Origin of the sequence: Bradyrhizobium sp. (genome assembly GCF_047605465.1) — a bacterium.
Classification (GTDB): domain Bacteria; phylum Pseudomonadota; class Alphaproteobacteria; order Rhizobiales; family Xanthobacteraceae; genus Bradyrhizobium.
In genome coordinates this window covers 110,850-341,535 of the sequence record NZ_JASGFS010000001.1, presented here as the reverse complement: position 1 = coordinate 341,535, position 230,686 = coordinate 110,850, and the positions used below count along the sequence as shown (strand labels likewise).

222 protein-coding genes (2 of these 222 only partly in view) are annotated in these 230,686 nt (G+C 63.5%); 141 read left to right on the top strand and 81 right to left on the bottom strand.

The annotated features are described in order from the left end of the window. A protein-coding gene (locus tag QM712_RS01665; protein ID WP_415021278.1) for an amidase crosses the window boundary here: on the top strand, positions 1-770 show its 3' portion. It extends 664 nt beyond the left edge of the window; the window shows 770 of its 1,434 coding nt (coding positions 665-1,434); the start codon falls outside the window, past its left edge; it ends in the stop codon at positions 768-770. Between the two features lie 103 nt (positions 771-873). Here QM712_RS01665 and QM712_RS01660 read toward each other — a convergent pair whose 3' ends face one another. Genes QM712_RS01660 through QM712_RS01650 form a run of 3 tightly spaced genes read right to left on the bottom strand, consistent with a single transcriptional unit; the run spans position 874 to position 4,112 of the window. Then, positions 874-2,175, bottom strand: coding sequence for an MFS transporter (locus QM712_RS01660; protein WP_415021277.1), 1,302 nt, complete (start codon positions 2,173-2,175; stop codon positions 874-876). Positions 2,176-2,221: 46 nt separating this feature from the next. Beyond that, on the bottom strand, positions 2,222-3,211 hold the full coding sequence (locus QM712_RS01655; protein ID WP_415021276.1) for an alpha/beta hydrolase: 990 nt from the start codon (positions 3,209-3,211) through the stop codon (positions 2,222-2,224). A gap of 1 nt (position 3,212) precedes the next feature. Continuing rightward, positions 3,213-4,112, bottom strand: coding sequence for a quinone oxidoreductase family protein (locus QM712_RS01650; protein WP_415021275.1), 900 nt, complete (start codon positions 4,110-4,112; stop codon positions 3,213-3,215). A 203-nt stretch (positions 4,113-4,315) separates the two neighbouring features. Here QM712_RS01650 and QM712_RS01645 point away from each other — a divergent pair, with 203 nt between their 5' ends. From QM712_RS01645 to QM712_RS01630, 4 genes are all read left to right on the top strand, one after another. Continuing rightward, positions 4,316-5,323 (top strand): MBL fold metallo-hydrolase, encoded by a 1,008-nt coding sequence (locus tag QM712_RS01645; RefSeq protein ID WP_415021274.1) that lies wholly within the window; start codon positions 4,316-4,318, stop codon positions 5,321-5,323. A 34-nt stretch (positions 5,324-5,357) separates the two neighbouring features. After that, positions 5,358-5,897: a carboxymuconolactone decarboxylase family protein gene (locus tag QM712_RS01640; protein WP_415021273.1), complete on the top strand. Its 540-nt coding sequence runs from the start codon at positions 5,358-5,360 to the stop codon at positions 5,895-5,897. Beyond that, complete coding sequence (locus QM712_RS01635; RefSeq protein WP_415021272.1) at positions 5,894-6,946, top strand: CobW family GTP-binding protein; 1,053 nt, start codon at positions 5,894-5,896, stop codon at positions 6,944-6,946. Before QM712_RS01640 ends, QM712_RS01635 begins: the two co-directional genes overlap by 4 nt. Before the next feature lie 108 nt (positions 6,947-7,054). Beyond that, entirely contained in the window at positions 7,055-7,771 is a 717-nt protein-coding gene (locus QM712_RS01630; protein WP_415021271.1) for a TetR/AcrR family transcriptional regulator, read from the top strand. Between the two features lie 213 nt (positions 7,772-7,984). On the opposite strand, the gene QM712_RS01625 is transcribed toward QM712_RS01630, so the two are convergent. The 8 genes from QM712_RS01625 to QM712_RS01590 form a co-directional block, all read right to left on the bottom strand. Beyond that, entirely contained in the window at positions 7,985-8,686 is a 702-nt protein-coding gene (locus QM712_RS01625; protein WP_415021270.1) for a GntR family transcriptional regulator, read from the bottom strand. A gap of 245 nt (positions 8,687-8,931) precedes the next feature. Next, on the bottom strand, positions 8,932-9,249 hold the full coding sequence (locus tag QM712_RS01620) for a hypothetical protein (RefSeq protein ID WP_415021269.1): 318 nt from the start codon (positions 9,247-9,249) through the stop codon (positions 8,932-8,934). A gap of 34 nt (positions 9,250-9,283) precedes the next feature. Further along, positions 9,284-9,730: a PaaI family thioesterase gene (locus QM712_RS01615; RefSeq protein ID WP_415021268.1), complete on the bottom strand. Its 447-nt coding sequence runs from the start codon at positions 9,728-9,730 to the stop codon at positions 9,284-9,286. After that, positions 9,727-10,725 (bottom strand): zinc-binding dehydrogenase, encoded by a 999-nt coding sequence (locus QM712_RS01610; protein ID WP_415021267.1) that lies wholly within the window; start codon positions 10,723-10,725, stop codon positions 9,727-9,729. Before QM712_RS01610 ends, QM712_RS01615 begins: the two co-directional genes overlap by 4 nt. 43 nt (positions 10,726-10,768) lie before the next feature. Next, positions 10,769-12,460 carry a class I adenylate-forming enzyme family protein gene (locus QM712_RS01605; protein ID WP_415021266.1) on the bottom strand — a complete coding sequence of 564 codons (1,692 nt, stop codon included), beginning with the start codon at positions 12,458-12,460 and terminating at the stop codon, positions 10,769-10,771. Between the two features lie 12 nt (positions 12,461-12,472). After that, positions 12,473-13,750 carry an NADH:flavin oxidoreductase/NADH oxidase gene (locus tag QM712_RS01600; protein WP_415021265.1) on the bottom strand — a complete coding sequence of 426 codons (1,278 nt, stop codon included), beginning with the start codon at positions 13,748-13,750 and terminating at the stop codon, positions 12,473-12,475. 47 nt (positions 13,751-13,797) lie between these two features. Further along, entirely contained in the window at positions 13,798-15,231 is a 1,434-nt protein-coding gene (locus QM712_RS01595) for an NAD-dependent succinate-semialdehyde dehydrogenase (protein WP_415021264.1), read from the bottom strand. Positions 15,232-15,351: 120 nt separating this feature from the next. Continuing rightward, positions 15,352-16,191, bottom strand: a complete 840-nt coding sequence (locus tag QM712_RS01590; RefSeq protein WP_415021263.1) for a GntR family transcriptional regulator — start codon at positions 16,189-16,191, stop codon at positions 15,352-15,354. Between the two features lie 191 nt (positions 16,192-16,382). Between QM712_RS01590 and QM712_RS01585 the strand changes: the two genes are divergently transcribed. The 10 genes from QM712_RS01585 (at position 16,383) to QM712_RS01540 (ending at position 28,751) form a co-directional block, all read left to right on the top strand. Continuing rightward, positions 16,383-18,458, top strand: coding sequence for a hydantoinase/oxoprolinase family protein (locus tag QM712_RS01585; protein WP_415021262.1), 2,076 nt, complete (start codon positions 16,383-16,385; stop codon positions 18,456-18,458). Continuing rightward, positions 18,455-20,149 (top strand): hydantoinase B/oxoprolinase family protein, encoded by a 1,695-nt coding sequence (locus QM712_RS01580; protein WP_415021261.1) that lies wholly within the window; start codon positions 18,455-18,457, stop codon positions 20,147-20,149. Before QM712_RS01585 ends, QM712_RS01580 begins: the two co-directional genes overlap by 4 nt. 69 nt (positions 20,150-20,218) lie before the next feature. Further along, positions 20,219-21,376 (top strand): ABC transporter substrate-binding protein, encoded by a 1,158-nt coding sequence (locus tag QM712_RS01575; RefSeq protein WP_415021260.1) that lies wholly within the window; start codon positions 20,219-20,221, stop codon positions 21,374-21,376. Between the two features lie 40 nt (positions 21,377-21,416). Then, positions 21,417-22,292, top strand: a complete 876-nt coding sequence (locus QM712_RS01570) for a branched-chain amino acid ABC transporter permease (protein WP_415021259.1) — start codon at positions 21,417-21,419, stop codon at positions 22,290-22,292. After that, positions 22,289-23,269: a branched-chain amino acid ABC transporter permease gene (locus QM712_RS01565; protein WP_415021258.1), complete on the top strand. Its 981-nt coding sequence runs from the start codon at positions 22,289-22,291 to the stop codon at positions 23,267-23,269. Before QM712_RS01570 ends, QM712_RS01565 begins: the two co-directional genes overlap by 4 nt. Then, on the top strand, positions 23,269-24,042 hold the full coding sequence (locus QM712_RS01560) for an ABC transporter ATP-binding protein (protein WP_415021257.1): 774 nt from the start codon (positions 23,269-23,271) through the stop codon (positions 24,040-24,042). Before QM712_RS01565 ends, QM712_RS01560 begins: the two co-directional genes overlap by 1 nt. A 10-nt stretch (positions 24,043-24,052) precedes the next feature. After that, on the top strand, positions 24,053-24,739 hold the full coding sequence (locus QM712_RS01555) for an ABC transporter ATP-binding protein (protein WP_415021256.1): 687 nt from the start codon (positions 24,053-24,055) through the stop codon (positions 24,737-24,739). Between the two features lie 53 nt (positions 24,740-24,792). Then, positions 24,793-26,148, top strand: a complete 1,356-nt coding sequence (locus QM712_RS01550; RefSeq protein WP_415021255.1) for an aminotransferase — start codon at positions 24,793-24,795, stop codon at positions 26,146-26,148. Between the two features lie 398 nt (positions 26,149-26,546). Next, positions 26,547-27,170: a flavin reductase family protein gene (locus QM712_RS01545; protein ID WP_415021254.1), complete on the top strand. Its 624-nt coding sequence runs from the start codon at positions 26,547-26,549 to the stop codon at positions 27,168-27,170. Positions 27,171-27,575: 405 nt separating this feature from the next. After that, the gene (locus QM712_RS01540) at positions 27,576-28,751 is read left to right on the top strand and encodes a 4-hydroxybenzoate 3-monooxygenase (protein WP_415021253.1); all 1,176 of its coding nucleotides are present in this window, start codon (positions 27,576-27,578) and stop codon (positions 28,749-28,751) included. Positions 28,752-28,758: 7 nt separating this feature from the next. Here QM712_RS01540 and QM712_RS01535 read toward each other — a convergent pair whose 3' ends face one another. Further along, positions 28,759-29,991 (bottom strand): LysR family transcriptional regulator, encoded by a 1,233-nt coding sequence (locus tag QM712_RS01535; RefSeq protein WP_415021252.1) that lies wholly within the window; start codon positions 29,989-29,991, stop codon positions 28,759-28,761. 126 nt (positions 29,992-30,117) lie between these two features. On the opposite strand from QM712_RS01535, the gene QM712_RS01530 reads away from it, so the two are divergent. The 10 genes from QM712_RS01530 (at position 30,118) to QM712_RS01485 (ending at position 39,511) form a co-directional block, all read left to right on the top strand. Continuing rightward, positions 30,118-30,798 carry an isochorismatase family protein gene (locus QM712_RS01530; protein WP_415021251.1) on the top strand — a complete coding sequence of 227 codons (681 nt, stop codon included), beginning with the start codon at positions 30,118-30,120 and terminating at the stop codon, positions 30,796-30,798. 48 nt (positions 30,799-30,846) lie between these two features. After that, complete coding sequence (locus tag QM712_RS01525; protein ID WP_415021250.1) at positions 30,847-32,073, top strand: gallate dioxygenase; 1,227 nt, start codon at positions 30,847-30,849, stop codon at positions 32,071-32,073. A 39-nt stretch (positions 32,074-32,112) separates the two neighbouring features. Further along, positions 32,113-33,312, top strand: a complete 1,200-nt coding sequence (locus QM712_RS01520; RefSeq protein ID WP_415021249.1) for an ABC transporter substrate-binding protein — start codon at positions 32,113-32,115, stop codon at positions 33,310-33,312. 3 nt (positions 33,313-33,315) lie between these two features. Next, the gene (locus tag QM712_RS01515) at positions 33,316-34,179 is read left to right on the top strand and encodes a branched-chain amino acid ABC transporter permease (protein ID WP_415021248.1); all 864 of its coding nucleotides are present in this window, start codon (positions 33,316-33,318) and stop codon (positions 34,177-34,179) included. Continuing rightward, positions 34,176-35,126 (top strand): branched-chain amino acid ABC transporter permease, encoded by a 951-nt coding sequence (locus QM712_RS01510; RefSeq protein ID WP_415021247.1) that lies wholly within the window; start codon positions 34,176-34,178, stop codon positions 35,124-35,126. Before QM712_RS01515 ends, QM712_RS01510 begins: the two co-directional genes overlap by 4 nt. Next, a complete protein-coding gene (locus QM712_RS01505) occupies positions 35,123-35,881 on the top strand; it encodes an ABC transporter ATP-binding protein (RefSeq protein ID WP_415021246.1) in 759 nt (252 codons plus the stop codon). The genes QM712_RS01510 and QM712_RS01505 overlap by 4 nt, the downstream gene beginning before the upstream one ends. Continuing rightward, a complete protein-coding gene (locus QM712_RS01500; RefSeq protein ID WP_415021245.1) occupies positions 35,868-36,566 on the top strand; it encodes an ABC transporter ATP-binding protein in 699 nt (232 codons plus the stop codon). The genes QM712_RS01505 and QM712_RS01500 overlap by 14 nt, the downstream gene beginning before the upstream one ends. Positions 36,567-36,614: 48 nt before the next feature. After that, a complete protein-coding gene (locus QM712_RS01495) occupies positions 36,615-37,436 on the top strand; it encodes a creatininase family protein (protein WP_415021244.1) in 822 nt (273 codons plus the stop codon). 213 nt (positions 37,437-37,649) lie between these two features. After that, on the top strand, positions 37,650-38,573 hold the full coding sequence (locus QM712_RS01490) for a LysR substrate-binding domain-containing protein (RefSeq protein WP_415021243.1): 924 nt from the start codon (positions 37,650-37,652) through the stop codon (positions 38,571-38,573). Next, on the top strand, positions 38,570-39,511 hold the full coding sequence (locus tag QM712_RS01485; RefSeq protein ID WP_415021242.1) for a LysR substrate-binding domain-containing protein: 942 nt from the start codon (positions 38,570-38,572) through the stop codon (positions 39,509-39,511). The genes QM712_RS01490 and QM712_RS01485 overlap by 4 nt, the downstream gene beginning before the upstream one ends. Before the next feature lie 88 nt (positions 39,512-39,599). Here QM712_RS01485 and QM712_RS01480 read toward each other — a convergent pair whose 3' ends face one another. Continuing rightward, entirely contained in the window at positions 39,600-40,082 is a 483-nt protein-coding gene (locus tag QM712_RS01480) for an HXXEE domain-containing protein (RefSeq protein ID WP_415021241.1), read from the bottom strand. Positions 40,083-40,169: 87 nt separating this feature from the next. After that, positions 40,170-40,445, bottom strand: a complete 276-nt coding sequence (locus tag QM712_RS01475; protein WP_415021240.1) for a hypothetical protein — start codon at positions 40,443-40,445, stop codon at positions 40,170-40,172. A gap of 543 nt (positions 40,446-40,988) precedes the next feature. On the opposite strand from QM712_RS01475, the gene QM712_RS01470 reads away from it, so the two are divergent. From QM712_RS01470 to QM712_RS01425, 10 genes are all read left to right on the top strand, one after another. Then, a complete protein-coding gene (locus QM712_RS01470) occupies positions 40,989-43,070 on the top strand; it encodes a DUF4387 family protein (RefSeq protein ID WP_415021239.1) in 2,082 nt (693 codons plus the stop codon). 119 nt (positions 43,071-43,189) lie between these two features. Beyond that, positions 43,190-43,471, top strand: coding sequence for a hypothetical protein (locus QM712_RS01465; RefSeq protein WP_415021238.1), 282 nt, complete (start codon positions 43,190-43,192; stop codon positions 43,469-43,471). 93 nt (positions 43,472-43,564) lie between these two features. Next, the gene (locus QM712_RS01460) at positions 43,565-43,894 is read left to right on the top strand and encodes a hypothetical protein (protein WP_415021237.1); all 330 of its coding nucleotides are present in this window, start codon (positions 43,565-43,567) and stop codon (positions 43,892-43,894) included. Between the two features lie 99 nt (positions 43,895-43,993). Then, positions 43,994-44,275, top strand: a complete 282-nt coding sequence (locus QM712_RS01455; protein ID WP_415021236.1) for a hypothetical protein — start codon at positions 43,994-43,996, stop codon at positions 44,273-44,275. A 77-nt stretch (positions 44,276-44,352) separates the two neighbouring features. Beyond that, positions 44,353-45,597 carry an alpha/beta fold hydrolase gene (locus tag QM712_RS01450; RefSeq protein ID WP_415021235.1) on the top strand — a complete coding sequence of 415 codons (1,245 nt, stop codon included), beginning with the start codon at positions 44,353-44,355 and terminating at the stop codon, positions 45,595-45,597. 11 nt (positions 45,598-45,608) lie between these two features. Next, on the top strand, positions 45,609-47,402 hold the full coding sequence (locus QM712_RS01445; RefSeq protein ID WP_415021234.1) for an ABC transporter ATP-binding protein: 1,794 nt from the start codon (positions 45,609-45,611) through the stop codon (positions 47,400-47,402). 24 nt (positions 47,403-47,426) lie between these two features. After that, positions 47,427-48,437: a phospholipase D-like domain-containing protein gene (locus QM712_RS01440; protein ID WP_415021233.1), complete on the top strand. Its 1,011-nt coding sequence runs from the start codon at positions 47,427-47,429 to the stop codon at positions 48,435-48,437. A gap of 182 nt (positions 48,438-48,619) precedes the next feature. After that, on the top strand, positions 48,620-48,925 hold the full coding sequence (locus tag QM712_RS01435; protein WP_415021232.1) for a hypothetical protein: 306 nt from the start codon (positions 48,620-48,622) through the stop codon (positions 48,923-48,925). Between the two features lie 41 nt (positions 48,926-48,966). Then, complete coding sequence (locus tag QM712_RS01430; RefSeq protein ID WP_415021231.1) at positions 48,967-50,217, top strand: DUF3300 domain-containing protein; 1,251 nt, start codon at positions 48,967-48,969, stop codon at positions 50,215-50,217. Between the two features lie 53 nt (positions 50,218-50,270). Continuing rightward, the gene (locus QM712_RS01425; RefSeq protein WP_415021230.1) at positions 50,271-51,698 is read left to right on the top strand and encodes a DUF4403 family protein; all 1,428 of its coding nucleotides are present in this window, start codon (positions 50,271-50,273) and stop codon (positions 51,696-51,698) included. A 57-nt stretch (positions 51,699-51,755) separates the two neighbouring features. Here the strand turns inward: QM712_RS01425 and QM712_RS01420 are convergent, their stop codons facing one another. Continuing rightward, on the bottom strand, positions 51,756-52,682 hold the full coding sequence (locus tag QM712_RS01420; RefSeq protein ID WP_415021229.1) for a phosphotransferase: 927 nt from the start codon (positions 52,680-52,682) through the stop codon (positions 51,756-51,758). A 9-nt stretch (positions 52,683-52,691) separates the two neighbouring features. After that, on the bottom strand, positions 52,692-53,693 hold the full coding sequence (locus QM712_RS01415) for a phosphotransferase (protein WP_415021228.1): 1,002 nt from the start codon (positions 53,691-53,693) through the stop codon (positions 52,692-52,694). 123 nt (positions 53,694-53,816) lie between these two features. Between QM712_RS01415 and QM712_RS01410 the strand changes: the two genes are divergently transcribed. From QM712_RS01410 to QM712_RS01345, 14 genes are all read left to right on the top strand, one after another. After that, entirely contained in the window at positions 53,817-55,277 is a 1,461-nt protein-coding gene (locus QM712_RS01410; RefSeq protein ID WP_415021227.1) for an amidase, read from the top strand. A 349-nt stretch (positions 55,278-55,626) separates the two neighbouring features. After that, entirely contained in the window at positions 55,627-57,207 is a 1,581-nt protein-coding gene (locus QM712_RS01405; RefSeq protein ID WP_415021226.1) for an ABC transporter substrate-binding protein, read from the top strand. Between the two features lie 62 nt (positions 57,208-57,269). Continuing rightward, complete coding sequence (locus QM712_RS01400) at positions 57,270-58,250, top strand: ABC transporter permease (protein ID WP_415021225.1); 981 nt, start codon at positions 57,270-57,272, stop codon at positions 58,248-58,250. Positions 58,251-58,275: 25 nt separating this feature from the next. Then, positions 58,276-59,193, top strand: coding sequence for an ABC transporter permease (locus QM712_RS01395; protein ID WP_415021224.1), 918 nt, complete (start codon positions 58,276-58,278; stop codon positions 59,191-59,193). Continuing rightward, the gene (locus tag QM712_RS01390; RefSeq protein WP_415021223.1) at positions 59,193-61,028 is read left to right on the top strand and encodes an ABC transporter ATP-binding protein; all 1,836 of its coding nucleotides are present in this window, start codon (positions 59,193-59,195) and stop codon (positions 61,026-61,028) included. The genes QM712_RS01395 and QM712_RS01390 overlap by 1 nt, the downstream gene beginning before the upstream one ends. Then, positions 61,025-61,786, top strand: a complete 762-nt coding sequence (locus tag QM712_RS01385) for a DeoR/GlpR family DNA-binding transcription regulator (RefSeq protein ID WP_415021222.1) — start codon at positions 61,025-61,027, stop codon at positions 61,784-61,786. Before QM712_RS01390 ends, QM712_RS01385 begins: the two co-directional genes overlap by 4 nt. Beyond that, positions 61,779-63,068, top strand: coding sequence for a Zn-dependent hydrolase (locus QM712_RS01380; RefSeq protein WP_415021221.1), 1,290 nt, complete (start codon positions 61,779-61,781; stop codon positions 63,066-63,068). The genes QM712_RS01385 and QM712_RS01380 overlap by 8 nt, the downstream gene beginning before the upstream one ends. Then, positions 63,065-64,027, top strand: coding sequence for a phosphotransferase family protein (locus QM712_RS01375; RefSeq protein ID WP_415021220.1), 963 nt, complete (start codon positions 63,065-63,067; stop codon positions 64,025-64,027). Before QM712_RS01380 ends, QM712_RS01375 begins: the two co-directional genes overlap by 4 nt. Positions 64,028-64,039: 12 nt before the next feature. Beyond that, positions 64,040-64,975, top strand: a complete 936-nt coding sequence (locus tag QM712_RS01370) for a phosphotransferase (protein ID WP_415021219.1) — start codon at positions 64,040-64,042, stop codon at positions 64,973-64,975. 14 nt (positions 64,976-64,989) lie between these two features. Further along, positions 64,990-65,769 (top strand): inositol monophosphatase family protein, encoded by a 780-nt coding sequence (locus tag QM712_RS01365; RefSeq protein WP_415021218.1) that lies wholly within the window; start codon positions 64,990-64,992, stop codon positions 65,767-65,769. Between the two features lie 42 nt (positions 65,770-65,811). Continuing rightward, positions 65,812-67,179 (top strand): glutamine synthetase family protein, encoded by a 1,368-nt coding sequence (locus QM712_RS01360; RefSeq protein WP_415021217.1) that lies wholly within the window; start codon positions 65,812-65,814, stop codon positions 67,177-67,179. A gap of 28 nt (positions 67,180-67,207) precedes the next feature. Continuing rightward, positions 67,208-68,593 (top strand): aldehyde dehydrogenase family protein, encoded by a 1,386-nt coding sequence (locus QM712_RS01355; protein ID WP_415021216.1) that lies wholly within the window; start codon positions 67,208-67,210, stop codon positions 68,591-68,593. Positions 68,594-68,602: 9 nt separating this feature from the next. Next, on the top strand, positions 68,603-69,775 hold the full coding sequence (locus QM712_RS01350) for an iron-containing alcohol dehydrogenase (protein WP_415021215.1): 1,173 nt from the start codon (positions 68,603-68,605) through the stop codon (positions 69,773-69,775). A 3-nt stretch (positions 69,776-69,778) separates the two neighbouring features. Next, positions 69,779-70,609, top strand: a complete 831-nt coding sequence (locus QM712_RS01345; RefSeq protein ID WP_415021214.1) for a type 1 glutamine amidotransferase — start codon at positions 69,779-69,781, stop codon at positions 70,607-70,609. A 133-nt stretch (positions 70,610-70,742) separates the two neighbouring features. On the opposite strand, the gene QM712_RS01340 is transcribed toward QM712_RS01345, so the two are convergent. The 12 genes from QM712_RS01340 to QM712_RS01285 all read right to left on the bottom strand — a co-directional run bounded on the left by QM712_RS01340 (position 70,743) and on the right by QM712_RS01285 (position 82,780). Then, a complete protein-coding gene (locus QM712_RS01340; protein WP_415021213.1) occupies positions 70,743-71,717 on the bottom strand; it encodes a tripartite tricarboxylate transporter substrate-binding protein in 975 nt (324 codons plus the stop codon). Between the two features lie 22 nt (positions 71,718-71,739). Further along, positions 71,740-72,453 (bottom strand): GntR family transcriptional regulator, encoded by a 714-nt coding sequence (locus QM712_RS01335; protein WP_415021212.1) that lies wholly within the window; start codon positions 72,451-72,453, stop codon positions 71,740-71,742. Positions 72,454-72,476: 23 nt separating this feature from the next. After that, a complete protein-coding gene (locus tag QM712_RS01330; protein ID WP_415021211.1) occupies positions 72,477-73,217 on the bottom strand; it encodes an SDR family oxidoreductase in 741 nt (246 codons plus the stop codon). Between the two features lie 25 nt (positions 73,218-73,242). After that, the gene (locus tag QM712_RS01325) at positions 73,243-74,013 is read right to left on the bottom strand and encodes an SDR family oxidoreductase (protein ID WP_415021210.1); all 771 of its coding nucleotides are present in this window, start codon (positions 74,011-74,013) and stop codon (positions 73,243-73,245) included. A 16-nt stretch (positions 74,014-74,029) separates the two neighbouring features. Beyond that, positions 74,030-74,410: a carboxymuconolactone decarboxylase family protein gene (locus QM712_RS01320; RefSeq protein ID WP_415021209.1), complete on the bottom strand. Its 381-nt coding sequence runs from the start codon at positions 74,408-74,410 to the stop codon at positions 74,030-74,032. 25 nt (positions 74,411-74,435) lie between these two features. Then, positions 74,436-75,674: an ABC transporter substrate-binding protein gene (locus QM712_RS01315; protein ID WP_415021208.1), complete on the bottom strand. Its 1,239-nt coding sequence runs from the start codon at positions 75,672-75,674 to the stop codon at positions 74,436-74,438. A 32-nt stretch (positions 75,675-75,706) separates the two neighbouring features. Continuing rightward, positions 75,707-76,942, bottom strand: coding sequence for an ABC transporter substrate-binding protein (locus QM712_RS01310; RefSeq protein WP_415021207.1), 1,236 nt, complete (start codon positions 76,940-76,942; stop codon positions 75,707-75,709). A 34-nt stretch (positions 76,943-76,976) separates the two neighbouring features. Further along, positions 76,977-77,684, bottom strand: coding sequence for an ABC transporter ATP-binding protein (locus QM712_RS01305; protein ID WP_415021206.1), 708 nt, complete (start codon positions 77,682-77,684; stop codon positions 76,977-76,979). Beyond that, positions 77,671-79,443, bottom strand: a complete 1,773-nt coding sequence (locus tag QM712_RS01300) for an ABC transporter permease subunit (RefSeq protein WP_415021205.1) — start codon at positions 79,441-79,443, stop codon at positions 77,671-77,673. The genes QM712_RS01305 and QM712_RS01300 overlap by 14 nt, the downstream gene beginning before the upstream one ends. A gap of 2 nt (positions 79,444-79,445) precedes the next feature. Then, positions 79,446-80,381, bottom strand: coding sequence for a branched-chain amino acid ABC transporter permease (locus QM712_RS01295; RefSeq protein WP_415021204.1), 936 nt, complete (start codon positions 80,379-80,381; stop codon positions 79,446-79,448). Between the two features lie 79 nt (positions 80,382-80,460). After that, complete coding sequence (locus tag QM712_RS01290) at positions 80,461-81,852, bottom strand: MmgE/PrpD family protein (protein ID WP_415021203.1); 1,392 nt, start codon at positions 81,850-81,852, stop codon at positions 80,461-80,463. Between the two features lie 34 nt (positions 81,853-81,886). Beyond that, the gene (locus tag QM712_RS01285; RefSeq protein WP_415021202.1) at positions 81,887-82,780 is read right to left on the bottom strand and encodes an NAD(P)-dependent oxidoreductase; all 894 of its coding nucleotides are present in this window, start codon (positions 82,778-82,780) and stop codon (positions 81,887-81,889) included. Between the two features lie 240 nt (positions 82,781-83,020). Here QM712_RS01285 and QM712_RS01280 point away from each other — a divergent pair, with 240 nt between their 5' ends. The 3 genes from QM712_RS01280 to QM712_RS01270 are packed head-to-tail and all read left to right on the top strand — an operon-like array spanning position 83,021 to position 85,626. After that, complete coding sequence (locus tag QM712_RS01280) at positions 83,021-84,373, top strand: MmgE/PrpD family protein (protein ID WP_415021201.1); 1,353 nt, start codon at positions 83,021-83,023, stop codon at positions 84,371-84,373. Positions 84,374-84,401: 28 nt separating this feature from the next. Beyond that, entirely contained in the window at positions 84,402-84,788 is a 387-nt protein-coding gene (locus tag QM712_RS01275) for a carboxymuconolactone decarboxylase family protein (RefSeq protein ID WP_415021200.1), read from the top strand. Between the two features lie 22 nt (positions 84,789-84,810). Further along, positions 84,811-85,626 carry an N-acyl homoserine lactonase family protein gene (locus tag QM712_RS01270; protein WP_415021199.1) on the top strand — a complete coding sequence of 272 codons (816 nt, stop codon included), beginning with the start codon at positions 84,811-84,813 and terminating at the stop codon, positions 85,624-85,626. 202 nt (positions 85,627-85,828) lie between these two features. Here QM712_RS01270 and QM712_RS01265 read toward each other — a convergent pair whose 3' ends face one another. Further along, positions 85,829-86,416, bottom strand: a complete 588-nt coding sequence (locus tag QM712_RS01265) for an ANTAR domain-containing response regulator (RefSeq protein WP_415021198.1) — start codon at positions 86,414-86,416, stop codon at positions 85,829-85,831. After that, positions 86,413-87,588, bottom strand: a complete 1,176-nt coding sequence (locus tag QM712_RS01260) for a transporter substrate-binding domain-containing protein (RefSeq protein WP_415021197.1) — start codon at positions 87,586-87,588, stop codon at positions 86,413-86,415. Before QM712_RS01260 ends, QM712_RS01265 begins: the two co-directional genes overlap by 4 nt. Before the next feature lie 409 nt (positions 87,589-87,997). On the opposite strand from QM712_RS01260, the gene QM712_RS01255 reads away from it, so the two are divergent. The 9 genes from QM712_RS01255 (at position 87,998) to QM712_RS01215 (ending at position 97,503) form a co-directional block, all read left to right on the top strand. Beyond that, on the top strand, positions 87,998-89,398 hold the full coding sequence (locus QM712_RS01255) for an amidase (protein ID WP_415021196.1): 1,401 nt from the start codon (positions 87,998-88,000) through the stop codon (positions 89,396-89,398). A gap of 18 nt (positions 89,399-89,416) precedes the next feature. After that, positions 89,417-90,415: an acetamidase/formamidase family protein gene (locus tag QM712_RS01250; RefSeq protein ID WP_415021195.1), complete on the top strand. Its 999-nt coding sequence runs from the start codon at positions 89,417-89,419 to the stop codon at positions 90,413-90,415. A gap of 57 nt (positions 90,416-90,472) precedes the next feature. Further along, positions 90,473-91,708, top strand: a complete 1,236-nt coding sequence (locus QM712_RS01245) for an urea ABC transporter substrate-binding protein (protein ID WP_415021194.1) — start codon at positions 90,473-90,475, stop codon at positions 91,706-91,708. A gap of 98 nt (positions 91,709-91,806) precedes the next feature. After that, positions 91,807-92,673, top strand: a complete 867-nt coding sequence (locus QM712_RS01240) for an ABC transporter permease subunit (protein ID WP_415021193.1) — start codon at positions 91,807-91,809, stop codon at positions 92,671-92,673. Between the two features lie 9 nt (positions 92,674-92,682). Further along, positions 92,683-93,756: a branched-chain amino acid ABC transporter permease gene (locus tag QM712_RS01235; protein ID WP_415021192.1), complete on the top strand. Its 1,074-nt coding sequence runs from the start codon at positions 92,683-92,685 to the stop codon at positions 93,754-93,756. 2 nt (positions 93,757-93,758) lie between these two features. Continuing rightward, on the top strand, positions 93,759-94,478 hold the full coding sequence (locus QM712_RS01230) for an ABC transporter ATP-binding protein (protein ID WP_415021191.1): 720 nt from the start codon (positions 93,759-93,761) through the stop codon (positions 94,476-94,478). After that, positions 94,468-95,193: an ABC transporter ATP-binding protein gene (locus tag QM712_RS01225; protein WP_415021190.1), complete on the top strand. Its 726-nt coding sequence runs from the start codon at positions 94,468-94,470 to the stop codon at positions 95,191-95,193. Before QM712_RS01230 ends, QM712_RS01225 begins: the two co-directional genes overlap by 11 nt. Positions 95,194-95,249: 56 nt before the next feature. Next, positions 95,250-96,011, top strand: a complete 762-nt coding sequence (locus tag QM712_RS01220; protein WP_415021189.1) for an SDR family NAD(P)-dependent oxidoreductase — start codon at positions 95,250-95,252, stop codon at positions 96,009-96,011. An 88-nt stretch (positions 96,012-96,099) separates the two neighbouring features. Further along, positions 96,100-97,503, top strand: coding sequence for an amidase (locus QM712_RS01215; protein ID WP_415021188.1), 1,404 nt, complete (start codon positions 96,100-96,102; stop codon positions 97,501-97,503). Between the two features lie 71 nt (positions 97,504-97,574). Here QM712_RS01215 and QM712_RS01210 read toward each other — a convergent pair whose 3' ends face one another. Beyond that, the gene (locus tag QM712_RS01210) at positions 97,575-98,030 is read right to left on the bottom strand and encodes a MarR family winged helix-turn-helix transcriptional regulator (RefSeq protein WP_415021187.1); all 456 of its coding nucleotides are present in this window, start codon (positions 98,028-98,030) and stop codon (positions 97,575-97,577) included. 240 nt (positions 98,031-98,270) lie between these two features. Between QM712_RS01210 and QM712_RS01205 the strand changes: the two genes are divergently transcribed. The 14 genes from QM712_RS01205 (at position 98,271) to QM712_RS01140 (ending at position 111,012) form a co-directional block, all read left to right on the top strand. Then, positions 98,271-99,320: a substrate-binding domain-containing protein gene (locus QM712_RS01205; RefSeq protein WP_415021186.1), complete on the top strand. Its 1,050-nt coding sequence runs from the start codon at positions 98,271-98,273 to the stop codon at positions 99,318-99,320. A 65-nt stretch (positions 99,321-99,385) separates the two neighbouring features. After that, positions 99,386-100,624, top strand: a complete 1,239-nt coding sequence (locus QM712_RS01200) for an ABC transporter substrate-binding protein (RefSeq protein ID WP_415021185.1) — start codon at positions 99,386-99,388, stop codon at positions 100,622-100,624. A 62-nt stretch (positions 100,625-100,686) separates the two neighbouring features. Beyond that, positions 100,687-101,553 (top strand): branched-chain amino acid ABC transporter permease, encoded by an 867-nt coding sequence (locus tag QM712_RS01195; protein WP_415021184.1) that lies wholly within the window; start codon positions 100,687-100,689, stop codon positions 101,551-101,553. Continuing rightward, on the top strand, positions 101,553-102,617 hold the full coding sequence (locus QM712_RS01190) for a branched-chain amino acid ABC transporter permease (protein ID WP_415021183.1): 1,065 nt from the start codon (positions 101,553-101,555) through the stop codon (positions 102,615-102,617). Before QM712_RS01195 ends, QM712_RS01190 begins: the two co-directional genes overlap by 1 nt. A gap of 2 nt (positions 102,618-102,619) precedes the next feature. Beyond that, positions 102,620-103,348, top strand: a complete 729-nt coding sequence (locus QM712_RS01185; protein WP_415021182.1) for an ATP-binding cassette domain-containing protein — start codon at positions 102,620-102,622, stop codon at positions 103,346-103,348. After that, positions 103,345-104,046 (top strand): ABC transporter ATP-binding protein, encoded by a 702-nt coding sequence (locus tag QM712_RS01180; protein WP_415021181.1) that lies wholly within the window; start codon positions 103,345-103,347, stop codon positions 104,044-104,046. The genes QM712_RS01185 and QM712_RS01180 overlap by 4 nt, the downstream gene beginning before the upstream one ends. 84 nt (positions 104,047-104,130) lie before the next feature. Then, positions 104,131-105,645, top strand: coding sequence for an amidase (locus tag QM712_RS01175; protein WP_415021180.1), 1,515 nt, complete (start codon positions 104,131-104,133; stop codon positions 105,643-105,645). Continuing rightward, complete coding sequence (locus tag QM712_RS01170) at positions 105,645-105,947, top strand: putative quinol monooxygenase (RefSeq protein WP_415021179.1); 303 nt, start codon at positions 105,645-105,647, stop codon at positions 105,945-105,947. Before QM712_RS01175 ends, QM712_RS01170 begins: the two co-directional genes overlap by 1 nt. Positions 105,948-105,979: 32 nt before the next feature. Further along, positions 105,980-106,435 (top strand): urease accessory protein UreE, encoded by a 456-nt coding sequence (gene ureE / locus QM712_RS01165; RefSeq protein ID WP_415021178.1) that lies wholly within the window; start codon positions 105,980-105,982, stop codon positions 106,433-106,435. After that, positions 106,422-107,102, top strand: coding sequence for an urease accessory protein UreF (locus tag QM712_RS01160; protein ID WP_415021177.1), 681 nt, complete (start codon positions 106,422-106,424; stop codon positions 107,100-107,102). The genes ureE and QM712_RS01160 overlap by 14 nt, the downstream gene beginning before the upstream one ends. Next, positions 107,080-107,817: an urease subunit beta gene (ureB, locus tag QM712_RS01155; RefSeq protein WP_415021176.1), complete on the top strand. Its 738-nt coding sequence runs from the start codon at positions 107,080-107,082 to the stop codon at positions 107,815-107,817. Before QM712_RS01160 ends, ureB begins: the two co-directional genes overlap by 23 nt. Before the next feature lie 2 nt (positions 107,818-107,819). Next, positions 107,820-109,526 (top strand): urease subunit alpha, encoded by a 1,707-nt coding sequence (gene ureC / locus QM712_RS01150; protein WP_415021175.1) that lies wholly within the window; start codon positions 107,820-107,822, stop codon positions 109,524-109,526. Then, positions 109,523-110,173: an urease accessory protein UreG gene (gene ureG / locus QM712_RS01145; protein ID WP_415021174.1), complete on the top strand. Its 651-nt coding sequence runs from the start codon at positions 109,523-109,525 to the stop codon at positions 110,171-110,173. The genes ureC and ureG overlap by 4 nt, the downstream gene beginning before the upstream one ends. Further along, entirely contained in the window at positions 110,170-111,012 is an 843-nt protein-coding gene (locus tag QM712_RS01140) for an urease accessory protein UreD (protein WP_415021173.1), read from the top strand. The genes ureG and QM712_RS01140 overlap by 4 nt, the downstream gene beginning before the upstream one ends. Before the next feature lie 58 nt (positions 111,013-111,070). Here QM712_RS01140 and QM712_RS01135 read toward each other — a convergent pair whose 3' ends face one another. The 5 genes from QM712_RS01135 to QM712_RS01115 all read right to left on the bottom strand — a co-directional run bounded on the left by QM712_RS01135 (position 111,071) and on the right by QM712_RS01115 (position 116,173). Next, a complete protein-coding gene (locus QM712_RS01135; RefSeq protein WP_415021172.1) occupies positions 111,071-111,979 on the bottom strand; it encodes a flagellin in 909 nt (302 codons plus the stop codon). Next, positions 111,976-112,176 (bottom strand): hypothetical protein, encoded by a 201-nt coding sequence (locus QM712_RS01130; RefSeq protein WP_415021171.1) that lies wholly within the window; start codon positions 112,174-112,176, stop codon positions 111,976-111,978. The genes QM712_RS01135 and QM712_RS01130 overlap by 4 nt, the downstream gene beginning before the upstream one ends. Positions 112,177-112,179: 3 nt before the next feature. Next, on the bottom strand, positions 112,180-113,445 hold the full coding sequence (gene flgE, locus QM712_RS01125) for a flagellar hook protein FlgE (protein ID WP_415021170.1): 1,266 nt from the start codon (positions 113,443-113,445) through the stop codon (positions 112,180-112,182). 148 nt (positions 113,446-113,593) lie between these two features. After that, positions 113,594-115,285 carry a flagellar filament capping protein FliD gene (gene fliD / locus QM712_RS01120; protein ID WP_415021169.1) on the bottom strand — a complete coding sequence of 564 codons (1,692 nt, stop codon included), beginning with the start codon at positions 115,283-115,285 and terminating at the stop codon, positions 113,594-113,596. Positions 115,286-115,348: 63 nt separating this feature from the next. Then, entirely contained in the window at positions 115,349-116,173 is an 825-nt protein-coding gene (locus QM712_RS01115; protein ID WP_415021168.1) for a flagellin, read from the bottom strand. 278 nt (positions 116,174-116,451) lie between these two features. On the opposite strand from QM712_RS01115, the gene QM712_RS01110 reads away from it, so the two are divergent. After that, positions 116,452-116,742, top strand: coding sequence for a hypothetical protein (locus QM712_RS01110; protein WP_415021167.1), 291 nt, complete (start codon positions 116,452-116,454; stop codon positions 116,740-116,742). 5 nt (positions 116,743-116,747) lie between these two features. Here the strand turns inward: QM712_RS01110 and QM712_RS01105 are convergent, their stop codons facing one another. The 3 genes from QM712_RS01105 to QM712_RS01095 form a co-directional block, all read right to left on the bottom strand. Then, on the bottom strand, positions 116,748-118,073 hold the full coding sequence (locus tag QM712_RS01105) for a pilus assembly protein TadG-related protein (protein ID WP_415021166.1): 1,326 nt from the start codon (positions 118,071-118,073) through the stop codon (positions 116,748-116,750). Positions 118,074-118,408: 335 nt separating this feature from the next. Continuing rightward, entirely contained in the window at positions 118,409-118,633 is a 225-nt protein-coding gene (locus QM712_RS01100; protein WP_415021353.1) for a GCG_CRPN prefix-to-repeats domain-containing protein, read from the bottom strand. Between the two features lie 159 nt (positions 118,634-118,792). Further along, positions 118,793-119,119, bottom strand: a complete 327-nt coding sequence (locus QM712_RS01095; protein WP_415021165.1) for a hypothetical protein — start codon at positions 119,117-119,119, stop codon at positions 118,793-118,795. A gap of 275 nt (positions 119,120-119,394) precedes the next feature. Here QM712_RS01095 and QM712_RS01090 point away from each other — a divergent pair, with 275 nt between their 5' ends. Then, the gene (locus QM712_RS01090) at positions 119,395-120,375 is read left to right on the top strand and encodes an L-idonate 5-dehydrogenase (RefSeq protein WP_415021164.1); all 981 of its coding nucleotides are present in this window, start codon (positions 119,395-119,397) and stop codon (positions 120,373-120,375) included. 45 nt (positions 120,376-120,420) lie between these two features. On the opposite strand, the gene QM712_RS01085 is transcribed toward QM712_RS01090, so the two are convergent. Beyond that, positions 120,421-121,146 carry an SDR family oxidoreductase gene (locus QM712_RS01085; protein WP_415021163.1) on the bottom strand — a complete coding sequence of 242 codons (726 nt, stop codon included), beginning with the start codon at positions 121,144-121,146 and terminating at the stop codon, positions 120,421-120,423. Positions 121,147-121,264: 118 nt separating this feature from the next. Between QM712_RS01085 and QM712_RS01080 the strand changes: the two genes are divergently transcribed. From QM712_RS01080 to QM712_RS01035, 10 genes are all read left to right on the top strand, one after another. Further along, on the top strand, positions 121,265-122,062 hold the full coding sequence (locus QM712_RS01080; RefSeq protein ID WP_415021162.1) for a DeoR/GlpR family DNA-binding transcription regulator: 798 nt from the start codon (positions 121,265-121,267) through the stop codon (positions 122,060-122,062). Positions 122,063-122,202: 140 nt separating this feature from the next. Beyond that, entirely contained in the window at positions 122,203-123,492 is a 1,290-nt protein-coding gene (locus tag QM712_RS01075; RefSeq protein WP_415021161.1) for an ABC transporter substrate-binding protein, read from the top strand. 129 nt (positions 123,493-123,621) lie between these two features. After that, a complete protein-coding gene (locus QM712_RS01070; RefSeq protein WP_415021160.1) occupies positions 123,622-124,440 on the top strand; it encodes a carbohydrate ABC transporter permease in 819 nt (272 codons plus the stop codon). Continuing rightward, on the top strand, positions 124,440-125,252 hold the full coding sequence (locus tag QM712_RS01065) for a carbohydrate ABC transporter permease (RefSeq protein WP_415021159.1): 813 nt from the start codon (positions 124,440-124,442) through the stop codon (positions 125,250-125,252). The genes QM712_RS01070 and QM712_RS01065 overlap by 1 nt, the downstream gene beginning before the upstream one ends. A 35-nt stretch (positions 125,253-125,287) precedes the next feature. Continuing rightward, positions 125,288-126,337, top strand: a complete 1,050-nt coding sequence (locus tag QM712_RS01060; RefSeq protein ID WP_415021158.1) for an ABC transporter ATP-binding protein — start codon at positions 125,288-125,290, stop codon at positions 126,335-126,337. Positions 126,338-126,377: 40 nt separating this feature from the next. Beyond that, on the top strand, positions 126,378-127,391 hold the full coding sequence (locus QM712_RS01055; protein WP_415021157.1) for a zinc-dependent alcohol dehydrogenase family protein: 1,014 nt from the start codon (positions 126,378-126,380) through the stop codon (positions 127,389-127,391). 4 nt (positions 127,392-127,395) lie between these two features. After that, a complete protein-coding gene (locus QM712_RS01050) occupies positions 127,396-128,331 on the top strand; it encodes a carbohydrate kinase family protein (RefSeq protein WP_415021156.1) in 936 nt (311 codons plus the stop codon). A gap of 11 nt (positions 128,332-128,342) precedes the next feature. After that, positions 128,343-129,797, top strand: a complete 1,455-nt coding sequence (locus QM712_RS01045; protein WP_415021155.1) for an NAD-dependent succinate-semialdehyde dehydrogenase — start codon at positions 128,343-128,345, stop codon at positions 129,795-129,797. After that, complete coding sequence (locus tag QM712_RS01040; RefSeq protein ID WP_415021154.1) at positions 129,794-130,846, top strand: tartrate dehydrogenase; 1,053 nt, start codon at positions 129,794-129,796, stop codon at positions 130,844-130,846. Before QM712_RS01045 ends, QM712_RS01040 begins: the two co-directional genes overlap by 4 nt. A gap of 91 nt (positions 130,847-130,937) precedes the next feature. Further along, entirely contained in the window at positions 130,938-131,753 is an 816-nt protein-coding gene (locus QM712_RS01035; protein ID WP_415021153.1) for an aldolase, read from the top strand. Between the two features lie 102 nt (positions 131,754-131,855). On the opposite strand, the gene QM712_RS01030 is transcribed toward QM712_RS01035, so the two are convergent. Then, positions 131,856-132,536: a LexA family transcriptional regulator gene (locus QM712_RS01030; protein WP_415021152.1), complete on the bottom strand. Its 681-nt coding sequence runs from the start codon at positions 132,534-132,536 to the stop codon at positions 131,856-131,858. Positions 132,537-132,701: 165 nt separating this feature from the next. Here QM712_RS01030 and QM712_RS01025 point away from each other — a divergent pair, with 165 nt between their 5' ends. The 7 genes from QM712_RS01025 to QM712_RS00995 are packed head-to-tail and all read left to right on the top strand — an operon-like array spanning position 132,702 to position 139,276. Further along, a complete protein-coding gene (locus QM712_RS01025; protein ID WP_415021151.1) occupies positions 132,702-133,493 on the top strand; it encodes an ABC transporter permease in 792 nt (263 codons plus the stop codon). Beyond that, positions 133,490-134,311 carry an ABC transporter permease gene (locus QM712_RS01020; protein WP_415021150.1) on the top strand — a complete coding sequence of 274 codons (822 nt, stop codon included), beginning with the start codon at positions 133,490-133,492 and terminating at the stop codon, positions 134,309-134,311. Before QM712_RS01025 ends, QM712_RS01020 begins: the two co-directional genes overlap by 4 nt. Continuing rightward, positions 134,284-135,051 carry an ABC transporter ATP-binding protein gene (locus QM712_RS01015; RefSeq protein WP_415021149.1) on the top strand — a complete coding sequence of 256 codons (768 nt, stop codon included), beginning with the start codon at positions 134,284-134,286 and terminating at the stop codon, positions 135,049-135,051. Before QM712_RS01020 ends, QM712_RS01015 begins: the two co-directional genes overlap by 28 nt. Before the next feature lie 43 nt (positions 135,052-135,094). Beyond that, a complete protein-coding gene (locus tag QM712_RS01010; protein WP_415021148.1) occupies positions 135,095-136,198 on the top strand; it encodes an ABC transporter substrate-binding protein in 1,104 nt (367 codons plus the stop codon). 11 nt (positions 136,199-136,209) lie between these two features. Continuing rightward, positions 136,210-137,355: an LLM class flavin-dependent oxidoreductase gene (locus QM712_RS01005; protein WP_415021147.1), complete on the top strand. Its 1,146-nt coding sequence runs from the start codon at positions 136,210-136,212 to the stop codon at positions 137,353-137,355. Continuing rightward, on the top strand, positions 137,352-138,269 hold the full coding sequence (locus tag QM712_RS01000) for an ABC transporter substrate-binding protein (protein WP_415021146.1): 918 nt from the start codon (positions 137,352-137,354) through the stop codon (positions 138,267-138,269). Before QM712_RS01005 ends, QM712_RS01000 begins: the two co-directional genes overlap by 4 nt. Before the next feature lie 35 nt (positions 138,270-138,304). Beyond that, a complete protein-coding gene (locus tag QM712_RS00995; RefSeq protein ID WP_415021145.1) occupies positions 138,305-139,276 on the top strand; it encodes an ABC transporter substrate-binding protein in 972 nt (323 codons plus the stop codon). A gap of 82 nt (positions 139,277-139,358) precedes the next feature. Here the strand turns inward: QM712_RS00995 and QM712_RS00990 are convergent, their stop codons facing one another. Next, positions 139,359-140,408 carry a GlxA family transcriptional regulator gene (locus QM712_RS00990; protein WP_415021144.1) on the bottom strand — a complete coding sequence of 350 codons (1,050 nt, stop codon included), beginning with the start codon at positions 140,406-140,408 and terminating at the stop codon, positions 139,359-139,361. Between the two features lie 104 nt (positions 140,409-140,512). On the opposite strand from QM712_RS00990, the gene QM712_RS00985 reads away from it, so the two are divergent. The 16 genes from QM712_RS00985 to QM712_RS00910 all read left to right on the top strand — a co-directional run bounded on the left by QM712_RS00985 (position 140,513) and on the right by QM712_RS00910 (position 156,242). Further along, positions 140,513-141,058 carry a cysteine hydrolase family protein gene (locus QM712_RS00985; RefSeq protein WP_415021143.1) on the top strand — a complete coding sequence of 182 codons (546 nt, stop codon included), beginning with the start codon at positions 140,513-140,515 and terminating at the stop codon, positions 141,056-141,058. 260 nt (positions 141,059-141,318) lie between these two features. Continuing rightward, complete coding sequence (locus QM712_RS00980; protein WP_415021352.1) at positions 141,319-141,960, top strand: peroxiredoxin; 642 nt, start codon at positions 141,319-141,321, stop codon at positions 141,958-141,960. A gap of 212 nt (positions 141,961-142,172) precedes the next feature. Continuing rightward, the gene (locus QM712_RS00975) at positions 142,173-143,444 is read left to right on the top strand and encodes an NtaA/DmoA family FMN-dependent monooxygenase (RefSeq protein ID WP_415021142.1); all 1,272 of its coding nucleotides are present in this window, start codon (positions 142,173-142,175) and stop codon (positions 143,442-143,444) included. Between the two features lie 83 nt (positions 143,445-143,527). Beyond that, positions 143,528-144,694 (top strand): ABC transporter substrate-binding protein, encoded by a 1,167-nt coding sequence (locus tag QM712_RS00970; protein WP_415021141.1) that lies wholly within the window; start codon positions 143,528-143,530, stop codon positions 144,692-144,694. 98 nt (positions 144,695-144,792) lie between these two features. Continuing rightward, a complete protein-coding gene (locus QM712_RS00965; RefSeq protein WP_415021140.1) occupies positions 144,793-145,644 on the top strand; it encodes a branched-chain amino acid ABC transporter permease in 852 nt (283 codons plus the stop codon). Then, positions 145,641-146,588: a branched-chain amino acid ABC transporter permease gene (locus QM712_RS00960; RefSeq protein ID WP_415021139.1), complete on the top strand. Its 948-nt coding sequence runs from the start codon at positions 145,641-145,643 to the stop codon at positions 146,586-146,588. The genes QM712_RS00965 and QM712_RS00960 overlap by 4 nt, the downstream gene beginning before the upstream one ends. Next, a complete protein-coding gene (locus QM712_RS00955; protein WP_415021138.1) occupies positions 146,585-147,370 on the top strand; it encodes an ABC transporter ATP-binding protein in 786 nt (261 codons plus the stop codon). The genes QM712_RS00960 and QM712_RS00955 overlap by 4 nt, the downstream gene beginning before the upstream one ends. 16 nt (positions 147,371-147,386) lie before the next feature. Continuing rightward, on the top strand, positions 147,387-148,091 hold the full coding sequence (locus QM712_RS00950) for an ABC transporter ATP-binding protein (protein WP_415021137.1): 705 nt from the start codon (positions 147,387-147,389) through the stop codon (positions 148,089-148,091). Between the two features lie 625 nt (positions 148,092-148,716). Further along, entirely contained in the window at positions 148,717-149,928 is a 1,212-nt protein-coding gene (locus QM712_RS00945) for an ABC transporter substrate-binding protein (protein ID WP_415021136.1), read from the top strand. Next, positions 149,928-150,713: an ABC transporter ATP-binding protein gene (locus QM712_RS00940; protein WP_415021135.1), complete on the top strand. Its 786-nt coding sequence runs from the start codon at positions 149,928-149,930 to the stop codon at positions 150,711-150,713. Before QM712_RS00945 ends, QM712_RS00940 begins: the two co-directional genes overlap by 1 nt. Further along, positions 150,710-151,429, top strand: a complete 720-nt coding sequence (locus tag QM712_RS00935; RefSeq protein WP_415021134.1) for an ABC transporter ATP-binding protein — start codon at positions 150,710-150,712, stop codon at positions 151,427-151,429. Before QM712_RS00940 ends, QM712_RS00935 begins: the two co-directional genes overlap by 4 nt. Next, entirely contained in the window at positions 151,429-152,289 is an 861-nt protein-coding gene (locus QM712_RS00930; RefSeq protein WP_415021133.1) for a branched-chain amino acid ABC transporter permease, read from the top strand. The genes QM712_RS00935 and QM712_RS00930 overlap by 1 nt, the downstream gene beginning before the upstream one ends. Further along, the gene (locus tag QM712_RS00925) at positions 152,286-153,221 is read left to right on the top strand and encodes a branched-chain amino acid ABC transporter permease (RefSeq protein WP_415021132.1); all 936 of its coding nucleotides are present in this window, start codon (positions 152,286-152,288) and stop codon (positions 153,219-153,221) included. The genes QM712_RS00930 and QM712_RS00925 overlap by 4 nt, the downstream gene beginning before the upstream one ends. 5 nt (positions 153,222-153,226) lie before the next feature. Continuing rightward, the gene (locus tag QM712_RS00920; protein ID WP_415021131.1) at positions 153,227-153,775 is read left to right on the top strand and encodes a carboxymuconolactone decarboxylase family protein; all 549 of its coding nucleotides are present in this window, start codon (positions 153,227-153,229) and stop codon (positions 153,773-153,775) included. Positions 153,776-153,841: 66 nt separating this feature from the next. After that, on the top strand, positions 153,842-155,218 hold the full coding sequence (locus tag QM712_RS00915) for an LLM class flavin-dependent oxidoreductase (RefSeq protein WP_415021130.1): 1,377 nt from the start codon (positions 153,842-153,844) through the stop codon (positions 155,216-155,218). 169 nt (positions 155,219-155,387) lie between these two features. Further along, entirely contained in the window at positions 155,388-156,242 is an 855-nt protein-coding gene (locus QM712_RS00910; RefSeq protein ID WP_415021129.1) for a MetQ/NlpA family ABC transporter substrate-binding protein, read from the top strand. Between the two features lie 108 nt (positions 156,243-156,350). Here QM712_RS00910 and QM712_RS00905 read toward each other — a convergent pair whose 3' ends face one another. From QM712_RS00905 to QM712_RS00880, 6 genes are all read right to left on the bottom strand, one after another. After that, the gene (locus tag QM712_RS00905; RefSeq protein WP_415021128.1) at positions 156,351-157,106 is read right to left on the bottom strand and encodes an ABC transporter ATP-binding protein; all 756 of its coding nucleotides are present in this window, start codon (positions 157,104-157,106) and stop codon (positions 156,351-156,353) included. After that, positions 157,094-157,846 carry an ABC transporter permease gene (locus tag QM712_RS00900; RefSeq protein WP_415021127.1) on the bottom strand — a complete coding sequence of 251 codons (753 nt, stop codon included), beginning with the start codon at positions 157,844-157,846 and terminating at the stop codon, positions 157,094-157,096. The genes QM712_RS00905 and QM712_RS00900 overlap by 13 nt, the downstream gene beginning before the upstream one ends. Before the next feature lie 27 nt (positions 157,847-157,873). Continuing rightward, positions 157,874-158,860 (bottom strand): ABC transporter substrate-binding protein, encoded by a 987-nt coding sequence (locus QM712_RS00895; RefSeq protein ID WP_415021126.1) that lies wholly within the window; start codon positions 158,858-158,860, stop codon positions 157,874-157,876. Positions 158,861-159,195: 335 nt separating this feature from the next. Continuing rightward, the gene (locus QM712_RS00890) at positions 159,196-160,269 is read right to left on the bottom strand and encodes a Gfo/Idh/MocA family protein (protein WP_415021125.1); all 1,074 of its coding nucleotides are present in this window, start codon (positions 160,267-160,269) and stop codon (positions 159,196-159,198) included. A gap of 118 nt (positions 160,270-160,387) precedes the next feature. Beyond that, complete coding sequence (hpaD, locus tag QM712_RS00885) at positions 160,388-161,389, bottom strand: 3,4-dihydroxyphenylacetate 2,3-dioxygenase (RefSeq protein ID WP_415021124.1); 1,002 nt, start codon at positions 161,387-161,389, stop codon at positions 160,388-160,390. A 15-nt stretch (positions 161,390-161,404) separates the two neighbouring features. Continuing rightward, positions 161,405-162,967 (bottom strand): bifunctional 3-(3-hydroxy-phenyl)propionate/3-hydroxycinnamic acid hydroxylase, encoded by a 1,563-nt coding sequence (locus QM712_RS00880; protein WP_415021123.1) that lies wholly within the window; start codon positions 162,965-162,967, stop codon positions 161,405-161,407. 166 nt (positions 162,968-163,133) lie between these two features. Between QM712_RS00880 and QM712_RS00875 the strand changes: the two genes are divergently transcribed. The 15 genes from QM712_RS00875 (at position 163,134) to QM712_RS00805 (ending at position 179,274) form a co-directional block, all read left to right on the top strand. After that, on the top strand, positions 163,134-163,913 hold the full coding sequence (locus QM712_RS00875; RefSeq protein WP_415021351.1) for an ABC transporter ATP-binding protein: 780 nt from the start codon (positions 163,134-163,136) through the stop codon (positions 163,911-163,913). Then, on the top strand, positions 163,910-164,620 hold the full coding sequence (locus QM712_RS00870) for an ABC transporter ATP-binding protein (RefSeq protein ID WP_415021122.1): 711 nt from the start codon (positions 163,910-163,912) through the stop codon (positions 164,618-164,620). The genes QM712_RS00875 and QM712_RS00870 overlap by 4 nt, the downstream gene beginning before the upstream one ends. Before the next feature lie 5 nt (positions 164,621-164,625). Then, complete coding sequence (locus QM712_RS00865) at positions 164,626-165,501, top strand: branched-chain amino acid ABC transporter permease (protein WP_415021121.1); 876 nt, start codon at positions 164,626-164,628, stop codon at positions 165,499-165,501. A gap of 1 nt (position 165,502) precedes the next feature. Beyond that, the gene (locus QM712_RS00860) at positions 165,503-166,540 is read left to right on the top strand and encodes a branched-chain amino acid ABC transporter permease (RefSeq protein ID WP_415021120.1); all 1,038 of its coding nucleotides are present in this window, start codon (positions 165,503-165,505) and stop codon (positions 166,538-166,540) included. A 260-nt stretch (positions 166,541-166,800) separates the two neighbouring features. Beyond that, positions 166,801-167,589, top strand: coding sequence for a helix-turn-helix transcriptional regulator (locus tag QM712_RS00855; protein WP_415021119.1), 789 nt, complete (start codon positions 166,801-166,803; stop codon positions 167,587-167,589). Positions 167,590-167,839: 250 nt separating this feature from the next. Further along, on the top strand, positions 167,840-169,024 hold the full coding sequence (locus tag QM712_RS00850) for an ABC transporter substrate-binding protein (protein ID WP_415021118.1): 1,185 nt from the start codon (positions 167,840-167,842) through the stop codon (positions 169,022-169,024). A gap of 34 nt (positions 169,025-169,058) precedes the next feature. Continuing rightward, a complete protein-coding gene (locus QM712_RS00845) occupies positions 169,059-169,895 on the top strand; it encodes a sugar phosphate isomerase/epimerase family protein (RefSeq protein ID WP_415021117.1) in 837 nt (278 codons plus the stop codon). A 40-nt stretch (positions 169,896-169,935) separates the two neighbouring features. Further along, on the top strand, positions 169,936-171,222 hold the full coding sequence (gene fahA, locus QM712_RS00840) for a fumarylacetoacetase (RefSeq protein ID WP_415021116.1): 1,287 nt from the start codon (positions 169,936-169,938) through the stop codon (positions 171,220-171,222). A 4-nt stretch (positions 171,223-171,226) separates the two neighbouring features. Next, positions 171,227-172,855 carry a GMC family oxidoreductase gene (locus tag QM712_RS00835; RefSeq protein ID WP_415021115.1) on the top strand — a complete coding sequence of 543 codons (1,629 nt, stop codon included), beginning with the start codon at positions 171,227-171,229 and terminating at the stop codon, positions 172,853-172,855. Positions 172,856-172,864: 9 nt separating this feature from the next. After that, positions 172,865-173,695 (top strand): SDR family NAD(P)-dependent oxidoreductase, encoded by an 831-nt coding sequence (locus QM712_RS00830; RefSeq protein ID WP_415021114.1) that lies wholly within the window; start codon positions 172,865-172,867, stop codon positions 173,693-173,695. Then, entirely contained in the window at positions 173,676-174,530 is an 855-nt protein-coding gene (locus tag QM712_RS00825; protein ID WP_415021113.1) for a sugar phosphate isomerase/epimerase family protein, read from the top strand. Before QM712_RS00830 ends, QM712_RS00825 begins: the two co-directional genes overlap by 20 nt. A gap of 105 nt (positions 174,531-174,635) precedes the next feature. Then, positions 174,636-176,375 (top strand): FAD-dependent oxidoreductase, encoded by a 1,740-nt coding sequence (locus QM712_RS00820; protein WP_415021112.1) that lies wholly within the window; start codon positions 174,636-174,638, stop codon positions 176,373-176,375. Then, positions 176,372-177,145, top strand: a complete 774-nt coding sequence (locus tag QM712_RS00815) for an SDR family NAD(P)-dependent oxidoreductase (protein WP_415021111.1) — start codon at positions 176,372-176,374, stop codon at positions 177,143-177,145. Before QM712_RS00820 ends, QM712_RS00815 begins: the two co-directional genes overlap by 4 nt. 99 nt (positions 177,146-177,244) lie before the next feature. Continuing rightward, the gene (gene hmgA, locus QM712_RS00810; RefSeq protein ID WP_415021350.1) at positions 177,245-178,534 is read left to right on the top strand and encodes a homogentisate 1,2-dioxygenase; all 1,290 of its coding nucleotides are present in this window, start codon (positions 177,245-177,247) and stop codon (positions 178,532-178,534) included. 26 nt (positions 178,535-178,560) lie between these two features. Continuing rightward, positions 178,561-179,274 (top strand): GntR family transcriptional regulator, encoded by a 714-nt coding sequence (locus tag QM712_RS00805; protein ID WP_415021110.1) that lies wholly within the window; start codon positions 178,561-178,563, stop codon positions 179,272-179,274. A gap of 51 nt (positions 179,275-179,325) precedes the next feature. Here the strand turns inward: QM712_RS00805 and QM712_RS00800 are convergent, their stop codons facing one another. From QM712_RS00800 to QM712_RS00790, 3 genes are all read right to left on the bottom strand, one after another. Further along, entirely contained in the window at positions 179,326-180,084 is a 759-nt protein-coding gene (locus tag QM712_RS00800; protein WP_415021109.1) for an SDR family NAD(P)-dependent oxidoreductase, read from the bottom strand. Positions 180,085-180,275: 191 nt separating this feature from the next. Further along, a complete protein-coding gene (locus QM712_RS00795; protein ID WP_415021108.1) occupies positions 180,276-181,652 on the bottom strand; it encodes an LLM class flavin-dependent oxidoreductase in 1,377 nt (458 codons plus the stop codon). A gap of 54 nt (positions 181,653-181,706) precedes the next feature. Beyond that, a complete protein-coding gene (locus tag QM712_RS00790) occupies positions 181,707-183,557 on the bottom strand; it encodes an ABC transporter substrate-binding protein (RefSeq protein WP_415021107.1) in 1,851 nt (616 codons plus the stop codon). A 263-nt stretch (positions 183,558-183,820) separates the two neighbouring features. Here QM712_RS00790 and QM712_RS00785 point away from each other — a divergent pair, with 263 nt between their 5' ends. Continuing rightward, a complete protein-coding gene (locus QM712_RS00785) occupies positions 183,821-184,849 on the top strand; it encodes an amino acid ABC transporter substrate-binding protein (RefSeq protein WP_415021106.1) in 1,029 nt (342 codons plus the stop codon). A gap of 200 nt (positions 184,850-185,049) precedes the next feature. Here the strand turns inward: QM712_RS00785 and QM712_RS00780 are convergent, their stop codons facing one another. The 5 genes from QM712_RS00780 to QM712_RS00760 form a co-directional block, all read right to left on the bottom strand. Then, positions 185,050-186,000: an aliphatic sulfonate ABC transporter substrate-binding protein gene (locus tag QM712_RS00780; RefSeq protein WP_415021105.1), complete on the bottom strand. Its 951-nt coding sequence runs from the start codon at positions 185,998-186,000 to the stop codon at positions 185,050-185,052. 359 nt (positions 186,001-186,359) lie between these two features. Next, a complete protein-coding gene (locus QM712_RS00775; protein WP_415021104.1) occupies positions 186,360-187,184 on the bottom strand; it encodes an IclR family transcriptional regulator in 825 nt (274 codons plus the stop codon). A gap of 161 nt (positions 187,185-187,345) precedes the next feature. Next, positions 187,346-188,431 (bottom strand): ABC transporter substrate-binding protein, encoded by a 1,086-nt coding sequence (locus QM712_RS00770; RefSeq protein ID WP_415021103.1) that lies wholly within the window; start codon positions 188,429-188,431, stop codon positions 187,346-187,348. A 43-nt stretch (positions 188,432-188,474) separates the two neighbouring features. Further along, positions 188,475-189,239 (bottom strand): ABC transporter permease, encoded by a 765-nt coding sequence (locus QM712_RS00765; protein ID WP_415021102.1) that lies wholly within the window; start codon positions 189,237-189,239, stop codon positions 188,475-188,477. A 102-nt stretch (positions 189,240-189,341) separates the two neighbouring features. After that, on the bottom strand, positions 189,342-190,139 hold the full coding sequence (locus QM712_RS00760; RefSeq protein WP_415021101.1) for an ABC transporter ATP-binding protein: 798 nt from the start codon (positions 190,137-190,139) through the stop codon (positions 189,342-189,344). Between the two features lie 178 nt (positions 190,140-190,317). On the opposite strand from QM712_RS00760, the gene QM712_RS00755 reads away from it, so the two are divergent. Next, positions 190,318-191,988, top strand: a complete 1,671-nt coding sequence (locus QM712_RS00755; protein WP_415021100.1) for an amidohydrolase — start codon at positions 190,318-190,320, stop codon at positions 191,986-191,988. A 123-nt stretch (positions 191,989-192,111) separates the two neighbouring features. Here the strand turns inward: QM712_RS00755 and QM712_RS00750 are convergent, their stop codons facing one another. Next, positions 192,112-193,443: an aminotransferase class III-fold pyridoxal phosphate-dependent enzyme gene (locus QM712_RS00750; protein ID WP_415021099.1), complete on the bottom strand. Its 1,332-nt coding sequence runs from the start codon at positions 193,441-193,443 to the stop codon at positions 192,112-192,114. Beyond that, positions 193,416-194,519, bottom strand: coding sequence for a phosphotransferase (locus QM712_RS00745; RefSeq protein WP_415021098.1), 1,104 nt, complete (start codon positions 194,517-194,519; stop codon positions 193,416-193,418). Before QM712_RS00745 ends, QM712_RS00750 begins: the two co-directional genes overlap by 28 nt. A gap of 86 nt (positions 194,520-194,605) precedes the next feature. Here QM712_RS00745 and QM712_RS00740 point away from each other — a divergent pair, with 86 nt between their 5' ends. From QM712_RS00740 to QM712_RS00730, 3 genes are all read left to right on the top strand, one after another. Next, positions 194,606-194,863 (top strand): hypothetical protein, encoded by a 258-nt coding sequence (locus QM712_RS00740; protein WP_415021097.1) that lies wholly within the window; start codon positions 194,606-194,608, stop codon positions 194,861-194,863. A 363-nt stretch (positions 194,864-195,226) separates the two neighbouring features. Beyond that, positions 195,227-196,093 carry an amidohydrolase family protein gene (locus QM712_RS00735; protein ID WP_415021096.1) on the top strand — a complete coding sequence of 289 codons (867 nt, stop codon included), beginning with the start codon at positions 195,227-195,229 and terminating at the stop codon, positions 196,091-196,093. Between the two features lie 65 nt (positions 196,094-196,158). Next, positions 196,159-197,535: an aspartate aminotransferase family protein gene (locus QM712_RS00730; RefSeq protein WP_415021095.1), complete on the top strand. Its 1,377-nt coding sequence runs from the start codon at positions 196,159-196,161 to the stop codon at positions 197,533-197,535. A 74-nt stretch (positions 197,536-197,609) separates the two neighbouring features. On the opposite strand, the gene QM712_RS00725 is transcribed toward QM712_RS00730, so the two are convergent. The 8 genes from QM712_RS00725 to QM712_RS00690 all read right to left on the bottom strand — a co-directional run bounded on the left by QM712_RS00725 (position 197,610) and on the right by QM712_RS00690 (position 205,189). Beyond that, complete coding sequence (locus QM712_RS00725) at positions 197,610-198,389, bottom strand: alpha/beta fold hydrolase (RefSeq protein ID WP_415021094.1); 780 nt, start codon at positions 198,387-198,389, stop codon at positions 197,610-197,612. Positions 198,390-198,462: 73 nt separating this feature from the next. Beyond that, entirely contained in the window at positions 198,463-198,867 is a 405-nt protein-coding gene (locus QM712_RS00720; protein WP_415021093.1) for a DUF302 domain-containing protein, read from the bottom strand. A 330-nt stretch (positions 198,868-199,197) separates the two neighbouring features. Beyond that, positions 199,198-200,430, bottom strand: a complete 1,233-nt coding sequence (locus tag QM712_RS00715; protein ID WP_415021092.1) for a Zn-dependent hydrolase — start codon at positions 200,428-200,430, stop codon at positions 199,198-199,200. Next, positions 200,423-201,208, bottom strand: a complete 786-nt coding sequence (locus QM712_RS00710; protein WP_415021091.1) for an ABC transporter ATP-binding protein — start codon at positions 201,206-201,208, stop codon at positions 200,423-200,425. The genes QM712_RS00715 and QM712_RS00710 overlap by 8 nt, the downstream gene beginning before the upstream one ends. Then, positions 201,205-201,978 carry an ABC transporter permease gene (locus QM712_RS00705; RefSeq protein WP_415021349.1) on the bottom strand — a complete coding sequence of 258 codons (774 nt, stop codon included), beginning with the start codon at positions 201,976-201,978 and terminating at the stop codon, positions 201,205-201,207. Before QM712_RS00705 ends, QM712_RS00710 begins: the two co-directional genes overlap by 4 nt. A 72-nt stretch (positions 201,979-202,050) precedes the next feature. Continuing rightward, on the bottom strand, positions 202,051-202,995 hold the full coding sequence (locus QM712_RS00700) for an ABC transporter substrate-binding protein (RefSeq protein ID WP_415021090.1): 945 nt from the start codon (positions 202,993-202,995) through the stop codon (positions 202,051-202,053). 110 nt (positions 202,996-203,105) lie between these two features. Continuing rightward, entirely contained in the window at positions 203,106-203,834 is a 729-nt protein-coding gene (gene hutC / locus QM712_RS00695; RefSeq protein ID WP_415021089.1) for a histidine utilization repressor, read from the bottom strand. Continuing rightward, positions 203,831-205,189 (bottom strand): formimidoylglutamate deiminase, encoded by a 1,359-nt coding sequence (locus QM712_RS00690; protein ID WP_415021088.1) that lies wholly within the window; start codon positions 205,187-205,189, stop codon positions 203,831-203,833. The genes hutC and QM712_RS00690 overlap by 4 nt, the downstream gene beginning before the upstream one ends. 86 nt (positions 205,190-205,275) lie before the next feature. Between QM712_RS00690 and hutI the strand changes: the two genes are divergently transcribed. The 3 genes from hutI to hutU are packed head-to-tail and all read left to right on the top strand — an operon-like array spanning position 205,276 to position 209,729. After that, complete coding sequence (gene hutI, locus QM712_RS00685) at positions 205,276-206,490, top strand: imidazolonepropionase (protein WP_415021087.1); 1,215 nt, start codon at positions 205,276-205,278, stop codon at positions 206,488-206,490. Continuing rightward, complete coding sequence (gene hutH, locus QM712_RS00680; RefSeq protein WP_415021086.1) at positions 206,487-208,046, top strand: histidine ammonia-lyase; 1,560 nt, start codon at positions 206,487-206,489, stop codon at positions 208,044-208,046. The genes hutI and hutH overlap by 4 nt, the downstream gene beginning before the upstream one ends. Before the next feature lie 12 nt (positions 208,047-208,058). Further along, positions 208,059-209,729: a urocanate hydratase gene (gene hutU, locus QM712_RS00675; protein ID WP_415021085.1), complete on the top strand. Its 1,671-nt coding sequence runs from the start codon at positions 208,059-208,061 to the stop codon at positions 209,727-209,729. Positions 209,730-209,757: 28 nt separating this feature from the next. Here hutU and blaBJP read toward each other — a convergent pair whose 3' ends face one another. The 3 genes from blaBJP to QM712_RS00660 form a co-directional block, all read right to left on the bottom strand. Then, a complete protein-coding gene (gene blaBJP / locus QM712_RS00670; protein WP_415021084.1) occupies positions 209,758-210,642 on the bottom strand; it encodes a BJP family subclass B3 metallo-beta-lactamase in 885 nt (294 codons plus the stop codon). Positions 210,643-210,841: 199 nt separating this feature from the next. Beyond that, positions 210,842-211,126 (bottom strand): Plug domain-containing protein, encoded by a 285-nt coding sequence (locus QM712_RS00665; RefSeq protein WP_415021083.1) that lies wholly within the window; start codon positions 211,124-211,126, stop codon positions 210,842-210,844. Positions 211,127-211,188: 62 nt separating this feature from the next. Then, positions 211,189-212,730 carry a hypothetical protein gene (locus QM712_RS00660; RefSeq protein WP_415021082.1) on the bottom strand — a complete coding sequence of 514 codons (1,542 nt, stop codon included), beginning with the start codon at positions 212,728-212,730 and terminating at the stop codon, positions 211,189-211,191. A gap of 411 nt (positions 212,731-213,141) precedes the next feature. On the opposite strand from QM712_RS00660, the gene QM712_RS00655 reads away from it, so the two are divergent. The 3 genes from QM712_RS00655 to QM712_RS00645 all read left to right on the top strand — a co-directional run bounded on the left by QM712_RS00655 (position 213,142) and on the right by QM712_RS00645 (position 215,020). Next, positions 213,142-213,375 carry a hypothetical protein gene (locus tag QM712_RS00655; RefSeq protein ID WP_415021081.1) on the top strand — a complete coding sequence of 78 codons (234 nt, stop codon included), beginning with the start codon at positions 213,142-213,144 and terminating at the stop codon, positions 213,373-213,375. Between the two features lie 201 nt (positions 213,376-213,576). Then, positions 213,577-214,428, top strand: a complete 852-nt coding sequence (locus tag QM712_RS00650) for a 3-hydroxybutyryl-CoA dehydrogenase (RefSeq protein ID WP_415021080.1) — start codon at positions 213,577-213,579, stop codon at positions 214,426-214,428. 127 nt (positions 214,429-214,555) lie between these two features. After that, on the top strand, positions 214,556-215,020 hold the full coding sequence (locus tag QM712_RS00645; RefSeq protein WP_415021079.1) for a group III truncated hemoglobin: 465 nt from the start codon (positions 214,556-214,558) through the stop codon (positions 215,018-215,020). A 52-nt stretch (positions 215,021-215,072) separates the two neighbouring features. Here QM712_RS00645 and QM712_RS00640 read toward each other — a convergent pair whose 3' ends face one another. The 7 genes from QM712_RS00640 to xoxF5 all read right to left on the bottom strand — a co-directional run bounded on the left by QM712_RS00640 (position 215,073) and on the right by xoxF5 (position 222,994). Further along, positions 215,073-215,330: a hypothetical protein gene (locus tag QM712_RS00640; RefSeq protein ID WP_415021078.1), complete on the bottom strand. Its 258-nt coding sequence runs from the start codon at positions 215,328-215,330 to the stop codon at positions 215,073-215,075. Positions 215,331-215,385: 55 nt separating this feature from the next. Then, positions 215,386-217,698 (bottom strand): molybdopterin cofactor-binding domain-containing protein, encoded by a 2,313-nt coding sequence (locus tag QM712_RS00635; protein ID WP_415021077.1) that lies wholly within the window; start codon positions 217,696-217,698, stop codon positions 215,386-215,388. Between the two features lies 1 nt (position 217,699). Further along, the gene (locus tag QM712_RS00630; protein ID WP_415021348.1) at positions 217,700-218,152 is read right to left on the bottom strand and encodes a (2Fe-2S)-binding protein; all 453 of its coding nucleotides are present in this window, start codon (positions 218,150-218,152) and stop codon (positions 217,700-217,702) included. 669 nt (positions 218,153-218,821) lie between these two features. After that, positions 218,822-219,385 (bottom strand): S-(hydroxymethyl)glutathione synthase, encoded by a 564-nt coding sequence (gene gfa / locus QM712_RS00625; RefSeq protein ID WP_415021076.1) that lies wholly within the window; start codon positions 219,383-219,385, stop codon positions 218,822-218,824. 33 nt (positions 219,386-219,418) lie between these two features. Continuing rightward, positions 219,419-220,528, bottom strand: coding sequence for an S-(hydroxymethyl)glutathione dehydrogenase/class III alcohol dehydrogenase (locus tag QM712_RS00620; protein ID WP_415021075.1), 1,110 nt, complete (start codon positions 220,526-220,528; stop codon positions 219,419-219,421). Positions 220,529-220,590: 62 nt separating this feature from the next. Then, positions 220,591-221,079: a c-type cytochrome, methanol metabolism-related gene (locus QM712_RS00615; protein WP_415021347.1), complete on the bottom strand. Its 489-nt coding sequence runs from the start codon at positions 221,077-221,079 to the stop codon at positions 220,591-220,593. A gap of 112 nt (positions 221,080-221,191) precedes the next feature. Continuing rightward, positions 221,192-222,994 (bottom strand): lanthanide-dependent methanol dehydrogenase XoxF5, encoded by a 1,803-nt coding sequence (xoxF5, locus tag QM712_RS00610; protein ID WP_415021074.1) that lies wholly within the window; start codon positions 222,992-222,994, stop codon positions 221,192-221,194. Between the two features lie 508 nt (positions 222,995-223,502). Between xoxF5 and QM712_RS00605 the strand changes: the two genes are divergently transcribed. After that, positions 223,503-224,468 (top strand): helix-turn-helix domain-containing protein, encoded by a 966-nt coding sequence (locus QM712_RS00605; RefSeq protein ID WP_415021073.1) that lies wholly within the window; start codon positions 223,503-223,505, stop codon positions 224,466-224,468. A 26-nt stretch (positions 224,469-224,494) separates the two neighbouring features. On the opposite strand, the gene QM712_RS00600 is transcribed toward QM712_RS00605, so the two are convergent. From QM712_RS00600 to QM712_RS00580, 5 genes are all read right to left on the bottom strand, one after another. Continuing rightward, a complete protein-coding gene (locus QM712_RS00600) occupies positions 224,495-224,920 on the bottom strand; it encodes a hypothetical protein (protein WP_415021072.1) in 426 nt (141 codons plus the stop codon). 293 nt (positions 224,921-225,213) lie between these two features. Next, positions 225,214-226,140, bottom strand: a complete 927-nt coding sequence (locus QM712_RS00595; RefSeq protein ID WP_415021071.1) for a substrate-binding periplasmic protein — start codon at positions 226,138-226,140, stop codon at positions 225,214-225,216. After that, positions 226,137-226,493 (bottom strand): c-type cytochrome, encoded by a 357-nt coding sequence (locus tag QM712_RS00590; protein ID WP_415021070.1) that lies wholly within the window; start codon positions 226,491-226,493, stop codon positions 226,137-226,139. The genes QM712_RS00595 and QM712_RS00590 overlap by 4 nt, the downstream gene beginning before the upstream one ends. A 13-nt stretch (positions 226,494-226,506) precedes the next feature. Next, entirely contained in the window at positions 226,507-228,171 is a 1,665-nt protein-coding gene (locus QM712_RS00585) for a methanol/ethanol family PQQ-dependent dehydrogenase (RefSeq protein ID WP_415021069.1), read from the bottom strand. 218 nt (positions 228,172-228,389) lie between these two features. Further along, positions 228,390-228,641, bottom strand: a complete 252-nt coding sequence (locus tag QM712_RS00580; RefSeq protein ID WP_415021068.1) for a hypothetical protein — start codon at positions 228,639-228,641, stop codon at positions 228,390-228,392. Between the two features lie 191 nt (positions 228,642-228,832). Between QM712_RS00580 and QM712_RS00575 the strand changes: the two genes are divergently transcribed. From QM712_RS00575 to QM712_RS00560, 4 genes are all read left to right on the top strand, one after another. Continuing rightward, the gene (locus tag QM712_RS00575) at positions 228,833-229,225 is read left to right on the top strand and encodes an EF-hand domain-containing protein (protein ID WP_415021067.1); all 393 of its coding nucleotides are present in this window, start codon (positions 228,833-228,835) and stop codon (positions 229,223-229,225) included. A 182-nt stretch (positions 229,226-229,407) separates the two neighbouring features. Continuing rightward, a complete protein-coding gene (pqqA, locus tag QM712_RS00570) occupies positions 229,408-229,488 on the top strand; it encodes a pyrroloquinoline quinone precursor peptide PqqA (protein WP_008562446.1) in 81 nt (26 codons plus the stop codon). Positions 229,489-229,709: 221 nt separating this feature from the next. Beyond that, positions 229,710-230,579, top strand: coding sequence for a hypothetical protein (locus QM712_RS00565; RefSeq protein ID WP_415021066.1), 870 nt, complete (start codon positions 229,710-229,712; stop codon positions 230,577-230,579). A gap of 104 nt (positions 230,580-230,683) precedes the next feature. Further along, positions 230,684-230,686: the beginning of a hypothetical protein gene (locus QM712_RS00560; RefSeq protein ID WP_415021065.1), read on the top strand. It continues 207 nt past the right edge of the window; 3 of the gene's 210 nt are visible here — the first part of the coding sequence; it begins with the start codon at positions 230,684-230,686; its stop codon lies off the right edge, out of view.

The window sequence follows — 230,686 nt, the reverse complement described above, 5'->3', positions numbered from 1 at the left end:
GCGTGGCGGATGTCGCGCTGATGCTCGACGCTCAATCGGATTATTCGCCGTCCGACCCAATCTCGCTGCCCAAGCCGGACATCCCGTTCGTGCGCTGCCTTGGACGTCCGATCAACGGCAGAATCGCCTTCAGCGAGGACCTCGGCATCGTGCCGGTTGACGCAGAGGTGGCCGGCATCTGCCGGAGCGCGCTCGCAGGGTTATCCGACCTCGGAATGATCGTGGAGGAGGCCAGGCCCGACCTATCGGACGCGGAGCAGATATTCCAGGTCTTGCGGAGCGCGCTGTTCGTCGGGCGGGTCGGCCATCTGCTGGAGAAGCACAGCGCCGAAATCAATCCGGATGTCGTGGCAAACGCGCAGATGGGTCTGTCCTTGGAAATGGCCGATCTCAGCGCGGCGGAGGAGGCGCGTGACGCGCTGTACGCCCGCATGGTGCAGTTCTTCACCAGGTACGACTTTCTGGTCTGTCCGACGTCGCCGCTTCAGCCGTTCGACGTGGACCTCCGATATCCCGGCGAATTGATGGGAAGGCCGTTTCATTCGTACGTAGGCTGGATGGCTTTGACGTTCGCGATCACGGTCGCAAGTTGTCCGTCCATCTCGTTGCCGTGCGGCTTCACCAGGACCGGAGCGCCGGTAGGCATCCAGATCGTGGCCGCACCGCGATCGGAAGGCAGGCTTCTGACCATGGCGGATGCTCTGGAACAACGGCTGGATCTGAAACGCAGGGTGCCAATCGAGCCCATGGGTGATCCGAAGCGCGTGTGACGACATGCAGTCCCACATCTTTTTCAGACGGCCCTCGTAAGGCGACTTCGTTTTCGTTACCCAAATGGCACGCCACGGAAGCCCGCTTGCTCGTGCTGACGCGTCAAGCCGCGGGTGCGCGATGGAGCAGGGGTGCACTTTCATGCCTCTTCAGTCGAATGGGCGAAATCGGCCCCAAGATGAAGAGGCATACGCAAGCGGCAAGAAGCGAGGTCGCGCCGGCCAATGCCAGCGGCAACACGAATGATCCCTCGCTCCAGTGCAGCAAATATCCCACCAACAGGGGAAAGGACAGCCCGCCGGACAGCGTGCCGACGATCTGAATGCCACCAAGCGAGGATGCGCGTCCCGGGACCGGGGCAAGGTCAAGCGGCAGGGTATAGAGCGCGACCGAGCCGAACGAGAGGCCGAAGTTCGCTATCGCCAGCAGCGTCATCGCCATCGCAAGATCCGTTGCCAGCGGGGTCAGCGCGATGCAAGACGACAGGGCAAGTCCTGACACGATGCAACCCTTGCGAACGAAGGTGGTCGAGAAGCCCCGCTTGAGCAGCAGGTCCGCAAGGATGCCGCTCATAAATCCGGCCGCAATCCCGGCGATGCCGGGTATTGCGCCGAGAGAGCCCACCCGCAGCAATGTGAAGTGCCTGACTTCGACGAGGTAGGTCGGCACCCATGCGAGATTGAACCATGCCTGGCACGCCGCGAAGAATGTCAGGACCACCAGCGCCCAGGTGGTCGGAGAGCCCAGCAGTTCCCACCATCCAACCTGCGCTTCGTCGCTGGCCTCCCGCGACTGCCCACTCCTGATGAAGTCGACCTCTTCGCGGCTGGCTGCTGGATGTGAAGCCGGATCGTCGCGATAGGTTCGCAGCCAGAAGGGCAGCCACAGCAAGCCCAGAAGCGCGATACCGACGAACGCCAATCGCCATCCGACGACTCCGATCAGAGCCGCCATCACCGGCAACGCGAGCGTTGCACCGAAGCGGGCGCCACTGTCGAACATCGCGACACCACGGGCGCGTTCACTGCGAGGAAACCAGGTCATCGTTGCCTTGATCCAGCTTGGCGTTCCCCCCGATTCGAACAGGCCGAGCAACATGCGGAGCAAGATGATCGCGACGGCGCCTTGCACGGCTCCCATCAGAGCGATCGTCACGGACCACAAGCCAATGGCGAGAGCGCCGAGCCGCAACGCGCCGAAGCGGTCTGCCAATGCCCCCGACAGCAGAATGGCCGGCAGATACAGGAACACGAACGCTCCGAAGGCGTAGCCGGCTTGAACGGGGTCGAGGCCAAGCTCGGTCTTCATGTAGGGAAGGGCAACGCCAAGAGCAGAGCGATCGAGCCAGCTGAGCGTGTTGCCGCAAAGACAGAGGACTGCGATCCTCCAGCGAACGTGCGTCATCTCAAATCCCCCGTCTTTTTTGTGTCGTTGTCATATTGCGAGCAGGCTAGTTGATCGCGACCGATCCACCGACCACGAGATGCCGCGTGAACCAGTCCCGCGCCTCGTTGCCGGTCAGCGCGAACTCGTCGACATACGGCGTGAAATGATGCCCCGGAATCAGGACGAGCTTCTTGGGCTCGTTCGCCGTGTGAAAGGCTGCGATCGAGAGTTCGGAAGGGGCCAGTTCGTCGTTCAACGCGACGATCATGAGGAGCGGCGTCGGCGAGATGTGCGGGAGGAAGGCGCCGTTCTCGCAGCTTCGCGCCAGATCAACGGAGCGCAAGGTCACCTCGTTGCGCCAGCTCGGGGCCGCCTTGGTCTGTTCCATGAAGTAGCTGAACGCCACCGGCCCCGGCATCACGCATGCTTCGCCCGGGACGTCCGATACCGCTTTGATCATGGCCGGCGGCTCTCCGCGAAAGCGAGCCACGCGGTCCCGGTCCTGCAACGCCAGGAGCGCGAGCCGCTGTTCGGGTCGCCACCGGCCGACGAACGTCTTCATCGCGCTGGCGCCGGCGATCTGCGAGACGACGCATTTCACCCGCCGGTCGTGCGCGGCGACTTCCAATACGTGTCCTCCGGAATAGCTAGTGCCCCAAATGCCGATCCGATCGGCATCGACTTCCGGACGCAGCGACAGATAGGTGATGGCATCCCGATAACCGCGGCGCTGCAGCTGGGGATCCGCTTCCTGCCTGGGCTCTCCATCGGAAGCGCCGAAATTGATGTTGTCGTAGGCAAGGACGGCGAAACCACCACGCGCGAAATATTCGGCGTATTTCAGGATCGAGCCTTCCTTGACGCCGGACATCCCCGGCGCCATGGCGATCGCCGGTAGCCTTGCGGTCGCGCCTTGCGGCAGGAACAAGTTTCCGCGCAGCGTCGCGCCGCACGATGAGAAGGAGACGTCGTGTCGGTCGAATTTGCGGTCTTCGGTATTGTGGACGACGTTTCCGGACCGGGTCGCTGCAGGCATCACTTGCGGCACTTTCATTTTAGGGTTTGAGGAGAATCTTGCCGAGAGCCTTGCCACTCTCGATCAGTGCATGGGCGCGCGCGACCTCGGAAAGCGCGATGCGCCTGGCGACCGGGGTGCGGATCTTTCCCGCGGCCATCAATTCGAGTGGAGCGCGGATGATCCGGCGTCGGCCCGCCGCATCATCCTCGTAGACGTGCATCGAAAAGTAGCGGAGGCCGTGGCACTTCGCCGCCGTTGCGCGCCAGGATGCGAACAGCCCTTCGCCCGGTGGCCCGCCTGTTGCGTTATAGACAACGACCGTTCCCCAACGTGCCAGCATTCCGAAGCTTCGATCGAAATGCGGGCCGACGACGGGATCGAGGATCAGATCGACACCGCGCCCATTGGTGATGTCGAGCACGCGTCGGGCGACGTCTTCGCTGCGATAGTCGATGCAGTGGTCTGCCCCGAGCGATCGCGCAAATTGTGCTTTCTCGTCGGAGCTGACGGCGCCGATGACAGTCATGCCGGCTTGTTTGGCGATTTGGACGAGGCAACTGCCGGCGCCGCCGGCTGCGCCGATGATGAGCGCGCTCGTTTCGCCGCCCCGCGCGGCGTCGTGCAGCAGGGCCCAGGCGAGAGAGAAGTAGCCGAGACCAGCCGCTTGTTCGAGGTCAACCTCGTCGGGAAGCGGCAACACGGCGCGCGCAGGCGCGACCTTGAGGTCGGTATAGCATCCGGACTGAAAGCCGAGTTCGCGCGAACCCAGATAAACCCGCTGCCCGCGCGACAGGTTGCTCACTTCGGAACCAATGGCCTCGATCGTCCCGGTGAGTTCGTTGCCGAGCGTCACCGGAAGCGGCGGCATCCATTTGTATTGACCGGTCCTGATCAGGATGTCGGGCCAACCGACCGCCATCGTGTCGGTCCGGATCAAGACTTCGTTCGCCGCCGGAGCGGGATCTGGTTCGCAGACCATCTCCATCGCTTCGAGCCCGCCGGGTTTGCGGATGATGACTTTCCTCACGCGGCCCTCCCGAGGCCTGCCTTGATTTATGGTTCATACGTATGTATGAATATTTGGGAGCGGTTGTCAATTCGGCGGGCGCTTCGACTGACGAACAAGAGGAGACGCCATCAATGGCTGCGAAGATTCCGCCGTTCACCACGGGCCTTCACAGGGTGAGTGACAGTGTATGGGCCTATATGCAGCCCGATGGATCCTGGGGGCTCAACAACGCCGGCCTCGTCGTCAACAAGGGCAAAAGTCTCCTGATCGATACTTTATGCGATCCGACACATCAGCATCGCATGCACAAGGTCATCGAGGAGACCGTTCCGCAGGCTAGGACGATCGACAAGGTCGTCCTCACGCACTGGCACTGTGACCACGTATTCGGCGTCAGCGTCGACGAATTGAAAGACAGTACGGTCATCGCCAGTCAGATCTGCGCGGACTACATGGCGACGCAGCCGCCGACCGCCTGGGTCGCTGCGCAGGCGACGCTGACCGGCGACGCCGCGTTGCAGCACAAGAAATGGACGGCGACCCGCTTCGACTTCAGCGACGTCAAATACCGAGCGGTCGATCAGACCTTCGAAGGCAAGACCGAGTTCAAGACCGGCGATCTGCGGATCGTGGTGGTGGAGGCCAAGCCGTGCCACACCAAGAGCGACAGCATGGTCTGGATCCCGGACGAAGGTGTCTGCCACACCGGCGATCTCATGATGGGCAATCGTCACCTCAGCTTGCAATATCCCTTCCTGCGTCACATGGTCGAGGCGACGGAGACCATGATCTCCTGGGGATGCGAGGTTTACATCACCGGGCACGGGCCATGCGCCACGTTGGCGCAGATGAAGACCTTTCTGGAATATCTCCGCTTCCTGCAGGACAGGATCAAGACCTATTACGATGCCGGCATGGGGGTCGACGAGGCAACCGACGACCTGCTGCGCCACCTCGGGCCATACCGAACCTGGACGTCACCCGGCGGACTTTATTTCACGATCAAGATGGGCTTCTGCGAGCTGGCCGGCGACACCGAGATATTCTGGCGCCGCAACAACCCGCACTTCATCGCCACGGTCTGGCGCGTCGGGCAGGAGTTGCCGAAGCGCCATCCTGAACTGTTCGCGCAGTTTTGAGGGGGCTTCGGTGACGCCAACTCCCATCGTCAAGGTGACCTCGCTTGGCCGCTTCGAGGAGATTCCGGTCAAGAAGTTGTCGCCCGAACAGGCCGCGGTTTCTGAGGCGTTCGTCAACCGTCGCGGCACTGTGCCGGCGCCGTTCCGCATCTTCCTCAGCAGTGCGCCGCTCGCAGCGCGCCTGATGGCACTGTCCGACCACATCCTGCGTGGCGGGCAGTTGTCGGCGGCCGAAGTCGAGATTGCCGTGCTTGCGGCTGCCCGCAAACTCGAGTCCAAGTTTGTTCAGGCTGCTCATCGGAAGATCGCCGCCAATGCGGGCCTTCCGCCGGCTGTCATCGAAGCGATCCTGGTTGGTACTGATCCCGGCTTTTCCGACGCGCGACAGCGCGCAGTCTTCCGCTGCGCTACGGCAATGCTGAACGCAAGGCAGGACGACGCCACCTTCGGCGAAGTCGCATCCGTGCTCGGTCATAACGGGATTGTCGAGGTTGCGGCCATCCTCGGCTTCTACGGGACATGTGCCTACACGCTCGGGTTCTACGAAGTTCCGCCGCCTGTTTCGGCCTCATGAGCCGGCTCGATCGCCCCATTCCCGTAACCGTGCTGACCGGCTTTCTCGGAAGCGGCAAGACGACATTGCTCGGCAAACTGCTCGGGCAGCCTGAGATGGCCGGTACAGCTGTGATCATCAACGAGTTCGGCGAGGTCGGGCTCGACGATCTGCTTGTTTCTCGGGCGGACGAGCCGGTTCTTCTGAAGAACGGATGCCTCTGCTGTACGGTACGTGGCGATCTCGCGCTCGCGCTGCAGGACCTGTTGTTGAAGCGCATGCGGCAGGACTATGCGTTCGAACGTGTCATGATCGAAACCACGGGGCTCGCCGACCCGGCTCCGATCATCCAGACATTGGTTACCGATCCCGGCATCGCCGGTCGATTTCGTCTGGATGGCGTCGTCACGATTGTGGACTGCGCCGTTGGCCTCGACACCCTCGACCGCTTCCCCGAGTCCGTGAAGCAGGCGGCGATCGCCGATCGCCTGCTGCTATCGAAGCAGGATATCGCGAGTCCCGAAGACGTGGTGGGTCTGCGCACACGGCTTGGGGCATTGAACCCGGGCGCGATCCTGGTCAATGCCGCTCACGGCGATGTTGCCGCAGCTGAGCTTCTTGGACTGGGACTCTATGATCCGGAATCGCGGGATCTCGATGTTGAACGCTGGCTGCGTGCCGACGCCTACGATACGCCGCACGGTCACGATGATTGCGCGGGAGCCGGGTGCAATCACGCCTCGCACCACAAAGCGCTCTCGCATCGTCATATCGATCGAATTCGTTCCTGCTGTCTGATTCGCGATCGTCCGATTCGGTGGGCCGAATTTTCGGGCTGGATCGACGCCCTCATCAGGACGAGGAGTTCTGAGCTTCTCAGAGTGAAGGGGATCGTGGATATCCTCGAATGTCCCGGTGAGCCGCTGGTCATCCACGGGGTACAGCAGGTGTTTCATCCGCCGGTTCGCATGGAGAACTGGCCAAGCGACGATCATCGGACGAGAATCGTTTTGATCGTCCGCGATTGGGACGATCGAGACATTGCCGCCATGTTCGCGCGATTGCCTTGAAAATGCCGCCGGATTCCAAGCCGTTGACCATGGCAACCCGGCGCTGGCGAAGGCGGCCCAACCGCATTACCTTGTTCCTCAACTGCTCCGTTCAACAATAGGGATTTCATGCCCACGAAGACCGCCAAGAGTGCCAATCCGGATCGAAAGACGGCGGGCGTTCGCGAGCGACCAGTTCCGCCGGATCAGAAGGATTCGAGCCGCGAGCGCCTGCTCGATGCCGCAGAGACGCTCTTCGCGGAGGTCGGGTATTCCGGCATCTCCGTGCGCGAAATTTCCGCGCGCGCGGAGGTCAATCTCGGTTCGATTCCCTACTATTTCGGAACCAAGGAAAACCTCCTCAAGGAGGTGCTCATACGCCGCGTAGGTCCGATCAACGAGGAACGCAGGCGTCTCCTCGAGATCGCAATGGCTGTCCCCAAGCCGACGATCGAGAGCATCCTCCATGCGGTGTTGGGGCCAGCCTTCCGATCCAGCCGCGAACTCACCGCATACCGAAAGCTGGCCGGGCGTCTTGCAACCGATCCGACCCCGGAAGTCCGCAAGGTCATGGACGAGATCTATAACCCGCGCACGCTCATATTTCCGAAAGCGCTGCGCTCCGTATGTCCCCACGTCGATATTGACGAATTCAATTGGCGACTGATGTGCGTCTACGGATCAATGTTCTACGTGCAAGCCGATACCGGGCGAATGCAAACTGTCGCTGGAGCGGGGTTCGACACGTCGGATCCTGAACTCGCGCTCGAATATGTCGTGCCATTTCTGGCCGCAGGACTGAGCGCACCCAGCGGTCGGCGTCGGAAGAAGAAAGACCCGGCCTAGTCGATCAGTTCAGTCCGGGACTCGGCCATCGTGGGTTGGGTCATGAGATGGCCCGGCATCCGGTCTACTGCATTCCCGTCTCTGTCATGCTCGCAACCGGGGCAAGGGGCTCTCCGGCCGGTCGCAGGCTGACCAGGACAGAGAAGGATCACCGTGTCGTCGAGGTCTCTGGCTGCTGCCTCGCGAGCCGGACGATCGGCGGCAATTCCCGACCTAGCTCTTCTGCTCGCTCGCTTCCTGGGCTGCACGTGCCTCGAGGGCTATCACCACGGCCTCTCCAGCTGTTCGCAGATGGGCTTCGCACAATTCGCGCGCCCGCTTGCCGTTTTTCGCACGGAGCGCCGCGAGCAGGCGCGCTTCTTCCTTGACGGCGACAGCCGCCCGTTCCGGCCTCGCGAGGGTAAGGCCTCGCAGCCACGCCATGCGCGCGCTCAACACATCCAATTGGGAACGCAGCAGCGCGTTGCCCGACGCTTCGCGCAGGATGCCGTAGAAGACCTGAAGTTGCTGGCGATGGCGCATCCAGTCGCCGCGACTTTGGGCCTTCGCCATGGCATCGACCGCAGCGGCCAAGCGATCGAGCTGCTCGCGCGTCACTCGCTCGGCGGCGCGATAAGCCGCAACCCCCTCCAGCGCGGAGCGGACCTCGTAGAGTTCACGAACCTCTTCGGGCGTCATGCTGATGACGACGGGCCCGCGATTGGGAAGGATGCGAACCCAGCCTTCGGCCTCGAGCTGGCGAAGGGCCTCTCGAACCAGCGTCCGGCTGACCCCAAGCAGCTCACACATATGCCGTTCCACGAGGCGCGCGCCGGGCGCAAATTGCCCGTTGATGATCGCGTTGCGCAGATTGCCGACGACCTGATCGCGCAGGGCCGCAGGCCTCTCGATTTGCATATCTTGGATATTGCCCATTCTGGTGTGCCGTCAGACAATTGACCCCGCCTCTGCGGCATATCCGCTTTGTATCCGCTTGGGAAGGTCCTTGTCGGCGGCAGCGCCGTCGGGCGCCAAGCCCGAGAGGCGCGCCGGAGATGCCGGTGACCGAATCGGGCGCCCCTCGGGACGAGACGCACGAATGCAAGATGCAGGATTATCGAATTCGAGGAGCTTGGCGGCTCATTGCAGTCGCACCCGCGCAAGCAGGTGTTTTGCGAGCATCAGTGCTTCGAGAGGCCGGGCATCGGCATGAGCGATGTCATCAGCTTTTCGTTGAAGGACGCCAGGCCGGAAATGACACCGGGAACCTGAGCCAGCGGGATCGCCTGATTTTCGATGGCGAGCTGAAACACCTTCATCAGGCGCGCTACGCCATGGACCAGGAAGGCCTCACGAAGTTGGTCCGAACTTGGAACGATCAACGCCATCTCGGCGATTTCGATCTTCTCGCTCCCAATCCGGTCCACTTCGGAGAAGAAATGTTTGCACGCGATTGCAAATTCCACCTCTTGAGCGGTGAGCAATATCTTCGCGACCATCGGATGAGCCGGTTTCAACGAGCCCTGGGCCAGCTCAAGGCGGTCCGTAGGAGGTGCTCAGGGTCCCGCGCGCCACGGCGATGAGTCTGGCTTGGTCGTCGCGGACCTCCACATCGACCAGCGCCAATGTGCGGCCGCGCTTTCTCAGGATGCCCCTGGCATGGAGATCGGTCGCCGCGGCTCCGCGGAGATAGTCGATCCGCAGATCGATGTTGGGAGCCATCTTGCCGATCTTGACGGCGACGGTCGCGTGAGCAGTCAGATCCATGAGGCCGGCGATGACGCCGCCATGATATTCCGGCTTGTCGGGCACGCGCTGAAACTCCGGCCGAAACGGCAGGCGGATCTCGACCACTCCGTTGTCGGCATCGACGGAAACAGCCTGCGGGCGCAGGAACGCGTGGTAGGGCGGATGCGCCAACTCGAACTGCAGGCGTTCGATCGGGGGAAGATGTTCGGCATTCTCGCTCCGGGTGCTCATGCTTGTTCTCCGGACCAATCGGGAATCAGGACGATCTTGCCGAAGAAGTCACGGGCCTCCATCAGGTTCTCCGCCTCGCCCAGCTTCGACAACCCGAACGTCCGGATTTCCGGGAGCTGAAACTTGCCCTCGGCGACCGCGAGCATGCCTGCCGTTACGTCCTCCTTGAGGTAGCCATTCGATCCGATCACCCGCAATTCGCGCTGCCAGATGTAGCGGATGTCTTCCTTGGGATCGAAGCCTGCGGTCGCGCCGCAGGTCAGCAGCTTGCCGTAGCGCTTGAGCGCGCGGAGCGACGGAACCCAGGTATCGCCGCCGGTGAAGTTGACGCAGACGTCGACCCCCTTCTTGCCGCTGATGGCCCAAGCCTTCCGCGAAAAGTCTTCCGCGCTATAATTGACGACGTGGTCGGCGCCGAGATCCTTCAGCCGGGCGCATTTGTCGTCGCTGCCGGCGCAGGCGATGACCCGGGCGCCATGCGCCTTCGCCACCTGCACCGTGGCCGTTCCGACGCCGCCGCTTGCGCCGAGCACCAAAATCAAGTCGTCCTTCTGGATCTGTCCATTGGTGTGCAGCATCCGGATCGCCGTGCCGAAATTGGCGGGGATGCACGCGGCACGTTCATAGGAGAGGCGTTTGTCGAGAGGAATGACGAACTGATGCTGGACCCGGACGAGCTCCGCCATTCCACCCTGGACTTCCTCGCCGACCATGCCTTCGTCGGTCATCGGATCGACCAGAATGGGATCGCCGACCTTGAAGCCCCTGACCTCGGCTCCGACCGCGGCGACCGTTCCCGCGATATCCCCGCCGGAAATGAACGGCAGCTTCACCGGCAAACCGGGCATGCCGCGGCGGACGAAGATGTCGAAATAGTTCAGGCCGCAGGCTTTCACGTTGACGAGCACGTCGCCCGGGCGAACTTCGGGATCGGGAAAATCACGATATACCAGACCCTCGACGCCGCCTTGCTTCTCGATGACTGCAGCTTTCATGACATTCCTCTTCGGTACGCGTGCTGGTCGGTCTATCCGTGGATCACGTCAGTCTGCTCGCGGTCATCGATCCGGGATCGAAGCGGATCGGCTCCGGCTTGATCCGGCCCTGCGATGCGTCCTCGGCGAGCTTCCGCTTGAGCACCTTGCCGCTGGCCGTGAGCGGCAGGCTGTCCAGCTGGATGAAGTATTCAGGCATGTCGAATTTCGAGAGACCCATTCTGTCGAGGTGGATCAGCAGCTCGGTAGGATCTATCGCCGCGCGGTCTTTGCTCACCACGGCGAGGCAGACTTTTTCACCGAGCCGTGCGTCCGCAACGGGAAATGCCGCAGCCTTGAACACGGCGCCGTGGCGCATCGCGAGGTCTTCGATCTTCGCCGGATGGATGTTGTGGCCGCCGCGAATGATCAGATCCTTCTTGCGGCCGACGATCCGGACGTTTCCGTGCTCGTCCATCTGTCCGAGATCGCCGGTCATGAACCAGCCGTCGCGATTGAATGATCTTTCGGTATTGGCCTGATCGTCGAAATAGCCGAGCATGAGGCAGCAGCCGCGACCGCCCAACTCGCCGGTCTCGCCGACCGCGATCTCGCGATCGGCGTTCTCGGGGTCCCACAGCTTGAGCTCGAATCCATCGCAGGGCCGGCCGCACGTATCAATGATGATTTCGGAGGAATCGCCGGGCCGGGTGTACTGAAACGAGCAGTTCTCGGTCATGCCGAAACAGTTCTGCGGCGTGATCCCGAGCGCCAGCAGCGCCCGAACGGTCTCTCCGGGGATCGGCGAGCCAGCGAGCTGGAACGCGGAGGCCTTGCCGATCCGGGGCAGTCCGCGCCGATGCACCTCCGCCAGTAGATCGATCGCGTGCGTGGGGACGCCGATCAGATAGGTCGCGCCGGTTTCCAGGATGCGATCGAGCGTCCGCTTGCCGTCGTGCGGCGAATGCACGACGAGCTCGCCGCCGCAGGACAGCGTGGTGACGAGTGCAACGGTGCCCATATTGTGGCTCATCGGGCTGATCGTGTAGACGACGGTGTCGACGTCGAACGAGAAATCCCGCGCGATCGCCCTGCCGTTCGACAGAAGCGTGTTGTCCGAGTGCATGACGCCCTTCGGCAATCCCGTCGTGCCCGAGGTGAACGCCAGGTACATGACGCGGTCGGGGGACGAGGAGAACGGCAGGTCGTGTCGGGCTGCAGCTCGCGAAATTCCGCAGCGGCTGGTTGGAGCCCCGTCCAGCGGTGCGGCCGACAATGGCGGCAGCCTGTACACCTTTTTCAGCTGCGGCAGGTCGACGACGAGGTCGAAGATATCGCAGCGATCGGCGTCGGCGCCGTAGCCTGGCTGGGCGAAGAACGCGGACGTGGAGACGCGCTCCAGCAGCGCGCGGATCTCGCGGCCGGTATAGTCCCGGTGCAGCGACGGGTTGCAGACATAGCCCATGCGCGAGCAGGCGAGCAGGATGAGGACGGATTCGATCCGGCTCGGCAGCCAGATCGAGACGCGATCACCCGGCCGCAGGCCTGCCTCATGCAGGTCGGCGGCGATCGCATCGACCCATGCCAGTGCCTCGCGATAGGTGATGCGGGATTCGGTGTCACGGATCGCGTAGTGATCGGGCTGCCGTTCCGCCCACTGCCGCAGCAGCATGTACATCGTATCCTGACGCCACCACCCGCTGGCATAGAAGCGGCGGGTGTCATCGAGGTCGAGCAGCGACAGAAGTTGAGCCATCGGCGATACCGGTCAGTGAATTCCGATCGTGTTGAGCAAAGGCGAGCAGATGTCGTTGGGGTCTCGGCCGGGCTGCTCGAACCAGGCATATGGCTCGTTCTCGCCGTCCGCGAGCGGGATCGTCACCTCGGCGCCGCGCGGGTAGCCGGAGGTCGTACGATCGCGGCCGCGAAGCCGGTAGGCATAGTCTGGCGGAAGCAGGTTGCGGCTGTCCTCGCCGAGCAGTTCGGCCGCGTGCGCCGGCCAATTGGGATTGGCAATGGCTTCGCGCGCGATGGCGATGAGATCGGCATGGCCCTGCTGAAGAATGGCTTCGGCGTGACGCGGGTCCGTGATCAGGCCGACAGCGACGGTCTTGATGTCGACATCGCGGCGGACGCGCGAGGCGTAGGCAACATGATAGCCGGGGACCCGCGGAATCAATGGAAAGGCGCTGTCGCTCTGGATACCGCCGGACGAGCAATCGATGGCATCGATGCCGATGCTCTTGAGCGCCCGGGCCAGAGCGAGCGTGTCGTTCAGGTCCCAGATTCCGCCCTTTCCGTCGACCGCGGAGCAACGGAAGAAGACCGGACGATCGCTGGGCCAGGCGGCCCTTACGGCTTCGGCCACCTCCAGGGCGAAACGCATTCGTCCCCGGCGGTCGCCTCCATAGGCATCGGCTCGCTTGTTGGCCGCAGGAGAAAGAAATTGATGAATGAGATAACCATGCGCGCCGTGGATCTCGCAGACGTCGTATCCAGCCTGCACGGCACGTTTGGCGGCTTCGGACCAGGCGCCTACAACAGACGCGATGTCGTCACGGGTCATCTCCTGCGGCGTATGGGCACCGGGCGAGACTGGAATGGGACTTGGCGCGACGCCGGTCCACGGCTCCCGGCCCGGCAGCGCATTGCCGGCCGTCAGTGGCGCCCAGTTCATCATCGCGCCGTGCGATGATGCCTTCCGTCCGGAATGGCCGAGTTGAATCGCGGGACTGGAGCCCATCGCCCGGATGAAGTCGGTGATGCGGCGGTATTGGGCGATGTGGCTGTCGTGATAGATGCCGGCGCAATCATGGGTCTTGCGGCCGCGCTCCTCGACCGCCGTCTCGTCTCCGAACACGATGCCTGCGCCGGCCATGGCGAATTTTCCGAGATGCGCCAAATGCCAGTCGGTAGGCCCGCCGGCGATCGACCGATACTGGCACATCGGCGAAATGACGATCCGGTTGCGCACGTGAAGACCGCGCAACTGGATCGGGCGAAGCAAGAGTGATGTCGCTTCCGGCATCGTGCTGGTTTCGCTCACGCGGATTGACTCGCAATATCTTCCGGTCGTTGTCTTTCGATCGTGGCTTAGGCGGACATCTTGTGGCTCACCAGCTTCGTGCTCATGTAGCAATCGAGGCCTTCGATGCCGCCTTCGCGGCCATATCCGCTGTCCTTGACGCCGCCGAACGGCGTCTCGGCAAACGAAGCGGTGAGATGGTTGATGGCGAGATTGCCGCACTGGATCGTCTGCGAGATCTTCTCGACCGTGGCGGCGGACTCGGTGAACGCATAGGCGGCAAGGCCATAGGGAAGGGAGTTGGCCTTGATCAATGCTTCGTCGACGGACTGGACGCGCGAGAGCAGGGCGAGGGGGCCGAACGGCTCCTCCTGCATTGCGCGTGCCGTCTCGGGCACATCGCCCAGCACGGTCAAGGGATAGAAGAAGCCCTGGTTTCCGAGGCGGCTGCCACCTGCAAGCACATTGGCGCCGTGCGCGACGGCATCCTGCACCATCGAGTCGATCGTTCCCAGACGGCGTGCATTGACAAGCGCGCCCATCGCATTGGATTCATCAAGGCCGTCGCCGACCTTTACTCGCCGTGCTCCGGTGGCGAATTCGTCCGCGAAACGGTCGTATACGGAATCCTCGACGAAGAACCGGGTCGGACTGACGCAAACCTGTCCGGCATTACGCGACTTTCCGGTGACGGAGACCGCTGCGGCGCGCTTGATGTCGGCGTCGGCGCAGACGATGACGGGGGCGTGCCCGCCGAGCTCCATAATGACAGGCTTCATGTGGCGGCCGGCAATTTCCGCCAGGCGCTTGCCGACGGCAACCGAGCCGGTGAATGTCACCAATCGTACCGCCGGGTGCGGAATGAGATAGTCGGAAATCTCGGCGGGACGGCCGTAGACCAGGTTGATGAGACCGTCCGGAATGCCTGCATCCGCAAACGCCTGCACAAGCATCATCGCACCGGCCGGCGTCTCCTCCGAGGCCTTGAGAATGATCGAGCAACCCGCCGCAAGGGCACCTCCGATCTTGCGCGCCGGCGAACTGAACGGAAAATTCCAGGGCGAAAACGCGGCAACCACGCCGATCGGTTCTCGCGTGACCGTAAAGCGCATGCCGGGTTCGGTCGGAATCACGCGACCATAGGTCCGGCGGCCTTCGGTCGCATCCCATTCGAGAATGTCGCAGCCGCGGTCGATCTCCAGACGTGACTGCAGGATCGGTTTGCCCTGTTCGAGCGTCATCGCGTGAGCGATGTAATCGCGGTTCTCGCGTGCAATTCGGCTCGCGCTTTCGATGACCCGCTGTCGATGTGCAGGCGAACTCTGTCGCCAGGCGCGAAGCCCTTTCTCCGCCGCCGTCACCGCATCGTCGAGATCCTGGCGTGTCGCCTGCGGAAGCACGCCCAACGGCTGCTCGTTGCAGGGGTTGATGATTGGAATGTCGCCGTCCCGCTCGCGCCACTGACCGTTGATGAACAGTTTGATCTTGGGATAGCTGAACATGTCGACGCTGCTCCGACGCTCTCAACACGATTGTCTTATGGTATACCAAAATCCGCGATTGTCAAAGCGGGGCACCCGAACGGTTCTTCCTGCGTTGAAATCCGTTGAGTTTACGAGCCGTCATGCGCTGGCTTTGTAACGCGTGCGTCGCGTTGCCCTGGACCGGCTGCCGGTGGTGGTTGGTGTCGTCTCATCGGGGCGATAGGCGATCTGCGCCGCTTCCGCCGCCTTGCGAATGTGCAACTCGCTGGTCATCTGCGCCGCCTTCTCGTCGCGACGTTTGATCGCAGCCACCATGCGGCGCTTCTCGACGACGCTCACTGCCGCGCGCTTGGGCTGGAACAGCGACATCGAGCGCAAGCGGGTAAGCCGGTGATGCTGCGAGGACAGGAACTCGGCCAGGATCTCGTTGCCGGTGGCTTTCAGCATGACCTCGTAGAAGCGTTTGATCGTGTCGAGATGTCGATGCAGATCCCGCTTGGACTGGGCCAGCGACATTTCGTCCACGATCCTTTCCAGCTGATTGATCTGCTCGGCCGTCGCGCGCCTCGCGCATAAGCGTGCTGCCATGCCCTCCAGCGCCTCGCGCATTTCGTACATCTGCCTAGCTTGCTCGAGGCTCAGTGCGGCGACGGTTGGGCCCTTGTAGGGCGGATTCACGACCCACCCCTCCGCCTCGAGCTGCCGAAGGATTTCGCGAACGATGGTGCGGCTGACGCCGAGCAAATCGCACAATTGTCGCTCGACCAACCGCGTGTTCGGCGCGAATTCACCGTCGATGATCGCGGTGCGCAATTTCTCCAGCGCGAGCAGACGAAGCGTCGGCGTGGTTCGTTGAACCGACAATGTGCTGCGCAGCCTGTCCTGTTCTCCAGTGCTGGCTTGGACAGACGGTGGGCTCTTCTTTTCTGCGCCATTCGCTCTCTTGCGAGTGGTGGTCTTGCCGGATCGTGTTGGCATCATTCCTTCCTTGCTCTGCGCAGATAGTGACCGCGCTTGCATTCAAAACAGTCAGATTGTCTCTCGCACTGCAAACAATTTGGCTCACGCCGAGGCTTGCCAATCGATAAATTGTATGATGGCATACCATAATCGAGTGAGCCACGGCCAGCGAGAACCGTCGTGGGCCTTTTCGGGAGGCTGAAAAAGACATGCAGTTGGCTTTCGACATCGGGGGGACTTTCACCGACTTCGCCTTGCGCGATACCGAGACGGGCGTCGTCAAGATCTGGAAAGTTCCGACGACACCGCGCGCTCCGGCGAAAGCGGTTACGGATGATCTCACTCAGCGCAAGGCCATGGGTGATTTCGACGGCAAGTCGATCGCAGACGTCCTGCACGCGACCACGATTGCCACCAACGCAATTCTCGAGCGTAAGGGAAGCAAGGTCGCCCTGGTCACGACGAAGGGATTTCGCGACGTTCTGCTCATCGGCCGCCAGAAGCGCTACGACACCAACAATCTGCACCTCGACAAGCCGCAGCCGCTGACGCCGCGGTCGAACATCTTCGAGGTCAGCGAGCGCCTCGCTCCGGACGGATCGGTGATCGCGCCGCTCGACGAGGCGGAGGTCGTGGCGCTGGCCAAGACGCTCGCGGGCTGTAGTTTCGATGCGGTGGCCGTGGTGCTGCTGCACGCCTACGCAAATCCCGCCCACGAAAGACGCGTGAGTGAAATCCTCGGTAAGCACCTGCCGGGCAAGGTGATCTCGCTGTCTTCGACGATCTCGCCGAAGTTCCGTGAATACGAGCGGACCAGCACCACGGTCGCCAATGCCTATGTTGCGCCGCTTGTGGACGACTACCTGACGTCGCTCGAGGGTTCGCTCGGTCGCCTCGGCGTGTCCGCCAATCTGTCGGTGATGCAGTCGAACGGCGGCCTCGTCTCGAGTGAGCTCGCCCGATCATTCCCCATTCGCATCGTCGAGTCCGGGCCGGCCGCCGGCGTCCTGATGTGCGCCGAAGTCGGACGCGAAGAGGGTTTCGATCACGTCCTCACCTTCGATATGGGCGGAACGACGGCCAAGCTCGGTGCCATCGACGGCGGTGTGCCTGCCGTGACGCCGACCTTCGAGGTCGATGCGGTGAACTACAAGAAGGGCAGCGGACTGCCGCTCAACATCACGGCGATCGAGCTGCTGGAGATCGGAGCGGGCGGAGGCAGCATCGCGCGCACCAAGATGGGCCTGATCACGGTCGGTCCTGACAGCTCCGGCGCGGAGCCGGGCCCGATTTGCTACGGCCGCGGCGGGACCAATCCGACCATCACCGATGCCAATCTCACGCTCGGCTATCTCAACCCCGATTTCTTCAACGGCGGAGCCATGCGCCTCGAAGCGGATGGGGCCTCGAAGGCGATCGAGCGGGACATCGGCGAGCCCCTCGGACTGTCGTTGCAGGAGGCCGCCTGGGGAATTCACTCGGTCGCCAACGCCAACATGGAAAGGGCGATGCGGATCGTCTCGATCGAGCGCGGTCGCGATCCGCGCCGTTACGCCCTCGTGGCGTTCGGAGGCGCAGGTCCTCTCCACGCGTGCCGTCTCGCGCGCGCGATGGAGGTCCCACGCGTCATCGTACCGCGAGGGGCGGGCGTCGGATCCGCGCTCGGCTTGCTGGTTGCCGAGCAGAAGATGGATATGGGTTTGACGCGCGTCGTCAGACTGGACGGGAAGTCCGAGGGCGATATCGTGGAGATCTTCGGCGAGCTGGAGCAGCGGGTTCGTGCACAGGTCGAAAAGATGCGCCATGGCGGCGAGATCCGGATCGAACGCAGCGCGTCGATCCATCATGTCGGCCAGGGCTATGAGATCAGGGTCGAGCTTCCTTCGGGCGACATCGGTCCCGGTTACGAACGCGCGGTTCTCGACGCGTTCTACGCCGCCTACAAGAAGGAATACGGCTACAACGACAAGGACGCCGCCGTCGAGGTGACGGACTGGTACGTGCTCGCCAGCATCGTGAGGGACGGCAAGGGGCCGGCGCTCGAGTTGGACGGAACGACCGCCGCGTCAGATCCGGTCGTCGGAGAGCGCAAGGCCTATTTCCCGGAAACGGGTGGCCTGACGTCGTGCAAGGTCATCAACCGCTACGCGCTACGGCCGCACCACAGTTTCGAAGGCCCGGCGCTGGTCGAGGAAAAGGAATCGACCACCGTCGTCCTTCCCGGTGACGTCGTTTCGGTCACCCAGTCCGGCAATCTCATGATCACTATCGGAGGTGCGAAGTGAAACGCATCGCAAAGAATGTCGGCCGGGTCGATCCGATCACGCTCACGGTCGTCTGGAACAGTCTGGTTTCGATTGCGGACGAGATGGGCGGCGCGCTGCGCCGAACCGCGTTCTCGGAAGCCGTGCGCGAAGGCGAGGACTTCTCGACCGGTCTTTTCGATCGTCACGGCCGGCTGATCGCGCAGGGCAACTTCACGCCGGGGCATCTCGGCGCGATGCCCTACGCCGTTGAAAACGTTCTCAAGTACATTCCGCCGGAGACGCTCAAACCGGGCGACACGCTCTGTACCAACGACTCGTTCCTGGGCGGCGCGCATTTCCCCGATTTCTACCTGGTCACGCCCGTTTTCCTCGACGGCAATCTGGTTGGATACGTCGTCAACACCGCCCATCATGTCGATGTCGGCGGCGCCCATCCCGGCTCCGAGGCGGTTCAGGGCGTGAAGGACGCCTTTGCCGAAGGAATTCGTGTTCTGCCCGTCAAGATCATCCGGGACGGCGAGTTCGAGCCCGACATTCTTCGGATCGTGCTCGGAAACGTGCGCCTGCCTGAAAAAGTCCGCGGCGATTTGTTCGCGCAACGCAACGCAAACCACGTTGGTGCCGAACGGTTGCGCAGGTTGATCTCGGACCACGGGCTCGACGAGTTCGATACGCTCGTCGACGAAATTCTCAACCGCTCCGAATTGCGCACGCGCGAGCTCCTCGCCGCGCTTCCGCAGGGCACCTACAGCTTCGAGGACCAACTCGACGACTACGGCCCCGGCACCGATCCCGTGCGAGTATGCGTTGACGTCACGCTCGACAGCGACGGGGCGACGGTAGATTTCTCGCGAAGCAGTGACCAGGTGCCGGCCGGCATCAATTGCTACATCAACTACACGCGCGCCTATGGCAGCTTCGCCATGCGCATCTTCGCCAAGATCGACGTCCCGAACAATGCGGGCGTGGAGCGCGTCATCAAGATCGTCGCGCGCGAAGGCAGCTTCTTCAATGCGCGCTACCCGGCCGCGAGCGGCGGCCGGGCTTCGGTGCAGGTTCGCATCTTCGACACCATCAACGGCGCGATGTCCAAGGCCGTTCCCGAGCGGGCCATGGGCGCGTTCAGCCATTGGGGTAATCCGAAGATCGGCGGTGTCGACGACAAGACCGGCAAGCGCTGGATCATGTACGACCTCATTTTCGGAGGCTACGGCGGACGCTCGAACAAGGACGGCGTGGAAGCGCTGGCGCCGGTCATGAATTGCGCCAACGTGCCGGTCGAGGTCCACGAGACCAACAATCCGGTCCGTGTGCATCGCCTTCAGGCGATACCGGACACCTGCGGCGCCGGACTCTATCGCGGAGGATGCGGTACTCGAAAGGACGTCGAAGTCCTCTGCGAGAATGCGACGGTGGTGCTGCTGGGTGACCGTCACAAGACGCCGCCTTACGGCCTCTTCGGCGGCCAGCCCGGCGCTACGGCGGAGACCCTGCTGATACGCGACGGCGTCACCGAGCATTTGGGCTCCAAGGAAATCCGGACGCTTCAGCGCGGCGACATCGTCAGCTTCCGCCTGGCCGGAGGTGGTGGCTACGGCGATCCCAAAAAGCGCTCTCTCGCCCAAATCAAGCGGGACGTCGCCGACGGGTACATCAGCGCGCAGAAGGCCGTCGAGCTCTATGGCGCGAGCAAGGACGAACTGACCTGACGGTCGTCGAGCAAAGTCTTCGACCTCGGCGACCACGTCTGCGGATTTTGTGAAAGTGAGGAGAATATCATGACGATGTTTAGGGGTGGCTTTCTCGCGACGATCGGATGTCTGGTGCTTGCAAGCACGGCCTTTGCCGGGGAGGACCTGCCGATCGGAGCTATCGGCAGCCTGTCGGGCGGCGCCACCGACTGGGGCGTTGCGACCCAGCGCGGCGTTCAGTTGGCAATCGACGAGGTGAATGCCGCGGGCGGCATCGTCGTCGGCGGCAAGACCTATACGCCGCGACTCATCATCTACGACGATACCTATTCCGGCCAGGGCGGATCCACGGCGGCGACGCGTCTGGTCAATGCCGACAAGGTCAAATACGTCATGGGCCCGATCGGAACGCCCGCCGTGCTCGGTGCGCTGTCGGTGACGAAGCCCGCGAAGGTGCTGACCATGCACGATGGCTTCTCCCCGAAGGTATTGCCCAGCGACAGCGACTACAATTATCGCATCTCGGTCACGACGAAGGAATTCGGACCGCCGATCATCGATTGGCTGAAGAAGACGTTCCCGTCCGCCAAGAAGGTCGCGCTGATCGGGCCTTCGGACGCCACGGGTCAGCAGGTCATTCCGATCCTGACCGATGCTTACAAGGCCGCCGGATTTGAGATCCCGTTCAGCGAGAAGTTCGAGCGCGGCATTGCGGACTTCACTCCGTTGCTGACGCGGATGATGGCGCAGGAAATCGACATCCTGGATCTCGATTCCAATGCTCCGGCCGACGCGGGGCTCCTTCTCAAGCAGGCCCGCCAGCTCGGTTTCAAAGGCCAGATCGTCCAGATCGGCGGTCCTTCGATCGAGGAGAACGTGGCGATCGCGGGCCCGCTGGCCGAAGGCTTCATCTCCTTCAATTTCTTCGATGTCGAGAACCCGCTCGGCAAGAAGTTCTACGACGAGTACATGAAGAAGTATGGCGGCACGATGAGCCCCTGGTGTCCGGTCATGTACAACGGCGCCCGGATATTGATGGAGGCGATCAAGCGCAGTGGCTCGATCGAAGTCGACAAGGTCAGGGAAGAGCTCGCGAAGATGACGGACTACGACACGATCTTCGGGAAGCTCAAGTGGGGCGGCAAGGAGACCTACGGGATCGATCACCAGCTGATGATCAATTTCATCATTCAGCAGGTCAAGGACGGGAAGGCCGTCAACGTGGCCAAGGTTTCGGCCAACTAACCTCACCCGGAAACCACAGCGGCGTGGAGCACGATCTGATATGTTCTCGTGGGCTCTCCTGACCCAGATCATCCTGAACGGGCTCAATCTCAGCGCCATCTACATTCTGATGGCGTTGGGGTTCACCCTGATATTCGGCATCATGCGGATCGTGAATTTCGCCCACGGCGAGTTCGCGATGCTGGGCGGCTTTCTGCTGCTGTATTGCGTCCAGTATTTCCACATATCGCCCCTGATCGGACTGCCGTTGTCGGCGTTGCTGGTCGGCGCGCTGTCGCTGCTGCTGGAACGGCTGGTGCTGCGGCCGTTCTACCAGCGCGAATACCAGGGCATGATCGCCACACTTGGTCTGTCCACCATGATGACGTTCCTGGGGGTGATCCTCTTCGGCGTCAGCCAGCGCTCGGTTCCCCCGACCTATTCGGAGATCTTCGTGTTCGGTCCGGTCCGCATTCCGGCCGATCGCCTGATCGTGCTCGGGATCGCGGCGGCCGCGCTCAGTGGCTTCTTTCTCTTCATGCGCTTCACCAAGGCCGGGCTGGCCATGCGGGTCGTCGCGCAGGACAACGATACGGCGCAGCTTCAGGGGATCAATGTCCGCGCCTATTACCGGGCCGCCTTCTTCGCGGCTACGGCGCTTGCCGGCCTCGCCGGTGGATTGCTGGGGCAGCTCTATTCTCTGTCGCCGTTCATGGGGGCTTCGCCGGTCGTGAAGGCCTTCATCGTGGTGATCCTCGGCGGTCTCGGAAGCATTCCAGGGGCAGCCGTCGGTGGCCTGCTGCTCGGCATGGCTGACAGCGCGCTCACGACCTACTACGGCGCGTCCGTCGCTCAGTTCGCATCATTCGGGGTGATCATGGTCGTGCTCGTGCTCAAGCCGCAGGGATTGCTCGGACGCGCGGAGCGCGTGGCATGACGATCGAAGCTGTCAACGGCGCTGCGCCTGTGTTGAGATTCCAGTCCGTGCGGATCATGCCGGCCGTCGTTCTTGTCGCGGTTGCTGCGGTGTTGCCGTTGGTGACCGGCGAGTCCTTCCTGCTCTACATCGCCACCCTCGTCGCGATCTATGCCATCGGGGCGATGAGCATCCATCTGATCTTCCGGGTCGGTCAATTCTCGTTGGGCCAGGCAGCCTTCATGGGCGTCGGTGGCTACACGAGTTCGCTGCTCACGACCAATCTCGAGATGTCCTGGTGGGCGGCGCTGGTCGCGGGCGCGGCTGCGTCGGCGTTGACCGGCGCTGTCGTCGGGCCGGTCGTGTTGCGCCTGAAGGGCGTGTACTTCGTTCTCTTCACCTTCACCTTTGGTGAGTTCGTGCGCCAGATCTTCGTCGACTGGACAAATGTCACGAACGGCTCCGAAGGAATATCGGGCATCGCCGCGCCGCCCGCATTCAGCTCTCCGACGGGGTTCTACTACCTCGTGCTGGGCTTTGCGATCCTGACCGCGGTCATATGCGGCCGGCTGCTGGTGTCGCAGTTCGGCGATGCCGTCGACGCGATCCGCGAGAGCGAGGGCCTGGCGCTGAGCAACGGCGTGCCGGTGTTCAAGGTCAAGATCATCGTCTTTGTCATCGCCTGTGCGCTTGTCGGCATCCAGGGCTCGCTGCAGGCGAGTTTCGTCCACTACATCTCGCCGCTGTCATACGGCTTCGCGGAGTCGTTGAAGCTGGTCGTCATCAACGTCATCGGTGGGCTGAATTCGCTGTGGGGCCCGATCCTCGGTGCGATCTTCATCGTTGCCCTCCCGGAATTGCTGCGGAGTTGGGTCGACTATCAGTGGGTGCTCTACGGCCTCGCGCTGATCCTGTTGATGCGATACCTGCCCGGCGGCTTGTTCGACCTCGGCGAGTTGCTGCGCAACCTGTCCAAGAAAACCCGCCGGGAAAAATGATGACCGCGATGCTTGAAGTCGACGGGCTCAGCAAGAGCTTCCAGGCGCTCCGTGCCGTGACCGACCTTCGCTTCACCGTGAACGAAGGCGAGGTGCTCGGCATGATCGGACCGAATGGCGCCGGCAAGACCACCGCGGTCAATCTGCTGTCCGGGACGATCAAACCCGACAAGGGATCGGTACGTTTCAAGGGGCGGGATGTCACGGGCATGCCGACCCATCGCCTGGTCGCGATGGGGCTGGTTCGAACCTTTCAATCCACGACGATCTACGCTGAGCGAACGGTCTGGCAAAACGTCATGCGGGGTACGTTCGCTTGCTCCTATCGGGGGTTTTGGTCGACAGTCCTGGGATCGTCCGCGCACAAGTCCGCCTGGAATGCATCGGCCGACAGGGTCGAGCATCTGCTGACCCAACTGAACCTCAGGGATTTTCGGGACGCCACCGCCGGCAGCCTGCCTTACGGGCGGCAGAAGGCGCTTGGCCTCGCGATCGCTCTGGCGAACGAGCCGAAACTGGTCTTGCTCGACGAGCCCGCAGCTGGCTTGAGCTCGGAAGAGGCCGACCGGGTCGCCGATGTGGTCAAGGGGATCAATGCCAGCGGTGTCACGGTGATGGTCATCGACCACAACATGAGGTTCATCGCCCGTCTTTGTGACCGTGTCGTCGTGCTTCATCACGGCACCGAACTCTGCATCGGCACGCCCGCCGAGGTCACGAAGAACCCGCAGGTGATCGAAGCGTATCTGGGGTCCGAACATGAGTCTGCTTGAAGTCGAGGACTTGGTTGCCATCTACGGCAACGTTCGGGCCACGCACGGCATTTCGATGAGGGTCGAGGAGAACGAGATCGTCGCCCTGGTCGGCTCGAACGGTGCGGGCAAGAGCAGCACGCTCAAGGCCATCATGGGGCTGGTCAAGACCGCGTCCGGGGCAATTCGCTTCGGCGGCGAGGACATCGCCGGACGTCCGGCCTATTCCATGACCAAGCGGGGCCTCGCGCTTTCGCCCGAAGGCCGGCGGGTGTTCGCGGCGACCAGCGTGCACGAGAATCTGCTCGCCGGGGCGCACATTCTGAACAAGGCCGCCATCGGCGAGCGTCTGGAGCAGATCCTGGCGTATTTCCCGCGATTGCGCGAACGCATGAAGCAGGCTGCGGGCAGCCTGAGCGGCGGTGAACAGCAGATGCTTGCGATCGGTCGTGCGTTGATGTCGCGGCCTAGACTGCTCCTGCTCGATGAGCCGTCGCTTGGTCTCGCGCCGGTGATGGTGCAGCGGATCGGGGAATTGATCCGAGAGATCCAATCGAAAGAGCGACTAGCAGTCGTGCTCGCCGAGCAGAACGCCAACTGGGCCCTCAGACTCGCAGATCGCGGGATTGCCGTGGAGATAGGCCGCGTGAAGTTCGAGGGAACGTCCACTGAGTTGCGTGACAACGTCGAAATCAGACGCGCCTACCTCGGGGCCTGACGGACCCGGACCGGGATTGCGGACCAGCGCCGGCAAGAAGAAAAGGAGATATCATGCCTCAACTATCGAACAGCCTTCACGTCAGAGACGTCGCAAGCCTCGTCCATCCGCAGACCAATCTGCGCAAGCATGTCGAGATCGGTCCCAGGATTTTCACCCGCGGCGACGGCATCTACATCGAGGACGATTCAGGCAAGAGGTTCCTCGAGGGCGCGGCCGGCTTGTGGTGCGCATCGCTCGGCTTCGGAAACGAGCGCCTCGCGAAGGTCGCCTACGATCAGATGAAGGACATCGGTTATTACCACATCTATCGGCACGCCTCGCACGGCCCGGCGATCGAACTCGCGGAAAAGCTGCTGGAGATCGCGCCAGTGCCGATGTCGAAGGTGCTGTTCCAGTGCTCCGGCTCGGAGGCGAACGACACCGCGATCAAGCTCGTCTGGTACTACTGGAACGCGGTCGGAAAGCCGCAGAAGCGCAAGATCATCGCACGAATGGCGAGCTATCACGGATCGACATGCGCTTCGGTCAGCCTGACCGGCAAGCCGGATATGCATGCGGACTTCAATCTGCCGTTCCAGGGCTTCCTCCATACCGAGTTCCCCCATTACTACCGCCTTGCCAAGGACGGGGAGACCGAAGAGCAGTATTCGACGCGCATGGCAGCCGCATTGGAGGACCTGATCCAGAAGGAGGGACCGGAGACGATCGCCGCGTTCTGGGCCGAGCCGGTGATGGGGGCGGGAGGCGCCGTGCTGCCGCCGGCCGGCTACTTCAAGAAAATCCAGGCGGTCCTGAAGAAGTACGACATCCTGTTCGTGGCCGACGAGGTCATCTGCGGCTTCGGCCGGACCGGAAACGTCTGGGGGTCCCAGACCTTCGGCCTAGAGCCCGACATGATCTCCTGCGCGAAGGGCTTGTCGGCGGGTCTCGCACCGATTTCGGCCTTGCTGATCAACGAGCGGGTATTCCAGGCGATGCTTTCGGAGAGCGACAAGCAAGGCAGCTTTGCCCACGGTTACACCTACGCGGGTCATCCGGTGACGTCAGCGGTGGCGCTGGAGACGCTCAAGATCTACGAAGAGCTCGATATTGTCGGTCACGTGAAGCGGATGGAGAAGCCGTTCCTGGCCGGCCTGCACGGGCTGCGCGACCATCCGCTGATCGGCAGTGCCGAGGGCGTCGGCCTGATCGGCGGGATCGAGATCGTCCAGGACAAGAAGAGCCGTGCGGCCTTCCCGGCCGACAAGCAGATACCCAACAAGATCGACGCCAAGATCCGGGAAAATGGCGTCATCCTGCGATTGATCGGCAACCGCATTGCGTTCTCTCCGCCGCTGATCATCAATGAGAGCGAGATCGAAGAGATGTTTTCGCGGGTCAAGGCCGCGCTGGATGGATTCCGCTGATCGACCGTGGGAGCCGCAATCCAAGAGAAGCGACATCAGATGGCCCGGCCAAAGGTGAGCGGCAATCGTATCATCGATGACGGGCAGGGGGACCGGCGTCGCGGTCAACCCTGAGGCCAATCCCGTCCGGGGCGACAGGGCTGCAACACCGCAGAACGACGCCCGGCGTCTGTCGACACGCTCCGGGTGTGTCACGTCAACGGTGTCTTGGGCCTTTGGGCCCAGGACGTCGCCGGCTTTACGTTCTTGCGAATGATCGTGCAGACCGGCTCTCGTGTTCCTGCCGTGGTTTTGTTGAGTTGGACGTTCAGCCATACTCCGCCGTGTTTCCGTCGTCATGGCGGCCGTCCAGGTCTGGATGGATCCCCAAGCGCTTTGCTCCCAAAGAGGCCCTTCGAATGTTTTTTGACCCGCAGAAGAACGATCACGGTCTGCCCCGAGACCCGTTCAAGGCTTGTATCGTGCCGCGTCCGATCGGTTGGGTGAGCACAATCTCGGCGTCGGGTGTCGAGAATCTCGCGCCCTACAGCTTCTTCAATGCGGTCGCGGAGTTTCCGCGGATGGTGATGGTTTGTGTCAATGCCAATCACGCGGATGGACGGCAAAAAGATACGGTCGTGAACGTTCGGCAGGTTCCTGAGTTCGTGGTGAATCTCGCGACCTGGTCGCAGCGCGAGGCGATGAACCTCTCCTGCGCGCCAGTGGCCAGTGAAGTCGATGAGTTCGATCTAGCCTCTCTGGAGAAACTGCCGTCGAGATTGGTAAGGCCGTCGCGCGTCGCGAAGGCCGGCATCGGGCTCGAGTGCAGACTTCATCAGATCATCGACCTGCCAACCACCCCGTCGGGCGAGCCTAATGCGATGATGATCGGAAATGTCGTCGGCATTCACATCGACGATGAGATCATGACCGACGGTCGGATCGACATGAAGAAGTTGAAGCCGATCGCGCGCCTGGGATACTCGGAATATGCGGTCGTAGGTGCGGACAACATCTTCGCGATGCGCCGGCCGAACGAATAGGACCGGCGGCTGCGGAGGCGAGACTTTTTAATCGAATGAGAGGTGTTCAGCCAACTTGTTGGCTCGTCTAAGGCATTGAATTTACTTGATAGATTGTCTTTTTGGCTCACCCTGCCGTGGGCATCGATGCGTCCGATGCGCGATGGTCGTTCCGGCAAACCGGCTGTTCGTTCCTCAAGCCGCTTCTTCGCGCCTCACATGCGATGGTGCTTCGAGGCTCTCTCGCAGACGGACGTCATCCCATTTTCGGGATTGGCCGCCCGGGCGGCTGTTTGCAAATAAGCTAGTTAGATTGGCGTATTCATTCTTTACGCCTTGTATCGCGGTCTTCTCCGTACAAGTCTACGCGCGCTGGCGCCATGAGACTTGGCTGCCGGCTCGACGGTGAGGATGAGACGTTAAATTATGCGCACGCAAGTCGGAATTATCGGTGCCGGGCCCGCCGGACTTTTCCTGTCGCACCTGCTGCATCGTGCCGGAATCGAATGTGTCGTGCTCGAGGGCCAGAGCCGTTCCTATGTCGAGGGTCGCGTGCGCGCCGGCGTGCTTGAGCCCGGGACGATCGAGACGCTCGAAATGCTCGGACTCGACGCGCGGATGCGGCGCGAAGGCATGGTCGACGAAGGCCTCGACATTCGGTTTCGCGGCAAGAACATCCATCTCGATCTCCCCGGCCTGACCGGCCGGCGCGTGATGATTTACGGCCAGCAGGAGGTGGTCAAGGACCTGATCGGGGCGCGACTCGACGCGTCGCAGCCGCTGCTGTTCGAAGCCAAGGTGTCGCGTCTGTCGGATCTCGAGAGCGACCGGCCCAAAATCCACCTCAACCATGACGGCCGTGACCAGGTGCTGGAATGCGACTACATCGCAGGCTGCGACGGTTTTCATGGCGTGAGCCGGCAAGCACCGCCCCCCGGCCACATCACCAATTTCGAACGCGTCTACGGTTTCGCGTGGCTCGGCGTACTGTCGCGGTCGAGGCCGCTCAGCGACATGACCTATTCGAACAGCGATCGCGGCTTCGCGCTCTGCAGCCGGCGTTCGAACGCGATATCGCGCCTGTACCTGCAGGTCGAGGCGAGCGACGATCACGCATCCTGGTCGGACGACCGCTTCTGGGATGAACTGCACGCGCGCATGTTCGACGAGGGGCGTACCGAGATCGTCGAGGGCGAGATCTTCCAGCGCGACATCGCGCGGCTACGTTCGTTCGTCGCGTCTCCGATGCAGTACGGCAGGCTGTTTCTCGCGGGTGATGCGGTCCACATCACCCCGCCCGCGGGCGCCAAGGGCCTCAATCTGGCGGTCGCCGACGTCCGCGTCATGGCGAATGCCCTGATCGAGTTCTACCGGACCGGCAACAAGGAACGGCTGAATGGCTATTCCGAGAAGTGTCTCGACCGGGTGTGGAAGACCGTCAGGTTCTCGACCATGCTCACCGGTCTGCTGCACAAGTTTCCCGAGCACTCCGCCTTCGAGCGCAATCTCCAGCTTACCGAACTGGAATACATCCTCGGGTCTCGCGCGGCGCAGACCACCATCGCAGAACAATATGTCGGCACGCCGCTGAACCTGTCCTGACCGGGCGTCAGAGCTGCCCGATGGCCCTGATATTGGCCATCAGCAACTGTGCGGCCAATGACGGGCTGCTCGCCTGGCGTTGCAACATCCCGATCGGCCGGCTGGTTTCCGGCAGCGTCAGGGGAAGCACGACCAGCGCTTTGGCGGCGATGTCCTCGTGGAAGAGGTGTGCCGAAACGGCGGTCAGCATGTTGCTGCCGACCAGAATGCCGCGGGTGATGGCAAGATCCGCCGTCTCGACCACCACGCGGGTCTCGCCGAGCCCGTGGCTTCTCAAGGCATTTTCGAGCAGCTCGCGGGTGGGAGCGCCGTGGGGTGGCAGTACCCAATCGGCCGATGCGAGATCCGCGAATGTCAGCCTCCGCTTGCGGGCCAGCGGATGCGAACTGCCTGCGACGACCGACAGGACATCCTCAGTCACCACGTCGCGCGCCAGGCCAATCGTGTGCTCCGGAGGACGCAGGGCGCCGAGCATGAAATCGATGTCGCCCGCGCGCAGCCTGGATGCCAGATGCTCGAAGGTTCCTTCGACGGTGGCCACCGTCAGATTGGGATAGTTGCGGGTCAACTGGATGATCGCCTTCGGAAGCAGCCGGGTACGGCCCAGCGACAGCGACCCGACGATCACCCTGCCTGCGATGGCGCCGCGGAGCGACTGGATTTCGACTTCGCCGGCCCGGATTTCGGCCAGCGCGCGCCGGATGTGCATGCCGAGCAGGGCGCCCAATGGCGATGGCTGCATCCCGCCAGCTCCCCGCATGAACAGCTTGACGCCGACACTCGCCTCGATCTCGCGCAGTGATTGGCTGGCGGCCGGCTGGGAAATCCCGAGGCTGTCTGCCACCGCGCCCATATGATGCTGTTCGACCAGTTCGGCGAAGACGAGCAGGCGCTGACGGCTGATTAACAGGGAGAAGATCGGAGCCTTCTCGATCAGGCTCGCCGGCAGCTGGGCGTTGCGGAAGGCGGATCGCGCGGTCTCCATCTCGGCGAAGGCGCGTTCGACACGGGCGAGCAGCGCGCGCCCGAATTCGGTGAGCAGCATGCCCTGCGACCGGCGCTCGAACAGTTGGACGCCGACATCGGCCTCCAGCTCCTTGATCGAACGCGTGACGGCCGATTGCGCGCGGCGAACCAGGCGGCTCGACTTGATCACGCTTCCGGAGTGAGCCACCGCCACGAAAGCACGAAGGTTTCTGATATTCAGCAAATCCGCACCGGTTTCTCCGAGGGTCGCCATACCGCGGCATAACGAATTTAGATAGGATCTCGGAAGATTTGCTCCTAGGCAGTACGGGAGGGCAAGCTAATTTTACGCCATCGACCAACCGTGCCCACGCACTACGAGCCCGAGGCTGATAACCCGATGACATCGCCGTCGCCTTACGAAATGCCGCCCTACGTCATCGACCGCGTCATGAAGAAGCGTGGCCGCCTGCGCGTCTTCGAGCGGTTTGAGCCGCGCGAAACCGCGCTGGTGGTCATCGATATGCAGAAATTCTACGTCTCTGATGTTCCGCCCGCAGTTGCCATCGTGCCCAATATCAACAAGCTTGCTGCGACGTTTCGGGCGCGGGGTGGACATGTTGCTTGGATCAGTATGACGGCCGGAGAGAGCGGCAAGAGCCTTTGGCCGATCTACCACGATTATTTCTTCACCAAGGAGAACGCCGCCCGGCACCGCGACAATCTGACCGCTGGGGCCGATGGGCACCTGATCTATCCGACCCTCGACGTCCAGCCGACCGACATCATGGCCACGAAGTCCCGCTTCAGCGCCTTCATCCCGTCCCGTTCGGACCTGCCGGAGAAGCTGACGGCAGCGGGAATCACCAACGTCGTGATCGTCGGCATGCTGACCAACATGTGCTGCGAGACCTCGGCGCGCGACGCCATGATGCTGGATTTCCGCGTGGTCATGGTGAGCGACGCCAACGCGGCTCGCTTCATCGAGGACCACAACATCGGGTTCTCGACGGTGTTTCAGAGCTTCGGCGATGTCTTGACGACCGACGAGGTGATCGACGATCTCGTCGTGGCGACCTAGGGCGGCACCGCTCAATCGACTTCTGGACGACAGCGAAAGGGAAGAGACATGGCGACGATTATCGGAGGCATTGGCGCTTCCCACGTGCCGACGATCGGCGTCGCCTATGACAAGAACAAGCAGGAAAATCCCGCCTGGGCTCCGCTGTTCAAGGGCTTCGAGCCGGCATTCAACTGGCTCCAGGAGAAGAAGCCCGACGTTCTGGTGTTCTTCTACAACGATCATCTGAATGCGTTCTTCTACGACCTTTACCCGACCTTCGCGCTCGGCGTGGCGCCGAGCTATGACGTCGCCGACGAAGGCGCCGGCCGTCGTCCGCTGCCGACGCTGCCCGGGCACCCCGGGCTGGCGCGGCACATCGCCGAAAGCGTCATCAATGACGAGTTCGACATTTCCGTGTTCCAGGACCGTCCGCTCGACCACGGCGTGTTCTCGCCGCTGCCGCTGCTGTGGCCGCACAAGGACGGCTGGCCGGGCGCGGTCATCCCGATCGAAGTCAATGTCGTTCAATACCCGCTGCCGACGGCGATGCGTTGTTATCGCCTCGGTCAGGCGCTCCGCCGCGCGATCGAATCCTATCCCGAAGACCTGACGGTCGCCGTGGTCGGCACCGGTGGTCTCTCGCATCAGATCCACGGCGAGCGGACCGGCTACAACGACACCGAGTGGGATATGCGGTTCATCGACCTGATCGAAAAGGATCCGATGACGCTCGCCAAGATGAAGCATGTCGACTACATCCGCCTCGGCGGCGCCGAAAGCGTCGAGGTCATCATGTGGCTGGCGATGCGTGGTGCGCTCAGCGATGACATCAAGAAGGTGCACCAGAACTACTATCTGGCGACCACGACCGCGATGACGGTGCTGGTCTTCGAGGAGAACGACCAGGCGCCGAAGAAGGTCGAGAGTGTCTCGCAGAACCCGCAGCTGGTCGGTGTCGAGGATATCGCGGGCACATACGCCTTCGACATCAAGACCGGAACGAAGTGCATTCGCCTCAACCGTTTCTTCTGGAACATGCGGACGCCGGTCAGCCGCGCGGAGTTCGAGCGCGACGAGGCGGCCGCGTGCCGCAACGCGGGTCTGACCGATCAGGAGACCGCGCTCGTGCGTGACCGCAACTGGCTCGGGCTGATCCAGTATGGCGCGAACTTCTTCGTCCTCGAGAAATTCGCGCGGCTCGTGGGTGAGACCAACCTGGAGGTCTATGCGTCGATGCGCGGAGAGACCTTCGACGAGTTTCTTGCAACGCGTCAGGTGCCGGACGCTCGCTGATTTTCCCGCGCTCTTTTCCTGTCTCCCCGGAGTTACGCAATGACATTTCGACCGACCTCAATGTCCGCCATGCTGAAGCGTGTCGCTGCCGTCGCGACGATCACCTCGATGCTCTCGGGCGTGGCGGAGGCGGCGAGCGGCAAGCTCACCATCGGGCTGGTGCTGCCGATGTCCGGCGCCTTCGCGGATCAGGGGCAGTATTATGAAAACGGCGTCAAGCTCTATCAGAAGCTGCACGGGACGACGGTTGCCGGATTGACGGTCGAAACGGTCTTGCGGGACGATCAGGGGCCGGGCTCGGGCGATCTGGCGCGGCGGCTGACCCAGGAGCTGATCGTCCGCAACAAGGCCGACGTGATCCTCGGCTACAGCTTCACGCCGAATGCGATGTCTGCGGCGACTCTGCTGACGGAGGCCAAGAAGCCGGCGGTCATCGTCAACGCGGCGACCTCGATCATCACCGAGAAGTCGCCTTACTTCGTCCGCGTCTCCTTTACGCTGCCGCAGCTTGCCGCGACGCTCGGCACCTGGGCCGCCAAGAACAACATCAAGACGGCCTATACGATCGTCTCCGACTACGCGCCGGGCATTGACGCCGAAACCTGGTTCAAGAAGAGCTTCGAGGCCGGCGGCGGCAAGGTGATCGGGGACGCGCGAACCCCGGTGGCGGCGATGGAGTACTCGCCCTTCCTGCAGCGCGCCATGGAAGCCAAGCCCGACGCGGTGTTCGCGTTCAATCCCGGTGGGGATGTCTCGGTCGCCTTCATGAAGGCGGCCAGGGAGCGCGGCCTCGTCAAGTCCGGCATCAAGCTGCTGGTGACGGGGGACGTCGTCGACGACTACATGCTGGCTGCGATGGGCGATGCGGTCGAGGGTGTGATCTCGTCGCTGCACTATCAGGTCGAGCTGGACAACAAGGCCAATGCGGAGTTCCTGAAGGGCTACCGGGAGATGTTCGGCGCCAACGCGGTCCCGAGCGTCCGCACGGTGCAGGCTTACGACGCGATGGCGCTGATCTACAAGGCGGTCGAGAAGACCAACGGCAATCTCGACGGCGATGTGCTGATGGCGGCCCTGAAGGGCACGAAGCTCGAAAGCCCGCGCGGGCCCCTGGAGATCGATCCGGCCACGCGCGATGTCATCGAGAACATCTACATCCGCAAGGGCGAGTTGAAAGATGGCGGCTGGCATAACATCGCGTTCGATACGATCGAGGCGGTCAAGGACCCTGCGAAATAGTCGATGAGCGGGATTGCCTCAGTCGTCGCCGACGGTGTTGCCTATGGCATGCTTCTGCTGCTGTTCTCGGTCGGGCTGTCGGTGACATTGGGGTTGATGCGCTTCATCAATCTCGCCCACGGCGCCTTTGCGATGTGCGGCGGCTACGTTGCGACGACATTGCTGCAATCGGCGCAACTGCCGTTTCTGCTGATCTTGCCGGCGGCATTCCTGGTCACGGCGCTGGTGGGCGTGCTGATCGAGCGATCGGTGATCCGCCATGTCTATGCGATGCCGGCGCTCCAGCAGGTGCTGTTCTCCATCGGTCTCGCCTTCGCCGCGAGTGCGGTCGCCACCATCATCTTCGGCCCGCAGCAGCAGGCCGTGCTGCTGCCGGACTGGCTCGGCGGCCAGATCGATATCTTCGGCATTCATTTCGCCAGCTATCGGCTGTTCCTGGTCGTCGCAGGGCTCGTCACGGCGGCATGCCTGATGTTGCTGTTCAATCGCACCCTGTTTGGCGCCAAAATCCGTGCCTCCGTCGATAATCGCCGGACCGCAGAAGGCATCGGCATCAATGTCGATCGGCTGTTCGCGCTGACATTCGGCCTCGGCGCCGGGCTGGCCGGTCTTGGCGGAGCGTTGTCGGTCGGGTTCCTTGGCCTCGATCCGACATTTCCCTTCAAGTACCTCACCATCCTCCTGATGGTGGTGGCAATCGGCGGACCAGGCTCGATCGGCGGCTCGGTGGTCGCCGCGCTTTTCCTCGGCGTCGTCGATGCCCTGTTCAAATACTATCTGCCTGCGGTCGGATCGTTCGTGGTGTATGGCCTGCTGGTCCTCACCATGATCTTCCTGCCCAGGGGACTCGCCGGGCGGGCATCGTGAAGGGGATCTCGAATATCGGTCCCGGTGTTCCGCTCCTGCTCGCCGCCCTTGCGAGCTACCTCCTGTTTCCGGATTATCTCCTGCTGCTCAGCAGCCTTTTCGTGCTGGCGATATTCGCGCTGGCATACGATCTGCTGCAGGGGCATGCCGGCATCGTTTCGCTCGGGCATGCGGCATTCTTCGGTCTCGGCGCCTATACGGCTGCGATCCTCGGACGCGCCGGTATCACGGAGCCGGTCGCGGGTCTTGCCGGTGCGATGCTGGTCAGCGCGGCGGCCGCATTCTGCGTGACGCCCATCGTCGTGCGCGGCAATGATTTTACGCGGTTGCTGGTGACGCTCGGGATGGGCTTCCTGCTGTATGAGGCCGCCAACAGCGCGCGCTGGCTCACGGGCGGCGCCGACGGCTTCCCCGATTTCACGATAGGTCCGGTCCTCGGCGTGTTTGCATTCGACTTTCTCGGCAAGACGGCTTTCTTCTACGCGCTGTGTGTTCTGGTCATCGTCTTCGTCTTCCTCAAACGGGTCACGGAATCGCCGTTCGGCCTGGCGCTGAAGGGCATTCGCGAGAACAGCCGCCGCATGCCGGCCATCGGAGCGTCGGTGGGGCGTCACCTTGCGCTGGCCTATACGATGTCGGGAGCGATCGCCGGGCTTGCCGGGGCGGTGCTGGCGCAGACCAGCCATTTCGCCTCGCTGGACATGCTCGGCTTCGATCGCTCCGCCGAGGTCATGATGATGACCACCATCGGAGGCTCCGGCAGCATTCCCGGCGTCGTGATGGGGGCGGCGGCCTTTGGCTTCATGAAGGATTACCTGTCGACGGTCAGTCCGAAGTACTGGCACCTCGGAATCGGTATCGTGCTGATGCTGTCGGTCTTCGTGATTCCCAACGGCATTGCAGGACTTGCCGCCGGCCTGCGCCGTCGTCTCGGGCGATCGTCATGACCGCGATCGAAACCCGCGATCTCAGCATTCGCTTCGGCCATTTCGCGGCGGTCTCCGACGTCTCGCTCACCGTGGCCGCCGGCTCGCGGCATGCGCTGATCGGTCCCAATGGCGCCGGAAAGACCACGCTGGTCCATGCGCTCACCGGCGGCATCATGGCTTCGTCCGGAATGGTCCTGATCGGCGGGGACGACGTCACGGGGCTGCGGGAGGCCGCGCGGGTGCGGCGGGGACTGTCGCGGACCTATCAGATCAACCAGCTCTTCCGCGGCCTGAGCGTGCTCGACAACGTCGCGTTGGCCGTGCTCGAGCGCAAGCAATCGACCCGGGTGTTCTGGCGCCGCGCCGCCCACGACAAGGCGACGATCGAGGAAGCCCGCGAGCATCTGGCCTTCGTCAACCTCATCGCGCATGCGGACAGGCCGGTTCATGAATTGCCCTATGGTCTTCAGCGGCTGCTCGAAATCGCAGTGGCACTTGCGGCAAAGCCGCGGATCCTGGTGCTCGACGAGCCGGCCGCGGGTGTTCCCGCCGCGCAGAGCGAGGCGATCTTCGAGCGCATCCATGCATTGCCGCGCGATCTCACGCTGCTGTTTGTCGAGCACGACATGAATCTCGTCTTCCGCTTTGCCGAGCGGATCACGGTGCTGGTCGAAGGCCGGATCATCACGGAAGGCACGCCGGCGGAGATTTCTGGCAATCCCCGGGTGCGCGAGGTCTATCTCGGACGCAGGGGGGCCCATGTCCCTGCTTGAGATCGAAGGGCTGACGGCCGGCTATGGCGAGGCCGTTGTGCTCGAAGAGATGAACCTGTCGGTGTCGGAGGGCGAATGCCTCGCCGTGCTCGGCAGGAACGGCGTCGGCAAGAGCACCTTGATGCTTGCGATCATGGCGCACGCGGCGCGCTTTGCCGGCAGGCTGCGCTGGGATGGCCGCGATTTCAGCACGCTCAGCACCAGCCAGCGGGTTGCCCTCGGGCTCGGCTGGGTACCGCAGGAGCGTGAGATCTTCCCGTCGCTGACGGTGGAGGAAAACCTGCTGGTCGCGCATCGGCGCTCCGGCCGGTTCGACCTCGACGGTGTCTACGGGTTGTTTCCGAGGCTGAAGCAGCGCCGGCGCAACATGGGCGACAAGCTGTCCGGCGGCGAACAGCAGATGCTGGCAATCGGGCGCACGCTGATGACGAGCCCGCGTCTCTTGCTGCTGGACGAGCCGTTCGAGGGGCTGGCGCCGGTCATCGTCGAGGAGCTGGAGGACACGTTGATGCGGTTGCGGCGTGACAGCGGCTTCGCCATGATCATGGTCGAGCAGCGCGCGGAGGATGTGTTGCGCCTCAGTGATCGCGCGATCGTCCTGGATCGCGGCAAGATCGTGCTTGAAGGACGGTCCGCGCAATTGCTCGCCGATTTCGAGCAGGTTCATCGCTGGCTGTCGGTCTAGGCCGGTGCCGTCCCGAACGTTCCGCCAAGTGTCGCCGTGGAGTGTCTTATGACCAACGAGAACCTGATGTCCGGCACCATGGCTGAGATGACGGCCACGGCCGTCGCGGCTGCGGCGCGTCGCAAGGCCGCGGTGCTGCTGCCGGTCGGCGTCATGGAAGCGCATGGGCCGCATCTGCCGATCGGGACTGATGCCTTCATCGCGCTGCAGCTCTGCCGGGCGACGCAGAAATACGCGGCCGCAGGCGGCACGGAGACGGTGATTGCGCCGCCTTATTATTGGGGCATCAACGGCGTGCTCGGCGAATTCGTCGGAAGCTTTCGCATTCGGGCCGAGACGGCCGCCGCACTGCTCACGGACGTCATCGACTCCCTCGTGGCGAACGGATTTCCCGAGGTTCTCGTCGTCAGCCATCATGGCGACCGTGCCCATAACGACATGATCCTGGACGTGCTGCAGAAGGCACATCAGCGCGGCCAGGCCGGTGCGCGCTGGCTCTATGCGCCAACCCGGTGGAACATGATCAAACGCCTCGGCCAGACCGGCGAGGAGCCGATCTGGGTACGCTGGGATCACACGGCCGCACTCGACGACTTCAAGGTCACGGGGGTGTTCGGCGTTCACGCCGACGAATACGAGACGGCTGCGATCGTCCGCCACTATCCGGAAACCGTGGACTTCGAGGCCCTGCGCGGCCTGGAGCCGACCAAGCTCACCGTCGATGACCTCGTGGACTGGCGGCTGGGAGGCGAGGCGGCCCGGCGATTGACGCCAAACGGTTATTTCGGTGCGCCGAATCCGATCGATCCGGATCTCTGGCGCTTCTACGACGAGACGGCCAAGATCATGGCCGCCGCGATCACCCGGTAAGGGACGGATTGGGCGTCAGCGATCTGCCGCGACCCGGCCCCCGAGGCAGCCAGCTATCGTCCTGCGACGCCTTGAGATCTTCGAGACCCGTCCGGACGAAATTTTGTGCGTGCGAAGCCGCATGCGCTGTGCGAAAATTACCGCTCTGGTCGTTTCGTCTAGTTGAGGCAAACAGCTGAAACCCGCCCAAGAAAGTGGCGGGGGGACCTGGGCATGCAGTTCCGTCATCTGCGCTACTTCGTCAAGGTTGTCGAAGCGGGCAGTTTTTCGCGCGCCGCTACGGCGATCCATGTCGCGCAACCCGCACTCAGCCAGCAGGTCGGGGAACTCGAAGAACGGCTCGGCTTCACGTTGCTGGAGCGCAGCTCGCGCGGCGTCCGCCCCACTGCCGCCGGCGAGATCGTGTTTCGTGAAGCATCCGAAATCCTCCACCAGCTCGAGCAGCTTCCCGGCCTCGTCCGGTCGACCAGCGGCGATGTGGAAGGAATCGTCAATTTCGGGATTACGGTGGCTCTCGCTGGGGGCATTGCGGGCTCCGCCGTCGCGGCGTGCAAGCAGGCCCTGCCGAAGGTGACGCTGAAATTCTCCGACGCCGACAGCGATGTCCTTCAGGACCGAATCGAGGCGCAAACGCTCGACATGGCCCTGGTGTTCGAAGACGATTTCGTGCCGAATTTCTCGCGGTATCCCATCTTCCGGCAGCGTCTTTACCTGGTCCGGCGCGAGCCTCTCGCGGGATGCGAGCGCGTGGTTTCGCTCGAACAGGTCGCGAAGCTGCCGCTCGTGCTGCCGCCGCTTCCGAAGCACCGGCGTATCGTCATCGATCGCGCCTTCGCGGCGGCAGGATTGACGCCGAATGTCGTCGCCGAAACCGATGCTGCGCTCAGCGAACTTTCCGCGGTGCGGTCCGGGGTCGGAAGCTCGATCTTCAACGCCGGGACGTTCGAGAACGTCTATCCGGGCGCATTCGCCGAACCGCTGCTCATCGAGCCGCCGATCTCGCTGACGTGCTCACTCGTGTCCTCGAGCGACTTCCCGCTGACGCATGCAGGCGAAGCCGTGAAGGACGTGCTGATCCGCTTCGTGAAGGACCAGATTGCCCGGAATACGCGGCCTGGCGCGGAACTGATCTCATGATGCAGTATCGCCATTTGCATTACTTCATCAGCGTGGTCGAGGCCGGCAGCTTTTCGCGCGCCGCATCCACGATCCACATCGCGCAGCCCGCGCTCAGCCAGCAGATTGCGCAACTCGAAGAGCAGCTCGGCGTGAGCCTGCTTCTGCGCAGTGCGCGCGGCGTTCGCCCGACCGCTGCAGGTGAGGTGCTGTATCGCGAGGCGTCGTCGATCCTGAAACGCCTGGAGCAGCTTCCCGGCATCCTGCGGTCCGGCACCGGCGCCGCGGAAGGCCTCGTCCGGCTCGGGATGTCGTCGACCATCATGAAGACAGCACCCGTCGCCTTCATCGAGCAATGCAAGGCATCCCTGCCGAATGTCGCGCTCCGGATGGCGGTTTCCGATAGCCCGACGGTCAAGCGGAGGGTAATTGCGCATGAGCTCGATCTTGGTCTGGTGCTGGAGGACGACCTTGCGCCGACGTTCTCGCGTCAGCCGTTGTACAGGCAACGGCTGTTTCTGATCCGCTCTGACGGGACCTCGAAAGGCAAGCCGGTGAAGCTCAACGATGTTGCATCGTTGCCGCTGGTTCTGCCGCCTTCCCCGAACATCACGCGGACCGCGCTCGATCGTGCGCTTGTCGCGGCAAAGCTCTCGGCAGATATCGTGATGGAAGCTGACATCATCGCAGACGTCATCGCGGCTGTGCGCGCGGGGGTAGGCGCCTCGGTCCTGCCGAAGGGCGATCTTTCCGACATGTCGGGCGACGATCTCGGCGATCCGGAGATGATCGAACCCCCGATCTATCTCACTTGTTCGATGATTTCGTCGGGCAACTTTCCTCTCGCCAATGCGGCCGAGGCGGTGCGCGAGCGCTACATTCAGTTTATCGAGACCACTTTGCGAGAGACACAGGCGCCCGGCGTCGAATGGATCGACGCAAGGCGCGGCAAATCGTGAGAGATCGTCGCGGGAAGTGGCCGAAGCTGATGTTCGCGACAGCAGCTTTCCTGGCCTGGACTATCCCGATTTTCTCCGGCGCACGGCATCAGTGCGCCGGTTCGGCCTGTACGAAATAAGGCTTCGACTTCAGCCGCAGCATGACGATCGGATAGGCCATGACCAGGCCGCCGATCACGAAAGCCGCAATTGCGCTGGAGACGCCGACCTTACCGCTCTCGAGCGCCGTGCGGTAACTTGCGAATCCGACGGGCAGGAAGAGCAGAACGGCCGTGACGACGCCCGGCGAGAAGCGGCCTCTGAGACGGATCACAGGCACGATGTGAAACAACACGGCATTGATCAGCATCAGGCCGGCATAGGCGAGGGGTGCGATGGGCAGCGTCTCGGCCAGCATCGCCTGGGCAATTCCGAGTGCGACGACAATGCAGTTCGTCACGTAGAAATCGTTCCACTCCACGGGAAGCGCGAGCGCGTTGCGCGCCCAGTTGCGCCAGTCGAACATATACTCCTCCAGAATGTGGATTGCGTATGAGGCCATTCCGAGCCAGGCCAGTGTCGTGAGGTTCATTGGTTTCTCCAATATGAATCTGGTGATGAAATCCGCGGAAGCGCCACGGGCAGATGTCGCGGTGACGGCGACATCTGCCCGAAGGTACTAGCCGCCGCCGTGCTCATTGGCGAACTCGATGCCGGACTGCGTTTCGGCGATCGCCTGGCTGACCATCTCCATGGCCTTCACGCGATGGCCGCCCTTGTTGGAGGTTGCCTGCCGCAATTCGCTGAGCGCCTGATAGAGCGAGGCCAGCGCGCGCTCCATATTGCCCTGATAGGCGTCGGCGGACTCCGTCGTCGCACCGACGAGGCCGATGGCCGCAACGCCGGTGGCTGCAGCGGTCGCAAAGCCGCGACGCGTGATCTTTGAATCAAACATGATGTTTTCCTTTCGTATGTGAGAACTGAAATGCAGCAGCTTCAATCCGGTCAGCCTTGAATGCCGGCCGTTCTGCGCGCCGCTTCAATCGACGAAAGGCATGCGTGGTGCAAATACGGTTTCAGTATGCGGATATAGCGAATGCCGATAGGCGAAGTCGGTGAGGCCAGAGGCAGTCGCCGGCCGAATGCCGACTCTGGCCGGATTCTCCGCCCAGTCTTGAGGATTGTGGACCGAGACAAGGGCTCGTCGATCGATAACGGACACGTGAAAGACCGACTTCGACAGCGCTCGGGCCGGCAATGACATGGGCCGCACCGCCATCATTCGTATACTAACAACACCTTGGCAGATCGCGATAATTTCCGATGAATCCGGGCGGATACCCGCCGTTCAGCCAGGGCCAAATCCGTCGGGCCATAGCCGGACCCGATAGCTCTATATCGAAGCCATATTTGTTTTCGATGCCCATCGGGCTCATTGCTCCGCCGCGTTCACCGGCGGCCCACATCGGACCGCCCTTCGCTCCGAGAGTGCTTTTCGATGTCCAACCTGATCTATCGTGTCGTCGCTGCCTGTGGGGCACTGGGTTACGGGTATCCCAAGGAGTCGCTGCAGGCGGCCCTGAAGGGGCGCGTCGACGCCATTATCTGCGATGGCGGTTCGATGGATGCGGGACCCTATTATCTCGGGACCGGCACCGAATATTTCGAGCGGGAGGCGGTCAAGGCCGACTACCGGCACATGGTGGCGGCGGGCAAGCAGATCGGCTGCCCCGTCATTCTCGGCAGCAGCGGCATGGCCGGCGGCAACCGCAATCTCGACTGGATGATCGCGGTCGCCAAGGAAGTGTTCGCGGAGCTGAACGTTGAAGGCGCCAAGGTCGCCGTCATCAGGTCCGAGCTCGATCCGGAGATCGTTATCCAGGAATTCCGCAACGGCGCGCTGCGCCCGACTGGCCTCGGCCCGGACCTCAACGAGCAGTCCTTGCGCGAGAGCGTCATCGTCGGACAGATGGGAATTCATCCCCTCATCACGGCGATCGAGGCCGGAGCGCAATATGTGCTGGCCGGCCGCGCCTGCGACGTCGCTTTGTTCGCGTCCGACATGATCCGACGCGGCATCGACGCCGGACTGGCCTACCATGTCGGGCACGTGCTCGAATGCGGTGCGCTGGCCTGCGATCCTGGTTCGCCGTCCGACTGCCTGGTCGCCGAAATCTACGATGACGGCAGTGCATCGTTCAGCGCGCCGAACCTCTCGCGGCGCTGCACGGCCTATTCGATTGCGGCTCACTCGCTCTACGAGGAGAGCCATCCGCAGCTCCAGTTCTATCCCGAAGGCATTCTGACCCTGGAGAAGACCCAGTTCTTCTCAAAGGACAGCAGAACCGCAGGGATTCGCGGCAGCCAGTTCGTTCGGTCCGGCAAGCCCTGGCCGTGGAGCATCAAGCTTGAGGGAGCCCGCCATCTGGGCGCCCGCAAGGTGTCCCTGATCTATATCGATGCGGCCGCGCTTCCGAAGATCCCCGCCGACGTGCTGGTTTACGGCCGCAATGGTGTGCAGGCCAATCCGGTGGAGTCATCCGGGCGCGAGCTCGGCATCATCATCGAGACCGCCGCAGCGACGCAACAGGCCGCCACCCTGCTGGCGAGCCTGCTCACGCACTATCTCATTCACTATGGCTATGCCGGCCGCAAGGCGACCGCCGGGAATATCGCCTACCCGCTGTCTCCGAACTTGATCAATTTCAAGCGCGAGGACGGCCAGTTCGGTGCCATCGTCCCGAGCGGGACCCGTGATCCCGTGTTCTTCGCGAACTATCCGCGCATCAAGGAGGCCGTGATCGGGCTCATCGCGGAGGAGTTTCCCGACGCGCTCGCGAACGCACGGTTCACCATCACCGAGGCCGATGCATCGAAACCCGCCATCCTGCTGCGCAGCGTCGGCCACGACCCGGTCGAACTCGCGTCCCGGCATCAGCGTGAGATCGAGCGGATCACCAATGTCGCGACACCCAAGACGAGTTCACGGCTGAATCTGAACGCGCCCGACGCCTATGTCTGGTCGCTCTATCATCTGCTGCAGAACGAGGACGTCATCAAGAACACGATGTTCCCGATCACCTACTACCGCGCCAGCGGCGCCGAATGGACGGAGGAGGGCCATGCGAGACCGGGCTATTTCGACATCGGCGAGACCGGCTATCGCGGCAATATCGACGATCGCACGTTGTCGGTGATCGCGGATCATGCGCCGACCGGGGTTCCTGTCGGAACGCAGCGGCTCATCGACATGGCCGTGGTCATTCGCAGCAAGGATGCGGGAATCAACCGATTGACGTTCGACGTAATTTTCGCGTCGGCCGAAAGCTACGAGGCCGCGCTTCACTCCAACCTATTCGCGCGCGAGCAGATCGCGAAGATCCTGAATGTCCCGCTCGAACGGGTGGTGGGCACGTTCTTCGTCGATACCTGCAATGCCATCAAGATTTCCATCGACCGGCCGAACATCTCGGCCTCGATGGACGAACGGGATGTGTTCGGGGCCCAGCAGCAGTCCGCTATTGAGCATCTGAGCATCCCGATCTACGCGGCCGCCCTGGGCAGGGCGTCTTCGTTCTAGAACCGCCCAATCGTCCGATCTTTCGTAAAGCCACACATGATGGGGTGCCGCATTCGCGCGGCAGCTCACCATCGGCCATTCTCGACGACCATCATAGTTGACAGAAAAGGAGACCTTCCATGTTCAAGACCTGCTTCAGTGCCGCGGCTGTGACCGCGGTTGTCCTCGCGGCGGCACTCACCGCCACACAGCCCGCGGAAGCGCGGGACGGCTGTGGAGCAAATCGCTACCGCGGGCCGGGCGGCGCATGCCATGTGTTCGGCACAGGCCCTTACCCGGGCGGATTCTACGGACCGCGCATGGCGTCGAACGGATGCCCTCCCGGCTACTGGCACGGTCCGTGGGGCCATTGCCGCGACACGCCGTATCACGGCCGTCTTCCGGATGGCAGCTGGAAGTAAGCAGCGTGCCTCCTCGCCGCGCGATCGGTCTTCCCATCGCGCGGCTCGCGGCTTCACGCATGATCCATGCATCAGAACCGAACCGAGAATCCGATGTCTAATCGATTGGGTATCTACACGAGAAGCGACAGCCTGGCGTCGCACATCCTCCCGGTATCGGGAACGATGATCGGCGTGTGTGCGACCCTGATCGGATTGGTCAAGCTCGCCGAGGCCAGGCACGGCACGTCGCATGTCGATGAATATGCGGCGATCGCCGCCGTGACGTTTCTCGCCAGCGCGCTGACATCCTATCTCTCGATCCGCTGGTCCAGTCGCGCCAAGCTCAGCGTCTGGATCGAACAGATCGCCGACATGATTTTCCTTTGCGGCCTGGTCGGGATCACCCTGGTCGCGACCCTCTTTGCATATGAAGTGATCTGAAGTCGCGAGGCTTGCGGGTTTGGTCGCGCACGAGACATACGCCCAGTACGCAACCTAAGAATGTTTTAGTCCTAGTTCAAACGTCATTGGAGACTGATAATGCTGCCGAAATTGGCCAGAGTTCTCACCATTGCGCTGGCGGTCGCTGCCATCGGGACCAGCGCGTTCGCCCAGGGTACGATGCAGCAGCAGAATGCGTGCCGTCCGGACGTCTTCAGGCTGTGCGGCAGCCGGATCCCGAATGTCGAGGCGATCGTCGCGTGCCTTCGGGACAACGCGGCGAGCCTGAGCGAGCCGTGCCACGAGGTGATCTTTCCCGGCACTGCCGACCAGGGCAGCTACGAACAGGCAGCGCGGGTTCGTGCCGGCGAGATACGCTGAATTCGCCATCGACCGCGGCTCGCGATGATGTGCCGCGCCGGTCTTCTTGCATCGATTTGATCAACCGAGAGGCTGTTATGAGAATCCAGAGGAAATTCCGGGCTGCCACACCGAGGCTGGCCCGCTGGTTCGGTGCTCTCTTTTGTGTGGCGGCGCTGTCGCTGCCGGCTGCGACGGCGCAGGCGCAGACGGCGTTCTACGAAGCGTCGGCCCGCGAGCTCGCAGGGCCGCCCGGTAGCCTGATCCGCTCCGAGCCGATGCTGTTCGCACCCGCGGGCGCGCAAGCCTATCGTGTGCTTTATCGCTCGGTCGGCATGCACGGAGAGCCGATCGCCGTGTCAGGCATCATCGTAGTGCCGCCCGGCCCCGTGCCCGCCGCGGGCCGGCCGATCGTGGCCTGGGCACATCCGACCACCGGCGTAGTGCCGCATTGCGCCCCGTCGCTCGCGATCTTCGCATTCCAGCAGATGGCCGGGCTGCGCCAACTCGTGGAGCAGGGCGCTGTCGTTGCGGCGACCGACTATCCCGGCCTCGGGACGGCCGGCCCCCACCCTTATCTCGTCGGAGACAGCGAAGCGCGGGCGGTGATCGACTCGGTGCGGGCCGCACGTGCTCTGCCCGGCGTCGGCGAAGGCAACAGCTTCGCCGTGTGGGGGCATTCGCAGGGCGGCCAGGCGTCCCTCTACACCGGGCTGATCGCCAAGACCTATGCTCCTGAGCTGCGCCTGGTCGGTGTTGCCGCGGCCGCGCCGGCGACGTCGCTGGTGACGCTGATGGGCGACGACTTCAAGACGTCGGGCGGCAAGAACCTGACGGCGATGACCCTGTGGTCCTGGTCGCGCGTGTATGGAGCGCCGATCGACAAGGTCGTGCTGCCGCAGGCAATGCCGACCGTCGACCGACTCTCGACCGAGTGCATCGAGTCGATCTTCGACATCATGGAGCGGCGCCAGACCGAAAAGCCGCTCGAACAGACGTTTCTCTCGGTTCCCAGCATAGCAACTGTCGAACCATGGCGCTCGCTTGCCATCCGCAACACGCCTGGCACTCTCTCGCCGCAGATTCCGCTGTTTCTCGCACAGGGCACCACCGACAACATCGTTCGTCCCGAGGTGACACGCGCGTACATGCAGCGGCAGTGCGAGGCGGGGGGCAAGGTCGCCATGACCTGGGTTCCCGGCGTCGGGCATGGCTTCGTCGCGCGTGACAGCGCGAATGCGGCGGTGAGCTGGATGATGGACCGCTTCGCGGGCCGCTCCGCACCCAGCGATTGCGGCAAGCCTGCGCCGGCGATCGCTCCGGCCGAAGCTGCGGCCCAATAGGAGCGTCCGCCATGTCACGCCTGGTCATCGACCTGCTCCGGCCCTATCGCGGCTGGCTGACCATCGTCTTCGTCGCCATGCTGATCGAGATCGCCGTCGGTCTTGCGGCGCCCTGGCCGCTGAAGCTCGTGATCGACGATGCGCTCGGCAACCATCATCTGCCGCATTGGCTCGAATGGGCGCACGATTATGGCTTCGGCAAGCACACGCTCGGCGTCGCCTTGTTCGCGGGCGTGGCGACGCTGGTGATCGCCGTGGCCGGCGCGATCGCAGGCTATATCGACAACTACTACACGACGAGTGTGGGGCAGTGGGTTGCCAATGACCTGCGCCTGCGCGTCTACGAGCACCTGCATCGGTTGTCGCTGCGCTATTACGACCATGCCCGGATCGGAACGCTGGTCTCGACCATCACCAGCGACGTCGCAACCATCCAGGATTTCGCATCGTCCTCGACGCTCGACATCGTGATCGATCTGCTGACCATCATCTTCATGGTCGTGCTGATGTTCTGGCTGGATTGGGACTTTACACTCATCGCAGTTGCCTTCACGCCGGTCCTTCTGTTGTTCGTCTTCCGCTTCAAGCGGGCCGTGAAGGATGCCACCCGCGCCGTCCGTGTGCGCCAGAGCGAAGTCCTGTCCATCGTTCAGCGCGGCCTGAGCACCATCAAGATCACCAAGGCGTTCGGACGGCAGGAGCTCGAGCTTGCACGTCTGGAAGCCGCAAGCCACGCCACTGTCGATGCGGCGCTCCGCGCCCGAAGGATCAAGTCGCTGATGTCGCCGCTCGTGAGCGTCGTCGTGGCCATCTGCACCGCCATCGTGCTGTGGAAGGGCACGGCGCTGATCGTGGCGGGCACCATGACCGCCGGCGCGCTGACCGTGTATCTCGCTTATCTCAAGAGGTTCTTCAAACCCGTCAAGGACCTCGCCAGCATGACCAGCACGATCGCGCAGACCACGGTCGCGCTGGAACGCATCCAGACCATCCTGTCCGCGGACGAGGTGATTGCCGAGCGCGCTGGCGCGATCGATCCAGGCCGGGTGCGGGGCGCCATCAGCTTCGACCGCGTCAGCTTCGGCTACGAGACCGGCGAGCAGATCCTGCACGAGGTGTCGTTCGAGATCCAGCCGGGCCAGGTCGTCGGCTTCGTCGGTCCGACAGGATCCGGGAAATCGACGCTGCTGAGCTTGTTGCCGCGGTTCTACGATCCGCAACTCGGCCGCATCCTGATCGATGGCGTCGATATCGCGGACTACAGGGTTTCGGCGCTGCGCGCTCAGATCGGCTTCGTGCTCCAGGACACCGTGCTGTTTCCGGGGACGATCCGCGAGAACATCGCCTATGGACGGCCCGATGCGAGCGAAGCGGAGATCCTGGCTGCGGCCCATGTCGCCAATGCCGACGAGTTCATCGCGCGCATGCCGCATGGCTACGATACCCTCGTCGGCGATCACGGCGACACCCTCTCGGGCGGCCAGCGGCAGCGGATCGCGATCGCGCGCGCCGTCGTGCGCAACAGCCCCATTCTCGTTCTCGACGAGCCGACCGCGGCGCTGGATCCCCAGTCAGAAAAGCTCGTCATCGATGCCCTTCATCGGCTGATGAAGGGGCGTACGGTTCTGATGATCGCCCACCGGCTGAACACGCTGGTCGGCGCCGACAAGATCGTCGTGCTCAGGGATGGCGCGGTTGTCGAGCAAGGCGGCTACGACGAACTGATCGCGCAAGGCGGCGTCTTTGCCGAGTTGAGCCGCATCCAGCAACAAACCGCGCCCTCTCAGGCCGCCGATGCGGCGTGAGGACGCAAGGAAGGGATAAACATCATGTCACACCGATTGATCGTTCTTCCCGATGACGGCGCCGATGCGATCATTGCGCCCATCGAGGCTGCCCGGCACAGCCTCAACATCCGGATGTTCCTGTTCACGGACCCGGCGTTGCTCGAGGCCGTGGTCGCTGCCCGCCGCCGCGGTGTGAATGTCCGGGTGATGCTCAACCCGGCGCGGCGGGACGGGACCAGTGACAACAATGTCGCGCGCGAAACCCTGCTGGCCGCCGGCGTATCGGTGAAGGACAGCAGTGCGGAATTCGCTGTGACGCATCAGAAGTCGATGGTGATCGATGGCCGGGTCGGCTTCATCGAATCCCTGAATTGGGAGACGCGCGATCTCACGGAGACGCGGGATTACGCCGTCGAGACCACCAGGATGTCCGAAGTCGCGGAGATGGTCCGCTGCTTCGATGCCGACTGGGCCGAGCAGGCGTTCACGCCGGACCCGGCGTCTCATTTGATCTGGTGTCCGAACAACGGCCGCCAGCGTATCGCGGATTTCATCGACGGTGCGGAAGAAACGCTCTGGCTGCAGAACGAGCGCTACCAGGACATGGTGATCATCGAGCGGCTCGTGCGCGCGGTGAACCGGGGCGTCAAGGTCCGGATCATGTCCCGCGCACTGCACAAGCTGAAGCACAAGAAGCTGTTCGAGGGCGTCAGCGGGCTGCGGATCGTTCACGATGTCGGCGCCAAGGTCCGGACGCTGCGGCATCTGAAGCTGCATGGCAAGATCATGGTGGCGGACGGCCGCCGCGCCATCGTCGGCTCGATCAATCTCAGTCCGGGTAGTTTCGACGATCGGCGCGAGCTGGCGATTGAAACCGGATCGGACCATGTGGTCCGGCGCCTGATCGCGACTGTCGAGCACGACTGGAAGCGATCGAAGAAGTTGCCGCTGTCAGATGCAGCGGTACTCGCCGATCTCGAAGGCCGGGGTCTCGGCGAGGTCAGGCGCCTGGCGCTGGGCGGCGTCGCGCCCGACGAAGGATGCCGGAAATGAGCAGAGGTCGCGTGATCTGATCGGATGACTCTTTCACCGACCGATATAGCGCGCGCCGATACCTGCATATCGAGGCGGTATTTGTATTCGAGAGCGTTCGGGAGCATTGCTTCATCACGTTGAGCGCGAGCCTGGTGCCGCCCACGAAGTTCGATTTTCATCACCGATAAAGGACCGAAACCATGACGACATCGACGAATGTAAATTCCCGCATAGATTGTAATTCATTCAAGAAAAACCTTGGGAGGGCGTCGATCTCCACCTTCGCTGCCCTGTCCATCGCGGCACTGGCTGCGCTGTTCAGCACCGCGCAGGCGCAGGCGTTCTCCTGCGGCCGCAGCGCCATCGGCGCCGGCTGCGTCGGCCCGCGTGGGGGAGTGGCTTTCGATCGCAATGGCGCGGTCGCGGTCGGCCGCGATGGCAACGTCTACGCCTACCGCCGCGGATCCACCTGCTACTGGCGCAACAATCAGCGCATCTGCCCGTAAGCCGAAGCGCCCCTGCACAAACCGATGACAGGACAACAACCGTGACAAACAAGACTCTATCGGCGCTGAAGCGCCTCAACCTCGCCGGTGCGGCGGTCGTGATCGCATTCGGGTTCGCCGGGGCACCGGTGCATGCGCAGGACGCTACTGCGACCCAGCCCCAAATCCAGAACCAGGCGCCGTCCAGGCTGTCCGAGGGCCAGCTCCAACAGCTCGTCGCGCCGATCGCGCTCTATCCCGATCCGCTGCTGACGCAGGTGCTGATGGCATCGACCTATCCGCTCGAGATCGTCGAAGCTGCGCGCTGGTCTCATGACAATCCTGGTGTCACGGGCGCCGCGCTCCAGGGCGCGATGCAAGGCCAGTCCTGGGATCCGAGCGTGAAGTCGCTTGCCGCCGTGCCGCAAACGCTCCAGATGATGAGCGACAAACTCGATTGGACGCAGCAATTGGGCGATGCCTTCCTGGCCCAGCAGCAGGACGTCATGACTGCCGTGCAGACGTTGCGTGCCGAGGCGCAGGCGACGGGAAACCTGCAATCGAACGCACAGCAGCGCGTGACCTCCGAGCCGGTCCCTGCGGACATCGCAACGCCGTCGCGTCAACAGGCGATCGTGATCGAACCGGTCGATCCCGACGTCTATTATGTTCCGGTTTACGATCCCGCCGTGGCTTACGGTCCGTGGGAATATCCGGCCTATCCGCCGTTCTACTGGTCGCCGCCCGGCTTCGTCGCCAGCAACGTCGTCTCTTTTGCCGCGGGCGTTGCGGTCGGTGCTGCGATCTGGGGCGGATGCGATTGGTGGCATAGCAACGTGATCATCAACGTGAACCGGTTCAACATGTTCAACCACACTGATATCACCAACAACGTCTGGGTTCACAACCCCGCGCATCGCGGCAACGCGCCGTACCACGACGCGGCTGTCGCCGAACGGTTCGGCCGCGGCAATACGCTGGCTGCGCGCGAGGCACTGAGTAACCGGATCGACGGCAATCGTCTGAATCTGCCGCGTGAAGCGGACCGTAGGTTCGACGACGCCGGTGAAGCCGCCAGGGCGATGGACGCGGCAAAGCGCGTTCCCGATCTCACCAGGTCCGGCATCCCCGGGATCGCGCCGCGAGAGATGAATCGCGAAGCGACACCGCCGCGCAATCCGAAGCGTCCGATGGCCGAGCCGCGCCCCGAATTCAGCCGTCCGCGCGCCGAGACGTTCCGGCCCGCGCCCCGCAGCTTCGGCCGCGAGGACGGGTTTGAGGATCGCTTCGGTGGTGGCCGTCATCGCCTTTGAGCCCGCCGGACCAGTTCGTCCTGAACGTCACGACCAGAAAATCGAGACCGATCATGAAGCCTCGCCATTACGTCAGTCACCGCACCATTCGCCGTTCAGCCGGCGCCGCGCTCGCGGCTTTTACGCTGCTCGGATGGACGTCGGTTGCGTCGGCCGCCGACAAGCCGCCGTTGGCGCCCGACACCGTTGCGCCGTTAAGCACGGATTCGCGTGTCACCGCGAGCGTCGAATTCGGGCTGCCGGCGCTTGCCGCGGACATCGGCAGGGATATTCCGCAGCGCCTCGCAAGCATCGACGAAAAAGTCAGCTGCGTTCATCGGCGCGTGCTGTTCTTCCGCGTCAACGCCAATTGCGATATCTGGGGATATGTCGAGCGCTCGGGCTCGGTCTCCCTCTATGGCCGAGGCGACCGCGTCTATGGCGCTGTCCCGATTCATGGGGTGCTCGAAGGACAGGGGGCCAACAGGTTCACGTCGCGCATTCACGGCGAGACCGAGGCCAGCGCGACGATCGAAGCCGAAGCGCGTCCGGAGCTTGGCCGCGACTGGTCGCTCGATCTGAACTTCAGCGACGGCTTTCGCTGGAGTGAGCCGCCGGTGCTGCACGTGATGGGTCGCGAGATCCCTCTGGCGAAGTATGCCGAGCCGCGCATCCACGCCCAGCTTGGGGTCGTGCGGTCGCATGCGCTCGCGGCCGCGAAGCGCCTCGATCTTCATGACAAGGCGGCCGCCGCATGGCGGCATGCATTCGAGCCGATCCAGCTCTCCGACAATCCGGCCGTCTGGCTGCAGATCACGCCGCAGAACGCTGCTTTCGCCGGCGTTCGCGCCGATGCAAGGGTCTTGCGGGGATCGCTCGAGCTGTCCGGAACCGCCGCGACAGTGGTCGGGCAGGCTCCGCCGGCCGTCACGGCAACGCCGCTGCCGTCCCTGGGCCACGACGTCGATGCGCCCGGTACGTTCGATGTCATTCTGCCGGTCAAGATCGGTTACGACACGATAAAGGACAGGTTGAAGCAGGCGATCGCGGCGATGCCGTCGGTGCCGGGTATCGCGATCCGGGACGTCGACGTCTACCCGTCATCCGGCAAGCTGGTGCTCGGCTTGCGCGTGGCGAAAGCAGCTGAGTCCGATCCTGACGCAGGCAAATGGATCTATTTCACCGGCGGAATCCAGGTCGACGCCGATGGCCATGCCGTCAGTCTTTCCGATCTTGCGGTCATCTCGGATGACGAAGCGCTCGCGCCGCTGCTCCAGCCGATCACGGCTGAACTCGGATCGAAGGGAAGTGTCGACTACGGCATTGCTTATGAGAACCTGTTGAACGCTGCCAATTCCAGGCTGACCAGGCCTTTGAAGGATGGTTTTCGCATGGAGGGCCATCTGTCCTCGGCGAAGCTCGACAAGGTCTATCTGCCCGCGGATGGCATCGTCATCGCGCTGCGGGCCAGCGGCGATCTGAGGATCCTCTACGGGATGTGAAGTGTCCGATGAAGCGCGGCCCCGTGGGGGCGGCGCGTGCCGGGAAGAGGTCTCGTGTCACACCGTGAGAAGAGCCTCTTCCCAGGACTCCGAATCCATTCTCGCGCGCGCCCGCAACGCAAGAAGCTCGGAGTATTTGGCGAAGTCGAACGGAACGGTCGAAATCCGGGCTTGAAGCGCGGCCCAGAACGACCAGAGCAGCATTCCGACGCCGCCATAGAGAAATACGCGCGCTTCGGCCGCTTCGGTGAATGTCCCGTCATGCGCCTCGATGAACTGTCGCAGGGCGTCGCCTTCGAGAAAGGTCTCCTCCCTGAACATGCCCAGATCCCAATAGGGGTCGTTGTTGGAGGCGTATTCCCAATCGATGATCTTCACGTTGCGCTGGGCATCCACCATGTAGTTCGTGACATAAGCGTCGTTGAAGCACATGCAGTAATCCATGCCGGCGGCCGTGACGGCCTCTTCGACGCGCTTCGCCTGCCATAGCAATTGCTCGAGGTCACGCGGGAGACGGCCGCCGTGATCGCGAACCTGTGCCAGTCGCTCCCGCAACTGATCGAAGCCGGTCTTCACGCCGGAGAGCTGTTGCGTCCTGTGAATGGCGCGATAGGCACGTGCGACGTTGGCGCGGACATCCGCGTTCAGCAGATCCGCCACGTTGCAGCTTCGATAGCCTTCGAGGAATTCGTGAACCTCGATCGCTCCGTCCGGCGCGATGAAGATGATGCCGGGCGCGAAGCCGGTGTCGGCCGCCTTGCGCGCCGCCTCGTGCGCGAGGTGGCGATCGATGAATATTTCGGTCTTTGCGCCGGGCAGCTTGGCGAAGTAGCGGATGCCCTCGTCCTTGAGCGTGACCAGCCAGTTGAGGTTGGTGATACCGCCCTGAATCCGCGAATAATTCAGGTTCCGCCCGGTCCAGGCCGGCACTCGTTTCAGCTGCGCTTCCAGGACTTGTTCGGGCGCTCCCTCGATCGCACTCATGATGTCTCCTCAGATCGACCGCATCAGGGTCGCGACGTCCCAGCGTGTCAGCCAATATTTGCTGCGTAAGAACCTGTTCTGCGCGAGTTTGTAGAACTCGACGGAGCCGCTGCGTGGAGAGGTGAAGTGCTGGATCATGGCCCAGCATCCCCAAAGGAAGTCGTCGACGATCATGTGCAGGCTCACGCGAGCAGCCACGTCGGGCCTGTGTGCGCCGAGGTAGAGCGAAACCGCGCGATCGACATCTTCGCGAAAGCTGCAGAATTCGACACAGAAGGATGCGAGGTCATAGAGGGGGTCCGCGTTCTCCGAGCGGTCGAAATCGACGAGCCGCACGCGATTTGCACCGTCGAGCATCACGTTGCTCAGGGTGTTCTCGCCATGGGTCGGGCCGACGTCGGAACCGGCCGCGGCAAAGGCCTGCTCGATCCTCGCCACCCACGGCGCGAGTTCGAGCACGCGGCGGGCATCGCTCAGGGGAGCGCCGTCGGCGCCGCGCGTCTTCGCCATCACGTCCAGGTATTCGTCAATGCGATCGAAGGGGCCACGCGTCCGAGGCAACGCCTGACTGCCATGATATGATTTCTTGGCGCCGATAATGGCGCCGAGCGTCTCGTCCCTGTCGAGATCTTCGCGGACCGCCATTCGCCAGTCTTCAGGCGCGAGCCAGTCGAACAACATTGCGCCGGCGGCTGCATCGTATCCGAGAAGCGCCGGTGCCAATTGCAGGTCAGCGGCCTGGCGGCTTGCGACCGCCGCTGTGCTGAAATCGACGAAGGGTAGCGCTTCGGGTTCGTAGAGCTTGAGGAATGCCAGCGGCTTGCCCGACGTATCGACAACACAGTTCGGACTCGCATCCAGCGCAAGATGAAGCGGCATCGCCACGCTCGGAATAGTCCGGATAAATTCGACGCCGTCGTTTGGAAGAACCCCCATCGCGTTGAAAGCTGCCGTCGCGCGCCTCAACTGATCCGTCGCTTGCATTGACGAACGCCCCCCGGTCACCACCACCGCAAATCATTTTTCTCAAAAATTCGCGTCGCGACAAGTGCGATGTTTTAGGCACGCACTGCACACGACGAAAGCGGCGGCGGCGCACATTGGATACCTTTTCAGTTTTTTGCAAATGCCATAATGCTGCGCGTCCCGCTTTTCGATTGTCCGACTTTCATGGAGATCAAGTCCGCGATGAGCATCTCGAACCCGACCACGAACGATCTTTGCAGCCTGTCCGCATCGGAACTCGCGTCAGGTTACGCCAGGCGCACCTTCTCTCCCGTCGAAGTTCTGGATGCCGTGTTCGACCGGGTCGAGCGCCTCAATCCGCAGCTCAATGCGTTCTTTTATCTCGATCGCGAAGGCGCGCGCGCTGCGGCGCACGCATCGGCCGATCGGTGGACGAGGGGAGAAAGCCTCGGCGCATTGGACGGTGTGCCCGTCTCCGTCAAGGATAGCGTCGCCGTCGCCGGCATGCCGATGTATCGGGGCGCTGCTCCCTTCCGGAATCGCAAGCCTTCGACCAGCAACTCGCCGCCGGCCGCGCGGCTTTTTGAAGCAGGCGCGATCGTCTTCGGCAAGACGACCATGCCGGATCTCGGCTTGCTTGCCTCGGGTGTCAGCAGCGCGCACGGAATTACGCGCAACCCCTGGAATTTGAACATGAATACCGGCGGCTCATCGAGCGGGGGAGCCGCGGCTGTTGCAGCACGGCTCGGCCCTCTGACGATCGGTTCTGATCTTGGCGGATCGGTGCGATTGCCGGCTGCGTTCTGCGGTCTTGCAACGCTGAAGCCGACCCAGGGCCGCATCCCGCATCTGCCGCCAAGCACGATGCGAAGCGCAGGTCCGATCGCGCGGACAGTCGAAGACGTGGCGCTGCTGATGGACGTGCTGGCCCGCTATGATGCCCGGGACTGTGGGGCATTGGGTCCTGAGGACGGCTCCTACATGTCCGCTCGCGTCGATGATGTCAGGGGATGGCGCGTAGGGCTGCTCGAAAACATCGGTTTTGGGCCGAACGCGCATCCGGAGATTCATGAAGCCGTCCGGCGGGCGGCCGAATGCATGGCGCGGGCCGGCGCGTCGGTCGAGCCGGCAGGTCCGCTCGTCGATTCAGATCCCGGCGACGCCTTCGACCGGATCTTTTCCGCGCGCGGTCATCACGAGATCGCGCGGCTCTCCGACGCCGAACGCAACGCATTGCATCCGGCAGTCCTGCAGTTGGCGATGAGGGCCGTCTCCATGCCGGCGGAGAGCTATCTTGCCGCGCAGGATGAGATCGAAGGTTTCAAGATGCAGGTGGCTGAAAGAACTGACGCTTTCGACGTCGTCCTGATGCCGGCGACGCCTGTGATTTCCTATCCGGCCGATGCCGCGGCACCCGATCTCGATGACGTGCATCAGAGCATCGTTCCGTACACCGCGATGTTCAACCAGACCGGCCAGCCCGCAGCGGTCATCTGCGGAGGTTTCAGCCAGAATGGATTGCCGATCGGCGTGCAGATCGTCGGACGGCGTCACCAGGATCGACGTGTCCTGAGTGCTGCTGCGTTCCTCGAGAACGCGCTCGGCGTTGTTCGCAACTGGCCGTTCTGACGATCTGCGATGATGATCGCGTGGGCGAAAAAGCCCACGCGATCATGTGAGTGAAATCTCGCGCGGTCATTCCTGTCGCATGCGCTGAAGCAGCGATGCGCGACGTGATGCCCAACAAATGGTCGATCTGCTGCGTATTGTGGTGGCGGATCGGCCGCGAGGGTGGTTTGCGCTGCGACGCAAAACCGCGAATGCTGCATCGCGCAACAGCAAGTTGACCGAAAAACGGTCAAAACCCACAAATGGACTCGACAGATTTCTGCAGGAATGCGTAGGTTAGTGCGCTGGCATGCTGCGTGCATGGCCGTTTTGACCGATTTTAACGATTACACAAAAATAGGGGGTGTCGATGTCAGAACTAAGCCGCCGTCATTTGTTGCAGGGAGCTGCGGGAGCTGCTGTCACCGCAGCGTTCACGCAGATCGATCCAGACTTCTTCATTTCTAAAGCCCACGCCCAAGCCGGCAAAACGCTGACGTTCCTGTCGGCGGAGAACATCACCGGCAATTGGGATCCGACCGCGCACACCACGCTGTCGCAGAACAACATCCAGGGCTTCGTGATGGGCTTCCTGACCCGCACGCCGATGAAGCTCGATAAGCCGGACGAGGTCGTCTACGAGCTCGCGACCGACATCAAGCTGCTCGATCCCAATCGTCTGCAGATCACGCTCCGCAAGGACATCGTGTTTCACGATGGCAAACCCTTCAAGGCCGAGGACGTGAAGGCGACGTTCGAATACGGCTCGCGCCCGGATCGTCCTGCGCAATGGTATCCGGGCCCGACCGAAACGCTGAAGGTCGAGACGCCCGACGATTACACCGTGATCGTCGACACCTCGAAGGGAGGCTATCCGGCGCATCTCTTCATGTTCCTCGCTGCGTTCCTGCCGATCATGTCGGCGAAAGACATCGCAGCCGGCCCGGGCGGCGTGCTGTCGCAGCGTCTCAACGGCACAGGCCCCTTCAAATTCGTCGAACAGCGCGGCAACACCACAGTGATGGCCGCGAACGACGGCTACTTCAAGGGCAAGCCGGCGATCGCCGGTATCAACTTCACCTTCGTCGGTGATTCGACCACGCGCATGCTGTCGCTGATGAACGGCCAGGCATCGATCGTCGAGCGGCTCGAGCCCGAGCAGGTCGAGACCGTGAAGGCCAATCCGAACATCCGCATCAACCGCGTCGTGTCGGTCGAAAACAAATATCTCTGGTTCCGCTGCTCCAAGCCGCCCTTCAACGATCAGCGCATCCGTCTTGCGGCCTGTCACGCCATCAACCGGGACGTTCTTCTCGACGTTCTGGGGTCGGCGGGCCATCCCTCGTCGAACTTCATCTCGCCGGTCAAGTTCGCGTATTTCGATCTGCCGAACTATCCGAAGTTCGATCCCGCCAAGTGCCAGGCGCTGCTTGCCGAAGCGGGCTTCCCGAAGGGGAAGGGATTGCCTCCGCTGGAATACATCACCTCGGTCGGCTTCTATCCGAAGACCAAGGAGTACGGCGAGATCCTGACCGCGATGCTCAACGAGCAGGGCTTCAACGTGAGCCTGACCGTGCTCGAGCCCGCGGCCTGGAACGAACGGCTGTATCACCGGCCGGGCGGCGGTCCGGGCCACATGGTGGATTGCGGCTGGTCGACCGGTTCGCCCGAGCCCGACCTGATCCTGCGTACGCACTTCCACTCCACCTCGCACCGCATCTGCGGAATTGAGGACAAGGACATCGACGCCAGCCTCGACAAGGAGCGCAGCGCGCCGACGCTCGAGGAGCGCAAGAAGATCCTGCAGACCGAGACCATGCCGCTCATCGCATCGAAGATGCCGGCGCTGTCGCTGTTCACGTCGGTCATGATCCACGCGATGCAAAAGGACTTCGAAGGTCTCTTCATCTATCCCGACGGGTCGATGGACGCCTCGAAGAGCGCAGCGTAGCATGATGAAGGCTGCAGCCCGAAGGTGCGGGCTGCAGCCTCTGCGGACCTGGAGCTGACGGAATGTTCACGATAAACTTCCTGATCCGGCGCTTGACGCAGGGTGCCGTCATCATCGGACTCGTGTCGTTCCTGATCTTCACGCTGCTGCGGGTCGTGCCGGGCGATCCCGTCCGCCTGATGGCGGGCGGCATGGCCCCCGAAGCATTGATCGAGAAGATCGCGAAGGACATGGGCCTGCGCGATCCGATTATCGTCCAGTTCGGCCGCTACATGAGCTCGGTTCTGCGCGGCGATCTCGGTCAGTCTTTCGTGAGGCCCGCCAACGGCGCGGCGACCGGCGGCTCCAACTTCAACGATACGACCCGGGGTGAGCGCGCAAAGGTGCTGACCCTGATCCTCGAGGCGCTGCCGATGACGCTGCAGCTCGCTGCCGTCACGATCGTCATCGCGCTGGTCTTCTCCGCGATCATCGGAATTCTCGGCGGCCTGAATCCGGGGCGATGGCCTGACAAGCTCGCATTCTACATCTCGTCGGTCTTCATATCCCTTCCGAATTTCTGGCTGGGAATCGTCCTGGCGCTGCTGTTTTCCGTCAAGCTCGGCTGGCTGCCCGCCATCGGCTATAACGGATTTGCCTATACGATCCTGCCCGCCATCGTGCTTGCCGTCGAGATGTCGCCGATCCTGATCCGCTCGCTGGTCAGCTCGGTGTCATCGCAGATGACCGAAGCGTATGTATCGGTCGGGCGCGTGCGCGGCCTGTCGCGCCGCCGCATCGTTGCGAACCACGTGCTTCGCAACGCATCGGTGCCGCTGCTCAATCTGCTCGGCATCCAGTTTTCGAGCCTGTTGGGCGGCGTGATCATCGTCGAATACATCTTCGATTATCCGGGGCTGGGGCTGCTCACGATCAATGCAGTGCTGCAACGGGACTTCCCGCTCATTCAGGGAATTGCAATCGTCACGAGCGCCATCTTCGTCCTGATCAACATCATCGTCGATCTCGTCGCCACGACGATCGATCCCCGGCTTGATTATTGAACCGCCCCGTGAGGTCTGCTGTACGATGTCGGTTACAACTTTGACGGGCTCCGTGTCTCCCTCGCGCCTAACGTCCCGCTCGGTCGCGCGCCGGATATTGGACAGGGCCGTCGCGTCTCCCGGCTTTCGCGTGGGCGCCGGCATCTTCATCCTCCTCGCGCTCGCGACCGTCATCTATCCCGAGGTGAGCGGCATCGATCCGACCAAGATGGACGTCAAGGCGCGGCTGCTGCCGCCGCTTTTCGTGGGAGCCAACTGGAATTGGATCCATCCGCTGGGAACCGACCAACTCGGCCGCGACATGCTGGTGCGTTCGCTCGTCGGCCTGCGATATTCGTTCCTGATCGGGATCGCATCCGTCGTGGTCATGCTGATCATCGGATGCGCGCTCGGCACGGTCGCCGGCTATTTCGGGGGCCGGACCGATGCGATCATCATGCGCCTGACCGATGCGCAATTGTCGATTCCGATGATCATCCTCGCCATCGCGGTGCTCGGCGTATCGCGGCCGACGATCCCCGCGATCATTCTCGTGCTCGGCATGTCGAACTGGCCGGTCTACGCGCGCGTGATGCGCAGCATCGTGATGACGGAGCGCCAACGCGAATTCGTTCGCGCCGCGCAGATCGGCGGTTCGACCGATCTGCGGATCATCGTCACCCTGCTTCTACCGCTCCTGCTCCCGGCGGTCCTCTTCACGTCGGTGCTCGACGTCGCCCGCATGATGATCTTCGAATCGACGCTGGGCTTCCTCGGCCTCGGCGTTCAGCCGCCGACGCCGACCTTCGGCAACATCATCGCTGACGGACGGAAGTATCTCCTGAACGCATGGTGGATCGCGACGATGCCGGGACTTTTCCTTGGCCTGACCCTCACCAGCATCAATCTGATGGGCGCGGCTCTGGAGCGGGCCCGAGACAGTATCCACGCGGGGGCCGACTGATGCGGGCGCTTCTCGAACTCAAGAATGTCTCGGTCAGCGTCGGCCGTTCGCCGAACGCGAAGGTGATCCTCGACGACGTCTCGCTGTCGTTGGCGCCCCGGGAAATCGTCGGGGTCGTCGGCGCCAGCGCTGCCGGAAAGACCGTCCTGTCGCGTGTCGCGGTCAACTGGCTCGAGCCGCCATTGGTTCGCCGCGCGGGGACCGTGCTGTTCGAGGGGCGCGACATCTATACGATGAGGGAATCGGAGATGCGCGCGCTCCGGCAGCGCGTCGCCTACGTGGGCGCCAATCCGATGGGAGCGCTCGATCCGACGCTGCCGGTCGGCACGCAGATCGTCGAAAAAATGCGGACCGTGGTGCCGGGGACGTCGCGAAAGGAGGCGGAGTCCCGCGTGATCGAGCTGCTGGACGCTGTCCGGATACCGTCGGCGCGCAGCCGCTTTCACGACTATCCGTCGCAATTCTCCGGCGGCATGATGCAGCGCGCTCTGCTCGTCGATGCGCTCGTGACGAACCCGGCATTGCTGGTGGCTGATAACGTGACGCAGCCGCTCGATGTGACCGTCGCCGCCCAGGTCATCCGTCTGATCAAGGAGCTGACGGACAAGTTCGACACCGCTGTCCTGTTCATCTCGTCGTCGTTGCCGATGGTGCGCGAGGCGAGCTCCCGCACGCTGGTGATCGACCGCGGGCGTATCGTCGAGGAGAGGGCGACCGACGCGTTGATCCAACAGCCGGCGCATTCCTACACGCGCGAGCTGGTCGCTCAGACGCCCAAGATCTGGCAACCGACCGAGGAGTTGCCGTCCCCGGCCGGAGATCGCGAGGTCGTGCTCAGTCTTCGCGATGCGTCGCAGACCTACCGCGTCAAGAAGCGAAGCGGTCTCGGCGGCGTCAACCTGGTCCGCGCCGTCCGTAACGTGACGTTCGACGTCCGCCGCGGCGACAGTTTTGCGATCGTCGGAGAATCCGGCTGCGGGAAATCCACCCTGATGCGCCTTCTGTCCCGCCTGGAGTTGCCGAGCTCGGGGCAGATTCTCTGCGAGGGCAAGGATATCGCGGCCCTCCGGGGCAAGGAGCTGCTGGCGTTTCGTGCCCAGCTGCAGATGGTCCTGCAGGATCCGTTCGGATCGCTGCCGCCCCGGACCTCGATCGGACGCATGATCGAGGAGCCGCTGCGGACCCATGGCTGGCGTGACAAGGCCAAGATGCGCGAGCGCGTTCTCAAGGTCATGGGCGAGGTCGGCCTGTCTCCCGACCTCTACGGCGAGCTGCCGCTTGGGCTGAGCGCCGGCCAGCGCCAGCGTGTCAATGTCGCGCGGGCGCTCGTGCTGGAGCCGACTATCCTGATCATGGACGAGACGTTGTCGGCGCTCGACCAGTCGGAGCAGTTCAAGCTGCTCGATCTCTTCCAGCGGCTCCAGCGCGAGTACAACCTCACCTACATATTTATTTCGCACGACCTTGCGATGGTGCGGAAGGTCTGCAACCGGGTTGCGGTGATGTATCTCGGCGAAGTGTTTGAGCTCGCCAACAATGAGCGGCTGTTCTTCGATCCGGGGCACCCGTACACGAAGGCGCTGCTGAGCGCGATGCCCACGCTGGAGGAGAAGCGCTACAAGCCGGAGGAGTATCTGCTCGAAGGCGAGCCGCCAAGTCCCTTGAACATTCCCGAGGGCTGCACTTTCAAGTCCCGGTGCCCGCGCGTGATGGACATATGCAACGGCGTTCACCCGTTGCTGAACGTGCGCGCGGGTGAGGACTTCGCCGCGTGCCATCTCGTCGGGACGCCGGAGCACCCCGATGCAGCGGTCAGCGAAAGGCAGACCGCATGAGCTTCACCGAGAGCCGCCTGGAATTGATCCGCGGGCTGCTGCGGCAGCATCAGCGTGTCGACGTGAAAGATCTCGTCGATCGGCTGAAGGTCAGCCACGAATCCATCCGGCGTGACCTGAGGGAGCTGGAGACGCAAGGCTTCGCTCGCCGTGTCTATGGCGGGGCCGTGATCGATCACCAGGAGAGTGACCAGCCATTCAGCGTTCGTCTGCGGCTCGGCGCGCGCGAAAAGGCCCGGATCGGCGAGGCGGCCGCTGCGCTTGTCAAGGACGGGATGAAGATATTCCTCGACGAAGGTACGACCGTGCTGGCTTGCCTCAAGCATATCGAGGCCCGGAAGGACGTCACTGTCGTCACCAATTCGCTCGCCGTTGCCACCCACTTCTACTACCAGGCGACGACGAATGTCCGCATCCTGGGAGGTCGGCTGCGGCCCGTCTACCAGGCGACGTTCGGTCCGGAAGCCGTCGCGGCGATCAAGGAGCACTTCTTCGATCTCGCGATCATCGCGATCAGCGCCGTGCACGTCGAACGTGGTTTCATGGACTATGGTGAGGACGAGGCGATCCTCAGGCGCGCCGCGCGCGAGCAGGCGAAGCGGTCCGTCATCGTCGCCGATAGCACGAAATTCGGACGCCTCGGCTCGATTCACACCTTCGGACTGGATGCCGTGCACGGCGTCATCACGGGCGGCGAGATTGCCAAAGAGTATCTCGACAAGTTTCAAAAGTTGAAAGTGGACGTCATACATGCCTGAAACGAAACCGCCCGCCGCCCCGATCGATCCCGCTCGTCTCAAGGCGATGATGGACAAGGTGTCCACCTTCGGCGGAGAGCCGAACGGCGCCATGAACCGGCTGACGCTGTCGAAGACCGACGGTCAGGCCCGCGACTGGCTCGGCTCGTGGTTCAGGGATCAAGGGTTCGAGCAGCAGATCGACGCGATCGGAAATCAGTTCGGCAAGCTCCCGCTTGCGGGCGCCAACGCTCCGGTCGTGATGGTCGGCTCGCACATCGACAGCCAACCGAACGGCGGGCGCTTCGATGGCGCGCTCGGCGTCATTTCGGCGTGCGAGGCCGTGCTTGCGGTGTCCGAGCGGCTGAAGGCGGAGAACCGTCTGTCGGCATGCAACTTCCAGGTCGTGAACTGGACGAATGAGGAAGGCGCGCGCTTTCAGCCGAGCTTGCTGGGCAGCAGTGTGTTTGCGGGCGCCGCGGAACTCGAATGGGCGCTCGACCGCAAGGACGGCGATGGCGTCACGGTTCGTCAATCGCTCGCCGAGATCGGATATGCTGGAACCGACAAGGTCGCGCGCCCCGATGCGCTGATCGAACTGCACATCGAGGGCGACGATAAGCTCTTCAAGACGGGCGAGACATTCGGCGTCTTCACCCGCTATTGGGGCGCCACGAAATACAGGCTCGCGTTCCTCGGCCAGCAGGCTCACACGGGCCCGACGCCGATGGCGCTGCGAAAGGATGCGGTTCTGGCGGCGGCCTACCTGATCGCCGACCTCAAGGAACTGGCCGGCGCGCACGGACTCGATCTGCATACGTCCGTGGGACGCCTCGAGGTCTTCCCGAACTCACCGAACACGGTGCCGTCGGAGGCCGTCCTGTTCATCGAGCTGCGATCCGGCTCGCCGGAAACGCTCGCCGAGGCTGAAGCCAGCATGAAGGAAAGCATCGCTTCCGCGGCGGCAAAGGCGAATGTCGGCTACGAGGTTCGCTCGATCGACCGTCGTCGCGCGGGGGGCTTCGCGCCCGGTCTCATCAAGCTGGCCGAGCAGGTCGCGGCGGGCAAGGGGCAATCGGCCCGGCGGTTGGATACGATCGGCGGACATGACGCCGTGGCCATGTCGGAGGTCTGCCCGTCGATCGTCATGGCGGTCCGGTCGCAGAACGGCGTGATCCATCATCCGACCGAATTCACCACGCCGGAAGATCAGGCCGTCGGGACACAGATTCTCGCCGACATGCTCTACGCGCTCGCTTGCGACGGCGTGCAATCGATCGCTTCAAAGGAGAGTTCCGCATGACGGAGCTTGGCAAGGTGGGAACATCCGGCGAGCAGCGCGTCGAGCGGGCGCTAGCCAGCTTGCTGCCGGAACAGGCCAAGGGCGTGCGCTACGAAGCGGCCGCATTCCCGGTGGCATCGCCGTCCTATCACGCCGTGGAATCGAGCTCGTTCCTCGTCGCACCCGACGGAAGCGGGATGACGCTGTTTCTCCGCCTGGCGGCGAAAGAGGTCGCCGAGCTGGTCGACGATCGGATCTCTGTCGCGGCAGCGGCGCGCGCCGCTGAGGCGGGCATCGCGCCCGGGATTATCGGCTACGCTCCCTCCGAGCGGGCGCTGCTCATGAAGCGGCTCGATGGCTGGCGCAGTGCGAAGATCGATGACCTGATCGGAAAGGAAGGCTGGCCTCGCCTGATCGCGCTGCAGAAAACGATGGCGGATGCGCCGGCGCTGGGCCGACCGTGGTCCGTGTTCGAGGGGATCGAGACGATCTGGTCGATGCTCGCACCGCTTGAGGTGCCGCTGCCGGGGGACGCCGATTGGATGCTCGGCTGGACGCGAAAGATCCGCCAGGCGATCGATGCGTCCGGCGTGGATCGCCGGCCCGCGCATGGCGACCCGCATTCGTCGAACGTGATGCTGGGGCCCGACAACGCCATCGCGCTCGTCGATTTCGACATGGCCGGCGACATGGACCCCTACTACCAGCTGGGGACGCAGATGAACGAGCTGTTCCAGTTCGAAAGCCAGATGAAGCCATTGCTCGAGCTGCACGATGGCAAGTTCACGGAGATTGCCTTCAGCCGGTGTCGCCTTTACGCGGCGGCCGATGATTTCTACTGGGCCTTGCGCAGCCTTCTGTTGTCCGCCCGGTCCGCGGCGCAGGGGTTGGAGTTCCTGAAATATGCGGGCTGGCGATTCCTGAGGTGCCGGATGTTGCTCGGACAGCCGGGCTTCGAAGAGCGGATGCGAACGATCTAGGCGGGCAGGGGCATGAGAGAGATCGGCACAGCGCAGAACGATGCGGAGCGCCAGCTCGAGGAAGCTGTTGCGCAAATTGGTTCCTGGAACGGGCGGTCGATCCGTTACCGTCCCGTGTCCGGAGGCATCAGCAACGTGAACTTCAGGGTGTCCGTTGCGGACGAACGGCATGATTTCTTTCTGAAGATTCCCGGCCGCGGCACCGAAATGTTCATCGATCGCAAGGCTGCGCGTGCGGCGAGCCGGCAGGCCGAGACGATCGGTGTCGGACCGAGGACGTTCGACTATCTCGACCATGCCGGAATCGAGATCGCCGAGTTTCTCGACGATCGCCGGGCATCGACGCACCAGGATTTCATCGATCCGGCGGTGCGCGCGGAGACTGTGCGGCTCTATCGGCGGTTCCATCAAGCGCCCGCGCTGCCGCTGACCAAGACCGTCTTCGACATGATCGACGAGCATTTCGAGCAGGCGCGGCAGCTTCAGGCGCATTGGCCTGAGGACCACGACTGGCTGATGTGGCAATATCAGCAGGCGCGTGCCGCGCTCGAGGCGTCCGGCCTCGACATCGTGCCGTGCTTCAACGATCCGATGCCGGGCAATTTTCTCATCGGCGACGATCGCTCGATCGTGCTGATCGATTTCGAATATGCCTCCAACAACGAGCGCCTCTACGATCTGGCGATCTGGAGTGGAGAGCACTTCTTCTCGGAAGCGATCGAGAAGGAGATCATCGAGGAATATCTCGGCCGCTACGACGAAAAGGCCCACGGCCGGTTCATCGTGCACAAGGCGCTCGCCGACATCAAGTGGAGCACCTGGGCTATGGTCCAGAACCGCATCTCAACGCTCGATTTCGACTTCTACAAATACGGCATCTGGAAACATATGCGCGCGCGCTCGATCATCTACGACCCACGCTGGCCTCTCTTCCTGAAAAACCTGTGATTGCGTTCCACCACATGACGGTAGATCAAGCCGAAATTTATCTGTCATTCGCGGCCGAGCTGGCTGAAGAAGTCCGCTCGCTGGCCTTGTCGCATTTTCGTACTTCTCTGGAAGTGGTCCAGAAGAAGGACGAAAGCCCCGTGACGATCGCGGACAGGTTAATCGAGACGCGGCTGCGCGACCGGATCGCGAGCCGCTTTCCCTCGAACGGAATCTATGGCGAGGAGATGGGGGTCGTCGCCGGCGATGCGTTCACCTGGATCATCGATCCGATCGACGGGACGAAGAGCTTCATCACCGGATTTCCGCTGTTCGGTACGCTGATCGCGGTCGCCTACGAAAATCAGCCGTTCTGCGGATTGATCGACATACCGACGACGAGGGAGCGCTGGACCGGACGGCCGCAGCGCGCGACGTTCGGCGAACAAAGGGCGACGACGAGCGACTGCAAGCGCGTTGGAGACGCTCGTTTCTATACCACGTCGCCCGACATGTTCCGCGGATCCGATGCCGAACGCTTCGAGAAGCTGTCGCGGTCGGCGCGGTTGCGGCGCTTCGGCGGCGACTGCTACATGTACGGGCTGCTCGCGTCGGGACATTGCGATCTCATCCTCGAATGTGGCCTGCAGCCCTACGACTACATGGCGATCGTGCCCATCGTGCAGGGGGCGGGCGGGGTCATGACGGACTGGAATGGCAAGCCGCTTTCCATCGGATCGACCGGCCACGTGCTCGCTTCGGCAACGCAGGAGCTGCATGAGGAAGCCCTCAACCTGATCCATTCGAACATGTGAACCGGTGCCCGGTTCGTATCCTCATCAGCAAGAGTATTGATCATGCAATCGCGAAAAGTCAGGACTGCCGAAGATGCTCGCGCTCTGGTGACGGAGCGCGGTCTGACACACGTCAAGATCGGCGTCGTCGACATCGACGGTATCATCCGCGGAAAATATCTGGCGCGGGAGAAGTTCTTCAGCGCGCTGGAGTCGGGCATCAAGTTCTGCGACGTGATCTTCGGCTGGGATTCCAACGATCAGCTTTATGACAATTCCACCTTCACCGGCTGGCACACGGCGTTTCCCGATGCCACCGCGAGGATCGACCCGGCCACCTGCCGTGAGCTGCCGACCGAACCAGGCATGCTCTTCTTCCTCGGCGAATTCGATGAGGCGGCGGCCGCGATCTGCCCGCGGAGGCTTCTCCAGCGCGTGATCGACCGTGCGGCCGGCATGGGGTTCTCGCCGTCCGTCGCGGCCGAGTTCGAGTTCTTCATGTTTGACGAGACACCGCACAGCGTTCGTGAGAAGAATTTTCGCAACCTGACCAATCTGACACCCGGCTGGTTTGGATACTCCGTCCTGAGGTCGTCGGTGGAAGCCGAACTGAACCGAAGTCTGCTTCAGCTCTGCGAGGAGATGGACATCCCGCTCGAGGGGCTGCACACCGAGACCGGCCCCGGCGTGCTGGAAGCGGCCATTCAATATACGGATGCGATGGCCGCGGCCGATCGCGCCGTCCTGTTCAAGACCTTTGCAAAAGTGTGGGCCGAGCGCCAGGGCAAGATGGTGACTTTCATGGCCAAATGGTCCAATGCCTATCCCGGACAGTCCGGTCACTTGCACCTGTCGCTTCGCGGGACGGACGGCAAGCCGGCGTTTCACCAAGCCGGTCGTCCGGGATACATGTCGGACACGATGCGCCATTTCGTCGGCGGGCAGCAGGCGCTGATGCCAGAGCTTCTCGCGATGGTCGCGTCGACCGTGAACAGTTACTCGCGCCTGATCCCGGGCTTCTGGGCGCCGACCGATGCAACCTGGGGCATCGAGAACCGCACCTGCGCGCTCCGTGTCATCCCGGGATCTCCGTCAAGCCAGCGCGTCGAGTATCGCGTTGCGGCGGCCGACATCAATCCGTATCTCGCGATCGCAGCGGCGCTGGGGTCGGGGTTGTGGGGGATCGAGAACAAGATCGAGCCAGATGCGCCGATCAGCGGCAATGCCTACGACATCAAGCATGATACCAAGCGAAACCTGCCGCGATCGCTCGCGGAGGCCGCCGATCGGCTGTCGAATTCCAACGTGGCGCGCGAATTGTTCGGTGATGTCTTCGTCGATCACTACGCGATGACGCGGAATTGGGAGGAGAGGGAATTCCGCAAGGCGATCACCGATTGGGAACTCGCCCGCTATTTCGAGACCATCTGAAACTGCGCCTCAAGAAGAGAGTGACATCGTGAACGACATAGTCTGCATTTCGCCGGTGGACGGCAGCGAGGTCGCGCGCCGGCCCGTTGCATCCACCAATCAGATCGACGCGGTGCTCGCCGGGGCGCGCAAAGCGCAGGTCGAATGGGCGGCCGTTCCGCTCGCCGAACGAAAATCCGTGATGCTGGCATTCCTGGAGGCCATGCGCGCGCAGAACGACGAGATCGTCCCCGAGCTCGCCATGCAGATGGGCCGTCCCGTGCGCTATGGCGGCGAGTTGCGCAGCTTCGAAGAGCGTGTTCGTGGTCTCGTCGCGCTCAGTGACGAGGCCCTGGCGCCGATCGTGCCGGCCTCGTCCGCCGGCTTGCGTCGCATGATCAAGCGCGTGCCCGCCGGCATCGTGCTGGTCGTCGCGCCGTGGAATTATCCGTATCTCACCGCCGTTAACGCGATCGTTCCGGCCCTTCTCGCTGGAAACGCCGTCATCCTGAAGCATGCGTCGCAGACCTTGCTGGCCGGAGAGCGCTTTCAGGCTGCGATGGACAAGAGCGGCCTGCCCAAGGGCTTGTTCACCGCGCTGGCTCTCGACCACGCCTCGACCGAGCGGCTGATCTCGTCGCGGTCGGTCGATCACGTGAGCTTCACCGGTTCCGTGGCCGGCGGGCGCAACATCGAGCGCGCGGCCGCGGGCACGTTCATCGGTGTCGGTCTCGAACTCGGCGGCAAGGACCCGGCCTATGTCAGGCCGGATGCCAGCCTCGATTTCGCGATCGAGCAGATCGTCGACGGCGCCTTCTTCAATTCGGGCCAGTGCTGCTGCGGCATCGAGCGTGTCTATGTCCACGAGACGGTCTATGACCGGTTTGTCGAGGGATTTGCCGAACTGACGTCCGCGTACCGGCTCGGCAATCCGTTGCAGCAGGACACGACGCTCGGGCCGATGGCGGCGATCCGCTTTGCGGATCTGGTGCGCGCCCACACGTCGGAAGCCGTTGCGGCAGGCGGACGCCCGCTCATCGATCCGGCGCGGTTTCCCGAGACGCGGGAGGGGACCGCCTATCTCATGCCGCAGGTCCTCGTCGATGTCGACCACACCATGCGGGTGATGACCGAGGAGAGCTTCGGTCCTGTCGTCGGGATCATGAAAGTCGCCTCCGATGCTGCCGCGATCGAGCTGATGAACGATAGCCCCTACGGGTTGACGGCATCGATCTGGACCGAGGATGCGGAGGCAGCCGAAACCATCGGGAACGGCCTTGCCACCGGCACGGTCTTCATGAATCGCTGCGACTATGTCGATCCCGGACTGGCCTGGACCGGCGTCAAAGACACCGGCCGCGGCGCGAGCATGTCGCGCCTCGGCTTCGAGGCCCTGACCCGGCCGAAATCCTTCCACCTTCGCGTAGAGCACTGAGAGCCCGATATGAGCGCCAACATCACTGGATCCTGGAACTTCCCGACCCGCATCCTGGCGGGCCCGGGCCGCATCGCCGAATTGCCGGATGCCTGCCGGGCTCACGGTCTCACCAAGCCGCTGCTCGTGACGGATACCGGCCTTGCCAATTCGGACATGATCGCAAGGATCGTGAAACTCGTCCGAGAGGCCGGCATTCCCGTTGAGGTTTTCTCGGACGTGAAGGGCAATCCCGTCGAGTCCAACCTCACCGCCGGCGTCGCAGCGTTCAAGCGCGGCGGCCATGACGGGGTCATCGCGGTTGGCGGCGGCTCGGCGCTCGACGTCGGAAAATGCGTCGCCTTGATGGTCGCGCAGACGCGGCCGGTCTGGGATTTCGAAGACATCGGCGATTGGTGGACCCGCGCCAACACCGACGGCATCGCACCGATCATCGCGGTACCCACGACTGCCGGCACCGGCTCGGAAGTCGGGCGCGCGGGCGTCATCACCCGGGAGGACACACACGAGAAGAAGATCATCTTCCACCCGATGTTGATGCCGAAGGTCGCGATCGAGGATCCGGAGCTTGCGGTCGGGCTGCCGCCGTTCCTGACCATGGCGACCGGCATGGACGCGCTGGCGCACTGTTTCGAGGCCTATTGTGTCAAGGGGTTCCACCCGCTGGCGGACGGCGTCGCGCTGGAGGGCATCAAGATCGTCAACACCTATCTGCCCAGAGCCGTCGCCAAGGGAAGCGATCTGGAAGCGCGCGCCTACATGTTCGCCGCGGCGTCGATGGGCGCCACCGCGTTCCAGAAGGGGCTGGGCGCGATCCATTCGGTGTCGCACCCGGTCGGCGCGCGTTACGATACTCATCACGGCCTCACCAACGGTGTCATGTTCCCTTACGTGATGATCTGCAACCGGGAAGCCATCGCCGACAAGGTCCCGCATATTGCGCGCGCGATCGGCTTGCCGGCGCAGGACTTCGACACGCTGCTCGACTGGATCCTGGATCTGCGGAAGAAGCTCGGCGTGCCTCACACGCTCGCGGAGCTTGGCGTGAAGGAAGCCGACGCGCGGACGATCGCCAAGGATGCCGTGAAGGATCCGACCGCGGGCGCCAATCCCCGTCAGCTGACCGAGGATGAGTTCGAGCAGCTTGTGCTCGCAGCGATCCGCGGCGATCTCGGGAGATAGTCCTTGCGGCTGCTGGTCCTGGAGGGAAATTCGCTTGCCGGCCGTCGTCGCATCGCGGAGACGGCCGGCGCGACGCCGGGTGAGAGCTACGCCGCCCTGTTGCGCAAGCTCGCGCCTAACGCGGCGGTCGACATCCATGCCGGAGCTGACCAAGGAGCGGTATTGCCCGGTCCGCTGGAGGGCTATGACGGCATGGCCGTCACCGGCTCATCGCTCAACATCTATCAGCGCGAGCCCGAGTCCACGCGCCAGATTGATTTCCTCAAGGAGGTCTTCGGCCGCGGGATTCCCGTGTTCGGGTCGTGCTGGGGCTTGCAGCTCGCCGCGGTGGCCGCCGGCGGCGATGTCCAATTAAATCCGGCCGGCCGCGAAGTGGCGTTCGCGCGCAAGATCATACTGACATCGGCGGGGCGGCGGCATCCTATGCATGCGGGGCGCAGCGAGGCCTTCGACGCGCCGGCCATTCACAGCGACATCGTCACGCGGCTTCCCGCAAACACGGTCGTCACAGCCAGCAACGGGAACAGCGAAGTTCAGGCGGCAGAAATCCGTTTCGGAAAGGGTGTCTTCTGGGGCGTGCAATACCACCCGGAATACGGTCTTCACGACATCGCCGCCGTCATCCGCCGCTATGGTCAGATATTGGTCAACGAGGGCTTCTTTGCCGAGCTTGCGGACCTGCAGCGGTATGCCGCGGATCTTGCCACCCTCGGTGCGGAGCCGGAGCGGCGAGACATCGCGTGGCGATTGGGACTGGACGAGGATATCGTCTCCAGTGAGACCCGTCAGACCGAACTGAAGAATTGGGTCGACTTCATCAAACGACGAGCATGATCCCAGCTGGGCGTGAAAAAGCTACTCAGCGCGACGACCGTTCCCGCGGCATGGTCTGAGACAATTCTGCCGCCGGCGGCTCGCCAGTCTAGCTGCTATGCCGCGGCGACGCGAGAAGTCGAGACAAGGGATGCTACTGCGGCTCGATTCCGGCCGCTTTGATAATTCGTCCCCATTTGCCAATCTCGGATTTCAAGAAGGCTTCGAGCGCGTCCGGGGTTGCGCGCTCGGGCTCGACCGGGGCCATGCTGAGCTCGGCAAAGCGGCTGATCAACGCGGGGTCTCTGAGCGCGGCTTGTAGCGCAGCCACGAGATGATCGACGACAGGCCCGGGTGTCCCGTGCGGCGCGTAAAGGCCGTACCAGGTTGTCACATCGAACGCGGGAACGCCGGCCTCGATCGAGGTCGGAACGTCCGGCAGCGTCGCGACGCGCTTTTTGCTGGTGATCGCATAGCCCTTGATGGTGCTGGACTGAATGTAGGGTGTGGGCCCGGTTGCGGGATCGCAATAGACGTCGATGTGGCCCGCGATGACGTCGTTCAGTGCCGGCCCTCCGCCCTTGTAATAGATCGGGGTGAGCTTTGTCTCGGTCGCACTCATGAACATCAGGCCGCAGAGCTGCGAGGCCGAGCCGAGTCCGACGTTTCCGAAGGTGATCTTGTCGCCGGCATTGCGGATGTGCGCGACCAATTCGCCGAGGTCCTTGGCCGGAAAGTTCGGCCGCGCCACGAGGATCATCGGGACATCCGTCACGAGCCCGATCGGCGCGAAGTCACTGACGGGATCGAACGGCAACTTGGCGTAGAGGGCAGGCGCGGTGGCCTGACCTACATGCATCAACAGCAGCGTGTAGCCATCGGGCGCGGCCTTGGCGACCCGATTGGTGCCGAGCGTACCACCGGCACCGACGACATTCTCGATGACGATCGACTGCTTCAGTATCGCGCTCATGGCATTGCCGAGGATGCGTGCGATAACGTCGCCGGGACCGCCTGCGGAGAAGGGGACGATCATCGTGACTGGCCGGGCCGGATAGTCGTCCGCGATCGACGCAGGACAAGGGCAGAACACCAGGAGCAGGATCAGCGATCGTACGAGATACCTCATCCAACACTCCCAGCTGTCTTTTCTAGTCGTCGGAACGCACCGTCTCCTGGGCCGCCGAGCGCTCGATCATGTCGAGAGCGACCACTGCCGCCGCGTTGATGTGATCGACGCAACAGCGTTCGGCGAGTTCTGCATCGCCGTTCTGGATCGCGCGCCAGATCGCAGTCACTTCACGCAGGCTCTTGTTGATCCGCTTCGGCTGCGACATCGACGTCATCCGCAACAGCTGGATCCGGTCATGCAGCGGCTTGAGCATGCGCTCGATGAAGGCATTGCGGCAGCCGCCGATCAGCGCGGCGTAGAAGTCGGTCTTGGCTTCGAGGCATCCGGCGAGGTCCTGCTTGGCTGCCGCCGCCTTCAGTCGCGTCAAGGCTTCCCCGATGCGGCGCGCAACTTCCGGGTCGTGAAACCTCGCGCATTCGCGGCCGGCAAATCCCTCGAGGACCGCGCGCGCCGCGTAGAGCTGCCGGGCCTCCTCGAGGCTGATGGTCGAAACCACGGGGCCGCGATGCGGGACTGTGTTCACCAGCCCATCGGCCTCGAGGGCACGCAGTGCTTCGCGGATCGAGGGGCGGCTGACGCCCATCATCTCACAGAGCTCGCGCTCGACCAGGCGCTGGCCCGGCTTGAATGTTCCGGACATGATCGCCTCGCGCAGCTTTTGCGCGACCATCGCCCGGACGGTCGGAACGTCCTCGATGCGGAGTGTCGCCTGCAGTTCGCTACGTCTTTCCATGTACGGGTCCTGTTCGGGAAAACTCAGTACCGGTTTACAGGCAGAATCATCATTTCGGCAATTTGAACGTGGGGCGGTTGATCCAGGGCGAAAACGATGGACCGGGCGATATCGGCCGGATCGAGCGCCATCCTGAACTGGTCGAAATAGTCCTTTTCCTTCTGCTTGTCGCCGCGGTATCGGGTCAGAATGATGTTGGTCCTGGTCAGGCCGGGCTGCAGCTCGGTGACCCGGATCGCGGTTTCGGCCAGCTCGCCCCGGAGGGTCTCGGTGAACATGTGCACACCCGCCTTGCTGGTGCTGTAGGCGGCCATGTCCGGGACGATCCGGACCGCGTTGATGGAGCTGATGTTGACGACATGGCCGGCATTGCGCCTGACCATGTCGGGCAGCATCGCCCGCGTGACGCGCATCAGGCCGATCAGGTTGGTCTGAATGATGTTGGACCAGTCGTCCGCGGAACCGGCATCGAAACGCGTTCGTCCGCCGATGTCATGCCCCGCGTTGTTGATGAGGACATCGACCGGCCTGAAGTGAGCCGGAATGGCGTCCGGCAGGCGATCCACGGCCTGCGCATCGCTGACGTCGAGCTGAATCGGAAACACCGCGGGGCCTGCCGCGCCGGCCAGCTCCTGAAGTGCCGAGGCATCACGGTCGACCAGGACGACACGCCGGCCGCTCTCCAGCAGCGCCTTGGTGATGGCTCGTCCCATGCCGCCGGCGGCGCCCGTCAGCACGACAGTCTGGCTCGATTGTTCAGTCATCGCAAACGCTCCCATTCCAATGTGGTCATGCAACCGACCAGCCTCCGTCGATCGGCAGACTGGCGCCGGTGATATCGTTTGCGGCGCTGCCGCAGAGAAAGACGACCATGGCGGCGACCGCGTCCATCTCGATGAAGCGCTGCGTCGGCTGACGCTCGCCGAGGTACTCGCTGGTCACGTCCGCAACAGGACGGCCGGTATTCGACGCCATCGCTGCAATCTTGTCGAGGATCGCGGGCGTCGGCAGCGTGCCCGGGCAGAGCGTGTTGCAGGTGATGCCGCTGCGTGCCGTCTCGATCGCCACAGCGCGCGTCATGCCCAGGATTGCAGTCTTGGTGGTGACGTAATCAATGCGGTCTTCGACCGCGCGGCTCGAATAGATCGAGCCCATATTGATGATCCGGCCCCAGCCGCGCTGCTTCATGGCCGGCAGGGCCAGGCGGATCAGGTGAAATGGCGCCGAGAGGTTGACGGCAAGCGCCTGCTCCCAGCGATCCGTCGGGAACTGGTCGATCGCCGAGAAGTGCCGGACCACGGCATTGTTGACGAGAATATCGATCGCGCCGCAGCGGTCGAGAAGGTCCGCCATCATGGCCTCGATGGCATCGCACCGGGACAGATCGACGCCGGCCGTGACGACCTCGACGCCGAAGCGCGCGCGAAGATCGCCCGCGGCCTGCTTCGGTGGGGTGAGATCATGAAGGACAATGTTGGCGCCCGCGCCGGCAAGGCCTTCCGCGATGGCCAAGCCAAGGCCCGCGGTCGCGCCGGTCACGAGTGCCCATTTGTCCTTCATCCGAGCCACGTTTCCGCTACTTCTTGTCGAATTCGGCGAAGACTTCCTTCGCGTTGCGGAATGCGTCCACGCCCGCCGGAACGCCGCAATAGATCGCGACCTGCATGAAGACCTCGCGGATTTCCTCCCGCGTCGCGCCGTTGGCAAGTGCGCCACGGACATGAGTCTTCAGCTCGTGCGGGCGGTTGAGCGCGCAGAGCATCGCCAGATTGAGGAAGCTGCGGGTCTTGCGGGTCAGGCCGTCGCGGCCCCAGACATAGCCCCAGCAATATTCCGTGGTGAGGTCCTGCATCGGGCGATTGAACTCGTCCGCCGATGCGATCGCCTTGTCGACGAACTCGTTGCCGAGCACGCTCTTGCGGATTTCGAGGCCGCGGTCGTAGGTTGCCTTGTCCATGTCGTTCTCCGTTTTCCGGGCGTTGTCAGTTCTTCGGCCAGAACGGCTTTGCCAGTGCGAGCTCCGGAGGGAATACGGTCACTGGAATGCCGGTCTGCCACTGCACGATGGTCATGCCGGCGCCGACGCGGCGGCCCTTCTCGTCGAACTTGATCTCGCCAAGTGGATAATATTTGGAGGGACCGGCGTCCATCGTGCGTAGCGCCTCACCGACGGCGACGCGATCGGCCTTGCCGGCTTTCTCCAGTGCGTCCTTGATCACCCACATATCGCCGTAGGTGGAGATCGCGTTCTGCGTCATCCACGGCTCCTTGTAGCGGGTCTTCAGTTCGGCAATCAGCGCCTCATGGCCCTTGGCGCCCCAGCTCGCGACGCAGGTCAGTACGCCCTGGAGCAGTTCGGGGCTCACGGTCTGGAGCATGTCCGGCTCGGCGATCGCGATGCCGAACGAGATGGTCGGGACCTTGCCCTGGCCCAGGCCGAACTCGTTCATCTTCTCGAGCAGCAGCTTTGCGTCCGAAATCACCGTAGGCAGGAAGAACAGCAGGTCGGGCTTTGCCGAGCGGATCTTCTGGACCAGTGACGTCGCATCAGCCAGCGGCGGTGTGAACGTCTCGTCGACGATCAACTGCAACTGGTTCTCCGCCAGCAATCCTTCGCGCATCGCCTTCGCGGAGGCGATCGAGGCTCCCGTGTTGTCGGTCAGGATCGCAACCGTCTTCGGCCGCTTGCCGGAGGCCGTCTCCGCCAGCTTGATGAGCTGCGGCAATGCTTGCTTGGCCTGCGAACCTGCGGTGGCCGCGGTCTGGAAGACGTATTTGAATCCGCGTTCGGTGATGAGGTCGGAGTAGGAGAGGGTGAGCATCGGCAAATTGGCGCGCTCGGTCACCTCGGTCACCGCGAGGGTGAACGACGACAGATAGGCGCCGCTGGCCGCGACCAGATCGGTCTCCTGCGCGACCATGCGCTGGGCCGCGTTCTTGGCCTTTTCCGTGGTATCGCCGGAATCGAGCACGACGAGCTTCAGCTTGGCGCCGCCGAGCGCCTTGATGCCGCCCTGGGCGTTGATGTGGTCAACCGCCATCTCGGCGCCTTCACGCATCACCGTTCCCGGGCGAGCGTAGAGCCCGGAGATCGGCACCAGTAGGCCGACCTTCACTTCGGCAGGTTGCTGGGCCCAGGCAGCGCGGGATGCGATCAGCGTGCCGGAGGCACCGGCGAGCAGAGTGCGCCTTGAAATGGTGATCTTGCTTTTTGCAGTCATGAAAATGTCCTCCCTGAAATGGCGCGCGACGCTTATGATTTCTTGGGCCAGAACGGCTGCGCCTGCGCGAGCTCGGGCGGATAGACGGTGACGGGCACGCCCGATTGCCATTGCACGATGACGACACCGGCGCCGACTCGACGACCTTTCTCATCGAATTTGAGCTGACCGCCGGGATAATATTTCGAATCGCCGGCATCCAGAGTACGCAGCGCCTGCGCGACTGCATTGCGGTCGGCCTTGCCGGCCTTCTCCAGCGCTTCCTTCATCACCCACATATCGCCATAGGTGGAGATGACGTTCTGCGTCGCCCATGGCTCCTTGTACTTGGCCTTCAGCTCGGCGATCAGGGCTTCGTGACCCTTTGCACCCCAACTGGCGACGATGGTCATGATGCCCTGCACGATCTCGGGGCTCACGCTCTGGAGCATGTCGGGCTCGGCGATGGTGATGCTGAAGGACACGGTCGGGATCTTGCCCTGGCCGAGGCCGAACTCGCTGATCTTCTCAAGTCCGAGCTTGGCGTCCGATACCGCGTTCGGCATGAACAGCAGCAGGTCCGGCTTGGCTGAGCGAACCTTCTGGATCAGCGGCGTGGCATCCGACAACGGTGGGGTCCAGACTTCCTCGACGACGAGTTGAAGACCTTCCTGGGCGAACAGTTTCTCCTTGAGCGCCTTGGCGGTGGCGACCGAGGTGGCTGTGTTGTCCATCAGCATCGCCACGGTCTTCGGCCTCTTGCCCGAGGCGTTCTCCGCGAGTTTCATCAGGGTTGGCAGGCCGAGCTCGGACTGGCGGCTCGCCGTCGCAGCGGTCTGGAAGATGTATTTGAAGCCGCGGTCGGTCAGCAGGTCGGAGTAGGACAGCGTCAGCATCGGCAGTTCGGCCCGCTCGGTGACCTCGGTCACCGCAAGCGTGAACGAAGAGAGATAGGCGCCGGTGGCGGCGACGAGATCCGACTCCTGCGCCACCATGCGCTGCGCCGCGTTCTTGGCCTTCTCGGTGGTGTCGCCGCAGTCGATCACCACGAGCTTCAGCTTGGCGCCACCGAGCGACTTGATGCCGCCCTGCGCGTTGATGTGCTCGACGCCCATCTCGGCGCCCATCTTCATGACCTGGCCGGGGCGGGTGTAGATGCCCGACAGCGGTACGATCAATCCAACCTTCACTTCGGCCGGTGCCTGCGCGCGGGCCACGCCGGCGAGGCCCACGGCGGCGGCGCCGGACAGCACGGTCCGGCGCGAAAGTCCCTTCGATGTCTTCTTCATTTTGTTCTCTCCCTTGTCGTTTTTCTTGTGTTGGTCACATGCCGAGATAGGCCTTGCGTACGCGATCGTCGGCACGCAGCGTGTCGTTATTGCCTTCGAGCACGACATGTCCGGCTTCGAGGACATAGCCGTGGTCGGCCGATTCCAGCGCCTCCGCGACGCGCTGCTCGACCAGCAGCATGGTCAGGCCGGACTGGCGTCGGATCTCGATCAGCCGCTCGAAGATGAAATCTGCGGTCGAAGGTGCGAGCCCCATCGACGGCTCGTCCAGCATCAAGAGCTTGGGCGAGGAGGCGAGGCCGCGGCCGATTGCGAGCATCTGCTGCTGGCCGCCGGACATCGTGCCCGCGAACTGGTTGCGGCGCTCCTTCAGCACTGGAAGCCATTCGAAGATCCGTTCGATATTGGCCTGCCAGTCGCGCCGGCCGCTGTCGGTCATCGCGCCCATTTCCAGGTTTTCCATCACCGTCAGTGACGGAAAGACCTGGCGGCCCTCGGGGACATGGGCGATGCCGAGATGGGGGCGTTGCGGGGGCGGCACGGCGAGGAGATCGACGCCGTTGAAAGTGATGCTTCCACCGCTCGGCTTCACGATGCCGGAGATCGTCTTGAACAGCGTGGTCTTGCCGGCGCCGTTCGGCCCGACGATGGCAACGAACTGGCCGGCGCCGACATTGATCGATACGTCGTTGAGGACGGGCTTTGCGGAATAGCCCGCGCTCAATCCCTCAATTCGCAGCATGGCCCACCCACTTCTTGCCCAGATAGGCCTCGATCACGCGGCTGTCGCGCGTCACCACCTCCGGCAGGCCTTCGGTGATGACGGCGCCGTGGTCGAGCACGAGGAAGCTGTCGACCAGGCGTACCATCGCTTGCATGGTGTGCTCGATGATCGCGATGGTCATGCCGTCGCGCGCAAGTTGCTGGATCACGGCGACGACTTCGTCCGCCTCGCTGTGGCCGAGGCCCGCCAGTGTCTCGTCGAGCAGCAGGATACGCGGCTGGCCGGCAATCGCACGCGCCAGCTCCATCAACCGCAGCTCCTTGGTCGAGAGCTCACCGGCGACGCGATCGGCGACGGCTGACAGCCCCACGCGCGCGACCGCATCGGCGGCCAGCCTGCGAGCTTCCTCGTCGGAGCGCGCCCGGACATAAGCGCCAACCACGACGTTGTCGAGGATCGACATGCGCAGAAACGGTCTCATGACCTGGAAAGTGCGGCCGATGCCGGCCTCGCAGATCACATGCGGCCGCTGGCCCGACATGTTGCGGCCATCGACCAGCACCTCGCCCTGGCTCGGTTTCAGGAAGCCGTTGAGCAGATTGAACAGTGTGGTTTTGCCGGCGCCGTTCGGGCCGATGATGCCGAGGATTTCGTTCTTGTGCAGCTTGAAGCTGACGTCCTGCACCGCCTTCAGACCGCCGAAAGAGCGCGAGAGGTTGCGGACCTCGAGCACGACGTCGCTGGTGGCGGCGCGTTGGCGTGCGGCCGGCTTCAGCGCCGTGACGTTGGCTGCTGGCGTTTCCGGAGTATCGACAGGTGGCGATTCCCCGGCATTCCGCTTGCGCAGGAGATCACGCAGCTTCCAGAACAGACCTTCCCGCGCCAGCAGGATGACGCAGACGATGGCAATGCCGAAGATGACACCCTGAATGCCGGGGATGCGCGCGCCGGCTTCGGCGTGCAGAATCTCGGCCAGCGGGATCAAAATCACCGAGCCGATCACCGGACCCCAGACGGATCCGACGCCGCCGAACATCGCGACCGTCAGCGCCTGCGCCGACACCAGCATGCCGAAGACCGACGCCGGCGTTACGACCAGCAGAACCTGCGCGTAGAAGCCGCCAATGGCGGCGGCGATTGCGCCGCTCAGCGTGATCGCGCGCAGTTTCCAAGCCAGGGTGTTGATGCCGGCTGCTTCGGCCGCGGCCTCGTTCTGCTTGATTGCGAGCAGGGCCATGCCGAAGCGCGAACGCTCGATCATCTGCGTCAGCACGATGGTCGCCAGCATGATGGCAAGTCCCAGCAGCGTGTAGATGCGGGGGTCGGAGAACTGCATGTAGGCGATCGGCGCGTCGCGCTTGATCGGGAGGGTCACCTCCTGGAAGCCGAGCCATTCGAACACGTAGAGAATGGCGAGAGGATAGGCGAGCATCGCGAGCGCGAAATAGTGGCCCTGGAGGCGGAAGGTCGGAAATCCGATCAGGAGTCCGGCAATGCCGCCGAGCATGGCCGCGACCGGGATCAGCAGCCACGGGGAGATGTTGAAATAGATTTGCCCGAGCGCCGTTGCATAGGCGCCGATGCCGAAGAAGGCGGCATGGCCGAACGAGATCAGACCGGTGTAACCACTGAGCAGGTTCCACGACAGGCCGAAAACCGCCCACACCGGCACCAGCGTCAGGATGAGCTGGTAGTAGGAGTTGGTGACGCCGAGCGAGATCCCGGCATAGGCGAGTGTGAAAAGCAGGGGCGGCAGCAAGGAACGCATCCGGAGCATGGTCACGTCCTCTCGACCATGCGCCCGAAGAAGCCTTGCGGACGGAAGAAGATGATGAGGAGGAAGACAGCGAAGATCGCGGCATTCTGCAATTGCGTCGGCAGGATCAGCGTCGACATCTGCTGGACGAGGCCGATCGTCATGCCGCCCCAGAAGGCGCCGATGATGCTGCCCATGCCGCCGAGCACAACGCCGGCATACATGACGATGACGTATTCGAGACCTACGAAGGGGTGGAACGGGTAGTTGGTGGCGAGCAGGCCGCCGGCAATCGCGGTGATGCCGCAGCCGAGCGCAAAGGCGGTGCGGTGCGCGCGGTCGACGTCAATGCCCATATAGGTCGCGGCGGTGGGATTGTCGGCGGCCGCGCGTAGCGACTTGCCGATCCGGGTGCGCGTGATCAGCAGCGAGAGAAGGATCATCGTCACCAGCGAGACGATGGCATCGATGCTGCGGGCCTTGTTGAGGAAGATGCTCATGTCGAAGAAAGGGCCGAGTTCCCAGGCCGAGCTCGACAGAGGCGTGCGGATCGAGGCCAGCACGGAACCGAATACAATGAGGCCACCGTTCTGCAGGATCAGCGCAATGCCGAGCGTGAGGATGAGCTGGGCGTAATGGCCTTCGCCTTCAAGCGAGGCGGTGCGCGTGCCTGAGACGTGCGATATCAGTGTCCGGTGGACGAAATAACCGAATACCGCGAGCACGGGCCCGGCCAGGATGATGGCGACGAACGGACCGACGGTACTGCCGAAGACCGCCTGTACGCCGGCCGCGGTGAAGAGATAGAAGGCGGTATACATGCCGAGCATCATGAAATCGCCGTGTGCGAAGTTGATGACGCGCATGACGCCGAAGATCAGGCCGAGCCCGACGCACATCAGGCCGTAGACGGCGCCGATCAACAGGCCCGCGGCGAGCGCTTGCAGAAAACCTTCCATCAGCCCCGTCCCCGCGCTGCTGACGATTCTAGGCTGGTCTCCAGGTCGACCATGTTTCCCCCGTACTTTCCGGCATTTCTTACGATGCCGATCGTAAAACCCGATCCGTCTCCAGACGGCACTGCGCTGCGATGGCGCCGGCATTGCCGAGCCGCTCGCAGTCTTCGATGAGTTGTTCGAGCCGATGCGTGCGGTCCTCGCCAAGAACACGGCCGGCCGCGGCGCGGAATCGCGCGCGAATATCTGACGGTGTTGCGGCGATGACGTCCGGCAAGGCGTGCCGGATCGTTCGGCCGTCGCGCAGATGCAAGGTCACTTCCGCGCCCTGCTTGCCGGGGAAAGCCGCGGTGAAGCCGGGATCCGCCTCGAGCTCGGTGACCGACACCAGACGGATGATGCCGGCATCAGCGAGTTCGGCGTAATTGCCTTCTTCGATCTCGCCCCGCGCCAGCGTTGCGGCGACACTGAAGGGAATGCTCATCTTGGCCTGAAGCGCATTGCGATAGGGCCCCATGGAATCGCATCCGGGATAGCGAACGGCGGCATCGGGCGCGCGAATGACGACGCGGTCGATTTCGCCAGTGCCGGCGAGCTCTCGCGAAACGTGGAGCGCGGCCTGTGCGGCGGTCTGTGCGAAGTTGCAGGCCGGTACCGGCTTGTTGTAGACGGCCATGATCTCGCATTCGCCGTTGGGAAACAGCGCGATGCAGTCAGGCGCGACCTGACGGCGATAGGCGGCGAACAGGCCGGCTTCGCCTTCGAGGATCGTCTCCGAGCCGAACGCGCCGGTCGCAGCGAGGCCGATTGCCTTGATGGCATTGCTGGCGGCAAAGCCCGGGTGGAAATACATGTCGGAGCCCCCGGCATGCGGCCACTCGTTGAGCCCGCTGGACGTATTGGTCGCGATCGCAATGGCGCTGGTTGCGGCGTCTTCGGACAGGCCGAGCGCAAAGCTTCCCGCGAGCGCGGCGCCCAAGGGAGCGACAAGGCCGGTCGGGCGATAAAGCCGCGCGAGGTCGGAGGTCAGAAGCGCGCGCCCGATTCTTGCGCCGGTCTCGTAGCCGATGATCGCGGACGTGAGCAGCCTCGCTCCGCGCAGCGGCGCCTGTTCGGAGAGCGCAAGCAGCGTCGGCCAGATCACGACGCCGTGGTGCGCGATGCTGGCCGCGTGCATGTCCTCACGGACGAGGCCATGTCCCATCACGGCATTGGCGAAGGCCGCGTCGGCCGGTGAGGAGAGCTGCTGCGTCCCGATGATCGTCGCGCCGCCACCGGGCTGCGCGATGGCGACGGCCTGGCGGCTCCAGGGATGATGGCCGGCTTCAAAGGCGCAGGACAGGAAATCGAGCAAGCAAAGTTTTGCCTTGGCGACGACCTCCGGACCGAAGTCTCCGAGATCCCGCGCAAGCGCGCTCCGCGCCATCTGGCGCGCAAGCGCGATCTTGCCGGATACGGTCGGGCCGATCGTCATCGCTAGTCGTTCTCCCTGAACAACACCCGTGCGCTCAGCCGCGCATCTCCACGCCGGCCCATTCCTCGAGCACTTTCGCGATCGATGTGAAGTCGGACGACGCGCCGTACTTGGCGTTGGTGATCGCAAGCATCTGCCGCACCACCGCGCCGCAGACCATCGGCACACCCATGGCCTCGGCCTCGTCCACGCAGAGCCGGACGTCCTTGTAGGAAAGACCGGTTGCGAAGCCGAAATCGAAGGTGCCGGGCAGCACCGCGCGGGGGAACTTGTCTTCGGAAGCGCTGTTGCGGCCGCTGCTGGCGTTGATGATGTCGATCAGGACCTTTGCGTTGACGCCGCCCTTGACGCCCATCGCGACGGCCTCCGACGTGATCACCAGCGCCGCAGCAGCCATCAGATTGTTGGCGAGCTTGGCCGTCTGTGCCACGCCAGGCTTATCGCCGGTGTAGAACAGCTTGCCGAAATTCTTCAGGATCGGCTGCACGGTGTCGTAAGTCGCCTGAGGGCACGACACCATCACGGCCAGTGTACCGTTGACGGCGCCCTTGATGCCGCCGCTCACGGGCGCATCGACCAGGGTCATGCCCTTGGCTTTCAGGCCTTCCGCGACGAGCTTCGCCGCACCGGGGCCCGAGGTCGACAGATCCACGACGATCTTGGCACGGTTGCCGCTGCTGATGCCGTCCTGTCCGAGCGTGACGGCCTTGACGATGTCGGGTGTCGGCAGGCTGGCGAGCACGATGTCGGCGCGTGAAGCGACGTCGGCGGGCGATTTGCCGAGTTGGGCTCCGCGCTTCACCAGGGGCTGGGTCGCCTCAGCCTGGGTGTCGTAAACGACGAGCGAGTAGCCCGCGTCGATCAATCGCCCCGCCATGGGGCCGCCCATGCGGCCCGTGCCGATTACGCCGAGGATCTCTCCCGCCATCGTCTACTCCCTGCCGCGCAATCCCGTAACGGGCGCGCATTCTTGATCTTTTTGGTCAAACGTCGTCGCCGGACGACGTCCGTCGTGCGGCGGCGCGAGCGAGCGCCGGCGGTCGGATTGTTATGATTGTCATACAAGCTGTCAAGCATAACATTTGGGGTCGACAGTTTGACGCGGATCGGCATAAGGTTCGGGAAAACGAGGAAGACGCCCCGCGTGCCGCAAGACAAGATTCCCAGCGTGAGCCGAACTCTCGCCGACTTCGTCGCAGCTTCGTCCTGGGCGGACGTGGAGGCGCAAGGGCGCGAGGCGCGTCGATCGATTCTCAATTTCTTCGCGACTGCGCTCGGCTCGGCCCGCGATCCCGTGGTCACGGCCGCGATGCGCACTCTGTCACCGTTCAGCGGAGCCGCGACCGCTACCGTCATCGGCCATTCGGCGCCGATGGACGCGTTGTGCGCATCGTTCCTGAACGCCATTTCGGCGAATCTGCTCGACTTTGACGATACCCATCCGGAAACCATTATTCATCCGGCGGCCCCGGTCGCAGCTTCCGCGCTCGCGCTTGCTGAGACCCGCAGGCTGTCGGGACGCGCGGTTCTGACCGCCTTCATTCTCGGCGTCGATGTCGAGTGCCGGATCGGCAACGCGGTTTCGCCGCGCCACTACGCGCGCGGTTGGCACATCACATCGACCTGCGGGATCTTCGGCGCGGCCGCAGCTTGCGGGAAACTGCTGGGACTTCCGGCCGAAGGCATCGCGAACGCAATCGGGGTCGCGGCGAGCCAGTCGGCCGGAAATGTCGAGAACCTGCCGAGCGCCGCCAAGAATGTCAGTGTGGGCAACGCCGCGCGCAACGGGCTGTTTGCGGCGCTGCTTGCTCAACAGGGCTATGAGGCCGCGCCCTGCGCCATCGAAGGCCCGCTCGGCTGGGCGCGCACCATGGGTGACGAGCCGGATATTGCCCGTCTGCTCGATGGCCTGGGCAAGACCTGGGAGATCGCGAAGAATACCTACAAGCCGTATCCGGCCGGAATTGTCTTCCATTCCGTCATCGATGCCTGCCTGCTGCTGCGCGAGCGGATCGGCGGACGGGTCGACCAGATCGAATCAGTCACGGTGCAGGGCTCGGCCTTGCTGCTTGCGCGAGGCGATCGTCCCGTGAACAACGAGCGCGATGCACGCGTCAGCATCCATCACTGCGCAGCTTGTGGGCTGCTGCTTGGAGCCGCCGGCGTGCCCGAATTCGGGCAGGAGACGGTGGCGAGGCTGGATGTCGCTCAGTTGCGACACAAGGTGAGGGCGGAACTCGACACCAAGATGCCCGATGGCGCGTCGCGCGTCACCTTGCGCATGCTGTCCGGCGAATCGCTCACAGAGACCATCGTTTCCCCGCGCGGCAGCCAAAGCGCGCCGCTCGCGGATGGCGATATCGAACAGAAGCTGCGCGACGGTGTGCGGACCGGTCGAAGCGATTGGGATGCAGACCGCGTCATCGATGCGATCTGGCGGTTCGATGCGGCGGATGACGTCGGCAATCTCATGCAGTTTCTGCGGCCGCCGTCGGCGCCGCGCTGCGCAACTTCCAATTAGAATCTCTCAAGACCGGAAAGGGACGATCGTGAGCAAGACCGAACTGTTCGAAAAGGGCCTCAAGGTTCGCAAGGAAGTGCTTGGCGAGGACTACGTCAACAAGTCGATCGCCGGTGCTGACGAATTCACGCGCACGATGGCGGAATGGTCGACCGAATTCTGCTGGGGCGCGCTGTGGACGCGGCCCGGTGTCGACCGGCGCACGCGCTCGATCGTCAACTTGGCGATGCTTGGCGCGCTCAACCGCCCGCACGAACTGAAGCTCCATGTCAAGGGCGCGTTGCAGAACGGGCTGACCAGGGAAGAGATCAAGGAGATTTTGCTCCAGGTCGCGGTCTACTGCGGCGTCCCCGCCGGCATCGACGCCTTCCGCAATGCGCGCGAGGCCTTCAACGAGGTCGATGCGAAATCCTGAGCGGAGATCGGCGTGAGCTGTCATGGCTGATCCGGAATACGAGCTGTTCGCCATCCGCTACGCGACGCGTGAGGCGCAGCGGAGCGAGCACTTCATCGGTGGCGATCCGCATGACGGGCCGATGCCGATGGACTATTTCGTATGGCTGGCGCGGGAAGGCGGCCGTACCTTCGTCATTGACACCGGCTTCAACGCCGAAATCGCAAGGCAGCGCAGGCGGACGTTCCTGCGCTGTCCCGTGGAGACGCTGGCTGCGTTCGACATCGACATAGCAGGCATCAAGGATGTGATCCTCACGCATCTCCACTATGACCACGCCGGGAATTTCGACCGGTTTCCCAATGCGCGCTTTCACCTGCAGGAACGCGAACTCGCTTACGCCACAGGGCGCTACATGCAATACCCGCGGCTCTCGCACTCCTTCGAGGTCGAGGATGTCTGCGGAATCGTTCGGCTGAACTACGCGCGCCGTGTGCTGTTCTATGATGGCGACGCCGAGATCGCGCCGGGATTGACGGTCCATGCAGCTGGCGGACATTCAGCCGGTCTTCAATTCGTCCGGGTTAATACGCGTCGCGGGCCCGTCGTGCTCGCCTCCGACGTCAGTCATTTCTATGAGAACATGACGAGCGAGCGTCCGTTCACAACGGCGTTTCACGTCGGCGACATGCTGGTCGGCTTCGACAAGCTGCGTGCGGCAGCGCCCGACACGGATCATATCGTTCCCGGCCACGACCCGCTGGTCATGAAGCTCTATCCGGCGCCAAATCCTGACCTTGACGGCGTCGCGGTTCGCCTCGACGTGGCGCCGTCGAAAGCTGCTGATCGTCCCGCATGAAGCGAGGCGCGCAGTTTCCGAGTGTCGTGCACCGTTCGAGACCGGGCGCGACTGCCAGATAGATCAAGCACTTGGCGCCTGCTCAAAGCGATTTAGCGCGACTGATCTGTCGCGTTAAACCTCTTCCTCGCTGGTGCGAGCCGGCCTGCCGCTAAGCCACGCTTCGTCGACGGACAAGCAGGCGGGCGGGTCGCGGGACTATCTAGCCAGCTGCGCGCGGCAGGCTTCCCTTGGCCGTGATCTCGGCCGAAAGCTCCTCGATGGTCTTGCGCTGCTCCATGGCCGCCTTACGGATCAGTGCGAAGGCGGCCGGTTCGGCCAACGCCTGCGAGTGCATCACCTGAAGGACCGCGGCGAGCACGATGCGGCGCGAGCGGAGGCGCTGCTCGAGCTTGACGATCTGCTGCTTCAGTTCGCCGGTGCGCTCGCTTCGCTCGAACGCCATGACGAGCGCTGCGTAGATGCCCGCAGAGCGCAACGGCTTAACCAGGAACGATGCAGGATCCAGTTCGAAGACCAGCTTCAGGCGGCTTGGCGTTTCGGTGCCGAGCAGGGCGATCACCGGACACCGTCCGGGAAATACACAATTGGCAGCCGATGCGAGCGGCAGAAATTCGTCGTCGATCAGCGCCACGTCCGGAGCGATCTTGAACGGCTCGTCGGGGGTCCATGCGATGCCGTCGATCCCGAGACGCTCGAGTTGGCGCCGCACGATCGTAGCGTCGCGTTCGTCCTTGATGGCGAAGAGGGCTTTGCGTCCACGAAGGGAAAATGAAGACGGCTTGATCATTTTATAACCCGCAGATGCGGCGCGTTCGGCGATGCTCCACCCCTGGGGGTCTCCCGCGGGGGGCGGACGGCGATGTCGAGCTGCGTCAAGTAAGGATCAGGTTTCACAGGCGCTTCAGCTTCCCAGAAGATATCAAACTGTCCTTCCGGATTTGAAACGGCGAGCCGCGGTGTAAGGACGCAATGGTTGTTGCCGCCGTCGATCCAGACCGGTCCCTGCGGCGAATTGTAACGATGGCCGGCGGCTGCACGCCGGACCTCGGCGATATCGGACGTGCCGGCCCGCTGCAGCGCACGCGCGAGCAGATAGACGGCGACATAGGCGGATTGTCCGTCGACCGAAGGGCTGCTGTCGTCGCCATGGCGCGCCTTCCAGCGCTCGACGAAGGCGCGGTTCTCCGGCAGTCGAATGCTTTCGAAATAGGCCGACGAGGTGATGCAGCCGGCCGAGGCAGGCCCGACGATCGCCAGTTCCGGCTCGCACAGGCTGCAACTCAGCATCGGAATCTCCAGCCCGGCCGCCTTGGTGCCGGCATGGAAGGCGCGGATGAAATCATAGCTGGAGCTGCCGACCAGCGTGTTGAATACGATCGGCGGTTTCTTGCGCACGATTTCGTCGACGATATGTCCGACGGCGCTTTCGCCGAGCTCGAGCAGCCGCTCGGCCACGATGTGGCCTTCCGCCGCGCTCACCAGCTCGCGGGTGACGCGATTGGTTTCCCAGGTCCAGACGTAGTTGGAGCCGACGCAGAAGATCTCGCGCGACAGGTTGTCCAGGACATAGCGGACCAGCGGCAGCACGTTGTGGTTCGGCGAGGCTCCGACATAGATGACGTTGTCGGAGCACTCGAATCCCTCGTAGCGCGCGGGATACCAGAGCAGGCGATCGGTGCGCTCGACGATCGGCAGCACCTGCTTGCGCGAGGCGGAAGTGTAACAACCGATGATGTGCTTGACGCCGACATTGCGGATCAAATCGTCGCAGACCGTATGGTACTCGGAGATGATGCCGCGGGGGTCGCGCACATGGGCGGCGATCGAGAAGTCGAACTCGGGGAGGTTGTTGATCTCGTCCACCGCCATCATGGCGCTCTTGAGGATTTCGCGACCCATGGCCTGATACGGACCGGATTGCGAGCAGATGATGCCAACGGGGACGGACGGCTTTGTCATTGACGGCTTTCGGCAAGACGATGCGAGAATGAAATCATCATCGCCGATCGCCGCGCAAGTGGCTTGCCGTTTTGCTGCGCAGCACTCTCGAAATTTAGGCAGACAGTGTCGTTGACAATCGGATAGGCAGTTACTTAGAATTTTCGTCCATAGGGTTTCTGTCGAACCTCGCGTGCGCCGATCTGGCCGATGACGTCCAGCGCTTCGCACTAAGTGCTTTGTTCGATCTCGAGCTCTAAGCGATAGATCATAGCCGCGGCATTTGAGCCATTCGTCACCTCATTTCGAGGGGCGGGTGGCTTTTTTCTTTTTGCCGCCAGGGAAAAGTTGGCGATGCGCCCGTGTCGCCAAAACGATGACGCATGCGTGGGGCTACCCCTGCGTCGTCTCGAGCGTGAGGAGAGCAAGGATGGCGGCAACTGATCTGCACTATCTCGGACTGGTCGAGGTCGGACGCAAGATCCAGGCGAAGGAGCTGTCGCCGGTGGAAGCGACCAAGGCGATGCTCGGTCGGATCGAGAAGCTGGACGGCAAGCTCAAGAGCTTTGCCTATGTGATGGCCGACTCGGCGCTCGCGGAAGCTGCGACGGCGGAGAAGGAGATCGCCTCCGGCAAGATCAAGGGGCCGCTGCACGGCGTGCCGATCGCCGTGAAGGATCTGTGCTGGGCCAAGGGCGCGCCGGCGGCTCATGGCATGACGATCCATCGCGACTTCCGACCGACCGAGGACGCGACCGTCGTTGCGCGATTGAAGGACGCCGGGGCCGTCATCCTCGGCAAGCTGCAGCAGACCGAAGGCGCCTACGCCGACCATCACCCCAAGATCGATCCGCCGAAGAATCCGTGGAACCTTGATCTTTGGCCGGGTGCGTCGTCGAGCGGTTCCGGCGTCGCAACGGCCGCGGGCCTTTGCTTCGGCTCGCTCGGCACCGATACCGGGGGATCGATCCGCTTTCCCTCGGCGGCCAACGGTATCACCGGGCTCAAGCCGACCTGGGGCCGGGTGAGCCGTTACGGCGCATTCGAGCTCGCGGCGACGCTGGATCACATCGGTCCGATGGCGCGCAGCGCGATCGATTGCGGGGCCATGCTCAACGTGATCGCAGGACAGGATCCCAAGGACACGACGTCGGTGCCGTTGCCTGTGCCCGATTATCTCGCCGGCCTGTCCGGATCCTTGCGCGACGTAACGATCGGCGTCGACAAGCGCTGGACGAGTGAGGGAACCGACGAGGCCGCGGCCAAGGTTCTGGCCGAGGGCCTCCGCGTCGCGGTCGACCTCGGCGCCAAGATCAAGGAGATCACGTTCCCCGATCCGAAGGCCGTGATCGACGATTGGTTCCCGCTGTGCGGCATCGAAGTCGCGGTGGCGCACGAAGAAACCTACCCCGCGCGCAAGGACGAATATGGCCCCGGGCTCGCGGGTCTGCTCGACCTTGGCCGGCAGCAGTCCGGCATGGACTATCAGAAGATCGTGCTCCGCCGCGAAGCGTTTCGTGGCGCCGTTCGATTGCTGTTCGACTCGGTTGATCTGTTGGCGGTCCCGGCCCAGGCGTTCGCCGCGCCGACGCTGGCCAAGATGGCGACGCTCGGCGAGGATGCTTCGCTGATCGGCGGTTTGCTCCGCTTCACTTGCCCGTTCGACATGACGGGCAGCCCGACAGTGACGCTGCCGGGCGGCTTCGCGCAAAACGGCGGCCCGATCGGCTTCCAGTTCGTCGGTCGTCATTTCGACGAGGCCAGCCTCGTTCGTGCCGGCGACGCATTCCAGCGCGTCACCGACTGGCACAAGCGTCATCCCGGGATCTGAGGTCGAGGAGCCACTCGCATGTCTGCAGAAGATTGGTTGAAGACGTCGATCATGTCGAGGCGGGCGGTCGCCAAAGGTGCGGCCGGCGCGAGCCATAGCCTGACGATCGAGCAGCAGGGCGCCTTTCATTATGTCTACGGTCCCTACGCCAAGCCGGCCCTGTCGATCGACCCCGGTGGGGTCGTCGTCGTCGAGACCGAGGATGCCTTCGGCGGCCAGCTCACCAAGGAGAGCGACAGTCCCACGGCCAAATTGAACTTCCCCTATCTCAATCCGCAATGCGGGCCGATCGCGGTCAAGGGTGCCAAAAAGGGCGATTGCCTCGCGATATATATCCGCGACGTCGAGACGCGAGGAGAACAGCCGGCCGGAACGACTTGCATCATTCCCGAGTTCGGCGGCCTTGTCGGAACCGCGTCGACGGCGCTGCTCAACCCGCCGCTTCCGGAACGCGTCAAGAAGCTGCATGTCGACAGGAATGGCGTGCGCTGGAACGACAAGGTCACGCTGCCCTACGAGCCGTTCATCGGCACCATCGGGGTCTCGCCGGAGATCGAGGCGATCTCGTCGCTGCAGCCGGACTATCACGGCGGCAACATGGATCTTCCCGACGTCGCACCGGGCGCGATCATCTACTTCCCGGTGCACACCGATGGAGGGATGCTCTATGTCGGCGACTGCCACGCCACGCAGGGTGATGGCGAGCTGTCGGGCGTGGCGCTGGAGCAGCGCGCCACCGTTACCTTGCAGGTCGACCTGATCAAGGACTGGAGCTTTGCCTGGCCGCGGCTGGAGACGAAGGACTTCATCATGACGATCGGCAGCGCGCGTCCGCTCGAAGATGCCGCGCGCATTGCCTATCGCGAGCTGACGCGCTGGATGGCCGCCGATTACGGCTTCGACGAGATCGACGCCTACATGCTGCTCAGCCAGGCCGGCCGTATGCGGCTCGGCAACATGGTCGATCCCAAATACACGATGGGGGCGTCGATCCTGAAGAAGTACCTCCACCCGTAGCACGCAAGCTGACGCTTCAAGCAATCATCTCGATTAACAAGGACAGGGGACACCACGATGAGTTCGGGACGTAAAATCGGTATCGCGCTGCTCGGCGCCTTGCTTGCAACATCGGCGCTCAGCGTGGCGCACGCGGCCGAGCCGCTGAAGGTGGGCCTGCTCGAGGACGTCTCTGGCGACCTCGCCTTCATGGGAATGCCGAAACTGCACGGTTCGCAGCTCGCGGTTGAGGAGATCAACAAGGCAGGCGGCATCATGGGTCGCCAGATCGAGTTGATTCATCTCGATCCGCAAGGCGACAACGCCCGCTATCAGGAGTTCGGCCGCCGCCTGCTCAACCGCGACAAGGTCGACGTTCTCATCGGGGGCATCACCTCGGCTTCGCGCGAGGCGCTCCGTCCGATCGTCGACCGCACCACCACGCCGTATTTCTACACCAACCAGTATGAAGGCGGCGTCTGCGATGCCTCCATGATCAGCATGGGCGCGGTGCCCGAGCAGCAGTTCTCGACCCTGATTCCGTGGATGGTCGAAAAATTCGGCAAGAAGGTCTACGTCATCGCTGCCGACTATAATTTCGGCCAGATCTCAGCGGAGTGGAACCGCAAGATCATGAAGGATCTCGGCGGCGAGGTCGTCGGCGAGGAGTTCATCCCGCTCGGCGTATCACAGTTCGCGCAGACCATTCAGAACATCCAGAAGGCGAAGCCGGACTGGCTGCTGACGATCAATGTCGGCGCGGCGCAGGATTCGTTCTTCGAGCAAGCGGCTGCGGCCAACCTCAACCTGCCGATGGGTTCGTCGATCAAGGTGATGCTCGGCTTCGAGCACAAGCGGTTCAAGCCGCCGGCGCTCAACAACATGCATGCGACCGCCAACTGGTTCGAGGAGATCGACACGCCGGAGGCGAACGAGTTCAAGAAGCGCTGGCACGCGAAATTCCCCGACGAACTCTACATCAACGACATGGGCTACAACGCCTATAACGCGCTTTACATGTACAAGGCGCTGGTCGAGAAGGCGAAGTCGACCAAGCTCGAGGACATGCGCAAGGTGATCGCGACCGGCGACGCCTGCATCGATGCGCCCGAAGGCAAGGTCTGCATCGATCCGAAGAGCCAGCACACCTCGCACCGCATGCGCCTGATCTCGGTGGGGCCCAAGCACGAGGTGACGGTGGAGAAGGACTACGGGACGATCCAGCCCTACTGGCTTGGTGAAATCGGCTGCGATCTCACCAAGAAGAATGACAAGGATCAGTACACACCGAGCCACCTTCCCAAGAAGTCGTGACGCCTGACGGGCACAAATCTTGCTCGTGTTGAACATCACGATTTCGGACAATGCCGGCGCCGCGACGATGCGGCGCCGGGATCGGCAAGGGGACGACAATGTCGGCTGAAGTGTTCTCGGTGTTCTATCAGTTCGCCGACGTGTTTGCGTTCCTCATTCTTTCGGCCGCGGGCCTCGCCATCGTGTTCGGCATGATGGGCGTCATCAACATGGCGCATGGCGAGTTCATCATGTGCGGTGCCTATGTCACCGTCGGTCTCGTCAATCTCGGTGTGCCGCTTGCGATTGCCCAGATCCTGGCCGCGGTGACGGCTGGACTGATCGGTGTCCTCGTCGAATTCCTGATCGTGCGGCGGTTCTACAAGCGTCCGCTCGATTCCCTGCTCGCCACCTGGGGGCTCAGCCTCATTGTCACGCAGTCGATGCTTCTGATCGTCGGCTCCGCGGTGCGCGGCATCGGCACGCCTGAAGGCAGTTTCGTGGTCGGCGGCTTCACGTTCTCGACCTATCGCCTGGTGCTGTTTGCCTGCGCAGTCGCGGTGCTGGCGGGACTCTACGTCATCTTCATGAAGACGCGTTTCGGCGTGATCGCTCGCGCGACGATGCAGAACGCACCGATGGCGAAGGCGCTGGGCGCGCGGACGGGGCGGATTTACGCAATCAGCTTCGGTATCGGTGCGGGACTGGCAGGACTTTGTGGTGCGCTCTACGCGCCGACCATGACTTTGATCCCGACCATGGGGGCGACCTTCGTGGTCGAAAGCTTTGTCACTGTCGTGATCGGCGGAGCCAACGTGCTGCTCGGAACCGCGCCTGCCGCGGTGTTCCTGGCGATGATCCGGATGGCGCTGAATGCGAGCTACGGCCAGATCATCGGCCAGATCGGGATGCTGGTCGCCGTTATCCTGATCATTCGGGTGCTGCCGGAAGGCCTGTCGAGCGTGCTGGTCCGCCGCGGTCGCTAGGGGAAATTGATGTTCAAGTTGCTGGAAGGCCCACAGACCCTCGGACGCGGCAGGCTTTTCTGGTCGTGCTTCCTCGTCGCGCTGGCGGGCGCGCTGAGTTACCCGCTGTTCGCCGATTCCTACGACGTCGGCAATTTCGCCTATTTCCTGATCTGGATATTCATGGCGCTCGGCCTCTGCCTGATGTGGGGCTATGGCGGCATGCTGTCGTTCGGCCAGACCTTCTTCTTCGGCATCGCCGGCTACGGCTACGGTGTGCTCGCGATCAACATGGGGGGCGGCACGGCGACGATCGCCGCGCTCGCGCTCTCCGTCGTGCTGGCGATGATCGCGGCAGGCATCCTCGGCTATTTCATGATCTGGGGCGGCATCAACGGCATTTTCTTCGGCATCGTGACTTTGTCGGCGACGCTCGTGCTCGCCTTCTTCCTCGGCCAGACGGCAGGACCGGAGTGGCATATCGGCCCGGCGCGGCTGAATGGGTTCAACGGCATGAAGGGGATGGATCCGCTCGCTGTCGGTGATTTCTATATCGAGGGCTCCGCACTCTATTACGTCATGATCGCGCTGATCGTGATCGTCTATCTGGCGCTGCGCATGCTCGTGAATTCGGGCATCGGCAACGTCATCGTCGCCACCCGTGAGAATCCGCAGCGCGCCGAGATGCTGGGCTACGACGTCCGGAAATATCAACTCCTGACGTTTGTGATCGGCAGCGGGCTCGCGGGGCTGAGCGGAGCGCTCTACACGTCGTGGGGTCAGTTCATCACCCCGTCGAGCATCGGCCTGCCGGCGGCTGCGATGCCGATCGTGTGGGTCGCCTTCTCGGGCCGCAGCGATCTGACCGCGACCCTGGTCGGCTCGTTCCTACTGCTGTTCGGTTTTCAGACCATCACTGTCTACAGCCAGCAGGCAGCGCTGGTGCTGATGGGCGCGCTGCTGCTCGCAACGGTGATGCTTGCGCCGCAAGGATTTGTTCTCGGTATCGGCAAGTTCGCGGTGGACTGGTGGAGCGGGCGCGGTCGGCGCGACGACAATGCGATCGTGGCCGAGACCGCGCGTCTACAGTCGGAAAAGAGCTGATCATGGCGCTGGTCGAAGTCAAAGGCGTCTCCAAGCGCTTCGGCGGCCTCACCGCCGTGTCCGATGTCGATCTCTCCGTCAACGTCGGCGAGGTTCACTGCCTGATCGGTCCCAACGGCGCCGGCAAGAGCACTCTGTTCAGGCTGATCGTCGGCCTCTACCCGCCGACGCAAGGCAGCATCCTGTTCGACACCATCGACATCACGGCCGAGCGTCCCTATGCGCGCGTGCAGCGGGGCATGAGCATCAAGATGCAGGCGCCCAGCGTGTTCAAGGAACTGCCGGTGCGGCAGAACATCCAGACCGCGCTGCAGGAGCGGCTTTCCGGCGCGGAGCGCGCGGCCGAAGAAGACCGACTGCTGACGCTGCTCAATCTCGCGGCCGATGCCGACAAGCTCGCCGGGGCACTGTCGCACGGCCAGCAGCAATGGCTCGAGATCGGCATGGCTCTGGCGCTGAAGCCGCGGCTCCTGCTGCTGGACGAACCCACCGCCGGCATGTCGCCGGAGGAAACGTTCAAAACCGGCGAGCTGATCAAATCGTTCAATGCCGAGGGCATGACGGTGCTGGTGGTCGAGCACGACATGGCGTTCGTGCGCCAGGTGGCGCAGCGCGTCACCGTGCTGCATCTCGGCAAGATCTTTGCGCGCGGCGATCTCGACAGCATTTTGCAGGACGAGAAGGTGGCGGAGATTTATCTTGGGAAGACCCATGCTCACTAAATCGCCGCCTTCCGGCCACATTCTCGACGTGTCGGAGCTCTGGGCCGGCTACGGCGCGACGCCGATCCTGCAGGGCGTCACCATGTCGGTCGCGCGCGGCGAGATCGTCGGCGTGATCGGCCGCAACGGCGTCGGCAAGTCGACGCTGATGCGCTGCCTGATCGGGCTCCTGCAGACCTGGCGCGGCACCATCCAGTTCATGGACCGGGACGTCACCGGCCTCGAGGCCGACGCGCGGGCGCGCGCCGGCTTCGGCTACATCCCGCAGGGCCGCGACGTGTTCCCCCAGATGACCGTCGAGGAGAATTTGCTGGTCGGCGAACTGATCGGCGGCCCCAAGGGCAAGAAGCTGCCCGAACTCGTCTACGAATATTTCCCGCGGCTGAAGGAGCGGCGGCGGCAGGCGGCGGGCACCATGTCCGGCGGCGAGCAGCAGCAACTCGCGATCGGCCGCGCGCTGATCGGCAATCCGTCGCTGATGATCCTGGACGAGCCTTCGGAGGGCATCCAGCCCTCGATCGTGCAGCACATCTGCGCGGCGCTGAAATCGTTCCGTGACGAACTCGGGACCACCATCATCTTCGTCGAGCAGAACCTCGACACGATCCTGGCGATCGCCGAGCGCTGCTACATCATGGAGAAGGGCAAGATCACGCGGTCGCTCGCGGGCAGCGATGTCAACGAGGACAACGTCCGGGAGCAGCTGCTGCTCTGATCCGCCGGGTTCAGGAATGGCGTGCTTTTCGATCAACCACAGGGGAGGGAATGCACATGGATCTGGGACTGAGAGGCGCAAAGGTGCTCGTGACCGGCGGGACCAAGGGTATCGGCCGGGCCATTGCCGAGACGTTCGCGGCCGAAGGGGCCGATGTCGGGATCTGCGCGCGCGACAAGGCCGGTGTCGACGGCGTGGTCGCCGCGATCAAGGCCAAGGGCGTCGCAGCCTTCGGTAGCGCACTCGATGTGTCCGACGGTCCGGCGCTCAAGGCCTGGGTCGAGGACATGGCGGCCAAGCTCGGCGGCGTCGATGTCGTCGTCGCGAATGTCAGCGCGTTGTCGATCGGACAGGACGAGGAGAGCTGGGAAAAGGAATTTTCCACCGACATGATGGGCACGGTGCGGCTCGTCAATGCCGCGATGCCCCACCTGGAGAAGAGCAAGGCCGCCGCGATCGTGACCATCTCCAGCGTGTCCGGCCGCGAGGTCGACTTCGCCAGTGGTCCCTACGGCACCTTCAAGGCGGCGATCATCCACTATACGCAAGGCCTCGCCCACCAGCTCGCCGGAAAGGGAATCCGCGCCAACTCGGTGTCGCCCGGCAACACCTACTTCGAAGGCGGCGTCTGGAACATGATCAAGGACGGCAATCCCGAACTGTACAAGACCGCGCTGGCGCTCAATCCGACCGGCCGCATGGGCACGCCGCAGGAAATGGCGAACGGCGCGGTCTTTCTCGCCAGCAAGGCCGCGAGCTTCATCACGGGGACCAACCTGGTGATCGACGGTGCGCTGACGCGCGGCGTGCAGTTCTAGCGAAGTTCGGGGCTCAGCGAACCAGCAAGCCCGGGCCGCGTGCGGCACCGGCACGAGAATCCATTCCCGACAACAGCAGGGCTGTCCGATGTCAGCAGATCCCGTCCACTACAAGTCGATCGTCGAAATCTCCGGCCTGATCCGCCGCGGCGAGCTGTCCTCGGCGAGCGTCACCGAGGCGATGCTCGCGCGCATCGAGAAGCTCGACCGGAAATTCCATGGCTATGCGCTGGTCCTGGCCGAGCGTGCCATGGCGCAGGCCAAACGCTGCGACACGGAGATCGCGAAGGGCATCTGGCGCGGCCCGCTACACGGTGTACCGATCGGGCTCAAGGATCTCTGCTACACCACTTTCGCACGGACCGCGGGCGGCACGACGATCCACGCCGACTTCGTGCCTTCGTTCAACGCGACGATCGTCGACCGGCTCGAGCTTGCCGGCGCCGTCACGCTCGGCAAGCTGAAGATGACCGAGGGCGCCTATACCAGTCATCATCCCAGCGAACAGGCGCCGCTCAATCCCTGGGGCACCGACTATTGGGTCGGCTCGTCCTCAAGCGGATCGGGCGTGGCGACCTCGGCCGGGCTTTGCTACGGCTCGATCGGCAGCGACACCGGCGGCTCGATCCGGTTTCCGTCGGCGACGTGCGGATTGACGGGTATCAAGCCGACCTGGGGCCGTGTCAGCCGTCACGGCGTGTTTCCGCTGGCGGATTCGCTCGACCATGTCGGACCGATGTGCCGGAGCGCGGCGGACGCGGCGGCCATGCTCGGCGTCATCGCCGGCGCGGATGCCAATGATCCGACCGCGCTGCAGGCCCCCGTGCCGAACTATCTCGCGGGCATCGGCAACGGCATACGCGGCCTCAGGGTCGGCATCGACCGCAGCTACACCCAGGACGGTATCGACCCGCAGGTCGTTGGCGCGCTGAAGGAAGCCGAGCGGGTGCTCGCGGCCCTCGGCGCGGACATTCGCGAGGTCAAATTCCCAGCTTACGAAAAGCTCGTCAGCATGTGGATTCCGATGTGCTCGATCGAGACCGCCGAGGCGCATCTCGAAACCTATCCCTCGCGCAAGGCGGAATACGGTCCCGATCTGGCGCAACTCATCGAGCAGGGCAGGTCGGTGACCGGCATCGAAATTGCCCAGATCCATCACGAGCGGCTGAAGTTTTGTGGCAGCCTCGCTGCCCTGTTCGGCGATATCGACCTGCTGCTGATCCCCACCATGCCGGTGCCGATACCGACACTGACGAAGATGGGCGAGTACGGCGCCGATCCGAGCGTTCTGCTCAGCATCCTGCGCTTCACCGCCGTGTTCGATTTCTCGGGCAGTCCGACCATCACACTGCCCAACGGCATGGCCTCGGACGGCTTGCCGCTCAGCATGCAGCTCGTCGGGCCGCATCTCGCCGAGGATGTGCTGGCGCGTGCGGGCCACGCGTTCCAGTCCGTGACGGATTGGCATACGCGTCGCGCTCTTGTCGAATGAGCGGCCTGGGCAAGCTGAGACGGCCCATCCGCAAATCGGTCAGCCAGGGACCCGAACACGGAGGAGACGCGTCATTTGTGGCTTACCGCTCCATTTTCGCGGGCAGAGTGCGCGCGCCGGGAGAAGGGGAGGTCGATCAGTTCCGAGAGCAGTCGCGCCAGGGTCGCGGCTTTCGAGGTGCCCAACTGATCCAGCATCTGCTGTTCGACAGACGCCCCGGTCGCGGCAAAGCCTTCGAACTGCGCCGCGCCCTTGCGCGAGAGAAAGACCAACACCTTTCGCCGGTCGTGCGGGTCGGGACCGCGATAGACCTCGGCGGAGGCCACCATCCTGTCGATGATCCGGGTGAGCGTCGGACTGTCGATGAACAGCCGCGCCGCGAGGTCTCCCATCGGCTGGCCGTTACGTGCAGCCAAGGCCTCCAGCACGCGGTAGTGGTGAAGGGACATCCCCTTCGGCTTCAATTCGGCTTCCAATGCCTGCTCGATGTGGTGATTCACCCCCCGGACGAGGTCTGCCAGGTCCAACGCACCGCTCCATTATTTTCGATTTCAACATTTGCGTTTGACCATAAGGCGTTCCGCTTGGAAAGCAACTTGCCGCCTGCGATTGCCCAGCAATTGGGCGGAGTGCTGCCTGTCGGCCGGAAAAACAGGCGGCTGCGTGCCTGTTCCGCGTCACTCTGCCGCAAAAGATCAGCTCTGAGGCGCCGTTTCAGTTGGCACGATTCGTGAGTGCAAGTTCGTCATATGACGGAGGTGGGTCTCTTGCGGAGCGTTCGAATCAGTCTGCTGATCCCGCAAAGTGGAGCCGCGGGCTTGTGGGCCCCCTCGGCCGAGGCCTGCGGCCGTTTGGCTGTGAATGAAATCAATCGTGGTTCCGGCATTCGGCGTTGCCCGGTCGAATTGCGCGTCGTCGACGCCGGGGAGACCGGCCAGAGCGCGGCGCGGGCCGCGCGGTCCGAGATCGAGGATCATGGCGTGGACGGCATCGTCGGGATGCTGCCGAGCTTCGCGCGGGATCTCGTCGTCGCTGCGGCGCGTGGTCGCGTTCCCTTCGTCTACACGCCGCAATTCGAGGGGCTGTCGTCGCGGCGCGACGTGATCACGACCGGCGAGACCGCCGATGAGCTGCTCGCTCCGGCCATTCAATGGCTGTCGGAAGCCAAGCGCGGGCGCCGCTATTTCCTCTGCGGAAATGACTATATCTGGCCGCGCTCCTCGCTCCAGATCGCGCGCGCATTGATCGCCCGGTTCGGAGGGACGGTGACCGGGGAGCATTATCTTCCCGTCGGCGTGCACGACTTCGATGAGGTCCTCACCCGAATCAAGACGACCCGATCGGACGTCGTTCTTCCCTATTTCCTCGGACTCGACTGCATCGCCTTCAATCGCGCCTTCTGCGCGGCGGGGCTGAGCTCGCACGTGCTGCGCTTCTGTTCGGCGATCGACGAGACCGTGGTGTACGGCCTCAAGACGGACGAGACCGAGCATCTCTACACCGCGTCGAGCTACTTTTCCTCGATCCGCTCGCGCAACAACGGCGCATTCCTGGAGCGCTATCACATGGCGTTCGGCGAAAGCCCGCCGCCGGCCAATGCCTTTGGCGAGTCCTGCTACGAAGGCATCTATTCGCTCGCCGCCCTGATGGATGAAGCGGACAGTCTCGATGCGCGCGAGCTCACGCGCTTCTATGGCCGGACCACGCAGCAACGCACCGCGCGTGGCGACCAGGTGCGGCCCGTCGTCGGCGGACGGCATCCGATCTATCTCGCCCAGCTCGATGGCTACGACTTCTCGATCATCCATCGACGATAAAGTACTTGCATTTTCAAATATTGTATTTTTAATATTTTCCGTATCTTGAACCCATGGGGATAGTGATGACTTTCTCGCGCCGCCGTTTCCTGCAGCGATCGGCTATCGCAACGACCTCTCTGATTGCCGCGCCCGCGATCTTCCGCTCCGGCGCGCTCGGCGCCGAAAGTCCGATCGTCGTCGGCAGCCTGCACGACCAGTCCGGTCCGATCGCCGCTTCGGGCACGCCGATGGTCTACGCCCTCCAACTCGCGGTGGACGAGATCAACGCCGGCGGCGGCCTGCTCGGCCGTCCGCTCAAGGTGATCCACTACGACACCCAGTCGAACATCCAGATGTATTCGCAGTTCGCGCAGCAGCTGGCGGTGAAGGACAAGGTCGACGTGGTCCACGGCGGCATCACCTCCGCTTCGCGCGAGGCGGTGCGTCCGACCTTCGACCGCTTCAAGGTGCTGTACTTCTACAACGTGCTCTACGAAGGCGGCGTCTGCGACCGCAACACCTTCTGCACCGGGACGACGCCTGCCCAGACCGTGGAAAAGCTCGTGCCGACCGCGATGAAGAAGGCCGGCAAGAAGGCCTACATCATCGCGGCCGACTACAATTACGGCCAGATCACCGCGAAGTGGATGACCAAGTACGTCAAGGACAATGGCGGAGAGGTGCTGTCGACCGACTTCTTCCCGCTCGACGTGACGAATTTCGGGCCGACCATCTCGAAGATCCAGGCGGCGAAGCCCGACCTCATCCTCTCGGCGCTGGTGGGCGGCAACCACACCGCGTTCTACCGGCAGTGGACCTCCGCCGGCATGAAGGGGAAGATCCCGATCGCCTCGACCACGTTCGGCCTCGTCAACGAGCCGACCACGCTCGACGCGGCCGAGAGCGATTCCATTCTCGGTGCCTACGGCTATTTCGAGGAGCTCACGACGCCGGCCTCGAAGAGCTTCGTCGAGAAGATCAAGAAAGCGCATCCGGACTCGCCCTATGTCAGCGAACTTGCCGCCTGCACCTACGAAGGCGTGATGCTCTGGGCCGCGGGCGTGAAGAAGGCGGGGAGCATCGACCGCATGAAGGTGATCGCGGCGCTGGAAGACGGCATCGCGTTCGACGGTCCGAGCGGGAAGGTCACGCTCGACAAGCCGACCCACCACACGACCCGCAACGCGTTCCTGGCGGAAGTGAAGGATCGCAAATGGTCGGTGCTGGAGAGCTATCCCGACGTCAAGCCGGCGGACACTGCGAGCGTCTGCGACCTCGTGAAGAATCCCAACGACACGAAACAGTACATCATCAATCTCTGACGCGAACCGGGCCCCGCCTGCGGGCGGGGCCCTGGCCAGGATCCCGGAAAGAAATCAAAAGAATGGCGATCTACTTCATCGTCGCGCTCGACGTCCTGAACGGAATCTCGTCGCTGTTCCTGCTGTGTCTCGGGCTGGCGATCATCTTCGGCATGATGAAGATCATCAATCTCGCCCATGGCGAGTTCATCATGCTCGGCGCCTACGCCACGGTCATATCCGCCAATGCAGGTCTCAACATCTGGATCGCGATGCTCGTCGTCGCGCCGCTGTTCGTCGGCATCGTCGGCCTGGTCATCGAGCGTTGCCTCATTCGCTTTCTCTACGGACGGCTCGTCGATTCGATGCTGGCGACCTGGGGGCTGAGCCTCCTGATCATCGGCATCGTGACGACGATCTACGGCAACACGCAGAAGGGCGTGCCGACACCGCTCGGCGGCTTCTCGATCGGTTCGTACCAGTCGAGCTATTACACCCTGTTCCTTGCCGGGATGGCGATCGTGATGATGGCGCTGATCTACGGCGTCATGAGCTACACCCGCTTCGGCCTGATCGCCCGCGCCACGATGCAGAACCCGGCAATGGCGGCCACGCTCGGCGTCAATCCGGCCCGGGTCTATATGACCACGTTCGCCGTCGGAGCGGCCGTCACCGGCCTTGCCGGTGGTTTGCTGGCGCCGGTCTCGGGCATCACGCCCGGCATGGGCGGAGCCTATGTCGCGAAGGCGTTCATGACCGTCGTCGGCGGCGGCGCCGCCATTCTGTCGGGCACGATGTCGGCGGCCAGCCTGTTCGGTGCCGTCAACCAGGTCGGCGCCTTCTTCACGACGCCGGTCTACGGCGAGGTCCTAGTGTTCGTGGCGGCGATCGTCCTGATCCGCCTGTTGCCGCAGGGCATCTCCGGTCGCTTCTTCAAGGGGAATCTGTAATGCCCATCCGCTTTCGCCTTGCGGCCCAGGCGGTTGCCGTCCTCGCTGCGATCATCGCGATTGCGCTGATCCCCAGCGTGATCGAGCTGTTCGCTCTGATGCAGTTGACCCTTTTCGCCGCGATGGCAGTTCTCGCCCTCAGCCTTGCCTTCATCTGGGGCTTCGGCGGCATTCTCTCGTTCGGCCAGACGGCGTTCTTCGGCCTCGGTGGCTATGCCTATGCGATTGCCGCGGTCAATTTCCAGGACTCGACGCCGTCGATCCTGCTCGCCATCGTCGTCCCCTCGGTGTTCGCTGCGATCCTCGGCTATTTCGTCTTCTTCGGCCGCATCTCCGACGTCTATCTCGGCGTTATCACGCTGACCGTGACGCTGATCCTGTTCAATTGCGTCAACTCCACCTCCGGTGACGAATACAGGATCGGCAAGGCGCTGCTTGGCGGCTTCAACGGCATGCCTGCGGTGCCGACCTTCAACGTGCCGTTCTATCCCGATCAGGTGCTGTCGCCCGAACAATCCTGGTGGACGACGGGCGGCGCCCTGCTGGGCGTGTTCCTGCTGTTGCGTCTGGTGTTGTCGCTCCCGGCCGGGCGGATCGTCGTGGCGGTGCGCGAGAACGAGGTCCGCGCGTCGCTGCTCGGCTACGACCCGCGCAAGGTCAAGCTTCTGACCTTCATCCTGAGCGGTGCGATCGCGGGCCTTGCCGGTGCCCTCTATGTCAACTGGGGCGCGTTCGTCGGGCCGACCATCTTCAGCCTGTCTCTGTCGGCCGAGATCATCATCTGGATCACGGTCGGAGGGCTCGGCACCTTGCTGGGGCCGATCGTCGGCTGTGTCCTGATCGAATACATCGTCGCCTATATCGGGTCGCAGCAATCCTTCAACTCCAACCTCGTCCTCGGGGCCGTGCTCGTCGTCTTCGTGCTGCTGCTGCCCAAGGGACTGGTGCCGACGGCGCGCGATCTCCTGATGCGGCTGATGCCTGCGTCCAGGGCGAAGCCGCAAGCCGCGGACGAGCAGGTCGCTCCGCCGGCGGCAGCCTCGCACCTGGCAGGAGCCGAGTGACCATGACGGACCTTGTCCCCCTGCTCAGGGCTGAGCACCTCACGATGCGCTTCGGCGGCGTGGTCGCCAACGACGACATCACCTTCACGCTCGAGGAAATGGAGCTGCGCTGCTTGATCGGACCGAATGGGGCCGGCAAGAGCACGTTCTTCAAGATGCTGACGGGGCAGCTCGTGCCGACCTCGGGTGAGATCGCGTTTCGCGGGCAGCCGATTGCCGGCAAGATGTCGCACGAGATCGCGCGGATGGGGATCGGCATCAAGACCCAGGTGCCCAACGTCTTCAACGGTCTTTCGGTGCGGGAGAACATCTGGCTCGCGGTTCGCCGCAAGGCGACGCCGCGTGCGCAGGGCCCCGCGGTTGCCGCCGTGCTGGAAATGATCAGGCTGACCGATCATGCCGACCGTATCGTCGCGACGCTGTCGCATGGTCAGCGCCAGTGGGTCGAGATCGGCATGGTGCTGGCGGCGGAGCCGGAACTGATCCTGCTCGACGAGCCGGCGGCCGGCATGACCGACGAGGAGACCTTCCACACCGCGGCGATCATCCGCGAGATCAATCGAGACCGCGCCATCATCGTCGTCGAGCACGACATGGAGTTCATCAAGCAGATCGCCAAGAAGGTGACGGTGTTCCATCAGGGGCGCGTTCTGGTCGAGGATACCGTGGACAGGGTTCTGGCCGACCAGCGCGTGCGCGACGTCTATCTCGGCAAGAAGGTGGCGGCATGAGCACCTTGCTCGAAGTCAGGGATCTGCGCTCCGGATACGGCCGGATTCCGATCCTGTTCGGAATCGACCTGGCGGTGCAGGACGGCGAATATCTCGGCATTCTCGGCCACAACGGCATGGGCAAGACAACGACGCTGCGCGCGCTGATGGGGCATCTGCCGACAACCGGCGGCACCGTCGCCTTTGCCGGCAAGACGATCACGCATCTCAAGCCGCATGAGCGGTCGAGGCTCGGCATCGGTCTGGTGCCGCAGGGCCGGGAGATCTTCCCGGATCTGAGCGTCTACGACAATCTGCGCATGGGCCTTGCGGCTGCGCCGAAGGAGGATCGTGGCGTCATCGAGACGGTGCTGCAGGATTTTCCGCGCCTGGTGCGGCTGCTCGATCGGCGTGGAGGTGCCTTGTCCGGCGGTGAGCAGCAATTGCTCGCGCTGGCGCGCTGCCTCTGCACCAAGCCGCGGCTGATCCTGCTGGACGAGCCGACCGAGGGCATCCAGCCGTCGATCATCGAGGAGATCATCGAGACATTGCTCGCGCTGAAGAAGCGCTGGAACATGTCGCTGATCGTCGTCGAGCAGAACCTCGAATTCATCACCTCGCTCTCCGACCGGATCCTCAACATCCAGAAGGGACGGATCACGGGAGAGCTGGACCGGGACAGCCTTCTGGCGCGGGACGCGCTCATGCATCCAGCCTAGCCAGTTTCGGCGCCGCGGCGCCGGCCATTGCGAACGCGATTCTTGTCTTCTCTGCCAGCTTGTCTTCACAAGAAAGGATGACTCATGTCTATCAAGCGCCCGACCGCCGAGGATGTCGCCGAGCTCGCCGCCAGCCTGCATATGAACATGACGGTCGAAGAGGCCGCAGATTATCTCGCGCTGATGGGCGGCATGTTCGACGCCTATGACGTCGTCGACGAGCTGCCGAACCCGCTGCCGCCGGTGAAATATCCGCGGACGCCCGGCGCCAAGCCGATGCCGAAGGACAACAAATACGGCGCCTGGGCGATCAAGACCGAGGTCAAGGGTGCGGCGAGCGGCAAGCTCTCGGGCCGCACGGTCGTGCTGAAGGACAACGTCGCGCTGGCCGGCGTTCCCATGATGAACGGCTCGACCACGCTCGAAGGTTTCATTCCCGCAGCCGACGCGACGATCGTCACCCGCATCCTCGACGCTGGCGGGACCATCGTCGGCAAGGCGGTGTGCGAGCATTTCTGCCTCTCGGGCGGCAGCCACACCTCCCATCCCGCACCCGTTCATAACCCGCTCAAGATGGGCTATTCGGCCGGCGGCTCCTCATCGGGAAGCGCTGCGCTGGTTGCGGCCGGCGAAGTCGACATGTCGATCGGCGGCGACCAGGGCGGCTCGATCCGAATCCCCGCGTCCTATTGCGGCATCTACGGCATGAAGCCGACGCACGGGCTCGTGCCCTACACCGGCGTCATGCCGATCGAATCCACCATCGACCATACCGGTCCGATGACGGCCAATGTTGCCGACAACGCCTTGTTCCTCGAGGTGCTCGCGGGCCCCGACGGGCTTGATCCGCGCCAATACGCGCCGAAGGTCACGAGCTATACCGAGTTGCTCCGCAAGGGCGTCAAGGGTCTGAAGATCGGCGTCCTCAAGGAGGGATTTGCCGTTGCAAACATGCAGGAGGGCGTGGCCGACAAGGTCAAGGCCGGCGCGGAACGCTTCGCCAAGCTCGGGGCCAGTGTGTCGGAGATCTCGATTCCCGAGCACCTGCATGCGCTCGCAGCCTGGAATCCGATCACGCTGGAAGGCTTCCTGGTCCAGATGATGATGGGCAACGGCATGGGCTTCAACTGGAAGGGGCTTTATGACGTCGGCCTGCTCGACGCCCATTCCGGCTGGCGCAACCGTGCCGATGACCTGTCGGAGACGCTCAAGCTGACCATGCTGGTCGGACAATGGGGCGTTAGCCATTATCGCGGCCGCTATTACGCCAAGTCGCGCAACATCGCGATCGCCGCCAAGGCCGCCTATGACGCGGTGTTCGGCTCCTACGACCTGCTGCTGATGCCGACCTTGCCCTGTGTCGCAACGCCGATCCCGGCCAAGGACGCGCCGCTCGCCGAGATCGTCCAGCGCGCATTCGAGATGACGGCCACGACCAGCCCGTTCGACGTCACCGGCCATCCGGCGATGAGCATCCCGTGCGGCCTCTCGGACGGCCTGCCGGTCGGCCTGATGCTGATCGCCAGGGACTACAACGAAGCGACGATCTATCAGGCGGCCAGCGCGTTCGAAGCCGACGGCGATTGGAAGAAGTTCTGATGATCACCATCACAGCCGTCATCAAGGCGAAGTCCGGTCACGAGGTGACGATGCGCGACGCGCTCGTCACCGTGGCCGCCCATGTCGCCGCCAACGAGCCGGAGACGATCGGTTTCTTCATCTCGCAGAGCGAGGAGGACCCCTGCGTCTTCACCACCTACGAACGCTTCGCCGACAAGGCGGCGATGGATCGCCACAACGGCTCGGCGGTCGTTGCGACCTTCTTCGGGATCGCCAAGCCCATCCTCGATGGCGAGGTGATCCTGGTGACGTCGAAAGAGGTCTCGGCGACGCTCCGCTAGGCGGGCGTCGCCGCGCGTTGCGGGAGACCATCGTGACCTTGCGGCTTCACGGAATCATCGGACGGAGCGACGACGCGGCCTATGCGGGCCGCCTCCATCACGTCGAGCATCACGGCGGCATCGAGCTGTTGTTCGTGCCGCCGGCCGATGTCGGCCGCAAGCGCTTTCGCCTGACGACGGACCGCGGCACCGACTGCGCGGTCAGCCTGGACCGCGACGAGGAACTGGTCGACGGCGCGCTGCTCTTTCTCGCGCACGATCGCGCCATCATCGCGCGCTTCGGTGAGCAGGAGGTTTGGCGGTTGAAACCCGCGGACAAGGCGGCCGCGCTCAAGCTCGGATGGAATGCGGGAAATCTCCACTGGCGGGTCCGCTTCGAGGGCGACCATCTCGTCGTGCTGTTGGACGGGCCGCTCGAGACCTATCGCGCGCGCATTCGGCCGTTGCTCCAGTCCGGTGAGGTGGGGGAGGACGATGCTGTTCGATAGATTGCAGGCGCTGGCGCTGCTGCAGCTCGCGGACAGCGCTTATCCCGCCGGCGGCTTTGCCTTTTCATGGGGGCTCGAAGGGCTCGCGGCCGACGGCATGCTTGCCAACCGCAACGAGCTCGATCGGATCATCGCCGATCAATTGGCGCGGCGCTGGGCGACCATGGAACGCATTCTGCTACGCCAGGCGTTTTGCGCGGTGGATTGCAAGGCGATTGCCAGGATCGACCGTCTCGCCGAGGCGGGAACGCCATCGGCGGAGATGCGCGAGGGCTCGCGCCGCGCGGGCAGGGCGCTGCTCGGCGTATGGGTCAAGCTCGACGGACCACTGTCGGTGGCCTATCGCCAGCTGGTGTCATCGGACGCGCGGCTCGGTCATCTGCCGGTCGCGCAGGCGATCGTCAGCCGCGACGCCGAGTTCACGCTGGAAGCCACGGAGCTGATGTCCGGCTGGACGCTCGTGACCGGTCTCGTCAGCGCCGCGGTGCGGCTGGGCATCGTCGGTCATGTCGATGCCCAGCGAAGCCAGACGGCGGCCCGTGGCCTGCTTGCGGAACTGCTCGCGGACGTTCCGTCCCCCGACGCCCAGCCGGCGAGCTTCACGCCGTTCATCGATATCGCGGTATCGCGCGGGCCGCTCCGGCATGTCCGCATGTTCACGACCTGAGAGAGATGACCTTGCCATGATGAACCTGTCGCCGACGGAAATGGATCGGCTCGTGATCTTCAATGCGGCGCAGATGGCGCGCCGCAACCGGTCGCTGGGGATCAGGCTGAGCCACCCCGAGGCCGTCGCCTACATCACCGACGAGGTCATGACGGCGGCCCGCCGCGATCTTCCCTATGCCGAGATCCGCGACATGGCCGGCCGGCTGCTGACGACGGACGACGTCGAGCCGGGCGTCGCTCAGATGATTCCGATGCTCTACATCGAATGCATGTTCGCCGAGGGCACCAAGGTGATGGCGGTGTTCGAGCCCATCGCGCCCGGTGAGGCCGGCGCCGCCGAGGATATCGTCCCGGGCGAGATCATCGCGGGCGGCGGCGATATCGAGATGTTCGCCGGCCTGCCGGCGGTCACGATCGACGTCGTGAATACGGGCGATCGCGACGTCCAGGTTCGCAGCCACACGCACTTCTTCGAGGTCAATCGGGCGCTGCGCTTCGACCGGGCGGCCGCCTGGGGCATGAAGGTTGATCGTCCCGCCGGGGCCGGCGTGCGTTTCGAGCCGGGGGTCACCAAGTCGGTTCGTCTCGTTCCGATCGCGGGCGCGCGGATCGTGCGCGGGCAGGCTGGTCTGGTGAACGGGCCGCTCGACGCGCCCGGGGCCCGCGAGCAGGCGCTGAAACGCGCGGCCGATCGCGGCTATCAGGGAGCCTGACCGTGTCCACACTGACGCGACGCGCCTATGGCGAACTCTACGGCCCGACGACGGGTGATCTGGTGCGGCTCGCCGATACCAGCCTGCTTGCCGAGATCGAACACGACTTCACCACCTACGGACACGAATTGCTGGTCGGAGCCGGAAAGAATTTGCGCGACGGCGAGGGCGTCAGCGCTCATCGCACCTCGTCGCACAAGGCTCTCGATGTCGTCATCAAGAATGCGACCATCGTCGACGCGGTCACCGGCATCGTGAAGGCCGACATCGGCATCCGCGACGGCCGCATCGTCGGGATCGGAAAGGCCGGCAATCCCGACGTGATGCCGGACGTGCATCCCGACATGATCGTGGGACACTCCACGGCGCCGATCGCCGGCGGCCCCTTCATCGTCACGGCCGGCGCGATCGAGTCGCACGCCCATCTGATCTCCCCCGAGCAGTCGGACCATGCCCTGGCCGGCGGCACCACGACGATGATCGGCAACGGGTCCGGCCCCGTCTTCGATGTCGGCACAGGTGCAGCCGCGACCTTCGGCCGGTTCCTCCAGTCGATCGAGTTCTCGCCGCTCAACTACGCGCTGTTCGGCCGCGGCGGATCCTGTCCCGAAGCCGTCGAGGAGGCAGTCGCCTCCGGCGCGATGTCCGTCAAGATCCATGAGGATTTCGGTGCGGCTCCCGACGTGATCGACCAGAGCCTCGTGGCGGCCGATCGCAATGACTTCGCGGTCCACCTCCACACCGACTCCATCAACGAGTACGGTTTCTGCGAGGACACCATGGCCGCCGTCGACGGACGGACCATCCACATGTACCACGTCGAGGGCGCCGGTGGCGGTCATGCACCCGATCTGCTCAAGGTGGTCTCTTGGGACAACGTCATTCCGTCCTCCACCAATCCGACCAACCCCTTCACCTCTTACGGCCTGGAGGAGGGGGTGCCGATGACGATGATCTGTCATCAGCTCAACTACAATGCGCCGGAAGACGTGATGTTCGGCGAGGCACGCGTGCGGGCGCAGTCCATGGCCGCGGAAGATTTCCTGCACGACATGGGCGCGATCTCGATCTTCGGGACGGACACGCAGGGCATGGGGCGTCTTGCCGAGAACGTCGCGAAATGCTGGCAGCTCGCGAGCGTGATGAAGGATCGCATCGGCCGCCTGCCCGAGGAAAGGACGGCGCGCGCGGACAATGAACGCATCAAGCGCTATGTCGCCAAGCTGACGATCAATCCGGCGATCGCGGTCGGGATCGACCACGAGATCGGCTCGGTCGAGGTCGGCAAGATGGCCGATCTGGTGCTGTGGCCGCGCGCCTCGTTCGGCATCAAACCCTACATGGTGATCAAGAACGGTTTCGTCGTATGGGCGGCGATGGGTGACGGCAACGGCAGCCTCGGCCTGTCGGAGCCGATGATCCAGAAACGGATGTGGGGCGCGCTCGGCGCCGCGCCGCAACGGCTGGGCGTCAACTTCATGTCGAAGCTCGCCCTGCAAGCCGATGTCGGGCGCAAACTGGGCCTGACCCGCGATCTCGTCCAGATCAGGAACGTCCGCAAGCTGCGCAAGACCGACATGGTGCGCAATGCCGCCAAGCCGCATGTCGAGGTCGATCCGCAGACTTTCGAGGTGCGCGCCGACGGCGAACTCCTGATGTGTCCTCCCGCAACCAAAGTGCCGTTGGCGCGAAGGTACATGCTGCGATGAGCAGAATAGCCTTGCAGACGGTTTCGGCCGGACCACGCATACAAGCCGCGCGCGTCGGAATCGGCGGCCCCGTCGGGTCCGGCAAGACCGCGTTGGTCGAGCGGTTGATCCCGGCCCTCCTCGAACGCGGCATCGACATTGCCGTGATCACGAACGACCTCGTGACCGCGGAGGATGCCGAGCGGATCAGGCGCTCCGGGCTGATAGATCCCGCCCGCGTGTCCGCCGTCGAAGCCGGGGCCTGCCCGCACACCGTCATTCGCGAAGATCCGACGCTCAACATCGAGGCGGCCGACGAGCTGGAGCGGCGGTTTCCCGGCGTCGAACTGATTCTGCTTGAGAGCGGCGGCGACAATCTCGCCTCGACCTTTTCGCGCGATTTGACCGATTTCTGGATGTTCGTCATCGATGTCGCCGGTGGCGACGACATCCCGCGCAAGCGCGGCCCAGGCGTCATCCGCGCCGACCTGCTGGTGATCAACAAGGTCGATCTGGCGCCGCATGTCGGCGTGGATCTGGCGCGCATGCATCGGGAGGCACTCACCGTTCGTGGCGATCGTCCGGTCCTGCTGACGAACTGCCGCCGCGGCGACGGTATTGATGCGATCGTCGATCTGCTCGAGCGGGAGGTCCTGTTCAGGACATGAGCGGCACCGCGGCGACGGAGCGTGGACGACTGCTCGACCTGAGCTTTGTCCGTCGCGGTGGTCGCACCGTGATCGACCGGCGGCTGTTCGCATGGCCGTTCGTCCTCACGCGCAGTTTCCATGTCGACGAGGACCGGCCGGAGCGCCTCAGCGTGATTGTGCAGACCGGCAGCGGGGCGGTCCATGGTGAGGACAGCCTTGCGCAGCGTCTCGCTTTGGGGCCCGGAACCGCCGTATGCCTGACCGGTCAGGGCGCGACGTCGGTCCATCGGGCGGCTCCCGCCATCCGCGCCAGGGAAGTCGTCCGTCTTCACGTGGATAGCGGGGCCAGTCTCGAATACCTGCCTGAGCCGCGGATCCTGTTTCCCGATGCGGCGCTGAGTCAGTTGACCGAGATCGATTGCGAGCAGAACGCATGCGCGCTGATCACCGACGCTTTCACGATGCATGATCCCGCCGGGCATGATCGCTGCTTCCGGGAGCTGGAGTCGACATTCTGCCTGCGACGGTCGAGCCGCGAGCCGGTGCTGATCGACCGGACGCGCCTGCAGAGGCCCGATCGCACTTTGTTTCGTGGGCACCGGGCTTTTGGGGCGGCCTTCATGATGCTGACCCCGTCGCACGATCTCGCGACCCTCCAGCGCTCGGTGGCAAGTGCTCTGACGCCCGTGTCGGGATTGTACGCCGCGGCGAGCCTGTTGCCAGACGGGGCCGGCATCGGCGTGCGCCTCGCTGCGTTGGATTTGAGGTCTATTCGGGACGCTTTCGCAAGAATCCAGGCGATCTATCTCGAGGCCCTGTGGGCCACCGCGGACGTTCCCGTAGCCCGCCATGCCTGAGCCGTCGCCGCTCGCGGGTATTTTCTCCTCGGTAGAGTCGTCCGATCGGGGAGCGTCGCTATCTGAGATAGCTGGCCAGGTTCATGCTGAAGATCTTGGCGAGTGCGGAATAGGATGCAGTCAGCTGTGCCTGGTAGATGGAAAGCCGCGCGGTCGCGGCCGCCAGGTCGACGCTGGTGAGGTCGCCCGACAGCGTCTCGGCAAAGCTCTTGTAGTCGCTCTGGCGCGCGCTGGCCGTCTCGATCTGCGAGGCCGCCTTCGACAGTTTTGCCTGCACCGCTGAGGTGTCGTCCAGCGCCTTGCTCGCAAGATCGAGCGCACTGGTGATGTCGGATGATGAGAGCGAGGAACTGTTGGCCACGAGCTTGAGGACGCGCATGATCTCTTCGAAGGCGCTGTTGTCCGCGGTTACTCCGTAAGAGACGCTCTGGTCGGTCGCGACACGGACAGAGGCAATCTCGCTGCCGCCCGCATAGTAGCTCGCATCGGCCGTACTCGCCGATCCCGTTCCGGACGCGAAGTTCGTGAGATCGACCGGCGCGGCCTTCGACTTTCCGCCGGCGAACACGTACTGGCCGTCATATTGCGTGTTGAGCAGCGATCCCATCTCCTGCAGCATCTGCTGCGCCGAATTGATCACCGACGTCAGCTCGGAAGAGCTGCCGGTGGATGCGGCGCTGAGCTGGGAACGCAGCTGGGTGATGATGTCGGTCATCGAGCCGACCGCCGAATACATCACCTGCACCTTGCTGCCGGCTAGCGTCGCCGCGTCGATATAGGATTGCGATCGCGTCACGGAGACCTGCAGATTGATGACATGTTGCGCGGTTGAACCGTAGCCGCCGAAATCGTCCGATATCACCCCGGACGATTCCCGGATCTGCTCGTCGGCCATGGCCGACTGCAGTCGCAATGCATTTTCGATCATCATGCTCGACTGCGAAAACGTCGCGACCCGCAGTGTCATGGACACTCTCCGCGCTTCATTTCATCCTCGATCCGATCGCGCTCGCGCAAGAGATCGCGTCGGGTCTTCTCGACGTCGTCGATCAGTGCCAGCAGCAGCCTCCGATCGGCTTTCTCTGTTTCTCCGGCCTTCGCCATCAGCCGCTTCAATTTCAGCAGCAGCGCATCTGCGGCAACGAATTCATTGTCACCGAGCATTGCCTACCTCATCGCCGAAATCAGGGTGTCGTACATCTTGCTGACGGTCGAGATGACCTGCGAGGCGGCGGAATAGGCCTGCTGCGCCGAAATCATGCTCGCGAACTGGTCACTTATGTCTGTGGTCGAGGACTCCAGCTCGCTGCTATAGACCGTACCCGCGCCGTTTTCGCCGGATGCCTGAAGAACGGCGTTTCCCGAGGTCACGGTCGCCGTGTAGATTCCGTTGCTTTGCGCGGCGAGACCGCTCGAATCGGCGAACGTGGCCACGGCGATCTTGTAGATCGCGATCGTCTGGCCGTTCGAATAGGTTGCGTTGACGACGCCATTCTTGCCGATCGAGATGCTGGAGAGCGTGCCGTAGGCCAGTCCGTCGGAACTGATTTGGGTGACATTGACCGACGGCGTCGTTTCGCCCGAGGCATATTGCGTCAGGCCGTCGGTCTTGCCGGCCGTGCCGAGATTCAGCTCGATGACGCTGTCACTGGCGCCGTCGGTCCATCCGGTAACGGAAATGGTTGCCGGGCTTGGGCTCGTGCCCGCGAGGGAGCCATCGCTGTTGAAGGTGATGTCGATCGTCCCGCTGGTCGTACCTGTCTCGGTCGTGGAGTCCGATGTCGAGGTCGGATTGCCGAAGCTTGCACTCCAGGTGTTGGTCCCGGTCTTGGTCCAGGTCACCTGGATCGAGCTTGCGGCCCCGAGCGAGTCGTAGATCGTCATCGAGCTGCTGTAAGTGTCGCCGGTCACCGCATCCGACGGCAGGTTTGCCGCGATCGTCGTCTTCGTGGTGGCACTGCCGCTGGTCGAGGCGACCTGGGTATTGATCGCCTGGAGATTGCTCGCGGATTGGCTTCCCACGACGTTGCCGTCTGCATCGGTGCGCCAGCCGACCAGATAGTATCCGTTGTTCTCCAGATAGCCGGCATTGTTGATGGTGAAGGCGCCGTTGCGGGTGTAGGCGATGAGCCCGCCGGAGATGGCATCCTTCACCGCGAAGAAGCCGTTGCCCTGGATCGCGATGTCGGTTGCGCTGGAAGTCGCGGCGAGCAGACCCTGCTGGGTAATGTTGCTTCGTCCGGACACGGCGACGCCGCCCGAAGCATAGGACGTGGAACTGCCGGACGCTGTGACGAGGCTCTGGAATAGCGACGATGTCGTCTTGTAGGCCGTCGTATCCGAATTGGCGATATTGTCGCTGATCATCGAAAGGGCCTGGCTCTGCGCATTGAGCGCCGAGATCGCCGAGGAAAGTGCGCCGGTGAGACTCATGATCGAACTCCAGATGGACTCAGCGTGTCATGCCGATGATGCGGATGATTTCGGTGACGGCGCCGTTGAAGCGGCGCCATGGGTTGGCGAACTCGCCGATCTGCTTCCGGCGCTTCACAGGCGGGATGGACGGACGACGGATCGCATCTCAGTTGCTCGATCCCGCGTTGAGCAGCACCTTCAGGTAGGTCAACGTATTGTTGGCGCTCTGGATGGCCGCCTGGTACTTGGCATATTGCGCCTGCAGTTGGGCCTGATAGGCGGATGCGGCGCTCTGGATGTCGTTGACCTTTTGCTGCAGCTCGTCGTCGCGTGACTGCAGATTGCTGATAAGCATCTGGAACGAGCCGCTGCTGGCGGAATACGTCTTGGCGATCTGGTACAGCTGCGTGGCGAGACCGGAGGTGGAAGTGACCGTGATCGACTGCGACGTGGATCCGGAATAGGTGAAGGCCATGCCGGAATAGATCGTTCCCGCGTTGCCGATGATGGTCTTTCCACTGACGGTGAAGAGGGACGAGTCGCCATTGACTGAAGCGGCGGTCAGGCTGCCGGACGCATCCACCTCCAGGTCCAGAACGAAGGATTGCGGGGAGGTTCCCGTATTCACGACGGTCAGCTGGCTCGACGAGGTCGTCGTTTGCGCCGACAACAGCTTGGTGACACCGGCAAGATTGGTGCTGAGGATCTTGTAGAGTGTACCGGTATCGAGCTCGAGTTCGTTCTTTTCGTTGAATGACAGGCCGAGGTCCGCCATCGTCAGCCCGCCCACCGTGCTGTTGAGCGCGGACTGAAGCTGGTTCATGACGTCCCGTACCGTGCCGTCGCCGAACAGCACCGCGCCCGAAGAGGCGGTCCCGTCCGAGTTGGTCGCCTGCTGTGCGATGACCGCATCACGGAACGAATTGTAGTCGGCAACAAACGTCTCGATCGCCGACGCGATCTGGCTCGTATCGGTGGCGATGCCGATGCGCAGCGACGTTCCGCTGGGCGTTGCCTGCAGGAGATTGAAGGTCACCCCGGCAAGAACGTCGGTGATGTCGTTGGTGTCACGGGTCATCGCGATGCCGTCGAGCGCGAAGATCGCCGGCTGTGCCGTTTGCAGGACGTTGCTGAACGAGCCCGAACTGTCCGTCACGCCCAGATTGTAGAGGATGTCGGCGTCGGCGGAACTCGAATAGGTGATGTCGGCCGCGTCCTCGGTCGCGGTCAGCACCATCACGTAGGAGTCGCTGGTGATCTGGACGATTGAAGCCTGGACATGGGTGGTGGTTGTCTGGGCGTTGATTGCGTCGACAACGTCCAGGAGCGACATCGTGTCCGTCACGGTGATATCGACGGCGCTCCCGCCTTCGAGGCCGAGCGCGAAGACCCCGGAACAGCCCAGCGCATCGGTCTGGCTGGATTGCGAGGTGCCGACCACCTTATGCGCTGTCGCAATCTGGCTGATCGTCAGGGTATGATCACCGATCGCAGCGCCGTTGCTGACACTCATCGAAAGCGCCGATGATGCGCTGACATCGCCGCTGGACGTGATGGTCGCGGCGCGTGTCGCGAAAGCATTCGTCGCGAGCGTATTGATCACGGCCGTCGCAAGCGACTTCAGGTCCGAGGCCATGGTACTGAGAGACGTCTGCAGCGCCTGATAGGCAACGATCTTCGCCTCATTGCTGGTGATCGTGGCGGCAATCGTCGTCGCCCGGGCCAGCTTGGCATCCACCGCGGCCTGGATCAGCGTGCTCCAGTCGAGGCTCGCGGAAGTGGTGGTCCCGCTGGTCGTCACCGACGACGCGCTCGACGTCGTCGACGTGCTGCTGGTGCTCGAGCTGATGGTGGTCATTGCGATTTCATGTCCGGGGTGAGGTGGACCGCCGTGGCGGCGGTCCAACGAGGCGCCTGTCCGTTAGCCCAGCAGCTTCAGGAGATACTGCGGCATCTGGTTTGCCGCGGATTCAGCCGATACCGCGGCCTGGGTCTTGACTTCAGCCGACGACAGCCTTGCCTGCTCGGCGGCGATATCGACGTCCTTGATGGCCGAATTGGCGGCTTGAAGATTTTGCACCTGGGTTGAAATCGAGTCCGAGCTGAAATTGAACCGCGATTCCTGCGCGCCGATGCTGGCGCGGGCGGCGGAGACCGAGTCGATGGCTGCATCCAGCGCGGTCAACGCCGACGTGGCGTCGGACAGGGTGCTGACGTCGAGCGAGGAGACACCGAGAGAGGATGCGGTCAGGCTCGACAGCGTGATGGCGATCGTATCGGATCCGGACGAGCCGACCAGAACGGAGACGCCTGAGGCAAATACGCTGGAGCCGTCGAGCAAGCTCTGACCGGAGTAGCGGGTCCCCGTCGCAATGGAGTCGATTTCGCTGGTCAGCTCTGAGAATTCTGAATTGATGTAGGCGCGACTGGAATCGGTCGTGGTGCCCGACGCAGACTGCGACGCCAGCGATTTCATTCGGGCGAGAATATCGGAGATGTTCGAAGCGCCGCCGTCCGCAGTTTGCAGGATCGCGGAGGCCTGGGCCGCATTCGTCGCGGCCTGCTGGAGCGTGGTGATGTCCGAGGAGATGCGGGTGGAGATCGCGAGCCCGGCGGCATCGTCCGATGCGGACGTGATGCGTGAGCCGCTCGACAGCTTCGATAGCGAGCTCGATTCCTGCGCCGAATTGATGTTGAGGTACCGGACAGCCGCATTGGCGGCCACGTTGGTGGAAACGGCGGGCATGACATGTTCCTTTGGGATCGTGAGGCGGACGGGCAGCTTCGCTGCCGTCACCGGGGGCGCCGTGCGTACGGCCCTTCGCTCACTCAAACGAACAAGCCTGGATGCATCAGGCGGCGGCGCGCCGCGTCACGATGCCTCACACATTTTGACGCAGGAGCCGGTGCGTCCGGCCAAGGGAGGCCGCGACCGGCTCAAATCAGTTGCGTGAAAGTTTGGTCCGCTGTGATGGAGGCACGCCATCATCGTCGTTCATCGAGCCTTAACCGACGATTCACGATGTGGAACAGCGCGAGCCCGTCGCGCTGGGCGTGCCTCTCATCGAAGACGAAGCCGTGGTCCTTGATCAGGAAGGGCGATGCGTGTCCGAGGATCCGTGCGCCGGTGTGGACGCAAATCAGGAGTGCCGTTCGGAGGGAGATATCAGCTGCTGGAACCGCGTGGAGCAACCGCGCGGCTTGCGCTTCGGAGCGGGGTATCGGGACCGGCGCTCGCCTGTCGCGATCTGGCTCGCCCCGCTGGGCCGATCGAAGTTCGGCCCAGCTCGTACCGTGATGAAGATCGCTCGATGAGGCGTCTACTGGGAGACGCGCAGCTTCGAGAGAGCCGTACCAATGGTGGAGAAAGTCGAAATCACCTGGCTGGCCGACGTCAGGAGATAGAACTGCGACGTCGAGCTGGCGCAGCTCTGGAGGATGGATGACGTCGCCTCGTTGTCGGTATTCACCTGGATCGTGTAGATGATGACGCCCGTGGCTTTGATGTTGCTGCAAAGCAGCGCCTGACGGGCATCGACCTGGCTCGATTGAGTGCTGCCATCACCGTACCAGCGGTCCTTGGTGTTGAGGCCGTCCGAGAGCAGGATGATGGCCTTCGTGTAATTGTAATTGGAATCCTCGGTCGGCGCATTCAACGGGTTTCCCTGCAGAAGGGATTGCCACGCCCAGAACAAGCCGATCGGCTGATTGGTTGCGCCGCTCGCGGTCATGGCAGTGATGGTGCTCTTGAGCGAGGTCCAGTTGTAACTCAGAGGGGCCAGCTGCTGCGGGCACCAGTCGGACTGGTCCGCAGGATAGTATGTCGTCGAGTCCGACGTGGATGGTGCGGTGGAGGTGACGTCGTTGGATTGGCTTCTGTCCATCACGCAGCCGTTCCATTTGCTCGTGCTGTTGTTGGAGCTGCCGCACAGCATCGTCGATGTCTTCGAGTTGTATTTTGAGCCGCAGGTCCATCCGTTCTCGATGCTGCCGGTCGTGGACCAGTTGCTCCAGTCGATGTAGCCGCTGGAGGCGAAGCTGGTGCCGATGTTGACGTCGGTCGCGAACGGCACGACGGAGATGTAAACGTCCCCGTTCGTGGATGCGTTTGCCGCGAGCTGGGTGATCAGGTTGGATGCCGCGGTCTTGAGCGCTGTCAGCTTGCCGCTGGAAGACATGGATCCCGTATTGTCGAGGGCGAGGGCAACGCGCAGCCGGTTCGTTCCCCAAGTTGCGGTTGAACTGACGTTCAGTGTCAACGAGCTGTAGCCGAAGATAGACATGAACGTCGTCGGATAGATGCTCGTCGCCGTCAGCAGGAGCGTCGATCCGGACGAGGTCGCTGCGGTGTAGGTGGCGGTTACGCTTGGCGACGACGTCGTCGTCCTGGTATATTCCGCGGCAAAGACATTGGCGGCTTCGGTCGATATGGCGCTCGAACTGAGATTCGGAGCGTCTTTCGCGACGAGCAGCGCGGTGCTGTCGAGAGCGCTCTGCATCGCCGTCCGGGCGCTGTTGGCCTGAGAGTAGTCGACGGCAACGCCGATGGCGGCAAGAATGGGCACGAGAGCCAGCGTGAAAATGACCGCGACATTGCCGCGACTGTCGACAAGAAAACGCGAAACTGTTGACCGCACTGTACGCACGAAATTTCCCTCGAAGATGCAGGTGATCCTGCATCTCGTTACAGAGGGCCTCGCGTTAAGCGTGCGTTAGTGCGGTGCCGGAAAAAGACCGCTTTCAACGGTGTGTTTGCGGCCTGAGATGTCTCTCGCCGCGATAGAAAAGAACCGAAACGAATTGGCGGTTCCGCCTGCTCTCGTCGATGATCAAGCTCGGCGTCGCCTCACGTCGCGCAGTCGATCTTCGTGTATCTCTGAGCAGACGGATGCAGGACCGCGTCACAGCGCTTGGAGCGGTGAACATAGCAAAGGGGCCGCACTGGCGGCCCCTCGACTTCTTCGTGGTTGTTTTGAATTGTTTACCAGCGGCCGGGCGGAGGCGGCGGCGGACCTCCAAAGGGCGGCGGTGGTGGCGGCGGCCCACCATACGGCGGCGGTGGCCGACGGTAGCGCGGAGGAGGCGGGGGCGGCGGCGGTCGACGAGGGACGCAGCGTCCGCTCATCGTGCGAAACCAACCGGGCCCGCAGCCATCAGCGACATGCTCCACTAAACCAGAGGCGTCAGGAGAATGCTGTACCGGCATCGCGGAAGCCGACGAAGCCATGGCAAAGCCGATCACAACGACCGACGAATACAGAAGTTTCACGAGATCAACATCTCCCCATAATTGCTTACAGATCGAACCTGACTGAATCGTTGAATGATGGCCAGCGTATTATTTCGCATGGCGGCTGGAACGAATTTAAGGAGAGGCGAGCGCGGCATCCATGTTCACCTGCAGAGCGATGGGAGGCGGTGTGCGCAGTACCGATGCCGTCGCATCCCACCCGGGCGGGCTCCCGGTGAATGACTTCGCGATAATAATGTTGATCGAGGAGAGGGGGCGCTTTGACAGCCGCATTCGCGCGATGCGGATCTGCTGGGGCAGGACATCCGAACAACCCGACGGCACAAGCGCGTCGACGAACCTGTCGTTACATGCCGGCAGATCGGGTCGTCCGGCCGTGCGAGCGGAGGGGCCACATCTGGCGAAGATCGTCTCGTCCAATGTGGGCGTCGGCATCGCCAATCGGCAGCTCCGGCGTATTCAGTCTCCCCGGTGCACGTCGATCGCAGCGCTGGCGAATGCAATCGCATAAGCGCGATCGCCGGCAATGCGTCCACGGATGTCCATATTTGTAAAAAAATGTTTGAAATTGGTCATGCTGCGTCTAATCTTGAAGCTTCGGGAGATGATCCTGCGATACGCAGGTGCCAAGCGAGCTGAAAGAAGTTGAATTTGCGATGGTGACACTAGCTCTTCGCGACCAGGCCGTCGTGATCCACAAGGCCAAAGATCTGCGCTTGGATGACAGGGTTGTCGCTCCACTTGACCGCGGCGAAGTTCGTCTCGAGATGGCCTGGGGCGGGATCTGCGGCTCGGACCTGCACTTCTATCGTGACGGCGGCGTGGGGGCCTCCATCGTCAGAAACCCCATGGTTCTCGGCCACGAATTGTCGGGGATCGTCTGCGAAATCGCTGATGACGTCGAAGGTTTCAAGCCTGGCGATCCCGTCGCGATTCACCCGGCGCGGCTTTGCGGCGAATGTCTCGAATGCCGCAACGGGCGGAACAATCTCTGCCGCAACGTTCGCTTCCTCGGGAGCGCGGCGTTGAACCCGCATTGCGACGGCGGCTTTCGCCGGTACATGACGGTGCAGCAGGGGCAGCTGCGTCACCTGCCGGCCGGGCTCGATCTGGAAGCCGCTGCCCTGACCGAGCCTTTGGCGGTGGTCTTGCATGCGATCAACCGCGCCGGCCCGATCGAGGGCAGGAGCGTACTCGTTCAGGGGGCCGGGCCGATCGGTGTTCTTCTCGTCGCCGCCTTGCGCCTGAAGAATGCGGGACGCATCGTTGCGACGGATCTGAACGAGCTGCCGCTGGAGATCGCGACCGGCATGGGCGCGACGGAGGCCTGGAACACGGCCAGCAGCTTTCCGGAAGAGGAATTCGACGTCGTGTTCGAGGCGACCGGCGTCGCGGCGGCTCTCGCTTCGGCGATCACGCGGACGCGTCGCGGCGGCGTGCTGGCGCAAGTCGGGATCTTCGCGCCGGGGCCCGTCTCGGCGCCGCTGTCGCTGATCGTCAGCCGCGAGATCGATTTCCGCGGGTGTTGGCGCTTCGATGCCGAGTTCGACGAAGCGCTTGCGCTCTTGGCCGAACATAAGCAGCAGCTGACCGGGCTTGTCACCCACAAGTTCGATCTGCCCGACTGCCTCGAGGCCTTCCATGCGGCGTCGGACCGCAAGACCGCTTCCAAGGTTCTCCTCAGGCTCAACGCCTGAGGAGATGGCAGCGTAAGTTCGGCGGGTCCCGCCAAATCCTCTTCGCTAGATCGCGCGAAAGCCTCCGTCGATCGGCAGGGCGACGCCGTGGACCATCGAGGCTCTGTCGCTGAGAAGATAGGCGATCAGGTCCGCGACCTCGCTTGGCTCGGCAAATCGCCCGAGCGGGATACGCGCAAGGCGCGCTGCGCGCTTGGCGGGATCGCTCCAGGCCTGCTTCGCCATCGCGGTCAGCGTCACGGTCGGGTTGATGCCGTTGACGCGGATGTTGTGGGGGCCGAGCTCGATCGCCATCACCCGCGTCATGGCATCCAGTGCGGCCTTCGAGGCGCAGTAGGCGGTCTGTGACGGGATGCCGACGAAGGCGGCCATGCTGGAGACGTTCACGATCGAACCGGGCGCTTTGCGCGCAATCATGTCGCGGCTGACCTCCTGAACGACGGCGAGCGGTGCGATGGCGTTGATCGCCATCAACCGCGAGAAGGTGTCGGTCGTCAGTTCGTGAAGCGGATCGAGGGCCGTGGCGCCCGCGCAGTTGGCGACGAGGTCGATGGGCAACACCGATTGAACCGCGGCTCTCAACTCCTTCTCGTTGGCGATATCGACCGTGAGGGTCTCGCAGCCGATTTCCTCCTTCAGCGTTTCGAGATCGGCCGCCGTCCGGCTGAGCGCAACGACGGTTGCCCCCATCTTGACCAGAAGACGTGCCGTCTCCCGACCGATCCCCTTGCCTGCTCCGGTGACCAGCGCGCGCTTTCCTGCAAATTCCACGTCGTTTCCTCTTGATGTCACGCTCCGTCGCCGAAGCTGGCGGCGGAGATTCTTGCGTTTGTCGGATGTGCCCGTTAGGTTACAAATACGCTCAATATTTTACAAGAAGTTAGGCAACATGAAGCGGAGCCACGAGAGGGACGCCGTCATTCTGTCGACGGTGAAGGCGGAGGAATTCGCATCGATCGAGGCCCTGGCGCTGGCCTGCGAGACGTCCACGCAGACAATTCGCCGCGATTTGGCGCGATTGAGCGAGGACGGGAAGCTCCTGCGCTACCACGGCGGCGCAAGGCGGCTGGAGGCCGACCGGGTTCCCAGCTATGCGACGCGTAGCGCCAGCCATGTTCGCGAAAAGGTAGCCGCGGCCGCGCAAATTCTGGATGTAGTGCCGGACGGCTCCTCGCTATTCCTGGCGGGGGGCTCAACCCTGGAATGCGTCGCGCAAGCCTTGCTGCGGCGTAGTCAGCTGACGATCGTGACCAACAATCTGCATGCCGCAATGACCTTCCACGACAAGGAAGGTTTCCGCGTCCATCTTGTGGGCGGGTGGTTGCGGACTGCCAGCGGGTCATTGGTCGGAGCTGCGACGGCCGAATCTATCTCGATGTTTTCGCTGGATTTTTCGATCGTAAGCACCCGCGGCATCACGGCTGATGGCTGGCTTCTGGAATATGATCAGGATCTCGTCCAGCCGGTCGAGAACATGATGGAGAATGCACGGACTGCGGTTCTCGTCGCGGACAGTTCGAAGTTCGGATCGACGGGAATCGTGCGCGTTGGTCACCTCAAGGATATCGACCATTTCCTGACCAACGAGCGGCCCGACCCGGAATTTGCGGCCCTGCTCGAGAGCAACCGGGTGGTGCTGCATGTGCCGAATGCAAGGGCCGGTCACAAGGTCGTTGATCAGAAATGATCATGAGTTGACAAAAACGATCAAATGGGAAAGATTTCGGCCGTGAGTGACGCCGCCGCCGGCGGTCGAGCGCTCGCAGCCGTGCGCCCAGTCAAGGGCGGCGGGGAATAAGCGGGCTACACAGCCGCAACGGAGGAAGAATGAAAGCGATAGTACTCTCAACCGTCATTGCATTGACCGCCGCTCCGGCGATGGCCCAGGAGGCCTTCAACTGGCGCAAGCACGACGGCCAGACTATCAACCTGATGCTCAACAACACGGCATGGACGCAGACGCTGCGGCCGCTGCTCGACGAATTCACCAAGAAGACCGGCATCAAGCTGCGTACCGAGGTGTTCAGCGAGGAGCAGTATCGCGCGCGCCTCAACACGCTGCTGCAGGCCAAGTCGACCGACGTCGATGCGTTCATGACGCTGCCGTCGCGCGAGGCGCCGCTGTTCCAGAAGAACGGCTGGTATGCCGACCTGCGGCCGCTGCTGAAGTCCTCGACCAGCCCGGACTACGACTACGACGGCATCAGCAAGTCGCTTCGTGAAGGCGGCATCGTCGACGGCGCCGTCACGAGCATTCCGATCAACGTGGAAGGCCCGCTCTTCTACTGGCGCCGCGACATCTTCGAGAAGTGCAAGATCGACAAGCCCGAGTTCCTCGAGGACCTGCCGGCCGTCGCCGCCAAGATCAAGGCGTGTGACAGCTCGATCTATCCGTGGGCGGCGCGCGGCCTGCGCGGCACCGTCGGCTATCCGCTCGGCGGCTTCATCTACAACATGGGCGGCGACTTCAAGACGCCGGACGGAAAGGCGACGCTGTGTCTGCCGGGCACGATCAAGGGCCTGCAGATCTACGGTGATCTGCTGAAGGATTACGGTCCTCCGGGCGCCACCAACCACACCTACATCCAGGTCATCGATCTGCTTGCCCAGGGCCGCGTCGCGATGACGAACGAGTCTTCGGGCGACATGATCAACGTCCTCAAGCGGCCCGAGCGCATCGAGGACATCAGCATCGGCGTCCTGCCCAAGGGCAAGGAAACCGGCATCTCCAAGCCGATCGTGATCAACTGGGGTGTTTCGGTCTCGAACTACTCGCAGAAGAAGGATGCGGCCTGGTATTTCCTGCAGTGGGTCACCAGCAAGGAAGTTCAGGCGCTGATGGCTGAGGGCGGAATCGCTCCGCCGCGCGCCTCGGTCTTCGAAAGCGAGAAGTTCGCCAAGTGGATCGACGAAAATCGTCCGCGCCGCGAATGGGCCAAGGCGGTCAAGGAGATCTCGGCGACGGGTTCGCCGGACTACCAGACGCCGACGCTGACCCGTACCCCCGAAGCGCGGGACATCCTCAGCAACGTGGTCCAGCAGATCGTGCTCGGCCAGGCCGACGCTAAGACGGCTGCTTGTGCCGTGACCGAACAGGTCCAGGCCCTCCAGCAGTAACATTGCGTCTTCGCTCTCAGGGACCGCTCCCGATCGGGTAGCGGTCCCCACAGCGCAAATTCGCAATCGGAGTTTTCTCAAGTGCAAGACGCGCAGCCCCAGGGCCAGTCCGCCCTTTCGATACGCTGGATGATCCTGCCCGCCGTCATCATGACGCTCGCGATGGTCGTCTTTCCGCTCGGCTTTGCGATCCAGCTCAGCCTCGGCGGCGGCAGTCCTTCCGGCTTCAGTGGTGCGAACTATCAGCGGCTGGTCGTCGATCCGGTTTTCTGGAGCGCCCTGAAGATCACGCTCGGGCTGTTTGCGGCGGCCCTGGTGCTGCAACTCGTCCTCGGAACGGCTCTGGCCCTGCTGCTCAATCGCTTCGACGTGGTTCGCGGACTCGTTCGCACGGCGATCCTGTCGCCTTTCATGCTGCCGCCCGTCGTCGTCGGCATGATCGCGATCGTCACGCTCGACCCCGGCCTTGGCGCGGCCAACTGGGTCCTTCAGTCGGTCGGGCTGCCGCCGTTCCTCTGGCTTGCCTCGCCGCAATGGTCGTTGCTGGTCGTCGCGCTGATCGACACCTGGCAGTGGACGCCGTTCGTCGCGCTGATCGTGCTGGGCGGCCTGCAGGCCTTGCCGTCGCGGGTGTATGAAGCGGCCGAGATCGACGGTGCGGTCGGCATCAAGCGCTTCTGGTTCATCACCCTGCCGCTGCTCGGCCCGACGCTCCTGACGGCTGCGGTCCTACGCACGGTCGATCTGCTGCGCTTCTTCGACATCATCTACATCACGACGCAGGGCGGTCCGGGAAACGCCACGACGACGCTGAACATCTACGCCTACAAGCTCGGCTTCGACTTCATGGACATCGGCTACGCCTCGGCGATCATGATCTCGCTCGCGACCATCGTGTTCGGCTCCGTCCTGTTCTTCGCAGCGCTTCGCAGAAAGGTGGCTTGGTGATGAACGAGGTCAAGCATCCGCTGCTCGTCAAGGTGGCCTTCTCGGTCGGTTCGCTGATCTTCCTGTTTCCGATCCTCTGGATGGCCCTGTCGAGCCTGAAGAGCCCTCTCGAGGTGACGGCCTATCCGCCGAAATTGTTCTTCATGCCGACGATGGAGAACTACGGCGAGTTGTTCGGACGGACGGACTTCCTGCACAACACGTGGAATTCGTTCGTCGTCGCAGGCGGCTCGACCGTGCTCGGCGTTCTCCTGGCGACGCCCGCGGCATTCGCGATTTCCTGGCACAGGATGACCTGGCCGGCGACCGTCAGCCTGTTCGCCCGCATGGCGCCCGGCACGCTGTTTCTGCTGCCCTGGTTCATCATGTTCTCGAACCTGGGGCTGCAGGGCAGCTTCACGGCGCTGATCCTGGCTCACGCCGTGATCACCATGCCGCTCGCGCTCTGGATCCTGCTGCCGTATTTCGACGGCATGCCGCGCGAAGTCGTCGAGAGCGGACAGATCGACGGCTGCAACGGGTTGAGCATCCTGATCCGCATCGTGCTTCCGATGATCTATCCGGGCGTCATCGTCGCCACGATCATGAGCTTCGTGTTCTCGTGGAACTACTTCCTGTTCGCGCTGGCTCTTTCCGGCTTCGAGACGAAAACGGCGATCGTCGCCTCCTTCAACTTCATCGGTGAGGGCACCACGAACTGGGGTGCGCTGATGGCTGCGGCCACGGTCATCGCGATTCCGCCGCTCGTCCTCACCTTCATCGTCCAGCGCTGGCTCGTGGCCGGCTTGTCATTTGGTGCGGTCAAGGGCTGAGCCCGCTCGTCCGACCCGACCATCGAGGTTTGCTTATGAGTTCCGTCACGGTTCGTAACGTCGCCAAGCGCTATGGCACCCATAGCGTCATTCGAGATCTCTCCTTCGAGATCAAGGACGGCGAGTTCATGGTGTTCGTGGGCCCATCGGGCTGCGGAAAATCCACGCTTCTGCGCATGATCGCGGGGCTGGAGTCCTTTCAGGGCGGACAAGTCCTGATCGGCGATCGCGTCGTCAACGGCGTGCCGGCCCGCGACCGGGACATCGCCATGGTGTTCCAGGATTACGCGCTCTACCCGCACATGACGATCCGGGACAACATGTCCTTCAGCCTCAAGATGCGCGGCACGGACAAGGCGGAGATCGACCGCCGCGTCGCCTCGGCGGCCGAAACGCTTCAGATCGGCCATCTGCTTGACCGCAAGCCGCGCGCCCTCTCGGGAGGACAGCGTCAGCGCGTCGCCATGGGACGCGCGATCGTGCGCGAGCCGGCCGTATTCCTGTTCGACGAACCGCTCTCCAACCTCGACGCCAAGCTGCGGGTCGAGGTGCGTACCGAGATCAAGCGCCTTCATCAGCGGCTCGCGACGACGATGATCTACGTTACCCATGACCAGGTCGAGGCCATGACGATGGCCGACCGCATCGTCGTGCTGCGCGGCGGAGAGATCGAGCAGATCGGTACGCCGCAGGAGCTCTACCGGGAGCCGCGCACGCGTTTCGTCGCGGGCTTCATCGGATCGCCGGCGATGAACTTCCTGCCGGCGCGGATCGAGGGAGAGACGGGCGTCCTCGCCACCGGCGACCGCATCCCGTTGCGCCGCGTGGGCTCGGCTGCCGCGTCCGAGGGTGAGATCGGCATCAGGCCGGAGCATATCTCGCTGGCGAGCGAGGGCGGCATCGAAGCGACGGTCGATGTCGTCGAGACGCTGGGATCGGACACGTTGCTTGCTGCCAGCGTCGCCGGCTCGCCCATCATCGCCCGGCTTCCCGGCGACTGCGTTCCGGTGCCGGGGGAGCGTTTGAAGCTGGCTTTCGCGCCGCATCAGGCGCTCGCTTTCGGCGCAGACGGTCTTCGCATCTAAATTTTCTCAAGCGCCGGAATCGCCGGCAAGGAACATCATCATGAAGGCGGCCATCTTCGACGGCACTGAAACCCTCCTGCTCCAGGATCTGCCGATTCAGGAGCCGAAGCATGACGAGGTCCTGATCCGGATCGATTCCGCGACGATCTGCGGCACCGACCAGCACATCATCGAAGGCAAGTTCTGGGCGAAGCCGCCGGTCGTGCTCGGCCACGAGTTCTCGGGCTATGTCGAGCGCATCGGCAGTTCCGTGCGGATATGCAAGCCGGGTGACCTGGTCTCCGTCGAACCCCACGTCTACTGCGGCTGCTGCAAGCCGTGCCGGCTCGGCAAGCCGCATCTGTGCCTCGATCGTCTGGCCTGGGGCATCAACCTGAACGGCGGATTCGAGCAATACGCCACTGTCCGCATGGACACGGTATATCGCGTGCCCGAGGGCATCAGCGCCGAGGAAGCCGCGCTGGGTGAAATCACGGGCTGCTGTCTGCACGGCATCGACCGCGTCAACGTCGAACTCGGCGATACCGTCCTGATCCTCGGCGGCGGTGCGGCGGGCCTCATCCTCGCGCGGCTCGCGGAATTGCGCGGCGCCGCGAAGATCATCATCTCCGAACCCAATGCCGGGCGACGCGAACAGATCCGCGCGTTCGGATATCCTCACGTCGTCGATCCCATCAACGAAGACCTCGCGGCCGTGGTCGCGGCAGCGACGGGCGACCTCGGCGCCGATATCGTGATCGAGGCGGCCGGTCGCCCGGAGACGGCCGAGCAGGCGGTCGAACTGGTCTGTCATGGCGGCAAGGTGCTGTTCTTCGGCGTTGCCGCGCCCGGAGCGAAGGCGTCGATCGAGCCGAACCGGGTTTTCGCCCGCGAAATCACCATCGTCGGCTCGATCCGCAATCCCTACACGCACCACCGCGTCATGGAGATCATGCCGCGGCTGCGCCTGAAGGACATCGTCACGCACCGCTTCGCGCTGTCCGATATCGGAAAGGCCTTTGCCACCGCTCATCATGGTGAAGGCTTGAAGATCTGCATCAAGCCCAACGGCTGAGACGATGCCCCGTTTCGACTGCCTCTCTTTCGGTAGCTCCGCTTTCGACGTGCTGATGTCGGTCGATCGGCCGCCCCGCAGCGACGAGCGCATCAGCGCGCACTCCGTCACTTCCGGCGGCGGCGGGCCCGCATCGACGGCCTCGACCGCGATGGCGCGGCTTGGCCTCACGGTCGGCCTGGTCACGGCGGTCGGGCAGGATGTGTTCGGCGATCTCATGGTCAGCGAGTTCGAGCGTTTCGGCGTGGAGAACTCGGGGATCCAGCGGGTCACGGGCTCGTCGACCATCAGCTCCGTTCTCATCGAGCGTGAGACGGCGCACCGCAGCATGGTGGTCTATGGCGGCTGCATCAACCGGATCGATCTGGATGCGATCGATTTCGACCGGATCCGCGAGGCACGACTGGTTCATCTCGACGGCAACAATCCCATGCTCGCGCTGCGCGCCGCTCGTCGCGCGCGTGAACTCGGAGTGACGACGTCTCTCGACGGCGGCAACATGTCGGCCGAGGCGCTGGCGCCCGTGCTGCCGTTCATCGATATCTACATTCCGGACGAGCAGAGCATGCGCCGGCAACTCAGAGCCGACATATCGATCGAGGACGCCTGCCGCGCCTATCACGTGGAGGGGCCGACCCTCGTCTGCATCACGCGGGCCGAACACGGCAGCGTTGCCTTCGACGGTGAGCGGTTCTGGACGCAGCCGGTGTACTCCGGCGTTGCGGTCGTCGATACCACCGGTGCGGGCGACAATTTCCATGGAGCGTTTCTGGCAGCCCGTTTGGAGGGCCAGGATCTCGACCACGCGCTGCGCTTCGCCAACACTTATGCAGCCTTGTGCTGCCGCGGCGTCGGCGGGCGCGCGACCGCGCCGGATATGGCGGAGACATTGGAGCATGTTGCCCGTTTTCCCGGGCTCGCTCCGGACACAACTTCATAAGGGAATGCACGATGGCGAACTGGACTGAATTCAAACGCGACGCCGTTTTGATCGGCGGGCAGTGGACCGCTGCGGCGTCGGGCAAGACGATCGATGTCATCGACCCCGCGACCGGCACCAAGCTCGGCACCGTTCCCTCGGTCGGAGCGGACGAAACGCGCGCCGCGATCGAAGCTGCGCATAATGCCTTTCCGGCCTGGTCCGGCAAGACGGCGCAGGAACGCGCGGCACTGCTGCGCCGGCTCGCCGACGAACTGCTCGCCAATCAGGACGCGCTCGCTGAACTCCTGACACGCGAGCAGGGCAAGCCGCTGGCGGAAGCCAAGGGCGAAGTGGGCATGAGTGCGGCCTATGTCCAGTGGTTCGCCGAAGAAGCCCGGCGCGTCTACGGCGACGTCATCCCGTCGCCCTGGGCCGGCCGTCGTATCATCGTGACCAAGCAGCCGGTCGGTGTCGTCGGCGCGATCACGCCCTGGAATTTTCCCTCTTCGATGCTGGCGCGCAAGATCGGCGCGGCACTCGCCGCAGGCTGCACGGTGGTGGCGAAGCCGGCCTCGCAGACTCCTTACTCCGCTCTGGCGTGGGGCGTTCTGGCCGAGAAGGTCGGTATCCCCGCCGGCGTCGTCAACATCGTGACCGGCGACGCTCGCGCGGTGGGCGGCGAACTCACCGCCAATCCGCTCGTGCGCAAGATCAGCTTCACCGGCTCGACGCCCGTCGGCAAGGTCTTGCTGCGGCAGGCCGCGGACACCGTCAAGAAGGTCTCGATGGAATTGGGCGGCAACGCGCCCTTCCTCATCTTCGACGATGCCGATCTCGATCGCGCTGTTGAAGGCGCCATTGCCGCCAAGTTCCGCAATTCGGGACAAACCTGCGTCTGCACCAACCGCTTCTATGCGCAGGCCGGCATCTATGACGCTTTCGTCGAGAAAATCGCGGCGGCCGTGAAGAAGCTGAAGGTCGGCTCGGGCCTGGAGACCGGTGTCACGCAAGGTCCTCTCATCGACGACAAGGCGCTTGCCAAGGTCGAGGAAATGGTGACAGACGCGAAGTCCAAGGGCGGCGTCGTCAAGGCCGGCGGCCAGCGCCACAGCCTCGGTCTCAGCTTCTACGAACCGACCGTGATCGCGGGCGCGACCAGCAACATGCAGTTCGCGCGCGAGGAGATTTTCGGGCCGGTCGCGCCAGTCTTCCGCTTCGAAACGGAGGAGGAGGCCATCCGCCTCGCCAACGACACCGAATACGGCTTGGCTTGCTACTTCTACACGCGCGATCTCGGCCGCACCTTCCGAGTCTCCGAAGCGCTGCAGTACGGCATCGTCGGCGTGAACGAGGGGCTGGTGACCACCGAGGTCGCTCCCTTCGGCGGAGTCAAGGAATCCGGCATGGGCTCCGAAGGCTCCAAATACGGCCTGCAGGACTACCTCGACATCAAATACACCTGCATCGGAGGGCTCGGGCAGTGAGTGGTCACAAGATCGCGCTCCTCCCCGGAGACGGCATCGGCAGCGAAGTCATCGACGCGTCGCTGCAGGTGCTCGACAAGGCCGCACAACGGTTCGGCTTCACGCTGAACTACACACGGTTCGACTGGTCCTGCGATACCTATCTGCGGACCGGACGGATGATGCCGGAAGACGGCATCGAGCAGTTGCGGAAGTCGAACTCCATCCTGCTCGGCGCCGTAGGCTGGCCGCAGAAGGTTCCGGATGCTGTTTCGCTGCACGGTCTGCTGTTGCCGATCCGCAAGGCGTTCGACCTCTACGTCAATGCCCGTCCGCACAAGCTGCTTGCGGGTGTGACCGGGCCGCTGCGGGCTGAGGCCTTCGATATTCTCTGCATTCGCGAGAATACGGAGGGAGAGTACAGCGGCGCCGGCGGTCGGGTTCATGTCGGCACGCCGGAAGAGGTCGCAGTCGAAACATCGGTTTTCACGCGCCGAGGTGTCGAGCGCATCCTGCGTTACGGCTTCGAGCAGGCGCGCAAGCGCAGCCGGCGCCTGGCCTCCGTCACCAAATCGAATGCCCAGAAGCATTCGATGGTGTTCTGGGATGAAGTGACCGAGCAGGTCGCGCGGGATTATCCCGACGTCAGCGTGACGCGTTACCACATCGACGCGATCGCGGCCCGTTTCGTCATGCAACCCGAAACGCTCGACGTCGTGGTCGCATCCAACCTGTTCGGCGACATTCTCACGGACATCGGCGCGGCCATCCAGGGCGGCCTGGGCTTCGCGGCCTCGGCCAACGTCAATCCCAATGGCGGCGTGCCTTCGATGTTCGAGCCGGTCCATGGCTCGGCCCCGGATATCGCGGGGCGCGGCATCGCCAATCCGCTTGCGACGATCTGGTCTGCCGCTCTGATGCTCGATCATCTCGGCGAGTCCGCCGGTGCCGCCGCCATTCTCGAGGCGATGTCCCGCGTCACCGCCAAAGGCAATGTGAAGACACCCGATCAGGGGGGCCGGGCCACGACCTCCGAGGTCGCAGCGGCGGTCGCCGCCGAACTTTCTTGACCCGTCAACGTGGCCGCAGTGCCACTCTCAGGAGAATTTAATGTCTAAACGTGACTTGTCCGCCCTCGCGCGTCCTTCAGGGGCTTTTGCGATGCTTGCAATCGACCAGCGCGAGTCGATGCGCGCGATGCTCGCCGAGAAGCAGTCCGCTCCGGTGACCGACCAGCAGCTCGTGGATTTCAAGATCGCCGGCCTGCGCGCTTTGACGCCTCACGCGTCGGCCGTTCTCATCGACCACCAGTTCGCATGGAAGCCCGCCATCGCCGGCAAGGTGGTGGCTCAGGGATGCGGCCTGATCTCGGCCGCGGATCACTTCACTGCGAGCGGCGACGAGATCGTCGGGGACTCGCGTATCGACGAGAATGTCGATCCGGCGCAGGTCGCCAAGGACGGCGGCGTGGCGCTCAAGCTGCTGGTCATCTATCGCCCCGACGAGCCCGCTGAGCCCCGCGTTGCGATGGTCGATGCCTTCGTGGCCAAGTGCAAGGCAGCCGGATTGATCAGCCTGATCGAGCCGGTGTCGCGCAAGCCCCGTGATGGCCGTGCCTATGATTTGAACGACGGCATCCTGCTCGCCGCCAAGGAACTGGGATCGCGTGGTGCCGACATCTACAAGGCCGAGGTTCCTCTGCACGGTGCGGGTTCCGAGGCTGAAGTCCGCAGCCAGTGCGAAAAGCTGACATCGCTGATCGCGTCGCCCTGGGTCGTTCTTTCATCGGGCGTCGCGCCCGATCAATTCCCGACCGCGGTCGAATGGGCCTGCAAGGGCGGAGCAAGCGGCTTCCTCGCGGGGCGCGCCGTCTGGCGTGGCGTCATTGGCTCGGAGAATGTCGAGGCCGCGCTGCAGGCAGACGCCGTGACGCGCATGAAGCGGCTTTGCGACGTCGTCGATCGGGTCGCCGGCTAGCATGAACTGCGGCGCGCGGGTTCATCCCGCGCGCCGCTCACCCTTGCCGCGTCATTCGTCTGTCGCTCGCTGAGCCCCTGCGTTTTGACCGGCCGCAAGCCGTTATAGAATCGATCCTCTCCAGACGACGCGCCCGACGATATCGATCTCGCCCGCGTCCCGCGCGAACTCGCGGTATTGGGGGTTGTCCGTCAGGGCTCGGACGCTGTTGCCGGCCTCGACGTGAAGCCGGCGGATCAAAAGATTTCCTGAATCCCGCAGCACGTAGATTCGCCCGTCCTCGATTTCGCGGGCGTGCATGTCGATCAGAATGGTATCTCCGCCGCGAAGGGTGGGGGACATGCCGTCGCCTCGCACCTGCATCACCGTCAGCGTGGTGCTGTCGAGGCCGTTGTCGTTGAGCCATTTGTAGCAGAACGCCTGCGCAGTGAAGTCGTGGCCCGCGGGGCGGGCCGAGGCGGTGGGCTCCGTCTCGTGCGGCGTCAGCAGCGGGAGCAGACGCAGCGTGCTGCCGGGAAGGCGCGCCGCATCGCTGTCGTGCATCGGCCCGGTGCCCGTCGCGAGCCAATCGACCCGGACGCCGGCGGCGTCGGCGAGCGCGACTAGAACCCGCCGCGACGGCTCGCCACCCGAGAGATATCGGCTGAGGCCGCTGGGCGATATCCCGGCCTTCCGCGCGAGGCCGCTGGCGCCACCCACGATGTCGACGATCGCATGCAGCCGCGCAATGAACGCGTCGTCGGTCGAAGCCGCTTCCGGCGCGATGTGCTTCTCCGCGTCCATTTTCTTTTTAGCTCGGCTCATGAAATTTTTGCTCCGCTTCGTTCCGAAAAACGAAAATTGGTACCCTCGCCATTCGCGATCATTTCATTACAGTAGATGAAAATTCGCTATAGGCAATCAATCGTTCTCTATAGCGCATATCACTGACTGATTTTCGTGAGAAGCGTGAGAACTATTCTCTATCATGTGCTGGGGCGTGTGTGCGCGGCGAGCGCGAGCTGGCTGGTGCCGGCCGCCATTCTCGGCGTCTGGTCGGCCGGGTCGGCATCCGGCCTCATCCCCGCTGGCGTTCTCGCATCGCCGTGGCAAACGGCCGAGACCGCCTGGACGCTGTCGGTCGATGGCACGTTGCCCTGGACGATCGCGGACTCCCTGCGGCGCGCGACGCTCGGCTTCCTGATCGGCGGTGGACTCGGCGTCGCGGCCGGCGTCGTCTCGGGGACGTGGCGCGTCGGCGAAGACATCCTGGACGGCACCTTGCAGATGTTGCGCACGATCCCGTTCGTCGCGCTGGCGCCGCTCTTCATCGTCTGGTTCGGCATCACCGAGGTTTCGAAGGTCGCACTGGTGGCGTTCGCCTCGTTCTTTCCGCTCTATCTCAACACCCATAGCGGCATACGCGACGTCGACGGGCGTCTGATCGAAGTCGGGCGTGTCACGGGCCTGCAGCAGTGGGGATTGGTTCGCGAGGTGCTGGTGCTTGGCGCGCTGCCGTCCATCCTCGTCGGGCTTCGCTATTCGCTGGTGATGTCGATCATCGCGCTCGTCGTCGCCGAGCAGATCAATCTGACGACCGGTATCGGTGCCTTGCTCGGCGATGCGCGCCGCTTCGTGCAGACCGACGTGATGGCGCTGTGCATCGCGATCTATGCGATCCTCGGCTGGACGGTGAACCGCCTGGCCGAGCAGCTCGCGCGGTGGCAGCTGGCGTGGCTCAACGGAGTCCGTGCATCGTGACGGCGGCCGATCTCGACATCCGGCCCGCCGTGCGAGGCAGCGCGGCGCTCCGCTGGCCGGACATTCCGGGACTGCGTCGCATGATCGCGCCGGTCGTCCTGTTGGCTGTTTGGGAAGCCGCGGCCAGGGCAGGGTGGATATCGCCCGTCGTTCTTCCTGCGCCATCGGTCATCCTGTCGGCCGCCATTCGATTGACGCAGGATGGCGCGTTGGGGCGAGCGGTCGGGACGTCGCTGTTCAGGTTGCTGACCGGCTTCGTGCTCGGTTCGCTCGCGGGCTTCGCGCTCGGCATCGCCGTCGGGCTCTCCGCTCGCGCGGAGGAACTGTTCGACGGGACCCTGCAGGCGTTGCGGGCGATCCCGTTTCTTGCGCTTGCGCCCGTGTTCAGCCTGTGGTTCGGCGCCGATGAGGCGTCGAAGATCGCCCTCGTGAGTTTTGGGGCGATATTCCCGCTCTATCTCAATACGGTTGCCGGCATCCGCGCTGTTGATGCGCGCCTTGCTGAAGCCGCCCGCACGTTCGGCGTCGGGCGCTTCGGCATCGTGCGGGACGTGGTCGTCCCCGGCGCGATGCCGTCCATCCTTGTCGGTGTGCGGCTGTCGCTGTCATGGGCGCTGGCCGCCCTCGTCTCGTCCGAGATCGCCGGTGCGGGGACGGGACTCGGCGCACTCATCGCCCAGGCGCGCGAGTTCGTCCAGACCGACGTCGTCATCCTGTGTGTCATGATCTATGCGCTGCTCGGTCTTGCAACCGATGCGATCGCGCGTGTTGCAGAATGGGGATTGCTGTCATGGCGCCGCTCGTTTCCGGGGCAATAATGGCTTCCAGGACGTCAGCCGTCTCCGTCCACGGCGCGACGCGCAGCTTTGTCGGCCGGCAGGTGCTCCGCGCGGTCGATCTCGAGATTGCTCCGGGAGAATTCGTGGTGCTGCTCGGCGCCAGCGGCTGCGGCAAAACCACGCTGCTTCGGCTGCTTGCCGGTCTGGACCGGCCCGACGATGGCCGGATCCAGGTGCCCGAACGGCGCAGCGTCGTCTTTCAGGATGCGCGCCTGCTGCCCTGGCGCAGGGTGTGGCGCAATGTCGTGTTGGGCCTGCCGCGCGATCGCGCCCGCGCCGGGATCGCGCTCGATGAGGTCGGGCTCGGTGCCCGCGCCGACGACTGGCCGGGGACGCTTTCGGGCGGCGAGGCGCAACGTGCCGCGCTGGCACGCGCGCTCGTGCGGCAGCCGGAACTTCTTTTGCTGGACGAGCCATTCGCCGCGCTCGATGCGCTGACGCGCCTGCGGATGCAGCAGCTCGTCCTCGATCTGTGGCGTGCCCATGGGCCGGCGGTCCTGCTCGTCACGCATGATGTCGACGAGGCTCTGATGCTGGCGGATCGCGTGCTGGTGATGCGCGAGGGCAGCATCGCCGTCGATGTCCCGGTCAGGTTCGAGCGGCCGCGTGCGCGCGTGGCTCCCGGATTCGAGCGCCTGCGCCACCAGCTCCTGCAGGAGCTCGGTGTCGCCGCCGCCGGGCACGACGAACCGGTATCCCTGCGGGCCGCGGTGTCGTGATCCGTTCCAACCATTCTCGACCAAACGGAAAGAGAGAAGTCAGATGAATGTCGCGGCGAGAGATATCGAGGCCAATTCCGACGTCTGGTATTCGCGTTGCCCCGTGCCGACGCCGTTTGCCGTGGCCCTGAAGCTCGGCTGGCTCCAGAGCGCGATCGAGGGTGCCGACGGGGGCGTCGGCGTGCCTTGGCGTTCGCTCGGCGAATCCCGCGACGATGCCATTCGCAACGCTCATTTCACGCATGCGAAGGCCGATGTCTTTCGTCATGGCGGCAACATTCCGCCGTTGTGGGCGCGGTCCGAAGGCGCCGACACGCGCCTTCTCGGCGTCTCCTGGGTGACGATGCGCCAGCAGGTTCAAGTCCTGCCGGACAGCGGCATCCGGTCGCCGAAGGACCTCGCCGGCCGCAAGGTCCTGATCCAGCGCAACCCCACGGCGTCCATCGACTACTGGCGCGCGTCGACCTTGAGGACTTACGAGGCCGCGCTGGCGTCGGCGGGACTGGGTCTGGGCGATGTGACCTTCGTCGAGCAGGTGTCGCAGGTCGGTAGCCAGCCGGGTGCCACGGCGAAACTGTCGCCGGACGGTTCGCTCTGGACGGCCGACCGAAGCCTGACCCGCAGGCGCGAATTGTTGCTGCCGCTCGTCCGCGGCGAGGTGGATGCCATCGCCACCCAGGCCCACTACGGTGTCGAGTTCGAGGGATTGATCGGCGCTCTCACGATCTTCGATCGTTCGCTCTCGCCCAGTCGCCTCGACCGCGTGAACAACGATACGCCCGACATCCTGACGGTGAGCGCAAGCCTGATCGACCGGCGCCCGGAAATCGTGGAACGCGTGCTGACCCAGCTTCTGCGGGCGCGCGACTGGGCGCGCAGCCGTCGCGCTGAGGTGGTTCGCCTCATGGCTCAGGAATTCAAGACGTCCGAAGTGCTCGTCGACCAGAGCTGGGGCGAGGACCTCGTCGATGGCCTCGATGTCGATCTCGGCGAGGAAAGCCTGGCGGCACTGCAATCGCAGAACGAGTTCCTGCTTCGGCATGGCTTCATCCGCAAGCCCGTCGATATCCAGGCGTGGATCGACCCGCGGCCGCTTGAGGCGGCGCGCCTCCGCCACGCAGAACAGCGCCAATCCACCAACGTCTGACGAGAGGAAAAATGGAAGTCTATTGGTATGTATTCTACGTCGACGGGCAATATCCGTGGCACGCGTCCAAGACGCGCCATGTCGACCGTCGTTATCTGAAGGCTCTCGGCGCAACCATCGATGCCTCGGGCTTCCATGGCGCGCTGGTCGCGACCGGCGCCGGCGGCGGCTGGGATCCCTGGGTGATTTCCTCGACGCTCGCGGCCCATACCGAGCGTATGCGCTTTCTGATCGCGGTGCATCCCTCGCTTCTGTCGCCGACCTTGCTCGCCAAGCAGGCGCTCACCTTCGACCATCTGTCGGGTGGGCGGCTGGATATCAACATCGTCAATGGCCATGCCGGGCTGGGTGCGGCGGGCGTGCATCTCCAGCACGATGAAAGATACGCGCACGGCGCCGAATACCTCGATGTTTATCGACGGGTGATCGGCGGCGCGCCCGGACCGATCGATTTCCAGGGCAAATATCTGGACATTCGCGGCGGCCAGCCCGTGGGCAAACCGATCCAGTCTCCCTATCCACCGATCTGGATCGGCGGGTCGTCCGATGTCGCGATGGATCTCGCTGTGGCGCATGGCGACGTCTACGCAAGCTGGGCCGAACCGCTCGACAAGCACGCGGCGCATATCGCGGCCTTCAGATCGGCGGCAGCGAAGAAGGGGCGCAAGGTTCAGACCGCGATGACCGTGCATGTGGTCGTCCGCGATACCGAAGCACAGGCCTGGGCCGAAGTGGACACCATGCTCAAATACGCCGACCAGAGTGCGGTCGATGCGCTTCAGCGGGGATTGCGCGCGGGCCAGTCGGTCGGTCAGGAGCGCGCCTCGTCGCTGCACGGCGGCAGGCTGCCGAAGCATGCGCGCGACCTCGAGATCTCCCCGAACGTCTGGGCGGGCTACGGATTGCTGCGCGTCGGATCCAGCATCACCCTCGTCGGTACGCCGCAGCAGGTTGCGGCGCGCCTGATCGAATATCACGACGCCGGTGTCGACAAATTCATCCTGTCGCATCATCCGCTTCCGGAAGAGGCCTTGCGCATCGCCGACGATCTCCTGCCGCTGCTTCCGCTGAGCCCGGTCGATCCGCAACGCGAGGCGGCTGAGCGCACGGCCCGCACCTTCAACAATCAGCTCAACGGCGTCGGAGTGCGGACATGAGCGTGAAAGTCGGAATCCATCCTCAGTCGCCGGCCGGTCCGGTGCTGCTCAGATCGCCGGCATTCGCCGGCGTGCGGGATGCGCTGCGCGATAAGGTCGAATGGGTCTATTACGGGCACGGCACGCAGACCCCGCGTCACTTCGCCGAGGGGACGATCGATGTCGGCCTGACCGGAGCGACGCCTCCGATCACGATCCAGTCCGCCGGTCATGGGATCACCTATCTGGCCGTCGGGCAGCCGCGTCCGAACTCCGGCGCGATCGTTGTTCCCATCGAGTCACAGCTGCACAGTCTCGAAGATCTGGCCGGAAAGCGGATCGGTTTCGCCGTGGGATCTTGGCATACGGCCTTCGTTGCGTTGACGCTCGATCGCGTCGGAAGATCCTATAGTGACATCGTCCCGGTCAATTTCGTCGACACGCAGGGACGCGCCGATCGTTCGACGGTCGATGCGTGGGTCGCACGGCCTGAGGAGATCGAAGACCCGTCGGTTCGCTCGCTCGTGCGGGTGGGGGAGATCTGGAGCAATCGGAGCGTCATCTTTTCCCGGAGCGATGTCAGCAAGCGCGCTCCCGAAACGCTCGCGCGTGTTGTCGCTGCGCTTGATGCTGCCGGTCGTTGGCTGGGAGAGAACCCGGCGGAAGCGGCTGCTCTGCTCGAGGAGGGAAGCCCGGTCGGGCGCGACGCCCTCGAACGCGGCATCCGGCGCCAGACAGGCGCAGAGGGGCTGTCGCCTGCCGACGCAGCATTTGCGGCGGAGCAGCAGCGTGTTGCCGATGTTCTGGCGCAGGCGAAGTTTTTGGAGCCGGTCAGGATCGCGGATTCGGTCAATCAACTCAGCCTGGCGATCTGGAACCGCGCTCACGCCGACGCCGTCGAGATCACCCGAATTCGTCAGGCCCAACCGGCCTGACCTTCGTTTCGTCATTCCAAAGGAGCTTCACTCACATGTCCATTCGATCTCGCCGCTCGGCAATGGTGGCTATCGCACTTGCGTTTGGCGCCATAGGCGCTTCTCCCTCCATCGCACAAAGTGTAAAACCGTTCGATCTTCAGTTCGGCGTCATCCGGGGGCTGACGACGTCGAACCTCGCCAAGGAGAATGGCAGTCTTGAGCGCAAGCTCGGCGAGGCCGGGGCGAACCTGGTGTGGCGCGGTCCTTATCCGGGAACACCCTTTGAGGCCCTGAGCGCGGGCCAGGTCGACGTGACGTTCACGACCTCGACCAACGCGGCGCCCGCGGTTCTCGGCAATGCGAAGTTCAAGATCTTCGGTTACCAGGAGCCGGATCTCGACGGCGAAGGAATTTGGGTCAAGAAGGATTCCGGCATCAAGTCGCTCGCGGAGCTGAAGGGTCGCAAGATCGCGAGCGACAAGGGCGGATCGGGTCATCATGTTCTGCTCAAGGCTCTGGACAAGGCCGGCATCGACCCGAAAGACGTGCAGATCTCCTACTTCGATCCGGCCGACGCACTTGCCGCGTTCAACGGCGGACAGGTCGATGCTCTCGCGACCTGGCGCACGTTCGGTGCGTCCGCGGAGACGAAAGGCAACGGTGTCAAGCTCGTCAGCGGACGCGACGTCGGTTCGGAAAACCTGCTGATCTACATCGTTCGCGATCAGGTCGCGAAGGATCATCCGCAGGCGGTGAGAGCCGTGTTCGACGCTCTGCGCGAGGCGGCGGCCAACTCGGCGAAGGATCCGGAAGCGACGGCTCGGCTCTGGGAGAAGCTCGGTAATCTCGATCCGAAGGTGGCGCCCATCTTCGTCCCGCCGGCATCGCGTGAGTTCCGCGCAGTGACGCCGGCACTGTTGCCGACGCTGAACAACGCCGCCAACCTCTTCGTCAAATACGGGGTCATTCCACGCGCACCTGACTATTCGAAGGTGCTGTTCGACGTGAATGACGTCAAGAGCTGAGCGGCGTCTCTGAACCAAGCTGCGGCCGTCCGATCGGGCGGCCGCAGCCGTTTGAGGCAGGCGGTTTAGATACGACGTGCCGCTAGGACTGCGGCGCGCTCTCTCCGGAGCCCGGATCATGCAGAGGCTTGTGCGTGGCGCTTGGGCTCGACGGCCGTCGAGGAGCATGGAAGCGCTGGCGATATGCTGCGGGCGTAAGGCCGACGACGCGTGCAAATACCTTGCGGAACGCGCTCGCATCCCCGTAGCCGACATCCCACGCGACATTGTCCACTGAAGCCGTGCTGAACTGCAGTAGCTCGCAAGCCTTTCCGACGCGCAATCGCTGGCAGTAGTCGGTCGCAGTCATGCCCGTCGCCTTGCGGAAGCGGCGAAGGAAGGTTCGCCGCTCCAGCCCCGCATGAGCTGCGAGTGCGGTGAGCGATGCATCCTTGGCGCCGCTGGCCTGAAGCCAGTGCTGAACGCCGAGTATGGCGGCATCGCCGTGCCGGAGATTGGGAGAGAATGCGCTGTAGAAGCGCTGCTCTCGCCCGGGTGGATCGACAACCAGCGTACGTGCGGTCTCGGCCATGATCGTCGGCCCCAGAAACCGGTCAACCAGTTTCAGGCCGACGTCGGTCCAGGCCATCACGCCGCCCGCCGTGACGATGTCGCCGTCCTCAATCAACAGCTTGTCGATATCGACGGCCGTTGCGGGAAACCGTGTGCGGAATAAGTCTGCGTACGCCCAATGCGTCGTGACCGTGCGACCAGCCAGAAGTCCCGTTTCCCCCAGCACGAACGCACCGGCGCAGATCGAGCTGAGGATGGCTCCAGAGCGATGTTGTATACGCAGCCATTCGATGAACGGTGCTGCGCGCTCGGGAGTCGGCGGGTACCCCAGACAGGGAGGGATGATGAGAACTGTGGGATTTCCGCCGTCGCCCGCGATCGAGTCGTAGGTCCTGTGCGGCGGCTCGGTGGAATCTTTCGATTGCCAATGAGAAATTCTGAGGATGGGGATTTCGCCATCCTCGCGTTTGGCAGCAAGTCGGTTCGCGACACCGAAAAGATCCGTGAGGCCATAGACGCAGGCGAGCTGTGCACCTGAGTAGTTGACGACACCGATTTCAATGGTCGGACTCGACGCCATCTGTCGTCTTCACCTCGTCTTATGTCGTTATCGACGATTGGATTTATGCAGCGCGGGCATCATGCTGTCCACACAGTAATTCCTTTCATCGAGAGACACCCCCTGTGAGTAGACGTGCATTGCTCATCATCGATCTGCAGAATGATTATTTCCCGGCAGGTCGGTTTCCCCTTGTCGGTATCGAGGCCGCTGCGGCCAACGCGCGCCGTGTGGTCGATGCCGGTCGCGAAAGAGGCGACTTGGTCGTCCATGTCCGGCATGAATCGCTCCGGCCCGGTGCGACGTTCTTTGCGCCGGGAACGCCTGGTGCCGATACACATCACACCGTGCTTCCAGCCGGCGACGAGCGCGTGATCGTCAAGAACAGCACGAACTCCTTCAAGGACACTCAATTGAAGGCCGTTCTCGACGACAATGGCGTCGATGACGTCGTGATCGCCGGTGCCATGAGCCACATGTGCATTGATGCGGCGGCGCGGGCCGCTGCCGACTTCGGCTTCAAGGTGACTGTGCTGCACGATGCCTGCGCGACGCGCGATCTGGCATTTTCCGGGCGATCGGTATCTGCCGAAGATGTTCACGCCGCCTTCATGGCCGGTCTCGCGAACTACGCAACGCTCTCGAGCACGGACACATGGCTCAAAGGTTAGCTCGTTGCGTGGTCTTCAGGCGGATCCTCCGCATCGAGCGTTGACTGCGGGATGGGGCGGTGAGCGCCATCCTGAACAGCGGCGAAAACGAAATGCCGCCGCTGTGCGGCCCGCAAGGTGGAGCAAATCCACATCGTTGCGCAACTCACCGGCGGCTTCGGCTCGTCACGCGCGCTCGGCTCGGCAATGATACCTGGCGATTGGTCAGGACTCGTTCACTCACACTGTTTCACCTGGCTCGCAATCGAGGCGTCGTCATCATGACCATCAATATCGGCTCCACTGCTCCGAATTTCGTCCAGAACTCCACTCTCGGACCGATCGATTTCTACGAATGGAGCGCCCAGTCCTGGGTCGTGCTCTTTTCTCATCCCAAGAACTTCACCCCGGTATGCACGACCGAGATCGGAAGTGCCGCGGCTCTTCAGGAGCAGTTTTCTGCGCGGGGCGCCAAAGTGATGGGCTTGACCGTCGACTCTGCCGGCTCGCATGGCGACTGGATCGCGGACATCAACCGTATCTACAATACCGATGTCCGGTTCCCGATCCTGATCGACAATGATCGGAAGGTCGCGCGGCTTTACGGCATGCTACCGAACAATGCGGACGACGCTGTCACCGTCCGATCGGTCTTCATCATAGATCCGCAAAAGAAGGTTCGCCTCACGCTGACCTATCCGCACGAGGTCGGACGCAATTTCAACGAACTCCTCCGCGCTTTCGATGCCCTGCGTGCAGCGGAAGATCATCAGCTCGCTGCTCCGGCCAATTGGCAGATTGGCGAGGAGCTGGTCATTCCGACCAGGATTCAGGATCCCGAAGAGCTGTCGCAACTCTTTCCCGACGGTTACCGGACGGTCACGCCTTACCTTCGATTCACGAGGCCTGCGGTTCGCGGGTAGCCCGATGAAACATCGACGCTCCGCAGTCTGGTCGGGCTACTCGCCCGGTTCGGCCGTATCCCATCTTCACTTTCGATAGTCCAGCGCCGCACGAAACGATGACTCACCGGCACCTGATCCTTCTGCTGACGTCCCACGCTCAAGGCTTCCTTGACCGCACTGCGTCGAACGAACCGGTCCCTGAGCGCCTTCAGCGCGAAGACATTTCATTTGTGAAGGAGCTGGATCGAGATGGGATCGATGCGGTTCTCGCCACCGATTTCATCGGGCTGAACAGGCTTTCCCTCGACTGCCGGTCTCCGTTCAGCCCGATCAGGACATATGCGGATCCGATCACATGGCTCTCGGCGCTCGCGAGCCACACGCGGCGGATCGGGCTGATCACGACCGTCTCCACGCAGTTCAATCAGCCCTACAACACGGCGCGGCAATTGGCCTCGCTCGACAATATCAGCGGAGGTCGCGCCGGGTGGAACATCGTGACGTCTTTCAGCGGCGAGACCAATTTCGGTGACAAGGGGCTGCTCGGTCCTGCCGAGCGATACGAACAGGCGCAGGAGTTTCTCGACGTCACCACTGCGCTCTGGCACTCCTGGAAAGATGGCTTCCATCACGCGCGAGCGGATGGCGCTCACGTTCTCCTGTCCGACAGGATCGCCGATATCAATCACGCCGGGAAATACTACCACGTCCAGCAAGCGCTGGACGTGCTTCCGTCGCGCCAGCGCGATCCGCTGATCGTTCAGGCAGGCTCCTCCGAGTCCGGTATCGAGTTTGCGGCTCGCAACGCCGAACTTGTCTTCTTCGCCGCCCCGAAGCCCGAAGCGTCGCGCGAGTACTACCGCAAGCTTAAATCCCTTGCCGTGAGCTACGGGCGCAAACGCGAGGACATTCGCCTGATCCTCGGCATGCGCATCTATCTCGGACGAACGAGCGAGGAAGCCCGTCGCGCCTATGACGCGCTGGTCTCGGACGAGGATTTCATCACCGCGCGCCACGAAATCCGCTGGGAACTACCCGGTCTCGATCTCGATGGCCTTCAGCTCGACGACAAACTGCCGCTGTCGCGCTTTCCCTCTGCCGAGGATATCAAGGCGTATGGGCGGCGGAGCAGCCGCCCGTTGCTGTATCGCAGCTGGGTCGAGAGCGGCGAGGTCGGAACACTGCGCGAGTTGCTTCGCAAGTTCCACAATGCGCGAGGTCATATCGAGCTTGTCGGTGCAATCGACGAGGTTGCCGACCGTCTCACCGACTGGTTTCAGAACGAATTCATGGACGGTGTCTTCGTCATCGGCTCCAACAGCTATTCGCTGTTCTCCGAACAATTGCTTCCTGCCCTCAGGAGGCGGGGAGTCCGGCCGGAGGCTGGTGGCCCCGACGAGGAGGGGACGACGCTGCGTGCCCGCCTCGGAACGTCGCGCGGGCCTCTGGCCTCTGCTTCTCCTGATGCCGGAGCTCCTAATCAAATGAGATCTGGTGGATGAGAAAGCACCGCGTCCACACGCAGACGGCCCGCACCACACCCCAATCGAACTCCGCAACCAACCGACCCTGGAACATCTGAATCATGACGATATCTCGCCGCAGCTTGCTCATCGGATCCGCCACACTTGCCTCGACGATCGGCGCGCCGGCGGTGCGGGCTCAATCCACCCTGAAGATCGGGGTTCTCGGCACCCTGACGGGTCCGGCAGCGTCATGGGGTCTTGCGATCGACGGCGCCGTGCGCGCCGCGGCGAAGGAAATCAACGACAAGGGCGGGCTCGACATCGGCGGGCAGCGAAGCATTCTGGAGATCGTCGCATACGACGATCAGTACAAGGCAGCCGAGGCCGTCACCGCGACCAACCGGCTTCTCAGTGTCGATGGCGCCCGCTTCATCTTCGGCCCGGTCGGTTCGGCATCCATGCTGGCAATCAAGCCGGTGACGGAGAAGCAGAAGGCACTGGTCTTCACGCTCAGCTGGTCAGCGGCTGCACTCAAGGACAGCAACTACATCTATCGCGTCGGACCGACCACGCAGGAATTCGCTTACACGACGGCGCGCTGGCTCAAGAGCAATCGGCCGCAAGTCAAGCGTGTCGCGACCATTGCCGCCAATGACGAGACGGGTTGGAACAGTCAGCGCATCCAGAAGGACGCCTACGCCAAGAGCGAATTCGAGATCGTGACTTCGGAGCTGTTCGAGCGGCAGCAGACCGATTTCAGCGCCCTGGTGGCCAAGCTCGTCAGGGCAAACCCCGACAGTATCGAGCTGGATACCACGCCTCCCGCCACCGCCGGCATCGTGATCCGGCAAGCGCGTGAGCAGGGCTACAAGGGCATCTTCACCAAGTTCGGTGGCTTCGATGTCGCCGAGATCGTCCGTACGGGCGGGGCCGAGAATGTCGAAGGTGTGGTCGGCATCCTGCAGGCTGATCCCGCCAGCCCCGCATGGGCGCGGTTGAAGGCCGCCTACGGCCAGTTTCACCAGAAGGAGATGAACGACTACGCCTTCCTGTTCTACGACGCGGCCCGAATCCTGTTCTCGGCCATCGAAAAGGCGGGTAGCACGAACCCCGATACCGTCGCATCGGCACTGGCGGCCTTGTCGCCGTTCCCCGGCATCGTCGGCGAGCTGCATTGGGGCGGCAAGGAAGCCTATGGCGTCGATCACCAGCTCTACACGCCGCTCTTCCTGACGGAGATTCGCGGCGGCACCGGCCACGTGATCGGCCAGGTCGCCCTGACCTGATGCGGCGATCGGGGCGGACGGGCTGCCGCCCCTCAGCCGACGTCAATCGCCGCCCACGCCATCCGGCGTGATGGCGGTGTGCAGGAGAGCATTTGGCAATGCTGCAGCAGTTTTTCGTGATGTCAGCCTTTTCGGCGTCGATCTTCATGCTCGTTGCGCTGGGCTTCACGCTGATCTTCGGCATCATGCGGGTGGTGAATTTCGCGCATGGCGAATTCGTGATGCTGGGCGCTTACGGCGTCTACGTTGCGCAGCGCCTGCTTGGCGTGAACTACGTCCTTGCCCTGTGTCTTGCCGCCGCCGCGACTGGAATACTGGGCATCATCTGCGAGCGCATCATCTTCAGGCGCTTCAAGGGCAACGAGCTCGGCGGCATGATCGTCGCGATCGCCCTGGCGATCACGTTGAAGGGGGCGGTTACGGCCATCTTCGGGGTAGAGGGGCCGCCGCTGGACCGGCCGATCTCCGGCGTCATCAGCATGGCCGGAGCCGTCTTTCCCAAGGACAAATTGTTCGCCACTGGCATGGCTTTGGCCCTCATCCTGGCCGTGTACTTCGTTCTCAACAGATCGCGGCTCGGGCTCGCCATGCGTGCGGTCGCGCAGGACGACGAGATCGCGCGTCTGCAGGGCATTACGCCGCGGCTGACATATCCGGCCGCATTCGGCATCGGCTGCCTGTTGGCCGGCTTTGCAGGCGGGGTGGTCGCACCGATCTATTCCATTGAACCGTATATGGGGGAAAGCGCGATCACGAAGGCCTTCGTGGTCGTCGTCCTCGGTGGCCTGGGAAGCATTCCAGGCACGATCGCGGCCGCCATCCTCCTCGGGATGGTGGACGCCGGTGTCTCATTGCTGGTCGATTCGACGGCCGCGACGCTGGCCTCGTTTGCCCTCGTCGTGGCCTTTCTGGTCGTGAAGCCGAACGGCTTGTTCGGGCATCCATCATGATCGCGCCGTCGGTCTCACGCCGCAAGGCTGCCGGAGCGATTGTCACGCTGCTGCTCGTCGTGGCGATTGCGGCGACGCCATTGTTTGTCGCGAACCCGTTCGTCTACCACGTGGGCATTCTGGTCGGGATCGAAGCACTGCTCGCCTTGAGCGTTCATCTGATGATCCGCATCGGCCAGCTGTCGCTGGCGCAGGCCGGTCTGATGGGTGTAGGGGCCTATGTTTCGGCGCTGGTTACCCGCGATCTTCAGGCTCCGTTCCTCGTCGGCTTTTCACTCGCGGTCGTCACGCCCGGCCTCATCGCTGCCGTGATCGGGAGCGTTGCGCTTCGGGTGAGGGGCGCGCATTTCGCCCTGCTCACCTTCGCATTGGGAGAGGCGATCGTTCTGCTGTTTGTCGAGTTCGTGTTTCCGTTCGGAGGCAACAACGGTTTGATGAACATTCCTTCCGCTGGAATCGGTCGCTGGACAGCCGCTGAGCGACCTGAATTCTATTTGTTGGTCCTTGTCGTTCTGGTTGTTGCGATCGTGTATTGCCGTGGCCTGCTCAGCGGCCGCTCCGGGACCATTCTCCAGGGCCTGTTGGACAACGAGGCGTTGCTGCAATCCTGGGGCATCAACGCGCTGTCCTGGCGGCTCCTTGTGTTCGCATCGGCGGCTGCCATCGCCGGCGCCGCGGGCAGCCTCTACGCCCACTACCTGGGATTCATCTCGCCCGAGGCATTCAACGTCACCGTGACGGTCAATGCCCTGGTGATGAACGTCGTGGGAGGTCTTGGATTTCTTGCAGGACCTGTCCTGGGCGCGCTGTTGCTCGTCCCGCTGCCCGAGCTGTTTCGTTCGGCGTTGCTGTATCAGCAGCTTCTCTACGGCCTTTCGTTGCTGCTGCTGATGCTCTTTCTGCCTCGCGGCCTCGCCGGTCTGCTGCGCAAGGGCGGATCATGAGCGCGGAGCGGGGCCTTCGTCTTGAGCTGGCTGATGTCGGCCGCCGCTTCGGCGGCGTTGCCGCCATCCGCGATGTGTCGCTGTCCATCCCCGAGGGACAGATCACCGGAATCATCGGCCCCAACGGAGCCGGGAAGACCACGCTGTTCAATCTCGTCACCGGCTCGCTGCGGCCGACATCCGGACGGATCTTGCTCAATGGACGACGGATCGATGGTCGCGATCCCGGCGACATCTCGCGCCTCGGACTGGTGCGCTCGTTTCAATCGCCGTCGATTCTGCCCGGCCTTTCGGTCGCCGACCATCTGAGATGCGCGGTCCTGTGCCAATCGGTGGGGCGACCCCGCCGCCTGCTCGCGGACATGCTGAAGCGATCGACCCGGTGCGACACCGGGGCGGTCGTCGACGAGATCCTGGAGTTCGCCGGTCTTGGAGCTTACGCGGACCAGGAAGCGGGCGCGCTCGCTTACGGCCTCCAGAAGACGCTCGGCCTCGCCGCGGCTCTGGCCGCCTCTCCGAAGCTGCTGCTGGCCGACGAGCCTGCGGCCGGCCTGAACGGCGCCGAAACACGGCGGATGGAAGAACTCCTTCGCGCCATCAGAGACAAGCGCGGCGTCTCGCTCGTGGTCATCGAGCATGACGTCCCGCTGATGATGCGATTGTGCGAGAGAATCATTGTCCTCGCCGAGGGCAGCGTCATCGTGGACGGGCCGCCGGGCTCCATACGTCATGCGCCGGCCTTCATCGATGCCTATCTGGGGCCAGCCTCGCATGCGACTTGAACTGACCGGCGTCAGCGTGCGCTACGGCAGCGTTCCGGCCGTGAGCGAGGTGAACCTCGTCGTGGCCTCGGGCAGTATCGCCACCATCATCGGTGCCAATGGCGCCGGAAAGTCGTCGCTGCTGCGCGCAATCATGGGCCTCGTGCCATTGGCCGACGGGCAGATCACGGCTGATGGCCAGTCCATCGCGGGCCTCTCAACGGAGAAACGCGTCGGCGCCGGCATTGCGCTGTCTCCCGAGGGACGCCGCCTGTTTGGCGACATGAGCGTCCAGGATAATCTGCGGGCGGGAGCCTATCTGCGCCGCGGCAAGGAGAACTGGCTCGGATACGATCTGGACGCGATCTACGAATTGTTTCCGCATCTCGCGCGGCGGCGTCACAGCCTCGGCCGAACTCTTTCCGGTGGCGAGCAGCAGATGTGCGCCATCGGTCGCGCCCTGATGTCGTCGCCCCGGCTGCTTCTGCTCGATGAGCCCTCGCTTGGGCTCGCGCCCCTGGTGGTCCGCGAGGTCGCGAAAGCCATCGGCGAAGTCGCGAAGGCCGGCGTTACCGTCATCCTCGTGGAACAGAACTCACGCTTGGCATTGTCATTGTCCGACGAAGGGCACGTCCTGTCCGGTGGACGTCTGGTCCGCTCCGCGCCTGCGCGCGAGTTGCTCGACGATCCGGACCTCCACTACGCGTTTCTGGGCGACGATCCTCGTCAGACGCTCGAATAGTTCTGCGGCCCCGATCGGGTTCACGAAGCGAACCGATCGGCCGTCGTATCCGGAATAACGAGGTCCGCGCCCATCGTTGCGATCTCACGCGAGCGCCGGTGTCGAATTGCGATCGTGAAGTGCACGCTGCCAAGGCCAATCCGCTGCTCTGCTGTTTTCGCCCAGCGATGCGGCGAACCAGAGAAGGTTATATTCGTAAATCAGGAATCTATGCGATGGACGCATCAGCTGCCGGAAAATATACGGCACTTATCGCTGCACGTTGGCTTGGCAGCGAAGCTCCGCTGCAGTCCGGATTGATTGTGTCCGGATCGACGCGGAGCGTCAGGAGGCAAATCTAGGTTCACGATAGGATACGAGTTTCCGACAGGCGCGCGCCGTTCACCTGATCGCCACAGCTGATTCAAGGCCTTGTCCCGCGACACGCTGAGGCGCGTTCGCGGGGTCGCGATGGGGAAGCCAGAGAACGCCGGCGAGCGCGTTCAGAGCACACAGTGTCGTCGCATTCCTGGTGATGCGGGGGTGACCCTCGCGGTCAGAGCGCACTGCTATCGCAACGGGTAATCGTGTCCGCGAGAACATAGCCAACCCTCTCACTGCCATTTCGATCGTCTGGAGTCCGACTATGAAATCGTCTTGCCTGACCGTTCTGATCGCATCCCTCGCAACTCTTGCCGGCGCGGCGCTCCCGATTGCTGCGGTTGCGCAACAGCCTCCGATTCGGATCGGTCTTTCGGCGCCTCTCACCGGCACCGGAGGGGCGTACGGCAAGGAAGAGGAGGACGCCGCCAAGGCCGCCGCGGCCTACATCAACGACGCGGGTGGTGTTCTCGGGCGCAAAATCGAGATCGTCGTAGCCGATGACGAGACGTCACCGACGGCCGGCGTGGCTGCGGCCCGCAAGTTGATCGATGTCGACAAGGTCATCGCCATCACCGGCTTGTGGAGCAGCGCGGTGGCGCTCGCCGTGAAGCCCGTCGCGATCGAAAAGGGCGTGGCCGTGCTTGCGAACGGATCGGCCGACGAGATCACCCAGGGAGACAACAAGGGTCTCGTCTGGCGCTTCCAGACCAACGGGCAGGATTGGGGACGCGCGTTCGCGCGTGTCGTGAAGGGCGATGGTGCCAAGACAGCGTCCGTCCTCGTCCTGCAGACGCCGTTCACGCTCAGCCAGGTGCAGCCCTTTGCCGAGACGTTCAAGAGCCTGGGTGGGGAGATCAAGGACATCGTCTATTTCAATCCCAACCAGCCGAGCTATCGCACGGAAGTCGAGAAGGTGTTTTCGGCCAAACCGGATGCCGTGTTCGTCGCGAGCTACATTCCGGAATTCAGTGCGATTGCGCGCGAGGTTTTCCGGAGCGGCTACGACAGCAAGCTCTATACTTACAGCCATGCCGCCGACAGCCAGGGCAAGTTCGTCCAGAACGTCGGCAAGGAAGCGGCGGAAGGCGTGAACCACGTCCAGCTCGTTCCGGTCGGCCGCTCGGAGGCCTACAAGCTCTATCTCAAGCTCACCAAGCAGCCGTCGGATGCGTTGCTTGCCTTCGGCCCCAACGTCTTCGACCAGATCGTCGTGCTGGCGCTGGCGATCGAAAAATCGAAGAGCGACAAGCCCGCCGAATTCGTCAAGGAGTTCATCCCGATCGCGAACAGCGATGCGCCGAGCATCGGTGATCCCGTCGAAGCGCTGAAGGCCATTCGGGCTGGAAAGCCGTTCCGATTTGCGGGTGCGACCAGCGATTTCAAGTTCAAGCCGAATGGCGATCAGACCGGGCTCGAATACGGCCACTTCCGCCTTCACGACGGCGTCAGCAAGCTGGTTGGATCGACGCGTTGATGACGTCTGGCGACGAGGTTGCGGTCGGAGTGCTCGAAGCGCGTCACGTCAGCGTGAGCTACGACGGCTTCCACGCGCTGGATAATGCGACGGTCAATCTCGCCAGAGGTGCAATCACCGGGTTCATCGGTCCGAACGGAGCGGGGAAGTCTACGCTGTTCAACGTCCTTGCCGGCAGCTCGAGCCCATCAGCCGGCGAGGTGAGGTTGAATGGAGCCGAGGTTACGCGCCGCCCGCCTCAGTGGCGCGCCCGCCATGGCCTGACGCGAACGTTTCAGATTTCGAGAGAACTCGGCAGGCTGTCGGTTCTCGAGAATCTGCTGCTGGCCAGCCCGGATCAGGCGGGCGAAACAGTCGCGGGCGCATTGTTTAGACGCGGGGCTATGCGCCGCAGTCAGGAAGCGGCGATCGAGCGAGCGCACGACCTGCTCCAGCGGGTTGATCTGTGGCGCCTCGCCGACCAGCCGGCCGCCGTGCTGTCTGGCGGCCAGAAGAAATTGCTCGAGCTCTGCCGCGCGCTGATGCTGGAGCCATCGGTGGTCCTGCTGGACGAACCGGCGGCGGGCGTGAATCCGACGAGGATTGGCGAGATAAGCGAGTTCATCCGGGCGCTGCGGAGCGCAAGCCTCACGCTCGGCATCATCGAGCACAACATGGATATGGTTGCCGCTCTTTGCGACAAGGTCTATGTGCTGGCCGAAGGACGTATTCTGCGCGAGGGGAGCTTTGACGACGTCGCGAGCGACCCTCAGGTCACGTCGGCTTATTTCGGCAATCTGTCATGACGGCCGGCTTCGCTCTGGAAGGCATTGTCGCCGGATACCGCGGTGCGTCGATCCTGCATGACGTCAGCTTCGCATTGCCGGATCGAGGCGCGCTGGTCGTGATCGGCCCGAACGGCTCCGGCAAGTCGACCTTGATGAAGGTCGCGATCGGTCTTGTGCGACCGTCATCGGGACGCGTCCTGCTCGCCGGAGAGGACGTGACGGCGATTGACGCGCCCGGCCGGGTTCGCCGCGGGCTGGGCTATGTTCCCCAGGAAGCGAATGTGTTCCGCAATATGTCGGTGCACGACAATCTCCGAATCGGCTTCGAGGCCCTGGTGCCGCGAGGCCGCGGCTTGCGGCGTCGGATCGACGAAGTCCTGGAGATCTTTCCCGAGATCGTGCCGAAGCTTGGTGTCCTCGCCGGGCACCTCAGCGGAGGCCAGCGCCAAATGGTGGCGATGGGCGCGGCGCTGATGCCGTCTCCGACCATTCTGGCGCTCGACGAGCCCTCGGCCGGCCTGTCGCCTCGCAACGCCGAACTGCTTTTCGCTGCCATCAGGCGCATCGCCGCGAACGGCGTCAGCCTGTTCCTGATCGAGCAGAACACTCGTTTGGGGCTGGGGGCAGCCAGGACGGGCCTCGTGCTCGTCGCAGGCAAAGTCAAGGTGATCTCGCCCGTGGAGGCTCTTGTCGCCGACGACAGCATTCGTCGCCTGTATCTGGGAGGACGCTGATGGCGCAGCTCCTGCTCAACGGCGTGGTTTCGGGACTTCTGCTGGCTTTGCCGTCCCTGGCACTGGCCCTGACATTCAGCGTTCTCCGCTTCGCCAACTACGCGATCGGGTCGACCCTGACCGTCGGCGCCTACTTCGCCTACTATTTCAATGTGGGGTTCGGCTGGCCGCTCCCGATCGCGACGGCGGTGGGTGCGCTGCTGGTCGCGGTGCTTGCGCTCGGGCTGCAGTTCGTCGTCTATCGCCCGTTGCGCGACCGCACGGGTGTGACGCTGCTTGTGGCCTCGATGGGGGTCTCGCTTGCCCTGGAAAACGCCATTCGGTTCTTCGCCGGAAACTCGCCGCGCGGTTACGCCGTTGAAATCGCCCGTCCGCTGCGATGGGCCGGTCTGAGAGTGAACCATGAACAGCTCACCATTCTGATCACGGTGCTCTCGGCGCTCGCTTTGGTCTGGATCGTGTTTCGACACACCGCACTCGGGCGCAGCATGCGGGCCGTGGCCGACAATCCCGATCTCGCCGCTGTGCGCGGGATCCCGCGAGACAAGGTGGTCGCGATGGTGTGGCTGATCGCGAGCGTGATCACGACCGTTGCCGGTGTCTTGATCGGGCTCGACGCCAATCTCGACCCCCAAATGGGCTGGAGTTACCTGCTTCCGATATTTACGGCCACGATCCTGGGCGGCATCGCCAGTCCGACTGCGGCGGTCGCGGGTGCGTTGACGCTGGGAATTGCCGAAGAGCTGGCGACGCTCGTGCTCCCGCCGCACTATCGGGCGATCATCGCCTTCGCGCTGATGGCCCTGCTGCTGCTGGTCCGGCCATCAGGGCTGTTCGGGGCGAAGTGGGTGGACAAATGATCTCGTATCTCGTCGCCCTGCTGATCGTCGTCGTCGTCGCCGCGATCGCGGGGCTCGCGCTCAACCTGCAATGGGGCCTGGGTGGCCTAGTCAATTTCGGCCTGTTCGGTTTCTACATGCTGGGTGCCTACATCTGCGGCATTCTGTGCTGGTGGCATTTGCCTCCGCTCCTCGCGATGCTGGCTGCGATCCTTGGCGTCACGGCGACGAGCGCGCTGGTCAGTCTCATCTCGATCCGGCTCTCGGAAGACTATCTTGCGATCGTCACCCTGGGCTTTGCCGAATGCCTGCGGCTCTTCATCAGCTACGAGGAGTGGCTGACCCGGGGAACCATCGGTATTCCCGGCATACGCCGTCCTTTGCCCGGCTGGATTCCGGAGTGGGCGAGCGATGCGGGCCTGATGGTGTTCGCGCTGCTTTGCCTGATCGCCGTGCTGACGGTCTTCGAGCTTGTCGCTCGTTCGCCCTTCGGACGCACGTTGCGCGCCACGCGGGAAGATCCAGCGGTCGCCTCCGCACTAGGCAAGTCCGTCGTCATCATCCGGTTGAAAGCCTTCGCCCTCGGCGGTGCGGCGCTTGGCATTGCGGGCAGTCTCCACGCCTTCTACTACACCTACGTTGATCCGACCCAATTCAGCTCCATCATCACCGCCTATGCGTTCATGGCAGTGGTGATCGGCGGTCGCGGCAGCAATTGGGGCGTTCTCGTCAGCGCCTTCACGGTCATCCTGTTGCTCGAAGGCAGTCGCTTCCTGATCGACCGGATATCGATCCTGAGCAGCGCGGACCTCGCGGCACTTCGCCTGTTCCTGGTCGGAGTTGTGCTCGTGGCGATCCTCATCTTTCGTCCCGACGGACTGCTTCGCGAGCCCGTTTCGGCTTCGACCCGTGATCGCAGAAAGCTTCAATCGGAACATAGGCAACAGGAGTGACCGGTATGGCCCGCATTACGACGAAGAACAGAAGCGACCTTCCGCCGGAACTGCATCCGCTCTGGGACAAGATGAAGACCTACGGCCCTTTTGAAGGTCAATCCGGGGTCATGGCACAGCGTTTACCGGTGTTCGAGCATGTCTGGCGCCTGCTTACCCAGCTGTCCGACGAAGCTGTTCTGCCGAAGCGATACCTCGAACTGGCGATCGTCACCACTTCGCACCTCAACGAGTGCGAATATTGCGTAGCGCAGCATACGCCGAAGCTCATGATCCAGGGTATCTCGAGCGAAGGAGTGGCAAGGCTGCTCGATTACAAGGATCATCCCGAGCTCGACGAGGTCGATCGTCTCGTGGTCGAATATGCAATCGCGGTGACGAACAACTGGAGCCGCACCCGGGACGAGATATTCACGCGCCTGCGGGCCCATTTCACGGAACCGCAGATCGTCGAATTGACGTGGCGAACGGCGCTCTGCGGGGCGTTCAACCGCTTCAACGACATCCTTCAAGTCGACGACGACGCGAATCTCGCGGCGATCGCCGCGGAATGAGAGCCGACAGCGCTGGCGATTAGGCCATTCGGATCAATCGCCGATTCATCACCTGCGAGTGCGTACATGACCAGACAACGCGAGCTGATGCTGAACACGTTTCAGATGTCGACGCCGACCCATACCTGGGCGGGGCTCTGGCGACATCCCGGCGATCGTTCGGTCGACTACAACAAGCTCGAGTACTGGACCACGATGGCACAGACCGCCGAACGTGGGCTGCTCGACGGCATTTTCGTTGCCGACGTCTTCGGCGTCTACGACGTCTATGGCGGCGGGCCAGAAACCGCGATCCGCGCCGGAGCTCAGGCGCCCAGCGCCGATCCCACGATCGCGGTATCGGCCATGGCGCACGTCACCCGCCACATCGGCTTCGGCATCACCGCCAATCTGACGTACGAGCATCCATTTCAATTTGCGCGCCGTTTCTCGACGCTCGATCATTTCACCGAAGGGCGCATCGGCTGGAACATCGTCACCGGCTATCTCAACAGCGGCGCCAAAGGCATGGGCCTGGATGTCGTGCGGGAGCACGACGAGCGGTATGAGGCCGCTGAGGACTTCATGGCCGCCGTCTACAAGCTATGGGAGGGAAGCTGGGAAGAGAACGCGGCTGTTCGGGATCGGGAGACCGGCATCTTTACCCACCCCGAACGCGTTCATCCCGTTCATCACGACGGACCGTATTACAAGGTCCACGCAAGGCACCTGTCCGAACCATCACGGCAGCGCACGCCGGTCTTGTACCAGGCAGGTACGTCTGCGCGCGGAACGGCATTCGCGGCCAAACACGCCGAATGCGTCTTCCTCAACGGCCCGACCAGGGAGATCGCGTCCCGGTCCGTCAAGGCGTTGCGCGAGCAGGCGCGGTCGTTCGGACGCGATCCCTATGACGTCGCCGTGTTCCTCGCGGCCACGGTCGTCGTCGCTCCGACCACCGCCGAGGCGCACGATCTGGTTGCCGAATATCGCCGCTATCTCGATATAGCGGGTCAGCTCGCGCTGGTCGCAGGCTGGACGGGCATCGACTTCTCCAAGATGTCGCTCGACGATACGGTCAAGTTCTTCAAAAGCAATGCAATACGGTCCACCGTCGAGAACATGACGGTCAGTGCACCCAAGCCGGTGCAAGTCCGCGATCTCGTCGAATTCAGCAATGTCGGTGCGCGAGCGCCGTTCATCGTCGGCAGCCCGGCCGATGTCGCCGAGGAGCTGATCGGTTGGGCTGACGCCACCGACGTCGACGGTTTCAACCTCGTGCGCGTCGTTTCACCGGGGTCTCTTGAAAGCTTCGTAGATCTGGTCGTCCCGGAGCTGCAGTCGCGCGGCGCCTTCAAGCGGGAATACCGCGAAGGATCGCTTCGTGAGAAAATGTTCGGGCAATCCGCGCGGTTGAACGCCCGTCATCCCGGCGCTGCGGCACGTCGCTTCGACCGCTTGTGAGGCGGTGGGCGAAAAGAACGAAGCAGAAGGATAGGCCTGCGGCGAACGCCTCTCGGCAACGCTTTCTTTCAAGTGGCCCGAAAAGTTTGGTTTAGCGTTTTGTTGTGCATCGCGAGATTTGTCCTCATTATTCGGGCTTCTCTCTTCAGACAATGTACAGCAGGCCAATATGAATTCGACTATCTCGGCTCACGGTGCCCGTAGACTGTTACGCAACTGGGCGCTCGCGTGCGCAGTGCTCGGCTCTTTCACAACGGGCGCGTTTGCCGCATCGTTGTCCGTCGGCGTTGCGACGATGCCTACGAATGGTGCTCTCGATATCGTCGTTGCAAGAGCGAAAGCACAAGGGCTCGACGTCAAGATCGTCGAGTTCAGCGACTGGTCCACGCCGAACATCGCCGTCTCCAACGGCGATCTCGATTTGAACTACTTCCAGCACCTGCCGTTCCTCGAGGATTCCATCAAGAAGGCCGGTTACAATCTCGCTCCGGTCGGGCTCGGCTATTCCACCACGAACGGCATCTACTCCAAGAAGATCAAGAGCCTGAGCGATCTCAGGGACGGCGCGACGATCGCCATCGCGAACGACGTCATCAATACGGGCCGCGCCTTGTCGCTGTTGCAAGAGGCCGGACTGCTCAAGCTCAAGCCGGACGTCGGCTATCATGCGACGATCGTGGACATCGTGGACAACCCCAAGAAGCTCAAGATCGTCCAGGTCGATGGTCCGCAGATCTCGCGCGCGCTGGATGACGTCGATGCCGCGGTGACCTATCCGGCCTTCGCCAAACTCGGCGGCCTCGATCCCAACAGCCCGATCGTCCTGGAGAAGCCGAACGATCTCTATGCGTTGCGATTCGTGGCCCGCCCCGACCGAGCCAACGATCCCCGGATCAAGCAGTTCATCCAGATCTATCAGACCACGCCCGAAGTGAAGGAGATCCTGAAGAAATACTACGGCAACGTCATTTCGTTCCCGTGGGAGAATGAACAAGCCCCGGTCTCGGCGGCCGCTACTCGCTAGTTCGGGGATACGATCTGGAAGCGCCGCGGTATTTGCCCCGCGGCGCTTCGTCATCCGGCCGGCATTGCATTCCGCAATGATCGTCGCGGCGGTCGATCGCGAGACGGATCAAGCCGCTGCGTCTTCGCCGAGAACCTCACGCAAGCGCGCGATGAGGTCGCGGTTCGCTGGGTCGTCGCGTCGCCGTGGTCGCGGCGTATCGATCGCGATCGAAGCGGCCAGGCGTCCCGGCTTGCCGGTAATCGCAACAATCTCATCGGCGAGATAGACCGCCTCGGTGATCGAATGGGTCACGAAGACGATGGTCTTGTGAGTGGCGGCGTGGATGCGCGCGAGTTCATCCTGCAAGGCCTCGCGCGTGAGCGCGTCGACAGCCGCAAACGGCTCGTCCATCAGCAGGATATCGGGATCGACCGCGAGGGCGCGGGCCAATGCCACGCGCTGACGTTGGCCGCCCGACATCTCGTGCGGATATCGTTTCTCGAATCCGGGCAGGCCGACGAGGGCGAGCGCGGCCCTCGCCATGTCCCGGCGCTCGCCGGCGCCGACCCGGCCGTGTTCGAGCCCGAAGCAGACGTTCGACATGATCGTGCGCCACGGCAGCAGCCGCGAGTCCTGGAACACAAGCGCGACCGGCAACCTGAAGCCTTCCGGGCGGGCGTTCACCTCGACCGCGCCGGCGTTCGGCGAGAGCAAGCCGGCGATCACGCGCAACAGCGTGGACTTGCCGACGCCGGAAGGACCAAGCACGGCGACAAAGCGGCCCGGCGCGATATCGAGGCTGAGATCGCGGAGGACTTCGGTTCGCTCGCCGTCGCGCGCGAAGGTCAGCCCGATGTTGCGCAGCGAGACTATCGCTTCCATCGAAGAACCCGCGATTGAAGTGCCACGAAGGACGTGTCGATGAGGCCATAGAGGGCGGCCATCGTCGCCATGTAGACGACCACGATGTCGCTCGCCAGCAGGTTGGAAGCCTGCATCATGCGTTGGCCGAGGCCGGGCACGCCGAAGATCTCGGAGGCCACGACGGCCATCCAGGCCTGGCCGAGGGCCGTTCGCATGCCGACCAGGATGCCGGGCGCCGCTGCCGGCAGGATAACCTTGATCAGCTTCTGATGCGCGCGGCGGAAGCCGAAGGCATCCGCGACCTCGATCAGGTCGCGGTCGACGGTGTGCACCGAACCGAGGGCGGCGAAATAGCAGATCCAGAACACGCCGGTCGAGATGATGAAGATGGCGGCCGCCGGATCGATGCCGAACCAGAGGATCGCGAAGGGCACCCAGGCGAGGCCGGGAATGGGCCGCAGGATTCGAATGACCCAGGAAAGAAAGGACTCGAGCGTCGCCGACATGCCGGTGACGACGCCGAGTCCGACACCCAGCAGGCTGCCGATCAGCAGGCCTGACAAATAGTTGCGCAGGCTCGTGAGCAGGCTCGCGAACCAGATGCCGCTTGAGAATTCGCGCCAGAACGCGCGCGGCAGCGCGCTCGGAGGCGGCAACACCGATGCCGGCACGATCTGAAGGGCGGGCAACGCCTCCCACAAGGCGAGGAAGGCGAAGAAGCCCAGCGCCCCCAGCAATAATGATCGCGTTCGTGTCACCTGCGTCGTCGCGTTTCGTTGCAGGGACTAGTTCGCAGCGGCGCGATTATAGACGTCGAAGGCAAACAATCCCTCGAGCGGCTCCGCTTTCTGCAGCGCCCCGATCTTGACCTGATAGTCCTGGAGCTTCTTCGTGGACTCCTCGATCCGGCGCGGGTCGGAGGTGAACTGGGTCTGCGGAGACTTCAGGGCCTCGAGCAGGATATCGTCGGGGACGAGGCCGTTGCCGAATGCGGCCCCGACATGTTTCACGGTCTTCTCCGGATGCTCCTTCAGCAGCGCAGTCGCCCGGATGATCGAGCGCACGAGGCCGTCCACCGCCTGAGGGTTCTTGTCCGCGAACGGGCCCATCACTGCGACGACAACGCCGGGGAAATTGGGGAACATATCCTTGCCGGTCGCGATCAGCTTGATGGCGGGGTTCTGCTTGCGGATGATGGCGAGCGCGGGCTCGCGCACCGAGCCACCTTCGACCGCGCCCGTGGAGATGGCTCGTTGGGTCGCGTCGATGCCCATCTCGACGATCTGAACGTCAGCCTTGTCCGCCTTCACGGCCTCCCACAGCCAGTGCTGCAGGGCCGTATTCGGGCCCGAGCCGATCGGCTGGGTCGCCAGCTTGACGGGACGACCGTTCTTCTCGCGGAAGGCCTTGAACGCCGCCGCCGGATCCTTGCCCTCGATCTGGGGAGAGAAGGCGGCGCTCGTGGCAAACCCCATTTCCTCGACGACGGTCGCGGCCACGATTCGGACGTCGATGCCTTTTGAGCGGGCCACGAGCAGCGGCGCGAGGCCGGCGACGTAGACGTCCAGCGTGCCGGATTGCAGCGCCTGGATCATGTTCGGACCGGATTCGAAGGTGCTGGTGCTGAGATTCAATCCAGCCTGCTTGATCCAGCCTTCGCCCTCGGCAACGAAGATCTGCGCCGCGCCCATCACCGGGATGAAGCCGACGCGTAGCGGCTGCTGCGCGTGGGCGGACGTGGCGAGCCCGAGAGCAGCAAAAGCCGCGGCCATGGCAGCCAACATAGTTGATACGACGCGCATCGTGATCCTTCCGAAACGTGAGGGGAAAACCGGCCTTTCTTTTCGTGTTTCCGCCACATTTGGTCCATTGCTTAGATTGTCGCGGTGCAGAATGGATCATTCGTCAATGCGCGAATTACGAGATGAATCTTCCAAATCATCGCGCGCCGGAGGAACGGCGGCCGACGGTGCATTCGTGGACCTGATCGGGGTTGGGCTAGCGGTTTTCTCGGGGAAGGCCCTGACGAGACCGTATCGCTCGCATGAGCGTGCGGGCTGCCCTCGGATTTGCGAGGAGGGCACTCATGGGGCGTCGCACGCGGCGATTATTCGCCGGGGCGAGCGTTTGAGGCGTGGCGTCGCGCAAGCTCCTCGACCAGCCACTCGCGCGCAGAACTCTCCAGGGGGAAATCGACGCGATTGCCTTCGACCATGGAGACATAACAGGCCATGGTCAATTCGGCGGTGCCTGCCACGTGATCGAAGCGGAGAGGCGGCGCGGCTCCGCCATTGATCCAATCCCGGAAGTCGGCGGCCATGCCGGACCATGCGGAGAGAAGACCGTCGGCATCCTCGAAGTTTTCCTCGCGAGCGCCGGCATCGGTATAGACGTGCAGCTTGTCCTCGGAGCGGATGACGATCGAGCCGCGGCTGCCGCCGATCGTCATGGTGACGCCGTCGTTGAGATAGTGCACGCCCGTCTCCAGAACGGCACGGCCGCCACCAGGAAACTCCATGACGGCGACCGCGTGGTCTTCCATGGCGTGACCGAAACCGCGACGATCGGTGACGCGCGCCTGCGCCATGACCCATTCCGGCATCTCGTCGTCGTGGAAGAAGCGATACATGTCGAGCCAGTGCGAACCCCACTCGCTCAAATCCCAGCCGTTGCCGATCGCCGCCGAGACGATCACGCGCTGGCCGATCTCGCCGGCCGAAATGATCTCCCGCGCGCGCGCAAAGGCTCTCCGGTATCGGCGAAAATGGGGAACGATGATCTTGACGCCGGAGGCCGCAACCAGCGCACGCAATTCGGCGAGTTCGGCCGGCGATGCCACCAGGGGCTTCTCGCAGAGGATCCCTTTGACGCCGGCCGCGACGCAGGCCTTGATCATATCGAGATGGAGGCCGACATAGGTGCACAGGCTGACGACGTCGGGCCGGTCGTGTTTCAGCAACTCGTCCAGGCTCGCATAGCCGCCGACATCGAATTCGTCATTGAAGGCGCGAAGATTAGCTGCGTCGATATCCGCTGCGGACGTGAGCACGAAGCCGGGCGTGCGGCGATACATGCGGGCATGGGTATAGCCGATGCGGTAGGCGCCTGCCGTCGGGCTGCCTTGCTTCTGGGCTTGCCCGACACCGACGATCCCGGCGCGAAGTGCGTTCGGCTCACTCATCCCGGTCTTTTCCTTACGAGAGCTGCAGGCCGACGTTGCAGGAAAAGCCGAGCACGGTCAGTCACAGCCACCTGTGACAGTCGATGCGCGCTCGCGATGGAGCATCGCTCTTTTCTGTTCAGCTCTGCGCTTCGAGATACTTTTCCAGGGTGAGAGGCTCGGCCACCAGCAGCGGATCCAGCACTGCGCAATCCCTGAACTCGCTGGCCTCGAAGAACCAGCGCTTCGAGGCCGGCATGCCCCATAGCTGGGCGCGGCGCGGGTTGGTCAGGTCCCAGCGGATCGGCGGAGTTTCGGGATCGATGACCTGGTAATGCGTGTTGAAGAGCTCGATGCGATGGCCGTCCGGATCGCGAAAATACACGAACAGCGCGTTGCTGAGGCCATGGCGGCCGGGGCCGCGGTCGATGATGTCGAGATAGCCGAGGCTCGAGACGACGTCGCAAGCGTGGATGAGCGCAGTGACGTCGGGGACGGTGAAGGCGAAATGGTGCAGCCGCGGCCCCTTGCCGTTGGTGAAGACGATGTCGTGGGTGTTGCCCTTGCGCTCGAGCCAGGAGCCCCACAATTCGTCGGAGTTTTCGGGCGCCGTGTATTCGGCCAGCCGGAAACCGAGCTCGCTCCAGAAATCGGTGGCGGTCTGAACGTCGTGCGTCACGATCTGATAGTGATCGAAGCGCTGTGGGCTGCCGCCGCGGAACGTATGGTAGTCCTGCATCCGGCGTTCGACGATGTCCATGTGGGCGGCGACCTCCACCGGAAGCCCGACGGGATCGCGAAAGCGCAATGTCCTGCCCTGATGAGCGACATCGGCGAATTCATACGCGATCTCCTTCCGCTTGAGCCAGGCGGCGAGGGGCTCGAAATGGCTGTCGTCCTCGACGCGCATGCCGATCCATAGGGCCTTCGGCGGTGCATCGCTCTTGTGCAGGGCGATCGAGTAATAGTTCGCCTCTTCCAGGCCGCGGAGATAGAGCGTGTCCTTTGTCTCGTCGGTCACGACAAGCCCGAGCGCGCCGGCATAGAAATCACGGCTGGCGCCGAGATCGCGGCAGGTCAGGGCGACATGGCTCGCCCGGCTCATGTTGAAGGGCGGCTTTCGATTCCATTGCGGCAGCATAGGTCTCTCCCTGCTTCAGTCTGCGAATCCCAATTGGTCATTCAGACGCGCGAGCTTGTTTGCGAGGTCGTTCTCGTTCTGGATGCTCGCATAGACATAGCGGTCGGGGCGAACGATCACCGCTTCGGTACTGCCCGCCGCCGCCCATTTGGCGAAGGTGTCGCCGGCCTCGGTCATCGCGAGGACGCCCTCTACAGTCGGCTCCGCGGACGATCCGATGACGATGCGGTGGCCGCCGAGGCGGCGCCATGATTCCGCATGCGGTTCCATCCAGGCCTGCGCGGCGGAGTCGGTGGTCACGTAGAGAAACGCCATCGGACAGAGGTCGTCCATCAGACGGGTGCGACCCTTGCCGACGATCTCGGGCTGAACCATGAGACTGCCCGATAAAGGCGTATCGCCGAGAATGCCGTGCGCCAGGTTGGGAATGAAGGCCTGTCGTGTGGTCGTCATCCGGCCTTCGCGCAATTCGGCACGCAATGTCCGGTCACGCTCGATCGCGCGTGCCTCGTCCATTTCCCCGATGATGAGGCCGAACTCCTTCGCGTGCTGGATGACGGTTGCGACATGTGGCTTTCGCTCCGTCTCGTATGTCGCGAGCAAGGCATCTGACCAGCCGTGGCGCTGCGCAAAAACCAGCTTCCACGCCAGATTGAAGGCATCGCGCAGACCCGCGCAAAGGCCCTGACCAAGGAAGGGCGGCATCTGGTGGACGGCGTCGCCTGCCAGGAACACGCGCCGGCTCGCCCAGCGATCGCCGACCCGCGCCGCAAAGCGATAGGTCGCGCTGCGCCAGATGTCGAAGCAACGGATGTCGACATACTTCGCCATCACTTCGCGTAGCCGCGCCGGATCCTCGAAATCCGCCGGGCTCTCGTGCGGCAGGAGCTTGATCTCCCACCGACGCAAATTTCCGGGGCCGACGACATAGGTCGCCGGTCGCGACGGCCAGCAATATTGCGTGGTCTTGCGCGGCAGGTCGGTGTCGCAAAGCTGCCAGGCATCGACGACGATCCACCATTCGTCGAAGCGATAGTCTTCCAGACCGAAGCCGAGGCGTTTGCGTATCTCGCTGTTGGCGCCGTCGCAGCCGATCAGCGTGGTGGAGGTCACGGCTTCCCGTGCCCCGGTCGCGTTATCGGCAATCGTGACGGTGACGCCTTCGGTCTCCTCCGAGAAATCCGCAACGGTGCAGCCGAGCTTCATGGTAACGTTGGCCCGCAAGCTGAGCGCCCGCCGCAGCATCTTTTCGAGTTCCGGCTGGACGAAGGTCGAGGTCGACGGCCAGCCGAGCGCGTAGGGCGGTGGGGCCGGATCGAACAATTTGATGATCTCGCCATCGACGCCGAGGAAGTCCGTCCCCGGGTGCGGCCGCGTGCTCGGGAATAGGGCATGGGCAACGCCGCAATATTGCAGTGCGCGCATCGCTTCCCAGTCCAGAACGATTGCCCGCGGGGTTGGATACACCTCCGGGAACCGTTCGACCACGCAGACGCTAAGGCCCTGTGCCGCAAGGAGGTTTGCCAGCGCGCCGCCAGTTGGCCCACAACCTGAAATGACGGCGTCGAAATGCTGCAAGGCGTGATCCCCCAAAGCGGAACGTAGCGGCCCTCTCCTATAGGGCGCTATCCGCCGGCCAGAGTGTCACATTGGATTGGGACAGTCCGGATACGGCAGGGCAGGTATAGGGAGCAGGATATCCAATCCGTGGGGACGGTTCGCAATCAAACATGCGGGGAAGGGAATTTCGGTGGACGCGGCCGGCCCATTGTTGAGCGTGAGCGATGTCTCGATCAGGTTCGGAGGAATCATTGCCTTGAGCGATGTGAGCTTCGACGCCGCGCGCCGGCAGGTCTGCAGCGTGATCGGACCCAACGGGGCCGGCAAGACCACGCTCTTCAACTGCATCAGTCGCCTGTATCGCCCCAACAGTGGCTCGATACTGTTCGATGGGAACAGCCTCGACAGCCAGCCGCAGTACAAGATCGCCGGCGTTGGCCTCGGCCGGACGTTTCAGAACCTCGCTTTGTTCCGGACCATGAGCGTTCTCGACAACGTTCTGGTCGGGACACACCACACGCTGCGTTGCGGCTTTCTGGCGCATGCGTTCCAGATCGGCGTTGCCGCGGAAGAGCGGCGCGCGCGCGACCGGGCGCTCGAGATGTGCGACCTGGTCGGCCTCGGACCCTACGTCGACGTCGACGTCGGCAGCCTGCCGTTCGGCATCCAGAAGCGGGTCGAGTTCGCGCGCGCCCTGGCGGCCGAGCCGAAGATGCTGATGCTGGACGAGCCGGCGGCCGGCTTGAATCACGAGGAGGTCGAAGGCCTGCGCGCGCTGATCCGCGACGTCTGCGACAAGATGTCGATCGCCATCCTGCTGGTCGAACATCACATGAACCTCGTCATGTCCGTCTCGGACAAGGTCGTGGTGCTCAACTTCGGACGAAAGATCGCCGAGGGAAGCCCCGATACGGTTCGTTCCAATCCGGACGTCATGGAAGCGTATCTGGGGACCGAGGCATGAGCACGATCCTCTCGGTACGCGGCCTGAATGCCTATTACTCGCTGACCCAGGCGCTACGGGACGTCAGTTTCGAGCTGGTGCGCGGCGGCATCACCACGATCCTCGGCGCGAACGGCGCGGGCAAGACCACGACGCTGCGGGCCATCTGCGGCATGGTCAAGGTCACCGGCGAAATCCTGCTGGACGGCAAGCGCATTGATCGCCTTTCCACGGAGAAGATCGCCTCGCTCGGCGTCGCCCATGTGCCGGACGGGCGCGGAACGATCGGCGCGCTGACGGTGGAGGACAACCTTCGCATCGGCGCTTTCACCCGCCGGGACCGCGAGGTCAGCTCCGACATCCAGAAATGCTATGACTATTTCCCCCGGCTGCGCGAGCGCGCCAAGCAGAATGCGGGCGAGCTTTCCGGCGGCGAGCAGCAGATGCTCGCCATCTCCCGCGCGTTGATGCTGCGGCCCAAGGTGCTGCTGCTCGACGAGCCGTCGTTCGGCCTGGCTCCCCTCGTCATCCGCGATATCTTCGCGATCCTGCGTGCGATCAATGCGACGGACAAGGTCTCGATGCTCATCGTCGAGCAGAACGCGCGTCTGGCACTGGGACTGGCCGATCATGCGAGCCTTCTTGAAACCGGTTCCATCGTGATGAGCGGCTCATCGGCCGCAATCCAGGAAAACGACGCCATCCGTCAATCATATTTGGGCTACTGACCGTCATGGATGTCCTTATCAATCAGGTGGTGTCCGGGATCGTGAACGGCGGCATCTATGCAAGCCTCGCCCTGGCACTGGTCATGATCTACCAGGCTACGGGATTGGTGAACTTCGCCCAGGGCGACATGGCGATGTTCTCCACCTTCATCGCGTGGTCCATGATTACTTCGCTGGGCATTCCGTATTGGCCCGCCTTCGCTCTGACCCTGCTGGCCTCGTTCGCGATCGGGTTCGGCGTTCAGCGTATCGTCGTGCGTCCGTTCGAGGGGAGATCGGTGCTTGCCGCCGTGATCGTATTCATCGGCCTGCAGGTGATCTTCAACAGCGTGGCGGGCGGTCTGTTCGACTACACCACCAAGAGCTTTCCCAGCCCGTTCCCGGCGGAGGCGCCATTCGGCAATCGCTATGTCTCGAGCCATGACGTCGGCTCGCTCTGCGTGACGCTGGTGACGGTGGTCGTGCTCTATGTCTTCTTCCGCTACACCAAGCTCGGCCTTGCGATGCGTGCCTCGGCGCTCAATCCGGTGTCTTGCCGCCTGTCGGGTGTTCCCGTGGGGCTCATGCTCGCGACGGGGTGGGGGCTGGCAGGACTGCTGGGCGCGATCGCCGGCATGATGGTGGCGCCGGTCGTCTATCTCGATCCCAACATGATGTCGGGCGTGATGATCTACGCCATTGCAGCCGCAAAGCTCGGCGGCATCGACAATCCCTGGGGCGCAGTGGCCGGCGGCTTCATCATCGGCATCCTCGAGAACCTGGTCGGCGCCTATGTCGTCGGCACGGAGCTCAAACTGAGCATCGCGCTGCTGGTGATCATCGGCGTGCTGATCCTGAAACCGGCGGGCCTGTTCGGCCGCAAGATTGTCACGCGGGTCTGAGATGACGCTGTCCCAGGATCTTTCGGTCAAGACCTCTCTCGTGTCTCCCAAGCGCGACGTGCCGTCGGGCGCCTCGTCCCGATCGGCGCGCAGCAACCGGCTCGGTCAGCTCGCGACTTTCGCCGTCGTCGTGGCCGCGTTGCTGCCGTTCTTCGGGGATGACTATTACCTGTTCCTGGCCGCAACGACCGCCATGTATGCGGTCGCGCTGTTGGGGTTGAACATCCTCACCGGCTTCAACGGCCAGCTCTCGCTGGGGCATGGTGCTTTCATGGCCATCGGCGGCTACACCGCCGCGATCATGATGAGCCATTGGGATCTGCCGTATTGGTCGACGATTCCGGCCTCCGGATTGATCTGCCTCGTGCTCGGCTATCTCTTTGGTTTTCCGGCGTTGCGGCTGGGCGGCTTCCAGCTCGCGCTCGCGACCTTCGCGCTGGCGGTCGCGCTGCCGCAATTCCTGAAGTGGAAATATGTGGAGGACTGGACCGGTGGTGTTCAGGGCATTCTGCTGACCAAGCCCGATGCCCCGTTCGGCCTGCCGCTGAACCAGGATCAGTGGCTGTACATTTTCACGCTGACCGTCACGGTCATCCTCTTCATCATCGGCAGCAATCTGATGCGCGGCCGGATCGGGCGTGCGCTCCTTGCCATCCGCGAGCAGCCGACGGCCGCGGTCGCGATGGGCATCAACGTCGCGCAGTACAAGTCGATCGCCTTCGGTATCAGCGCGATGTACACCGGCATCGCCGGCGCGCTCGGTGCGATCATCGTGCAGTTCGTCAGCTCGGACACCTACAGCTTCTATCTGTCCGTCAGCCTCCTGACCGGTGTCGTCGTCGGCGGACTCTGTTCCATCCTGGGGAGCGTCGTCGGCGCCCTGTTCATCGTGCTGGTGCCGAACCTGGCGGATTCCATTTCCAAGGCGGCGCCGTGGGCGATTTATGGCGCGTTCCTCATCGGCACGATGTATCTCATGCCGGAAGGCACCGCGGGCTTGCTTCGCAAGATCGCCTCGCGTTTGCGTCTGCGGGCCTGACGTCCGGCGCTCGCCTCAACTCCGCGTTGTCCTGACCGGCATTGTGCATCGGACGTAGTCGTCCGGGGTGCCAGGCATCATGCTGGATCAATTCGCCGCATATCCTCCTGCGCATACCTCCCAGTCACCTTGTCCCTGTTCCGACGGGGTCTGCAACTTGCAGCAAGTTTGCATGCGAACTAGGATGCAAACGCGAGCCCTTCAAACGGTTGAGGGTTAAGAGCCGCACAGCAGGCTCGTGCAAGGGGAGAAGACTCCAGATGGAGGCACGGTCGCTCACGCGCGGCGGTCAGCAGGCCGCAGGCTTTCCAGCCATTTGCGCGCTGCCGAAGTTGATCGAATCCGTGGGGCGCCCGAATTTTTCGGGCCAGGTCTTCTCGTTCGCCAGGGACATCTGCCAGGCGGACCATTTCACCGCCTTTCTCCTCGATCGCTCTCAGCGGATGCACACGATCGTCGCCGAGAACATCGGGGTGCTTCCCGTCGCCCAGGAACGCGCCGTTCGCTACCGGACCAGCTATTGGCTGCACGATCCCATCGAATCCGTCCTGTCGCAGATCCCGGACGGCGACTGCTGGATCGTGAAATCGAGGGCCCAGGAGATCGAGCATTCGAGCTATCGCCAGGATTGCTACGGTTCCGTCCAACTCGACAAGCGCATCGCGCTCTCGCAGACGCGGGACGGTTGTCGTTTGCGCCTCCATTTCTATCGTCGCTCCCGGCACGACTTCCAGCCCGACGAAGAGGCTCGCATCGCCGATCACGCCGAACTGCTGATGTCGATCGTGAGGCGCCACGCCGAGGTATCGGACGATACGGCGGATGAGGATCACGAGCAGACGTTCAAGACTCGATTCGGCGTGCTGGCGCCGTCGCTTTCGGAACGGGAGCGCGAGGTTTGCGGGCTCATTGCGGTGGGCCTTTCTTCCGAAGGCATCGCGCTGCGGCTCAACATCAGCATCAACACCGTGCTGACGTACCGGAAGCGCGCCTATTCACGCCTTCGGATCTCGTCCCAGAACGAGCTGATGCGGCTCGTCCTGAGCTAACCCGGCGCGCGCGCAACGGCCGATCCGCTTCCGCCGATCCTTGCCGGGTCCGTCACCAGACGCTGTGACTGACGGACCTCCATAGCCCTGCCATTCTCGCTCCGATCGCGGATCGTCCCATCAGGACGGGCCGACGGCTGTGCAACAACAGCATCAATAATCCGGAGGAGAGGGTAGCGTGACAAGGCGGAACGGGAAGTCATCTGGGATTGAACTCAAGGGGATCTCGCGCCGGACGGTGCTGGGTGGCATGGCCGCCGTCGCCAGTTCGTCCCTGCTCGCGAGGCCCGCGCTTGCGCAGGGCAAGTCCGACATCGGCGTGACCGACACCGAGATCAAGCTCGGAATGTCGGCTCCCTATAGCGGCCCCGCTTCCGCCTATGGCGTGCAGGGCAAGTCCGGCGAGGCCTATTTCAAGTGGGTCAACGACAACGGCGGCATCAACGGCCGCAAGGTCAACCTGATCGCGCTCGACGACGCCTATAGCCCGCCCAAAGCCGTCGAGAATACCCGCAAACTCGTCGAGCAGGAGCGCGTGCTCGCGATCTTCGGCTCGATCGGCACGCCGACGAACCTCGCCGTTGCGAAATACCTCAACCAGAAGAAGGTGCCGCATCTCTTCATCGGAACGGGTGGGCCGGCTTTCTTCGATCCCCAGAACGCGCCGATGACGATACCGTGGCAGCCGAACTATGCGCTCGAAGGCAGTGTCTGGGCCGCGCACGTGCTTCAGACCAAGCCGAACGCCAAGATCGCAATTCTCGCGCCGAACGACGATTTCGGCCGCTCGAATCTCAAGGGGTTCAAGGAGCGTCTCGGCGATCGCCTCAAGGAGATGGTCGTCGCCGAGCAGACCTACGAGACCTCGGACCCCTCCGTCGATCCGCAGGTCATCACGCTCGCGGGTTCGAAGGCGGATGTCTTCATCAATCTCGCGACACCAAAGTTCACGGCACAATCGATCCGCAAGGCTTTCGATCTCGGTTGGCGTCCCCTGCAATACGTCCATAGCGGATCAAATGCGATCGACATCGTGCTCGAGCCGGCCGGGCTCGAGAAGAGCAAGGGCATTCTCTCGGTCGCCTTCATGAAGGTGCCGTCGGATCCGGGTCTGTCGACAGATGCTGCGACCAAGGAGTTCCTCGCCTGGCACGGCAAGTATTACCCGGAGAGCAAGTCGAGCGACTCGGCTGTGGTCATGGGGCACTGCCGCGCCTTCACCATGCATCAGGCGCTGAAGGCGGCGGGCCGCGACTTGAATCGCGAGACGCTGATCAAGGCCGCGACGAACATCGCGGACCTCCAGGTCCCCATGGTGATCAACGGCATCAAGTTCAACACGACGCCGACGGACTACTCGGGCATTCGCTCGTTCCAGGTGATCAGCTTCGACGGGGAACGCTGGACGCCGACGGGACCGCTCATCAGCATCTGACGAGAAGTCCTTTCAGATTGCACGGGAGCTATCGATGATCGCGACAAAAACGAGCGATGCGGGTAACCGCATCGCGTGCACGACGGCCACCTTTGGCGGGTTGCTGCCGGCCAAGCTCCAGGCAATGAAAGATGCCGGCTTCGTCGCCACCGAATTCTGGCCGCGCGACCTCTACGAGGACCCGCGCGGTCCCGATTACTCGATCGGCCTGCTGCGCGACAGCGGCCTGTCGGTCTGCGCCTATCAGGCGTTCCGCGACTATGAGGGTTCTCCCGAGCCTTACAAGAAGCACGCCTACAAGATCGCCGAGCAGATGATGGATCAGATGGCGTGGATCGGCGCCGATCTCCTGATCCTGTGCACCAACATGCGCGAGGACGCGTCGGGCGAACGCAGCCGCATCGTCGACGATCTCGGCGAGCTTGCCGAGCTCGGTCGCTCCCGCAACATTCGCATCGCCTACGAACACGTGTGCTGGGGTCGCAAGACCGCGGACTATCGTGACGTCTGGTCGATCGTCAAGGAAGTCGACCACAGCCATCTCGGCATCATGCTCGATAGCCTGCATATTTTCTGCATGGATCTCCCGCTTGATGGCATCGATGCGATCGATCCGGCGAAGCTGTTTCTGGTTGAGGTGGCCGATATTCCCAAGACCAATCTGCCGTACATGGAAGTCGGGCGTCACTATCGCCTGTTTCCCGGCGAGGGCGTTGCGCCGGTGAACGAATTTCTCCGGCGCGTGAAGGGCATCGGCTACGAAGGGCTCTACTCCGTCGAGATCATGAACGCCCGCTATTTGCGGGACGAGCCCGCCTTCGTCGCCAAGCATGCTGCCGCGACGCTGCGTGAGGCGCTTGCATCGGTTTGACGAAAGCCGGGGCAGCGCAGCTGAGAATGGACCTGAGAATATGATCGCTCTTGACGAGAGCCACGATCCTGCACGCCGTAGCTGGGTCGAGAAAGCCAATCTTCCGGATGCGGAATTTCCCATTCAGAACTTGCCATTCGGCATGTTTCGGACGGAGCGCGGTGCCCGGCTCGGTGTCGCGATCGGGGGCTCCATTCTGGATCTCGTTGCGATTGCCGAGTTGCTCGGTGACGTCGGCGGCATCGTCACCGAATGCGAGGGCAAAGGACTCGCGCCCCTGATCGGCCGTGATCCCAAGGCCTGGAGCGCGGTGCGGCGTGCCGTCGGCCGCGTGCTGGAGCGCGGCGCATCGCAAGGCGCGGCCGCGGCAGAGCATCTGGTGCCGATGAGCGCGGTTGAAATGCTCATGCCGCTCCGCCCGGGCGGCTACATCGACTTCTTCGCCTCGATCGAGCATGCGACCAATGTCGGGCGGATATTCCGGCCGGACAATCCACTGCTGCCCAACTACAAATATGTGCCGATCGCCTACAACGGCCGTGTCTCGACGATACGGCCGAGTGGAGCGCCTGTGCAGCGTCCCCGTGGTCAGCAACGTCCGCAGTCCGAAGGTGCCGCTCCGGCGGTCGCGCCGTCCCGGGCACTCGACTACGAGATGGAACTCGGCTTCTTCCTGGGCGGCACGTCGCGGATCGGCGAGCCCGTTCCGGTCGACAAGGCCTGGGAACACATCTTCGGCTTCTGCCTCCTCAACGATTGGTCGGCGCGCGACATCCAGGCCTGGGAGTATCAGCCGCTCGGACCGTTCCTGGGCAAGAGCTTCGCGACCACGATCTCGCCCTGGATCGTCACCGCGGAGGCCCTGAAGCCGTTTCGTGCGGCGCCTCCATCGCGGCCGGATGGTGACCCGCAACCGCTTCCGTATCTCGCCGAGCCGGCGGGTGCGCTTGGCGGGATCGACATCAGGCTGGAAGCCCACCTGCGCTCCTCGGCGGAGGATAGCGGCGCGACGAAGCTCGGCGGTGCGTCGTCGCTGGGCCTCTATTGGACGCCGGGGCAGATGGTCGCGCATATGACCAGCAACGGCTGCAACGTCGAGGCCGGCGACCTGCTCGGCTCGGGTACGATATCGAGCCGGGACGGGGGGCTTGGCAGCCTGATCGAGATCACCCGTGGCGCAGCCGAGCCTCTCAAGTTGAAGGATGGCACAACGCGACGCTATCTCGAAGACGGCGACGAGCTCATCCTGCGCGGCCGATGCGAGCGGGATGGTTTTGTGTCGATCGGATTTGGCGCGTGCGCGGGGCGCATCGGCCCGGCGTTGTAAGCTCATGGCCCAACAGTCACCTCAGGTCCCCGCCGCAGATATCGCCATCATTGGCGCGGGCACCGCGGGGTGCCTGCTGGCGGCGCGTCTGAGCGAGAGCGGCGCACATCGCGTCGTTCTGTTCGAGGCTGGTCCGGAGGATAGCAACCGCTGGATCAACGTGCCTTTCGGCATGCAGATGCTGATGACCAACCCGGCCGTCAACTGGCTCTACGAGAGCGAGCCTGTCGCGGGGCTCGGCGGGCGCAGATTGTTCGAGCCAAGGGGCAAGGTCGTCGGTGGCACGGGTGCCATCAACGCCTCGCTTTATGTGCGCGGAAATCCGGCTGACTACGACGGTTGGCGCGATGCCGGATGTCCGGGCTGGGGCTATGCCGACGTTCTGCCGGTCTTCAGGAAATCCGAGTGTCAGCAGCGCGGGGCGGACAAGTACCACGGCGCTACGGGGCCGATGGGCGTCTCGGATGGCCCCGGTGATGGATTGAGCAGGACGTTTCTCGAAGCGACACAAGAACTGAATTTACCGCAGACCGACGATTTCAACGGCGCACGCCAGGACGGGTTCGGCCGTTTCCAGACGACGACGTCGAAAAACATCCGTCAAAGTACCGCCCGAAACCTGCTCGATCCGGCGCGCGGCCGCGGCAATCTGGAGATCATCACCGGTGCGCAGGTGACACGTGTCGACTTCGATGGATTGCGCGCCGTCGGCGTTCGCTACAGGGTCGGCGGTGAGGAGAGATATCTGAAGGTCGCGCGCGAGATCGTCGTCGCGGCGGGCACTTTCAACTCCCCGCAGCTGCTCGAATTGTCCGGTATCGGCGATGGTGCGATGCTGCAATCGATCGGTGTGCCCGTGCTTCATCACTTGCCGGGTGTCGGCGCCAATCTTCAGGAGCATGTTGGCGTCAAGGTGATCTATCGCGTGGCGGCCGCATCTCTGTCGCTCAACCGCATTGGCCGAAATCCGTTGCGGAAGGCATTGGCGGCCGCGCGTTACGTCGCGGGGCGGAGCGGGCCGCTGGCGTGGACCAACACATTTGCCGGTGGCTTTGCGCGCAGCCACGACGATCTGCCGGCACCGGATATTCAGATCACCGTGAATGCCTGGTCTGCGCTCGGCTTCAGCCGCGACGGCCTCAAGCCGCATTCCTTTCCCGGCGTCACCTTCAATGCCTACCATCTGACGCCTCAGTCGAGAGGTTCGGTCCATGCCGGCGGACCTGATCCCATGGCGCGGCCGAAGATCACTGTCGCGGCGCTCGAGACCGACTATGACCGCGCCGCGATCCGCGCGGGAATTCGTCTTGTCCGGCGCATCCTGGGAACGAAGGCCTTCACCGAAGCAGGCGTGACCGAGATGGAGCCCGGACGGCCCGAGACATCGGATGCGCAACTGGATGCATTCGCACGGGACAAGATGGTTGCGATGCTGCATCCGGTCGGCACCTGCCGGATGGGAAGCGACGACAAGGCCGTCGTCGATCCCGCGCTTCGCGTGCGCGGCGTGAGTGGGCTGCGTGTGGTCGATGCTTCCGTCATGCCGAACATCACTCGGGGCAACACCAACGCGCCCACCGTCATGATCGCCGAAAAGGCGGCAACGATGATCCTCGACGATTTGCGTGCATAAGGAGAGAACATGCCCGAGACATTCGACTTCAGCGGCCGCACGGTCATGGTCACGGGTGGCGCATCCGGGATCGGGCTGGCGATGGTGCACGCCCTGGCGGCATCCGGTGCGGCGGTCGCGATCGCGGACGTGAACGAAAAGGCCGCAAAGCAAGCGGCATCGGACATCATCAAGCAGGGAGGCCGCGCCGAGAGCGTGACGTTCGACGTTCGCGACGTCGCCGCCACCAATGCCGCCGTGGATGTGGTCGAGGGCCGGTTGGGGCCGATCGACGGCCTGGTCACCGCGGCTGGCATTTCGCGACCGAGCCCCGCGGCGACGATGGAGGAGGATCTCTGGGATCTCGTTATCGGCGTCAACCTGAAGGGCACGTTCGTGAGCTGCCAGGCCGTCGGCCGCCGCATGATCGCGCGCGGGCGCGGCGCCATCGTCGCCATCGCCTCCACGTCATCGGTAGGCGGCCACCCCGGCCGCGTGCACTATTGCGCCTCCAAGGCCGGTGTCGTCGGCCTGGTGAAGGATCTCGCCTGCGAGTGGGGCAGCTACGGTGTTCGCGTCAACGCGGTCGGCCCGAGCGCGACGGACACGCCGATGATCCGCGACGGTATCCCGGCTGATTTCGTCTCCGGCGTGTTCGAGGATCGAACGCCGCTTGGCCGTCTCTGCCGGCCGGAGGAAATCGCCAATGTCTGCATGTTCCTGCTGTCCGATCTGTCGAGCTTCATGACCGGAAGCCTCGTCATGGCCGACGGCGGTATCACGGCCGGCGCGATGACGCGGCGTCAGGGCAGGGACCTGGCGTCGAAGGTTCTGCTCGCCAATGGCGTCTACTCGGAATGATCGCTCTCAAGAAACTGGAACATTCGTCATGAAGAACAAGCGCGCTCTCGCCCAACTGACGGTTCTCGAACTCAATCCTCCCGAAACGGTCACGGCCGGCGCCGAGGCCGGCTTTGACGCTGTCGGTCTCCGGCTGCATCCGGTACGTCCGGACGACACCGTCTATCCGATGAACGGCGATACGCCGATGATGCGGGAGACGCTCGCGCGCATGGGCGATACCGGCATCACCATCCTCGATCTGGAAGTCATGCGTCTCGTGCGCGAGAAGGACCCGAAGGATTTTCTGCCGTTTTTTGAAACGGGCCAGCGCCTCGGCGCCAGCCGGGTCCTGACGCTGATCGACGAGCGCGATGACGGCTTGAGCACGGAGCTGCTTGCCCGCGCCGCCGATCTTGCCGCGCCGTTCGGATTGACTTTGGGCCTCGAGTTCATGCCCTGGATCGGCGTGAACAACCTTGCCCAGGCCACGAAAATTGCAAAGGCGGCCGGCCGCAAGAACGTTGGCCTGCTCGTCGACAGCCTTCATCTCAGCCGCTCGGGAGGATCGCCTAAGGATCTGGCCTCCGTGCCGGCTGATCTGATTTCCTTCGCTCAGATCTGTGATGCGCCGGCGGCGATCCCGCCAAATCTTGATGCGATCGCGGACGAGGCCAAGTTCGAGCGGCTGATGCCGGGTGAGGGCGGCCTGCCCTTGCGAGAGTTCCTGGCCGGGCTGCCGAGCGGCATTCCCATCAGCGTCGAGGCGCCGCTTCGCGGTCCGAAGGGCAAGCTGTCGGGCAAGGAACGGGCAAAACTCGCGTTCGATACGCTCGCCAGGCTGATGGACGGTTGAGTCTGTCACCAGCGCTTGGGACTGTGCCATGGGGGAGGCCGGCCTAGACAGGGTGGGCTGGTCTCCACCTTAGGGTGAGGGCGGGCGAGTGGAAGGGATCTGGACGTGGCCGATACGCAATCCTGGGATGTCGAGGTCGACGCCGTCGTCATAGGCTCCGGGGCCGGCGGATTGACGGCCGCCGTCGTCGCCGCCGCGAAAGGCCTCGACGTGCTCGTGATCGAGAAATCGCGCTGGATCGGCGGAACAAGTGCGATCTCGGGCGGCGCGATCTGGCTTCCCGATCCCGAGGGAGCCGGCCGGATCGGCATCACCGACTCCGTCGACAATGTCATGACATATCTTTCCGGAACGGTCGGTGCCGGATTGCCGGAGCCGCTCGCGCGGGCGTTTCTCAAGACCGGGCCCGAGATGCTCGACTTCCTCGAGCGAAATAGCCGCGTGAAGACCGTTCGGCATCCCGGCTCGCCCGACTACAGGTCCTCGCTTCCCGGCGGCGCGACCGGCGGCCGCCGCGTCGATTGCCTGCCATTCGATGGCCGTCTGCTCGGCGAGCATCTCCTGAATGTCCGGCCGCCATTGCCGGAGTTCCTGCTGTTCGGCGGGATGATGGTAAATGCCGGCGATGTCGACTTGCTGCTCAAGGCCAAGCGCTCCTGGAAGGGCTTCGTGCATGCGGCGCGGCTCATCGGCCGCTATGCGTTCGACCGGCTGCGCTGGCCGCGCGGCACCCGTCTTGTGGTCGGCAATGCGCTGGTGGGGCGTCTGCTCCGCTCCCTGCTCGATCGCGGCGGCCGCTATTGGTTGAACACGCCCGCGGAACGCCTCATCAAGGACAACGGCACGGTCGTCGGCATCGAAGTCCGTCATGACGGCAAACTACGGCGCATCCGGGCGCGTCGCGGCGTCGTGCTGGCAACGGGTGGCTTTTCGGCGAACGCGGATATGGTCGAGCGGCTGTTGCCCGAGTTTCGCAATGCGGTCTCGGTCGCTCCGCTCGACAACACCGGCGACGGTGTCAGGATCGGAACGGCGGCGGGCGCTTCCTTCGCGCAGCGCGGCCGCACCGGCGCATTCTGGGCTCCCGCATCGGTGCGAACGAGAGAGGACGGCACGCAGGCCGTCTATCCGCATTTCTTCTGGGATCGTGCCAAGCCCGGCATGCTTGCGGTCCGCCGCGATGGACGGCGCTTCTTCGACGAGACGCGCTCGTATCATGACTTCGTCATGGCGATGGCCGATCCGAAGAGCCGCCGCAACGACGATGCCGAGGCGTATCTGATCTGCGATCGCGACACGATCGATCGCTGGGGTCTCGGCATGGCCAAGCCGGGGGGCTGGCCGCGCGCCGAGCTGATCAGGTCGGGTTATCTCGTCGAGGCGGCGACCCTCGCAGCGCTCGCCGAAAAGCTCGGCGTCGATCGCGACGAATTCGCGCACACCGTGACCAAATTCAACACCGATGCGGCCAAGGGCGTCGACACGGAGTTCGGCCGCGGCAGCGATGCCTATGGTCGCGCGCTCGGCGATCCCACGGTCCAGCCCAATCCGTGCATGGGACCTGTCCGCCAGGGGCCGTTCTACGCGGTCACGATGCGGCCGGGCATCATCGGCACCTCGGCAGGACTTTCCACCAACGCGGATGCTTCCGTGCTGGACGACGACGAGAAGGTCATTCCAGGCCTTTATGCCTGCGGCAACGACATGGCCTCCATCATGGCGGGCGAGTATCCGGGACCCGGTATCACGCTCGGTCCCGCGATGACGTTCGGCTATGCCGCCGCAAGACACATGGCCGGTGCCGGGTCCGTCGTACAACCATCCAATCGAGAGAAGGCAGCATGAGCGAAGCAGTATCGCGCGGACGCGGTGAGTACTCCCTGGCCGGCCGCGTGGCCGTCGTCTGCGGCGGCAGCAGCGGGATCGGCGCGGCCACCGTCGAGCGTCTCGCCAAGGCGGGCGCCACCGTCGTGGTCGGCTACAACGCCGGCAAGGAGCGGGCGGACGCACTCATCGCGAAGCTTCCGGCCGGCCGCCACCTCGCCCTGAAAATTCCGATGGAGGACAGCGCGGCCATCAACGCTGCCGCCGCGGAGGTCAGGGAACGGCTCGGTCGCGCCGACGTGCTGGTCAATTCGGCCGGTGTCACGCGGGCGGTGCCTCATGCGAACCTCGACGCGCTCGACGACGAGATATTCGACCGCATCCTCAGGACCAATGTCAGAGGCCCGTTCTCGGCCATCCGAGCCTTCGCACCGTTGCTGAAGGCCTCCGGCGACGCGATCGTGGTGAACATCTCGTCTCTCTCGGCCATGACGGGGCTTGGCAGTAGCATCGCCTACTGCGCCTCGAAGGCTGCGCTCGACACGATGGGAATGTCGTTGGCGCGTGTGCTCGGACCGGAGATCCGCGTGATCGGTGTGTCACCCGCCGCGGTCGCCACCGACTTCGTGCCCGGCCGTGGCCGCGAAGCGGTCGAAAAGCAGGCCGCGGCGACACCGCTGAAGATCGTTGCGGAAGCCGATGATGTCGCTCTTGCCGTGATGTCCGCCATTACGCATCTGCGCCTGACGACGGGAAGCGTGCTGGTCGTCGACAGCGGCCGGCACCTTTAAGCGAGGAAGACGCCAATGAACAAGCAAGTCGCCGGACTTTCACCCGCGCCCTCGTGGAGCGAGGCGGTGCTGTCGCCCGCCGACGGCTCGCATGCCTACATGACGGGCTTCGAGAATTCCTTCGCCACGGAAGCCCGTGTCGGGACCTTGCCGATCGTACGAAACTCGCCGCAGCGTGCACCGTCGGGTCTCTACGCCGAGCAGCTGAGCGGCACGGCCTTCACCGCGCCGCGATCGGCCAACAAGCGGACCTGGTTCTATCGCATTCGCCCGTCGGTGCTTCATGGGCGCGGCTTCAAGCTGGTCGACCGGGCGCTGGTCCGGACCGCGCCGTGCCATGACGAGACGACCCTGCCGCTCGGACAGATGCGCTGGCAGCCGATTCCGATGCCGACGGAGCCGACCACCTTCCTGTCCGGGCTTCGTACCATCACCACCGGCGGCGATGCCAACCTCCAGGTCGGCATGGCAAGCCATGTCTATCTCGCCAACCAGTCGATGGGCGACGACTACTTCTACAATGCCGATGGTGAGCTCCTGATCGTCCCCCAGGAGAACACGATCGACGTATTCACCGAATGCGGTCGCCTCGAAGCCGCGCCGGGCGAGATCGTCCTCGTTCCCCGCGGCATGAAATTCAAGGTCGACCTGCCGAATGGTCCGGCCCGCGGCTACATCTGCGAGAACTATGGCCATTATTTCACGTTGCCCGAGCGCGGGCCGATCGGGGCGAACTGTCTCGCCAATCCGCGCGACTTCCTCACGCCGGTCGCGGCCTTCGAGGACAAGGAGCGTCCCTGTCGCCTGTTCGTGAAGTCGCAGGGGAGGTTCTACGTCACCGAGCTGGCGCAATCGCCGCTCGACGTGGTCGCCTGGCACGGCAACTTCGCACCGTGCAAATACGATCTTCGCCGCTTCTCGCCGGTCGGCTCGGTGCTGTTCGATCATCCCGATCCGTCGATCTACACCGTTCTCACCGCGCCGTCGTATTCTGCGGGAACGGCCAATGTCGACTTCGTCATTTTCCCCGAGCGATGGATCGTGATGGAGAACTCCTTCCGCCCGCCGTGGTTTCACATGAACGTCATGACGGAATTCATGGGCCTGATCTACGGCGTCTACGACGCCAAACCTGAAGGCTTCAAGCCGGGTGGCATGAGCCTCCACAATGCGTTGACTCCCCACGGTCCGGATGCCGAGGCTTTCGAGAAGGCTTCGCAGAGGGAGCTGAAACCCGAGCGTTTGTCCGGGACCATGGCTTTCATGTTCGAGACACGCTACCCCCTCAGTCCCACCGGCTACGCATCCGAACTGGACACCATCGACGAGCGCTATGCGGAGTGCTGGGATGATCTGCGCCGCTATTATCCCGCCGAAGAGACCAAGTAGGTCGAAACGCTCCGGGGCCGAGGCGAATGAACCAGATCAGTCAGGACGGACGGCGCTCCGAGACCGGCCCCGATGACGCTCCGGCGAGCCGCGCTGAGGCGCTGAACCTCGAGCATCGGTCGCAGGAGGTCTATGAGCGGCTCCGGACCATGATCGTGACCGGCGAGATCCGGCCGAACGAGCCGCTGATCGAAGCGGATTTGGCGGCCAAGATCGGGGTCAGCCGTACGCCGATCCGCGAGTCCCTGCAACGCCTGGCGGCGGACCGGCTCATCGTGCCGCGCAAGCGCGGCTGGTCCGTTCGCGAATACACCGCCGCCGAAATTCAGCAAAGCTGCGAAGTCAGAATGGCCCTCGAGGGTTATGCCGCGAGCCTGGCGGCCCAGCGCGCGACGGATGCCGAGCTTGCACGCATCGAGGAAATCCACATCCAGAGAACAGGATTGCGCGCGATCGACGAAGAAATCCGCGTCCGCACCAATCGCCAGTTCCACGACGCCATCATTGGTGCGGCGAGAAACGATCGGCTGCGCGACGCGATCTTCCAAACCGGGCTGTTCTATTTCAACGGTCCGATCGCGCGGGTGACGACCCAGGAAGAGCTCGCCGCCGGCAATTACGATCACGGCCTGATCTTGTCGGCCTTGATGCGACGCGACGAGTTCGCGGCGGAGCGGTCCATGCGCGCCCACATCCGCAGGACCTTCTCGATCTTCGAGCGTACGCATTCCAGAATTTGAGCGTGCCGGCGGACCGCCGCCGGTTCGCAGGCGGCGATCCGCATGGGGCTTCTATCTCGCCGTATAGCCACCATCCGCCAACTGGACCGAGCCGGTGATGAAACTGGCCCGGTCGGACAGCAGGAAAGTGACGAGATCAGCCATTTCCTGAGCGGAGGCCAGGCGGTCCATGGGGTGTCTGGCGATGATGGCGTCGCGTTCGTGGGATGGACGCGAGGCAAGCAGCGGGGTGTCGACATAACCCGGCGCAACGGCGTTGATCCGGATGCCCTTGTCTGCATAGTCGAGCGCCGCGGTCTTGGTCAGCCCCACGACGGCATGCTTCGTCGCCGTATAGGCCGCGGTGCCGGCCACCGCGATGACTCCGCAGATCGACGCGACGTTGACGATGGCGCCGCCGCCGGCCGCGAGCATCGCCGGAATTTCGGCGCGCATGCAGTAGAAGACACCCGACAGATTGACGGCGAGGCTCAGGTCCCAGGCGTCGGTCGACTGTTCGGCCAATGCGGCGCGGGGCGTGGCGATGCCGGCGTTGTTGACGCCGTAATGCAACGCGCCAAATCGCGCAACCGTGGCGGCGATCGCTTGGTCGACGGCATCGCGATTCGACACGTCGAGCTCGATCGGCAGGCAGTCCCGCCCTTTCGCTTTCAGCTCGTCGGCCAGCTTCGCCGCGCCGACGGCATCCTTGTCGGCGAGCGCGACGCTGGCGCCCAGCCCGGCGAGCGTTCGACTGACCGCAGCGCCGATGCCGGAAGCCGCTCCCGTGACGAACGCAACTTTACCCCTAAGCGCATTTTCAGCGTACATGTGCCCTTCTCGGATTGGATGGAAATGGTCGGGTGCTGCCGACGATCTCAACACCCTTTCGGGGCGCGGCAAGTCGCATGCGCTTGTGACAAGCCTTGCCGACGGCTCGGCTGCGACCGGTCCGCCACGTCGCGGCTGTCAAATCGCGCAGAGGGGGCCTGTTGATGCTCGGGCCGGCTGCGGACGGGTCTTCAGCCGGCGGGGGTCCGGTGGGTGGCGGCAGGGTGTTCGGCAGGCAGCCGGGCCCGGCCGGAACCATAGAGTTTCTCCCGCAGGGTGCCGCTCCGGTATTCGGTTTTGTAGACGCCGCGGCGCTGCAATTCCGGGATCACCAACTCGACGAAGTCGACATAGCTCTCCGGCATCAGCGCGTAGCTGAGATTGAAGCCATCGGCTCCGGTCTCCTCGATCCACGACTGCATCTCGTCGGCGACCCGCGCGGGTGATCCGACGATGACCGGACCACGGCCGCCGATCGAGTTGTGCTCCAGCAGTTCACCGACAGTCCATGAACGATTGGGGTCGGCGATCGTGAAGCTCTCGATCGCCGACTGCATACCCTCGCTGCGGATGTAGCTGACCGGGTCATTCGGCTTGTAGGCCGAGAAGTCGATCCCGCTCCAGCCGGAGAAAAGCACGCTGGTCGCCTCCGGGCTCGCGTACCGACGATAGTCGGCGAACTTCTCCCGGGCCTCTTCGTCGGTACGTCCGACGATCACCGTCAGCAGCGCAAAGACCAGAATGTCGGCGGGATCACGGCCGAATTCGACGGCGCGGCGTCGAATGTCGGCGATTGGGGCGGCGAGCGTCTGTTTGGACGGCGCGCTGATGAACACGCACTCCGCGTGCCGCGCGGCGAACTGACGGCCTCTCGTGGAAGTGCCGGCCTGATACAGCACGGGTGTGCGTTGTGGCGACGGCTCGCTGACAAACAGGCCTTCCACCTGGAAATGCTTTCCGTCATGCCTGATGGTCTGGACACGGCCCGGTTCGGTGAAGACACCGCTCTCCTTGTCCCTGCGGGCGGCGCCTTCGTCCCAGCTTCCCTCCCAGAGCTTGTAAACGACTTCGAGATATTCGTCGGCGGCATCGTAGCGATCGTCGTGCAGCCGCGGGCCGTCCTTTCGACCGGTCGCCTTGGCGCCGCTTTCGCCGAAGCTCGTGACGATATTCCAGCCGGCCCGGCCCTTGGTGAGATGATCAAGCGTCGTCATTCGACGCGCAAAGATGAAAGGTTGCTCGTAAGTTGTGCTGCTCGTGATTCCGAAGCCGAGATGTTCGGTGACCTGTGCCATGCCGGAGACCAGCAGAATCGGATCGAGGCGAGGAAACTGGACCCCGGCCCGGGTAGCGGCGGCGCTCGACCCCTGATAGACATCGTAGGTGCCGAGTCCGTCGGCAATGAAGATGCCGTCGAATTTGCCGCGCTCCAGCGTCTTTGCGAGGTCGGTCCAGTATTCGAGTGTGTTGTATTGCGTCGACCGGTCGCGCGGGTGCCGCCACATGCCCATCGACAGATGTGATGGCGCGAAGATCGCAAATGCGTTCAGCCGGATTTCCTTGCTCACCAACGGCACTCCCAACAAGTACGCAGCCACGAGGCGCCGCTGCGTTTTCGTCCTTCAAGTCTTGATAAAGGCATTCGCGAGCGTGCCTTGCAGGCCATCGGCGTTGACCGTGTGATCGTGCACGCGTTTGTTGTAGACGGTGAAAACCTGCTGAGCGACGAGATCAAGGCCCGGCAATTCGCGGGCAAGGATGCGCTGGACCTCGGTGTAGATCTCTATCCGCTTGGCATCGTCGACTTCCAACGCGCCGGCGTCGAGCAGGCGGTCGACCTCGGCGTTCTGGTAGTGCGCGCCATTGGAAAACGGGACACCGGGCTTGAAGCTTTTCGACGCGTAATAGGTTTGCAGGCGCGAAGGATCGGTGCCGTTGATGAGCCACGCATAGACGAAGTCGAAATCGCGGTCCGTATAGACGCGCTTGATGTAGGTGCCGAATTCCTGGGCGCGAACGGTGACGGCAATTCCGACCTTGCCGAGCGCCTGGCGGATATAGGCGGCGACGTTGCGAAAGCTCTCGGTCGAGGGCAATGGATCGAGCGTCAAGCCGAAGCGTACGCCGTTCCCCGCGCGTAGAAAGCCGGCCGCGTCGAGGAGCCGCTCCGCCGCCGGCGGATCGAAACGATAGACGTGGACGTCGCTTGCGGCATAACGGCGGAGCGACTTCGTGATCGGGCTGGTCGCGATCTCGCCATATCCGTTCCAGCCAAGCCGCAACACGGCTTCCCGATCGATCGCGTGAGCGACGGCTTGACGCACCGGAAGGTGCTTCAGGTATTGATTGTCGAGATTGAAGATGAGTGTGGTCCAGTCGCCGGCAGCCTCGTAACCGCGCGTCTCGATGCCTATCGTCGGATACGCCTTGAAGCGATCCAGGTCGGCGAGGGGGATCGGCGTATTGTAGCCGATGTCGCCTTCGCCCGTCTCGAGCGCGATCGCGATGGCGGCCATGTCCGGTATGATGCGCACGATGATGCCGTCGAGAAAGGGTTTCGGTTGGTCCCAATAGGCGGGATTCCGTTCGAGCCGGATGAAGCTGCCGTGAACCCATTCCCTGAACAGAAAAGGCCCGGTGCCGATCGGCTTGGCATTGACTGGATTGTTGAAATAATCCGTGCCGTCATAGAGGTGCTTGGGGATGATGGCCGTCTCGGTGCCCGAGAATGCCGTGAGCAAGGCGGGACTCGCCTGCGACAGCACGATCGTCACGGTGTGCGGGTCGGGTGTGCGGATCTCAGTCAGGTTCCGGAAATTGCTTCGGCCGGTCGGATGAATCTCTGCGGCCAGTCGAATCGAGAACGCGACATCTTCGGAGGTGAACTCGCGCCCGTCGTGCCATTTCACGCCCTGTCGCAACGCGAAGGTGAATTCTCGCTTGTCCGGGCTGACCTGCCATGATGTCGCCAGGTGCGGCTGCGGGTTCAGGTCGAAATCGTATGTGAGCAGGCCCTCGATGATCTTGCTGCTGACCAGCTTCGATGGCCCGGACGCATTGCCCGCCGATATCACCGCCGGTGGATCCTGACGAAGCAGGATCTTCAGGGTGCCGCCACGCTGAGGGACATCCGCCTGCTGTGAGAACGCAGCCGTTGCGCCCAAAGTGTGCCTGGCGAAAGTCGCAGCGGCGATCGCGCCGCCGATGAATGGCCGGCGCCCGATGTCGGAAGGCCGCGATCCCGTCATTCCACATTCTCTCTCAACGCTGGCGGCAGATCGCCGGCTTTGCGTTCTCTTGAAACGCGCTTGTGTCAATGCCGACTGTTCGTCGTGCTTTTCACGGAGCGTGGATGACACCCAAGTGGGTGTCAACGGAGCGCGATGAATAAGAGTAATATTGCTGCGGACGCGACTGAGGGCAGCACGTTGTTCGCAAAACCAACCGGCCGCGACAAGTTCATTTCGATCCAACATATGCCTCGCACAAGCCTGGCGCGCTCATCGATGACCCGAATGAAAAGATTCAGCGACGGCGACGCCACCAGGAAGGAAGGCAGAAATCTTGCTCCTCGCACTGGAATTCGCATGCGGACGGGTCGCGCCATGCGGCCTCAGATATGGCGCAGAATTTCATCCTGAATTTGCTGGCTCATTTGGAAACACTCTCCCGCTTTGGCGTCGTAGAAGCTGGTCGTGTTTTCGTCGTTTTCCTCATCTCGAAATTGGATTCCAAGATGACACTGAAGAGCATCGTTGCCGCTGCAGCGGTTCTGGCGACGGGCGCGATCGCAACCGATGCCGCGGCTGCCGGCCCTACTGTCGATCGCATCAAGGCGCGCGGCGAGCTCGTGTGCGGCGTATCTCAGGGGTCTGCCGGTCTTTCGCTGCCTGACGGGCAAGGCCGCTGGAGCGGGCTCGATGTGGACTATTGCCGGGCTCTCGCCGCCGCGGTTCTGGGGGAAGCTGCCAAGGTGAGGTTCGTTCCCTTGAGCTCGCAGCAGCGTTTCACGGCGCTGCAATCCGGCGAGGTCGACGTGCTCTCACGCAACGCCACCTGGACCGCCGGCCGTGATGCTTCGATCGGAATTCTGTTCGTCGGCACCATCTTCTACGATGGCCAGGCTTTCATGGTGCCGCGGAAGCTCGGTGTCACCAAGGCGACCGAACTCAGTGGCGCGACCGTCTGTGTCCAGCCCGGTACGGTCAACGAACAGAATCTGGTCGACTATTTCCAGGCCAACAAGCTGACCTTCAAATCGGTGGTGATCGAGAGCCTTCCGGAGCTCGAGGGAGCCTTCTATGCCGGGCGTTGCGACGTCTACCTGTCCGATGCGTCCACTCTGTCGGCCAGCCGGGCGGCCCGCGCATCGTCGCCGGACGATTTCGTGATCCTGCCGGAACGCATCACCAAGTCGCCACTGTCGCCTGCGGTGCGCTCCGATGACGCCAACTGGTTTGCCGTTGCGCGCTGGACGCTCAACCTTCTGGTCGAAGCCGAAGAGCTGGGGATCACCAGTGCGAACGTGGAGGCGCAGAAGAAGTCCGAGAGTCCGGCGATCCGGCGCCTGCTCGGTGTGACGCCCGGAATCGGCAAGAATTTCGGGCTCGATGAAAGTTGGGGCGCGCGCGTGATCGCCGCCGTCGGCAATTACGGTGAGATATTCGAGCGCAATCTGGGACCCAAGACGAGCCTGCGTCTGGCTCGCGGTCAGAACGCATTGTGGCGCGACGGCGGCTTGCTGTACTCACCGCCGTTCCAATAGGCATGACGTTCCGCAGGCTGGGAGCACGGTGCCTGGGCAGGCTCGGGGCCGCGATCCTCCGGCGGCGGTCGTACGGCTCTTCTTCGGCTGAGCCGGGGACCGGATGGGAATGTGCTCCGCCATGGCCGCGCGCGCGGTATCGCGATTGAAGCCGATGGGCTGGAGCACGGCAGTACCTGGACTGCCGTGCTCTCCTGCCGCTACGAATTTGGCGTCCACTTCCAGACGATGTCCCGCACGTTGATCTGCTTCGGTATCAAGCCGAGCTTGAAGAAACGGTCGGCGACGATCTGCTGATTGGCGGCAACCTCGTCAGTGACGGGCGTGATGGCGAAGTTCGATCGGTCTATCGCCTTGGTCAGCGCGGCCAGTTCGACGCCGGTCGCCTCGTTGAGGCTCTTGGCGATCTCGGGGCGATGGCTGTCGGCCCATTTTGCCTCGTTGGCAAACGTCTGGTTCAGAAGAGTCACGATGTCGGGATGCACGGTCGTGAACGGACGATTTGCGAGGAAGAATGCGCTCGTGCTGTGGGCGTCGCCGGCGAAGATCAGAACCCGGGCCCCCTTGGCCTCATAGAGTGCCAGATAGGGATCCCAGATCGACCACGCGTCGACCTGGCCGCTGCTGAACGCCGTCGCTGCGTCGGCCGGCGCAAGGTACAAGGGCGTCACATCCGCCAAGGTCAGATTGGCCTTTGCCAGCGCTGCTACGGCCGTGTTGTGCGCGCTCGATCCTTTCGCGATGGCGATCCGCTTTCCCTTGAGGTCGGCCACCGTCTTGATCGGAGAGTCGGCCGGCACCAGCACTGCTTCGTTCTTGCCGGAAGCTGGGAGAGCGGCTGTGTAGTAGAGGTTGGCCGTCGCTGCCTGGGCGAAGATCGGCGGGACGTCACCCGTATAACCGAAATCGACGTTGCCGGTGTTGAGAGCTTCGAGTAACGGAGGCCCGAACTGGAATTCGACCCACTTCACGGTGATGCCCTTCGGCTTGAAGATGGCCTCCAGCGTTCCGCGAGCCTTTACGGCGGGGAAAATCCCGGCCTTCTGAAATCCAATTCGAATCTCCTTGATCTCCTCGGCGGAGGCCGAATATGTGCCGGCCATCAAACCGGCGGTGGCACCAATGGCGAGAAGTAAGCGTCGTGAGAGCATTTGCGGGGTCCTGATCTTGTTCCATACCACCTTGCCCGCCTCGTGACCGGCTTTGAATTCCAAAGTTGTCGCGAGAAGAGGCCGGGATTTCGTGCGCGCCGCTCGTTTGGGACAATATTTTGCCCGGGCACACGCGAACGAGCCGGGATTGACGTCTGCCGGAGCGGTCGAACGGGGTGGGATGGAAGTCGAATGCGCTCGACGACAGACGAGAGATATTCGATGCGATCCGGTCGAGAGGGCTCAGCGCACTTGCCTGCCCATGACCGGCGAAGAGGTCCGCGGTCCCGCGGATACGATCATCATGGGGATCAGTCGTACATCCCAGGTCGGTGCCTTGAGCGGCACGCAATTCCAATCTAGGTCGGGCGAGCGGATTGCATTTCGTTGAGGCCATCGCGTCGTTCGGCCATGTCGGCCTTTCCGATGGCTCCTCCCAGAACCTTCAGTCGCTCCTCAATCCGAGACGCAGCCCTCGTTGTTGCATCGAGAAGAAATTCCAGGCGTCCGTTCGCAAATCGCGACATGATGGCTGCTGTCGTCACCGCCCCCAATGGGTTGCCAAAGGGACTTCTCACAACGTGCGACACGGCCCAGACATCGGGAACAACGTGGTTCTGTGTGAATGAATAGCCCTGCTTCCGCGCCTCTGCGATCTCCGTACGCGTGCGCTCGAGCGTAATGCCTGGAAATTTGGCGATGGCCGATTCGTTCTCGACGAGCATCGCGTCCGCTTCCGCCGCGCTGAGGGTCGCGAGTATCGCGATGCTCGCGGCGCCCACTCCGAGAGGCCGGCGATCGCCCTCCCGAATTGTGAGCGTCTGCACCGGGTAGCTACCCAGAACGCGATTCACGCATATCGTGTGATTGCCGCTTCGCAGCGAAAGATACGCGGTATCGCCCGTCGTCGCTGCAAGATCGTCCAGCGCGTCGCGTCCTATCCTCACGATCGGAAAAGCCTTCTCGGCGGCCATTCCCAGGAAGACGAGTTCAGGACCCAGATTGAACGTCTTGTTGTCCCGATCCGCGCTCACGAAGCCCTGCTCGATGAGAGCCTCCAGCAACCGCATGGTCGTGGCCAGACTCAAGTCGATGGCACGCGCGACCTGGGTTAGTTTCAGACCGCTTTCGCCCGACGAAGCAAGTACGGACAGGATCCGTACGAAGCGATCCAAGCTTTGCAAGCAAAATGCTCCAATGGTCCAGAGTTGAGGAACGGACGCTCAGGGTTCCACGACCAGTGATACTTGAAAGCCGGCCCATGTCACAAGTCCCATGGGCCGGGCAGAGCGAGAAGCGCAACGGACCGACGGCGGGGCCGAATATCCGTTGTCGCCTCGACGGGTCACTTCCAGTTGCGCGCCAGTTTTCGAACGTCCTCGGGATCGAACGAGCTGCTGGGCAGATCGAATATCTCGGTCGTCACGATTTCGGAAGCATCGAAGGCCTTCGGAATAACGCCCTCGCGGTTGAGAAGCTTGATGTAGGTCTCGACTTGCGCGGGATCGAACCGGCCTGGCCGACCGGACGGCTCCTTGCTCGGATCCCAGCTGCGCGCCGCGGACTTCAGTTCGGTGACGCCCTTCGCAAGCGCATCGGCCTCGCTGCTGCCCTGCTTGGCTGCGGGGTTGGTTTCCCAATACATCTTGACCGCGGCTTCGGGATTTTCCAACAGGAAGATCAAGCCCTTTCCGATCGCTTTCGAGAACCCCGACAGGGCCTCCTTCTTGCTTGCGATGACGGCCGCGGTCGTGAAGATCCCGCCATTGCCGGATTCTCCGATCTCCGGGTGATAGAAGTAGCGCAGCTTCACCCCGGCTCGCTCGAGGCCGGCATAGGCGGCATCCCAGAGCGACAGGGCGTCGACCTGTCCGGATTGCAACGCGATGTTGGCCGTGTCGCCTGCGCCCACCGGCAGGAACGTTCCGGATGTTTCCGATACGCCCGCACCCTTCAACATGGAGCGAGCGACGACGAGTGACGCGCTGCCCATGTTCGACACGCCGATCTTCTTGCCCTGAAGATCGCTGAGCGACTTGATCGGGCTGTTCTCCGGTACGGCGATGAAAAACGCCAACCGCGTATAGGTCTTGTGGAAGTACTTGCCCCTGAGCCCCTTGTCGTATCCGAGGATCGCGGGCTCGAGGGTAAATGCCCCGATGTCGGCTCCGCCGGTCGCGACGATCTGGGCCGCCAGGGGAGCTCCAGCGGTGTAGCGCATCTCGATGGAGATGCCTTCCTCCTTGAGGAAACCCGCTTTCTCCGCGACGTAGATCGGAATGAAGCTGATGTCGGGCGTGGGCGAACCACCCTGCAGGACGAGCTTTGTTTCCTTCGCGAGCGCAGACGTCGTCGAGATGTACGGACTTGCCAGCGACATGCCGGCGAGGCCGGTCAATCTCAAGAAGCTCCGCTTGCTGATGGTCTTCACGCTGTTCTCCTCGTTGTCTTGTGCTTGGAAATGGCTAGGTGATCTACGCGACCGGTAGGTTGGCGCGTCGTGCCCAGAAGGCGTATCGGCTGGCGATCATGCGCAGGATCAGATTGAAGGCGAGACCCATCAGGCAGAGATACAGCAGCACCGAAAAGACGCCGGTGACGTCGACATATGATTGACGTTGAATGATGAGGCTTCCCAGCCCGACGGACGAGCCGAGGAATTCTCCGACGATCGCGCCGATCACGGCGAAGATCACGCCGATCTCGAGACCGGCGAACAGATAAGGCAGCATGCTCGGCAATCGCACCTTGAAGAAGGTCTGCATGCTGGACGCCCTGAGCGATCGCATCAGGAGAATGCGCCGTTCGTCGACCGTCTTGAGGCCCGTGATCACGTTGACGAGTATCGGGAAGAGGGCGATCACCGCCGCGGTGATGACCTTCGACTGGATGCCGAAGCCGAACCAGATCACCAGCAGCGGCGCAACGGCGATTTTCGGAACCGTCTGCAGGGCCAGGATGACCGGGTAGATCGTTTTTTCGAAGAAGGGAATGAGGCCGATCACGCTGCCCAGCACAAGGCCGAAGAATGCCGCGAGCAGGAAACCGGAAATGACCTCGGTCACCGTGATCGCCAGGTGCGGCCCGATCGAGCCATCCAGCATGTCGCGCCACGCGCGTATCGCGATGTCGCTGGGCGCGGGCACCATGTAGGCCGGGACATTGAGCAGCCGCACGGCCGCCTGCCAGGCAACGAGCAGGACGACGAACGTCGCAGCGGTGATCAGGCGGGACGTCAAGGCGCTCGTCCAGAGCGACTTTCGAGGGGCAGCTACGCGGAGTTTTTCGACGGAGGGCATCTTCGCACTTTCAAGGTCAAGGGCTCGATTCACGGCAAGACCTCAACTGTCGAGGAGTTTGCGAAGGCGCGAGACGTAGGCGCCGAACCGGTCCGAGTTCATCAGTCCGATCTCCCGCGGCCGCGGGATGTCGATGGTCACGATCTCGCGGACTGTCGAGGGACGGCCGCTCATGACGAAGACCCTGTCCGACAGGAACGCGGCTTCGGATATCGAATGGGTCACGAATATGATGGTGACGCCCGACTGCAGGCTGATGCGCTGCATCTCGAGATTCATCTGCTCCCGGGTCATCGCATCCAGCGCACCGAATGGTTCGTCCATCAGCAGGACGGCGGGAGCGCCGGACAACGCGCGTGCGATGGCTACGCGCTGCTGCATGCCGCCGGAAAGCTCGGAGGGAAACTTGTTCTCGAAGCCCGAGAGATTGACGAGCTTCAACATCTCCATGGCGCGCTCGCCGCGTCGTCCGCGCGACAATCCGCTGATCTCACCGGGAAGCTCGACGTTCTGCTTCACCGAGCGCCAGGGAAAAAGGATCGGATCCTGAAAGACGACGCCGACGTTCTCGTTCGGGCCTCGAACACGCGACCCGGCCATCGTGATCTCACCCTCCGACGGAGCGAGAAGTCCCGCGATCATCATCATCAGGGTGCTCTTCCCGCAGCCGGAGGGGCCCAGGATGGAGATGAATTCACCGCGCTTGATGGTTGCCGTCACGGAATCGACGGCTCTGACGGTCGAGCCATCGAGCGCCGCGTAGGTCTTGGCCACCCTCGTCATGTCGATCAGCGGCTCGCTGTCGAACGCGGGCGGCGGGGCGGAGGTCTCGATATCCATGATCCGTACGGCCCTCTTTCGTGAGTACGTTTCCTGTATCTTTCATTGTACGATATTTATATGCGGGGACGATAGTCAACATAACTATCGTCATAACATCAGTTATTTTTGATTTCCCGGTCGCGCTTGGCTAAGATTAGATCAGATAAGTTTCATCTAGTGAAATGGATCGCAGGGTATGGACGACAATTCGACGCCTGAATTCGCCGATATGGCGGTCGTCAATTCGAAGACCTACACGGTGGATCTGTCCCGCCGGTGGGCCGATGCCTTTGCCGTCAAGGACGGGGTCATCATCGGGGTGGGGACTGAGGCCGACATCAGCAAACTCATTGGGCCGCAAACCGAGATCGTCGATGCCGAAGGCCGGCTAGTGTTGCCGGGCATCATCGATGCGCACACCCATTGCTACGAGGGGGCACGGGCCGAACTGTTCGAGTTGCAGCTGCCGCCGAACGTCAACGTCGACACGATGCTCGAAAGTGTTCGTGTGGCCCGAGAGTCCCGGAAGCCGGGAAGCTGGATCGTGGGCGGCGCCTGGAGCAGTGCGCTGGCTCCGCAGTTGTCCTCACGCGATGCATTGGCCGCATACGATCGCGCCACGGGCGATCATCCGACGGTGCTTCGCGAGCTGAGCTATCACGCCCGATATGCCAACTCGGCGGCGATGAGGCTCGCGGGCATCGACAGATCGACACCGGATCCGGACAACGGAACCATCGTCCGCGCCGCCGACGGCACGCCGACCGGCTTGCTGCTCGAAGCGGCGTGCGGCCTGATCGACAGCACCGTTCCGCCTTACACGCTGAACGACCAGATGGCCGCCGCTAGGCATGCGGTGGCGAAGTATAACGGCTTCGGCGTGACCGGTTTCACTCATGCGGTGACGTCCGAGGCGACGATGAGGATCTTCAAGGAGCTCGATGATGCCGGCGATCTGCGAGCGTGGATCGCGACCTGCATCGCCACCGAGTCGCTGATCACGCCGCAGCGTGACGGCATTGGGGATGGCGTCGTCGCGCGACGAGACTCGTATGCGTCGAGGCATGTCGCCATCGATTTCGTGAAGTATTTCATGGACGGCGTGCCGGCGACGCGAACGGCTGCGTTCATGGATCCCTATGTCGCCGAGGACGGCGGCCCTGGGCCGCTGGTGCAGCCTTTCCACGCCGTCCAGCAGCTGACGGATCTGATCGCGCCGCTCGACGCACAGGGAATCCACGTCAAGGTTCACGCAATCGGCGACAAGGCCATCCATGACGTGCTCGACGCCATCGAGAACGTTCGAAAGCAAAACGGACGAAATGGGCCCCAGCACCAGATCGCTCATCTCAGTCATATCTTGCCGGATGACATTCCGCGTCTGTCCGAATTGAACGTGATGGCGGATCTCTGCCCGCCGCTGTGGTTTCCGAACGCGACGATCGCAAGAAACCGCGCGGTGCTGGGCCAGGAGCGTGCCGACCGGTCCTGGCCGGTCAGGAGCCTGCTGAAAGCAGGCACGCATGTCTGCATCGGGACGGATTGGCCCGCGCTGGCGCCGTCGCCGAATCCATGGCCCGGCATGTCGGCGCTGATCACCAGGGAGAATCCGGAAGGTATCGTCAGTGGTCAGCTCGGTCCTGACCAGGCGATCGACCTCGCTGCGGCCATCCCGCTCTACACGCTGAATCCGGCGATCAGCATGGGTTTTGGGGAGCTCACCGGCTCGATCGCAGTTGGAAAATTCGCGGACTTCATCATCCTCGACCGCAATCTCTTCGAGATCCCACCGCGCGCGATCAGCGAGACGCGTGTACTGCAAACCTATTTCGCCGGCAAAAGGGTCTACGCATCCGACGAGCGATGAGCGGGGCAGGGATTTCGATCAGATGAAAACGACTGCGATCCGACGATGTCGGGCGCGCCATGCTTCTCGCGCGCCCAACGCGTAGCGTATCAAGTCATGCATGACGGTCCCGGGAGCGACCTGTCAGACGCGGCCCATGGCCTGGTCGAACCTGTCGAGCAGGATGGCCGCGTCGTCCTTGCCGAACACCATCGGAGGACGGACCTTCAACACGTTCAGGCCGGGTCCCGTTAGCCCGACGAGGACGCCAAGCTCCCACAACAGGTTGATGGCGCGCCGCGCTTCCGCGGTTGCCGGGACTTTCTCGCCTCCGCGCCGGTGCGCCAATTCCACGCCGAGGAAGAAACCGGTTCCCCTGACATCGGTGATCAAGCGGTGTCGCTGCCCCAACTGGATCAGTGCGGCCTTCAAATCGGCTCCGACCGCGCGCGCATTCGCCTGCAAGCCTTCACTGCTGAGCACGTCGAGGACCGCGGCGCCCGCGGCGCTGGCGGCGGGGCTTCCCCCGAAGGTGTTGAAGTAGCGCCCCTTGTTGCGGAACGATTGCACGATCTCACGCCGCGTGACCACGACGCCGAGCGGGTATCCGTTTCCGGTCGCTTTGCCCATGGTGACGATGTCGGGCATCACGCCGACGGCTTCGAAGCCCCACATGGCTTCGCCGAGCCGGCCGAAGCCGGGTTGCACCTCGTCGGAAACGACCAGGCCGCCCTGCTTGCGCAGCCTCTCGAGCCCGGCTTCCATCGCTCCCTTGGCGGGCAGGCGCACGCCGTCGGAGGCGAATAGAGGATCGAAGTAGAATGCGGCGGGAGGGCGTTTGTTTGCCGTCAACGTCTCGATGGCGGCGGCCATGCCCTTGTCGAAGGTCGCCGAACCGGCTTCGGAATCCCCATCCTCCGCAGACCGGTCGATCGGTGCATCGACCGTTGCGACCCAGCCTTCGTTTTTCCCGCTCGGTGTCGAAACGACGTCCAGCGCGCTCACCATCGTCGAGTTGCCGTGATAGGCGTAACTGGTCGCGATGGCACCGCTGCCGCCGGTATGCGCGCAAGCAAGCCGCCAGGCGAGGTCGTTCGCCTCGGTGCCGGAGCATGTGAGCATCACCGTATCGAGCTCCGCCGGCATGGTCGCCTTGAGAGCTTCCGCATAATCGAGGACGTGGGGGTCCAGATAGCGCGTGTTGGTGTTGACCGAAGCCATCCGGGCCTGAACCGCCGCGACCACTCTGGGATGGGCATGACCCACATGCGGAACGTTGTTGTACGCGTCGAGGTAGCGCTTTCCGTCAACGTCGGTGATCCAGACGCCTCGGGCGTCGACGGGCTCGAACGGCTGCTCATAGAACAGCCGCATCCCCGGGCCCAAGGCGCGCTCTCTGCGAGCGATAAGATCGTTCATGGATAGCTCCTGAATTGCACGAAGGGGACTTAGGGACGGCAGGCCTGCCGGAAGCAATCGGTCGACCTGTCGCGATCCGCCAGGAGGCGCTCGACGGTGTCGAGATATGGTCTGTCGAGGCTCGGCTCGTAATACTCCGCGCGATCCGGATAGGTCGAATAGCGCCATCCCTTGATCGCCAGCCGCATCATCAGTCGCGTCGTGATGAGATCGACCAGCACCGAAAGCTCGGCGTCCTGCAGCGGCACGACCGCGTGATAGGCCGAAATCATTTCGCATGCGGCCTGGATGGGATCATTCTGATCGTAGATCTGATGCGCGGTCGTCACCGCCACGTCGATCACGCGGGGCGAGTACACGGAGTCGCCGAAGTCGATGATTCCGGAAATGCGCTCGCTGTCGACGTCCTGCATCAGGATGTTGTTGCGATTGAGATCGTTATGGATCGGCTGCCACGGCAAGTCGTCGAGCGCCGGCCGGACGCTGCTTTCGAAGCGTTGAAGCACTCGGGCGACGATCGCGCGCTCGGATGGATCGGAAATGGCCGACTCGAAGCGGCGCAGCCGGCCCGCGTGCTTCATGTCCCAGAGCAGGGGGTAGTCGGCTGCTGTATGATGAACTGTGGAGAGCGCGCTGCCGAGGGCGGCTGAAATCCGGCCGATGTCGCGGCGGATGCCGGGCTTCGAAGCGCTGCATCGCGCTTGCGGCATGCCGTCGAGATAAGTGAGCAGGCGAACCCCGTAAGTCAATCCATCCGAGACGTAGCGGGTCAGCAGCGCGCCGTCGGTTGCGGGCACGAGCCGGGAGGCCGGAACGTCCGGTTGCAGCCGCCGGACGGCTTCAAGCTCCTGATTCTGGAAATCGAGAACGTCGAGGTTTTCAGCACTGTTCGCGATCTTCAGAACGAACTTGGTCCCGTCGTCGCGCACGATGCCGAAATTCTGATCCCGCTCGCCGGTCGTGAGCTTGGCCGTCGCCGCGAAACCAAACACGTCGCCGAGGATGCGCTGCGCGTCGGTCTCCGAAAAAGCCGGCGGAGGATTGTCGAGCGTCGCGCGGATTGCGCTTTCGAACGGGTCGATTTCGGCCGATTTGGCGGCTGCGCCGTTCTGCGGGTTTGGATTGATCGTCATGCCAGCTGCAGATCTCCGGGAAGGATGTACTTCAACTCCGCGACTTCCATGATGCCGAAGTGGGAGTCTTCGCATCGGAGGCCTGATTGTTCTTCCGCGACGCGCGGAGCCCGTCCGAGATGTCGAGAGAGCGCTTCGGCCCCGATCGATGGTTCGCCGAGAGAAGGGGCCAGCCTGATCGTTGCGGCGGTCGCCGTATGCAGAACGGCGTCGACGCCGTCTCCGATCCCGGCGCCATTGACGGCGCAGGAATTCTGCAAAGGCGCATTGTCACGAAGCCGCGAAACGAGATCCATTTCGATCTTTCATTTAATGAAATAATTATTCGGGCATCCGTTGAGTGATCCTGTCGATCTCACGTGATGAGCGTCGTTCTTATTGCAAATACGTATTTTTTTGTCTAGCTTGCCGTCTACGTAAATTTCATTGAATGAAATAAATGTGCTTGAGTAAAAGCGAGCAATCAGCGGCCGGTCATCCCGTTTCCAGGCACATCGCAGGGGAAACTCACTCCGAGCGCGACCATGGCGATGATGGTCTCGTGGTGTCGGGCGTCATTCATGGCGTCGCCCCGCAGGCGAGCGAGATGCCGACTCTGCCGTGGGCGCAGTGCCGCGTCACAGCCCCGCGGTGAGACGCGCAGGCAGCTCTTCATTCAGTGCGATGTCACCCGCAAGCCTCGATCGAGCGCAACTAAGGTTCTTCAAGTGAGCGAATATTTTCCTTTCGATCCCCACCCGCATCCGCCGGCCAAGGCAATCCCGCAAGGAAGCTGCGACTGCCAGTTTCATCCGTTCGGGGATCCGTCGATCTATCCGCCCCGGCCGGGTGCGGCCTATCAGATGCCCAGCGCCACGATCGACAAGGCTCTCAACATGCACCGCGTGCTCGGCATCACGCGCGGAGTCATCGTGCAGGCCACGACTTATGGGCCCGACAATCGCGTGCTGCTCGACGCTCTCGCAGCCGCCGGAACGAATTATCGCGGTTGCACGGTGGCGGGCAGCCTGAAGTTGGAAGAACGGGAAGTCGCGCAGCTTGCCGCTGCGGGCGTGAAGGGCGCCAGATTCAACTTCCTGAGCCAGGTCAATCTCGCGACCTCGGCCGACGACTTCAACTGGTCCGCGGACCGCGCGCGCGAACTCGGCTGGTACATCAAGATCCAGCCAAGCGAGAACGGCATTCTCGATACGTTCGACCTGATCAAGGATCTCAAGCTTCCTGTGGTCATCGATCACATGGGCCGGCCGAATCTCGCCGATGCGTCCAGCTCCGTTCAGGCCGCCATGGTCGAGCTTCTCAAGCGCGGCAATTTCTGGGTCATGCTCTCGAACGGACACAAGTTCTCGCGCAGCGGCTCGCCGTGGGATGACGTCGTTCCGGTCGCGCAGACCTATATCGAGGCCGCTCCCGAGCGCGTTCTCTGGGCGACCGACTGGCCGCACCCGGTTTCGAAGACCCAACCGCCGAACGATGGTGACCTGCTCGATCTGCTGTTTCGCTACGCGCCGGACGAAGCGGTCCGGAAGCGGATTCTGGTCGACAACCCCGCTGATCTCTTTGGGTTCGGCTAGGTGGTCATGGCTTGCGGGACAGTTCGCAAAGACGAAACGAACCAATCAATATTCGGGACAAGGCAATGAACATCCGGCCAAATTCACTCGATGCCCGCGATATCGCGAACGTCCTTCATCCCTATACCAACGCGGTCGCGCATGAAGCCTCGGGGCCGATGATCGTCGAGCGCGGCGAGGGGATCTACGTATTCGACCAGGACGGCAAGCGCTACATCGAGGGGCTCGGAGGGCTGTTCTGCACCTCGCTCGGCTTCAGCGAGCCGCGCCTCGTCGACGCGGCGCATCGACAGTTGAAGCAATTGCCGTTCTATCACAGCTTCGGCGGCAAATCGCATCCAACGGCGATCGAACTCGCCGAGAGGCTTGTCGCGATTGCGCCGGTGCCGATGAGCAAGGTCTTCTTCGCGAACTCCGGTTCGGAAGCAAACGACACCGCATTGAAGATGGTCTGGTACTACCACAACGCCATCGGAAAGCCGCACAAGAAGAAGATCATTTCGCGTGTCCGGGCCTATCACGGGGTTACGGTGGCGTCCGCGAGCCTTACTGGCCTGGCGAACAATCACAGGGATTTCGATCTCCCCATCGATCGCATCCTTCACACCGCATGTCCTCTCCACTATCGCTACGCGAACCCGGCGGAAGACGAAGAGGCATTCGCTACGCGTTGTGCGCTGGAGCTGGAGCAGCTCATCTTGCGGGAGGGGCCGGACACGGTGGCCGCATTCTTCGCTGAACCGTTGATGGCATCCGGTGGCTGTATCGTGCCGCCTGATACCTACTATGCGAAGATCCAGTCGGTATTGCGCAAGTACGACATTCTGCTGATAGCGGACGAAGTCATCTGCGGCTTCGGCCGGACCGGAAACATGTTCGGGTGCGAGACGTTCGGCCTCGAGCCCGATATCGTCACGATGGCCAAGCAAATGTCGTCGGGTTATCAGCCCATCGCTGCGGTCATGATCAATGAGAAATTGTACGAGGCGATCCGGAATCTGAGCGGAACGATCGGGGTCTTCAGTCACGGATTTACCTACGGTGGGCATCCGGTCGCCACCGCGGTGGCCCTGGAGACGCTGAAGATCTACGAAGAGCGGGACATCGTCGGCCACGTGCGAGGCCATATGGGCGAATTCCAGGCGAAGCTACGTTCGCTTGGCGAGCATCCGTTGGTCGGCGATGCGCGCGGCTCCGGCCTGATTGGCGCGCTCGAACTCGTCAAGGACAAGGCCAGCAAGGAAAGTTTCGATCCGTCGTGGAACGTGGCGGCTCATGTCGGAGCGAGCGCGCTGAAGCGCGGACTCATCACCAGGGCGCTTGGCGATACCGTCAATTTCTGCCCGCCGCTGATCATTTCAGAGGCGGAAATTGCGGAAATGTTCCGGCTCGCGGAGCTCGCGCTCGACGATACGCTGGCTTGGCTGCAAGCCGGTCGGTGAATGGCCGCTCGATGAGGATCGAGCGCAACTCTGGCGCCCCTCGCCGGAAGTCGGGATTCCCGCGTCCACTTCGCCTACCGCTTGCCCCCGGCCGCCTCCGCGATCAGGTCGGCGATTTCATCGGGATGGGAGATCAGGCCCAGATGGCTCGCCTTCACCTCGATGGTCTTGGCTCCCATTCGCTTGGCCATGAAGCGCTGAAGATCCGGGTCGATCGTGCGGTCTTCGGTTGAAACGGCATAATAGCTCGGCTTCGATCGCCATGCCGCCTCCGTCGTCTTTCCGGCAAGCAGCGACTTGTGGAAGGGCTGCTGAACCGCATAGAGCACCTTTGCCTTCGCCCCCGGCAGGTCGCCGGCGAAGTCGCGGAGAAATGCCTCCTCGCTGAGGCGCCCTTCATCGCCGTCGAAGACGATGCCGGCCGTAGCCGGTGGCGTTGGATACTGCTTCGCCAGCGCCGAATAGTCCTCGCCGGCATCCGGTGCTCGCGCGGCGACATAGACGACCGCTGAGACCTTCGGATGCACTCCGGCCTCGGTGACGATCATTCCTGAAAATGAATGTCCGACGAGAACAGTCGGGCCGTCCTGCCGCGCCAGCACGCGTTGCGCGGATTCGACCGCTTCGGGCAAAGTCGTGAGCGGGTTTTGCACGGCTGTGACATTGAACCCGGCAGGCTGCAATCGCGCGATCACGTCAGTCCAGCATGATCCGTCTGCGAACAGTCCGTGCACGAGGACGATGTTGCGGGCCTTGGTCGGAGCATCGGTCGCGGCCATTCCGCGGCGGGAGATCAGCGCAGCGGTGGTCCCTGCGAGCAGGGCGGCCGTGAATGCACGTCTGTTCGTCGGCATCAATTCTCTCCTCGGTCGTCGTGTCTGTGTTCCTTCGTCGAATGAGCGGCATGGTCGCGCGCGCGGCTGGCCGTCACGGCGCTGTGGTCGCCTTCGTCGCCGCGGCGCTCAATGCCGCCGTCATCGCGCCCACGACTGTTTTCGTCTGCTCGTCCAGGCCGTGGCGACGGGTGAGCCAGGCGGGATCGTTGTAGGAAAGCCATGTTGTGCCCGACGCATCCTGCCAGACGAGCGCCTTGAGCGGCAGATCGATGCCGATCGCCTGTGCCGCCTGCATCAACGGCGTGCCGGCCTTGGCGTTTCCGAAGATCAACAAATCCGTCGGCCGGAGCGAGAGCCCGACGTCTGTGGCGCCGGCTGCGTGATCGATGTGGGCGAACACCGTCATGCCCTTGGCGCGCACCTCGGTTTCGAACCGCTTCATGGTCTCTTGCGGCCCGAAGCCGCTCTTGATCGATATCAGTCCGTCCGCGGCCATGGCCTGAACTCCCAATCATCGTATTGTTGCAGTCGGCGCGCGACCGGTGTTCCGATGCGCTCGTATCCCCGCATTTCACGTCTGCGGACGAGGCGATCTTGATCAGGCGACGTCCGTCGGTCTGATGATACCATAACAGAGAATCCGGCGATTGATGGGCGCGCCATCGACGCCGCGATCGCTTGCCGTGCGGGACGTGTCGCTTTTCGCGGCGTTTGGTGCGGCCGATCGCTGCGCGAGGCGTGATGAACTGAAGCGGAAGGCGGTCAGGGTGACGGGTGTGGGCTCCCGCGATCAGCGGGCCAGCCGCCAAGATTTAGCCGCCAAGATCTAGCCGCTGAGGATCCGTCGGCAGGCATCGACGAAAACCTGCGCGCCCGTGACGATATCGGCGTCGGCGGTGTTCTCGGTCCAGTGATGGCTGATGCCGCCGATGGAGGGGACGAACAACATGGCCGCGGGCATGATGGTCGCGAGCATCTGCGCGTCGTGGCCGGCCCCGCTGGGCATGCGGAGCGATCGCCCGTCGGCAAGAGCCTTGCTCGCCGCTTCGATGGCGTCCTGGAAGCCGGAATTCATCGAGGCGGGAGCGCCGATGCGGATTCGCTCGACATGCACGGTGCAGCGCTCGAGCGCGTTCACCTCGCCGGCCATCGTCCGCAGCAGGTCTTCCAGCCGCGCGACGACGGCCGGATCGTCGTCGCGGATCTGGAACAGCATTTCGGCGGTGCCCGGAATGATGCTCGGGGCGCCAGGATCGAGTGTGATCCGGCCGGTGGTCCACACCGTGCGGCGGCCGCACGCCGCCGGGAAGCGTTCGTCGATCGCCACGCAGAACTTCGCGAGCGCGAGTCCTGCATCCTTTCGTACAGCCATGCGGGTGGTGCCGGCGTGGTTCTGTTCGCCGACGAAGTTGATGCGATACTGCCAGATGCCGACGATGGACGTCACGACGCCGATCGCGAGGTGCCCGCTTTCGAGCGTATCGCCTTGCTCGATATGCGCCTCGAGATATCCGACATGCCGTCCCGGCTCGGCCTTGATGCGCGCGCGGCCGGCGAGGCCGAGCTCGCCGAGAGCCTCTCGCATGGTGCGGCCGCTGGTGCGGTCGCGGGCGGCGTCGATGTCGGCTTCGGTCACTTGGCCAACGAAGGAGCGGGAGCCGAGGAAGTGGCCGAAATGGCCTTCCTCGTCGCACCACGCGGCAACCTCGACCGCGCCCTTGAACGCGGGATCGGTGTTCAGCACACGCGCGGCTTCGAGCGCGTAGACGACGCCGAGCGGGCCGTCGAGCCAGCCGGCGTAGTTCTGGCTTTCGAGATGCGAGCCCGCCAGCAGCTTTGCACCAGGCTTGGCGCTGGTGCCGAAGACGTTGCCGATCCCGTCGATCGCGGCCGAGAGACCGGCGTCGGGCAGTTTCTGCACCAGCCAATCCAGAGAACGCTTGTGAGGCTCGGAGAATGTCGGCTTGTGCACGCCGGTCTTGTAGGTGCCGATGGCGCGGAGCGCATTGAGATCGGCGAGAACCCGCTCGCCATCGGCGCGCTGGGGATTGTCAGGCATGTTCGGCGACCTTCAATGCCTCGGTGCGGATCTCCTCGACCAGCCGTTCCTTGAGCTGGACGAATTCGGGCGTGGTCTTGATCTTGTAGGAGCGCGGATGCGGCAGGTCGACATTGATCTCGGCCTTGACCCGGCCGGGGCGTGCGCTCATCACGACGACGCGGCTGCCGAGGAAGATCGCTTCCTCGATGTCGTGGGTCACGAACAGCACGGTTTTCTGGTCGCGTTCCCAGATGCCGAGCAGCATTTCCTGCATCAGCGCCCGGGTCTGGTTGTCCAGCGCGCCGAAAGGCTCGTCGAGCAGCAGGATCTTCGGGTCGTTGGCGAGCGCGCGGGCGATCGCGGTACGCTGCTGCATGCCGCCTGAGAGCTGCTTCGGCCAGTGGTTCTCGAAACCGGACAGGCCGACTTGCCGGATCAGCGCGTCCGCAACCTTGTGGCGTTCGTCCTGCGGTACGCCACGCTCGCGCAGGCCGAAGGCGATGTTCTCCCGCACGGTCAGCCACGGGAACAGCGTGTAGGACTGGAACACCATGCCGCGATCGGCGCCGGGGCCGGTGACCTCGCGCCCATCGAGCGTGACGCGCCCGCTGGTCGGGCGATCGAGACCCGCGACGATGCGAAGGAGCGTGGACTTGCCGCAGCCCGAGGGGCCGAGGATGGTCACGAAGTCGTTGTTGCCGATCAGGAGATCGGTCGGCTCCAGCGCCCGGGTCGGAGCGTTGCCGTGGCGCGCGGGAAAGGTTCTGGAAACCTGTTCGATCCTGAGCGTGGTCATGCGAGCTTCCATGGAAACAGCCAGGCATTGAATGCCTTGAACAGGAAGTCGGAGACGAGGCCGATCAGTCCGATCACGATGATGCCGAAGATGATCTGGCCGGTATTGAGCAGCGCCTGGCTGTCGGTGATCATGTGGCCGATGCCGGAAGAGGAGCCGATCAACTCGGCGACGATGACATAGGTCCACGCCCATCCGAGCACCAGCCGCAGAATCTCCGCGATCTCAGGTGCGGAGGAGGGCAGCAGCACGCGGCGGATGATGCCGCGGTCGCTGGCCCCCAGCGTGTAGGCGGCCTCGACCAGATCGCGCCGCGTGGCGCCGACGGTGACGGCGACCATCAGGATGACCTGAAACACCGAGCCGATGAAGATGACGAGCAGTTTTTGCAGTTCGCCGATGCCGGCCCACAGGATCAGGAGCGGAATGAAGGCGGAGGCGGGCAGATAGCGCGCAAAGGAGACGAAGGGTTCGAGGAACGCCTCGACCGGCTTGTAGGCGCCCATCAGCACGCCGAGCGGCACCGCGATGATGGCGGCGAGCGCAAAGCCGCCGATGACGCGCCAGACCGTCATGCCGATATCGAACACGAAGCCCTGCTTCGTCAGCAGGTCGAAACCTTCCTGAACCATCGTCAAGGGGTTGGCGAGGAAGGTCTTCGACACATGGCCGCCGAACGTCGCCCAGGACCAGAGGGCGACGAACAGCACGAAGAACGCGAAGCCATAGGCGACGCGCTGCTTCGATGTCACGGGATCCAGGGGACGCATCAACGATCTATCCGGGCAGTGAAGGGGTTTGCCGGCCCCGCCGTGAGACGGCGCCGGCAGCTATCGAGAAGGTTACTTGATGAAGCTCGCGTCGAAGAGGTCCTCGACCTTCGGCGCGGCCTTGATGATGCCGATCTCGAGCAGGAGGTCCGCAGCTTCCTTGTTAAAGGTCAGGAAATCGCCGGCGAAGAACTTCTGGTTCGCGGCCTTGTCCTGCCAGCGCAGATACTTCGCCGAGTTGCCGAATTGCTCACCGGTCTGCTTCACGTCGGCACCCATGATCTCGTAGGCCTTGGCCTGATCCTTGGCGATCATGTCGAGCGCCTCGAAATAGCTGTCGGCGAGTGCCTTGGCAGCCTTGGGATTCTCGGTGAGGAATTTCGGCGTGCAGCCGAACGTGTCCATTACCATGGGATAGTCCAGCGTGGTCGCGATGATCTTGCCCTTGTCGGGCGCCGCGCGAACCGTCGACAAATACGGCTCGTAGGTCATCGCGGCATCGTTCTGCCCCGACACGAAGGCCTGCGCGGCCGCGGCCGGCTCGAGGTTCACCACGGTGACGTCCTTCACCGTAAGCCCGTTCTTCTTGAGCATCCAGGCCAGCGCGAAATAGGGCGAGGTGCCGGGCGCGGAGGCCGCGATGGTCTTGCCCTTCAGGTCCTTGATCGCCGCGACGTCGTTGCGAACGGCCATGCCGTCGGCGCCGTAGCTCTTGTCGAGCTGGAAGATCTGCTTGGTCGCGACGCCGTTGGCGTTCCACGAGATCCAGGTCTCGACCGTCGTCGCCGCGCATTGCACGTCGCCCGAGGCGATCGCGAGGTGGCGGTCCTTCTGCGGGATCTTCTTGATCGTGACGTCGAGACCGTTCTTCTTGAAGATGCCGGCTTCCTTCGCCAGCGTCAGCGGCGCGAAGCCGGTCCATCCGGAGATGCCGACACCGACCTTGACGTCGTCGGCGAGCGCCGGAGTGGAGGCCGCGAGGGCAATGATTGTCGCAAATACTTTCGAACTACGCATGATTGTCGTCCTCTTGCCGATCGATGGATTGACGTCCTGTAGATCTCGTCATGTCGGTCCATGCGGACCGTTGCCCGAGCCGTTGCACGAATTGTGCCGACATCCTTCTCTCAGCCTCCCTTGAATCGGGCGACAAGGCGGTGAGAGTCACCGGGATAGAGCAGCCGCACGGCGGTGATCGTGCGTGCGCTGCGCCATGTATAGCGGTCGATCACGAGGCAGGGCGCGCCGACGGCAATGCCGAGCGCTTCCGCCGTGCGATCATCCGCAACAATGGCGCTGATCGTATGTTCGGCCTCTGTCCATGGGACATGATGAAGCAGCCAGGAGCCGGGCGGCTCGCGCGCGAAGTCCGCGGTCGCGGCCTCCGGCACCGATGAAAGGTCGATCAGCCTGTCCTCGGCGGCAAAAGGCACGTTGTCGGCGCTGTGCCGGCAGGCGATCGCGACAACCTTGCCGGCGTTCTTCACGCCGAGACGGGCGCGGTCCGCGGCAGTCGCCGTGCGAACCTTGCGATGGATGAGCTCGTAGCCATAGCTGCGGCCGAGCGCGGTGATCTCGGCGCGGATGTCGGCGATCTTCAGCACGGCGGACAGATGTTGCGGACGGCGCACGAAGGAGCCCGCGCGCCTTCGCCGCTCGATCAGATCGGCCTGCGCGAGTTCCGAGAGCGCCTTGTTCACGGTCATCCGCGAGCAGCCGTAGCGCGCGACCAGTTCGTGCTCGAACGGAATGCGATGGCCCGGCGGCCATTCGCCGGTCAATATCCGCTTCTCGATGTCGGCCCGGATGCGCTTGTAGAGCGTCGGCTTGTCGGCCGCGTCGGCGGCAAGGCTCATGCGACGAGCCTCCGCACGGATGCGTTGAAGCGTTCGCGCGCGGCCTGGCGCAGCCTGTGTCGGCCGGCTTCGACGACCTTGTCGCCGCCGGCCCAGACGCAATCGATCGCGCTGTGGCCCGCCGCGAAGATCCAGCCGTCGATGACGGCATCGCCGCGGCGTCCGGCCAAAGAAGGATGCGTGGTATCGAGCGTTACGATGTCGGCGCGCGCGCCCGGCGCAAGACCGATGCCCGTTTGTGCCAATGCCTGCGCCCCTCCGGCGAGGGCGCGGTCGAACAGCGTGCGCCCGGTCGATGCGCCGGCGCTGCCGGACAGCACGTTGCGCTCGCGATGTCTCAACCGCTGGCCGTATTCGAGCTGGCGCAGTTCGTCGTCGACGCCGACCATCACGTTGGAATCGGTGCCGACACCGAATATGCCGCCGGCGCCGAGGAATTCGCGCGCCGGAAAGATGCCGTCGCCGAGGCTCGCTTCGGTGACGGGGCAGAGGCCGGCGACCGCGCCGCTCCGCGCGAGCGCGACGGTTTCCGCGTCGGTCATGTGGGTCGCGTGAATGAGGCACCAGCGCCGGTCGACCGGCGCATGCTCCAGCAGCCATTGCACCGGCCGCAGGCCCGACCACGCCAGGCAATCCTCGACCTCTTTGGTCTGTTCGGCGGCGTGAATGTGAACCGGACCGTCCTCGGCGAGCGGAACGATCGCCGGCAGTTCGTCCGGCGCGACCGCGCGCAGGCTGTGCGGCGCGATCCCGATATTGGCATCCCGCAGCCCGCCGATGGCCTTGCGCGAAGCCGCCATCAGCGCGGCGAACTGATCGACCGAGCAGACGAAGCGACGCTGCCCGGCATGCGGCGCTGCGCCGCCGAAAGAGCCGTGCGCATAAAAACTCGGCAGCAGGGTGAGGGCGATGCCGGAATCCGAGCAAGCCTGCGCGATGCGCGCGGCCATCTCGGCTGGATCGGAATAGGGCGATCCGTCGCGGTCGTGATGCAGATAGTGGAATTCGCCGACGCGCGTGAAGCCCCGCTCGAGCATCTCGACATAGAGAAGTGTCGCGACCGCGGCGACGTCGTCCGGCGTCATCGCCAGCGCGAAGCGATACATGGTCTCGCGCCAGGTCCAGAACGTGTCGGTGGCGTTGCCGCGCAATTCGGCGAGGCCCGCCATGCCGCGCTGGAAAGCGTGGCTGTGCAGGCTCGCAAGTCCCGGCAGCGCGATGTCGTGCCGCTCGTCGCCGGGGGCCGGTGCCGCGCCCGGCGTCACCGACGCGATCGCGCCGGCGGTGACGACCACCTGCACGTCATTGGTCCAGCCAGAGGGCAGGAGCGCTGAGGCGAAATGCAGTCGGGTCATATTTCCAACCGGCTGGACAGGGCGGCGACACGATTATATGTCTAGACATATATGTCAAGCATCCCAGGGCCCGAAGGGACACGAGCATGGCAGAGCGTTTCGACCGGATCTGGCATAACGCCCGGCTCGCCACCATGCGGGCGGACCGCCCCGATCTCGGAGAGATCGAACGAGGCGTGATCGCCGCGCGCGACGGCCGCATTGCCTATGCCGGTCCGCAGGCTGATCTACCGATGGGAGCGGACGCCGCCGAACGGATCGATTGCGAGGGCCGCTGGATCACGCCGGGCCTCGTCGATTGTCACACCCATTTGGTCTATGGCGGCGACCGCGCGCATGAGTTCGAGCTGCGCCTGAAAGGCGCAAGCTATGAGGAGATCGCGCGCGCCGGCGGCGGCATCGTCTCGACTGTGGCTGCCACACGCAAGGCGCGCGAGGCCGACCTCGTCGCAAGCGCGCTGCCGCGGCTCGATGCGTTGATCGGCGAGGGCGTAACCACCGTCGAGATCAAGTCCGGCTACGGCCTCGACACTGAAACCGAGATGCGCCAACTCGCCGCCGCGCGCAGCCTCGGCCATCAGCGCCAGGTGGCGATCCGCACATCCTTTCTCGGTGCGCATGCGCTGCCGCCCGAGGCCGACGGCGACAAGGACCGCTACATCGATCTCGTATGCAGCGAGATGCTGCCCGCGATTGCAAAAGCGGGGCTTGCAGATGCCGTTGATGCCTTCATGGAAGGCATCGCATTCTCTGCCGAACAGACGGCGCGCGTGTTCGAAGCGGCGCGTGGTCTGGGTCTGCCGGTCAAGCTGCATGCCGACCAGCTCTCGAATCTCGGCGGGGCGGCTCTCGCCGCAGAATTCGCGGCGCTCTCGGCCGATCATCTCGAACATACCGACGAGGCCGGAGCGGCCGCGATGGCGAAGGCCGGGACGGTGGCCGTGCTGCTGCCCGGCGCCTTCTATTTCATTCGCGAGACGCAGAAGCCGCCGGTCGATGCGTTCCGCAAGCACGGCGTCCACATGGCGCTCGCCACCGACTGCAATCCCGGCAGCTCGCCGCTGACTTCGCTGCTGCTGACCATGAACATGGGCGCGACGCTGTTCCGGCTGACCGTCGCCGAATGCCTCGCCGGCGTCACCCGCGAGGGTGCGCGGGCGCTTGGCGTGCTGCATGAGGCCGGCACGCTCGAAGCCGGCAAATGGTGCGATCTCGCGATCTGGGACATCGAGCGTCCCGCCGAACTCGTCTACCGCATCGGCTTCAACCCGCTGCATCGCCGGGTGTGGAGGGGGCAATGACGGAGCCCGCGGCACCGATCATCGTCAGGCCGGGTGCGGTCGGCTTCGATGATCTTGCGCACGTGCTTGCAGGCGCTCCGGTCGTGCTCGATCCGTCGTTCTGGCCACGTGTGGAGGCCGCGGCGGAGATCGTCGCGAAAGCGGCGCGCGCCGACGTTCCCGTCTATGGCATCAATACCGGCTTCGGCAAATTGGCGTCGCGGCGCATTCCGCCCGATCAGACCGCGCTGCTCCAGCGCAATCTGATCGTCTCGCATTGCTGCGGCGTCGGGGCGCCCACGCCTGAGCCGATCGTGCGGCTGATGATGGCGCTGAAGATCGTTTCGCTCGGACGTGGCGCCTCCGGCGTGCGCCGCGAGGTGATCGAGCAATTGCAGGCCATGCTGGCGCGAAATGTCTGCCCGCTGGTCCCGCAGCAGGGCTCCGTCGGCGCCTCCGGCGATCTCGCCCCGCTCGCGCACATGACCGCGGTGATGATCGGCGAAGGGCAGGCGATCGTCGGCGGCAAGCCTGTGTCCGGTCGCGAGGCACTCGCCGCCGCAGGTCTCGCGCCGGTGACGCTCGGTCCGAAGGAAGGACTGGCGTTGATCAACGGCACGCAGTTCTCGACGGCCTACGCGATCTCCGGCGTGCTGCGCGCGTTTCACCTGGCCCGCGCCGCGCTCGTGACCGGCGCGCTGTCGGTCGATGCCGCGATGGCATCGACGGCGCCGTTCCGTCCCGAGATTCAGGCCCTGCGCGGCCATGCCGGACAGGTCGCCGCGGCGGCAGCCCTGATGGCGTTGCTCGATGGCAGCGACATCAGGCAATCGCATCTCGAAGGCGACGAACGCGTACAGGATCCCTATTGCCTGCGGTGCCAGCCGCAGGTCGCGGGGGCCGCGCTCGACCTGATCACGCAGGCCGCGCGAAGCCTGATCGTCGAGGCCAACGCCGTCACCGACAATCCGCTGGTGTTGGTGGAGACCGGCGAGATCGTGTCCGGCGGAAACTTCCACGCCGAGCCGGTGGCGTTCGCCGCCGACCAGATCGCGCTGGCCCTGTCGGAGATCGGTGCCATCAGCGAACGCCGGATCGCGACGCTGGTCGATCCCGCCTTGAATTTCGGCCTGCCTCCGTTCCTGACGCCGGATCCCGGGATCAATTCCGGCTTCATGATTGCCGAGGTCACGGCGGCCGCGCTCTACGCCGAGAACAAGCAGCGCGCGCTTGCCTGCTCGATCGATTCGACGCCCACCAGCGCCAACCAGGAAGACCATGTGTCGATGGCGGCGCATGCCGCGCGGCGTCTCTCCGACATGGCGGACAATCTCGCGGCGATCCTCGGCATCGAGCTGCTGGTAGCCGCGCAAGGCATCACGCTGCGTGCTCCGCATGCGACCAGTGCGCCGCTCGTGGCGGTCATCGCCGCCTTGCGCGAGCAGATCCCCGAACTCGGCGCCGACCGCTACATGGCCGGCGATCTCGCCGGCGCGGCTGCACTGGTCGAGGCCGGTGCGTTGCCCGCCGCTGCGCTCTCGACGCTCCCGAACGATCCGTTTCCGCGACTTGCTTGAAGAGGCCTTTGCATGAACCGCCGACTGGACAACGACCGCACCATTCGCGCCCCCCGTGGCAGCGAGATCAGCGCGAAGAGCTGGCTGACGGAGGCGCCGCTGCGCATGCTCATGAACAATCTCGATCCCGAGGTCGCGGAGCGTCCGAGCGAACTCGTCGTCTATGGCGGCATCGGCCGTGCGGCGCGCGACTGGGACAGCTTTGACCGGATCACGGCCGCATTGCGTCAGCTTGACGGCGACCAGACCCTGCTGGTCCAATCCGGCAAGCCGGTCGGTGTCTTCCGCACCCATGCGGATGCCCCGCGCGTCCTCATCGCCAACTCCAACATCGTGCCGCACTGGGCGACGCTCGACCATTTCAACGAGCTCGATCGCAAGGGCCTGATGATGTACGGCCAGATGACGGCGGGCTCGTGGATCTATATCGGCAGCCAGGGCATCGTGCAGGGCACCTACGAGACCTTCGTCGAGGTCGGGCGCCGCCACTATGGCGGCAGTCTTGCCGGCAAATGGATCCTGACCGCCGGTCTCGGCGGCATGGGCGGCGCGCAGCCGCTGGCCGCGACCATGGCCGGCGCTTCGCTGCTCGCGGTCGAATGTCAGCCGAGCCGCATCGAGATGCGGCTGCGCACGGGCTATCTCGACCGCCAGGCGGCGACGCTCGACGAGGCGCTTGCGATGATGGCGGAAGCCGCGAACACCGGAACGCCGGTGTCGATCGGTCTGCTGGGGAATGCGGCCGAGATATTCCCCGAGCTGGTGCGTCGTGGCGTGAAGCCCGACATCGTCACCGATCAGACCAGCGCGCATGATCCGATCAATGGCTATCTGCCGAAGGGCTGGACGCTCGCCGAATGGGAAGCCAGGCGTGCATCCGATCCGAAAGCGGTCGAGCGCGCGTCGAAGACATCGATGGTCGAACACGTCCAGGCCATGCTGGACTTCCACGCGCAGGGAATCCCCACGCTCGACTACGGCAACAACATCCGGCAGATGGCGCAGGACATGGGCCTGAAAAACGCCTTCGACTTCCCCGGCTTCGTGCCCGCTTACATCCGTCCGTTGTTCTGCCGCGGCGTCGGGCCGTTCCGCTGGGCCGCGCTTTCGGGCGATCCGGAAGACATCTTCAAGACTGACGCCAAGGTCAAGGAGCTGATGCCGCACGACAAGCATCTGCACAACTGGCTCGACATGGCCAAGGCGCGCATCAAGTTCCAGGGCTTGCCGGCGCGGATCTGCTGGGTCGGCCTCGGCGATCGCGACCGCCTCGGTCTCGCGTTCAACGAGATGGTGGCGCGCGGAGAGCTGAAGGCGCCGGTCGTGATCGGACGCGATCATCTCGACAGCGGCTCGGTGGCGAGCCCGAACCGCGAGACCGAGGCGATGCGGGATGGATCGGACGCGGTGTCCGACTGGCCCCTGTTGAATGCGCTGCTCAACTGCGCGAGCGGGGCGACCTGGGTGTCGCTCCATCATGGCGGCGGCGTCGGCATCGGTTATTCGCAGCATGCGGGCATGGTGATCGTCGCCGACGGCACGCCGGAAGCGGCGAAGCGCATCGAACGCGTGCTCTGGAACGATCCGGCGAGCGGCGTCATGCGCCACGCGGATGCGGGCTACGAGACCGCGATCGAAAGCGCTCGTGCCAACGGGCTCGATCTACCGAGCCTGGCGAAATAGCTCTGCCGCTGGCTGAGGCCGGTGGCGGCTATTTCTTCTCCAGCGCCGCAGTCTGCTTGGCGAGTTGCTTGTCGAAATCCTCCGACAGGCCGCCTGCATAGGCTGCGAGTTCGCCGGGCTTGACGAACGGGTTCGGCGCGCCGTCCTTCATCTGCGCGCGCTTGTCCTGCATGCCGTAGACTTCCGGGTGCGGTCCGAGCAGCACGTCGACCTTCATCGCCTTGGCCTTGGCGAAGGTCGCGCGGTAGTCGTCGACGATGCCGGGATAGGTCGGCTGGCCGACCAGCCGGTTCAGCGCCACCGTGCCGCTGCAGAAGAACAGCACTTCGCGATCCTGGTTGCCGTCCTTGACGGTCATTTCCCAGCTCGTGCAACCCGGCGAATGACCGGGCGTTTCGTGCGCGGTCAGCGTGGTATCGCCGAGCGTGACCTTGTCGCTTTCCTTGACGGCACGGTCGACCTTCACGGCAGGGAAGGCGAGGTCCTCGTTCTTCTCGTCGCCGGGATAGTAGCCGCCCTCGAGCAGGGCCTTGTCGCGTTCGCCAGCGATCAGTTGCGCTCCGGTCTCCTTCTTGATCTCGGCAAAGCCGCCGGTGTGGTCGAAATGGGCGTGTGTGTTGAGGATGATCTTGATGTCGGCTACGTTGAGGCCAAGCTTTGCGATGTTGTCCTTGATCATGCCGGTCGATTGCGGAAGCGCCGTATCCATCAGGATGAGGCCCTGCGAGGTCTTGATGACGTAGACCGCGATGCCGTCGGTGCCGACATAGTAGATGTTGCCGATGAGTTGGAACGGCTCGAACGGCGCAGTCCATTTCTTGGTGACGGCTGCGAGGAAGTCCTTGACCGTCTGCGCCTGTGCAGCCGGTCCGAATAGAGCCAGCGCGCAAAGCGCCGCAGCGAGCTTCTTCATCGTTCTCCTCCCCGGTTTTCTTGTCGTTTGGTTCGGGCCCGGCCGTCGGATGGCGCGCTGCCGGAGCGCAGGCTACGTCGCAGGAGGCCGGGCAGGCAACCGCCTCGTGTCAGGAATATTTCGCTTGCCGTCGGGGAATAGACCTGGCGTCCCGGCCGAACACGGCAGGTCTCGTTACAGAGGCGAACGGTGCGGAATGCTAGCGCCCGATCGTGACGCCCGCCGTCGAGCGCATCGCGTCCCTCAGGCTCGTTGCGTTCATGTCGTCGAGCACTTGCCGTGTCAGCACGGTGGTTTGCCCGGGCTCATTGAGGATCGTTTCGCCGCGCGAGGAGGATAGCCGGTCGGCTTTGTAGGGCGCGGCCGGATCGGCGCTGAGGGCCGCTGCAGGCGCATGGTGCCGGAGCTTGCCCGGGTCGGCGAAGGCCGGCTGCAAGGCGCTGAACGTCACGATCACGACCAGGGGCAACGATCTTGCGCGCATGTGCGATCTCCCATGCCGGGACAGCAACATAGCACATCGTGATGCCGGTCGCAGGGAAAGGATCAGGCCAAAGCGGCCTGGCGCTCCCGCGCGGGCTCGCGAACCCGGTCCTGGTTCCGCGGCTCGGCGAGCTGAGTAAAGCTGCGGCGGCCCGCTTGCGCCGGCGCTTCGACGACGACACCTTCGCAGACGATCTGGCCGCCGAGCAGTACGAACTCCAGCCTGTCGTACCGCGGCATCGTTTCACCGGCCGCCGGCGGCAACAGTTCGATGCGTCCCTGAATGTTCAGTGTGGCATCGCCGGTGCCGTGAATGCGTGGATTCCACATTCTGATCCCGGTCTCCGCCCAACGGCGCCGGATCAGCGTGTCACGATCGGCCGGATCCTTCGGTCTCGCGCGCGGTTTCGGGAGGCTGCGGATCGCCGGTGAGGGCGGCGCTGGAAGTGGAGCCTGTTCGCGGCTTGCGACGGTGTCGGATGAACCGGCGGAAGTATCGTCGATGGAGGCCGCTGCAGCGGTCAGTGGGTCCTGCGACGGGATCGGCGCAACGTCCGTGTCGACGATGGGCTGCGAGGCAGTGCTGACGCCGGTATCCGAGACCTCGATCGCAGCGTTTTCGTCGATCAGGGGCAATGCAGATTCTGTCGCGACGACCGGCCCGGAATCCGCAACAACGCTCGGTGATGGACTGTCGTTGACGCCAGGCTCGGAGGCTTCGGCCGCAACGCTCTCGACGATGCCCGACGAGGGCGCGGCTTCCGCGGCGGCCGGCTCTTCCTGTGATGAATCGCAATCGACGCTGATGTCGGCAACCGCAACGCTTTCGACGGCGTCGGACGAGACGGCCGTTTCTTCCGCGACGAGCGGCTCGGCATCCGCGGGAAGGTCGACAGACGGCGTGCTGTCGATGATGATATCCGCGGCAGCAATCGGAGTGCTCTCGACGTCATCGTCAGACGGGATCGCGCTTTCCGCTACCGCCGGCTCGTGTCGAGATGAATCGTCATCGATGCCGGTGTCCGAGGGCGGGAGGCTTTCGATGGTGTCAGACGAGACGGCTGCTTCGTCCGCGACGAGCTGCACGGCGTCTGCCGGGAAGTCGACTGACGATGCGCTGTCGATCCCGACATCCGAGCAAGCAATCACAGTGCTCTCGACGTCATCGGACTGAAGCGCGAGTTCCGCTATGGCCGGCTCGCTTTGCGATGAATTGGCATCGATGCTGATGTTCGAGGCTGCGTCGGTTTCGATGGCGTCAGCCGAAGGAGCGACCTCTTGTGCGACGAGCGGCGCGACATCGGCGGGAAATTCGGCAGATGGCGCGCTGTCGATGACGACGTCCGCGACAGCAGCCGGGACGCTCTCAATCGCGTCAGACGTCGTCGCGGCTTCGGCTGCAGCCGGCTCCTGATAAGAATCGTCATCGATGCTGATGTCCGGCTGCGCAACCGGTTGGCTCGCCGCGGCAGCAACGGTGGCCGCGTCGTCCGCAGCTATCGGAGCATGCGAGACTATGTCCGCGTCGTGGTGCGTTGCGTCACTGGCCGGGGCATGAGCCGGAGCAGCGATATCGTCGATGGAATCGCTCGCGACGACCGGCAAGATGCCGAGGCTGCCGCTGTGCGGCAAGGGGCGAAGCCTGCTGAATGCCCATTTCACCGCGGGAACGCGGCGCAGGAACGCTATCAGTCTCGAAAGCACTGGAAGTTGTCCAAGAGGTACTCGGCTTGAGGCATCGCTGATTCGTCAGCAATTTAAAAAACTGCCCCGGGGCTCATATTGATGTCAATGCAAGTGGGACCAATTGCAGAACATCCACCTCTTCGAAGCGAGAGCGGCTTTGCAATAGACGCGGCGCCTTTGCGACCTGACCTCTGCGATCGCGGGGGCGCGAATGCGGCAAAGCACCGCCGCGGAGTTATTGAGCGCCGGGTCTGGAATGGTCCGGGCAGCAACGCGAAGCACGCGCATGTCGGATCCTCCGGATGACAGGATCGTTCCGATCCGTTCGTTGTGAAGGATACTAGGCTGGACGAGCGTTTTGATGCGACGCTCACGGACCTCTGGTCCAGGCGTGACGAACTCGCGGAGGTGATTGCGCGTCTCACCGAAGGCCTCACCGTGATCGATCAGGCGACCGTGCAGGGATCGGAGCAATCGGCGCGGCATCTGCTCGATCTTCTTGCGACGGCAAAGGCCCAGCTCGACGACGTCTCGGCGATCATCGAGCGCCTGCGATCGCGTTAGCCAGGCCCAGCAGGGGCGCGGAATTGGCCGAAACGGGCTGATTCCGCACGTTTTTGGCCGAGAGCAGGCTTTTTTCCGCGAGAGGATGCTTTAAGGAAGGGCCCAGGTCGCCCCCGCCCTGTGGCGGTGTTAGACCCTGATATGGGATAATCGGGCTGGGCCGGTGCTGGCAAGCCCGCAGGATGAGAAGGATATGAAGCAATGATCCAAACCGTTGGCATCATCGGGGCAGGGACCATGGGGAACGGTATCGCCCAGATCTGCGCTGCGGCCGGTCTGTCGGTCGTGATGGTCGACATTTCCGATGCGGCGGTGAACCGCGGACTGTCGACCGTCGGCGGCAGCCTCGAGCGCCTGGTCAAGAAAGAGAAGTTGTCGGCGGCCGATCGCGAGGCAACCCTCAAGCGCATCACCGGTACGACCGACCGGGCGAAGCTCGCCGATTGCGACCTCGTGATCGAGGCGGCGACCGAGAACGAGGACCTCAAGGTCAAGATCCTGAAGGACCTCTGCGCGACGCTGTCTCCGCGTACGCTGGTCGCGACCAACACGTCCTCGATCTCGATCACGAAACTGGCCGCCGCAACCGATCGGCCCGATCGCTTCATCGGCATGCACTTCTTCAACCCGGTGCCCGTGATGGCGCTGCTGGAACTCATCCGCGGTTTGCAGACCTCCGACGATACCCATGCCAAGGCGCTCGATTTCGCCAAGCGCGTCGGAAAGGTAGCGATCACCGCCAAGAACAGCCCGGGTTTCGCGGTCAACCGCATCCTGTGTCCGATGATCAACGAGGCGATCTTCGCGCTTCAGGAAGGGATTGCGACGGCGGAAGAGATCGATGCCGGCATGAAGCTCGGTTGCAACCATCCGATCGGGCCGCTGGCGTTGGCCGATCTGGTCGGTCTCGACACCATGCTGTCGGTGATGGAGGTCTTCTACAAGGGCTTCAACGATCCGAAATACCGTCCGGCTCCCTTGCTCAAGGAGATGGTCGACGCCGGTCATCTCGGCCGCAAGACCGGGCAGGGCTTCTACACCTACAGCGCCTGATGACGGCGTCGGGGGGGGGGGGGGCGCGCCCCCCCCACCGCTCCCGCAATTTGCGCTGTGACAATGACGGCGCACTCGATTGGCCCGACAATGTCGGCCACTGCGGGAACAAGCGGACAAACGAGACATGTCGGATCGATTGAAGGCGGAGCGGGACGCTGCGGCCGAGCGGCGGAACCTGCTGGTTCAGGACGCCATCGAGCGCACCGGGATCACTGAAGAGATGATCGGGGAACTCGTGACCCGCTTCTACGGGCGCGTGCGCGAGGACGGTCTGCTGGGTCCGGTGTTTGCGGTCGTGCAGGATTGGGACGAACACCTCGCCAGGCTCAGGAATTTCTGGTCGTCGGTCATACTCATGACCGGACGCTATCACGGTGCTCCGATGCGGGCGCATCTGCCGCTGCGCCTTGTCGGCGTTCATTTCGATCGCTGGCTCGATCTGTTCGAGCAGACGGCGCGAGAGGTCTGTCCGCCCGCGGCGGCGGCGCTCTTCATTGAAAAGGCGCGTCGCATTGCCGACAGTTTCGAAATGGCGTCGGCGACCGCTGACGGCCGCATCGCTTCGCCGCGTCACGTGCTGAGGCCCTGACGAGCAGCGGGACTGCCTGCGAGGCGTGCAGCTGCATCCCGCGCCCGGGCGACTACTTGCCCTGCCTGTCTACCTTGTCCTTTTCCTTCTGGTTCATCTCCTGAACCTTGGGATCCGTGCTGCTCTGCCCGGTGGTCTGGGTGGTCGAGGCGGGCGGGGCACCGGCGTTGGGAAGCGAGTTCTGGTCCGGCGCGGTGGGCCGCGTGGCGGTGGTCGGCGGCGTCGTGTTGCTCTGCGCGAAAGCGCCGCCGCTCGTCAAAAGAAAGGCGCCCGACAGTGAGACTGCGAGCGCCCTTGAGATGTTGGTCATCGATCTGCTCCTGTCAGATCGATGCAAACGGTGCGAGGCCGCTTTGTGTTCCCGCTCAGGCCTCCAATTGCTTGCCGAGCGGCAGGCTGCGGATGCGTTTGCCCGTCGCCGCGAAGATCGCGTTCATCAGGGCCGGTGCGAAGGGCGGAACGCCGGGCTCGCCGACGCCGCTCGGCGGCGTGTCGGGTCCGGGCGGAACGATATAGACGTTTGTCACCGCGGGAGACTCGTCGATCCTGACGACCTGGAAGTCGTCGAAGTTCTTCTGCTGCACCTTGCCGTCCTTGAAGCTGACCTCGCCGTATTTGGCCAGGCTCAACCCCATGATTGCGGCGCCCTCGATCTGCGAGGCGATGCGCTCCGGGTTGACGTAGGTGCCGCAGTCGATCGCGGTGTCGATCCGCGGCACCGTCAGCTTGCCCTTGTCGTCGACGGCCACCTCGACGATGGTCGCGATGTAGCTGACGAAGCTGCGGTGCACCGCAATGCCGAGGCCGTGGCCCTTCGGCACCTGGCGGCCCCACTCACCCTTCTCGGCGACCAGCTCGACCACCTTGCGCAGGCGCGCGGTGTCGATCGGGTAGCTGTCGAGGGGTTCGCCGTAGTTCCACAGATCCTTCACGGCCGGCTTGACGATCCGGGGCGTGCCGATCAGCGCGAGCAGCGTCTCCTTCTGATCGCGGCCGGTCGCATGGGCGATCTCGCCGACCATCGACTGCACCGCGAAGGCGCGCGGGATGTTCGAGACGGAACGGAACCAGCCGATGCGGGTATGCGCGGCCGCTTCCGGATTCTCGCAGGAGACGTTGGCGATCTCGAACGGCATGTCGACGAGGCCCATGCCGAGCTCGAAAGGCGCCGCGTGGTTCGCGCCGGCGGCGAAGGTCGAGGCGATGGTCGGCGCCACGCTGCGATGGCGCCAGGCGATCACCTTGCCGTCCTTGTCGAGGCCGGCCTCGATCCGCTCGACCGAGACGGTGTGCAGGAAGTCGTGATGGAGGTCGTCTTCCCGCGTCCATTGCACCTTCACGGGGGCGCCGAGTTCCTTCGACAGCAGCGCAGCCTCGAGCGCGAAGTCGCATTTCGACTTGCGGCCGAAGCCGCCGCCGAGCAGCGTCACGTTGACGGTGACATTGTCCTCGGGAATGCCGAGCGTCTTGGCGACGTCCTCGCGCGTGCCGCCCGGACTCTGCACCGGCGCCCAGATCTCGGCCTTGCCGCCCTTGACGTCGGCGACCGCAACCGGCGGCTCCATGCTGACATGGGCGAGATGGGGCAGGTAATATTCGCCGACGATGACCTTGTCGGCGCCCTTCAGCGCGGCGTCCGCGTCGCCCTCGCTGCGCACGACCAGGCCCGGTTTGCGTGAGGCCTCTTCGAGCTCCTTGCGATAGTCGGCCGAGTCGTATTTGCCGTTGGCCCCGTCGTCCCACACCAGCTTCAGCGCGTCGCGTCCCTTGATCGCGGCGCCGGTGTTGCGCGCGATCACGGCGACGCCGCCGAGCGGCTGGAATTTCGACGGCCACGGCCAGCCGCGCGCCTGCATCACCTTCTCGACGCCGGAGACCTTCAGCGCCGCGTCCGGATCGAACGAGACCAGCTTGCCGCCGGTCACCGGCGGGCGCGCGATCACGGCGTATTTCATCCCGGGCAGACGCACATCGGCGCCGTAGCGGGCCTTGCCGGTGGTGATGTCGTGAAGATCGACGATGCCGATCTGGCCCTTGCCGAGATAGCGGAAGTCCTTGGGGTCCTTCAGCTTGAGGCCTTCGATGCTCGGCACCGATTCCTTGGCGGCGTCGGCTGCAAGTTCGCCGAAGCCGAGCTTGCGTCCGCTGGCGCCGTGGACGACCTCGTGATTGACGGCCCTGACCTCCGTCGCCGGCACGCTCCAGCGTTTCGCCGCGGCCTGCTCCAGCATGGTGCGGGCGGAGGCACCGATCTGCCGCATCGGGATCAGATAGTGCCGGGTGCTGCGCGAGCCGTCGGTGTCCTGATTGCCGAACTTGACCTCGTCGCCGTGCGCCTGCTGCACCTTGACCCGCGACCAGTCCGCCTCCATCTCCTCGGCCACGATCAGCGGCAGGCTGGTGCGTACGCCGGTGCCCATTTCCGAGCGGTGCGCGAGGATGGTGACGATGCCGTCGGGCGCGACCGCCACGAAAACGCGCGGATCGACCACGACACCATGCGGCATCTTTCCCGCGCCGGTCTCATAGGCAAAGGCCTGCCGCGACATCACGGGGGCGGCGAGTACGAAGCCGCCGGTGATGCCGAGCCCCTTCAGGAGGCTGCGGCGGGAGACCTTCTCCACCTTGATGTTCTTCTCGAAGCCGCGAAGCTTCGTCGGGTTCTCGATGAAATTCATGTCACACTCCCGTCGATGCGAGGTGGACGGCGTTCTCGATGCGCTGATAGCAGCCGCAACGGCAGATGTTGCCGGACATCGCCTCGCGGATCTGGTCATGTGACGGTTTGGGGTTCTCCATCAGCAGCGCGGCGGCCTGCATGATCTGGCCGGCCTGGCAGAAACCGCATTGGGGAACGTTGACCTGGCGCCAGGCCTTCTGGACGGCGTGATCGCCGGTCGGATGCAACCCTTCGATCGTCGTGACCTCGCGGTCGGCGACGTCGCTGATCGAGGTGATGCAGGAGCGCACGGCTTCCTTGTCGACGATGACCGTGCAGGCGCCGCACAGGGCTTGTCCGCAGCCGAACTTGGTGCCGGTCAGACCGGCCTCGTCGCGCAGGAACCAGAGTAGCGGAAGATCCGGGTCGCCATCCCAGCTCTGTTCCTGGCCGTTGATCTTCACCTTGATCATGATCATCCCTCGCTCTTCATAAGCTTGCCGGTTTCAGATTCGCCGACCTGCGTCGGCGTCATGGTCATGCGTCGTCCGTTCGTCGTCGCATCGCATTCCGGCCCGTGGTCCCGCGCACGGGCAGATCCCGGCGGGGGGCAGGAATGTGAATCGCAATGTTCGGATGTGCTTCGATACCTCCAGTGTTGTTCTTGATTGAATTGCGTGTTGATTGAACTTTGCGCGGCATCGTGACGGCGCGATCCTAGCAGAGGGCGGATCGCGCCAACGTTCACAGGCCGGTGTTCTCGACGTGAACAGATTGCATCCGCGATTTGTCAAAAGCAGGGCGCGGCATCACGCCGCGCGCGTTGCACGCGGCGAGGGCGGCCGCGGAGAAAGGCAAAAAAAGGCTTCGTCCGCCAGGATCGCTGTGCGGACGAAGCAGGAAGCCTCAGTCGAGGGAGGGAGAGAGGCAGGGCGCGCGGACTTCAGGGAGGAAGCGAACGCCGCTGCGCAGTCATTCAGAGTCCAGGACTGAGGGAGCCGACGGCTCTCGCGCAGGACCAACGCGAGGGAACACCGTTGCGAACATCCCCGTCCGCGCCCGTCCGGCTCGCCGGTGGTGGTTGGGACCGGCGAGCGGGCGGGACAAGACGAAGGGCGGGCTGCCTTGTCTGGGCGACCTTGCTACGCGGCCTTGGCTTTCGCCACATGGGTCGCGATCGCGTCCATCAGTGCCGGCGACAGGCAGTCATAGGGCTCGAGCCCGAGCTCCTTGAGCCGGGACCGGACGCCGGCCATCTGTTCCGGCTTCACGCCCGATTCGATCACGGAGGAGACGAAAGCGGCGAATTGCGGCGCCTGCGAACCCTGCTCCTGGAACAGTTCGGGATGGATGAAGTCGAGACCGTAGAACGGATGGCCCTTGTTCTCGATCCGGCCGTACATGTGGGTGCCGCAGGCCTTGCAGGCATGGCGCTGGATCACCGCGGAGGGATCGACGACATGAAGCTTGTCACCGTTCTCGAGCACGGTCACGTTCTGGCGCGGCACCACCGCGACGACCGAGAATATCGCGCCCTGCGGCTTCCAGCACTTGGTGCAACCGCATGCGTGATTGTGCGCGACGTCGCCCTTGACGCCGACCTTGACCTGATGGTCCTTGCATTTGCAGACCAGCGTGCCGCCGGCGAAGTGGCCGCTGCCCTGTTTGATGCCGTTGTCGATCGAGGGGTGGAGTGCAACAGTCATGAGACGATCCTCCTTGGGTGTGACGCTTCCGAGCTAGAACACGACGACTGAACGGATCGATTTGCCCTCGTGCATCAGCTCGAAGCCCTTGTTGATCTCTTCGAGCTTGAGCACGTGGGTGATCATCGGGTCGATCTGGATCTTTCCGTTCATGTACCAGTCGACGATCTTCGGCACGTCGGTGCGGCCGCGCGCGCCGCCGAAGGCCGTGCCGCGCCAGTTGCGCCCCGTGACGAGCTGGAACGGGCGGGTGGCGATCTCCTTGCCGGCCTCGGCAACGCCGATGATGATGGAGGTGCCCCAGCCGCGATGGCAGGCTTCCAGCGCCTGGCGCATCACCGTGGTGTTGCCGGTGCAGTCGAAGGTATAGTCGGCGCCGCCGTCGGTGAGGCCGACGAGGTGCTGGACGATGTCGCCGGTGACCTTCTTCGGATTGACGAAGTGGGTCATGCCGAATCGCTTGCCCCAATCTTCCTTGGAGTCGTTGATGTCGACGCCGATGATCTTGTCGGCGCCGGCCATCTTGGCGCCCTGGATCACGTTGAGGCCGATGCCGCCGAGGCCGAACACGACCACGTTGGAGCCTGGCTCGACCTTGGCGGTGTTGACGACGGCGCCGACGCCGGTGGTGACGCCGCAACCGATGTAGCAGCTCTTGTCGAACGGCGCGTCCTCGCGGATCTTCGCCACCGCGATCTCAGGCAGCACGGTGAAGTTCGAGAAGGTCGAGCAGCCCATGTAGTGGTAGATCGGTTTGCCCTTGTAGGAGAAGCGGCTGGTGCCGTCGGGCATCACGCCCTTGCCCTGGGTGGCGCGGATCGCGGTGCAGAGATTGGTCTTCTGGCTCAGGCAGCTTTTGCATTGCCGGCATTCCGGTGTGTAGAGCGGGATGACATGGTCGCCCGGCTTCACCGAGGTCACGCCCGCACCGACCTCGCGGATGATGCCGGCACCCTCATGCCCCAGGATCGACGGGAAAATTCCCTCGCTGTCGAAGCCGTCGAGCGTATAGGCGTCGGTATGGCAGATGCCCGTTGCCTTGATCTCGACCAGGACTTCGCCGGCCTTCGGTCCCTCCAGGTCGACTTCGACGATCTCGAGTGGCTTTTTCGCCTCGAAAGCGACGGCGGCACGTGTTTTCATCGTAAACTCCTCAAATTCTCGAAAGGACGCCCAGAACTAGGTCTCGGCTGGGCTCCAAACGTTCACTTCTTGCCCATGCACGAGTCTTCGTTCTTGGTATAGGCGTCGGTTTTGTCCTCGTGCTTGGGCGGGCGCGCGCGTCCCCAGGCATCCGTGGAGCGGGCGCGCAGATAGACGTAGAGATCGTCCATGTAGCAGGCAACGTTGGGATTATCGCCGAAGGCGGGCATCACATTCTCCTGCGACGACGTGACATTCTTGCGACCCGAGGCGACGACGCCGAGAAAGTCGGCATAGCTCATCGTCTTCAGCGAATCCTTCAGGGCCGGAGCGTAGGTCGATCCCATGCCGTCGGGGCCGTGGCAGACATGGCATTCGGAGTGGTAGCGGCGGTATCCGGAATAGGTATACCAGTCGACGGTGCCGTCGCTGATCTTGTAGGTCGGGTTTCCGTCCTTATCGAGCCACTCTCCCATCTCGTTCTGTTTGACGGCGGCCGGATCACCCGGGCCGTCCGCGAAAGCAATTCCTCCGGACGCGACGAAGATCATCGCAGCAATGACAGAGCCAATTTTACGCAAGTGATTTTCCTCGACAGCGCGCGGGTGGAGACGAGCCGGCGCGTGGATCGGATCCACGCGCCGGGACGATGCTGGTCTGCGCCTAGTTGGGCAACTGGAACACGGTCAGCGTGCCGCCGAGCGCCGTGTAGTTGCTGAGCGCCGCATACCCGCCGACTGCGCCGAGACCGGCGGTCGGATCGGTCAAACCTGCCGCCAGGCCGATGCCGGCCCAGCCGCCCACGCCGGAGAGCACGGCAATGTATTGCTTGCCGCCATTCTCGTAGGTCGTGACGTTGCCGATGATGCCGGACGGAGTCTTGAACTTGTAGAGCTCCTTGCCGGTCTTGGCGTCGACGGCCTTCAGGTAGCCTTCGAGCGTGCCGTAGAACACCACGCCGCCGGCCGTCGCGAGCGCGCCCGACCAGACCGAGAACTGCTCCTTGTTCGACCAGACGATCTTGCCGGTCTTGCCGTCCCAGGCGATGAAGTTGCCCATATGGCTATCGCCCTGCGGCGGATACATCGAGAGCGTCGCGCCCACATAGGGCTGGCCCGCGGTGTAGCTCACCTTGAACGGCTCGTAGTCCATGCAGACGTGGTTGGTCGGAACGTAGAACAACTGCGTGTCGGGCGAGTAGGCTGCCGGCTGCTCGTCCTTGGTGCCGAGCGCGGCCGGGCAGATGCCCTTGACGTTGTGGTCCTCGCCCGCCTTGTCGGTGGACGCGGTGTCGAGCACCTTCGGGCGGCCATAAGTCGCCGAGTTCTTGTCCATGTCGACGCCGGAGGTCCAGTTCACCTTCGGATCGTACTTTTCCGCTACCAGCAACTCGCCGGTCGCACGGTCCATCGTGTAGGCGAGGCCGTTACGGTCGAAATGGGTCAGGAGCTTGCGGGCCTGGCCGTTCACCTGCTGGTCGGTGAGGATCATCTCGTTGACGCCGTCATAGTCCCATTCGTCATGGGGCGTCATCTGGTAGACCCACTTCGCCGTGCCGTTGTCGGGATTGCGCGCGAAGATGGTCATCGACCACTTGTTGTCGCCCGGCCGCTGCTTCGGGTTCCAGGTCGAGGGATTGCCCGAACCGTAGTAGACGAGGTCGAGGGTCGGGTCGTAGGCGAGCCATCCCCACGTGCAGCCGCCGCCGATCTTCCATTGGTCGCCTTGCCAGGTCTTGATGCTGGAGTCCTTGCCGACCGGTTTGCCGAGTGCCGTGGTCTTGTCGTCGAACAGGATCTGGTCGTCCGGCCCTTCCGAATAGGCCTTCCACACCTGCTTGCCGTCCTTGACGTCGTAAGCGGTCATGCTGCACTGAACGCCGAATTCGCCGCCGGAGGTGCCGACGAGCACCTTGTCCTTCACGACGAGCGGAGCCGATGTGCCGGTCTGTCCCTTGGTCGGGTCGCCGTTCTTCACCGCCCACGCCTGCTTGCCGGTCTTGGCATCCAACGCGACGAGCATGTCATCGGCCTGATGCAGGAAGACCTTGCCGTCGGAATAGGCGAGGCCGCGATTGACGGTGTCGCAGCACATGACCGGGATGACGTTCGGATCCTGCTTGGGCTCGTAGCTCCAGACGATCTTGTTCTCGTTGGAAAGGTCAAGAGCATAGACCTTGTTCGGGAACGGCGTGTGGACGTACATCATGTTGCCGATGATCAGCGGGCCGCCTTCGTGGCCGCGCAGCACGCCGGTCGAGAAAGTCCAGGCGACCTGGAGCTTGCCGACGTTCTGTGCCGTGATCTGATTGAGTTTGGAATAGCGGGTGTTGGCATAGTCACCCGCCGGCATCACCCAGTCCTTGGGATTTTGCGACATCTTGATCAGCTCGTCATTGGCTGAGGCGCTGCCGACGGCGAGAGCCGCCGCGGAGCCAAGATAGGTCGCCAGTAGCACCTTGCGCATAATCATTCCTCCGTTGGTCTCGTTTATTGTTTCCGAAACATTGCTTGTTGCGCCGGGCTTTCAGTGCCCGGTCGTGCAGGGCGGTCACGATTGGGACCAGAAACGATGCTGTGCTGTTTCCTCCTCCGGTGAGAGCCACAGGTCCGCGTGCAGGAACGGCCCATCTTCCTGTTGTTCCTGCCGCAATTCCTAACGGCTTCGTCATCGGGAAACTTGCCCAAGAGGGAAGCCGGTTTGCTCGATAGCGCACGGACGCCAAGTTTTTGATTTTGCGGTAGCGAATTCAGCGGCTTCCACGCGGTGCAGTGCGGCGCTCAACGTTCAGGTTCCCCTTGACGACGCTGCAACTAAGGCGGAGGATTAATTTCCAAAGGTGGCAATGGAACGGAGGCGCTCGTTCCGAAAGACCGCCGGGATTTGAGGTAAACGTCGCTCAATCACGGCTGAGGGCTCCGGCAGCGCCGGTTGCGATTCGCGCCGGATCCGGATGAAACCAGTGGCTGGATTAATGTCCGACACAATTCACACGCTCTCGACCACCGGACTGACGCCGAAGAAGCAGATCCAGAGCTGGGTCGACGGGCTGACGAGTCTGTGCGGTCATTTCGATGTCGATCCGCTGGAAGCATCCTCGCTGGAGGGCCGCATCGATTACACGACGGTGTCGCGGCTGAAGCTCTGTCAGATCGAGGTAAGCCAACATCGCATTGCGCACACGCTGGCGCGCGCCAAGGCCAACGAACATCCCTTCATCAAGATTCATTTCCAGACCTACGGCATCTCCTACTTCGAGCAGGAGGGCCGCCACATCGAGATCAACCCCGGCGACATCATCGCCTATGACGTCTCATGTCCGCATTCGATCGTCAGCCCGGCCTTCACACGTCATGACGTGGTGATCGTGCCAAAGGCACTGCTCCGCGATCGCGGATTCCCGTCGCAGCGCATGCCGGCCTGCAAGCTGTCGGCGAAAACCGGCACCGGACGCATCGCGCATGATTTCGTCCACGCGACCTTCGACGAAGCCGCAAAGCTGTCGGCGAACAGTGCGGTCGGCGTCGCCGACTCGCTGATCGACCTGCTGCTGCTGCCGCTGCGCGAGGCCGACACGATGTTCGATCGCGTCGGACCGGAGGCGATGTATGTGCGTGCGCAGTTCTTCATCCGCGAGCATCTGCGCGACCCGGATCTGTGTATCGATCAGATCTCGGCCGAGCTCGGCTGCTCCAAGCGCTACCTGCACATGCTGTTTTCCGAGCGCGGCACCACCGTGAGCGACTACATCTGGCAGGCGCGTTTGCAGAACTGCCGCCAGGAGCTCGAAGCCCACGCCGGGAAGACCATCACCGACGTCGCATTCTCCTGGGGCTTCTCCAGCTCATCGCACTTCAGTCGCGTGTTCCGGAAATATTTCGGTGTGGTGCCGTCTTCGATCCACAAGGCGCAGCAGGGCGTCTCGGGCGCGGACGATTAATAGGCGATCGGAGAGACGCAATCCGCTTACGTCGGCGCGGCGACGTAGGGAATGATCGCCATGAGAGCGACGAGCAGGACCGCGTTGCACAGCATCCCGTTCACGTGCAGCCGGCGCAGCTGGCGCGCTGCATCTGCATCGCCCGCGTCGCGGGCGCGGAGCTGATCGTCCATCCGCTGCATGAACCAGGGACGCCCACGGATCGCAACGACCGCCAACAGCGCGATGGCTGCGGCGACGAATGGTCGCCCGGCGATGACGAGGGCTATCGCGCCGATGATGCCGGCAACGCTCATCGAGCGGAAGTGGACGTTGAACATTCCACGCAGCAGCACGGCGACAGGCTGGATGTCGAGCTTCACCATGAGGAAGGCCGGTGATGCCAGGGTGAAATAACCCATGGGAAGGAGCAGGATGATCATGGCTGCGATGGCGGCCGCATTCGGGGTCATGCGATTGGCCTCTCTCGTGCGAACTCCCAGGCCGTTTGGGCTTTCAAGTCCTGCGAACCTTCAGCCCTTCCGGATTTTTGGATTGCTTGAGGTCTCGGGGCTTCCGGCGGGTCATCAGGCTAGCGGAAGGCCTATCCGGCTGCGACCCGGGCTTTGGTCGAATGCGGGCAGCGCCGGGAGATCGCGGGGCGGGGCCACGGCGACGAGGCGAAGCATGGCCGACAAGCAATTGCATGTGCTGCGGCGGATCAGAGTCCGGCCCGTCCGCGGGTGCCCCGCAGTAACCGGCCGGATCATCGCTGGATGATCCTCATCCAGACATCGCCGAGGACCGCGGGCTCGCGCGGCGGCAGGTAGGTGAGGCCGGCCTGTTTGCCGAACTCGGCGATCTTGCCGTCCGTGGCGAGATCGCCCAGCGCCTTGTTCACGGCGCCGATCAGGGCCGTGTCACCGGCCAGCCCGACATAGCCGCGATTGGCGCCGACCGGGTAGTAATAGCCCGAGGCTGTGATCGCGGTGTCCGGATGCGCGGCGCGATGGGCATCGAAGCGGGCGAGATCGATCAGCGTCGCGTCGAAGTCGCCGCGATCGAGCGCGCCGAGCAGGTTGTCACGGCCGGGAACGAGATGCGTGATGTCGTCGATGAGCCGCCCCTTGTCGAAGGTCATGAGGACGGCATCGCCGAGGGATCCGCTCTCGATTGCGAGTCGAAGGCCGGAGAGATCGCCGATATCGCTGATTCTGCGCTCGCGGGCCTTCGGCCCGAGCACGACCGTCATCGGTGAAAAGACGTAGGGTTTGCTCGGTGCGAGCACGCCGAGTGCGACGCGGCGGCGCCTGTCGTCACGTGTCGCGCCGGCGAAATCGGGAAGCCGGGCGGTCTTCATGCCGGGAGCGGCCAGGGTATCCGTCGTCAGTGCGTAACCGCCGACCAGCGAGCAGCGCCCGTCGGAGAGCAGCGCATTGGCTTCGAGCTGCGGGCTCGAATCCTCGTCCAGCTTGCTCTCGAACCATTGGATCTTCAGCGGCCGTCCGATCCGGTCCGCGACCGCCTGGGCCAGCAGCACGTCGAAGCCCGTGTCCGGCTGGCCGCGGTGGTGCGCCGACAGCGGCGGCCGATCCTCGTCGAGGCAGATCTTCAGGGGATCGGCTGCGGAAGCGGCCGAAGCCGCCGTGGCCATGATCGCAGCGACGCTCCATGTGGCGAGCCAGGTGTTCATGGCTTCCTCCGGCTCGAGATGAAGGCCCAGAGATCCGTGATCTCATCGTCGCTGAGAATGTCGCCCCACGGCGGCATCCGGTTGTTCTTGCCGTTCTTCACGGTGGTGACGAAGCGCATCTTGTCGTCGGGAAAGGCGCGCAGGTCCGGCGTGATGGTGCCGGAGTTCATCAGGTTGGGGCCATGGCAGTGCGAGCATTTTTCCGCGTAGGTCGACTTGCCGTGGTCGATCTGCGCCTGCACGGGATTGCCATTCGCTTCATCCGCGGCACGAGCGGTCGCCGCAAGCGCGACCGTGAGCGCCGCGACGGCGGCGAGGATCGCCGCCGTCTTGTGGGATGCATGTCTCCGCACGTCTTGCCTGTGGCTATTGCTTGACCGCAAAGACCCACAGCGAGCCGCCGGGCGGCACCTTCGCCAGCCGTTCGTCGCCGGAGAACAGCGAGTAGACGCCGCCATAGCCGGAGGTGACGGCGACGTATTGCACGCCGTCCTGCTGCCATGTCACCGGTTGTCCCTCGATGCCGGAGCCGGTCTGGAACTGCCAGAGCTTGTTGCCGCTGTCGGCGTCGAAGGCCTCGAACTCACCGGTCAGCGCACCCGTGAACACGACGCCGCCCGCGGTCGACAGCACGCCGGAGAAGCGCGGAATGTCGACCGCCGCCTCCCATTTCGCCTTGCCGGTCATCGGGTCGATGGCCTTGAGGTGGCCGCGCGGGCCGTCACCCCATTCCCAGGGATCGGTGAGGTCCATGCCGAGATACCATTCGCCCTGCTTGAAGGTGACGGGCTCGGTCTTGTACCTGCCGCCGAAGGCGAGCGTGTTGGCATAGGCAAGGCCGGTCTGCGGATTGAACGACATCGGCTCCCAGTTCTTGCCGCCGAGGATCGACGGATAGACCGTGACCTTCTTGCCGTCGCGCGCATCCTTCACGACGTCGGTCTCGATCGGCCGTCCCGTCTTCAGGTCGACGCCGGTCGCCCAGTTGACCTTCACGTAGGGATTGGCCGCGAGCACCTTTCCGTTGGTGCGATCGAGAACGTAGAAGAAGCCGTTGCGGTTGGCGTCCATCAGCACCTTGGTCGGTTTGCCCTCGACGTTCATGTCGGCGAGGACCATCTCGGCCACGCTGTCGTAGTCGAACGGATTGTTCGGCGAGAACTGGTAGTGCCACTTGATCTTGCCGGTCTTGGGATCCATCGCCAGCACGGAGCAGGTGTAGAGGTTGTCGCCGGGGCGGACGGCCGCGTTGAACGGGCCGGGATTGCCGATGCCCCAATAGACCGTGTTCAGCTCTGGATCGTAGGAGCCCGTGATCCAGGTCGAGCCGCCGCCGAGCTTCCAGGTGTCGCCCTTCCAGGTGTCGCCGCCGGGCTCGTCCGGCGAGGGGACCGAATGGGTGCGCCACAGATGCTTGCCCGTTGCCGGATCCCAGCCGTCGATGAATCCGCGGGTGCCGAACTCGGCGCCGGAGATGCCGGTGATGACCACGCCGTCGGCGACCAGCGGGGCAACGGTCATCGAATAGCCTTCCTTGATGTCGGCGGCTTTCTGCCGCCACAGCTCCTTGCCGTCCTTGGCGTCGAGCGCGATCACGTTGGCGTCGAGTGTGGTGCGGAACACCTTGCCGTCGTAGAGCGCGGCGCCGCGGTTGATGATACCGCAACAGACGATGCGCGGCGTCTCCGCGGGATATTCGACCTTGGATTTCCAGATCTGCTTGCCGGTCTTGGCGTCGACCGCCATGGTCGCGTTATGCGAGGTCACGTAGATCACGCCCTGGTAGACCAGCGGCTGCGATTCCTCGCTGCGATCATCGTTGAAGCTGTAGTTCCAGACCGGGACGAGATTCTTGACCGTGTCCTTGTTGATCTGGTTCAGGGACGAGAAGCGCTGGAGATTGTAGCCCATCCCGTAGTTCAGAACGTTCGACGTATCGGTTGCACCTTTGACCAGTTGTTCGGTCGTTTGTGCGCTCGCAACCGAGCATGCGGATACAACGAGGCTCGCGGCCATCGCAAAGCGTTTCATCCGTTCCTCCCAATATGCGCGCCTTTTGACGCTGCATCGGCAACACTCTGCCCGAAAGGAAAAACCGTCAATACGAAAGTCGAAGGCGCGCTGCCGATATGTTGGACGCCAGATGCCAAGCTCGGCCGGTAGGTATCGTAGAATTTTACCCGTCTTGCGCGAATGCGCTGCACCAATTTCCAAGGCGCGCCGGAAGGCGTGAAGATTGGTCTGCGCGCCTAGTTGGTCAGGTCATCCTGGCAAAGTGTGGGGCGGGGTCGGGTTCCGCGCTTGTCGACGGGGACGCGGCAATTGTCGATGCGCTGCTCGTCGGTCCATTTCGGACCGAGCCGCTCCTTTCCCGTCAGCATGGTGTTCTTTGCAGGTGGCGGCGGCGCACGCATCGGCGCCGCTGCATCCTCAGCAGCGGCGAGCAATGCGAGGCACAGCGCCACGGCGCAGCACAGCAGGGTTGCGATCGGACGGGTCATGAACAGCCTCCTGATGCAACAGGCAAGGTCGGCAATAACACGACGGCACGGGCCGGCGGTCCACCCGAAATCCGTCCGGATTGATGCGCGGGCACGACGCTGGATCGATTCCGGGCTTGAACCCGAACCGGCTTGCGGACTTATGTTGTCTCGATCCCCGTTGAGCCGGGATCGTCGCCAGGGAGGTTCTGATGATATCGCGTCGCTCTGTTGCACTTGCATTGACGGCTGCGTTGCTTTCCGGTCCCGCGTGGTCGGCATCGGGCAGCGCCATCAAGATGTTCGACACGGACAATGACGGCACGCTCGATCTCGCAGAGGTGAAGAAGGCCGCGGCCGCACAGTTCGCCAAGCTCGATCCCGATCACGACGGCACGCTCGATGTGCGCGAATTGCGCGGACGGTTGACGGCGAAGGAGCTCGCGGCCGCCGATCCCGATCATGATGGAACGCTCACCCTCGACGAATATCTCTCGGTGGTCGAGCAGCGCTTCAAGGCCGCGGATCCCGACGGTGACGGAACGCTGGATGCGAAGGAGCTGAAGTCACGTGCCGGGCGCGCGCTGTTGCGGCTGCTGCATTAGGATTTGCCCTCGCGCATCGCGGATTGACTGAGAGCGAAGTCGATTTGCCCGAGAGCGAACTCCTGTGCGCGCGAAACGCCGGGACGTCGTATTCGGCGATCGATTCGAGACTTGCGCCGCGGCTGACGCAGCCCTAGCTTTCGGCCCGCGCGATGTCGCGCTCACTCCTTGGGAGACCCCGTATGGCTTGGAAAGCTCCGAAGATCGTGGAAGTGCCGGTCGGCATGGAAATCAACATGTACGCCTGCGCTTCGCGCAAGTAAGACTGACGACCTGCCGCGGCTTCGATGGTCCATGCCGTCGGCGCCGTGGCAGTGTTGGAGTGCGCGTTGCGCCTGCCGTTGCGGCTGAAGCCTTGTCGTCGATGCAACGCGCACTTCATCTTCCGGTCCAGAATCTCGACCGTGCATCGTCACCCTGTGTTACGCTGATGCTTCTCAGCGCTGCCGTCGTCTCGATGCGGCGCGCGCCTTCGGGATACGGGATGCGCTTCGGATCCTGCGGATTGTGGACGGCGGTGGTGTGCGGCGTCGCGCTCGCGCCCGTTTGCGCCGGAGCGGAGGAAGGTTTCGACACCGAGCACATCTTCGGCTTCCTGATCGGCAGCGATGTCGGCAATCCCGGCGAGCGCGAATTCCAGAGCCAGACGACCGGGCGGTTCGGCAAGGGCGGCGGCTCCTATCGCGCCGTCGGCCAGGAGGTTGAGATCGAGGTCGTGCCGCTGCCGAATTTTCGCATCGAGGTCGGCGGCACCGCCATGCTGCACGACGTCACCGGCGTACCCGGCATCGACGACCGTCGCCAGGTCAACTTCCAGGGGGCTTCGCTCGACCTGCGCTATCGCCTGCTCGACCGAGAGACCGCGCCGTTCGGCATGACCATCGCCGCCGAAACCCACGGCGATCGCATCGACGAGATCAGCGGCGCGAAGGGACGGATGTACGGCACCGATTTCACGCTCGCCTTCGATCGCGAACTGGTTCCGAACTTCGCCGTCGGCGCGCTCAACCTGATCTATCAGCCGGAATGGTCGCGCTTCGAGGTGACGGGACTGTCGGAGAAGAGCTCGACCATCGGCGCGGCCTTCGCCGGCATGGTTCGCGTGCGCCCCAACGTTCTGCTCGGCGGCGAGCTGCGCTACTTTCGGCAATATGAGGGCATCGGGCTCGGCGAGTTCTCGGGGCAGGCCCTGTATGTCGGCCCCACCGCCTATGTCCAGATCTCGGAACGTTCGCGCCTGACCTTGAGCTGGAGCATGCAGGCCTGGGGGCGTCCGGCCGGGTCCGTCGCCAATCTCGATCTCGTCAATTTCGAGCGCCACCAGGCGCGCCTGGTGTTCGGCATCAACTTCTAGGCAAGCAGGTGCGTTGCGCTCCTGCTCACGCTGGATTGAAACTTCCGGCTCCTTGGAACGTAGCCCTTTATGCTAACCTTCGTCGCGCGCGAGAGGATTGCGGCATG

Bases quoted from the DNA above. Each gene is read 5' to 3' on its own strand.
- QM712_RS01660 (WP_415021277.1), bottom strand. From the start codon at position 2,175: ATGACGCACGTTCGCTGGAGGATCGCAGTCCTCTGTCTTTGCGGCAAC.
- QM712_RS01655 (WP_415021276.1), bottom strand. From the start codon at position 3,211: ATGAAAGTGCCGCAAGTGATGCCTGCAGCGACCCGGTCCGGAAACGTC.
- QM712_RS01645 (WP_415021274.1), top strand. From the start codon at position 4,316: ATGGCTGCGAAGATTCCGCCGTTCACCACGGGCCTTCACAGGGTGAGT.
- QM712_RS01635 (WP_415021272.1), top strand. From the start codon at position 5,894: ATGAGCCGGCTCGATCGCCCCATTCCCGTAACCGTGCTGACCGGCTTT.
- QM712_RS01630 (WP_415021271.1), top strand. From the start codon at position 7,055: ATGCCCACGAAGACCGCCAAGAGTGCCAATCCGGATCGAAAGACGGCG.
- QM712_RS01625 (WP_415021270.1), bottom strand. From the start codon at position 8,686: ATGGGCAATATCCAAGATATGCAAATCGAGAGGCCTGCGGCCCTGCGC.
- QM712_RS01620 (WP_415021269.1), bottom strand. From the start codon at position 9,249: ATGGTCGCGAAGATATTGCTCACCGCTCAAGAGGTGGAATTTGCAATC.
- QM712_RS01615 (WP_415021268.1), bottom strand. From the start codon at position 9,730: ATGAGCACCCGGAGCGAGAATGCCGAACATCTTCCCCCGATCGAACGC.
- QM712_RS01610 (WP_415021267.1), bottom strand. From the start codon at position 10,725: ATGAAAGCTGCAGTCATCGAGAAGCAAGGCGGCGTCGAGGGTCTGGTA.
- QM712_RS01605 (WP_415021266.1), bottom strand. From the start codon at position 12,460: ATGGCTCAACTTCTGTCGCTGCTCGACCTCGATGACACCCGCCGCTTC.
- QM712_RS01595 (WP_415021264.1), bottom strand. From the start codon at position 15,231: ATGTTCAGCTATCCCAAGATCAAACTGTTCATCAACGGTCAGTGGCGC.
- QM712_RS01590 (WP_415021263.1), bottom strand. From the start codon at position 16,191: ATGCCAACACGATCCGGCAAGACCACCACTCGCAAGAGAGCGAATGGC.
- QM712_RS01585 (WP_415021262.1), top strand. From the start codon at position 16,383: ATGCAGTTGGCTTTCGACATCGGGGGGACTTTCACCGACTTCGCCTTG.
- QM712_RS01575 (WP_415021260.1), top strand. From the start codon at position 20,219: ATGACGATGTTTAGGGGTGGCTTTCTCGCGACGATCGGATGTCTGGTG.
- QM712_RS01570 (WP_415021259.1), top strand. From the start codon at position 21,417: ATGTTCTCGTGGGCTCTCCTGACCCAGATCATCCTGAACGGGCTCAAT.
- QM712_RS01565 (WP_415021258.1), top strand. From the start codon at position 22,289: ATGACGATCGAAGCTGTCAACGGCGCTGCGCCTGTGTTGAGATTCCAG.
- QM712_RS01560 (WP_415021257.1), top strand. From the start codon at position 23,269: ATGACCGCGATGCTTGAAGTCGACGGGCTCAGCAAGAGCTTCCAGGCG.
- QM712_RS01550 (WP_415021255.1), top strand. From the start codon at position 24,793: ATGCCTCAACTATCGAACAGCCTTCACGTCAGAGACGTCGCAAGCCTC.
- QM712_RS01545 (WP_415021254.1), top strand. From the start codon at position 26,547: ATGTTTTTTGACCCGCAGAAGAACGATCACGGTCTGCCCCGAGACCCG.
- QM712_RS01540 (WP_415021253.1), top strand. From the start codon at position 27,576: ATGCGCACGCAAGTCGGAATTATCGGTGCCGGGCCCGCCGGACTTTTC.
- QM712_RS01535 (WP_415021252.1), bottom strand. From the start codon at position 29,991: ATGGCGACCCTCGGAGAAACCGGTGCGGATTTGCTGAATATCAGAAAC.
- QM712_RS01530 (WP_415021251.1), top strand. From the start codon at position 30,118: ATGACATCGCCGTCGCCTTACGAAATGCCGCCCTACGTCATCGACCGC.
- QM712_RS01525 (WP_415021250.1), top strand. From the start codon at position 30,847: ATGGCGACGATTATCGGAGGCATTGGCGCTTCCCACGTGCCGACGATC.
- QM712_RS01520 (WP_415021249.1), top strand. From the start codon at position 32,113: ATGACATTTCGACCGACCTCAATGTCCGCCATGCTGAAGCGTGTCGCT.
- QM712_RS01515 (WP_415021248.1), top strand. From the start codon at position 33,316: ATGAGCGGGATTGCCTCAGTCGTCGCCGACGGTGTTGCCTATGGCATG.
- QM712_RS01505 (WP_415021246.1), top strand. From the start codon at position 35,123: ATGACCGCGATCGAAACCCGCGATCTCAGCATTCGCTTCGGCCATTTC.
- QM712_RS01500 (WP_415021245.1), top strand. From the start codon at position 35,868: ATGTCCCTGCTTGAGATCGAAGGGCTGACGGCCGGCTATGGCGAGGCC.
- QM712_RS01495 (WP_415021244.1), top strand. From the start codon at position 36,615: ATGACCAACGAGAACCTGATGTCCGGCACCATGGCTGAGATGACGGCC.
- QM712_RS01490 (WP_415021243.1), top strand. From the start codon at position 37,650: ATGCAGTTCCGTCATCTGCGCTACTTCGTCAAGGTTGTCGAAGCGGGC.
- QM712_RS01485 (WP_415021242.1), top strand. From the start codon at position 38,570: ATGATGCAGTATCGCCATTTGCATTACTTCATCAGCGTGGTCGAGGCC.
- QM712_RS01480 (WP_415021241.1), bottom strand. From the start codon at position 40,082: ATGAACCTCACGACACTGGCCTGGCTCGGAATGGCCTCATACGCAATC.
- QM712_RS01475 (WP_415021240.1), bottom strand. From the start codon at position 40,445: ATGTTTGATTCAAAGATCACGCGTCGCGGCTTTGCGACCGCTGCAGCC.
- QM712_RS01470 (WP_415021239.1), top strand. From the start codon at position 40,989: ATGTCCAACCTGATCTATCGTGTCGTCGCTGCCTGTGGGGCACTGGGT.
- QM712_RS01465 (WP_415021238.1), top strand. From the start codon at position 43,190: ATGTTCAAGACCTGCTTCAGTGCCGCGGCTGTGACCGCGGTTGTCCTC.
- QM712_RS01460 (WP_415021237.1), top strand. From the start codon at position 43,565: ATGTCTAATCGATTGGGTATCTACACGAGAAGCGACAGCCTGGCGTCG.
- QM712_RS01455 (WP_415021236.1), top strand. From the start codon at position 43,994: ATGCTGCCGAAATTGGCCAGAGTTCTCACCATTGCGCTGGCGGTCGCT.
- QM712_RS01450 (WP_415021235.1), top strand. From the start codon at position 44,353: ATGAGAATCCAGAGGAAATTCCGGGCTGCCACACCGAGGCTGGCCCGC.
- QM712_RS01445 (WP_415021234.1), top strand. From the start codon at position 45,609: ATGTCACGCCTGGTCATCGACCTGCTCCGGCCCTATCGCGGCTGGCTG.
- QM712_RS01440 (WP_415021233.1), top strand. From the start codon at position 47,427: ATGTCACACCGATTGATCGTTCTTCCCGATGACGGCGCCGATGCGATC.
- QM712_RS01435 (WP_415021232.1), top strand. From the start codon at position 48,620: ATGACGACATCGACGAATGTAAATTCCCGCATAGATTGTAATTCATTC.
- QM712_RS01425 (WP_415021230.1), top strand. From the start codon at position 50,271: ATGAAGCCTCGCCATTACGTCAGTCACCGCACCATTCGCCGTTCAGCC.
- QM712_RS01420 (WP_415021229.1), bottom strand. From the start codon at position 52,682: ATGAGTGCGATCGAGGGAGCGCCCGAACAAGTCCTGGAAGCGCAGCTG.
- QM712_RS01410 (WP_415021227.1), top strand. From the start codon at position 53,817: ATGCTGCGCGTCCCGCTTTTCGATTGTCCGACTTTCATGGAGATCAAG.
- QM712_RS01405 (WP_415021226.1), top strand. From the start codon at position 55,627: ATGTCAGAACTAAGCCGCCGTCATTTGTTGCAGGGAGCTGCGGGAGCT.
- QM712_RS01400 (WP_415021225.1), top strand. From the start codon at position 57,270: ATGTTCACGATAAACTTCCTGATCCGGCGCTTGACGCAGGGTGCCGTC.
- QM712_RS01395 (WP_415021224.1), top strand. From the start codon at position 58,276: ATGTCGGTTACAACTTTGACGGGCTCCGTGTCTCCCTCGCGCCTAACG.
- QM712_RS01390 (WP_415021223.1), top strand. From the start codon at position 59,193: ATGCGGGCGCTTCTCGAACTCAAGAATGTCTCGGTCAGCGTCGGCCGT.
- QM712_RS01385 (WP_415021222.1), top strand. From the start codon at position 61,025: ATGAGCTTCACCGAGAGCCGCCTGGAATTGATCCGCGGGCTGCTGCGG.
- QM712_RS01380 (WP_415021221.1), top strand. From the start codon at position 61,779: ATGCCTGAAACGAAACCGCCCGCCGCCCCGATCGATCCCGCTCGTCTC.
- QM712_RS01375 (WP_415021220.1), top strand. From the start codon at position 63,065: ATGACGGAGCTTGGCAAGGTGGGAACATCCGGCGAGCAGCGCGTCGAG.
- QM712_RS01370 (WP_415021219.1), top strand. From the start codon at position 64,040: ATGAGAGAGATCGGCACAGCGCAGAACGATGCGGAGCGCCAGCTCGAG.
- QM712_RS01365 (WP_415021218.1), top strand. From the start codon at position 64,990: ATGACGGTAGATCAAGCCGAAATTTATCTGTCATTCGCGGCCGAGCTG.
- QM712_RS01360 (WP_415021217.1), top strand. From the start codon at position 65,812: ATGCAATCGCGAAAAGTCAGGACTGCCGAAGATGCTCGCGCTCTGGTG.
- QM712_RS01350 (WP_415021215.1), top strand. From the start codon at position 68,603: ATGAGCGCCAACATCACTGGATCCTGGAACTTCCCGACCCGCATCCTG.
- QM712_RS01340 (WP_415021213.1), bottom strand. From the start codon at position 71,717: ATGAGGTATCTCGTACGATCGCTGATCCTGCTCCTGGTGTTCTGCCCT.
- QM712_RS01335 (WP_415021212.1), bottom strand. From the start codon at position 72,453: ATGGAAAGACGTAGCGAACTGCAGGCGACACTCCGCATCGAGGACGTT.
- QM712_RS01330 (WP_415021211.1), bottom strand. From the start codon at position 73,217: ATGACTGAACAATCGAGCCAGACTGTCGTGCTGACGGGCGCCGCCGGC.
- QM712_RS01325 (WP_415021210.1), bottom strand. From the start codon at position 74,013: ATGAAGGACAAATGGGCACTCGTGACCGGCGCGACCGCGGGCCTTGGC.
- QM712_RS01320 (WP_415021209.1), bottom strand. From the start codon at position 74,410: ATGGACAAGGCAACCTACGACCGCGGCCTCGAAATCCGCAAGAGCGTG.
- QM712_RS01315 (WP_415021208.1), bottom strand. From the start codon at position 75,674: ATGACTGCAAAAAGCAAGATCACCATTTCAAGGCGCACTCTGCTCGCC.
- QM712_RS01310 (WP_415021207.1), bottom strand. From the start codon at position 76,942: ATGAAGAAGACATCGAAGGGACTTTCGCGCCGGACCGTGCTGTCCGGC.
- QM712_RS01305 (WP_415021206.1), bottom strand. From the start codon at position 77,684: ATGCTGCGAATTGAGGGATTGAGCGCGGGCTATTCCGCAAAGCCCGTC.
- QM712_RS01300 (WP_415021205.1), bottom strand. From the start codon at position 79,443: ATGCTCCGGATGCGTTCCTTGCTGCCGCCCCTGCTTTTCACACTCGCC.
- QM712_RS01295 (WP_415021204.1), bottom strand. From the start codon at position 80,381: ATGGAAGGTTTTCTGCAAGCGCTCGCCGCGGGCCTGTTGATCGGCGCC.
- QM712_RS01290 (WP_415021203.1), bottom strand. From the start codon at position 81,852: ATGACGATCGGCCCGACCGTATCCGGCAAGATCGCGCTTGCGCGCCAG.
- QM712_RS01285 (WP_415021202.1), bottom strand. From the start codon at position 82,780: ATGGCGGGAGAGATCCTCGGCGTAATCGGCACGGGCCGCATGGGCGGC.
- QM712_RS01270 (WP_415021199.1), top strand. From the start codon at position 84,811: ATGGCTGATCCGGAATACGAGCTGTTCGCCATCCGCTACGCGACGCGT.
- QM712_RS01265 (WP_415021198.1), bottom strand. From the start codon at position 86,416: ATGATCAAGCCGTCTTCATTTTCCCTTCGTGGACGCAAAGCCCTCTTC.
- QM712_RS01260 (WP_415021197.1), bottom strand. From the start codon at position 87,588: ATGACAAAGCCGTCCGTCCCCGTTGGCATCATCTGCTCGCAATCCGGT.
- QM712_RS01255 (WP_415021196.1), top strand. From the start codon at position 87,998: ATGGCGGCAACTGATCTGCACTATCTCGGACTGGTCGAGGTCGGACGC.
- QM712_RS01250 (WP_415021195.1), top strand. From the start codon at position 89,417: ATGTCTGCAGAAGATTGGTTGAAGACGTCGATCATGTCGAGGCGGGCG.
- QM712_RS01245 (WP_415021194.1), top strand. From the start codon at position 90,473: ATGAGTTCGGGACGTAAAATCGGTATCGCGCTGCTCGGCGCCTTGCTT.
- QM712_RS01240 (WP_415021193.1), top strand. From the start codon at position 91,807: ATGTCGGCTGAAGTGTTCTCGGTGTTCTATCAGTTCGCCGACGTGTTT.
- QM712_RS01235 (WP_415021192.1), top strand. From the start codon at position 92,683: ATGTTCAAGTTGCTGGAAGGCCCACAGACCCTCGGACGCGGCAGGCTT.
- QM712_RS01230 (WP_415021191.1), top strand. From the start codon at position 93,759: ATGGCGCTGGTCGAAGTCAAAGGCGTCTCCAAGCGCTTCGGCGGCCTC.
- QM712_RS01225 (WP_415021190.1), top strand. From the start codon at position 94,468: ATGCTCACTAAATCGCCGCCTTCCGGCCACATTCTCGACGTGTCGGAG.
- QM712_RS01220 (WP_415021189.1), top strand. From the start codon at position 95,250: ATGGATCTGGGACTGAGAGGCGCAAAGGTGCTCGTGACCGGCGGGACC.
- QM712_RS01215 (WP_415021188.1), top strand. From the start codon at position 96,100: ATGTCAGCAGATCCCGTCCACTACAAGTCGATCGTCGAAATCTCCGGC.
- QM712_RS01200 (WP_415021185.1), top strand. From the start codon at position 99,386: ATGACTTTCTCGCGCCGCCGTTTCCTGCAGCGATCGGCTATCGCAACG.
- QM712_RS01195 (WP_415021184.1), top strand. From the start codon at position 100,687: ATGGCGATCTACTTCATCGTCGCGCTCGACGTCCTGAACGGAATCTCG.
- QM712_RS01190 (WP_415021183.1), top strand. From the start codon at position 101,553: ATGCCCATCCGCTTTCGCCTTGCGGCCCAGGCGGTTGCCGTCCTCGCT.
- QM712_RS01185 (WP_415021182.1), top strand. From the start codon at position 102,620: ATGACGGACCTTGTCCCCCTGCTCAGGGCTGAGCACCTCACGATGCGC.
- QM712_RS01180 (WP_415021181.1), top strand. From the start codon at position 103,345: ATGAGCACCTTGCTCGAAGTCAGGGATCTGCGCTCCGGATACGGCCGG.
- QM712_RS01175 (WP_415021180.1), top strand. From the start codon at position 104,131: ATGTCTATCAAGCGCCCGACCGCCGAGGATGTCGCCGAGCTCGCCGCC.
- QM712_RS01170 (WP_415021179.1), top strand. From the start codon at position 105,645: ATGATCACCATCACAGCCGTCATCAAGGCGAAGTCCGGTCACGAGGTG.
- QM712_RS01160 (WP_415021177.1), top strand. From the start codon at position 106,422: ATGCTGTTCGATAGATTGCAGGCGCTGGCGCTGCTGCAGCTCGCGGAC.
- ureB (WP_415021176.1), top strand. From the start codon at position 107,080: ATGTCCGCATGTTCACGACCTGAGAGAGATGACCTTGCCATGATGAAC.
- ureG (WP_415021174.1), top strand. From the start codon at position 109,523: ATGAGCAGAATAGCCTTGCAGACGGTTTCGGCCGGACCACGCATACAA.
- QM712_RS01140 (WP_415021173.1), top strand. From the start codon at position 110,170: ATGAGCGGCACCGCGGCGACGGAGCGTGGACGACTGCTCGACCTGAGC.
- QM712_RS01135 (WP_415021172.1), bottom strand. From the start codon at position 111,979: ATGACACTGCGGGTCGCGACGTTTTCGCAGTCGAGCATGATGATCGAA.
- QM712_RS01130 (WP_415021171.1), bottom strand. From the start codon at position 112,176: ATGCTCGGTGACAATGAATTCGTTGCCGCAGATGCGCTGCTGCTGAAA.
- flgE (WP_415021170.1), bottom strand. From the start codon at position 113,445: ATGAGTCTCACCGGCGCACTTTCCTCGGCGATCTCGGCGCTCAATGCG.
- fliD (WP_415021169.1), bottom strand. From the start codon at position 115,285: ATGACCACCATCAGCTCGAGCACCAGCAGCACGTCGACGACGTCGAGC.
- QM712_RS01115 (WP_415021168.1), bottom strand. From the start codon at position 116,173: ATGCCCGCCGTTTCCACCAACGTGGCCGCCAATGCGGCTGTCCGGTAC.
- QM712_RS01100 (WP_415021353.1), bottom strand. From the start codon at position 118,633: ATGCCGGTACAGCATTCTCCTGACGCCTCTGGTTTAGTGGAGCATGTC.
- QM712_RS01080 (WP_415021162.1), top strand. From the start codon at position 121,265: ATGAAGCGGAGCCACGAGAGGGACGCCGTCATTCTGTCGACGGTGAAG.
- QM712_RS01075 (WP_415021161.1), top strand. From the start codon at position 122,203: ATGAAAGCGATAGTACTCTCAACCGTCATTGCATTGACCGCCGCTCCG.
- QM712_RS01070 (WP_415021160.1), top strand. From the start codon at position 123,622: ATGATCCTGCCCGCCGTCATCATGACGCTCGCGATGGTCGTCTTTCCG.
- QM712_RS01065 (WP_415021159.1), top strand. From the start codon at position 124,440: ATGAACGAGGTCAAGCATCCGCTGCTCGTCAAGGTGGCCTTCTCGGTC.
- QM712_RS01060 (WP_415021158.1), top strand. From the start codon at position 125,288: ATGAGTTCCGTCACGGTTCGTAACGTCGCCAAGCGCTATGGCACCCAT.
- QM712_RS01055 (WP_415021157.1), top strand. From the start codon at position 126,378: ATGAAGGCGGCCATCTTCGACGGCACTGAAACCCTCCTGCTCCAGGAT.
- QM712_RS01050 (WP_415021156.1), top strand. From the start codon at position 127,396: ATGCCCCGTTTCGACTGCCTCTCTTTCGGTAGCTCCGCTTTCGACGTG.
- QM712_RS01045 (WP_415021155.1), top strand. From the start codon at position 128,343: ATGGCGAACTGGACTGAATTCAAACGCGACGCCGTTTTGATCGGCGGG.
- QM712_RS01035 (WP_415021153.1), top strand. From the start codon at position 130,938: ATGCTTGCAATCGACCAGCGCGAGTCGATGCGCGCGATGCTCGCCGAG.
- QM712_RS01030 (WP_415021152.1), bottom strand. From the start codon at position 132,536: ATGGACGCGGAGAAGCACATCGCGCCGGAAGCGGCTTCGACCGACGAC.
- QM712_RS01015 (WP_415021149.1), top strand. From the start codon at position 134,284: ATGGCGCCGCTCGTTTCCGGGGCAATAATGGCTTCCAGGACGTCAGCC.
- QM712_RS01010 (WP_415021148.1), top strand. From the start codon at position 135,095: ATGAATGTCGCGGCGAGAGATATCGAGGCCAATTCCGACGTCTGGTAT.
- QM712_RS01005 (WP_415021147.1), top strand. From the start codon at position 136,210: ATGGAAGTCTATTGGTATGTATTCTACGTCGACGGGCAATATCCGTGG.
- QM712_RS01000 (WP_415021146.1), top strand. From the start codon at position 137,352: ATGAGCGTGAAAGTCGGAATCCATCCTCAGTCGCCGGCCGGTCCGGTG.
- QM712_RS00995 (WP_415021145.1), top strand. From the start codon at position 138,305: ATGTCCATTCGATCTCGCCGCTCGGCAATGGTGGCTATCGCACTTGCG.
- QM712_RS00990 (WP_415021144.1), bottom strand. From the start codon at position 140,408: ATGGCGTCGAGTCCGACCATTGAAATCGGTGTCGTCAACTACTCAGGT.
- QM712_RS00980 (WP_415021352.1), top strand. From the start codon at position 141,319: ATGACCATCAATATCGGCTCCACTGCTCCGAATTTCGTCCAGAACTCC.
- QM712_RS00970 (WP_415021141.1), top strand. From the start codon at position 143,528: ATGACGATATCTCGCCGCAGCTTGCTCATCGGATCCGCCACACTTGCC.
- QM712_RS00965 (WP_415021140.1), top strand. From the start codon at position 144,793: ATGCTGCAGCAGTTTTTCGTGATGTCAGCCTTTTCGGCGTCGATCTTC.
- QM712_RS00960 (WP_415021139.1), top strand. From the start codon at position 145,641: ATGATCGCGCCGTCGGTCTCACGCCGCAAGGCTGCCGGAGCGATTGTC.
- QM712_RS00955 (WP_415021138.1), top strand. From the start codon at position 146,585: ATGAGCGCGGAGCGGGGCCTTCGTCTTGAGCTGGCTGATGTCGGCCGC.
- QM712_RS00945 (WP_415021136.1), top strand. From the start codon at position 148,717: ATGAAATCGTCTTGCCTGACCGTTCTGATCGCATCCCTCGCAACTCTT.
- QM712_RS00940 (WP_415021135.1), top strand. From the start codon at position 149,928: ATGACGTCTGGCGACGAGGTTGCGGTCGGAGTGCTCGAAGCGCGTCAC.
- QM712_RS00935 (WP_415021134.1), top strand. From the start codon at position 150,710: ATGACGGCCGGCTTCGCTCTGGAAGGCATTGTCGCCGGATACCGCGGT.
- QM712_RS00930 (WP_415021133.1), top strand. From the start codon at position 151,429: ATGGCGCAGCTCCTGCTCAACGGCGTGGTTTCGGGACTTCTGCTGGCT.
- QM712_RS00925 (WP_415021132.1), top strand. From the start codon at position 152,286: ATGATCTCGTATCTCGTCGCCCTGCTGATCGTCGTCGTCGTCGCCGCG.
- QM712_RS00920 (WP_415021131.1), top strand. From the start codon at position 153,227: ATGGCCCGCATTACGACGAAGAACAGAAGCGACCTTCCGCCGGAACTG.
- QM712_RS00915 (WP_415021130.1), top strand. From the start codon at position 153,842: ATGACCAGACAACGCGAGCTGATGCTGAACACGTTTCAGATGTCGACG.
- QM712_RS00910 (WP_415021129.1), top strand. From the start codon at position 155,388: ATGAATTCGACTATCTCGGCTCACGGTGCCCGTAGACTGTTACGCAAC.
- QM712_RS00905 (WP_415021128.1), bottom strand. From the start codon at position 157,106: ATGGAAGCGATAGTCTCGCTGCGCAACATCGGGCTGACCTTCGCGCGC.
- QM712_RS00895 (WP_415021126.1), bottom strand. From the start codon at position 158,860: ATGGCCGCGGCTTTTGCTGCTCTCGGGCTCGCCACGTCCGCCCACGCG.
- QM712_RS00890 (WP_415021125.1), bottom strand. From the start codon at position 160,269: ATGAGTGAGCCGAACGCACTTCGCGCCGGGATCGTCGGTGTCGGGCAA.
- hpaD (WP_415021124.1), bottom strand. From the start codon at position 161,389: ATGCTGCCGCAATGGAATCGAAAGCCGCCCTTCAACATGAGCCGGGCG.
- QM712_RS00870 (WP_415021122.1), top strand. From the start codon at position 163,910: ATGAGCACGATCCTCTCGGTACGCGGCCTGAATGCCTATTACTCGCTG.
- QM712_RS00865 (WP_415021121.1), top strand. From the start codon at position 164,626: ATGGATGTCCTTATCAATCAGGTGGTGTCCGGGATCGTGAACGGCGGC.
- QM712_RS00860 (WP_415021120.1), top strand. From the start codon at position 165,503: ATGACGCTGTCCCAGGATCTTTCGGTCAAGACCTCTCTCGTGTCTCCC.
- QM712_RS00855 (WP_415021119.1), top strand. From the start codon at position 166,801: ATGGAGGCACGGTCGCTCACGCGCGGCGGTCAGCAGGCCGCAGGCTTT.
- QM712_RS00850 (WP_415021118.1), top strand. From the start codon at position 167,840: ATGGCCGCCGTCGCCAGTTCGTCCCTGCTCGCGAGGCCCGCGCTTGCG.
- QM712_RS00845 (WP_415021117.1), top strand. From the start codon at position 169,059: ATGATCGCGACAAAAACGAGCGATGCGGGTAACCGCATCGCGTGCACG.
- fahA (WP_415021116.1), top strand. From the start codon at position 169,936: ATGATCGCTCTTGACGAGAGCCACGATCCTGCACGCCGTAGCTGGGTC.
- QM712_RS00835 (WP_415021115.1), top strand. From the start codon at position 171,227: ATGGCCCAACAGTCACCTCAGGTCCCCGCCGCAGATATCGCCATCATT.
- QM712_RS00830 (WP_415021114.1), top strand. From the start codon at position 172,865: ATGCCCGAGACATTCGACTTCAGCGGCCGCACGGTCATGGTCACGGGT.
- QM712_RS00825 (WP_415021113.1), top strand. From the start codon at position 173,676: ATGGCGTCTACTCGGAATGATCGCTCTCAAGAAACTGGAACATTCGTC.
- QM712_RS00815 (WP_415021111.1), top strand. From the start codon at position 176,372: ATGAGCGAAGCAGTATCGCGCGGACGCGGTGAGTACTCCCTGGCCGGC.
- hmgA (WP_415021350.1), top strand. From the start codon at position 177,245: ATGACGGGCTTCGAGAATTCCTTCGCCACGGAAGCCCGTGTCGGGACC.
- QM712_RS00805 (WP_415021110.1), top strand. From the start codon at position 178,561: ATGAACCAGATCAGTCAGGACGGACGGCGCTCCGAGACCGGCCCCGAT.
- QM712_RS00800 (WP_415021109.1), bottom strand. From the start codon at position 180,084: ATGTACGCTGAAAATGCGCTTAGGGGTAAAGTTGCGTTCGTCACGGGA.
- QM712_RS00785 (WP_415021106.1), top strand. From the start codon at position 183,821: ATGACACTGAAGAGCATCGTTGCCGCTGCAGCGGTTCTGGCGACGGGC.
- QM712_RS00780 (WP_415021105.1), bottom strand. From the start codon at position 186,000: ATGCTCTCACGACGCTTACTTCTCGCCATTGGTGCCACCGCCGGTTTG.
- QM712_RS00760 (WP_415021101.1), bottom strand. From the start codon at position 190,139: ATGGATATCGAGACCTCCGCCCCGCCGCCCGCGTTCGACAGCGAGCCG.
- QM712_RS00755 (WP_415021100.1), top strand. From the start codon at position 190,318: ATGGACGACAATTCGACGCCTGAATTCGCCGATATGGCGGTCGTCAAT.
- QM712_RS00745 (WP_415021098.1), bottom strand. From the start codon at position 194,519: ATGACGATCAATCCAAACCCGCAGAACGGCGCAGCCGCCAAATCGGCC.
- QM712_RS00730 (WP_415021095.1), top strand. From the start codon at position 196,159: ATGAACATCCGGCCAAATTCACTCGATGCCCGCGATATCGCGAACGTC.
- QM712_RS00725 (WP_415021094.1), bottom strand. From the start codon at position 198,389: ATGCCGACGAACAGACGTGCATTCACGGCCGCCCTGCTCGCAGGGACC.
- QM712_RS00720 (WP_415021093.1), bottom strand. From the start codon at position 198,867: ATGGCCGCGGACGGACTGATATCGATCAAGAGCGGCTTCGGGCCGCAA.
- QM712_RS00715 (WP_415021092.1), bottom strand. From the start codon at position 200,430: ATGCCTGACAATCCCCAGCGCGCCGATGGCGAGCGGGTTCTCGCCGAT.
- QM712_RS00710 (WP_415021091.1), bottom strand. From the start codon at position 201,208: ATGACCACGCTCAGGATCGAACAGGTTTCCAGAACCTTTCCCGCGCGC.
- QM712_RS00705 (WP_415021349.1), bottom strand. From the start codon at position 201,978: ATGCGTCCCCTGGATCCCGTGACATCGAAGCAGCGCGTCGCCTATGGC.
- QM712_RS00700 (WP_415021090.1), bottom strand. From the start codon at position 202,995: ATGCGTAGTTCGAAAGTATTTGCGACAATCATTGCCCTCGCGGCCTCC.
- hutC (WP_415021089.1), bottom strand. From the start codon at position 203,834: ATGAGCCTTGCCGCCGACGCGGCCGACAAGCCGACGCTCTACAAGCGC.
- QM712_RS00690 (WP_415021088.1), bottom strand. From the start codon at position 205,189: ATGACCCGACTGCATTTCGCCTCAGCGCTCCTGCCCTCTGGCTGGACC.
- hutI (WP_415021087.1), top strand. From the start codon at position 205,276: ATGGCAGAGCGTTTCGACCGGATCTGGCATAACGCCCGGCTCGCCACC.
- hutH (WP_415021086.1), top strand. From the start codon at position 206,487: ATGACGGAGCCCGCGGCACCGATCATCGTCAGGCCGGGTGCGGTCGGC.
- hutU (WP_415021085.1), top strand. From the start codon at position 208,059: ATGAACCGCCGACTGGACAACGACCGCACCATTCGCGCCCCCCGTGGC.
- blaBJP (WP_415021084.1), bottom strand. From the start codon at position 210,642: ATGAAGAAGCTCGCTGCGGCGCTTTGCGCGCTGGCTCTATTCGGACCG.
- QM712_RS00665 (WP_415021083.1), bottom strand. From the start codon at position 211,126: ATGCGCGCAAGATCGTTGCCCCTGGTCGTGATCGTGACGTTCAGCGCC.
- QM712_RS00650 (WP_415021080.1), top strand. From the start codon at position 213,577: ATGATCCAAACCGTTGGCATCATCGGGGCAGGGACCATGGGGAACGGT.
- QM712_RS00645 (WP_415021079.1), top strand. From the start codon at position 214,556: ATGTCGGATCGATTGAAGGCGGAGCGGGACGCTGCGGCCGAGCGGCGG.
- QM712_RS00640 (WP_415021078.1), bottom strand. From the start codon at position 215,330: ATGACCAACATCTCAAGGGCGCTCGCAGTCTCACTGTCGGGCGCCTTT.
- QM712_RS00635 (WP_415021077.1), bottom strand. From the start codon at position 217,698: ATGAATTTCATCGAGAACCCGACGAAGCTTCGCGGCTTCGAGAAGAAC.
- QM712_RS00630 (WP_415021348.1), bottom strand. From the start codon at position 218,152: ATGATCAAGGTGAAGATCAACGGCCAGGAACAGAGCTGGGATGGCGAC.
- gfa (WP_415021076.1), bottom strand. From the start codon at position 219,385: ATGACTGTTGCACTCCACCCCTCGATCGACAACGGCATCAAACAGGGC.
- QM712_RS00620 (WP_415021075.1), bottom strand. From the start codon at position 220,528: ATGAAAACACGTGCCGCCGTCGCTTTCGAGGCGAAAAAGCCACTCGAG.
- QM712_RS00615 (WP_415021347.1), bottom strand. From the start codon at position 221,079: ATGATCTTCGTCGCGTCCGGAGGAATTGCTTTCGCGGACGGCCCGGGT.
- xoxF5 (WP_415021074.1), bottom strand. From the start codon at position 222,994: ATGCGCAAGGTGCTACTGGCGACCTATCTTGGCTCCGCGGCGGCTCTC.
- QM712_RS00605 (WP_415021073.1), top strand. From the start codon at position 223,503: ATGTCCGACACAATTCACACGCTCTCGACCACCGGACTGACGCCGAAG.
- QM712_RS00600 (WP_415021072.1), bottom strand. From the start codon at position 224,920: ATGACCCCGAATGCGGCCGCCATCGCAGCCATGATCATCCTGCTCCTT.
- QM712_RS00595 (WP_415021071.1), bottom strand. From the start codon at position 226,140: ATGAACACCTGGCTCGCCACATGGAGCGTCGCTGCGATCATGGCCACG.
- QM712_RS00585 (WP_415021069.1), bottom strand. From the start codon at position 228,171: ATGAAACGCTTTGCGATGGCCGCGAGCCTCGTTGTATCCGCATGCTCG.
- QM712_RS00580 (WP_415021068.1), bottom strand. From the start codon at position 228,641: ATGACCCGTCCGATCGCAACCCTGCTGTGCTGCGCCGTGGCGCTGTGC.
- QM712_RS00575 (WP_415021067.1), top strand. From the start codon at position 228,833: ATGATATCGCGTCGCTCTGTTGCACTTGCATTGACGGCTGCGTTGCTT.
- pqqA (WP_008562446.1), top strand. From the start codon at position 229,408: ATGGCTTGGAAAGCTCCGAAGATCGTGGAAGTGCCGGTCGGCATGGAA.
- QM712_RS00565 (WP_415021066.1), top strand. From the start codon at position 229,710: ATGCGCTTCGGATCCTGCGGATTGTGGACGGCGGTGGTGTGCGGCGTC.